This is a genomic window from Chitinophaga hostae (assembly GCF_018224885.1).
GTDB lineage: Bacteria > Bacteroidota > Bacteroidia > Chitinophagales > Chitinophagaceae > Chitinophaga > Chitinophaga hostae.
In genome coordinates this window covers 634,386-865,071 of record NZ_JAGTXB010000001.1, presented here as the reverse complement: position 1 = coordinate 865,071, position 230,686 = coordinate 634,386, and the positions used below count along the sequence as shown (strand labels likewise).

The following is a 230,686-nucleotide window of genomic DNA, read 5'->3' as shown; positions in this document are numbered from 1 at the left end:
TATCGATAAAAGAAAGATCACTGCTCCCAGGTTCATTCCCAGGAAGAGGACACTGGACAATACCATAAAAGTGAAAAATCCGGAAATCATCAACGCAATTGCCGTCGTTACCCTGTACAATTTAAACCTGAAAGTCATCAATATCTTATTTTACGTAACACAAACCTACCTAATTATTTAGAGATTCCCGGAAATGATCCTTCCGGCCGCCACGGCGGAGATTGCCGTTCATAAAAAACCTTTGCCGCAACATGACCCGTTTTCCATAACTTTAAATACTAAACCTGTTTTATATATGAAGAAAACCAATGCGGTAAAACTACCGTTGTTGGCTGCCATGGTTACAATCGCAGCCTGCAATTCAAACAGTTCCTCGCAAAAAACCGAAACAGCAGACTCCACCAAGGTGCCGGCCTTTGCCCTTGCTGACATCGACTCTTCCTACAAAGCCTGTGACGATTTTGACAACTACGTAAATGGAAACTGGAAGAAAAACAATCCTATTCCTTCTACAGAAAGTCGCTGGGGAGCATTTAATATCCTCGACAAAGAAAACAAGGAAGTTCGCCTCAAAGGAATCATTGCTGATATCACCAGCAAAACAGACCTGAAAAAAGGCACCGAAGAACAACAGATCGCCGATTACTATTCCTCCTTCCTGGACACCGCTACCATTGAACAACGCGGCATTACACCATTACAACCTTACCTGGATAAGATTAACGGCATTAAAACACTGGCCGATTGGGCCAGCGTAACCGGCGAACTGCAAAAGATAGGCGTATCCTCCTTCACCGGCTTCGGCGCCGATGCAGATGCAAAAGATAGTAAAATGAACGTACTGTACCAGGGACAGGGCGGACTTACACTGGGTGAAAAAAGCTATTACGAAAGACAGGATTCCGCTACCCAAAACGTACGCAGCGAATTTGTGACGCATGTAGACAAGATGTTTAAACTGGCAGGCTTTCCGGAAGCCAATCCAGGTAAAACGATCCTCGAATTCGAAACCAAACTGGCCAATATCCAGCTGACCAACGTGGAACTGCGCGACCCGGTGAAAACCTATAACAGGTCCGCCTTCGCCGATCTGAAAAAACTGGCGCCGGATTTCGACTGGGATAATTTTGCCGCCAAACAGGACATTAAAGCAGACACCATCGTTATCCAGAACAAGGCCTACCTGAGCAAAGCCGGTAGTCTGCTGAAGGTTATTCCGGTGGATGTACTGAAAACATACAGCAAATGGCAGCTGCTGACCCAGTTTGCCGGTTATTTACCCACTACTTTCGACAACGAAAATTTCCATTTCTTCGGTACGGTTATGACAGGCAAAAAAGCACAGAAAACCCGTGCTGAACGCGCTATCCGCTCTACCGATGCCAAAATGGGCATGCCACTGGGTAAACTGTTCGCTAAAAAATACTTCCCCGAAAGCAGCAAACAGAAAGTATCTGAAATGATCGAAAATGTACGCAAAGTATATGGCGAAAGAATCGACAAACTCACCTGGATGGGCGATTCTACCAAATTGATGGCACACAAAAAACTGTCGTCCTTTACCTATAAAATCGGGTATCCTGATAAATGGAAAGACTATTCCTCTATCAATATTGAAAAAGGTAAACTGCTGGAAAACGTAGTAGCAGCAAGTTTGTACGAGCACAATGAAAATATTAAGAAGATTGGTAAACCAGTAGACAAAAGCGAATGGGGTATGACACCTCAAACCGTAAATGCTTACTACAATCCTTTAAACAACGAAGTTGTATTCCCGGCCGGCATCCTCCAGCCACCTTTCTACAATCCTAATGCTGACGACGCTATTAACTATGGTGGTATCATCGCGGTAATAGGTCACGAATTCACCCATGGGTTCGATGACCAGGGCTCCCAGTTCGATGCAGAAGGCAACCTGAAAAACTGGTGGACAGCGGCTGATCGTCAAAACTTCGACAAGCTGACCAAACGTTATATCGATTACTTCAGTACGCTGGAAGCATTACCAGGCTTCAAAGTAAACGGTGCTTTAACGATCGGTGAAAACGTAGCCGACCTGGGTGGTTTAACCCTGGCTTACCATGCCCTGGTAAAATCTTTCGAAGGTAAAGGCGAACCTAAACCTATCGACGGATTTACCTGGCAGCAACGTTTCTTCCTGGGCTGGGCACAGGTATGGCACGGTAATATCACCGATGCAGCCCTCCGCAACCAGATCCAGACAGATCCGCATTCACCGGCCAGATTCCGTATAAACGGCCCATTGCCCCACCTGGCCGAATTCCAGGCTGCCTGGGGTTGTGCTCCGGGCAACAAAATGGTGCTGCCGGAAGCTGAGCGCGTGGTGATCTGGTAATAAAATCGCAAGCATAAGGAATGAAAAAAGGAGGTTGTCTTTTAAGAAGACAACCTCCTTTTTTCATTCCTTATGCTTATTAATTACTTAATGTAATACCCAACATTAAACCCGTATTTTTGACCTAACCTATATTCTCATTATCGTATTAAAGTGTTAACCGGTTGGCCCGACTGATGGGAAAATGGTACTGTACTTAGTTACCTGTATTTTATTCCTAAAACAATAATCATTTATGAAAATGCTCAAATTAACCAGTCTGGTTATCATTATTTCATGTATCTTTTTTTCCTGTAAAAAAAGTGAACCCATTAAGTCTCCTGAAGGGCAAACCGCTGCCTCCAAAGCCCTCCTCGAAAAACTTATTGAATATGGTTTTAAAAAGGATCGCATACAGGACCTGGGAAAATACTATGTAGTTGGAGATCTGCTCTTCAACAAAGAATTAACAGACATGAAGAAGCTGGAAGCATATTACAGCAAAAAGAATGTTCAAACTGAACAAACTGCAACTTACAACCTTATCAGTGGGGCCAGAGCTGATAATATCAAATTTAGTGTGGCTCACGTGAGTGACTTTTACTGGCAACAGGCCATTTATGCTGCTTTTACAAGTTGGGCTGGTGTACATAACTCTAAAATCAATTTCCACGATGTTATCAGTGTTGATAAAGAAAATTACGCGGACATTATTTTCAAAAGCGACGAAGGAAGTTTACCCTCCAATGTTATTGCTGCAGCAGAATTTCCTACAACAAACGGCGCCCCAGGCTTTCAGGTGCTGATCAACTATGATTTTAACAGCGGTAATATATCAAATGAATCCAAGCGCTATAACATGGCACATGAAATAGGCCACTGTCTGGGTCTCCGGCATACCAACTGGCAGAGCATGGGAGAACCAGTAAATCCTTATGGTGCCAATCAAATACCAGGCACACCTTCTTCTGATATTAATTCCGTAATGAATGGTGGAACTGCCCTATTTTCATGGAATGGCTTTTCACAATATGATACTATCGCCGTAAACTATCTTTATCCGTTTGGGACCTACGACAAATGGATCACGGCTCCGGGAACAAAATATACTTATACAAATTATGTTACACTATATAATGACAACGATCTGCTCGAGGTTCGCTGGGATAAAAACCTTGTATCTACCACCACTGTAACCATAGAGTTTTATCAGTATGGCGTAAAAAAAGGCAACTTTGCAACCTCAGTACCTAATACTGGCAGTTATGCACGCAACAGGGTTTTCATGCGAAATACTTTCCATTCAGGGTCTTCCTACAATTACGAAAATATTTGCCAGATTAAAATCATTGCCGATTCAAGTCCCTCTGTTACAGATATTACCAGTTCGTTCACAATTTTCTATAACGACTAACAAACACCTTATCTCAACTATAAAAAGGAGCCTGTTTTTTTAAAAAACAGGCTCCTTTTTCATTTCCATATTCAAACGTACCTTTGGCCTGAATAAAATTATTAAACGATATGAAATATCTTATTCTGTTTTGTAGCGCATTATTCCTCTTTGCCTGTGCTCAGCAAAATAAACCAGCGGAAAATAACACGATGCCGGCTACTCCGGAAGCCACTACCGCCGGGAAACCCGCTGTAGATGCCAATGGAAAACTGCCGGACCCCGTTTGCGAAATGCCTTATGATACGGCGTATAAAGAGTGGGCTGTTTATAAAGGAGATACCGTGCATTTCTGCTCCACCACGTGTAAAGGCGTATTTGAAAAAGCACCGGAAAAGTATATGGCTAAACTGGGTAAGTAAAACTAAACGCCAGGAACAGGAAAGGCTGCGCTGATAGTGCTGCCTTTCTCATATCCGGCAAAATACAGAAGCTAAGCAGACATTAAAAAACCGCCCGGGTAAAAAACCGGGCGGTATAGCTACAGTTTATGAAATTTTAATAAATACTATTTGTTTGCAAACTTTGTCCAGCCTTTAAACCAGCTGTCGCCTGATGCCGCTGCACCCACATAAGTGGTTACGGTAAATGCACCACCACCCAGTTTTGCACTGCTAAAGTCGGCACCGGCCAACAATGGAGAACCAGCAGCTGGTGCTGGATCAAAAGAGGTATATCCTGTATTGGTCAGTTTTACATCTGCATTTCCTACAAGTGTTTTATTAGCAAATGCTGCGGTATTAAACCAGTTTACAGAATTAAAGGCTGCAGTACCCGGTGCCACTAATACAGGGCAACCAGCAACTGTGTTATTCTTATATTCCAGTGAATTAGCGGTAGCATTCGTTTCCGAAGGTGCACCGTCGATGAATAACCCTACAGGCCAGCCTACAAATACAGAATTGAAGATAGAGATAGAGCTGTTTCTTCTGATATGAGCACCTCTTTTGTAAGGGGCAGCAGTAGCTTCAGGAGCAGCATTTGCATATGGGCCAACAAGCGTCATATTGCTGAATACTGCAGCAGTCTGTGGCGTTTTAGTAGTACCCTGTGCATCGTTATCTGATTCAAAACTGTTAGACGCACCGTTTACTGCAAAGTCAGCAATTGCTGCATCGCGTAAAGACAGACCAAACTGGATCTTTCCAGAGAAGCCATTGTCAGTATCAAAATCGTCATCTGTTCCACGGTAAGCAATCAGGTGCTTACAATTAACGCTACCTCCGAACCACTCATAAGAGTCGTCTCCGGAATAACTTACCTGGATGTAATCCATAGTAGTACCTGAACCAACGCTACCGAAAGTAAGACCGTTAATTTCATCATCGGTCACAAATGCAATACCCGGATATTCAATTCGTACATACTTCATAATTCCGGAATTATCATCGGATTTTGTTCCGCCGTGCAAGCCATATCCGGTAGCAGTTGTATTCACTCCACCTTCAATTGACATCAAACCAGCAACGCCGTTTAATGCACCATTATTCTGCGCATTTCCCAACAGGATGACGCCACCCCAGTCGCCACTGTTAGGTGTAGCCTGGCTGGAAGTAAACACAATAGGAGCGGCTGCAGTTCCCTGAGCATCTATCTTACCATTTCTTGTAATGATCAATGCGCTTTTGGGTTGCTTAGAACCTTTGATAGTTACACCTGGCTCTATCTTAATAGTAGCACCATTCAATACAAAAACAAAATCACTCAATAAATAAGTCTTACCTGTTTTTAAAACTGTATTGGTGGTTATTTGTTTTGGCAGCGTTTCTGGCGATTCTTTGAATTCACTGTTATTCGAAGTCCTTTCAATAGTAGCCTTCGTCATATCAACTTGCTGTACCGGAGGCGTTTCAGGATCATTGTCTTTGCTGCAGGAACTAATGATAACAGCTAAAAACATTACAGGGAACAGAATTTTTTTCATGTCAGATGGATTGTAATTAATGCAGTTTTAAAATCTATTTTTCCTAATATTACTCGTATCAAAATTTATAGGATACTGAAAGGTTCACATTCGTACCCGCTTTGGTGCCTATTCTCAGGTAGTCTGATGCTTTATCGTACTTTCCATTGTCGTTACTATCCTGGTAAAAATTGGCGGATTGATTCAGTATATCGCTAACAGTCAGCTTAATTTCTCCTTTGCGGAAAATCTTTTGTGCCACCATGAAGTCGAGCAGCGAACGCGGTGCTTCGTATACGTCGGGTTCAGTATCATTTCCAACAATAAACACTCTTCTGCCAATACGATTAAATAAGATATTTGCGGTAGTTCCCGTTGATTCTTTCTCATATTGCAAACCAACATTTATAACATAAGGTGATTGACCTTGCATAGGACGGGCTTTCAACAATTTGTCTTTCTCGAATGAAACTTGATTATAGATATAAGCCACATTCGAAAACACCGTGAATGACTGTAATATTCCAGGGTTATTCTTACTAAGGAAATCAAGGTTCTTTCTTATTTCCACCTCTACGCCGGCGCTATTGGCCTTGGGTGCGTTCAGATAGGTGAGTCCCACTGATCCTGCGCCACTATTATAAAACCTTTCAATCGGAGCGTCAAAATTTTTATAAAAGCCAGCAATCGTCAACACCTCACCTGAGCAGGGATATAGCTCATAGCGCAAATCAAGGTTAGTAACTTTACTCCTTCTTAGATTTGAGTTGCCTGACTCCGTAGCCAACAGTTCGAAATTATAGAAAGCAAAAGGAGCCTGCTCGCGAAACTCAGGTCTTATTACGGTTTGAGATGCACTGAACCTAAGATTGGTTTTTGTATTCAATAAATAGGTAAGGTTCAACGATGGCAATACATCTGTTACACTTGTTTTATTATTTTGTGGCCCATCCTCTACGTACTTAATAGATTGATTGAACTGTTCTATACGTACTCCCCAAACCAACCGCCATTTTTCTCTAATGGTATTATCAAGCTGCAAATAACCTGCATTCAATAAAGCGCTTGCCTGGTATGCATCCGGCCCGTTTGTAATTTCGTCCATACGCAATAAACGTTCTGTGAAATTTTCCGGTGCAAATAATTTATCAGGACTTAACCGGACTAACTTACCGGCCGCCGGATCACTCGGGTCAAACAGGGTATATCCCAGCGCACGCGGGGAAAAATCCCTTTCCTTACGTTGAATAAGGTATCCCAGTTTTATCTGCTGTTGAGCCCCGCCTATTTTCACAAAACGACTCAGGTCAACATTTCCTCCACAAATATTATCGTTCAGTTTGGAATAGAAACGTCCCGATCCGGTAAGCGTTGCAGATCCACCGGATGATATATTGGCGTAATAATCATTTTTACCTGCAGCACTATTATATCCCAATCTGCGTAAATCGGGCACTTCCTGGTTCATATTAGTATAGCTGCCGTTCCACCTGATTTTCACTTTTGCCTTCTCCCAAAAATGTTCTCCTACCAGTTGTGAAGTATAAATACGGTTACTGTTAAAGCCCAGTTCATAAGCGCGGACATCTGCATCAGAAGGGATGTTGTTGCCGGTTCTTACTGTTGTAGAGATAGTAGAATTAATACTGTATAAATTCTTTAAACTTATTTTGTTCTTGCCAAACTGATAAGATAAGTTAGCAAGTCCGCCCCACAGTACATTCTGGGTAGATTTTTTATCGTAATAGTTATAAATCCTGGACCCATCATTATCGAAGTCTGTACGATAGGTATCAAAATTCCGGTTATTACGGTTATAGCTCAGCGACAACACTGCTCCAAAACGTTTTCCTTCCTTGCCTTTGTTAATCCCTCCTGCAAGTTGAAAATTGGAATTAAGGGGAGCGCTTTTGGTGTTAACAGACCAGATATTGGGGAATGATCTGGATACTGCTATTTTCTCTGCAGCAGTTAAATCATTATAACGCTCCTTTGAAGGATATCCTACCGGCAACCCCCTGGTTCCATCATCTACACCCAACCAGTCTTTATTTCCTCCTTTATAAGTGTAAAAATCCTTTCCAACAGACATTGTATTAAAACCGGTACCAGCTAATACGGTCAGGAAATTTTCCGAAGGAATATCTTTTGTATTTACCTGTACCAGGCCACCTGCAAATTCAGCAGGCAATTCAGGCACTGCTGCTTTATTGATAACGATGTTTTCAACAATATTGGAAGGAAAAAGATCGAACGAAAATGTTTTCCTGTCAGGCTCTGTACTGGACAACAAAGCACCGTTCACCGTTGCCTGGTTGTAACGGTCGGCCAGTCCTCTTACCACCAGGTATTTACCCTCCTGCAAAGAAGCGCCGGAAACCCTTTTCAGTACTTCCCCGGTATTTCTGTCCGGCGATTTCCGGATGGCTTCCGCCGATACCACCTGGGCAACTGTATTGGTATTTTTTTGAAGCGTAAGCAGGGAATTGATCGTTTCCTGTTTGGCGGTGCCGGAAATAACTACTTCTTTCAGGCTCTTGGAGCTGCGTTCCTCCATTACAATATCAAGATAGGTAGGTTTGCCTGCAGTTACTATGACTTCTGAAACAGACTTAGTCTGATAACCCATAAATTTAAATTCCAGGGTATAGGTACCTGGTTGTATCGTCAGGTTATATCTGCCTTCCACATCTGTAACAGCACCTTTGCCAGTGCCCGTTACCACTACAGTTAAACCAATCAGGGGCTCGCCTGTTTTCTTATCGGTTATCTTACCGGTAATTTTAGAAGGATCTGCGGCAAAGGTGGTGTTGGCAAAAAAACAACACGCTAACAGTGTCAGTAACAGTACGGAATAGGTTTGCTTCACAATAAAATTTTAAGAAGATTTTAAGCTGGATTTAAGCCAGTTTTAATTTCGTGAGCAAAAGTATCCGCGCAACATTACCGCAGCGTTAAGAGGGCATTACCAGAATGTTAATTGATAAATGTTTTGAGAGTGGGGCTAACGGGAATAACTACACGAAAAGAAGGAATACAGCATCAGGTTAAAAAACAAAGCGGGAAACATACAGCCCGGAGCATTACTGAAAAACGATTATTACCACAAATTCTGTTGCGGCGACTGTCGGTTATTATTCATCAGCATATCCAGTGAAATATCGAGCTGATAATTACGCTCTTCCTTTTTATCGGTTGCGCCCGCAATCTGGAACAGGTGCTGGCTCTTATTCATGAAAGGCTTGTTGTCCTTGTTACATAATTCCAGCGAAAAATTAAACCGCTCTTCTACCTCTTCCTCAAATTCCCTCAAGCTGAGCGTTTCATCGATCGGAAATTCTATGAGCACCTCCTCTTCAAATCCAGCCTCCTTTAATGTATCAAAAGCATTGGCAAGTGAACTACGGATATATACCGCCACGTTACAAAAAAGCAAACGCTGGATCTGCATCTGCAATAAGGAGATGGTCATCAGAGGATGTAACTTCAATACTTTCATCTAGCTGTTTTTCTGCTTTTTAAATGTACACTATCGTCACACTTAATTATTTCTCTGGCAAACTTAACAGTCTACCTTTAATTTAATATTAAGCGCTTGTTATGATTTTGTGAAAATAATATTTAAATTTAAATATATAATAAAATATCAGATATAACTTTTCAGCTGTTGATACCGGGGAAGTTGCGGCAAAAACGACACTTAAAGGGTTAACTGCTACTAAGATTAGTCACTAACTGCTAAAAGCTAATAGCTAATAGCCGGATCATCAGCTGCCCGGAAAGGTAATGATCCGGGTAGCATCCCAGTCAGCAGCGGCATCATCATCATCTTCTGCCAATACAATTTTTGCCTTTGTAACGGGGTGCTGGTACAGGGTCCATTGCTGGTTTATATATTCGAGAGAAGTGAGACTTTCTACCCAATCACCTGAATTCAGGTAAGTCACCGTTTTATCGCCCACCTGCATTTCTTTGATCAGGGGCTGGTGGATATGCCCGCAGCACACTACATCAAAGTCCTTATCCGCTGCTATTTCGGCGACCGTTTGCTCAAAATCCGAAATAAATTTAACGGCCGATTTTACGCCCTGCTTCACTTTTTTGGAAAACGACATCTTTTCCCTTCCCAGGCTTTCCAATACATTATTTACCAGCCTGTTCAGGATAATCAGCAGGTCGTACCCTTTCCCACCCAGTTTGGCCAGCCATTTTGAGTTTTTCATGGTCACATCATATACGTCGCCATGAAAAAACCAGTGCTTTTTCCCATCCAGGTCCAGCACAAGCTTATTATCGATCACGAAATTACTCAGCTCAAAACCGGCATATTTGCGCAAGGCCTCATCATGATTGCCGGTGAGGTAGTATACCTCTGTTCCTTTCCCGATCATCTTCAATATCTTCCTGATAACCTTGGTATGGGCTTTTGGGAAATAGCGTTTGCTAAATTGCCAGATATCAATAATATCCCCGTTCAGTACCAGTATCCGCGGGTCAATGCTGTCGAGATACTGGATCAGTTCTTTAGCGTGACACCCGTAGATTCCCAGATGTACATCGGAGATTACGGCAATATCTAATGGGCGTTTTTCTGACATCAATAGGTGGTATGTACAGCTTGTAGGCAGCCTGTTTATGAGTATAATTTTCTATACAAAGGAAAAATCGCTATATTACTTTTATATTAATCCAGTGTTAAGGAATTATTAATTCGCGTTTTTCGCTGGTAGGGATAGATCGAGAAAGCTAATTTTGCGGCAAATTATAAACTCAAACGTATGGGAGGCTTCAATTCTTTTGTTAAACTATTCATGCCGAAAGACCGGGTATTTTATTCTTTGTTTGAAGACGTGGCTTCCAATCTGGTAGAAATGGCAACCGTGCTCAATGAGCTGGTAGCTACTACTGATCTGGCCGTGAGAAAAGATAAAGTGCACCTGATAGAACGCCTGGAACACAAGAACGACGACTACACACACCGCATATTTGTTGAACTCGGACAAAACTTTATCACTCCGTTCGATCGTGAAGATATCCACTACCTGGCCGCTACACTGGACGATGTGGCAGACTATATCCACGGTTCCGCCAAGAGAATGGACCTCTACAAGGTTCACTACATCAACGACAGCATCCGGAAACTCGCAGAACTGATCCACCTGGGCGTATTGGAACTCGCCAAAGCCATCCCCGAACTGCGCAACATGCAAAATATGCGCGTCATTACAGACGCCTGTGTAAAAATCAACAGCCTGGAAAACCATGCTGATGATATCTACGATATGGCCATCGCCGACTTGTTCGATACTGAGCAAAATGCGGCAGAACTGATTAAAATGCGTGAAATCTACCAGGCCCTGGAAATCGCTACCGACAAATGCGAGGACTGCGCCAATGTAATAGAAACCATTATTATCAAGTACTCCTGATAAGGGGATTACAGTTCTGAACGCATAATTCTCCCTAAGTCATGACTTTATTAGTAATAATTATCATACTGGCCTTCATTTTTGACTATATCAACGGTTTTCATGATGCTGCCAACTCTATCGCCACAATTGTGTCGACCAAGGTGCTGACACCTTTTCAGGCAGTACTTTGGGCCGCAGTTTTCAACTTTGCGGCTTTTTTTATCGCCAAATATATAATCGGTGAGTTCAAAGTGGCCAATTCCGTTGCCAGCTCAGTGTTTGAACAATTCATTACCCTCAAGGTAATCCTTTGCGGACTGGTGGCAGCCATTACCTGGAACCTCTTTACCTGGTGGCTTGGTATTCCTTCCAGTTCCTCCCATACACTGATCGGTGGCTTCATTGGCGCCGCAGTAACTGCTTCCGGCGGCAATATCGAGGTAATCAATTATCATAAAGTATTACCTACCGTATATTTCATCGTACTGGCGCCGCTTATCGGTATGGCTGTGGCCTTTATTATTACCCTGATCATCGTAAACATCTGCCGCAAGGCAAATCCGTATCGTGCCGAGAGCTGGTTTAAACGCCTGCAGCTGGCTTCTTCCGCTGCCCTCAGCCTTGGACACGGTAGTAATGATGCCCAGAAAGTAATGGGGATCATTTCCGCAGCCATGGTATCTGCCGGTTATATCACCAATATCAAGGCGATGCCGGACTGGGTACCGCTTGCCTGCTTTACCTGTATTGCATTGGGTACTATGAGCGGTGGCTGGAAAATCGTTAAAACGATGGGAACCCGCATCACCAAAGTAACCCCATTGGAAGGGGTAGCCGCGGAAACCTCCGGCGCTATTACCCTCTTCCTGACAGAACACCTGGGTATCCCAGCCAGTACTACCCACGTGATCACCGGTGCTATCATGGGGGTAGGCGCTACCAAAAGATTGTCCGCCGTTCGTTGGGGTGTTACCGTTTCCCTGCTTTGGGCCTGGGTGTTGACCATCCCCATCAGCGGACTGCTGGCTGCTCTCACCTATTTTATCGTTAATCTGTTTATTTAACAGATGATCATATCAATATTCAAAAAGCCCTCCGGTACTTACGGAGGGCTTTTTTGTAAAAAAAAAGCCCTCCATTTGAAAGAGAGCCGCTATTTTTGTGCGGTTTTCTGATAATTTAGAAAGCCATCAATGAGTAACCATCAAAAATTGAGCTTATAAATGAAAGGAATTATCCTGGCCGGCGGTTCCGGCACCCGGTTGCACCCCATTACGTTTGCCATCAGCAAACAGATAATGCCGGTGTATGATAAACCAATGATCTATTACCCGCTCTCTACTTTAATGCTGGCAGGTATTAAGGATATCCTGATCATTTCAACACCCCATGATCTGCCCGCTTTTCAACGCCTTTTTGGAGATGGCCAACAACTGGGACTAAAGCTCAGCTACGCAGAACAACCCAATCCTAACGGACTGGCACAGGCCTTTGTTATAGGTGAAAAATTTATTGGTAATGATAGTGTAGCCCTGGTTTTGGGAGATAACATCTTCTACGGTGCCGGTCTTGGCACCCAGCTATCGCACAATGCCAGCCCCGACGGCGGTATCGTATATGCTTACCAGGTATCCGATCCCGAAAGATACGGCGTGGTTGAATTCGGAGACGATATGAAAGTATTATCGATCGAAGAAAAACCAACCCAACCCAAGTCAAACTATGCAGTACCCGGCCTCTATTTCTACGACAACGATGTAGTGGAAATTGCCAAACAACTGCAACCAAGCCCCCGGGGCGAATACGAAATCACAGACGTAAACAAAGAATATTTACAGCGCGGAAAATTAAAAGTTTCTATCTTACCCCGCGGTACCGCCTGGCTGGATACCGGTACCTTTGATTCACTCATGCAAGCCTCACAGTTTGTACAGGTAATCGAACAAAGACAGGGAATAAAAATTGCCTGTATCGAGGAAATTGCCTACCGTAAAGGATTTATCGACGCCGGCCAACTGAAAGAACTGGCTAAACCCTTGCTGAAAAGCGGCTACGGCACATACCTCGAAACAGTACTGAAACAAAAAATGTTCTGAAATAACAAATAAACGTAAATCTGAAATATCATGAAGGTTCTTGTTACGGGTGGGTGTGGCTATATCGGCGCACATACTATTGTAGATCTGATCAATAATGGATTTGATGTAGTGTCTGTAGACAGTAATATCAGGAGCAGCACCCAATTATTAGATGGTATAGAAAAAATTACCGGGAAAAAGGTACGCAATTACAAAGTTGACCTTTGTAACCTGGAAGATACCAATGCAGTATTTCATGAAAACAGGGATATTGTTGGGGTCATCCATTTTGCTGCGCTGAAAGCAGTGGGAGAATCAGTAACAGAGCCCCTGATGTATTTTCAGAACAACCTCACGTCCCTTATTAACGTGCTGAAATGCGTAAAAGAGTATAATGTTCCCAACCTGGTGTTCTCTTCCTCCTGCTCTGTTTACGGTAACACGAAAGCCTTGCCCGTAGTGGAAGAAACTCCGCTCGGCGAAGCCCAATCTCCTTATGCCCGCACCAAACAAATCGGTGAACAGATCATAGAAGACTATAGCCGCGTAAATGATACCCAGTCCATCCTCCTGCGTTATTTCAACCCAGTAGGCGCGCATCCTTCTGCGCTCATCGGTGAACTGCCACTCGGCAAACCAGACAACCTGGTACCGGTAATCACCCAAACAGCCATCGGGAAAATTCCTAAAATGACTGTGTTTGGTACTGATTACGATACCCGCGACGGATCCTGCGTACGCGACTACATCCATGTAATGGATATCGCCAATGCTCATACCAAAGCATTACAATACCTCATTGAACACCGCAACCAAAGCAACTGCGAAGTGTTCAACCTGGGCACCGGCAATGGCGTAACAGTACTGGAAGCCATCAAAGCCTTTGAGAAAATATCCGGTATTAAACTGAACTATACCACCGGCCCACGCAGGGAAGGTGATGTGATCTCTATTTACGCCAACAATTCCAAGGCAAAAGAAAAGCTGCACTGGTCACCGGAAATTGGTATTGAAGACAGTATGCGCACCGCATGGCAATGGGAAGTAAGTCTGCGCAATAAAGTCCTGAGTAACTAGGATCTCCGTTTTTTAATGTTTACTTTTACGCTTCAATTTTTAAAAAGACCACAATGGTAAAAGATATTCAACCACTAAATGAAAAAGAAACCCGCGGTGGGTTTGGTGAAGGCATACTGGAAGTGGGCCGCAAAAACCCCAACGTAGTTGCCCTGACAGCAGATTTGCTCGGTTCCATGAAACTGAACGCTTTTATTAAGGAATTTCCCGATCGTTTTGTACAGGTGGGTATTGCAGAAGCTAACATGATAGGTATCGCCGCCGGCTTAACCATTGGCGGTAAAATCCCTTACACAACTACTTTTGCCAACTTCTCTACCGGTAGGGTATATGACCAGATCCGTCAGTCAGTAGCCTACTCCAACAAAAACGTAAAAATATGCGCTTCCCACGCAGGTCTTACCCTGGGTGAAGATGGCGCAACCCACCAGATCCTGGAAGACATCGGCATGATGAAAATGCTGCCCGGAATGACTGTCATCGTACCATGCGATTTCAATCAAACCAAAGCTGCTACCATCGCTATCGCTGATTACGAAGGCCCGGTGTACCTGCGTTTCGGTCGTCCGAAATGGCCTAATTTTACCCCGGAAGACCAAAAGTTTGAAGTAGGTAAAGCACAGATCCTTCACGAAGGAACAGACATTACCCTGTTCGCCTGCGGCCACCTGGTATGGATCGCCATCGAAGCCGGCAAAATCCTGGAAGAAAAAGGATACAGTGTTGAAATCATCAACATCCACACCATTAAGCCATTGGACGAAGCAGCCGTGATCGCTTCCCTGAAGAAAACCGGCTGTGCTGTAACCGCTGAAGAACATAACGTACTGGGTGGCCTGGGCGATAGCATTGCACAGGTAGCCTCCCGCCATATTCCCGTTCCAATCGAATATGTAGGTACCAACGACACTTTCGGCGAAAGTGGTAAGCCACTGGACCTGCTGAAAAAATATGGCCTCGATGCGGATCATATCGTTGCTGCAGCCGAAAAAGCTATGGCAAGGAAAAAGAAATAAAGCGATTTTTATCTCACCCAGGATTAATCTGATTTTAACGATTAGCCTGATGATATATTTTTAATTTAGGAGATTAGCGAAGATGGAAGCGAATAACGCCAACATCCTCGCTAATTTTTTTTTATCTCCCCAAATCAGAAAAGTAAAAATCAAAATAATCCCAATAATCAGGCTAATCCTGGATAAGACAACATCCGCGTTAAACTTTCCCGGAAACTAATCGTCTCATGAGTGGGTTTTTATTTATATTCATCTAACTAAAACCTGTCAAGAACCATTTAACCTATGGCCGTTTCACAGGACGATAAAACATTACTGGCATTATACCGCATTCCTGATACAAAGGAGAAAGGGTTTACCCTGATCATCCAGAAGTACCAGGAAAGGCTTTACTGGCACATTCGCAGGATGGTAATGGATCATGATGATGCCAACGATGTATTGCAAAACGTATTCATAAAAGTGTGGAAAAACCTGGAAAATTTCCGGGAAGACGCACAATTGTATACGTGGCTGTACAAAATAGCCACCAACGAAAGCCTGACTTTCCTCGAACAGCAGAAACGCAAAACATCCGTTTCCCTGTCGGAAGTGGAAACCGGTTTAAGCAATAAACTCAGGGCAGACCCTCAGTTTGATCCGAATAAACTGGAATGGAAACTGCAAAGAGCCATCCTCAGTTTACCCGATAAACAAAGAATCGTTTTTAACCTGCGGTATTATGATGAAATGCCTTACGAAGAAATGAGCAAGGTGCTCGAAACCTCAGAAGGCGCACTAAAAGCCTCTTACCATCATGCAGTCAAAAAAATAGAAGAATACATCCGAAAGGGCACCGACATATAATTTTACAAATATCTATTTTAACTAATTTTTAAAGAAATTTAGCAAAAGATTAAAATCGCATTAAACTATTAAATCCCTTTGCTGTCTAAAAAACAGTAGTTATGAACAAGCAGACCACCATAGCGGAAGAATTAATGCAGATAGCGCCAGGCATCAACTGGCCGGCCGAAGCACCCTTTACGGTGCCGGCAGGCTACTTTGAGCAACTGCCGGCCGCCATCCTGCTGCAGATTCAGTTGGATAAACTCCGCTCCGGCACCCCTGCTGTTCAGCAAAATTTCGACGTCCCTGCCGGCTATTTTGACACGCTGCCCCAAACCATCCTGCAGCGGATCAAAACGGAAGATATCAACCCTGTACAAACAGAACTGGCGTCTATTTCCCCTTTCCTGGCTGCTATACCCAAACAAGCCACGTTAACGGTTCCAGACGGCTATTTCGAATCCCTGCAGGTAAATCACCTGCTCCCCGCGCCACCACTAAAGGTGGTACACCGGAACAAGGTAAGTACCTGGCTGAAATGGACAGTTGCCGCCTGTCTCACTGCCTTCATCGGCAGCAATGCCGTGCTGTTCATCACCAATAGTAACAACCATAACAAAACAATCATAGAAAAACAACTGGAAGACCTTAACGACCAGGATATCGTTGAATACCTTCAAACCCACACGGATCCTTTTGATAATGATGCTATTTTTGCATCCTCTGCTGTGGAAACCACGCCGGTGCAGAACCAGCTCAAAGAAGCAGTGCCGTTGGATGCCATCGAAAAATACCTGCAACAGACTGATTTCTCTAAGGAAGCGTTACCCGATAAGAAATAATGATGAAACGTTTTAGCTTTATATGGATCGCAATGTTTGTGCTACTCTCCACCTCCGGTGTAAGCAGCGCACAGCAACCTCCATCTGATGACCCCGCCGAAAAAATAAAAGCCATCCAGATTCAATACCTGACCAAAAAGCTTGATCTCACCACAGAAGAGGCACAAAAGTTCCTCCCTGTGTATAATAACTATACCAGCGAAGTAGAACAGCTGATCGCAGAACGCCGTCAGAAAAGAGAACTGGAAAGATTATCCACCGATAATGCCGACGATGCCGCCCGCAAAAACATGGATAAGGAATTGAAATATGAAAAAAGGCTACTGGATATCCGGTCCCGCTACAGTACAGAGTTCCAGCGCGTATTACCCGGTAGAAAGGCAGGTATGGTTTTCAAAAGCGAAAGAGAATTCCGTAACATCATGATCAATCACCTGAACTCCCAGCGAATGAACAGGATGGGACAGGGTGGAGGCCTCAGGAGAAGACCATAAATAGCATTAAGAATTTCAAATTACGAATGACGGATTTACAGGCAGATAGTAGCGAACCATTTCCTGTAAATCCGTCATTCGTCATTCCTACTTATAATGTGCCCTGACTTCTGCAATCAGCCCCTTTTCGTTCAGCACCATTAACTCCGCACTAAGCATATCTTTTACGCTCTTATAGTACAGTACCACCGAATTTACACCCTCCAGGATATGATACAATTCAAAATGTAAATCGGGATAGGCTACCAAGGCCTTGCTGAAATATGCCCGCAAATTTTCCTTTCCCCGTAAACAGCCCGCAGGATCATTATTGATCTTTTTGATAATGGGCGAAAAGAATAAAATGTCTTCATCATAATGCGACAGGATTTCTTCCAGGTTGTGCGAGTTCCAGGCCCGTACCCACGCTTCACCAAAGTTGGTCAGATTTTCCATAGCTCTCTTTTTGATAACAAAATAGCAATTTGGGGAACAGGTCTATTTGCTGAAAAGATCACTTTCCATATTTCTCCATTGCAATGGCGTCAGCTGAAAACAACGCCGGAACTGCCGGTAAAAATGGGTGATATCCTCAAATCCGGTACTGTAGGCTATTTCGGCAATAGGCCGACTGGTGGTTCGCAGCAGGAATCCCGCCATCTGCAACCGTTTTTCCATGATCCACACCATCGGGCTGCAATGATATACTTCTCGAAAACGCCGTTTCAGCGTAGCGGTACTCATGTGCCCCATGGCTGCCATTTCCGCCAGCAACCGCACCTCCGGTAAATCTGTACGCAGCTTTTCCATCACTTCCGGTAACGGGTATTTCACTGCCCTGGCCAGCATTGCGCTGATGGGCTCCTCCTTATTGATCAGATGCAGTGTGTGGGAAAGAATATCATAATAGTTAGGCGACTCCCAATCTCTTGCAAAATGATCCAGCAGTGATTGCGTAAAATGCCGCCATTGCGCATTTGGCGGCAGGGTAGTCAACGCTTTTGTGCAGGAAGTATGCCTCTTTTCTTTGCCTTTCAGCTCCACCTGTATCAGCTGATCAGGTATCACCAGGTTAATGCTGCTGTACTGCTGCTGAGGCCGTAATATTTCAGAACAAAGCAATGTACCCGCCGGTATCAGCAATGCATCACCGGCACGCAGATGATGCACCCGCCTGCCATCGTACATTCTTTTTTCGCCCTGTACCACGAGGTTTAATACCGTATGCGGTATGTATAACTCATGCGACACCCGGTCACGGTAAAGACTATACGATGCCCAGCTCTGTCCCTGCTGCTGCCATGTTTTAACTTTATGCTGCCCGCGAAGGGTCAGTTCATCAAACAAGGAATACAATGATACAGCTTTTAGTGCTTAGCTATTAGCTGTTAGCACCTGTTACAGATTAAAAACTAACTGCCAACAACTAAACAAATTTATAAAATGGTTCCTTCGTATCATGATAGAAGAGGAAAGTCCAGCCTTCCTGCTTGCCACGTTCCAGGAACTCCTGCCTTAACTCCATGCTGCGCTTGCCATCATAGTCATACTTGGCGGCGAAGCGACTTCTCATCTGCGAGATCTGCGGCGCCACATCTCCTCCAAAAAATACTTTGTCGTCTCCGTCATCTACCAAAAATACCTGGTGATAAGGACAATGACCGCCTGTTACCTCATAATGAATATAGTCGTCGATAGTACCGTTGCCGGTAGTAAACACCACATTATCGCGTTGCTGCAACAAAACAATATCCTCGGCCAGGTACGACTTACCGGAGTGCTCCAGGGCGTACACCATCTCCTCATTATTCACATAATAGGTAGCACCGGGAAAAGTAAGCGTGCGTTCACCTGTGATAGGATCAGCGGATGATACACCGCCGGAATGATCTTTATGCAAATGACTCATCAGCACCTTCGTGATCTCCATTGGATTGACGCCATGATCGATCAGATGCTGATGGATCTGCAATACGCCATCCGGATTGCGGAAACCCAGGCCTGTATCAAATAAAATATAATCCCGGTCTGTAATCAACAGGAAAGGCTGTATTTCTACCAGCAATGACCCATGCGGACGATCCTGCATATGGTCTGTTCCCGGGTTAAAAGGAAGGAATTTCTTGGTCCCGTCTACGGTAAATGACCCTTCTGATAATGGAATGATACGTGACATCCTGCAAAGATAGCTAAAAGCTGAAGGCATAAAGCAAAAAGCTATTGTAGCGAATGACATAAGTAATAATCGCTTATATTATTCGCTACAATAGCTTTTTGCTTTATGCCTTCAGCTTTTAGCTATCTTAAAACCATCTGCCGGTCGGCATCCAAACGAAGCAGGATAAAGATCAGCATGGTGAATGTCATCAGGGATGATCCCCCATAACTCACTAATGGCAGCGGGATCCCGATTACCGGGGCCAAACCGATCGTCATCGCAATATTGATGGCCAGGTGGAAAAAGATAATACTGGCTACTCCATAAGCATAGACTCGCGTAAAGGTCGATCGCTGTCGTTCGGCTACAAATATGATCCGGAAAAGCAGGGCCACAAAAATAGCGAGGAAAATAACGCTCCCGAAGAAGCCAAAATCTTCTCCTATGGTACAAAAAATGAAGTCGGTACTCTGTTCAGGTACAAAATCGTAACGGGTTTGGGTGCCTTTCAGATAACCCTTACCCCAGAAGCCACCGGAGCCAATGGCAATCATACTTTGCCGGGTATTGTAAGTAGCTTTCGGATCATTTTCCTTACCCAGCATTACTTCAATACGACGCACCTGGTAATCCTTGAGCACTTTGGTAAATACAAAGGGTACAATAAACATCACAAACAGGCCGCAGAAGGCGTATACACCCAATATTAATGCAAGCCTCGATCGCTTTCGCTTTATTTCACGCCGGCTGAAATAGATGACCAGCGCGGTGATGACCGTAAATATGATAAAGAGCACCGTTCGGTCTACCAACAGGGCTGATAATACCAATACGATACCTGAAAACGCAATCACCAGTAACACGCCGGGTAATCCTTCACGGAACATTACCAGGAAGAAGGAAAAATATACCAGGGCCAGTCCCGTTTCATCCTGTAAAATGATGATACCGGCCGGGATCAGGGCCAACGCTGCTGCTATTAACCGGGACCGTAGTTTTGTAAAATCTGTTTCCTGCGATGAAAGATATTTGGCCAAAGCCAGGTTGGTACATAGTTTGGTCAGCTCCGCCGGCTGAAACTGGAATCCACCGATCACCAGCCACGAGTGCGACCCTTTTACATCCTTACCGATACCCAATACCAATAACAATAGCAACAGCCCCCCGGCATACATGAGGTTGGCCGTGGCTGTAAAAAACTTACTGTCCGTAAGCCAGATCACAGCAGCCAGCACCAATGATATCCCCAACCAGATCAGCTGGCGGGAGTAGTTCTTGCCAGGATGGATAATATCCTGCCATACATTGTCGTCACCCCGGTATTCCGCAGCAAAAATGGACATGATGCCGATGATCACCAATGCGAGGTACAGGCCAACTATTGGCCAGTCTATCCCTTGTGTCAGTTTGGCTTGCGAGCGGTTCATTATTAATTAATCGGTTTATTCGATGATCGGTTAAGGCGTTTTCTTCTTGATAACTGCATTGTTGTTTAATGAATCCAGGTGCGATTTTGCCAGCATGGCGGCATCTATTGTTACTGTTTCCATTACTGTTTTCAGCAGCGGCTGACGTTTGGTGGAGATACTGTCCTTCAGGTACTTCTCCATCATCAAACTGGCGATAGGCGCCGCATACTTTGCACCAAAGCCGGAGTTTTCCACGATAACGGCAATGGCTATACGGGCTTTTTCTGCCGGGGCAAAGGCCACAAACACCGCGTGGTTTTTCAGTTTGGTTCTTACGCCGTTTACAATACCATAGTTCTCCGCTGTACCGGTTTTACCACCAATGGTAATTCCTTCGATCTGGGCTATACGGCCGGTACCGCTTTCCACCACGTCTGTCATTCCATGAATTACAGCGCTGTAGGCCGTATCAGAGATATGCGCCACATCGTGTTTTTCTTTGTATTTGTCTAACAGGTGGGTATTATCATTGTCGATGCTTGCTACAAAGTGAGGAATATAGAATGATCCGCGGTTCGCAACAATACACATGGCGTTGGCCATCTGCAATGGTGTTAACAGCAACTCACCCTGTCCGATTCCCAGGAACACTGATGTACAGGAGTTCCAGCTGCCTTTATACCGGGCATCGTAGTATTTTTTGTCTGGCACCAGTCCCCGGCCTTCGCTGGGGATATCGATACCGATCTTATGTCCGAACCCAAAGCTGTTCATATAATCGGCCCATTTCTGCATACCGCCTACTTTGATGCCTCCAAATTTCCCCGCATCCACGCTCAGGCGGTATACGTGCGAGAAATAGGAGTTACAGGAATGCGATAAGGCCAGTCGCAGGTTGGCAGCGTGGCCGGCATCATGGTGTTCACACTTGATAGGACGGGAACAGCCATAGTAGGCGCCGCCGCAGGGGTATCCGAAGCTCGGCGTAATCACTCCTTCATCCAGTCCTACCAGGGCAATCATCGGCTTAAAAGTAGAACCGGGGGGATAAGTAGCCTGGATGGCCCGATTAAAGAGCGGCTTGGTAGTATCTGTATAAAGCTTGCTGAAGTTGGCGCTGCGGTAAGGACCTGTCAGCAGGTTAGGATCAAAACTGGGACCGCTCACCATTGCCAGGATACCGCCGGTTTGCGGATCTATGGCCACGATGCTGCCCGATTTGCCTTTCATTAATTTTTCGCCAAGTACCTGTAATTCCACGTCCAGTGAAAGCCGCAGATTTTTACCGGCAATAGCCGCACTGTCAAATTCCCCGTTTTCATATGATCCCTGTGGCCGGTTAAGGTTATCCTTAATCAGGTATTGTATCCCTCTCTGGCCCATCAGCACCGACTCATATGTTTTCTCCAGACCGGTAAACCCGAGATAATCGCCGGAGTTATAGGAGCTGTAGTTGGCCGTGTCTTTCAACATGGCAGGGGAGATCTCCGCAATATAACCCAGGATATTGGCTGCCGCCGCATAAGGGTAGGAGCGGATCTGCCGGGGCACCAGTTCGAAGCCCGGTGAAAACAGGTACATGCTTTCCTGTAGCTGTCCAAATACTTCCGGCGCCAGCAGGGGAGCAAAAACGGATTGCCGCACACGCCCGTTTTTTACGATGGCGGTGATAATACGCTTTCTGAATTCTTCCGTATCTATTTTCAGGATATTACAGAGATAAGCGGTATCAATATTCTTTACACTGGCAGGGGTTACTACCAGGTCATACAAAACATCATTACCAAGGATACTGCGGTTCTGCCGGTCGTATATAATACCACGACTGGGATATATCACCTTACGCAACACGGCGTTGGCATCCGCCAGCTTGGCGTATTTCTTTTCCACGATCTGCAGAAAGAATAACCTGGTGATGATCAGAATTACCATCCCCAGTATAATCATCTGTATTACTCTCTTCCTGGGCTGATTGAATACTGACATGCGATTAAAGGACGGGTATATTTTAGGTTACAAAAATAGCGGAAAGCTGAAAGCTAAAAGCCAAAAGCACCCATATTTTGTTGTTATCGTTTATTTCTTTTCCATTCGCGCTGATGTCTGCGGCAAATAGCTTTTTGCTTTTTGCCTTCGGCTTTCTGCTATTTCTTCGAGAAGAACAGCAGTTCATACAGTACAATCAGGAAAAGACTGGCCAGTGCTGAAAAGACGATCTTCATGAGCAGGTATAATACATTGCCGGAGCCAAATACTTCCAGCATAAAAAACACCGCATGATGTAACAGTACCAGGATTGCAGCATAGATGAGAAACTGCGACACACCCATGCTGGTCATGGACGGTGTTTTCTGGGTAGTTTCAAAACCTCCCTGTGGCGATAGGATATTGATAATAAACGGGCGCAGATAGGCGATGAACACACAGGCTGCAGCATGCATACCGGGAGTATTCATAAACATATCCAGAGACAACCCCATCAGCAGGCCCATGAGCATCAGCGCCGGGCGAGGCAGATTAAAGGGTAGCGCCAGTATAAAAAGCATATACAGGTAGGGGCTCACCAGTTGATGCAGCAATATTTCATTGAGCACAAACACCTGTATCAGCAACAGGAGCACAAAGCGGATTATATTTCTTAACAGTATACTCATTTAATCAACTTATACGTCGAATCTTCCAATCGTTGTTGTTCATCTCTCAACAGGTTTTCTATCACATACACATATTGCAGGTTAAAGAAATTGGTCGCCAATTTCAACCGGATAGTAAACGAGGTGCTGGCTTTATCTCCTACAGCAATATTTTCTACATAGCCGATAGGAATATTTTCGGGGAACAGGGCAGAGAAGCCGCTGGTTACCACAGTATCACCTTTGTGGATCTTAGCGCTTTTAGGCACATCTTTCAACAGGGCATAGCCGGCATCTTCACCATCCCAGTGTACGGATCCCATTTCCTTACCCTGGCCCAGGCGGGCACTGATGGATACAGAATTAGATTTAGACAGCATAGACAGTACTACCGAGTAGTTATCGCTCACGCTTCTTACCACTCCAACTACACCACTGCTGCTGATCACGCCCATATTAGGACGGATACCCTGCAGGGCGCCGCGGTGAATAGTAATATAGTTAACAGGCTTATTGATAGAGTTGTTGATCACTTTGGCAGAGAAGTATTCGTAGCGGCGGATCTGGGTACCGATAACCTTGTGGGCTGTATCGTCGCTGTACTGGCGTACCGTATCGATCTTGATCCCGTTAGTGGTGACCATACTGTCGTAACTGCTGCGAAGGGCGTTGTGCAGGCGCATATTTTCATTCACCAGGCTGTCGTTGGTCGACTTCAGGTGAAAGTAATACTGTACGTTATTATACTTGTCATATAATTTGCCGCTGATATCGTTAGCGGAGCTGAGGTAGGCCGTGCGCTGAAAGTTGTTATGCTGGAACACCAATACCATGCAAATCACTTCCAGTAGCAGAAATAAGAAGAAGTTAAAATATCGCCTAAAGAAAATGATTAGATTTCGCACAAGCGCGCACTGATTTTGAGATTTAGAGATTTACGGATTTTTTGATGCCGGTTGTATTAACATCTCAAAATCCGTAAATATCAAAATAGTTTTATTGCATCAGGAACGGATACTTACCAACATGCTTTAAGGCAATACCAGTACCTCTTACCACCGCACGTAACGGATCGTCCGCTACATGTACCGGCAGTTTGATTTTTTGGGTAAGACGTTTATCCAGTCCGCGCAGTAAAGCACCGCCGCCGGTCAGGTATAAACCTCTGCGGTAAATATCTGATGCCAGCTCAGGAGGCGTTGTTTCCAGCGCTTTCAGGATGGCTTCTTCGATCTTAAAGATAGATTTGTCAAGGGCTTCCGCAATTTCCTGGTAAGATACCATGATTTGCTTGGGGATACCGGTAACCAGATCTCGTCCGTTAACCGGGATGTCATCTGGTGGGTTATCCAGTTCTTTCAGGGCAGACCCGATGTGGATCTTGATCTGTTCTGCGGTTCTTTCACCGATCAACAGGCTATGATAGCGGCGCAGGGCTTCCATGATGTCTGCGGTGAATTCATCACCGGCAATACGGATACTCTGGTCACAAACAATACCTGCCAGGGCGATCACCGAAATACCGGTGGTACCACCGCCTATGTCAATGATCATGTTACCTACCGGTTCTTCCACATCGATACCAATACCCAGGGCGGCAGCCATTGGTTCATGGATCAGGTATACCTCTTTAGCGCCTGCCTGTTCAGCGGAGTCGCGTACGGCTCTTTTCTCCACTTCCGTAATACTGGAAGGAATGCAGATCACCATGCGCCAGCTGGGTGCAAACAGTGGCTTCTTGGGGTAAATCATTTTTATGAGTTCCCTGATCATTCCTTCAGCGGCATTAAAATCCGCTATCACGCCATCTTTCAGGGGACGTATAGTACGAAGATATTCGTGTGTTTTTTCGTGCATCATCATGGCCTTCTTACCAACTGCCACAATTTTGCCACTAGCCCGTTCTATCGCTACAATGGAAGGCTCGTCCACTACCACCTGGTCATTATGAATTATCAGCGTGTTCGCTGTACCAAGATCAATCGCGATTTCCTGCGTTAAAAAATTAAAAAATCCCATTGTTGATACGGTCAAAAATTAGAATGCAAAAATGAATAATTCCAACGAATATACGATGCAAAAAATGGATATTCTTGCAATAATACAGCTAAATATTAAAAAAAGTTATTTGTTGTGCAAACGGCATAGTAACTGCTTTCTTTATGCTCCGACCAGATGAACGGGATATCCCCGTTTTAATTGTTCCTGCTGCCTAAAATTGTGCCCTTACAAGTCCCGCTTTCTTTCAATTGTACCAGCCCTCCCTACTGGCTAAAAGCTATTAGCTGTTAGCTTTTAGCTTTTAGGTATCCGCGCTGATCCCTAACAGCTAACAGCTAATAGCTAACCGCTATACAAACTCATATCCTATATCACGACGGTAAGTCTTGCCATCAAATGCAATCTGCTCCGCTGTTTGCACAGAATGAGCCAATGCCATCGACAGGTTGGCCGCCAATGAAGTGATAGCCAGTACACGGCCGCCATTGGTCAGTACCTCGCTGCCTTCCTGCCGGGTACCGGCATGAAAAACGACCTGGTCATGGGCTGGAGCCGGTATACCACTTATTACCTTGTTCTTTTCATATGCTTCCGGGTATCCTTTTGATACCAGCATCACTGTAGCGGCTGCACGCTCATCGGCATAGATCGTTTGCTCACTCAGCTTACCCGATGCCACAGCATTAAACAGTTCCAGCAAATCATTTTTTAAACGGGGCATTACAACTTCCGTTTCCGGATCCCCCATGCGACAGTTATATTCAATCACGAAAGGCTCCCCTCCTACATTAATCAGGCCAAAAAACACGAATCCGTTGTATACGATTCCCTCTTTTGACAAGCCGGCAATCGTAGGCCGGATCACCTGCTCTTCTACTTTTTTCATGAAGATGTGATCAGCAAAAGGTACCGGAGATACCGCTCCCATACCACCGGTGTTCAACCCCTGATCACCTTCACCTATACGCTTGTAGTCTTTTGCTTCCGGCAATATTTTATAGGAATGACCATCCGTGATGGCAAACACCGACAGCTCAATACCTGTCAGAAACTCCTCTATTACCACGGTTTTGCTGGCATCGCCAAATTTGGCCGACTTGATCATCTGCTCAAATTCTGCAATCGCTTCCTCGCTGGAGTCCACAATCACCACCCCTTTACCGGCAGCCAAACCATCGGCTTTCAATACAATTGGTAAGGAATGCTGTTGAATATAGGCAACCCCTTCTTCATAGTTATCCGCATTAAACTCACGGTAGGCCGCGGTAGGAATATTATTGCGCTCCATGAACAACTTGGCGTATGCCTTGCTTCCCTCCAGCTGTGCGCCTTCCTGGGAAGGCCCCATCACCGGGATATGCTGCAGCGCAGCATCCTTTTTAAAGAAATCATAGATCCCGTTTACCAACGCCTCTTCAGATCCGGGAATTACAATATCGATAGCATTATCCAGGCAAAAGGACTTTATCTTCTCAAAATCACTTACACCCATGTTTATGTTCTTACCGCATTGGGCGGTACCGGCATTACCCGGCGCAATAAACAATTGACCGCACAGTGTGCTTTGTGACATTTTAAGGGCCAGTGCGTGTTCCCGGCCACCACTTCCAAGTAATAGTATGTTCATATGAATTGCCTAATAAATGCAGATGCGAAGAAAGTGCAAAGAAAGATCAAAAAAGTCCAAAAAATGTGCATTTATACCATTTTTTTACGCAGATAACCGAATTTATTTAACTTGCCATATTTAAAGGTTCTCGAAATCTAAACAACTATTGCTAAAACTAACCAATTTATGATGCAAACTGCTGTTGCACAAGAGTCCCCTATTGCCTCGCAGAAGGGCCACCCTAAAGGGCTCTCAGTATTATTTGCCACGGAAATGTGGGAACGGTTTAACTTTTATGGCATGCGGGCGTTGCTAACGCTCTTCCTGGTAAATGCACTGGCTTTCTCTGAAGCAGATTCCTCTATCATCTATGGCGGCTTTCTCGGCCTTTGCTACCTGACCCCTATGCTGGGCGGGTACATCTCCGACCGGTATCTCGGTAACAGAAACTGTATCATATTAGGCGGGTTTATCATGGGGGTAGGACAACTACTCATGGTACTGAGCGCCATTCTTTATGCCACTAACGTAGAAACGGCCAAAATGATCGTATGGCTGGCCCTCTTTGTGATCATCTTCGGTAACGGCTTTTTCAAGCCCAACATATCTTCCATGGTAGGCCAACTGTATCCGAAAGGCGATGGCCGCCTCGACTCTGCTTTTACTATCTTTTATATGGGCATCAACATGGGCGCGTTCCTGGGTATGCTCATCTGTCCTATCCTGGGTGATGTAAAAATAGACGGTGTAAGAATGGTCAGCGCTTTCAAATGGGGCTTCCTGGCCGCCAGTATCGCCATGTTCACAGGAACCATCCTGTTCTTCTTCCTGAAAGATAAATACGTGGTGAAACCAAACGGTGAAGCCATCGGCGGTAAACCAGACTTCTCCAAATCTACCGGCATTACCGCTACCGGAGAGGCTGATAAAGCCAAATTCACCACCGGCGCCATTGTTGGTGTAGTAATATTACTGGTGGTATTATTTTTTGGTATCCACTTCCTGTCACTCGACCCTAACCCGATCAAATCCTGGGTATATCCATTTATATATGCTTCCGGTATCAGCCTCGCTGTATTAATCCTGACCGATAAATCTATTACCAAAGTAGAAAGACAACAGATCACCGTTATCTACTTTGTTGCGTTTTTCGTGATCTTCTTCTGGGCCTGCTTCGAACAAGCCGGTTCCTCCCTGACCTTTGTAGCTGACTATCAGACAGATCGCCGCCTGCTGGGCTGGGATATGCCTCCTTCCTTTGTACAAAACGCCAACTCCATCTTCATCATCGTGTTTGCATTGCCTTTCAGCTGGTTATGGCTGAAATTGCAGCAACGCAACCTGGAACCTATTTCCCCGATGAAACAGTCGATCGGACTGGCATTACTGGCCTTTGGCTTCTTTATCATTGCTTTGCAGATGAAAAACCTCGGCCCTAACGAAAAGCTGGGTGTAAGCTGGCTGATCCTGATGTACCTGTTCCATACTCTCGGCGAATTGTGCTTATCACCTATAGGGTTGTCGCTCGTATCTAAACTGGCGCCTCACCGCTTTTCTTCCCTGCTGATGGGTGTATGGTTCCTCGCCAATGCCGCCGGTTACGCACTGGCCGGTACGCTCGGCGCACTGTTGCCGCCTACACTGGATAAATATAAACTCGCTACCGACAACGGTATCGACCTGAAATCTATCCTCGATGGCACCATTACCGCTACCGCCCAGCAACTGGATAAATTACACGAACTTAAACTGGCCACGCATTATCCTACTTTCGCAGGTTTCACTATTCACAACCTCTATGAGTTCTTCATGGTGTTTGTTATCCTGCCAGGTGCTGCCGCCGTACTGCTGTTCCTGTCTACCAGCTTCCTGAAAAAATGGATGCACGGTGTCAGATAATGAGAAAGACAAAAGCAGAAAGCTAAAAGCAAAAAGCTATTGAAGCGAGTGATAAGTGCGGATAATTACACGCGCTTTATCACTCGCTTCAATAGCTTTTTGCTTTTAGCTTTCTGCTTTTTCCGTATATTAAGTAACCAACAACAACCCAAACATGTCTGATAACAATTTCAAGCCTTTTGTTGCGCCTGGCGTACAAATGAAGGAATTTACCCTCAAATCCATTTTACTGGGTTGTATCTTCGGTATCATTTTCGGTGCAGCCACCGTATACCTCGCGCTGAAAGCGGGTCTTACCGTTTCCGCTTCCATTCCTATTGCCGTTATTGCCATTACTTTAGGAAGAAAATTTTTTAACACCACTATCCTGGAAAACAATATCATTCAAACTACCGGTTCCGCGGGCGAGTCCATTGCAGCCGGTGTAGTATTTACATTGCCAGGCTTTTTATTTCTGAGCGATGGCGGCGGCAACCAGTTCTTCAACTATTTCACTATCCTGATCCTGGCCATTTTTGGTGGTATACTGGGTACGCTGATGATGATCCCGTTGCGGAAATCGCTGATCGTAAAAGAACATAAAACCCTGCCTTACCCGGAGGGAACCGCCTGCGGCGATGTACTGATAGCAGGGGAGAAAGGCGGAGATTTTGCAAAAACCGCTTTTTATGGACTGGGCTTCGCTTTTGCCTACGCCATTCTGCAAAAGATCTTTCATGTGATTGCGGAAACACCGGAATACATGACCAAACAGGCCAGCAAGTTTTTTCCTTCTGCTAAAATAAGCGGTGATATTACACCGGAGTATATGGGTGTGGGTTATATCATTGGTCCCCGTATTGCCGGGGTGCTGGTAGCCGGCGGCGTACTGTCGTGGCTTGCCCTCATTCCTTTGCTGGCCTCACTGTTACCCGCCGATACCATTGCCACACAGCTGGTAAAAATAGGCTACCTGGCTAACCTGCAAACGCCCGGTGGTCAGGGTGACTGGAACCCGCTTACCCATACATTTTCAGACTATTCCGCCGCGGTATATTATGCGTATGTAAGACAAATCGGTGCGGGTGCGGTAGCAGCCGGCGGATTCATCACGCTGCTGAAAACCATACCTACTATTATCTCATCTTTCAAAGGCAGTATAGGGGCGATAAAAGATGGCTCTGAAAACACCGGCGCCAATGGAAGCGTGCCAAGAACAGAGAGGGATCTGAGCCTGAAAGTGGTTATGTTTGGCAGCCTTGCGCTGATCCTCCTGATGGCTTTTCTGCCGCAGCTTCCCGGCGATTCTATTGGTAAAAAATTACTGGTAGGTTTACTGGTGGTCGTATTCGGCGCTTTCTTCGTTACAGTATCCAGCCGTATTGTAGGCCTGATCGGCTCTTCCAACAACCCTATTTCCGGCATGACCATCGCCACGCTGATGGGTACCTGCCTGGTATTTATAGCAGTAGGCTGGACAGGCAAACTGTATGAACCCATGGCACTTGTAGTAGGTGGTATGATCTGTATAGCCGCTGCTAACGCCGGTGGTACTTCGCAGGATCTGAAATCGGGCTATATTGTTGGCGCCACGCCCATGTACCAGCAAATTGCATTGTTTATCGGCGCCATCGTATCTTCTGTGGTGATAGGTTTAACCGTAAAGTTTTTAGATAAGCCTACGGCAGACATGATCTCGCACGGTGTTACCGAACATGCAATCGGCAGCGCATACTATCCTGCCCCCCAGGGTACGCTCATGGCTACACTGGCAAAAGGTATCCTGTCGTTTAATCTCGACTGGCAATTTGTGCTGGTAGGTGTATTCCTCGCCATTACCATGGAGCTGTGCGGCGTAAATTCCCTCTCCTTTGCAGTGGGCGCCTATCTGCCATTATCTACCACCTTGCCCATCTTTGTGGGTGGTGCCATCCGCGGAGTAGTGGATCACAAACAAAAGAAAGCCAATCAAAAAATTTCCCCGGAAGAAGAAGAACTGGGTAAAGGCAACCTCTTTGCTACAGGACTGGTGGCCGGTGGAGCGGTAGCCGGTGTTATCATCGCTATCCTTGCAGGTTTCGACTGGTCTGCCGTTATTCTCGCTAAACTCAATAACCAGGCACTCCTCACAAATATCTTCGGACAAATTGGTTACTATATAATAGGCTGTGGCTTTTTCGCGTTTATGGGCTGGTACTTATACCGCACCGCACGCAAAGCATAATATTAACTTTTCAAGATAAAGCGGATGCCGGTAACTGGATGTAACAATCCAATACCGGCATCCGTTTTTGTATTTAAAATGATTAATTTAGTCGCCGAATAATTAAAACTATATATAATATAACCTATGCGTATATTAGTTACCGCCTTGCTCGGCGCCATTACACTGCTGGGTATTTCCTGCGAAAAAAGTAAAGACGATAGCCGAAAACGCACCTTTATATCGATGAAGCTCGACAACAAGGTCTATCTTTCTGAAAGCCCCAAGGGCACTATTTATGTACCAGACCTTACCGACACCAATCCGAATAACGACTATCCCAAAATGGAGATAACCGGTCAGAGCTATAACGGTGACCAGATATCTCTGAGGTTAGTTGCGCCCGCCCTGCCTTTCACACCAGGTGTATATGCCGCTACCAAAACCGGCAATGGTATGCTCATGATGCTTGCCAGCACTTATACCACCCTTACTTCCGAAGGCAGCGCCGACTTTTTTATCACTATCACACACATAGATAATGTTACAGTAGAAGGCACCTTTTCCGGTGCTCTCAAGGATACAAACGGTTCCGGCGGACCCAGAGGCACCAGGGATGGCGCTTTCAGGGCAACGGTAACGCAGATCAGCCAGTAGAGCGAATTTTATCTTGCCCAGGATTAACGGTGATTATGATGATTTTCAGGATTTTATTTTTTTAATTTTCTTAGATTTAAAAAGATTAGCGAAGATAGAAGCGAGTATTGTATCCGCTTTTATCTTCGCTAATCTTTTTAAATCACTAAAAATAAAATCCTGAAAATCATCATAATCACCGTTAATCCTGGGCAAGACAAAACCTGCATTAAACAAACTCCATATACGGATACTGCTGCCGCAGGATTTCGCGGTCATCAGCGCCCAGCCATTTATTTAGCAGGGTGGCATACACGCTTTTAAAGTCTACTTTATATTGCAGATCTCCATCTTTCAGATTCATCAGGTCAGGTCCTTCGTTTATAAGTCCGGGTTGCTTCAAACCTCCACCTACTAAAAACATATTGTTGGCGGTGCCATGGTCTGTGCCACCGCTGGCGTTCTGGCTTACCCGGCGGCCAAACTCGGAGAAGGTCATCACCACTACATCCTGGAAACGGTTATTCTTTTTCAGATCACCGGTAAATACCGTGAGGGCGTCGCTCAACTGGCTAAATAGTTTGGCCTGCTGATCCTGCTGATTCACATGCGTATCAAAGCTGCCATGCGACACATAATATACTTTTGTGTTGATATCGGACATCACCAGGTTAGCGATGGTACGCAGGTTACGCCCCAGCTCTGTATTGGGATATGCTTCCGCAGATTTGTATGTTTTAAATTGTTGCTGGATATAGGCGGCAGATGAAATGGTTTCGCCCATTGTTTTGTATAGATAGTCCACATTGCTGTGATGATCATCACCACCAGGGTGCTGGGTTAACAGGTCCTTAAAATACGTATCATTGCTGGTGCCAAACAACCTGGCCGGATCTGTTACCGCGAGTCCCTTGTCGTTGTTACCTTTCAATGCAAGACTCAGTGTATCGTCTATTTCAAGCGCCTGCGTGGGCCGGTCGCAACCTTTGCACTGTGCATCAAGGTAACGGCCAATCCAGCCATCAGACCAATATTGATCGGCCTGGCTCGCCGAATGCCAGATGTCCATTGAGCGGAAATGCGAACGGTCCGGATTCGGATATCCTACGTTATTGAGAATACCCAGCGACCCGTCATCATACAGGGCTTTCAATCCTTTTAATGCCGGGTGTATGCCCAGGTCATCGTTGAGCGATAACGCCTCTTCTCTTTTTATGCCCAACGCCGGCCTCGACCTATAGTAAATATCGTTTCGATAGGGTATAATGGTATTCAATCCGTCGTTGCCGCCGGATAGTTGTATGATCACCAGCACTTTGTTGCCGGGAGGCACTAGTGCGCCCCTTTCCAGCGCTTTCAGGAATTTTGGCATCATGATCGCTGCCGATGCCAGCGAACCTATCTGTAAAAAACGACGTCTGTTGAGGATTAGCATATAGAAGAGATTAGCAATAGCGGTTAGCGGTTAGCTGTTAGCTTTTAGCTTTTAGCAAAGTTGAGATAACAGCGAATAATAAATATAGCACAGCCTTTTTCCTTTTCGTAAGTCTATTGATGTTTGAATGCCTAAAAACTAACTATAGCATTTCTGCTTTTCCATTCTTCTCAGCAACCTCTCTCACCTTCGAACACCTAAAAGCCAATGGCTAATGGCTAAAAGCTAGCTCAGTTGATATTCCGGTGTACTCATCACATCGATGGTAACCGTTTTAATATAATTTTCCCGGGTACTGCTGTCTGCGTATTTTTCGAGCAGTTGCCGGTTGATATTGTTGTTGGATTGCTGCAGCAATATTCCTGCGATTTCATTGGCCAGATTTTCCCTGGGCACTTCGCTGAACCCTTTTATATAGGGATTCCAGTCGATGGTGGCATTTACTTTTTTTGCGAATTGCCGTTTAAGAAAATCATTAATCTGCAAGGTCATTTTGTAATTGCTGCCTTCTCCCATTTCTGGTGTCAACTCTTTAGGCATCACATTAAATGCCTGGGAATACAGGATCACCTGTGGTACCCGCAGGCGGAACATCAGGCTGGAACTGTCTATCCAGCTGCGTCCACCGGGCCATCCGGCTACATTGGGCGGATAAAAGAGTAACTGACCCAGCACCCGCTGAAACAATAACATCGTTTCTTCTTTTTCAAAACTCATGGGGATGGTCCTGCGGATGCCTACCAGCAGCTCCACCGGCGGTTTGATGCGGTTGCCAACAATACTGCTGTCGTAGAACCAGTCGGCCATAAAGATTTCCCGCATCAGCGATTTTATATCGTAGCCGGAGTGATAAAATTTATCAGACAATGCGTTTATTTTCGCTTCATCCGGGATATCGCTCACAAAGTATTTATAGATTTTTGCAGTAATGAACCTGGCTGTCTGTTTTTGCTCCAGCAGGATTTCTATAACAGCATCTCCATCAAAATTCCCTTGCTTACCCAGTAATGATTTAACGCCGTCGTCGTGTTGTTTATCACGAAATACAAAAGCACCTGCTTCATCAAATCCCCATCCTGTAAAAGCCCTGGCGGCTTCTTTCACATCTGTTTCCGAATAATTCCCCCTGCCCATGGTGAACAGTTCCATGACCTCCCGCGCAAAATTTTCGTTAGGATGCTGTTTACGATTTTGTTGGTTATTCAGGAATTGCAGCATCGCAGGAGATTTGGAGACACCGCTGAGCAAGTGACGAAAACTACCCAATGCATTATTGCGGATAACGGAAAGCAGTTGCTGATTAAATAATACATTCTGAGTGCGGCAAGCAAAATGTCCATGCCAGAAAAGGCTCATTTTTTCCCGCAGCGGGTGCTCGCTGCTGATCATCGCATTTACCCAGGAAACATTAAGATCTTTAATGCCCTCGGTATTCATCTTCTGCACATTTTTTCTTTCCTCCGGCGTCATTGTTTTAAGCTTCCGGTAGTCCGGAAGGTCAGTTTCAGCCACTACATCTACCGATGCAGCCGGTTTTTTGGTGGGCCCTATAAGCACTTTATTCACGATTTCTTTTCGCCTTCTGCTTTCCCAATCTGAGATGACTGGGAGGGTTTCTCCGAAGCCAGCGCGCCAGGCCAGATGTTGCAGCTCAATTTTGCGGGCAACTTCAGCCATAAGTATTTTGTTTATGATAAGACTGCCAAATGAACGGCGGGTTTAACGAACGGGGGATATTCCTCCGGGCTACATGATCAATTTCCGGCAATTTTCTAGCGAAACCGCCATACCTGGTAGCAACTTCCTTTCTCAAAAACATTCTCTTCCAGCGGCAGGGTTAAAAAGGCATCTGCTTTTAGCAGGCTTCCCAGGTCGCCGGAGCCCTGATAGGGCTGAGGTGTGGCAATAACCCTACCATCGGGTTGTGAATGCAGTTTTACCGGCAAGTAATATTCGAGTTCCGCATCAAAAATAACTTTCTGTGCCAGTTCCGCATACTCCGGTTCCTTCACAACGGCCGCTGTGGCAGCTTGAATCCATGGCTGCACGTAGCGGTAAAAACACATAAAACCCGAAACAGGATTACCGGGCAATGCAAACACTACCGGGCCATTTTCAAAAGTGCCAAACAGAAAGGGTTTCCCCGGCCGTTGCTGCACTTTATGAAACACCTGTTGCATACCCAGTTGCTGTAATACTTCCGGGAGATAATCAAACCGGCCTGCACTCACTGCTCCGGAACTGATCCATATGTCCGTGTCCTGCAGCATTGCCTGCAGCTGCGCACGCATTTCTTCTTCTTCATCTTTCAGATGTACATAGCTGGCTTTAATTCCCATGTGTTCCAGGGAGGCCAGCATACTGTATACATTCGACATGCGTACCTGGTGCACCTCCGGGGTGGCATGCACGGGTACCAGTTCATCGCCGGTAGCAATCAATACTACCCGGGGCTGTTTGCTCACCCGCACCCTGGTTTTGCCTACTGTGGCCAGTACCCCGGCTTCTGCAGGTCCGATCAGCGTTCCGGGCTTTATCAGTTCAGCGCCAATGTCTGTATCCGACCCTTTCCTATGAATATTTTGTCCATATTTCACGGACTTATGTACCGTAAAACGCCGGAAGCCTTCATGCTCAGAGGGGGTGAGGTGCTCATAAGGGATCACCGTATCGGTCATTTCAGGGAGAATGGCGCCTGTCATCACCTCTATACAATTGGCGGTGTTGGAAAGCTGCAGCTGCGGCGTTCCCGCAGCCTGTATATCTTCCACGCCAAAAATATGCTGCCCGCGGGCAAAGCTGTCGTAGCTTACAGCAATGCCATCCATGGTTACACGGTCAAACGGCGGGAATGGCCTGTCGGCCAGTACAGGCTCCCGCAAAATACGGCCGGTAGCGGTTTCAAAAGGCACCGTTTCAGTACCCAGGTCCCGTACAGTTTGCATAACGGCCTTAAATGCAGCAGCTACAGTCAACATCATTTTGAATTACTTTTGTAAAAGGTGAACTTGTTTAAATTTATGCTTTTATGTCCAATGAATCAAGTGGTGGTTTTTCTCACCTGAACGAAAGCGGTCAACCTGCCATGGTTGACATCAGTGGTAAACTGGATACTTATCGTATAGCCGTTGCCGAGAGTCGTGTATATTTACCTCAGCCGGTGCGCGACCAGTTCCAGGGAAGGGATATCCAAACCCGTAAGGGTGGCGTATTTCAAACCGCCATCATTGCCGGGATCATGGCGGCAAAAAAAACGCCCGAACTCATTCCGCTTTGTCATACCTTACTATTGGATGGCTGCGATGTGCAAATACAACTGGATGGAGAAGAGGCCCTGATCCGCTGCACCGTTAAAACAACGGGCAAAACAGGCGTGGAAATGGAAGCGCTCACCGGCGCCAGCGTGGCGGCATTGACCATTTATGATATGTGTAAAGCGCTTACACAGGAGATGGTTATCAGGGAAACCAAACTGATCAGCAAAACAGGAGGCAAACATGACTACACAAGATAATCCCGCAACATTAAAAGGACTGGTGCTCTGCGGCGGCCACAGCACCCGGATGCAGGAAGATAAAAGCAATATTGCCTATCATGGCATGCCGCAATGGCAATACCTGGTAAGCCTGTTGCAGTCCTTTTTGCCGGAAGTATACATTTCCTGCCGCCCGGAACAGGTCCCCGGCTTTTCAGCTTATCCTAACCTGGTGCCGGATAATGTTCCCTTCGGCGGCCCGTCTGCCGGACTACTCAGCGCACATGCATTGCAACCGGCAACCGCCTGGCTGGTACTCGCCTGCGATCTGCCCTTACTCAGTAAACAAAGTCTTGAGCTGCTCATCCGGTCGCGGAATACAACTACGGCCGCTACCACCTTTGTAAGTCCGGTCAACCAGCTGCCCGAACCACTGATTGCTATCTGGGAACCGGCAGGCCTGGCAATGCTGCAGGAAAACGTCACTGCGGGAAAGAACTGTCCCCGCAAAACCATGCTGAGCACAACGATCACGTTGCTGGAAAATCCTTATGCAACGGAACAATTCAATGCAAATACACCGGAAGAAAAAGCAGAAGTATTATCGAATTTGAGATTATAAACAAGCGCGCTAAGGCACTGCAACCGGCCAGCACTTCGATCCATGGCCGGCTCAGACAATTTCTCCATCTGCAAAAAACTCTTTTTTCCAGATAGGTACCGTTTCTTTGAGGAGGTCGATCACATACTCACACGCATCAAATGCAATACCACGGTGGGCGGAAGCCACCGCTATCACCACTGCCAGGTCTCCGGGATATTTATCGCCAACGGCATGCAGCATCACCAGTTTCTGTATCGCCCACTTCTCCTGCACCTTTACCGCTATTTTCTGCATTTCAGAAATCGCCATCGCCTCATAACATTCGTAAAACAGCTTCAATACTTCCCGTTGCTTTGTATGATTACGTACCGTACCGGCAAAAATAACCTCCCCACCGCACTCCGGCGACTGTATGAAGTCAAGTGCTTCCTGCACAGTAATGGTTTCTTTAATATTTATTAATATTTCCATCTTCTTATTACTATAACCTCCTGATATTAAACTTCTATGCGTTTTATCACCCGCCGCTTACCGGCGGTATCACCGCAACTTCGTCCTGCTGACTGATTGTTTGCTCATCTGTTGCATAAGCCCTGTTAACCGCTATCATCATGGATTTCAATTGTTGCAGTGAAGGGTACACCTCATACAGCCATGCCTTCAATGCCGCCACATCGCTTATATGCGCAGGCTTTTCCAACACCGGCACACCCGCAATATCCTTTGCTGCACCAAACAATAATATTCCCATACCTATTAAATTGTTGGTTAAAACTACAATATAGCCCTATAAAGTAGTAATTTTAATGTGGCAGAAAAATCATTTTTTATGAAAATACGGCTAAAAGGCAACAGCATAAGATACCGCCTGGACAAAACAGACCTGGAACTCCTGGAAAATACCGGCAAGGTAGAATCTATCACCCATATAGGTACGGGTACCCTTCATTTCTGTCTTCGTGGAAAAGAAATTACCGATCCCATTATCAAACTGGAGCACGACGGCGTACATCTTTTAGTTCCGCAGCCGCGCCTGACCGCCTGGTATGCACCTGACCAGGTAGGGTTTGAATTCACCCTTCCCAATGACGATGGATCAAAATTGCATGTGCTGGTAGAAAAGGATTTTAAATGCCTTACAGAGAGAGACGAGGATGATAGCCAGGCATTCGATAATCCCCTGGCAGGCCAAAATTGTTGATAAATGCTCACGGATGCCCACCATCGTATCATAGATTACGTCAGACTGTCGGTTACAGACCGGTGCAATTTGCGGTGCACCTACTGCATGCCGGAAAATATGCATTTTGTACAGCGGAAAGAATTACTGACCGACCCTGAAATATTAACACTGCTGCAAATACTGGGCGCTGCAGGCATTTCCAAAGTGAGAATCACCGGCGGCGAACCCTTTCTCCGCCCCGGTTTAATGGCGCTCCTGGAAAAAATAAAAGCTATACCCGGTATCAGCGAAATCGCCATCACCACCAACGGCGTACTTACAAAGTCTTATATCCCTGCATTACAACAGCTCGGCATCAACAATATCAATCTGAGCCTCGATACCTTGCAGGCCGACCGCTTTTTCCAGATCACCCGGCGCAACAAATTCACTACGGTAATGGATACACTCCAAAGCCTGCTGCAACACAACATGCAGGTAAAGATCAATGCTGTAGTGATGGAAAATGTAAATACGGATGAACTCACCGCCTTTACCGAACTCACCCGCGATCATGCGCTTTCAGTACGGTTTATAGAAGAAATGCCTTTTAACGGTCAGGGGCATACGTTTTCAGGTATCACCTGGAACTATCACAAAATCCTGGATACTATCAGCGATGTATATACGCTGGAAAAAATAGCAGACGCCCCGCATTCCACTTCTCTGAACTACCATATTCCGGGCCACCGCGGCAATATAGGTGTTATTCCCGCCTATAGCCGCACTTTCTGCGGCACCTGCAACCGTCTTCGTATATCCGCCACAGGTAGTATGAAAACATGCCTGTATGGCAACGATGTGCTGAATGTAAAAGGAATGCTGCAACAAAATACCCAACAACATTTATTACTGCCGGCCATACAAACCGCTATACACGGCCGCTTTGCCAATGGCTTTGAGGCGGAGCAGCATCATACCGAAAAAAATATGGAGAGCATGTCGGTAATAGGAGGCTAACATTGCTCCGCGAAAATTATTCTCTTTTTATTTCAACAGCATTCTCACCCCGGCATATAAAATCAATACCGCTGTGGCGCCTGCCACCCATCTGGGTTTCAACACTTTTGCACTCATGCGTGCGCCTATCTGTCCGCCGATAACTACCGACAGCAACAGCGGTCCGGTAAACTTCCAGTCAAATATAATCGCCTGTTTCGCTGCCTGCCCGCATAAGCCGGCAATGGAATTCACGAGGATAAAAAAGCTGCTCAAACCGGCGATGTTCTTCGCCGTATCGTATTTACCCAAACGTAATACGGGCGACAAATAGATACCACCGCCTATGCCCGTCATACCAGACAACAAACCAATGGCTCCGCCAATCACACCATACGCCACCCCGTTGCCTTTATCAGCAGGAATAATCGGTTCTTCTTTTTCAAAAAACAGGCGGTAACACATGACCAGCGCGGCTAGTGTCAGCGCAACACCCAATAACAGGAAAAAGGTTGCCTGTTTCAATGGCAGGTAACTGCCAACGAAAGCCAGCGGCACGCTGATCAACGATAGCTGCCACGCTTTTTTCAATGGCAGGTGCCCGCTTCTGTAAAAATGATAAACACCTCCAATCACAACAGCCACATTACATAATAGTGCCGTGGATTTCATCAGTTGAAAGTCCACACTCCAAAGCGCCAGGATGGCCAGGTAGCTGGAACCTCCGCCGAAGCCGGCAGCAGAATAGGCCAGCGCTACCAGGAAAAAAAGTAAACAGAGTTCTGTGATCATGGTTAGTAAGTTTGCATCTGGTCATCAATGGCACTGGCCCATGCATGGATGCCGCCTTCTATATTGTATACCTTTTTAAAGCCAAGTGTGGTTAAACGCTGGGCCACGGCCCGGCTGCGCATGCCATGATGACAAAGCACCGCTACCGGCGCGTCGGCGGGCAACTTATCTGCCTGCTGGAATACACGCGCCATCGGGATATGCAGGGATTGTGGAATATGGCAGATTTCCCATTCATCATCTTCTCTCACATCCAGCAGCGTGAAGCGGTTACCGTTTTTCAACCACTCCTCCAATTGCTGTACTGATAAGGATTGCACACCTTGTACTTCACATACGGTTTGTTCATAGTCGGCTTGAAGTGCGGTCAATTGCAGGTTGGCAGCTACGGGAGTGATATTAAATACCAGTTGGGTATTATGCAGGGTGTCTATCGTCATTAACTGGTTACGCAGCGGAGTGCCTATGCCTGTAATTACTTTCACGGTTTCATTGGCCTGGTAACAACCAATAATACCAGGCAGTACGCCTAACACACCAATATCGTTACAGTTAAGCATTTCACCGCTTTCCGGCGGCTCCGGGAAAATACAGCGATAGGTAGCCCCGTTCTCGTAATTAAATACACTTACCTGTCCTTCGTATTTATAAATGGCGCCATACACCAGTGGTTTACCGGTAATCACGCATGCGTCGTTTACCAGGTAGCGGGTACCGAAATTATCAGAGCAGTCCACTATCACATCGTAGCTGCGAAACAGCTCCAGCGCGTTATCGGTGGTGAGCCAGGTATCGTGTTTAATATGTTTAACTTCCGGGTTTAACTGTTGCAGGCGGGTCGCTGCCAGCTTTACTTTAGACATTCCCTGATCGGCGGTAGTATAAAGTACCTGTCGTTGCAGGTTGGTAATACTTACGGTATCATGCTCCACGATACCGATGGTACCTACGCCCATGGCGGTGAGGTATTGTAATACGGGGATACCAAGTCCGCCGGCGCCTATTACCAGCACCTTCGCCTGTTGCAGTAAAGCCTGTTTTTCCGGTCCAAATCCTTCCAACCGGGTCTGACGGTCATATCGGTCCATGCGGTGTTGTTTAAAGCTTAAAATTAAAAGTATTCCGGAGAAATTAAGGCAGCGGTTTTACCTGCCGGTACATCGTTACCAGGTCAGCATAGGACCCGTTTTTTTGCCGGATGCTCTGTGGCAGCCTTCCGCATTCCATAAATCCAAAGTTACGGTATAACTGCATGGCCTTTTCGTTGGGAGAAAAAACGTGCAGATAGATGAGGTGAAGCCAGGGCTTTTCATCTGCCCAGCGCAACATAGCGGTAATAAGCCGGCGGCCTATGCCCATATTATTCCACTCGCTTTCCACCGCAATACCCATTTCAACGGTATGTCCTTTTTTTTGAAGACCGCTATGGTTTAAGTTCACCGATCCAATAATACGGTCATTTACAACGGCTACCAGCAGGAGCTGGTAAGGGTTATCGATATAGGATTGAATATAATCTTCTTCAGAAGGCACATCCAGCTCCAACGACTCCTGCGGCGTAAAAAGCAGGTAGTCCGTTTCCCTTGTCAGGCGCTGAAAGCAGGCAAGCAGCGCTGCGGCATCATTGATTCCGGGAGGGCGAATGATGAGTTCGTCGCCGTTGGGCAAAAAGTGTTTCATGAGAGCGGGCGCTTTGAGAAGAACTATGCGGATTTTGTCTTGCCCAGGATTAGACTGATTTTGATGATTAAATGATTTTTTTCTGATGATTTTGGAAGATGAATGTGGGTTTTCGCTTATGTCTTCTAAAATCTTTTTAATCTTTTAAATAAAAATAAAATCCTTTAATCATCAAAATCAGTCTAATCCTGGGCAAGACAAAATCCGCATAATTGCTTTATATCATCCGGCTGCCGAAATAGCTCTGCAACACGGTAGGTATCTGTATACCTTCAGCGGTCTGGTTGTTTTCCAGGAGGCAGGCCAGGATACGCGGCAATGCCAGGGAGCTGCCATTCAGGGAATGCAGCAACTGTGGTTTACCATTGTTTTCCTTGAAACGTATTTTCATACGGTTGGTCTGATAGGCTTCAAAGTTGCTGACAGAGCTCACTTCCAGCCATTTTTGCTGGGCGGCGCTGTAAACTTCAAAATCGTAAGTGATCGCAGAAGTAAAGCCCATATCGCCTGCACATAAACGAAGGATACGATAAGGCAGTTCCAGCTGGTTCAGCAGTGCTTCTACGTGAGCCACCATTTCACCCAGTGCTTCAAAAGATTTATCAGGATGTACGAGCTGCACCACTTCTACTTTATCAAACTGGTGTACCCGGTTTAATCCGCGTACATCTTTACCATAAGAACCCGCTTCCCTGCGGAAACAAGGCGTATAGGCCGTCATTTTCACCGGGAGGTCGGTATCTTTCAAAATCTCATCCCGGTAAATATTGGTCACCGGTACTTCGGCTGTGGGAATAAGGTAGTAGTTGTCTTCCGTGGCATGATACATCTGTCCTTCTTTATCGGGCAGCTGACCGGTACCATAGGCAGATGCTTCGTTTACCAGGTAGGGAGGTGCATACTCTGTATAACCGTTGCTGGTATTATAGTCCAGGAAGTACTGAATCAGTGCGCGTTGCAAACGGGCGCCCCTGTTTTTGAAAACGGGGAAACCACTGCCTGTAATTTTATTACCCAATTCAAAGTCAATCAGATCGTACTGTTTGGCCAGGTCCCAGTGAGGAACCGCGCCATCATACAGGTCCGGAATTTTACCGCCTTTCCGCACTTCCACGTTTTCTTCCGGCGTTTTACCAGCAGGCACCATGGCAGCGGGCAGGTTGGGCAGCTTTACGAGTGCATCGTGCAATGCTTTTTCTGTTGCATTCAGTTCATCGTTTACAGGTCCCAGGCGCTCTTTCAACGCTGCTACTGCAGCACGTTGCGCCTCACCTTCCTCTTTCTTACCCTGGGCCATCAACTTACCTATTTCCTTAGATAAGCTGTTTACCTGTGCCTGTGTGTCATCGTATTCAAGGGTTAATTTCTTACGCTTGTCGTCCAGCGCCAGCACTTCTTCCACTACTTCCAGCTCTTTGAAGTTCTTGAAAGCCAGGCGCTCTAATACTAATTCTTTATTTTGACGTATAAACGGTACTTGTAACATGTTGTTTGATCAAATTTTAGCAAAGATATTAAAATAGCGGAAGGCTGAAAGCTGAAAGCAAAAAGCTAGGATAGCGGATAATCTGCGCTTGGGTAGCTTTTGCTTTCTGCCTTTTGCTTTCTGCTCAGCTTAAATATTTCCCAACAATCGGCACTCTGCGCCCCACACCAAAGGCTTTAGACGATACCCGTATAATAGGGCAAAACTGATTTCGCTTGTACTCATTGGTGTTAACCATTTTTAAGGTCCGCGAAACCAAAGCGGAATCGAAACCCTTTGCTACTATTTCACGAGGACCCTGACGGCGCTCAATGTACTGGTAAAGGATTTTGTCGAGGATGGCGTAATCCGGTAAACTGTCGCTGTCTTTCTGATCAGGACGAAGCTCCGCAGAAGGCGCTTTGTCAATAATATTGACCGGTATAATTTCCTGTTGCCGGTTAATATAACGGGCCAGTGAGTATACCTGCATTTTATACACATCTCCCAAAACAGACAATCCTCCGGCCATATCTCCATATAAGGTACCATAACCGGTAGACAACTCGCTTTTGTTGGAAGTATTCAGGAGAATGTATCCAAATTTATTAGACAGTCCCATCAGCAGGTTACCGCGTATCCTGGACTGGGTATTTTCTTCTGCCACATTAAAGGGCAATCCTTTGAAATACGGATCCAGCGTGGCCAGGAAGGCTTCGTAAATATCATTGATGCGGATAATATCGTAGGGGTTACCCAGGTTTTCAGATAAAGCCACCGCATCATCCACTGAATGACTGGTAGAGTAGGGAGATGGCATCAGTATGGCCCTTACATTCTCTTTCCCCAGCGCATCGCAGGCAATAGCTAAGGTAACAGCGCTGTCGATACCGCCGGAAGATCCCAGGATAGCTTTAGTGAAGCCCATTTTCCCGAAGTAGTCACGGATTCCCATCACCAGTGCATCGTAAATGCGGTCAATATTATGATCAAATACCAGCTCGGTCAATGGGGTAAAGTCTGTTGGTGCCACTGGCTGTAAATCACTGCCTGTCAGCATTTCCAGGGCAACACCACCCATCGCTTCCTCAAAGTAGGGAAGTTCCTTTACGATATTGCCTTTTGCATCATAAATCAGGGAACCGCCATCAAACACAATCTCCGTCTGGGACCCCACCGTATTGCAGTAATACATGGGAATCTTATATTTTAATACATTGGCGAGAATAATCTCTTTCCTGTCTTCATCATGATCATAATCAAACGGAGAGGCGGAAATATTGATCATCACATCCGGCTCCTGGGCAATCAGCTGATCCATCGGGCAGATGCGGTACAAGGGGTTATCTCCCAGGTTCCAGATATCTTCACAAATGGTTACCGCCAGCTTTTTACCTTTGAAGGGAATGATGTTCCATTCGTAGGCCGGCTCGAAATAACGATACTCATCAAACACGTCGTAGGTAGGCAATAATGTTTTATGTACTACCTGCTTTACTTCGCCTTCATATAAGAACCAGGCGGCATTAAACAAATCTTTGCCCTCCCGTTGCGGATTGCGGGCAGGAGCGCCCACCAATACCGCAATATCTTTTGTATGCGCTTTTATCACATCAATGGCGTGATAGCTCTGCGCAATAAAGTCTTCAAACTCAAGGAAGTCACGGGGAGGATATCCGCAAACACATAATTCGGAAAATACCACGAGGTCCGCCCCCTGGGCTTTTGCAGCGTTGATTCCTTCAATGATTTTGGCGATGTTTTTCTCAAAATTGCCAATATGATAATTCTGCTGTGCCAGTATAATATTCATAAAAAAAATAATCCTGTTTTGATGGAGCAGAAGGCTGAAAGCCGAAAGCAAAAAGCCACTGCCTGATATTAAAAAACGTCTGCCTTCGCTGTTATTCCTTCGCTAGTATTAAAAATACCTTCTTCGCTGCTATCCCTTCGCCATTAGCTAACAGCTAAAAGCTAATGCCTAACAGCTAGAAAAACACTCCCAGTCTCAACGCAAAGCTGTTCATATTTACCCTTCCGTCGTTCCACTTACCATTACGGGTTACGTCTATAAATCCATTTTGATAGGTGATGCCGGCAAGACCGGTAAGATTGCCACCCAGCGGGTATTCTATACCTGCTCCCAGCAGCATGCCGATGTTGATACGATTCATTTCGGGCAGTATGTTTACCCGGTCAAAGGTTTGGTTCACCGATCCGTTGGTGGTCACCACGTTTGCCCGACCGCTTACCGGGAAGTCCAGGTAAGTACCAAATTGTCCCCAGAAACCGACTCCGCCTTCATCCGGCGAGGTTTTCAGCTTCAGCGCCACCGGTATTTCAATATAAGTAAGTTTCATGTTATACTCAGCCGGATTGGCCCTATAATCGCTCAGCCCTTTACCAGCATCATATTTAAGTTTGCTGCCGGCCAGCAGTACCTGGAATCCCGACGACAGCGCATAAGTGCCTCTTTCATTCAGGTTAAAGTCTGCCATCAGCCCAAAATTCAGTCCTAACCTGGCGCCGTTACGGTTCACCCCCGATTCCTGCGGTTTAAGGACAGATACCAGCGGATTGATGGTAAATCCCAGTTTCACCTTACTTCTGAACGCCTGATAGCCTTCCTGTGCCATGCTAACCTTCGCCATTCCCATGATAGTCAGCAAAATGATGATCTTCTTCATAGATGATGCTAGTTCATAATTTTTTATAATACAAGGTAAATAATAATTTTACCTTAGATGAGTTTTAAGAGCGATGCAAAGTTACATTAATAAATATACCCTGCTGATAAGTTGTCTTGCTGCCCTGTTGGGCGCTGCAGCCTGCAATTCCGGAACCAGAACGCCAGATGTGAGTCATATACCCATGACCGTTAGTCTGTCTCGTTTTGACTCCGCCCTTTTCACCTTAGACACCAACAATATCCGGCCGGGGCTGACAAAGCTGCATACAGATTACCCGGTATTCCTGCCGCTGTATATCACGGATATTATGAACCTGGGCGCATATTCCGACAGCAGTGCAGCGGTGCAACAGCAGCTCCGCCTGTTCTTGACCACCCCTGATTTCAGGCAGCTGGAAAAGTCGGTATCCGCAAAATACGGCAGCGGCGAACAGGTAAAGACTGAGCTGGCACAGTGTTTCCGGTATATTAAATATTATGTCCCTTCGTTTCGGCCGCCTAAAGTAGTCACTTTTATTTCCGGGATAGCCAATTATGGTGCCATTACTGTCGATTCAATACTGGGTATCGGGCTGGATATGTATATGGGAGAAGATTTTCCACCCTATGCACTGATCCCCGACTACCCTGATTATATGATCCACCGCTTTGCACCACAGTATATTGCTGTTAACTGTATGCAGGTGATCCAGCAACAGCTGTATCCACCTGCCCGGAAAAATGGCAACCTGCTGGAACAGATGATGGAAGCCGGTAAGCAACAGTATTTCCTGGATAAGGTATTACCCGGAACGCCGGATACTATCAAGCTGGGCTATACGAAAGACCAGCTGGACTGGTGCCGGGCAAACGAGCAAATGATCTGGCAGTTTTTTGTACAGAACAACCTGGTATATTCCAGCGACTGGCAGCAGATCAATCATTTTATTGGTGATGGCCCTTCTACACAGGGCATGCCCGAGGGTGCTCCCGGTAAAATTGCCAATTTTGTTGGATGGCAGATCATAAAAAAGTATATGGGTGAGCACAAGGAGATGACCTTGCAGCAACTGATGGAATCGAAAAACGTGACGGAAATTTTCAAAGCCTCGAAGTACAGGCCCCGATAAGGATTACAGGCTAAACGAAGACGGAATTAATTCAATTTAAAAGGAACCACCATTTGGAACTCCGGGATTTTTACTTCCAGGATCTTCTTATCCAGTTGGTTCTCCATTTGATAAGTACCATACATCTTACCTATCTCCGTACGAAGATTGGATCCCGAGACGTATTGGTATGTTTCACCGGGGGCCAGCAATGGTTGAACACCTACCACACCTTCTCCCTCCACCTCACGGTGTGTTCCGTTGGAATCGATAATATACCAATGCCGGCGGAGCAGTTTAATGGGGAATGTGTTATTGTTCTCAATGGTAATACGGTAAGCAAACATGAATTCGCTTCCAATAGGATTTGAATAATCCGGCTGGTAGAATGTTTCCACGCTGATGGTGATGCCCTCTGTTACCTTCTTAACCATAAAATCAACCTTTAACGTAAAAATAAGAAAAATAAAACCAGTGGCTGGAAAAAATCTGATATCAGCCCTACTTTAACGATTCTTTAGATTATTTCGATATTGTCCAGGATGGCAGGGTCCCCTTCGGATGCCCTTGCCGCTACCTCGAGCGCGTTGTTATAGTAGCCTTTGCGCAGGTATTCTGCAAAATATCTCCATAAAAAACCTAAAAAACCAAATTGCTGGTATTGTTTCACATGGCAAGCCTCGTGCCGCATCCACGGGATATCCGATAAAAAACGTTCCCGGGACGCTCCATACAGGTGTATAGTGCGTCCCAGGACCATGGCTACAGACTGTACCCGCATAAAGCGGGCAGCTACTTTGGCCAACCATGAATTTTCACGTATGCGGCATCTTATTTTTTCCAATCTTTCTTCCCGAATAACGTAAATCTACGGGAAATATTGAATCCCCAGCGGAATTGTCCCTGCAACCACGAAGTGGTGGTTTCAGGAATAAACTGGTTTTCCAGTATAGAAGTGGAGTTGGTAAAGGTAATGCTAAATACGTGGCCGCCGGTTTCTATTTCCAGGCCCAGCCCCAGCGGGTTATAAAAAGTAATGCCCTTGGTAGCCTTGAAGTAGTCCTTACTTTCCTGGCTGCGGAAGGGATAATAATATTCTGCCAGCAATCCCAGGCGCTTACTCAGTTTGAGCCTGCCCGCGGCGCCCAGTGCAAACAGGTTGTTTACATCCATATACGCCACGTGGTTGCGGTGTACATAGGTAGGCGCCAGGGTCAGGGACAATCTATTGGCAAATTTTCTTGATACCAGCGCTTGTGCCACATACATTAACCGGTCTGACCCGTCTTCAAAATGGGAAGCCGCCGTTTTATCCGTGCTGGACGTCATACCGCTGATAACCGCATTACCAAATACGGCCAGCGATACGGGTACATGGTCATCGGTGGTTTGCTGGAGGAAGCGATATTTAATCAACCCTTCATACAACTGCTGCAAATCCCCGCCCCCCTTACTTCTGCTGATGCCCACCATCAGGTTATCACTGATGCCATATTCAAAAGCAATACGGATATCAGTAGAGTTATCGGTACCGAAGAAGGTTTTGCTACCACCGAATTCGCCGCCAACATCACCAAAACGATGCGCTACACGGAAATCCAGCTCATGTTTGCGGAGCATTTCGGTGGACTGTCCCTGCACGATGCGGGTAGACTTATAAGTATCCCGTACGCGCGTATGCGTGGCAGTTGTAGAGTCAAAAAGCTTGTCGAGGCCCTGAGCCTGTGCGTACGTGCTGATAATACAGCACAACAGTATGGTTGATACTATCTTCATGAATAATGCTATTATTTACTGTAAGGAGTATAGATGGCATTCACCGTTACGGCTACTACTTCGGCCACATTTTGTACCACCAGCGACGGAATTTTTATACCGTGGTCGGCTACACGAACATTAAAGGTGGAGTTCACCGTAATGTTGCTTCCCTGCGTGGTAATGGTTCCTTTCGCCGTATAGGTTTTATCAATACCATGGATGCTCAGTGTACCCGTTACCGTAACCGGGTAGGTGCCATTTTTGCTGAATTCCGGTGAGTCATTGATCTTACCTTTAAATTCTGCAAAGGGGTATTTATCGCTTTCCAGGTAGTTTTCATTAAAGTGCTCCTGCATCAGTTTTTTCTTAAACTGAAAAGAGTTGATAGGCACTTTAAAGAAAATATCTTTTGTTTTTGTATTGATGGCAGACGCACCCTTATCTGTTTTTGCTTCAATATCTTCCAGGGGAGAAGAAGAAAAAAAGGATAAACGGGTATTCTTGCAGGAGTACAGCTCCTGCGCATCAGCAGTGGACACAGCCAGCCATGCACTCATAAAAAGCAGCCAGTATTTCATGTTTATCTCTTTTTAAATTATTGATCGGGAAGTCCGTGCGCGATCCAGCAGGCAATAGAATCCTTTGTTCCCTGTGAAAGCGCGGGATATCCCATCGACTGTGGCATATCTGCCTGTGGGCCGGTAACACGTAAATCGAAGACTGACCGGTGCGTATTGATGTAAGCCTTTAATTTTTCTGCGGTAGAAAAATCTGCCACGGTGGGCGAGTTGCCACCCGGGTGACAGCCGCGGGAGCTACAGTTTGCCTGTATCGTAGCAAATACGTAAGCTGTTGTAATTTTGGCAACATCGCAGTTTACACCACCGCTTACAGGCGCAGGGGCCTGATCATTTTTACAGGCAGCAAACAGCAGCATGGCCAATAAAAAAAAACTAATCCTTGTCATAGGTTTTTCAAAATTTGATTGCTGATAGTGTTATACGGGATAGCATTTAAATTGGTTGCCTCTAAACAGGGATAAAATTCTGCTATATTACATGATTAACCACTTATTTTTGCATCAAACAAGTAACGACCGTGAATATTGAACAACTATACAGCATCTACCAGCAACATCGCTCGGTACAAACCGATACCCGCAAACTGAAAGCCAACGATATTTTCTTTGCGCTGAAGGGCGGCAATTTTAACGGTAACGAATTTGCAGCCAAAGCACTGGAGATGGGCGCTGCCTACGCAGTAGTGGATGAAGCTGCCTATTTTACCGTTCCGGAAAAAATGATGCTGGTAGATGACGCCCAGGAAGCCTTGCAACAGCTGGCTTTAAAACACCGTCAACAATTGAATATTCCTTTCCTGGCCATTACCGGCACTAACGGTAAAACCACTACGAAAGAACTGATCAATGCGGCTTTATCTGCCGGGTTAAAAACTTATGCCACCATTGGCAATCTCAATAATCATATCGGGGTTCCGCTTACTATTTTAAGTATACAACCCGATGTGGAAATAGCAGTAATAGAAATGGGCGCCAACCACCAACTGGAAATAGCCGGTTACTGCAAAATTGCGTTGCCCACACATGGTATCATCACCAACATCGGGAAAGCGCACCTGGAAGGATTTGGCAGCGAAGAAGGGGTGAAGAAAGCCAAAGGCGAACTCTATGACTTCTTACGGGCCAACAATGGGACCGTATTTGTATGCAACGACTATGGTTACCTCACAGAAATGGCGAAGGGCATCCCGCATATTATTACCTATGGCAGCGCCCATGCCAATTATACAGGCGAAGCCATTGCCGACACGGCATTCCTGGCCGTCCAGGTAAACGGTAACAGCCAGGTAGGATTTATCCAGACACAGCTGGTAGGCGCTTACAACTTCCCGAACGTAATGGCAGCGGTAGCAGTAGCCACCCACTTTGGCGTACCGGAAAAAGATATCGCCCCGGCTATTGCCAGTTATATACCCTCCAATAACCGCTCACAGGTAATACAGCAAGGCAGCAATACCATTATCATGGACGCTTATAATGCCAATCCCTCCAGCATGAAAGCGGCCATCGAAAATTTTGCCGGCATACAGGCCGATAAAAAAATACTGTTGCTCGGCGCTATGATGGAGCTGGGAACAGATAGCATCAAAGAACACCAGGACCTCGTTACCTTACTGGAACGCACACACTGGGATGCCGTAGTATTGGTGGGCGGTGATTTTAAAAAGGTAACGCATCCCTACATCTTCCTGGAAAACTCCGCAGAGGCCGGAAAATGGCTCCAACAACAGCAGTTCCAGCACGCCCATATACTGATCAAAGGCTCCAGGAGCACAGGTATGGAAAAGGTGGTGCTATAAGCGGAAAGCAAAAAGCAGAAAGTAAAAAGCTATTGAGGCGAATAATTTAAGCGGATACCCGGTTAGTTCATTCGCCTAAATAGCTTTTTTGCTTTCTGCCCACAAAAATTAAATTAACTATTTCATAATTGTATTATTTTTAATACTTCAATCTGTCATTTGAACTTTGCCAAAATCTGAATCGCATGCACAAGAAAATCTGGTGTTACCTCATCTGTATGCTTTGTTGCGTACTATTGATCCCTAACGCCCTATTTGCCCAGGAAACAACCGCCGATATTGCGGGTACTATTGGCAGTAAAGAAGGCCCTGTGCCAGGGGCCAGCATTGTAGCCATACACTTGCCTACCGGCACAAAGTACAATACCGTTTCAAGAAAAGATGGCCGCTTTAATTTGCCCAATCTTCGTGTAGGCGGGCCCTATACCCTGACCATCTCCTACATTGGTTTCAAAGAAGAAAAACGGGAAAATATTTCCCTTTCACTGGGACAGGAATACAAAGCAGATGTAACGCTGCAACCCAGTACAAGCACGCTGAGAGAAATAGTAGTGACTTCTATCAGCCAGAACAAAGTAATCAACAAAGCCCGTACCGGTAGCCAGGAAGTAATTACCCGCTCGCAAATGGACCGTCTGCCTACTATCAGCAGGTCTATGCAGGACTTTACCAAATTAACACCTTCCGCCAACGGCCTGAATATTGGCGGCAGAAGCAACCAGTTAAATAACATCACCGTTGATGGCGCCAACTTCAACAACTCTTTCGGCTTGCAGCCTACACTTGGTTCCCAAACATCTTCACAGCCAATCAGCCTCGAAGCACTGGAACAGATCCAGGTAAACGTATCGCCATATGACGTAAGACAAGGCGGATTTTCAGGCGCAGGTATCAACAGCGTTACCAAAAGCGGTACCAACACCTTTAAAGGATCGGTATATACCTATATCCAAACGCCGGGCTTACAGGGCTTAAAAGCACGTACCGCCACCGTTCCCAAACCGGATTTTAATTATAACATGCGCGGGTTTTCTGCCGGCGGCGCTATTATACAAAATAAACTGTTCTTCTTCGTAAGTGCAGAACAGGAAAGAATCAAAGCGCCGGCCACCAGTCTTGTAGCCAACAAACCAGGCGGCGTACCGGGTGGCAACGTATCACAGGCGGTAGCTGATACCCTCGACGCGCTCAAACAATTCCTGATAAGTAAATACGGATACAATCCCGGCGATTACCAGAACTATACTTACCGCACGCAAAGCGACAAGGTAACTTTTAAGGTAGACTGGAATGTGAATGATCATAACACATTTACGTTCAAATACAGTTACCTGAAGTCGTTCAAGGATATTCCGGCCAGCAACAGCGGTGCGCCAGGTGGCGGAGCAGTTGGAAGCGGCCGTCAGCCCAGCGCTACCGGTCTTCCTTTCAGCGGCAGCGGATATACCATCAATAATAATTTCAACATTTTTATTGCTGAATTAAATACCCGTATCGGTAACCGTGCCTCCAACAAATTCCAGATCGGCTATTCCGCATTGCGCGATTTCAGATCCGCACTTTCTCAAGGCAATTTCCCGTTGGTAGATATTATGAACGGGCAGGGCGCCAGTTACACCGCTTTCGGTTACGAGCCATTTACCTATAACAATAAGCTCAATACCAATGTGTACCAGTTATCCGACATCTTTACCATGTACAAGGGTAAACATGAAATTACAGTTGGTACCCAAAACTATTACAAAACATTCCTGAATGGTTTTGCGCCCAACTATAACGGTAACTATCGCTTTAATACGCTGCAGGATTTCTATGCCAGTGCCAACCAGGGCCTGCCTACCGCGTCCAGGTATGCGTTGTCATTTGCTACTACCAAAGACAAATCCTTTCCCTTTGCTAAAATCAACATGCTGGAACTCGGTGCGTTTATACAGGATAAATGGAGTGTTACCAACTTCTTTACCTTTACCTATGGTGTACGTATAGACGTTCCTGTTATAGGCAGCACCTTCGATAAAAATGATTCCCTGGCGGCATTAACTTTCAGGGATGGCGTGAAGATAGATGTAGGCAGCGCGCCCAAAACCGCTCCGCTGATTTCCCCCAGGGTTGGCTTTAACTGGGATATCACACATGATGGGAAAACACAGCTGCGTGGCGGCGCCGGCTTGTTTGCAGGTCCTCCTCCGGCTGTTTGGCTGAGCAACCAGGCGGGTAATAATGGCGTACAGTTTGGTTCGTTCACAGCGCAAACCAGCTTACCAAACGTACCGGTTATCAACTATCCGTTTAGTGCAGATCCCAATACTTACCGCGATAACTCCGGGCAGCTGTCCAAACAATATAATATAGCCGTTACCGATAGGAATTTCAAATATCCGCAGGTATTGAAAGTAACGCTGGCGGTAGACCGTCAGTTGCCGTGGGGCATCATTGGTACATTGGAAGCCAACTACTCCAAAGATATCAATGCAGTATATTTCCAGAACGTAAACCTTCCTGCTACCGGGTTCCGCCTGGATAGCACCCCGGATAACCGTTTACGTTACAGCGGTTCAAAAATTTACAGTGCAGGTACCAGCCTGGGCAATCCCAATATCAGCGATGCCATCCTGATGCGTAATACCAGCAAAGGCTATTCTTATTTTGCCACCATTCAATTGCAACGTAACGTCAACAATCTTTACCTGAGCGCAGCCTATACCTACAGTAAAGCACGCAGCGTAAATGACGGTGGCAGCATTGCGCAGAGCAACTGGCGCGACCGTCCGGTACAGGGCGATCCAAATGAAAATACATTGGGTTATTCCAACTACTACATGCCACATCGTGTGGTGGCCGCTGCTTCCTACCGGTTTACCTGGGCCAAACATTTTGCTACTTCATTCGGTTTGATCTATGAAGCAGCCCCCAGCGTAAATGTACTTTACAGCGCTACTTCCTACACTTATAACGGTGACCTGAACAACGATGGTTCCGGCGGTAACAATGACCTGATCTATATTCCAAGAAACAGGAATGAAATCAAACTGGTGCCGGTGGGCTATGGCGATAAAGGCTATGATGCTGCTACCAATGCCGATAAACGCAGTGCCACTGTAATCTGGAATCAGTTGGATAATTTCATCAAACAGGACGCCTACCTGAGCGAACACCGTGGCGAATATGCAGAGCGTAACGCTGTTGTGCTGCCATTTGCAAAAAGAATGGATGTAAATGTGACACAGGATATTTTTGTATATACCGGTAAAGATAAAACCAAACATACATTACGTATCAGCTTCGACATTATCAACTTTGGTAACTTCCTGAACAAGAACTGGGGTATCTCCAAAATCCCGAATGTGCCGTCTTTCCTGAAGTATGAAGGACAGTATAAGGATCCTTCCGGTAATACCACAAATGCCGCTGCCTTCTCTTTCCCTTACCAGGATGCAGCTAACCAGATTCCTGTTACCAATTCATGGAGGGATAATACCAATACTGTTTCACGCTGGCAGGGACAGCTGGGCATAAAATATCTCTTTAACTAGGACTATGATTCATTTGATTCATTTGATTATCCTGATGAGCGGAGATTAAAGCGAATAACATAGATATAAAATGAAAAAGTCCGGAAGCTTCCGGACTTTTTCGTTTTACATGACTTTTTCCTTTACATAAGCAATATGTCGGTTTGCATTCGTACAGTTTGATCTGCGTTGTTACCTCCGCTCATCAGGATAATCATATGAATCAAATGAATCACCGTCCACAATTTATTTTCTGCCGTGGCGTTAAATAGAAAGAACTGCCTGCAAAGCGGCAGCGTCCCTTCCTCTGATTTACCTGATATTATTGTTGAATCTGATCCCTCTTATGCACAAGTGGCTTTAAAAAAAAGACCTGCAAGCTAAAAAACCCGCAGGTGTTCATAACCTATGCCAACTTTAGAGTAATCGTTAAAACTTAAACTGTTAATAATCTATAAAGCTTAAGTCCTATAATATTTTGAGTATTGTTCTTTTTTGTATTTGTGTGTTTGTAGATATAACGTAATGGAAAATGTATTTGTTCAAAAAATTACAAAAATTAATTTTGGTTTTAACTTTTTTTGTGCCCTTTTGGGGGGTGTTTCATAATTACTTACGAATGGTTAATTCCTTTGGATTGCTAAAATGGAAAAAAAATTAAAAAAAATATTATTATTTATATTTAATATATATAAGTAAATGTTTACTTGATATCCTGACAAATTTCTATCAGAACTCCGTTACTGTGCTTAGGATGCAGGAAACATATTAATTTATTATCTGCTCCTTTTTTGGGTGTTTCCTGCAATAAAACAAACCCTTCTTCCTGTAATCTTTTCATTTCTGCATAGATATCCGCTACTTCAAATGCAATGTGATGCATCCCTTCTCCTTTTTTATCCAGGAACTTTGCAATAGCGCTGCCCGGCCCGGTAGCTTCCAGTAATTCTATTTTGGTTTCGCCCTGCTGGAAAAAGGCGGTCATTACCTGTTCACTGTCTACTTCCTCCTGTTTGTAGCAGCTGGTGTTCAACAGTTTTTCGAATAGCGGAACGGAATCCGACAGAGATTTTACCGCGATGCCAATATGTTCTACCCTGAGCATGTTTAAAGTTTACAATGTACATGAAATGCGGTATCCCTACAGCATTTCCGGAATATGCTTAACCCGGTAAAAATAGAACTTATGTTGTAAATTTGTTTAGTTCGGATTTTAATATCAATAGCAACAAATATGTTACAGCTGCCTGTTTACCTGGACAACAACGCTACCACGCCCTGCGATCCCAGGGTGTTGGCTACCATGTTACCTTATTTCACAGAAATATATGGTAATGCGGCCAGCCGGAGTCACCCGTTTGGCTGGGCGGCGGAAGAAGCGGTGGACTATGCCCGTGAACAGGTAGCGAAGCTGATCGGAGCCGATTCCAGGGAAATGATATTTACTTCCGGCGCCACGGAAGCCGTAAACCTTGCCATCAAAGGGGTGTACGACATGTATGCCGGCAAGGGGCAGCATATTATTACAGCCGTTACAGAACATAAAGCCGTACTGGATACCTGCAAACATCTCGAAAAAAAAGGCGCGCAGATCACCTGGCTGCCGGTGAACCGGGAAGGCTTCATTGACCTGGCAGCGCTGGAAGCGGCCATTACCCCGCAAACTATTCTTATCAGTATCATGTACGCCAATAACGAAACGGGAGTGATCCAGCCAATACGCGCCATCAGCGATATTGCCAGGAAACATGGCGTGCTGTTTATGACCGATGCCACCCAGGCTGCCGGAAAAATCCCTGTTGACGTAAACAAGGATGGTATTGACCTGCTCACCCTCAGCGCACATAAAATGTATGGACCCAAAGGTATTGGCGCCCTGTATGTACGCAGACGGTCGCCACGTGTGCGGCTCACTGCCCAGATAGATGGTGGCGGCCATGAAAGAGGTATACGCTCCGGCACCTTGAATGTGCCCGGCATTGCAGGACTGGGTAAGGCGGCCGAAATATGCCGGGAAGAAATGACGGCAGATACAGCCAGGATAGCTCCTATGAGAGACCGGCTGGAAAAGGCATTGCTGAAACTGGAACAATCGTATGTAAATGGTTCTACCATTCATCGCCTGCCCCAAACCACCAACCTTTCCTTTAAATACGTGGAAAGCGAGGCGCTCATCATGGGTTTTAACAAAACCATCGCGCTTTCTACCGGTTCCGCCTGTACGTCGGCCTCGCTGGAGCCCAGCTACGTGCTGAAAGCGCTGGGCATAAGCGACGACCTGGCACATGCCTCCCTCCGCTTCGGCCTGGGACGTTTTACTACAGACGAGCAGGTGGATTACGCCATCCGTACGGTGACAGAGGCGGTTAATAAACTGAGAAGCACCAGTCCCGTCTGGGAAATGTATAAAGATGGTGTAGACCTTGATACAATAGCCTGAAAGGTAATAGCGTTTAGCTATATTTGTATCTTTACTAATATCCTAATCCTTACAAACTGTTCATGCTAGCCATCTTTAAGAAAGAGATAAACCAGTTTTTCAGCAGTGTTACCGGCTACGTAGCCATTATCCTGTTTTTGCTGGCAAACGGATTATTACTCTTCGTTTTTCCGGAAACCAGTTTGCTCGATACCGGCTATGCCAACCTGGACCCGCTGTTTAACCTGGCGCCGCTTATTTACCTGTTGCTGATACCCGCCATTACCATGCGTTGCTTTGCCGATGAATTTAAAACCGGCACCATGGAACTACTCAGTACCAAACCACTGACCGGCTGGCAGATTGTATTGGGCAAATTCTGGGGCAGCATAGTGATCGTACTCATTTCTCTTTTGCCTACCATCGTATATTATTTTGCCATCCGGCAGTTAAGTGTAGATACCCAACAGCCGGATACCGGCGGCATCATAGGGTCTTATATCGGGTTATTATTGCTGGGCGCAGCTTTCACGGCTACAGGCATATGGGCGTCTTCCCTAACCAATAATGCCATGGTGGCCTTTCTCATTGCGCTGTTTACCTGCTTTATATTTTATAATGGATTTGATGCCCTGAGCAAAATACCTGCTTTCAGCGGCGGGGCGGACTATTACCTGCAGATGGCCGGTATTAAATTTCATTATACTTCTATGAGCCGCGGCGTAATCGATAGCCGCGATATGATCTATTTTATCAGCGTTATAGGCCTGATGCTCTATCTCACTAAATTATCCCTCCAAAGAAAACTCTGGCAAAACGGCTAAAAGTCCGGGCTTACTAAATGATATGGCTACACGAAAAAAATACATACAACGTGCAATTACCGTAATACTGGTACTCACGGGCATCAATATAGCAGCCGCTTATTTCCACGGCAGGTGGGATCTGACAGGAGAAAAAAGATATACGCTCACCGCCAACACCCGGCAAATGCTACGTAAACTGGACAGTCCGGTGGAAATTGAGGTGTTCCTGAAAGGAGACTATCCGGCCAGCTTCCGGCAATTGGCGCAGTCGACCTCCGAACTGCTGGAAGAGTTCCGCGAATATGGTAAACAAAACTTACGTTTTACTTTTATCAATCCTGGCCAGGGGATGACCGATACTGCCCGCATGAAGTTCCTCGGAGAGCTGACGGCCCAAGGCATCATGCCCTTCAATATGAAGGTACAGCAGGAAGCCAACGACGGTTTTGCCGAAAAACTCATCTTCCCCGGGGCATTGGTACATTACAAAGGGAAAACCATCGGCGTAAACCTGTTAAAGAACCAGGGCGGACAAGATCCCATGCAAACCATGAACAGCTCCGAAGCCTTGCTGGAATACCAGTTTGCCAATGCCATCACCAAACTGCAGGAAAAGGAGAAACCACTGGTAGGCTATATGATGGGCCATGGAGAATCACTGGGCGCAGAAGTATATGATGCGCTAAGTACCCTGCAAACAAACTATGCATTGGATACGCTTACCCTGCAATCTGCCTCGCATATTTCGAATGAATTTGATGTAATCCTCTTTGCCAAGCCGGCAGCGGCTTTCAGCGAAACAGATAAATTGAAGATAGACCAGTATGTAATGAATGGTGGTAAAGTGCTGTGGTTTATTGATGAATCCAGCGCCAGCATGGATAGTTTACACCAGCGTAATGAATTTGCGGCAGTAGACCGCGGACTAAACCTGGAAGACCTGCTGTTCCGCTATGGCGTGCGTATCAACCAGGACCTCATCATGGATCTGCAGAGCGATGTGGTACCGCTGGTGGTGGGTAATGTAGGCAACCGGCCGCAGATACAACCGGTCCCCTTTCCTTACTTTCCCATGCTGATGCCTACCAAAGCCCATCCCATTGTAAAAAATCTGGATATGGTGCTGAGTCGCTTTGTAAGTTCTATGGATACCATTAAGAACGACGCGATCAGCAAAACCATCTTGCTTACCAGCTCCCGCAACAGCCGTACTACACGCCTGCCCGCAGAAATTGCCTGGGATGTGGTGAAAACACAGCCCAATCCCCGTGAATACCGACAACAGTATTTACCCGCTGCCGTTTTGCTGGAAGGAAATTTTACTTCGCTGTTTCATAACCGCCAGGACCCTGCTGCGGTAGAGGCGCTGCAACACGCATCCGGCCGACCTTTCCGGGATGCTACTGATACGGTGAATAAAATGATCGTGGTAAGTGATGGCGACCTGATCGCCAATGCCGTTTCCCGAAAGGAGGGCCCGCTGCAAATGGGGATCAACGAATTTAATCCGGGCTTTGCCTTTGCCAATAAAGAGTTTTTCCTCAACTGCCTGGAATACCTCTGTGGTAACAGCAGTATTATGGCAGCCCGCAACAAGGAGCTGACGCAGCGCCTGCTTGATCCGGAAAAAATCAGGCAAACAAAAACCAAGTGGCAGGTGATCTGCTTCCTGGTGCCCATAGGACTCATACTCCTCTTTGCCATGGTTTTCCAGTTTAGACGCCAGAAAGCTTTTAGCAGTTAGCTTTTAGCTTTTAGCAAGCGAAGATTAACATAATATAGTCTTCGCTGCATTTACTAAAAGCTAACGGCTAAAAGCTAATAGCTGGTTCGCTGCATTTACTAAAAGCTAATGGCTAAAAGCTAACTGCTGTTTCACTATCTTTGCACCTCATAAAAAAAACAGCCTTCATGACCTCCATACAATGGACCTATCTGATATTCTTTATTGTAGTAATTATTGCATTGGTGTTTGATCTGGGTCTGTTTAGTAAGAAAAACGAGAAAACATCTATGAAAACTGCGCTATGGCAGAGCATCTTCTGGGTAGGCCTCTCCGTTTTGTTTTTTGGATTCATGTGGTTTGAAGATGGTTCCGAAACCGCGATCAGTTTCATGAGCGCTTATCTGATGGAGAAGTCATTATCCATGGATAATATTTTTGTGTTCATTCTCATATTTAGTTTTTTTAAGATAAAAGAAGAAAACTATGCCAGGGTGCTGCTGATAGGTATTATACTTGCCATTGTTTTCAGGGCCATCTTTATCAGTGTAGGCGTGGTATTGATAAAACAATTTGAATGGATCCTGTATATTTTCGGCGCGTTCCTGCTATATACCGGGGTGAAGATGTTTACAGCCAACAGCGATGATGAATTTAAACCGGAAGAAAATTTTGCTTACCGGTTCATGAATAAATATATGCGGGTAACAACAGAAGAGCCAAAAGGCCGTTTTGTTATTCGGAAACATAATAAGGCATATCTCACCACGTTATCATTAGTAGTGGTAATGCTGGCGGTCACTGATATTATCTTTGCACTGGATTCTATTCCGGCTGTATTTGCCATATCACAACAACCGGTGGTGGTATATACCTCCAATATATTTGCGGTATTAGGACTCAGGTCCTTATTCTTTTTGCTGAGAGGAGCGGTAGATAAATTTGATTATTTACCCCAGGGTATTGCTATTGTGCTTATTTTCATAGGACTGAAAATGCTGGCAGAGTATTTTATTCACATACCGGTATATGTATCGTTGATAGTAATTATACTATGCCTTGGAGGTTCCATCCTCTATTCCCTCTATCATCAGAAAAAAGAAATACCGGAAGCAGAAGAGAAGTAAAAAGCAGCTGTAGACAATGTTTGCGGCCGCTAAGTGATTATTCAAACCTGATAAACGTGTATAACGCAGCAAGCATCAACAAGACTTTGAAAGGAGAATTGTTGCAAGAGACTGGATTTTCTGAAATTGACCATCTTTTATTGGACAGCCGGAAGCTTAGCTTCCCTGAAACATCTTTGTTCATTTCTTTGGTTAGCCCCCGGCGCAATGCGCACCAATACATTGAAGAATTGTACCGCAAGGGGGTGAGTAATTTTGTAGTGAGTGAGCCTGTGCCGCTGGAAAAATATCCAAAAGCCAATTTCATTCTTGTAAAAGATACCTTACAGGCGCTTCACGCGCTGGTAGCCTTTCACCGGCAGCATTTTAATATTCCTGTTATCGGCATTACCGGCAGTAATGGAAAAACCATCGTAAAAGAATGGCTTTACCAGTTGCTGGAAAAGGATTATAACATTGTTCGCAGTCCTAAAAGCTATAACTCGCAGATAGGCGTGCCACTGTCCGTATGGCAGATGAAGCCTGAGCACCAGCTGGCTATTTTTGAAGCAGGCATTTCACAACCCGGTGAAATGGTGAACCTCGAAAAGATCATCCGTCCTACAATCGGCATTTTTACCAACATCGGAGAAGCCCACAGTGAGGGATTTTTGAATATCCGGCAGAAGATTAACGAAAAGCTGGTATTATTTGCCAAAAGCGATATCCTCATTTACTGCAAAGATTATCTTGCCCTGAATGAATGTGTACTGGCCTTTCATAACCAGGTAGGTAAAAAAGAAAACCAGGAAGGCGGTGGCCCTGAATTATTTTCCTGGTCAAGGAAAACAGATGCCGATCTTCGGGTAATCAGTACAGATAAAAATGATAACCATACCCGTATAGATGCGCTCTACAAGCAGGAGCCGCTGCATTTTACAATTCCGTTTGTAGACGAAGGATCTATCGAAAATGCTATCCACTGCGCCGCGCTGATGCTGTACCTGGGCAAGGATCAAACCGTGATACAGCAACGGATGGACCAGCTGAGCAATATTGCCATGCGCCTGGAACTGAAGCAGGGTATCAATAATTGCTCTGTAATCAACGACAGCTATAGTCTTGACCTCGGTTCGCTGACCATTGCACTGGACTTCCTGCAACAACAGCAGCAACATGCCACCCGTACCGTTATCCTGAGCGATATCCTCCAGAGTGGTAAAAGTGATGCCACCCTTTATGAAGAAGTAGCCGACCTGTTGCAGAAAAAGGGAATCAATAAATTATTGGCCATTGGTAAAAATATTGGCAGGGAAAAGAAAAGCTTTCAACAGGTAGAAGGACTGAAAACACAGTTTTTTACTACCACCGATGAATATATTCAACAGTTTAATGCGGACGATTTTCAGAATGAAACCATACTGGTAAAGGGTTCCCGTATATTCCAGTTTGAGCGTATCGGCAAACTGCTGGAACAAAAGGCACATCAAACGATCCTGGAGATCAACCTCACCGCCATTTCGCAGAACGTAAAGCTGTACCAGTCGATGTTGAAGCCGGATACCAGGCTAATGGCCATGGTGAAAGCATTTTCCTATGGCAGCGGCAGTTTTGAAATAGCCAATCTGCTCCAGTTCCATGGAGTCGACTACCTCGCTGTGGCTTACGCCGATGAAGGAGTGGAATTGAGAAGGGCAGGTATTACCATGCCTATTATGGTGATGAACCCCGAGCCCGCCAGTTTTGACGCCATTCTGCACTGGAACCTGGAGCCGGAAATCTATTCCATGCAGATATTGCTGCAGTTTATGGAAGAAGTGACCGCAGCAGGCAAAATCGATTTCCCTGTTCACATCAAGCTGGACACGGGTATGCACCGGCTGGGCTTTGTGAAAAGCGACATTGCCGAGCTGGCACAGATCCTTACTGCCAGCCCGTTAATGAAAGTACAATCCATTTTCAGCCACCTGGCCGCCAGTGAGGATCCCGCTAAGGACGCCTTTACGCAGCAACAGGGGCGGTTGTTTTATGATATGAGCCATGAACTGCAGAAGGCACTGGGCTATACGGTGATCCGTCATATTGCCAACAGCGCTGCCATTACCCGTCATCCCGACCTTCAGCTGGACATGGTGCGGCTGGGCATCGGTATGTATGGTATCGATAGCAGCAATGGTATACAGGATCAGCTGCGGAATGTAAGCACCCTGAAAACCACGGTGGCACAGTTGAAATACCTCGAAGCCGGTGATACAGTAGGCTATGGCGGTAAATGGGAAGCGAAAGGCCCGTCGGTGACCGCTACCGTACGTATTGGCTATGCTGATGGCTATCCCCGCAGATTGGGGCTGGGTGTGGGAAAAATGCTGGTTCGCGGTAAAATGGCGCCTGTAGCGGGTGTTGTGGCCATGGATATGCTGATGCTGGACGTAACCCATATTCCTGACGTACAAGAGGGCGACGAGGTGATCGTTTTTGGTCAGGACCTGCCCGTGCAGGACCTTTCAGCCTGGGCCGACACCATCCCGTATGAAATATTAACAGGAATTTCACAACGCGTAAAAAGGGTATATTTCCAGGAATAGTGATATTGCAGGCTTCGACTTTGAAATAAACTATTATTTTTGATAAAATTTTAATATCAGTTGAAATATCGTCACGTAGTATTTATCGTTATCCTGATCCTCGCCATTGACCAGACCCTGAAGTTCTGGATCAAAACGCATATGTTCATGCAGCAGGAGTTTGTGATTTTCCCCAATTGGTTCCGGATTCATTTTATAGAGAACGAAGGAATGGCCTATGGGCTTAAGTTTGGAGGCGACTTTGGCAAAATCCTTCTCACCATGTTCCGCCTGGTAGCGGTAGTGGTAGGGTTTGTATATATGAAAAAGCTGATCAGGGAAAAATACAGTACCGGTTTGCTGATCTGTGGCTCGCTGATCCTGGCGGGTGCTGCCGGCAACCTGATAGATAGTATGTTTTACGGCCTCATTTTCAATGACAGCGTAGGTTATGAAGTAGCGAAGTTTATGCCCGCAGGCGGTGGCTATGGCAGCTTTTTGCATGGCAGGGTGGTAGATATGCTGTACTTCCCTATCTATGAAGGCTACCTGCCCAACTGGGTACCATTTAAGGGAGGCGACTATTTCGTTTTCTTCCGTCCGGTATTCAACGTGGCTGATGCAGCCATTTCGACCGGTGTAATCGCCATCCTGTTGTTCCAGAAACGCTTTTTTGGAAAGCATATGCTGCCTAAAACGGCTGAGCAGGAACATCCGGTAGCTAAAGATCATGTAGCTTGAAACAGCTTTTAGCCATTAGCTTTTAGCTTTTAGTTAAATGCAGCGAAATTTGTCTTTCCCAGGATTAGACTGATTTTGATGGTTATAAGATTTTTCTGATATTTTTTGAATTTAAAAGGATTTGGGAAGATATAGGCGAATTTATCCGCTTATGTCTTCCCAAATCCTTTTTAAATCAAAAAATAAATCTTCTAATCATCAAAATCAGCCTAATCCTGGGCAAAATAAATTTCGCGAGGTAAACCAGTCAATACCAGTGAATTAGCCCCCTCCCTGCGGCCGGTTTGCCATTATCCTCCCTGCGATTTTCCAATAAATACGGCCATTTGCTTTGAAATGAAAAATACCCGGACTATATTTGTCTACTAATTCTATAGACTATATGATAATTACATTTACCAAACACATAGTTAATGACCGATGTTGAGGCACGACACCGGTTTACGCTCCCCTTATCAATTTTATCTTTCCAGAATCAATAATGTAGATAACACTATGCAAAAGTTCTTACCTATACTGGCAAAATACCTTTTTGCGATATTGGTATTCAGTCCGGTACTAGTACAGGCACAACTCAATGGATCCTATGTAATACAAGGAACAATTACAGACGATCATGGCGCGGCGCTCCCCGGGGCTTCTGTTCAGATCAAAGGCACCTCCTTTGGCGCACAAACAGATGCCAACGGTCATTTCGAAGTAACCACCAACGCCAAATTTCCGTTGAAACTCGTATTCAGACTGATCGGTTATCAACCACAGGAATTTGATGTAAAAAGCAGCAGCAGCAAAATAGCCATACAGCTATATACGCAGTCGCTGCTTGTAAATGAAGTAGTGGTATCTGCTTCCCGCCAGCAGGAAAAAATGCTGCGCTCACCGGTAGCCATTGAAAAACTGGATATCCGCGCCCTCAAGGAAACACCGTCTTCCACCTTTTATGATGCATTGGGTAACCTGAAAGGCGTACAAATGACCACCGCCGGTCTGACCTTTAAAGTGTTCAATACCCGCGGTTTCAACGTGCCCAACAACTTCCGTTTTATGCAACTGGTAGATGGTGTGGATAACCAGGCCGCTACCCTCGGTGTACCGCTGGGTAACGCCATCGGACCTACGGAATTGGACATTTCCAGCGTGGAAGTAACGCCCGGCGCCTCTTCCGCACTCTATGGCATGAACGCCATCAATGGAATGTCGAACCTTATCACCAAAAACCCCTTCCAATACCAGGGTGTAAGCGTATACCAGAAGGTAGCCGTGAACCATGTGGGCGATGACGGCGGCGCCAAATTACTCACGGAAACGGCTGTACGTTACGCACAGGCTTACTCTTCCTGGTTCGCCTGGAAAGTAAACCTGAGCTACATGCAGGGTACCGACTGGTATGCCGACAACCACAGCGACTTTTCCCCGCAAACAAAAGCCAACCCCGACTTCCCGCAGCTTAGCGGCGCCAATAACATTGCCAACGATGCATGGAACAAATATGGCGACAACTCCAACCTCCAGGTAATTGATAAAGACGGCCGTGCATATAACGTACACCGCACCGGTTACTGGGAAAAAGATATTGTAGGCGACTTCACCGTTAAAAATAAGAAAGCCGATTTCTCCTTCAACTTCCGCTTACCACATAAAGTGGAATTATCAGCCTCTTACCGCTATGGCGAGATGGATGGATTCTTTCAGCGTGGCAACCGTATCGGCCTGCGGGGCGTAACCGTACAAAACGCCAAACTGGAACTGGTACATCCCGATTTCACCGTAAGATCTTATATCTCTATTGAAAATACCGGCAACTCCTACAACATGAACCCGCTGGCTGATAACCTGGAAAAATCCTTCAAGCCTGATAAAAAATGGCTGGCTGATTATACCTCCGGTTTAAACAACGCGCTGACAGCCGGTTCTGACCTGGTAGCTGCACACCAGGCCGCACGCGCCTTTGCAGATGCCGGCAGATGGACACCAGGTACCGCTGCTTTTGATGCACAGGTAGCCAAAATTAAAAGCATTAACGACTGGGATATTTATCCTACTTCCAAAGACCCGACCAACACCAGCGGTGGTGCAGCACTCCTGCAAAAAAGCCGTTTCTATCATACAGAAGGCACCTGGAACCTGCGTAAATACGTGCATTTCGCGGATGTACTGGTAGGCGCAGATTACCGGACCTACGAAATTATTCCCGACGGCAATAACTTCGTGGACTTCTCCCGTCCTGCAGATAAACGTAACACCCCCGGCGGAAAACACATCTGGTACGGCAAATACGGTGGCTTTGCACAGATCAGCAAAACATTCTTCAACGACGCACTGAAGCTCACCGGATCCCTGCGATATGATAAGAACGAACAATTTGATGGAAAAATAAACCCACGCATTGCCGCGGTTTACAGCATCAAAGACAAACATAATTTCCGTATTTCCTGGCAAAATGGATTCCGCTTCCCATCCCTGTTTGAAGCTTACTCCTTCGTAAACAACGGCCAGGTAAGACGTGTGGGCGGTCTTGCCTTTATTGAACAAGGACTCGGCTACTTCAAAAACTCTTTCCTCACCAGCTCTGTAGACGCCTTTGGTGTAGCGGTGAATAAAACCATCAACGCAGAACACATCTCCAAAGATGCTGCAGCTGCAAAAAATGCCGGTGTGCTGAAAGTGGCTAACCTGGACCCGATTGTACCTGAACAGATCACTTCCTTCGAAGCAGGCTACAAAGCAGTGTTGCTGGATAACAAATTGTTTATCGATGTGGATGGTTACTACAGCTCCTATAAGCATTTTATAGGCCAGATCGAAGCGGTGGTACCCAAAACAGGTAATGTTAACAATCCTGATCAAACAGTACTGAACCAGATGCTGGATAAGTCTTTACAAGACCGGTATCGCGTATGGACCAACAGTAAATCTACCGTTAACAACTACGGCTTTGCAGTAGCGGTTACCTACGATCTTTATAAAGGTTACACCGTGAGCGGTAACGCCAACTACAACAAACTGGCACAGGATAAAACAAAAGATGATGCGTTGATACCTGGTTTCAATACACCTGACTGGTTTACCAACGTGAGTATCGGTAACCGCAACGTGATCAAAAATATTGGTTTTAACGTGGTATGGCACTGGCAGAACACTTTCTACTGGCAGAACCTCTTTGGTAACGGCGACGTGCCTTCCTACAATACAGTGGATGCGCAGATTACCTACCGGGTACCAAAAATCAATACCTCGTTTAAGCTGGGTGCTTCCAACATCCTGAACTCTAAATACTTCCAGTACGTTGGCGGGCCAACCATCGGCGGATTATACTACTTATCAGTAACATATGACAACGTGTTCAAAAAGAACAGGTAATAATTCCTTCAACGGTGCGGAACAGGTTTCCGCACCGTTGGTATTTTTAACCCATTCAATATAACTGACATGACTACACGATCAACAGCCGTTGCCGGCACAGTAACCGTCAGGCCGCAGTCCTCCTACAAATGGTGGCAGGTTGCGGGCATATCGCTGATCGTAGTAGCAGCATTGGTAGCTGTATATTACTACCAGGTACCGGATGCAGTACAGGGAAAAGTACAGCAGTTTATTGAATCATTGTTTACCACGGAGTTATTGTTTTATATCGTTGTTGGTTTGTGTGCGCAACTGGTGGATGGCGCACTGGGGATGGCTTACGGAGCTACTTCTTCTTCGTTGTTGCTGGGTTTGGGGGTGTCGCCGTCGGTGAGCAGCGCCAGCGTACATGTGGCAGAGGTGTTTACTACCGGTGCATCCGGGTTTGCGCATTTCAAACTGGGCAATGTTAATAAGAAACTTTTTTTATGCCTGCTCATTCCGGGAATGATAGGGGCTGTTTCCGGTGCCTATCTTTTATCTGACAGGATAGATGGCAATGTTATAAAACCTTTTATCAGTGCATATTTGCTGGTATTAGGCATTATTGTGATCCGCAAGGGTGTGCAGAAAAACAAGCGGAAAAGCAAAACCAAAAGACTGGGACCGCTGGCATTTATTGGAGGATTTATGGATGCCATTGGCGGTGGAGGCTGGGGCCCTATTGTTACATCTACCTTACTGAGCAAAGGCCGCACCGTACAATATACCATTGGCTCGGTGAATGCGGCCGAATTCTTCGTTTCTCTTTCCAGCGCAGCCACTTTCCTGGTATTTACCGGCATCTCCAGCTGGCAGGTGATTGTGGGCCTGGTAATCGGCGGAGTAATAGCTTCCCCGTTTGCCGCTATCCTGGTGCGCAAAATTAAACGCAAGCCGCTGATGATCATGGTGGGGATACTGATCATCATATTGAGTCTAAGAACAATTATTGGAACAGCTTTTAGCTTTTAGCCGTTAGCTTTTAGTAAAAATGCAGCGGAATTTGTCTTTATCAGGATTAAACTGATTTTATTGATGATAGGATTTTTTCTAATGATTTTTTGATTTAAATGGATTTGAGAAGTAGACGAATTTTCTATTCACTTACACCTCCTCCAACCTATTTAATCAAAAAATCATTAGAAAAAATCCTATCATCAATAAAATCAGTTCAATCCTGATAAAGACAAATTCCGCTGCATTTTTACTAAAAGCTAAAAGCTAATGGCTAAAAGCTGTTTCCAACCATCTGCGCCGGCACTACCCATTCATCAAATTCGGCAGGCGTTACATAACCCAGCTTCACGGCCATTTCTTTGAGGGTAGTTCCTTCTTTGTGGGCCTTCTGCGCAATTTCGGCGGCTTTATAGTAGCCGATTTTGGTATTCAGTGCAGTTACCAGCATCAGGGAATTTTCCACATGTTTTTTAATATTAGCTTCAATTGGTTCAATACCTTCTGCGCATTTATCGTTGAAGCTTACGCAGCCGTCGCCGATGAGGCGGGCAGAATGCAGGAAGTTAAAGATCATCACCGGTTTAAACACATTCAGTTCGAAGTGTCCGTTTGCACCGCCCACGCTGATAGCCACATCGTTACCCATTACCTGGGCAGCGATCATGGTGAGTGCTTCGCACTGGGTAGGGTTTACTTTTCCCGGCATAATAGAAGAACCCGGTTCATTGTCGGGAATATGGATTTCACCGATACCTGCACGTGGGCCTGAGCTCAGCATGCGGATATCGTTAGCTATCTTCATTAAACTTACTGCCACCATTTTCAATGCACCATGTGTTTCTACGATGGCGTCATGTGCAGCCAGTGCTTCAAATTTATTTTCAGCAGTAATAAATGGCAGTCCGGTTAACAGGGCAATATTTTTTGCCACGTTCTCGGAATATCCTTTTGGCGTATTGATACCGGTACCTACGGCGGTGCCGCCCAGAGCCAGTTCGCTCAGGTGGGCCAGCGAGTTATTGATGGCTTTTAAACCATGGTTCAGTTGCGCTACATAGCCGCTGATTTCCTGTCCGAGTGTAAGCGGGGTTGCATCCATAAAGTGGGTGCGACCAATTTTCACTACCGTTTTAAAGGCTTCCGCTTTTTTTGCGAGGGTATCGCGCAGTTTTGTAATACCTGGAATTGTTACTTCCATCAGCATTTTATAAGCGGCGATGTGCATCGCAGTAGGGAAGGTATCGTTTGATGACTGTGATTTATTTACGTCATCATTCGGATGCACAAATTTATCCTTATCGGTGAGTTGTCCGCCATGGATCACGTGGGCGCGGTAAGCAACCACCTCGTTCACATTCATGTTGGATTGGGTACCGGAACCGGTTTGCCAAACTACCAGCGGAAACTGATCATCCAGTTTACCTTCCAGGATTTCATCGCATACCTGACCAATCAGATCACTTTTTTCTTTCGGCAGCACACCCGCTTCAAGGTTGGTGATAGCCGCCGCTTTCTTCAGGTAAGCAAATGCCTTGATAATTTCCTTAGGCATTTTGTTAATATCCTGGGCGATCTTGAAATTTTCAATGGAGCGCTGTGTTTGAGCACCATAATAGGCATTTACCGGCACTTTCACCTCGCCCATTGTGTCTTTCTCTATTCTGAATTCCATGACTTAAACTTTTAAGGGTACAAAAGTAAAGAATTACAAATTAGGAATTACGAATTACGGACCGGTGAGGAAACAGTATAAGGTAATCTGCCCTCCAGTCCGTAATTCGTAATTCGTAATTCGTAGTTCGTAATTCTTTCCTATTCTCCGGTAAAATTCGGTTGCCTTTTTTGTATGAAGGCAGCGGCGCCCTCTTCTAAATCCTTGGTAGCGAAGCAGGCTCCAAATTCTTTCAGTTCAAGTTCAAAACCGTCCTGGTCCTTATCCATGGCTGCATTCGCACACTTTATTACCCGGGCAATGGCCAGCGGGGCTTTTGTTTGTATTTTTTGTAAGATGGCAATGGCTTTGGGGAGCAATTCTTCGGGCTTTACCACATGATTCACCAGGCCCCAGGCCTGCGCTTCTGTGGCGTTGATCATGTCGCCGGTCATCATCAGTTCGAGTGCTTTTCCTTTGCCGATTAGCTGCGTAAGCCGCTGGGTACCGCCATAACCGGGTATCAGGCCCAGGTTAACTTCCGGCTGCCCAAATTTTGCGTTTTCGCTGGCGATGCGGAAATGACAGGCCATGGCCAGTTCACAACCACCGCCGAGGGCAAAACCGTTTACAGCAGCAATAATAGGTTTGGGGCAGCTTTCTATCCGTTGAAAAATTACGTGCCCTTTTTTAGCCAGTTCCTCGCCCTGTTTGGCAGACAGGGTGAGAAATTCACTGATATCCGCACCGGCTACAAATGCTTTTTCGCCTGCGCCGGTAATTACTGCTCCTTTGATGTCCCTGTTACCATATACTTCATCTACCACCAGCGCCAGTTCGGCCAGCACCTGCTGGTTGAGCGCATTCATTTTTTCCAGGCGGTTAATAGTTACTGTCAGGATGCTGTTTTCCAGTTGTGTGCTTAACGTCTGATACATGAGCTGTATTTTAGTTTATCAATATTAAGCAATATTCAATAACCTAACGAATCAGCCTGACAGGCCCATGCAGGGCTGCCTGTCAAACAAAAAGCCGGTACCAATGTGTAATTGGTTCCGGCCTGCTGACATCAATACTGGAATATCTTAATAGTTTACTTCAAACTCTGTTTTACCGCTTTTCATCTTCATATAGTGCCTTTTTTTCTTCACCTTGAAATAGTTAATACCGCTGAAGTTGTATCCCAGCGTTACAAAGATCAGGTTTGCTTCCAGGTTCTTATAGGGATAAATGGCGTTGCCGCTTTTATCTTTTGTTTTGAAGTCCTGGTTAAAGAAGTTCTGCGGATAATATTGCACCTTCAATCCAAAACCGGGGTTCACACGAACACCGGCAAATAAAGAGGGCATCAGCAGAGCGGTACGGTCGCTGAACCATTCATTGAATTTATGGACCTTGTGACCATCCACAAATTGTTTTTCCTTGTAATTGATAGCCAGGTCAATTTCACCACCGGCAAAGAAGAAAAAGCTGCCACCGGTTACGTCGCCCAGTTTAATACCCAGCGGAATGCCCACTGTATACACCCGCTGCTTCAGTTTCAGGGAGTCGGTTGGTTTGGAGATAAGCCCTATATTCTTGAGATTGAGACCGGTGAAAACGCCAAAGTTTTTGGAAAAGTCTTTATTAAAGTTCGACCCTATGTTGAAAAAGAGGGTAAACCTGGGAATGTTACGCATATGTTCCCCATTTTCCTTCATGGAGGCAAAAGACAACAATGCACCGTTGCCACCATGGGTTACATATACCCCGTCGCGGTGCTTGGGATATTTACCAAAAATGAGGGTGAAGGCGGTTTTTTTCTCAAAAACGGCCGTATCCGCAGCAGCGGGGCTAACTGAATCTTTCTTATCCTGTGCAAACACACTACAACCAAACAGCAACAGTACCAGGGACAGGGGGAGTAACTTCTTATTCATAAAACGGGTTGTGGTTTTTTAGATTTGGTGGATTACTAACCTGAAGACGACCCGGTTTAGAAAATGTTACGGCGTTCCGGAAAAATTTTTAAAAATTTCTGTGAGACGCCACCCAGTTGGTGATATACTCGGAAATATCTTTGGTATTGGTGCCCGGGGGGAATAATTTGCCTACCCCCATTTCCTGGAGGGCTTCCATATCGCTATCGGGGATAATTCCCCCGCCCGTGAGCAGCACATCGTTCATGCCCTTTTCCTTCATCCCGGCAATGATTTTAGGGAATACCGTCATATGGGCGCCCGACAGGATGCTGATGCCAATGGCGTCCACATCTTCCTGCAGGGCGGCGTTTACCACCATTTCGGGGGTTTGACGGAGGCCGGTATATATTACTTCCATGCCGGCATCCCGCAGCGCTGCTGCAATTACCTTAGCTCCACGATCATGGCCATCGAGGCCCACTTTGGCTACCAATACACGAACAGGACGATTTAACGGGTTGACCATACCAATTATCATATTAAGGAAGTAAAGGTAACGAAATAGCCCTTAGCTATTAGCTTTTGGCTTTTAGTTGAATACAGTGGCACTATCTAAAAGCTAATAGCTAATAGCTAACAGCTATTTTCTTACCTTTGCTCTCCAAGATAAAAATCATTATGAGCGAAGAAAGATCTCTCAACTTTATAGAACAAATTGTTGAAGAAGACATAGCAAACGGCGTAAACGACGGTCGTATATTAACGCGTTTCCCACCGGAACCTAATGGCTACCTGCATATCGGGCACGCCAAATCCATCGTATTGAACTTTGGACTAGCCCAGAAATATAACGGTAAAACCAATCTGCGCTTCGATGATACCAACCCCGTAACGGAAGACACAGAATATGTGGATTCTATCAAGGAAGATATCCACTGGCTGGGATTTGACTGGGATAAAGAATTGTATGCCTCCGATTATTTTGAGCAACTGTACACCTTTGCGGTAAATATGATAGAAAAGGGGCTGGCCTATGTAGAAGATGCCAGCGCTGAACAAATAGCCGCCGCCAAGGGTACGCCAACCGTACCGGGTACGCCTACACTGGCCAGAAACCGCTCTGTGGCTGAAAACCTGGACCTGTTTGAACGCATGCGCAAAGGTGAATTCAAAGACGGAGAAAAAACGCTTCGCGCCAAGGGGGACCTGGCCTCTCCCAACATGCATATGCGCGACCCCCTCATGTATCGTATTAAACATGCCCATCACCACCGTACGGGCGACAAATGGTGCATTTACCCGATGTACGACTTTGCCCACGGTCAGAGTGATAGCATTGAAAATATTACCCATTCCATTTGTACACTGGAGTTTATTCCACATCGTCCGCTGTACGACTGGTTTATTAAAGAACTGGAGATCTTCCCAAGCCGCCAGTACGAGTTTGCCCGCTTAAACCTCACGTATACGGTGATGAGTAAACGAAAACTGAAACAGCTGGTGGAAGAAGGTCATGTAAATGGCTGGGATGACCCGCGTATGCCTACCATCAGCGGGTTGCGCCGCCGTGGCTATACGCCGGCCAGTATCCGTATGCTCTGCGAACGTGTTGGCGTACAGAAACGCGATAATATGATCGAGCTGGGCCTGCTGGAATTCTGCATCCGCGAAGAACTGAACAGAACAGCCAACCGCGTAATGGCTGTGTTAGATCCGGTAAAACTGGTGATCACCAACTACCCGGAAGACCTGGTAGAAGAACTCAGCGCCGATAATAACCCGGAAGATGAAACTGCCGGCTCACGTACCCTGCATTTTAGCAACACCCTGTATATTGAGCGGGAAGACTTCATGGAAAATCCACCGAAGAAATTTTTCCGTCTCGGCCCCGGCAACATGGTAAGATTGAAGAATGCATATATTATCAAGGGCGAAAGCTTTGATAAAGATGCCGATGGTAACATCACCACCATCTACGCCACCTATTTGCCCGAAAGCAAAAGCGGCGGCGATCAGAGCGGTTTAACGGTAAAAGGTACTATTCACTGGGTAAGCGCCGCACATGCAGCTACCGCCGAAGTACGTATCTACGACCGTTTATTTACCGCCGAAAATCCTGCTGCTGAAGAAGGCGATTTCAAATCACTGATCAACCCGGACTCCCTGCAGGTGATCAAAGAAGCATTTGTAGAACCAGGCCTGTTACAAGCTAAGCCTGGTGAGCGTTTCCAGTTCCTGCGGAAAGGGTATTTCTCTGTTGACCCGGATAGTACACCCGAGAAAGTGGTGTTCAACAGAACCGTGACGCTGAAAGATGCGTGGGCTAAGGAAAGCGCGAAAGCGAAATAAGGTTTTTTTTGCGATAAAATGAAGGCCGGGCAGTACTGTCCGGCCTTTTTGCGTGTATATTATTGTGTATTTTTATTGATATTAAACCATTCTTTATGGCAAAAGCAAGAAGCAATATAAACCAGGCAAACATAGTAAACTTAAACCCCGAACTGATCAAAGAAGCAATGAAGCTTAATAAAGGAAAGACAAAGGAGGAGGTAATCAATGAGGCGCTCAGAAAATTTATTTTGGGTATTAACCAACGTAAATTTCTAGACTTGCAAGGGAAGATTTACTGGGACGGTGACTTAAACGAAATGCGAGGCAAATGAACCAACCACTTCTCTTTGACACTTCAGTTTGGATTGACTCCATGCGGAAAAAGGTAACTCCCCAAACTGGTTTACTAAACTATTATCTAAAAAATGGATTTGAGATTCCTGTTATTCCCATTGTTTTGCAAGAGCTTCTTCAAGGAATAAGAGATGATCTCCAATATCGGAAAACAAAAGAAGTAATGCGTCGTTTTACGCGGTTGGAAATCGCACCAATGGCTACAGCGATAGGCGCTTCAGCGCTATTTCGGACACTCCGCAAGAAAGGCGTCACCATTCGCAAAAGCAATGATTGCATCATTGCGTTCTATGCAATGAGCTTTGACTTGGAGGTAGTCCACAACGACAGTAACTTTGACCTGATCAGCGCCCACTCTGCACTAAAAACCTGGCAAAATAATAAAGGCTAAACGGTCTTCATCGTTTAGCCTTTATCTATATAACTACTAACAATACTACTTAAAAGCTTCCAGTCCTTTTGCAATCCTGTTTTGTGTTTCCGCTATACCTAATGTAGCAACGATATCAAAAACAGGAGGACCAAATTTGCCACCGGTCAGCATAATGCGGAAAGGCAGCTGTACATCACCCATTTTCAGATTTCTTTCAGCAGCCAGGGCTTTGAACGCAACTTCCAGATCTGCAGCAGGAGCAGTGGTTAAGCTGTTCAGCTGTGCAGACCAGGCGTTGAAGAATGCTTCTTTATCTGCATTCCACTTTGGTTTTACAGCAGCTTCATCATAGCTGGCAGGGCTTTGGAAGAAAAAGAAACCGTGGTCCCATATTTCATTTACAAAGTAACAACGTTCTTTCACCAGGCCTGCCACGGTAGCAACATAAGCAGGATCTGCGCTCACACCTTTTTCGGCGAGTACAGGCTGGAAAAGGGCAGCCAGGGTTTCATTGTCTTTATGATGAATATACTGATGGTTAAACCACTTTGCCTTTTCGTAATCGAACTTGGCGCCGGCTTTATGAACGCGTTCCAGGGAAAATTTCTGAATCAGTTCTTCGATAGAAAATATTTCCTGTTCGGTAGCGTCGTTCCAACCGAGCATGGCCAGCATGTTAATGAATGCTTCCGGCAGGAAACCCAGTTCCCGGAAGCCTTTGGTCAACTCGTTGGTTTTAGGATCCATCCAGTTCATGGCATAAACGGGGAAGCCTAAACGATCGCCGTCACGTTTGCTGAGCTTACCATTGCCATCAGGTTTCAGGATCAGCGGCAAATGCGCCCATTGCGGCATATCTGCTTCCCAGCCCAGGTATTTCCAGAGCAGGAGATGTACCGGCGCTGATGGCAGCCACTCTTCCCCGCGGAAAGCATGGGTGATCTTCATCAGGTAATCATCAACTACCACTGCGAGGTGATAGGTAGGCATACCGTCTGCTTTCAGCAATACTTTATCATCTACCTGTGATGTGTGAAAAGTCACTTCCCCTCTTACGAGATCGGTAAAAGTGATGTCTTCATTGGCAGGCATATTTATCCGGATCACATGCGGTGTATTTTTCGCAAGTAAATCCTGTACTTCCGCATCAGGCAGGGTGAGGGAATTGCGCATTTTTTCCCTTACCAGGTGATTGTATTGGGGAGAATGGTTTTCGGGACCTTTCAGTCTTTCGCGCATACTTTCCAGCTCCTCTGGCGTATCAAAAGCGTAGTAGGCATGACCGGATTTTACCAGCTGCTCTGCATACTGACGATATAATGGTTTACGTTCGCTCTGGCGGTAAGGGCCATACGGACCACCCAACGCAGGACTTTCATCCGGCGTTAAGCCACACCAGCTTAAGCATTCGCTGATATATTCTTCCGCTCCCGGCACATAACGGGTTTGGTCTGTATCTTCAATACGCAGCACAAAATCGCCTTTATGCTGTTTTGCAAACAAATAGTTGAATAAAACAGTGCGCACACCTCCAAGATGTAGGCCACCAGTAGGACTGGGCGCAAAACGCACTCTTACTTTTTTGTGATCCATAGGCGGCAAAGATAAGGATTTAGCTTTTAGCTATCCGGGAGATGCAGGGGGAGATTAAAATTTTTTAATACGGGCCAGGGCTTCGGGACATTAAGTATATTGCAATACTATTCAGCTCATCGCTAAAAGCCAAAGGCTCCAAGTATGTTCTATCTTACTAAAACACCCGGTATCCTGAAAGCCCTCTATAAAAGCTGTATCTGGAATATGTCGCCGGCAGGCAATAAGGTATACCTCACTTTTGATGACGGTCCACATCCCGAAGCCACGCCCTTTGTGCTGGAACAGCTGGCCAGATACGATGCCAAAGGCACTTTTTTCTGCATCGGCAAAAATGTGGTGGAATACCCTGCTATTTACCAGCAGATCCTGGAAGCAGGTCATAGTACCGGCAACCACACGCACAATCATCTCAACGGATGGAAAACAAATACGGAAAAGTATATAGCAAATGTGCTGGAAGCAGCCAAATATATACCTTCTCCCTTGTTCAGGCCGCCTTATGGCAGGATTACGCCTTTCCAGGTCAGGCAGATAAAAAATAAGATGCCAGGGGCAAAAATTATTATGTGGGATTTACTGAGCGGGGATTTTGACACGGATCTCAATGGGGAAGCCTGTGTACAGAATGTAGTGTTTAAGCTGCAGCCAGGTTCCATTGTGGTATTTCACGACAGTACCAAGGCCTGGGACCGGCTGGAATATGCATTGCCCCGGGTGCTGGAGTTTTGTAAGAAACAAAAATATGAACTCGCAGCTATTGTATAAAAGCAGCGGCGCTGTTACCTGACAGTAACGGCGCCGCTTAAAATTTATGGTTTCAGTTTTATTTCTTTTGCCTTATCACCTACCGTAATGGTAGCTACATCATCGCATAGTCCATCTCCGTAATTAATTACACCGGTAATTTTATCGAACTCCACTTTCAGTTTACCCTTGCTGATATATGCACAGCTCCAGGCTTTTATGAGCGCCTCCTCTGTGGAAAAATTGGCCGTAGCACCAGTAACAGGGCCTTTCACGTAGGAAAGCGCAGCATTTCCTTCCACGCTAAATACATCGTCAGACGGGTTCAGGAATGGCTGATCCTTATCAACACCGGCAATTTGTTTAACCGTTTTTTTGCTGGCATAATTTATCACTACGGAATCAGAGAGCGTTACTTTTCCATTGGTTAATTCTGTCGTATACTGGATGCCGTTAGTAGTGCTATAGCTGACACCGCTGATCACAAAGCGGCCTTCTACGGCCTTTCCGTTCAATTTATAGTTCCTTGGCTCCACTACGATAGTAGCGCCCGGGCTAAACAACGGGCCGCTGAAAATCACATGCAGGACCCCGCTGCGGAATACACCGTACCTGTCCAGGCAGGACGTTCCGAAATCTATATCTACGCGTTTAGGCCAGGTGTTGCCGGTTGCATCCAGGAGTTCTGCAGAGGGACAGCCTTGGGGCTGATCTGCCATTTCGCCTCCCCCGGGGTTTGCCTTGCGGCCGGTATACATACCCTGGGAAATACCAACAGTGGCTGCGGTTTCGAACAAGTCACCATACATAGCGCTTACAATAGCCTCATGTTGTACCGCGCCAATGGTATTGTTATCTGATTGATTATTGGGGGCGGTATCTGTAGTTACTTCCTTCTTACAGGCAAAGAAAATAGTGGCTACTGCCACGCTGGTGATGGTCCACGCCAGCACACGATTTGTACTGAAATAGCTTTTCATAGTTTAGGTTTTATTAGCAAATAGGTTTTTCGGTGTTTACCTTTGCAGGTATAAAGATATCCTTTAAATATTAAAGAAATTACAAATTTAATAAATAAATTATTATGCTTTGGATAGATACCCATACGCACCTATATGCTGAAGAATTTGAGGCCGACCGGGAAGAAATGGTAGCGCGGGCTATCGCAGCGGGGGTAGATCAATTGTTGTTACCGAATATAGACGAGAGCTCCATTGAGGGTATGCTGGCCCTGGAAGCGAGGTATCCCGGGCATATCCATGCCATGATGGGCATACATCCCTGTTACGTAAAAGAGGCGGTAGACGAGCAGCTGGACCTGGTAAAAGCCTGGCTGCAACAGCGTTCTTTCAGGGCTATCGGGGAAATAGGACTTGACTTTTACTGGGATAAGTCGTTGTTACCGCAGCAATACCGGGCATTCCAGGAGCAGTTGGTATTGGCGAGGGAGTACGGCTTACCGGTATCTATTCACAGCCGCGAAGCCACACGGGAATGTATCAACGAAGTAAAAGGATTGCAGGATGGCCGTTTAAGCGGCGTATTCCATTGCTTTTCCGGCACGCTGGAAGAGGCAAAGGAAATTATTGACCTGGGCTTTTACCTCGGGATAGGCGGTGTGGTTACATTTAAGAAGTCGGGATTAGACAAGCTGCTGGAAGAAATAGACCTGTCGCACATCGTATTGGAAACAGATGCGCCCTACCTGGCGCCAGTACCTTACCGTGGCAAACGTAATGAAAGTGCCTATCTCCCCCTGGCCGGAGAAAAGGTAGCAGATATAAAAAATCTAAAAATAGCAGACGTAGCAGCTATAACAAGCAGCAATGCCCGGAAATTATTCAAAACGCTCTAACTGTTTAGTGAATACCTTTGCAGGGAATGGCTACTAGCACAATGAGTAAAATACTGATTATCTACACGGGCGGTACAGTGGGTATGATCTACGATGATAAAACCAAAGCACTGCGACCTATCGGATTCAACGAAATAAGGAATAATTTACCGGAGCTATACCGGATGGGCATTGATTTTTATGTGTACGCATTTAATCCGCCTATTGATTCATCAGACATGCAGCCGGAGATATGGGTAGAACTGGCCAGTATTATTGAAGACAGGTACGACCGGTACGATGGTTTTGTAATATTACATGGTTCCGACACCATGGCCTTTACGGCTTCTGCTTTAAGCTTTATGCTGGAAAACCTGTCGAAGCCCGTTATTTTAACCGGCTCACAGCTACCTATCGGGAAAATACGTACCGATGCCAAGGAAAATATTATTACGGCCATGGAAATAGCCTGCAGCAGACATAATGGCACCACAGTATCTATGGTCCCGGAAGTATGCATCTACTTTGATTTCTCTCTTTTCCGCGGTAACCGTTCCAAAAAATATAACGCCGAGAAGTTTGAGGCGTTCTACACCATGAACTATCCCCAGCTGGCCGAAGCGGGTATTGATATCAAATTCAAGCACCAGTTTATTTTACCTCCACCGGTACAACCACTGAAGGTGCACAAAGAACTGGAAACAAATATTACGGTACTGAAGCTATTCCCGGGCATCACCAGGAGAGCCGTGGAAGCAACATTGAGCGTATCAGGCCTGAAAGGAGTGATCATGGAAACCTTTGGCAGCGGTAATACCAATACCCAGCCCTGGTTTATTGAGAGCATTAAAAAAGTAATCGACAACGGTGCCTTGGTAGTGGATATTACCCAATGTGACGGAGGTTCAGTGGAGTTAGGAAAGTACGAAACCAGCCAGCACCTGGTGGAAATCGGCGTGGTAAGCGGCCATGATATGACCTTTGAAGCCGCCGTTACCAAACTGATGTTTGTGTTGGGACAGGGCTTATCACCGGAAGAAACAAAAAAGATGATAGAAACATCTTTACGTGGCGAGCTAACACCTATTGAAGTATATTAAGATCCTCATAAGCATATACAAGCGTGAAGTACACTAAGTTGTGTTTCACGTTTTTTTTTATCTTGAATATTTGCGGTAAATTTAACTATCACCAATTTCACATTCCCCGATTTCTAATCACCACAAAATTTTCTACTCTATGACAATCACCTTATCGCAGAAATGTATTGCAGAGTTCTTTGGCACTTTTGTGCTGGTATTCATGGGTTGTGGCAGTGCCGTGCTGGCTGGAGCTCATGTGGGGTTCCTGGGTATTGCTTTTGCATTTGGTTTATCGGTAGTAACGATGGCATATGCTGTAGGTCATATTTCCGGCTGTCATCTTAACCCGGCCATTACAATTTCCCTGTGGTCGACCGGGAAAATATCAGGCAAAGATGCCGGCGCCTACATTGTATCACAAATACTGGGTGCGATAGTGGCTTCCGCCGTATTGTACTTTATTGCCCAGGGTAAAGCCGATTACAGCCTCGCTGCCAATGGTCTTGGTGCAAATGGGGTAGACCAGGGATCTCCGGATCACTACTCCCTTGTTAGTGGCCTGATAGCCGAAATAGTGCTGACGGCTATTTTCCTGGTTGTAGTACATGGCACCACCAGCAAAAACAATGGCAACGGCGCTTTTGCAGGCTTAGCCATCGGTTTGTGTCTTACAATGATCCATATTGTGGGCATCCCTGTAACCGGCGTATCAGTAAACCCTGCACGCAGTATCGGACCGGCCATTTTTGTAGGTGGACAGGCGCTGAGCAATTTATGGGTATTTATTGTAGGACCCATAGTAGGCGGCCTTTTAGGAGGTGGTATCTGGAAGATATACGATAAGAATTAAATTCTTTTTTGAAATCTGAACTAAAGGATTATCTTTGCAACCCTGAATTGGAAAATCAACCCTTCCGTTTTATTCAGGGAAAGATAATCACGGAGAAGTGCAGGAGTGGTTGAACTGGCACGCCTGGAAAGTGTGTATAGGTGAAAGCCTATCAAGGGTTCGAATCCCTTCTTCTCCGCAAGCTTTAAAGCTCTGGTAGCGCAAGTTATCAGGGCTTTTTTGTTTTGCTTATTTACATAAAAATTATCGCATAATTTAAGGCTCGGATTTTCCTTTTTAAAGCAGAAAACGCTATCTTTAACCCGATGTTAAATGTAAGTAACCCCTATATCCAAATAATGCAATAACCCCTGTAATCTCAATTTTTCAATCCTTATAATTTAAATTCTCAAAACACCTTTTATCTATGAAAAAGAAATGGTTTGTAGCGCTATCTTTTAGCGTACTGTTTTATGCGTGTGCTAAGGACAACAACACTAAAGCACCAATCGCCCAGGCCCCGAAAGTTCCTATCAAGGTAAGCGTAGCCGATTTTGTAAAAAAAGTTGAACACCTTCCTGCCCCTTTAGGCAGGCAAGCTTCCTCAACAACAACTTTAGCAAAGGACTCAACAGCAAACATATCAGATATCTATCTCTCTATCTTTAATCGGTACGGAGAGAGAGTAAATTTTATCCATCAAAAATCCACAGAGGGAAATTTCGGAATATTTTCTGACTCATTACCGGCAGGTAGTTATTCAATAGCTGCGGTGGCAGCAACTGATTCCCTTATTATAGATTATGGTATAAGTCTCAATGTAGATGCTCAGGGCGATAGCATACTAAGTCCATTTCCAGATATCTTTTACAAAAAGATATCCATTGTTGTAGGGACTGATACAGCTGCCAATAACTTCAACCTGTCTTTAGAACGTCTGATGGCGTGCCTGGAAGTCAATATCATTGATGCGCCTGCCGCTGATTCAAATGTAGCAGTAAAGATGAGATATGAAAGTTCGTCCTATTATATTCCAGGTGATACCTATAGCGGACAAATGACTATGTCGTTGAAAATTCCGAGGAGGGGTCAGCAAATATTTAATGAATTAATTATGAATACTTCCGGGGAAATTGAAGTAGATATTAGTTATCCTGACAGAAATACAAATGCCATTTTAACAAAAACGATCAGACATGTCATGCTTTCCAAAAATACAAAGACGGTATTAACTGGTAATTTATATACCACACCAACTGTAGATGAATTTAATAGCGGTTTTCGTATAACCATCAACAGTATCTGGAACCCGTCAGAGACAATTCCATTTTAACGGATAGCGAAATATACCATCGCAGCATTTATCCGCAAGCTTTAAAGGATGGACGCAAGTCTGTCCTTTTTTATTTATTCCATCGGTCAGCAATGACTATTCATTAACTAAAACCAAACGTACCATCAGCTTCTCCCTCCCCTTTACCGCCCCCCGTTTAAATTTATATTTCTCCCAAAAAATCAATATATTCATACACAAATCAAAATAACCCTATTTGTCTGTATGAAAACTAATCATATAGAAAAATCGTCTCCGGTCCCTCCTCAAACCGCTGCCAATACCAGCGAGAGCAAACATGGTGTTTCCCTGCCTGCGGTACAAGCTTTTACGATTCACCCGCTGGCTGCGCAGGCTGAAACGGATGACACCGCACCATCTCCGCCACCTAAAACAATGGTACAGGCTTCCCCGGCAAACAACCCGGAAACCGGCCACACGCCCGGAAAATTTACGGTGCAGAGAAAAGCCGATCAAAGCAACGGAACCGTATCCCAGCCATTTATACAAAATAAAGAAGGCGCGGGTAATTTACCCGCGAATTTAAAAACGGGAATAGAGTCAATTTCCGGCTTTGCTATGGATGATGTAAAGGTGCATTACAATTCCGATAAACCGGCGCAATTAAAGGCTTTAGCTTACGCGCAGGGAGCAGATATACACCTGGGACCCGGCCAGGAACAACATTTACCACATGAAGCGTGGCATGTTGTTCAGCAGAAACAAGGGAGAGTAACACCTACGATGCAAATGAAATCCGGTATTGATGTGAATGACGATCCTGCGCTGGAAAATGAAGCTGACAGCATGGGACAACAGGCCCTCCTTGCTACGGAAACACCCATTCAAAAAAAGCAGGTCGTTACCAGTTCATCACAAACCATACAAGGCGTATTTGCAACACTCTCATCCACCGGTAAGGCGAGGGTAAACCAACAGGCAGAAGAGAAGTATGCCGCCAAGGCGCTTGAGTTCGAGACCAAAATGGCGCCTCTAATAATGGAAGATGCCACCGTAAATGACCAGGTAGATACGATAGTGGGAATAGTAAGAACCATTGTGGATGCCTGGGCAAAAAATACTTCCACCGCGTTAGGAAAAGTTTACGAAAATGAATTTGGATGGCCTCCGGGCGATAACTATTATGGCGCATTTGACATGACGGCCACCAATATCAACCTGGTGCTCAGGGATAAGGGACAGCCATTGCGTTCAAAACTTAAACTGGTTTATAATGCTGTGCGGAATAATAATTTATCCAAATGGCTGAAAATTGCAGCCATACAACTGGACAGAGAGGCAAAAGGACAAGCACGCAGGGCCTGGAACATAAAGTCAGACGCTCACAAAGTGGAACATCGCACAACAGGACCTACAGTAGTAAAAACAACCACAGAAAGTACCGTAGCTCCTGATTTCGGAAAGGAAACGGGGTTAGATAAAACCCTCACTGGCGCAGAGATAACCAACTTCGCCGACATTGCCGCCAGAGAGCGGGTATCCGAAGGTATCTTTACCAAACGCGATGTATTCAAGAATATTCCCAGCGATATTGTAAAGTGGGATCCGGCTACGAGCAAAGCCAACAAGGAACGTACACCTAATGCAAGTCCGGGATTAAAAACTTCCGAGCAACGTACGTTGACCGTAAATGATTTGCCCGATCTCACCGATGCAGAAGTGAACCTGGTGCTAAAGCAACGGGGCAATATTGCGCCCGATGATGCCGCACGCAATAATTTTAAGGCTGACCCGGCAACCAAGCTGCCATGGAGCCAGGGAGGAGAGTACTTCGACATAAAACTAGGTTCCGATAGCGCCCGTGAAGCTTCCACTATTAATGCACGCCTGGAAGCAGGCATCTCCGGATCTACCGATCTGATGCTGCACGCAGCTCAAAACCTGGGTATTAAAAATCTCTCCATGCTTAAAACACTACGCCTGGGACTCGCAGGCTGGATGATGGCTAACAGGGACCACAGCTTTTATGAAGTATTTAAAGCGGCGGAAGCTTATGGTCTTCCTTTTAATATCGATCGCACCGACCCGGGTATGGAATACGAAGACGCCGGCAATTTATTCCCTATGACGAGAGATAAATTTGCAGGATTACTGGCCGATGATGGCGTACTGACCAACGTGTATCCAAAAGCCTATTTATCCATGACCTGGAAAGATTATCTCGCAGGCATTCTTCCTAATCCGGCGCATACCCAGCAAGATCTCAAGAACAATATTTCTACACAAGGTATTTCTAAAGTACCACAGACTGCTATGACCGAAAAAGATACGGCTCACCTGAACCGGCTGGGTGAAGTCACCGCCGCACAGGTCATCAACGGCCCCGATAAGGCTGCGTTGAAACTACAGGCTGTTCGCCAGATAAAACTGCATACCTCTTACATTCACCTGGGCAATACTTATGGGGAAGCGCATGCCGAGTCGTTGCTTAACTCGCTGCTGTTACACCATCACGCCGGAAAAGGATTGATCAAAGATGAACAGAGAGCAGTACTCGAAAAAGCAGACATCCCGAAAGTAATTCTTGATTTCGCTACCCCCACTCAATTGATTGCGATTGAAGCCGTAAGGGCGGCAGTGCAAACTGCGGTGGCCACACCACCCAGCACCTTAGCGATGGGGGGCATAAATACCGCTATGGCAGGGTTAACAATTGATCCTACACACAAAGCCCAGCTCAAAGCTGCACTTATCAGGCACTATCATGGTGATGCCTATTTACCGGCTGCCGGCGATGCCGTTGATGCAGACAGACTTAACCGCATCAGCCAGCTTGAACAAATTGCGGAAATGGAGAAAACAACCGCTACCTGGTACACCTGGAGCACTAAAGCAGATCACCTGGCTAAAATAGCCTCCCCATCTCTGCGTAATGCCACTTCTACTGTTCCCAGCACTCAGGGGCCGGGCCTGTATATTGGTAAAAAAATAACTTCTTCTTCCATTTATGGAGCAGAACTTGGGAAAAGAGCGATGGTGGTAAAAATGGTCTCCGTTCCAACTATTAACCTTTTAAATCCTGCACAAAAAGAAAGACTGAAAATACTCGGCGGCGGCGTATTGGGCGACGCACTTGACGTGGCAGGGGCATACAGCAAGCACCATCGGAGTGAATTTTTGATGATCTACGGAGCAGGTAGTTTTGCCAGGTTAACTACCAATAAAGGTGTTACCTTAAGCATCGATTTAAAAACAGCGCCAGCTGCCGACCTGCAGACCGAATTCCATTCAACGAGATGGTCTGGCCTGTCCAAACAAAATTTCATTGCCCAGGCGGCCGAAAGCGGGCTGAATATAACAGGCTGGTAATAGCAGCCGCTAACATCATAAAATACACAAACAATGAATGATTTAGCCAATACAATAATCGACTACTTTCATGAGAAAGGATGGCCACTGCAACAACATGCCACCGAGCCTATTTACCGGTTTAATTATGAAACTAAAAACGGATCCTGGGCCTGTTTCATAAGAATCAATGAGCACCTGAAACAGGTGATATGCCTGTCTGTACTCCCGGATAAAATACCTGCCGATAAATTTCCGGCTATCACGGAGTTCATCACCAGGGCCAACTGGGGACTTAACATCGGTAACTTTGAATTCGATTTCGACGACGGCGAGTTGAGATACAAAACCAGCATTGATACCAGCAAAGGGGATCTTACGATTGAGTTGTTAGACCCTTTGATAATGGCTAACCTGGTGGTAACGGACGACTATTTACCTGGCATTAAACTGGTTGTTGCCGGTGAACAAACTCCTTCAGATGCTGTAAAGTCTGTCAGAACCGATATTAATAAATTCGATTTCAGATTCTGATCACCCAAACAGCTGTTGATTTCCGCTTAAGCGTGAACTATTATTTATTTCTCCTTTACTATTCAATAAGATGCCGGCTTAATGGACCGGGCAATTTTCGATGGCAACTCAATCATCATATTTTTCCATGGTGAGTAAGGCAACATCTTCCACATTTGCTGAGCCAGCCAGTGCCGGAAACGCGTTGCCGGTACAAACCAATCAGCGCCGCCATCTGCCAGCTGCTGTCCCCGGGTCACAAAATCACGCATCATGTTTTCATAATTGCTGAATGCAGTGGTGTAATCGCCATTGCCCTGCTTCAGTTCCCCGGCCAGGATATAGGCGCCTATCACCGCCATACTGGTACCCATCCCTGATAAAGGAGAGGCACAATGTGCCGCATCACCCAACAACACAATACGCCCGGTTGACCAGCGATCCATCTTTATCTGGCTCACAGCATCAAAATAAAAATCAGGCGCCTGATCCATTAACTCCAGCAAGCGCGGCACCTCCCATTCCTCCTTCGCAAAACGATCGCGAAGAATTGCTTTCTGCTGGGTTATATTCCGGCGATCATATGCCAATGGTCCTGACGTAAAATAAAAAGAAGCCCTGGCTTCTGTATTCTCTCTTGCACCAAAAAGCCCTACTTTTTTTCCCGGCGTGCTGTAAAACAAGCCATTCATGCCGAGGTCCATGTAGTTAGGTGTAGTGAAAATGGCAATGTACACGCCCAGATCGTGACGGAACTGCGCTTCATCACCAAAAGCAATTCTTCTCACATTTGAATGGAGCCCGTCGGCCCCGATCACGAAATCGAACTGCTGCACCGGATGACGTTCAAAAGCGACTTCAACGCCGTCGGCATGTTGAGTCAGCGAGGTAATACTGTCATCGAAGAGGTAGGTAATATTGTGCTTTGTGGCGTTATACAATACATCAGCCAGGTCACCGCGCATGATCTCCAACTCTCCGCTGGTAAAACCATCGGGCAGGCGGGATATCTTTTTGTTATGCTTATCTACCACAGTAATCGTTCCTGTGCGTGTTTCAAATTTGCGTATTTCTTCCAGGATATCCATCTTCTCCAGTATATCCAATGCTGCACCACGAAAATCCACTGCATATCCGCCTGGCCGGATACACGGAGCGCGTTCGATGATAGTAACCTGGAATCCATAACGGTGCAGCCAGAAAGCCAATGCCGGACCGGCAACACTGGCGCCGGAAATTAAAACGTTTTTTGTTTTCATCATTTGTAGTTGCAGTGATTAATACACCAAAGCTATACTGGCTGTTATCCAACAGCAATTACAAACATGGAGAACCAACAAAAGTGTCGGTAAAAGACCGCATTGGATCGGTAAATCCTGTGATTGACCGCAGCCGGGATCGGCCAAACCGGTTAAACGTCTGCCTGAATAATTACCTGTGAACGAAAACAAACCCTTTCTCCTTCACTGAACAAAATGAATAGAACACGCAGCCTTAAACTGTATACCTTAGTAAAAGGTGCTGTTGTAAAATGAGTGGAATCAATAACTAAAACCATATCCGCAATGAAAAAGATATCGCTCGCCTTTATTTGCATAACCGGGCTGTCATATTGTACTAAAGAAGAAGCTCCGCAAAACCCCGTTGTGATATATGAACTTGAATCTAATACCGACGCGCCGTTTATTGAAATAAAATATGGCAGCGGCGCCGGCGGCGCCACAAAAGAATGGAAGGTTTCCGGTATTGGTATACATCAGAAAGCCGACACCATCAAAAAAGGAACCGCCGTTTTCCTGGAGGCAAGGAATGCCGGGAGCGACAAATGGAAGATCCGGATAAGAACTACGGATGAGTCTTTCCTCATCGAAGGACCTGTAAAATTCCAGTCGGGCACACCCGGTTATTACTACTCATCTATAAGCGGCACCTTCAATTAAATATTGATCTGCATGTCGTAACACGGAAGAATTATTCACGAAAAATATCCTGTCTGAATAAAAAATTTGTAAATTAGTATCCTGACTTTTATGTCAACAACAACAACGCTAAGCCTACATGTTTGTAGACCTAAACCCGATTCTCTCAATTATAATGCTGTATACCATATGCCCGTGCAGCATACTTCCATTTACAACAAGGGGCCGCTGAAAACCTTTAGAAAAGAGTAAGCAACTGTATTTTTTAAAGTAAAACCGTTTTATGAAAAAGAAGATCAAAAAGAAACTGGACATCAGCAAAATGAAAATCTCCAGGCTGTCTGAACCCGGCGATAAAAAAGCAAAAGTTGCCACTATACCGCCACGTACTTTCTGGTGCGACACTACAGGGCTATATTAACAGCCACATTTTATAGGACCAGGCAGTTGCCGGTTCTGCATTTCAGCGATCATCAACAGCCGTCTCCCGGTTGGAGACGGCTGCTATAACTATTTTGTATACACAACGGTTTGCCCCAGGGAATATATGTTCGATGAATAATTGACATTCGTGGTTTTGGTAGTACCCACCAGCTTTACAATGAAATGATAAGTAGATGCAGGCTTGGGCAATGTAAACACATATTCCGTGGCAGCATTGGGTAGTGTCACCGTTGCAGCGTTAACCGTTTTCATGGTAGTGATTACTTCGTTCACTTCCACGTATACACTCAATGGCTGCTGAATTTCTGCGGGAATAGCAGCAGGGATCTTCCAGGTTACTTTTACCGTATTGGCGTCTGTTTTCTGCAATGCGAGGTCGGTAACGGCAGGCAAGCTTACGCCAGGCTTCACCATATCACCGGAAGATCTTGTGCAGGCGCTGTTTACAGCCAATAGGAAAAAAACACTGATAAATAAGCAAAACTTTCTCATAGCTTGTAATATTTTAGTAGCCCGGATTTTGTTTGTACCCACCCTTCGACCAATTCATCTGCGCCTGCGGAATCGGCAAAAACTCATCCCTGCCGGCAGTGAAATGTCCCAGTTTAAACCAATCAAAACGATTCTTTTCCTTGTTCAAAAATGCATTCATTGTAGGCTCCAATATTCCCCAGCGCATCAGATCAAAAAACCGCCTTCCTTCACAGGCAAGCTCCAGCCGGTCTTCCCACATCAGCGCTTTCCATGCGAAATCTTTTGTCCATGCACAGTTTACCCCGGGCTTGTAAGTTTCCAGTTTATAGTTCATCCACAACGTGCCATCATCTTTTTTCAACCTGGCCGTGCTGTTGGCTGCTCTTGTTCTTACGCGGTTGATCAGCGGCAGGGCATCATTAAACCGCCCCAGCTGTATCAGGATCTCCGCTTTCCACAGCAACACTTCTGCATAACGGATCTCCTTTTTATTCATGCTGTTCTGCACATAAAATGGTTTATACATACAGTTACAATCCGGACGCACCTGCTCTTTCATGGAATTAAAATAACCATATTGAAAAGGCGCACGGGAACCCGCTTCTTCAAACATAAGGCGGTTATCATATTTCCAGGGATAGCCCGGTATGGCCACAGTATGCCCTATACGCGGATCAAAGGCATGTGTATTGAAAAACTGTTTATAGGCCTGCCCGCCCAGCTCAGTATTGTTATAGTTATCAAAATCGGGCAACCCGGTACCATCTGTTTTAAACGCGTTGATCATCGAGTAGGATACCTTATGGAAGTCGCAGCAGCTGAAATAAGGATTCCACCACGGTGCATTCAGCTGATCGCCCCAATTGACCCTTCCGTTGGTGGTACCATCATCTATCGAGTACTGTATTTCCCACAATGATTCTTTCGTATTGTTATCATATTCTATCATAAAATTATCGGCGAAGTCCGGTGTAAGATCAAACATAGCGCCGTCTTTCGCCATAATGGCATCGATATGCGCGAGCGATTTATTGAGCGTTTCTATGTTGATATTGGTCACCTGGTGCCGGTCATTTTTTTCATATGCGCGGAACAGCAGTGCTTTTGCAGCCAGCGCATGCGCCGCATAACGGGTAGGTCGTCCTTTCTCCGCCTGGGTTTCAGGCAGTACGTTGGCTGCGTCTTCAAAGTCTTTGATGATCTTATCCCATAGGGCTAAATCATTTATCATGCCTTCCGGGCGATTAGAAATGCCTTCCACGATAATAGCGTCATTCTTCACCTGGTCATCGATATAAGGCACATAATTCCAGCGAAGTTTCATACCAAGGTAGATCCACCCGCGGAGAAACTTCATCTCCGCAATCCGCTGATCTTTGGCCTTAAAATCATTTGCACTAACGTTGTTCAATAAACGCAGTGCCGTATTAGCCCTGCTGATACCGCAATAACCGCGGTACCAGGGACCATCGTTATTTCCTATGTTAGAGGTAACGCCGGTAAATATTTCCATTTCGTACCAGGGGGTTTGATCGCTCAGTCCACCACCGCCTTTATAGGCATCATCTGATCTTACACTCTGTATCCAGGGCGCATGGGTATCGCCATAACCCAGCGAGGGCATGTACGAGTAGGCCGCCACTACAAAATTTTCTATCTGATCAGCAGTTTGTACCTGTTCTTCCGACAATACACCTTTGGGTTTTACATCCAGGAAATTTTTGCACCCGAAAATAAAAACGGTGATCAGCCCAACGAATGTTATGGTAAGTTTTTTCATGTTGCTTGTTCATTTAAAAGGTAACATTCAATCCAAAAAATCCGCTAATCGGCATGGGATAAGCCTCGCCGGGGTTTTCCGGATCGCCGCCGGTAAACTTGTCTTTCCCCCAGCCCTTTTTGAAATTCAACAGGTTTTGGCCGGATATGTATACCCTGAACCTATTGACACTCCATTTTTCCAGCAGTTTTGCGGGAAAGGTGTAACCAATATCCAGTGTCCGCAGTTTCACGTAAGACCCATTTTCAATGAAGTAGGTAGACATCCGTTTTTCTCCGTTGGCATCGCGTCGGGAAAGCGCCGGGATATCTGAATTGGGATTGGCCGGCGACCAGGCATCCAGGATACGGGAAGGGTGATTGCGGTCGTTTTGCACGCCTATATTCCAGAAATCGCTGAGCTCTTTCCAGGAATTGTATACACTGTTGCCAAAAACACCCTGGAAGAATATAGTGATATCAAAGTTTTTATAACTCGCTTCCAGGTTTAATCCCGCTGTGAGCTTCGGATCTTTTACACCAATCCAGGTACGGTCATAGGTTTCATTGATCACCCCATCACCATCCAGGTCCTTATAACGGATACGGCCTACGCCTTTACCTTGTTGCTGCGGGGAATTATCGACTTCCGCCTGGGTTTTAAAAATACCGTCGGCCACCAGTCCGTAAAACGAATTTAACGGCCGGCCTATAACATTGTCCAGTAAGCCATTACCGCCGTAGGTATATTTCACGTTTTCCGGGATCGAGTTAATTTTATTCTTGTACCCGGCCATATTACCGGTGATACGGTAGGAAAAATTTCTTTTCACTTCTCCCCAGCTCAATAAAATTTCGAATCCTTTGTTGGTCATGTTCGCGGCATTTACCCAGCGGTAACCGCCTTCTCCCAGTGCGCCGATATAGGGGGGCTGAAACAGCATATCGGTTGTTTTTTTGTTGAACCAATCCACCGAACCAGATAATCGATCTTTCAACAGGCTGAAGTCAGCACCGATGTTTGTTTGTGTGGTGGTTTCCCATTTCAGATCAGGGTTTCCCAGGCTATTACGGCGATAGCCGGAGGGTATGCTGCCCGATTGATTCCCGCCAATGGCATAGGAGGTACCATCAAAATCACCTACATAGATGTTTACCAGGCTGCCGGCAGAAAGCGGGGCTGAGTTACCATTCTGTCCCCAGCTGGCCCGCAGTTTCAGGTCATTTAAAAACTTTACATGTTTCATAAAAGATTCCTGGCTAAGCCGCCAGCCGGCGGAGAACGCAGGGAAGGTGCTGTACCGGTTATTCACGCCGAAAACAGAAGATCCATCCCGGCGGATAGTAGTTGAAAACAGGTACTTTGAAGCAAAGGCATAGTTGATCTTACCAAAAAACGACAACAGCGTTTTTTCGTCGCCGCCTCCATTCAATGATTTGTTATCACCGGTGGCAGCCGACAGGTAAGCGTAGTCCCTGCTTTCGAGCAGGATATTATTCCGGTAGGCATTTACATTTTCATATACATACCGGTAAGTTTCGATACCTCCCAGGATATCAAAATGATTTTCACCTAAACGCAGGTTGTAGATCAGGGTGTTGGTCCAGGTGCGGCCTATATTCTGCCAGTTGTTTTGTGTAACGCCGTTGATATCGCTGCTTTTGCCCCCGGCTTCTTTCCATTTATGCTGGATAGTTCTGTCGTACCACATGTTGTAATCCAGCCCAAACTGTGTTTTAAATGCGAGGTTATCGAGGATCTTCAGATTAGCATAAGTGGTTCCCAGTATTTTCAGGAAGTTGCCTTTATTGTCTTTGTTGATTTCAAGATCTCTTACCGGGTTGCTAAAATCATCCATTCCCAATGCCATGGCTACACCGCCCCAGCCGCCTTTATTATCGTATACCGGAATATTAGGCGGCATTACCAGGAAACCGTAGGTGCTGTTGATATCCCTGATCCGCAGGTTGGTGAGTGTAAAATTTTCACCAATGGTTAATCTCCCTTTGATCAATTCGTAATCGTTATTAAAACGGGCCGAATAGCGTCTGAAGGAAGAGGTGATCTGTGTACCCTGGTTATCGTAAAAATTGATAGAAAACAGGCTGGATAACCGTTCCTTACCTCCGGTCACTGTTAGCTGATGATTTTGCCGGATACCTGTGCGGGTGCCCGCTTTAAACCAGTTGGTATTGGAAGAAGGCATTGTTTTTTCAGGATTCAGCCATTCCACTGGCGTCACAGAATTGAGCACGGGGATGCCATCCTTATCATAGTTCCAGTTATAATTATAAATCCGGATGGCTGCCGACGGATCGTCGCCATCATTTACAGTGGCCTGCCACAATGCCTTTCCATAGCCGTTGGCATCCAGCATATCGGGAACCCCGGTAATTTTTGATACGCCTACATAACTTTCATAAGTGACCCTGGTTTCGCCCTGCCGGCCTTTTTTTGTGTTCACAAGGATTACCCCGCCAGCAGCGCGGGAGCCATAAATAGAGGCCGATGCGGCATCTTTCAGCACCTGCATGGACTCGATATCATTAGGGTTGATATCTCTTAAATTTATATTCACCGGTTGCCCGTCAAGTACAATCAATGGTGGTGAAGAGTTGATCGAGGTAATCCCCCTTACCTGTATGCCTACGTTTTCTGCAGGATTACCATCTGTTGTAATAAACACGCCGGGCACCTTTCCCTGCAGGGAGCGCATTACGTTAGCGCTGGGATTCTTCACAAAATCTTCCCTGCTGATTACGCTGATAGCCCCCGTGAGATCGGCTTTCCGTTGGGTCATATACCCGGTTGACACTACAATTTCACTCAGCTCCCGGCTTTTCCCGGTGAGGACTACGTTATACTCTGCGGCTGTATTCAATGCCACTTCCCTTGTTTCCTTTCCTACATAGGTAAACAACAAAGCGGTGGCATTGGCCGGCACTTCAATCCGGTAACGACCCTGTTCATCGGTAACAGCATGCACCGGAAATCCCTTAACCGTTACGCCTACCCCGGGAAGCGAATTGGCAGATTCATCCTTTACTGCTCCGGTGATAACCCTTGACTGCCGCGGCGTGGCATTTTGAAAAGCGGCAGCGCTGAGAACAGGCAGGAAGGAGCTTAATAAAAACAACCATAACATACGGCGCTTTATATGAGCGGACAACGGGCGCCCACTACATATAGTTGCATTTGGGTAATTGTGATGTCTCATAAAACCGCATTTGTTTTTGTTTGGTGATAAAATTGTCAGACCATCATTCCGGATACAGCTGCACAAGCAGCTACCATGACAGATTTCCGATGATTGTTATGATCAGTTCATGAAAAAGGAAGAAGAGGGCGCCAGTTATGCGCGGAGCTTTCCCGCTCCGTACACGCATAGTAGTATGGTTCCTGGAAAATTTCTTTTCAGGCGGCAGTCGTTCATAACCGGTGAAATTTAAACGGGTTTGTAATACGTAACGTGTACACTAAGTGTTATCAGTCATAACATAGAAATTGATTGATGTTAGTTGTTCCCCAATCTCTTCAACATTAAATTACGGAGCCGTATCTAAAGCAAATAAAGAGATTTTATTCACAACTATTTTTCCGATAATTAGCTAATTATGGTATTATATTGGCTTGGGGATACAGAGGCAGGGTGAAGACGGGATATTTATGATCTTCATAAAAATAAAACGGTAAAAATTGCCGTTGGTCGACAAAACAATACGGTATATCTTCATTAATTTAAGGATGACATCCGTACCCGTACCTTTGTTTATGCAGCCTGTAGCACCAATGAGCAGAACCGTTTTAAATCATACTATTTTCTGGTCCCTTACCATTATTGTACTCACCATATTCTATGGTATGGGGATGCCCACTTATGGGGTAGCCTTTAACGTTATAATGATGTTTATCCCGATACATATGCTGTATTTTTATACGGCAGCGTATTGGGCGATTCCCAAATACCTTTACCGGAGAAAATATCTCCAGCTGGCCCTGATTTTATTAGGATGCACACTGATGGCTGGTTTCCTGTTCCGGCTCCTGGAAATAACCGTTGCCGACCCCTACATTTACCGGCTCATGCTCAAAAAGGACCCATCCTTTAAGTGGCATAAACTGGATGGCACTTTCCGGCATCAGCTAACTAAACCGGTATACATCATAAATGCGCTGGAACAAAGTAATCTCGTTTTCTGGGTGGCCGTTTCTCTTAAATTCATTAAAATGTGGTTTGAAAAAAGGCAGCTTGCCGTACAATCCGAGCTAAGTGCACTAAAAAGCCAGATACATCCCCACTTCCTATTCAATACACTCAATAACTTATACGCACTCACACTTAACCAATCGCCCCAGTCGCCCGCAATAGTACTGGGCCTGTCGGATATACTGCGCTACATGCTGTATGAATGCAATACCGACAATGTACTGCTGAAGCGCGACATAGAAGTGATGCAGCACTATGTGACACTGGAAAAATTGCGTTATGAAAACAGGCTGGATCTGAATTTCAGTATTACCGGGGATACTTCCTCACAAAGAATTCCTCCGTTATTAATGCTGCCCCTGATTGAAAATGCCTTTAAACATGGTACCAGTGAAACAATTGAGGAGGCCTGGATAAATATAGATCTCTGTCTCCATAACTATAAACTAAAATTCAAAATATCCAATAGCAAACCTATAGATGATACCACTCCTGCAAAAAAAACCAGCGGCAACATTGGTTTGAATAATGTAAAAAAGCGGCTGGAGTTACTTTTCCCCTATGCCCATCATCTGCAGGTTTTTAATGAAGAAGAATTGTTTGTGGTGATTCTTGATATAGACTTAAGACAAAATTTAGTAAAGCATGAAAATAAAGACACTGATCGTAGATGACGAGCCACATGCCATTGAAGTCATCGAAAAGTATGTGGAAAATTTTCCGGAAATAGAGGTTGTATCCAAATGCAATAATGCTATACAAGCCTTCCAGTTGCTGCAACAACATAAAATAGACCTGATTTTCCTGGACATAAAAATGCCCGGATTGTTAGGTACCGACTTTATCAGGAGCCTGAAGCATCCGCCTAAAATCATTTTCACCACCGCTTACCAGGACTATGCTTTGGAGGGGTTTGACCTGAGTGCAGTAGATTATCTGCTGAAGCCCATTCCTTTCGATCGCTTCCTGAAAGCCATGGACAAGGTATTTGCTTTATATAAGGTAAATAACCACAGGATCAGTATTACCGAGAAAGCAGCGGAACAGCAAAGCGATGTATTTTTGTACCTGCGGGTAGAAAGGAAAATGGTAAAGGTAAATGTAGCAGATATCTATTGGATAGAAAGTCTTAAGGATTATATAAAAGTAGTTTTGAAAGACCGGGTACTCATCTCGAAACAAAAAATCAGTTTACTGGAAGAATTGCTGCCGGAAGAAAAATTCATGCGTATACACCGGTCATTCATTGTATCAACACATAAGATAGAAAGCTACCATGCTTATTCAGTAGAGCTGTTAGGAATGGAATTGCCTATCGGCAGAAATTACAAAACCGAATGTCATAAGCGGTTAAAAAACAGCTGACCGGCTGCGCTTCCCCCGCAACTGTTCCTCATTTCCCTGACGTACAAACTGTTTGCCGGAAACAGTATTCCTGTTTTTTAAAAATGATCGGGGTTATTAAATCGCTTGTTATAATCAAGCACAAAAAATACAGGGATGAATAAAATGTATAGCAGGTGTATCACCCATCCATGAGGTTTATCCAACCGGAATGTTCGTTTGTATTTTACTAACAGGAAAACCATCAGTGGCAGGGCTGGTATGCCTTTCTCATTGACAGCGCCTATATTGGAGAGGGCTGTCATGGTTCGCAGAAACCTGACGGTGTCCATGGCGGGAGTAACTTTCCAGCTCACCAGCGTAGTGGTAAACCCCGAGTTCCACATGCTGTGCCTTGCATTCCGTTTGATGGTTATGATGGCGCCTTCCCGGTAAATTTTCACTTCATCGTTCAGTCTTACCGTTAACTCTCCTTTCAGCACTTTCAACTGTTCTTCCTGGTAAGGATGGTAATGCAGTGGTGGTTCTGCGGAGAACGGAACATACAATATTTCCATTTCCAGCATATCGCCGCTGTGCTGATTCCGCGGCAAAAATTTTACCACCTGCCCCGTAATCTTATTAGTGATCTGGTAACTGTGCGGCCTATGAGTTGCTTGCATCAATGAGTACGGTTTAATAAAGAATGTTGCATAATGTGTGTGCAATATTCTTTATTAAAAGTCGCCTGGCAAGCGTGGTGGCTGCAAACCCGGGGAGGGTAGACGAACCTTCATAAACCGTCTGCCAACTGCATAGGCCGGTGAACACCTGCTGAATAAAATATTAAACGGGTTGTTCATCTACCAAACAAATGCGTATAGCATCCGTATATCCGTTACCGTTACTACACACTTTTCGTGAGTGAATAACAGAGAATACCTGTCATGTCTTCTTCTTTCTCCAGTCGTTGTTTCAGTTCTTCATTCAATGCGAAGTGATGCTTCTCCAGTAAGCGGCTGGATCGTTCGTTGCCTTCAGCGGGCAGTGCGATGATCCGCTGCAGTTGCATTTCTTCAAAGCCAAAACGGATGATGCCGGGCAATACTTCCTGCATAATACCTTGTCCAAAAAAACGGGACTGGAGTTCATAGCCCACTTCGGCTTCTTCCAATGCCGGTACAATATTCCATAAACAGATAGTACCTACGAGCTCGAGGGTATCTTTTGCGATGATCACCCAGTAAAGTGATAGATGGGCGGTATTGTTGGCGATTATTTTCTCGAGGAACTGTTCTGCCGCAGCGACCGAAACGGGTCCTGGCCGGTTTAAGTATTTATTTACCAGCGGATCTGACCTTAGTTGGGCGACTTCTTCCGCATCTGACAGCGCCGGGGGCCTGAGAAGGAAACGCGGTGTATTGAACTCAGGAAACGGGTTAAAATGAATTGTAAACATGCTATTAAAGTTATCTTATTTCCGAGAGAAAAAAAAGGGAAGCCGGGCGCAGGCAGCGGACTCTATAAAACAGCAAATAGCCTGAATGGATACCGGGAAAACGGACGTCCATACAGGCTACTTTTAAAAAGATCGTGGGAAAAACAAGTCCTATACCGGCCAGGGATTCTGGTAGGAGGAGTTGTTTAACTTCACTTCCCTGGACGACAGTGTTAGCTGAATTTGCAAAGGCTGTTCATTGTTGGAGTTAAACAGTTCCGAATACTCCACGCAATAGGCGTCTGTAAATTTCAGCTCTTTTAGCCGGGACATGGAATCACGCCGGAAAAAGGTGATGCTGCCATTTTTCGTTTGGGTATTGGAGATCATCCAGTCGAACAGACTGGTTTCCCCGGCAGACTCAATCAGTAGGTTAATGGTACCTCCCTTGGGGCGGGCAGCTGGTTTCCCATTATGGTCTGTGTTCTGGGAAAATGAAAACCTGCATTCGAGGACATTCATTTCTTCCCCATCGATGTTGAGAACGGCTTTAAAAGACATAATTTATCTGGTTAACAAGCCCGTTACAAGGCGCAACAGACAGGCAAAAAAATATGGTATACAGAATGAAAATACACATTTCTGGCTACATCCGGAAAAATTGGGGGTTATTTTTCGGCACATCAGTGCAGGCCTTAACAGGTGGCGGTTTTAGCGCCACAATAATATAATTCTTTTTGCCTATATAAGATCAAATGCCTGGGCAAAACTGGTCAGATCATAACTGGACTGGGCGCCGATTTTTGCTTTGATGTTCCGCCGGTGAGTAACGGCGGTTTTTTCCGAGATACTGGCTTTTTCGGCAATTTCCGCAGCACTGAGGCCCAGGGCCAGCAAACGCAGGATCTCCTTTTCCCTTTTGGTCAGGGAGGCAAAAATATGATGGTTACGGCGAAGAAAATTATTCTCTGCCAGCAGGCGGTTCACCTTGCTGGTAACGTGATGCAGCGGATCAATGGGCGTAGCGCAGGTGATCACATGCGTAGGCTTTCCGCTGGCATCGCGGAAAAAGACCCGGGAAGTACCCAGGTGCCAGGCCCAGTCGCGGGAACTGGCCATCCGTACCTGCTGAAAGAAAGTGACCGTCATATTGGCGGCTGCCGGCGCATCCAGCATAGCGATGATCTTTGGCAAATAGTCCGCCACATCATGCGGATTAAAGAATGTGTCATAATACGCTGGCCCCATTTCCCGCAGCTCCCCGAGTGTAACGCCCAGCTCCCTGCAGCCGCGGGGAGACATGTACTCCACATAGCTTTTTAAAACATTCATCACTATTACCACTACCGGAAGTTCTTTGTCGATGGCCTTTAAAGCGCGTAGCTTATCCTCCAGTGCGGATTCCTCGTTACTAAATACAGCGTGCTCAATCATGTACCTGATATAAATCTTGTATAGGAATTCTTCTACGATGTTGGTTGATTACTGTGCTCCTGCAACAAATGTATGTAAAAATAACAAAGGGTCCCTCACGAAAAGAGACCCTTTTTTGGGGATAGAAAATACGGTGACTGACTAAATCAGGTGGATGACTTTATATAATGAGTTGAATAAATCATTCTTGAGTCACAAAGATATGTTAAAGTATATGGCCGTCAAATACCTAATTGTGAGTATTTTTAAAAAAATAAATGCACTTTCCTGTCATGAAATCTACGCCGCAATATTTGCCTGAAAGTCTTTCCCACATTGCGCCCCTGGCGCCGGATGCAATGACGCTATTGTTGGAAAGTGCACAAACAGAGATGGTAAAAAAAGGGGACTATCTGCTGCATGAAGGGCAGCAATGCCAATACATCTGGTTCATTGAATCCGGCGCCTGCAGGGCGTTTTACGATAATGGTACCAGGGAAACCAATACGGATTTTTTCTTCGAAAATACTTTTGTAACCAATATGAACAGCCTGCGGAACAGCATTTCGTCCGATTATAATATCCAGGCAATGGAAGCTGCTGCTTTATGGAGATGGCATAAAAAAACGATTTTTCATCTCTACGAACTATCACCCGAAATCGCTGCCTTCGGCCGTCAGTGGCTCGAATACCTGCTGATTGAACAGGAAAAACATACCAGCTGGCTGAAAAAATTTACACCGGAAGAAAAGTACAAATCCATTTTAAACGACGCTCCCCAACTGCTGCAACGTGTATCCCTTACACATCTCAGCTCTTACCTGGGCATCTCCAGGGAAACGCTGAGCCGCATCCGTCGCAGGTTATAATAATACGATTATGTGATGTTTGACACAATCGCTTCGTTTCCGGAGGGGTACTTTTGTGTTATAAACATCAACGATCATGACTATACAGCAACAAAAAGATTTTATCGAAGCCTATATCGGCATCATCTGGAACCAGGGCAACACAGGCCGTTTAGCCGAATTCCTTCACCCTGACTTTACCGATCATTCCCTGCCAGCCTCGCTGCCGGCCAATGCAGAAGGGTTAAAACAATGGATCACCATGACGCATGACTCCTTTATTCCCGAAACGATCATCGAAGAACAAGTAGCAGAACCCGGGAAAAGTATCATTAAAATATCTATGCGCATGCAACACGTGGGCCTCTGGCGGGCAATCCCCCCTACAGGACTAACGGTAACGACTAAAGGTTATCGTTGCTTTCGATTGCAAAACGAGCGGATCATCGAACATTGGGCACTGATAGACGGTACCGCGCTGGAACGCGGACTTTCGGATAAGCAGCATAGCGGCAACGAAACATGCGTTACCCGGTAACTTTTGCGTGGCGGTCAGCCCCTATTGTTCGCTATAATTCCTTCCACCACCGCAACCGACGCCGCCGATCTCAGGCCATCTTCCGCTGTGTTCACCACATAATCCACCAGCTGGCTGATGGTACTGGTAGCCACATGCATACGTGTATCTGAAGAAGCATAGTAAATAAATACCCGGCCGTCGTCATCGGCGATCCAGCCATTGCTGAAGAGCACATTGGATACATCTCCCACGCGCTCTGCGCCTTCCGGCGCCATAAAGTAGCCGGCGGGTTTATGTATTACCCGGGTAATATCCTCCAGGTCGGTCATAAACAGGTAGAGTACATACCTGAGACCGGCGGCGGTGTTGCGTACGCCATGTGCCAGGTGCAGCCAGCCTTTCGGGGTTTTAATGGGCGCCGGTCCCAACCCGTTTTTCGCCTCATACACCGTATGATACACTTTTTCATCAATCACCATTTCTTCTTTTAGTACCGCAGCCTCCATATTATCTGCCAGTCCGAAGCCGATACCGCCGCCGCTGCCTGTATTTATAAACCCATCCTGTGGCCGCGTATAAAAAGCATATTGGCCGTTCACAAACTCAGGATGAAGCACCACATTACGCTGCTGCGGAGAAGGGGTGACCAGGTCCGGAAGTCGTTCCCAGTCGGTCAGGTTACGGGTACGGGCCAAACCGCACTGCGCAATGGCGGCCGACTGGTCGCCGGGCAAAGCCACAGGGTCACGGCGCTCCGTACAAAATAAACCATAGATCCACCCATCTTCATGCTGCACCACCCGCATATCGTAAATGTTGGTATCCGGAACACCGGTTTCCGGCATCCTTACCGGGTGCTCACGGAAACGGAAATGATCGGTACCATTGTCGCTTTCCGCTACCGCGAAAAAAGATTTCCGGTCCATGCCTTCTACCCGGGCAATCAGCAGGAACTTGCCATTTACCCGGATGGCGCCGGCATTAAATACCCCGTTGATACCAAAGCGCTCCATCAAAAAAGGATTCGCTGATTCCCTGAAATCATATCTCCAGGTGAGCGGTGTATGCATAGCCGTTAGTACCGGGTATTCATACCTGCTGTATATGCCATTGCCCGGCATTACCTGCTTGTTAGGTCTTTCAATCAGCGCGTCGTATGCCTGTTGCAAGGCCTGCCTTCTCTTGTCAAAATTCATAGTACCGATAGTTAGTGCTGCGACGTATATATGTTGCTGCCAGCAACATCTTTTCCGAAAAAGGTTTGCGGCTGTTTATAAAATTCCCCGCTGTGTTAAATATATACAACAGGTTATGAAGTTGCTTTTCCTGCTGCAGGTAGTTGACAGTAAATGCCTGTTACCTCTTTCACATCGCTTCTTCCCGCCTCGTATTTCCAGCCTGCGTCATAGGCCAGATGGTCCTTGTGCCCCACCAGGTAACCGGTGGCAGCGCGTTCTTTCAGCCGGCGATAGCGCTGAGTGGTTTCTTTGGTCGCCTGCCAGTCGCAAGGGACGGGCTCCTGCGGGCAGCACTGCCCGCGGACAGTAGTAATAAAACGTGCAGGTAGAATGAAAAACGCAGACGGTCCATTCTGATTTTTTTTTCAACGATTGCGTACCGTTGATATAAGTGATGATGGTAAAAAACAAGTGTTGCAGCCGCAGGTAATTTAACCTGGAGGTCGTATCTGTAGAAGCAACGATCTGCGCATCCAGATCATTCATCTTCATACTGGTAAGATGCTGAACCCATTACCGGCAATATTTACGACCGTACCTCGGGCTTCGTCCAAACGGGTCGAAGCTGTAGATCAGCGGCGCCGGCTGCAACACCTGGAAACTATGTGTAACACCCAAAGATGTGGTGATTGTATTAACGCTGGAAAATAAAGGACCCTCATGTAATCATAGCAGCAGGTACTGTTTCACAACGTGTCTTCCTTAACACAAATATGAATTTAATTCGAACGAAATTGTAGTACTTTTTTATCTTTTAATTATACTTTGATAATCAGATTATCAATACAAAATAAATGTATAATTTACACTAAAATCTTTGTATCATATAACTAACGGTATTGTTAGCCATAAAAGTAAAATTTCATTTTACGCGTGATAAGTTTATTTTTATAATGCTTTTTTAGCCCGGTGATCTGAATCACAGCAGCAGGTTTAAATCAAAACGGTATAATTCCACGAAAGGATTCCATACAACAAAAATCAAGTTCATGATGAAGAGCAAATTGTTAAGAGAAATAACCCCACTCACGCAGAGTGATTGTTTCACTTTATTTTCCAGGGAAAAGAAAGAATTTGATTTTCCATTACATTACCACGATGAATTTGAGTTGAACTTTATTCAATATGCCAAAGGCGCCAAGCGTATCATTGGCGATCATATAGAAGAAATCGGCGAGCTGGAACTGGTACTGGTAGGGCCTAATCTGCAACACGGATGGTTTACCCACAAGCATGGGGGAGGAACAATCAAAGAAATTACGATACAGTTTCACCGCGATCTGTTTGACGAAAAATTTCTGCAACGCAACCAGATGAATTTCATCAAAAATATGTTTGAGCGCTCGTTGCGAGGTATTCTTTTTTCTGCAGAAACCACACAACAGATCATGCCCCGCCTGATCCGGCTGCCGCAACAGCAGGGCTTTGACTCGGTGCTGGAGCTGATGTCCATTTTACACGACCTGTCTACCAGCCGTAATATGCGTATACTGTCTGATGCTACATTTGGTAATACGGAAACCTTCTCCTACAACAGCCGGCGTGTGGAAAAAATCATGACTTATCTGAATGCCAATTTTGATAAAAACATTTCCCTGGGAGAAGCCGCAAAGCTGGCAGCTATGACAGAAGTGGCTTTCAGCCGTTTCTTCAAAGCCAAAATCGGGAAAACTTTTGTGGATACTTTGATAGAAATAAGATTAGGACATGCGTCAAGACTGCTGATTGAAACAACGCATACGGTAAATGAAATCGCTTACAAATGCGGTTTTAATAACATCTCCAATTTCAACCGCATCTTTAAAAAGAAAAAAGATTGTACGCCAAAAGAATTCAGGCTGGCATATACTTCTTCCGGTACACGGACATTTATATAAATCCATCATGATAAGATAGTCGTGTTTATTTGACTTAATGTAAAATAAACTTGTCTTTTTGTAAGAAATACCTATCTTTATAAAAAGATCCTTATTATGAAATCACGCTATTTATTACCACATGCTTACAAAAAAATAGGTGGTATTTTACTCCTCCTGTTCATTGCATTTTACCTGGTACTCCAGCTGGGCTTTAATATTAAATGGTTGGATGCCAATAATAGTACGCTATCGATCGACGGTTACACAGATGAAGTCGTTGTTACCGGCCTGATTATCAGTTTGCTAATGATAGCCTTTTCCAAAGAAAAGAATGAAGATGAATTTATCGCTACTGTTCGTCTGGAATCGCTACAGTGGGGCATTTACATTAGTTATGGTTTGCTTGTTGTTGCCACCTGGTCCTTTTATGGCCTGAATTATTTTTCTGTAATGGTTTATAACATGTTTACGCCGCTGATATTTTTCATTATTCGTTTCCACTATGTAATTATTAAAAACCGCCGAACTTTACCATCATGAAAAACACGATAAAAGTGCAGCGGGCTATCCATAATATGACACAGGAGGAGTTGGCGAAAAAAGCCGGCGTATCCCGCCAAACCATCAATACCATTGAGTCGGGCAAGTATGTACCTTCCACCGTGCTGGCGCTAAAGATGGCAGGAATATTTAATGTGAAAGTGGAGGAAATCTTCTCGCTGGAACCCTCAGATGAATAAAACATAAAATACTTATATCTCCTTTTCATCTGCTTAGTCGTTAAAGCTTGCGGTAAATGCTTACCTTTGCGCCTTCATGCAAACTTCTACCTTACTAAAGCCGAGTTGCTACGTTAACGATGCCGCTTTTGACTGGTTGTATCCTGAAAAGATGCAGCAGCTGTCCAGGCGGCATTGGACGCCGCTCAGCATTGCGAAAACAGCCGCCCGTTTTCTGGCAAACGAACCGGGCAAAAAAATTCTGGATATTGGGAGTGGAGTGGGAAAATTTTGCCTGGTAGGCGCCCGTTTTTACCCGGAAACCACTTTTGTTGGGATAGAGCAACGTGAAGAGCTGTATCAGTATGCCATGGAAGCCAAAGAAGTAACGCAGGCCCGGAATGCCCATTTTATCCATGGTAATTTCACACAAACGGATCTGTCTGTATACGATGGATTTTACTTCTACAATTCCTTCTTTGAAAACCTGGTCGACCAGGATCAGATAGATGACAAAGTGGAACAATCAGCAAGTTTATATAATTACTATAGCCGTTACTTATTTAAGAAATTGGAAAGTAGTGCAAGCGGCACAAGACTGGTAACATTTCACAGTCTTGAAGATGAGGTGCCCCCCTGTTATCAGCTGGTGGATACCTCTACTGATTTAATGTTAAAAATGTGGATCAGACGATAGGATTAAGCAATAAAAAAATGATTATCATGACGACAGATGAACAGGCAGCACTGATAGTAGCACAGCTCAGTACTGCAAAGGATTATACGCAGGCAGATGAAATCCTGTCAGCAGCAGAAAAAGATCATCAACAGTTATTTAAAGATATCCTCACTTCCCTCCAGGAAAAAATAGAAAATTTATCACCGCTGGATTGCAACAGTTTACAATGGAGTATTTATCGTTACGCGCTGATGTGCATACGGAGGCATTCCATGATGGAACCAGCCTGATGATCAGGCGCTGATAGCCAGTTTTTTATCGATAGTGGCGACCAGTGTTTCCGGTGAAAATGATTCCTGTAAATACAGATCAACAAAAGCATAACTGATTTCCAGCGATGGTGTTACCAGGTATACTGCCGGCACCGGAACGTCTTCATTTACGCCGGATACACGACCCCATATCGGGTCAGACTCCCTGTAAATGCCTGCTTTCCGGGCGATGCGGTGCTGTGCGTCGTGCACAATATCAAAGGAAAACGGCCCGGGGTTGACGGTATTGAAAAGCTTTTTGTCTTCGCTGGACAACACCAGCAAATGCGCACCGGCGGCTTCAATAGCGGCACGGCTTTGTTCCAGCTGCTCCAGCAGGCGATCGCCATACCCATTCCAATGCCATGAATAAAAAGCAATCACCAATGGCTGGGAAGTTAACTGATGCAGGGAGGTTACCTCGCCGGCATCACCTAATAATACATGCCTGTTGATAATCCGTGACTCTTCAATCAGAAATTCGGGAAAAAAAGCACCGCTATTCACCGGGTTAATTCGCTCCCTGTTTCTTACCGGGCTGGGGAAATTTTCCGGAACAGGTGCTGGCAGGTAGTCGGCGTATCTGTATAATGTTGACAGTGATGACATAATAAAGGCTTTTTTAATGGCTGATAAAATGGCCGCTGTTATAGGTTTGGTGAATATCTTTTTATTATTATGATACAAATATAGGGAGAATATTTTAATTACCCTACTATTCCTATAGACTATTAGTGAAATAGAATATAAATAATTGGTTTTTAAAGAGATAATATTCCAGTTTTTTTTATTTAATTTGAAAAACAAGACAGGTTACCCAAAAAAAGAGTGCTAATAAATTCTGACATATGCTGCTGAAACACCACCTATCTCTTAAGCAGATATTTTCCTTTACCTGGAAAGTAGATCTGATGCTGCTCGGATGCTGTACCCTTGTATATCTGCTGGACACGTACTGGTTAGCAGCACATGTATCCATTCCGGTTGCGGTTTCTGCGGTGCTGGGTACTGCCATTGCTTTCTTTATCGGCTTCAATAATAACCAGGCCTACGACCGCTGGTGGGAAGCCCGCAAAATATGGGGCGCCCTGGTAAACGATTCCCGGTCATGGGGCAGAAGCATGCTGTATTATGCTACCGCACCCGGAAATCCGGCCACGCAGGCAGTGGTTCGCCATATGATATACCGCCACCTGGCCTTTATCACCTCGCTCAAAACCTCCCTGCGCAAACGCCCGGACGAATACTATACCCGCTACCTTACCCAGGAGGAAATCGCGGAAGTGCAAAAGCAAAGCAATATCCCCAACGCACTCCTGAATATGCAAACCCGCGACCTGGAGCAACTACGGGAATCGGGCGTCATCGACGGTTTCCGGTTTATAGAACTGAACCAGCTTATTGTAAGACACTGTGATAGTATGGGACAGTCGGAAAGAATAAAAAACACTGTATTCCCACCCAGCTATGTATATTTTACCCAGGTGTTTATTTGGTTTTATGTAATCATGAATACACTGATGATGACCGAATCCATCGGTGCATGGGCCATTCCCTTCGGATGGATGTTCGGCTTTGTATTTCATGTCACCCACCTGAATGGCATCACCCTCATGAACCCCTTCGAATTCCAGCCACTGGGCATTCCACTCGACAATATTGCCCGGACCATAGAAATCAATACGATCGAATTACTGGGCGACGAACCCGTACCGGCGCCTGTACAACCCAGGCTGGACGGGCTATATGTAATGTGAACAGCTATTAGCTATTAGCTATTAGCTTTTAGCTGTTAGCTGTTAGCAAATGCTGCAGGTAACAAATCCGCTGCATTTGCTAACAGCTAAAAGCTAATAGCTAATAGCGGGGATCAGGCAATAATTCCCTATTTTTACGTCTATGACGTATGACCAATTATGTAATCTATATGCCCAGTCAGTAACACTCAAGATACTACGGGCACGTAGCGCGCCAATGATGCTGTCATTTTTTCACTACACATTCAAGGAAAAAAACCATACTACCATTTCCAATGTGGAACTGGTAACCCGTTTGTCAGACTACCTGGGCGTAACCGGTTACCGCGCCACTGATGATGAAATAGACGCTGGCAGCCTGCTGGAACACGACGATGTGAAAGCCAGGAAATATATAGATCAATGGAGCAATAAAGGATTTCTCCGCAAATACCCCGACGACGACGGCGTAGATATTCATGAGCTGAGCAGCGACATGGAAAAAGTAATGCATTGGGTATCTACCTTACAGAAACGCGAATTTGTTGGAACAGAAAGCCGCTTCAAGGACATTTTCTCTAAACTCAAAGAACTCATCGATCAGAGTAACAAAGACCCTGAACAAAGAATACAGGAGCTGGAGAAAAAGAAATATGAAATAGAACAGGAAATAAAAGCCATCACCATCACCGGTAAAGTACAGGTGTTTGATGACACACAGATAAAGGAAAGATTTTACGATGTAAACCGCATGTCGCGCGAACTGCTGAGCGATTTTAAAGAAGTAGAACAAAACTTCGAACAAATCACCCAGGAAATATATCGTAAACAAAGTGAACGCGATGTTGCCAAAGGCTCCCTGTTGGCTTATACACTGGATTCTTTCGAAGCCCTGCGCCAGAAAGATCAGGGGAAAAGTTTTTATTCCTTCTGGCAATTCCTGATGGATGAAAACAAACAGAGCGAAATGCAGCAGCTGATAGAAAAACTCTACACCCTGCTGGAAGATCGGAACATCGAATATAAAAATGACCGCTTCCTCAAAAAACTCAAACAATTCCTGCATGCCTCCGGCAAAAAAGTAATCGATGCCAACAAAAAACTGAGCGATAAACTCAGTCGCGTACTCAGTGAAAAAAATCTCACCGACCAACGTAAGGCCATGGAACTCATCAACGACATCCGGCAACTGGCATTTCAAACGCTCGAAAACCTGCCCGGAGAAGAGTTCTTTATCGACCTGGAAAGCGACCCGGAAATAGATATGCTCGACCGCTGGGAAATGGCGGAAGACAGAAAAGAAAATCCGGCCGTAGAATTCCCCGAAGGAATGGGCGGCACCGACTTTACAGACACCGACTTCGATGCCCTCTTCAATCACTTTAATATCGATCGTGCCCTCCTGGAAGATCGTATCAGCACCCAATTACAAAACAAAAAACAGATCAGTTTGAAGGAACTGGTGGAAATCTATGGCACAGAAAAAGGGCTGACAGAACTCATCACCTATTTCTCCATCGCCAGCCAGTCGTCCAGCCACATTATACTGGAAACTTCTGATCCGGTATCACTGGGCAACCGTACCATCAACATGCCGATGGTACTGTTCACAAACTCACAAAACTAAAAGTATGGCCGAAAAAAATATTTCTCCTTTTGCGCACGTGTTCCTCAAACTCATGCAGGGCCCCGTGTACGAAGAAGATAAATCTTACTGGAAAGACCTCCTGGGCTGGCAAACAGAACTCAGCAAATACCTCCACCAGGTAGGCTTACAACTCATCATCAATGAAAGCGATGGGTTTGCCCGTATCCTGCAACCGGAAGCAGATGAAACCGGGGACAAACCACTGCCGCGCCTCATGCGAAAAACCAGGCTTACCTACGAAGCTACACTGCTATGCATCGTACTGCGCGAAGCCCTCGATGAATTCGATATCAAAGGCAACGGCACCAGGCTGTTCATGACACAAAAAGAAATCAAGGAAAGACTTACGCTATTCTTCAAAGAACGTAACAATAAATCCAAACTGCTCAAAGATCTTAACAAACCTATCAACAGCCTGCTGAACATAGGCATTCTGAAAACTACCCGGGAAGACGCTGCCAATAAGGAAATGCATCAATATGAGGTAAAAAGGGTGATCAAAGCACTGGTCAACAACGAGAAACTGGAAGAAATAAAATCAAAACTAAAATTGCATGTCAACCCTGTTCAACAGTGATTCTAAAGAAAGCGGGTTCCGGTTACAATATCTTGAAATATACAACTGGGGCACGTTCCATAATAAAATATACCGGCTCAACACCAATGGCCAAACCTCCCTGCTCACCGGCGCCAACGGTAGCGGTAAAACAACACTCATCGACGCCCTGCTGACACTACTCGTGCCCGCCGGCAAACGCTTTTATAACCAATCATCCGGTACGGAACAACGGAAAGACCGCGGCGAAGAATCCTATTTCTGGGGCTACTATGGTAAAACATTTTCCGAAGACTCACTCCAGTCAAAAACTGAACAGCTCCGGCATAAGGAAAACAACCCGTACTCCGTATTGCTCGCCTACTTCTATAACGCAGCAACCATGCACCAAATCACCCTGGCACAGGTGAGATGGCATTCCGGAGAACTCAAAAGACAATTCATCGTTTCTCCTCATAAACTCAATATCCACGACCACTTCGGCAATGGAAAATTTGATATGAAAGGAGACTGGAAAAAGAAACTGCGCGTCGAATTTCCCAAAACAGAAATCACCGACAGCTTTAAGGAATACGCCGCCCTTTTCAGTAATATATTCGGTTTGAGAAGTGAAAAAGCGCTTTCTCTCTTTAACCAAACCGTAGGTATCAAAGTACTCGGCGACCTCAATACCTTCATCCGCAGCCAGATGCTGGAAGAAACTGACGCCGAATCCGAATTCATCAAACTGCGCGAAAACTACGACAGCTTGTTGTCCAGTCACCGCGCTATCCAGAAAGATGAAACCCAGCTGAAAATGCTGGCCCCCATTATCGATAACAAAACCGCCTGGCAAGAACTCCAGGACCGCAACAGGGAATTGCAGATGCTGCAGGACATCCTCCCGGCCTGGTTCAACAAACAGGAAAAAGATATCCTGGAAAATGAACTGGAAGTACTGCAAAAAGAACAACTGGTAACCGGCAGTACCCTCACCGGTATCAACGAGCACCTGCAATCACTCAACCTGCGTAAAGACGAGCTGATAGCCCAGAAAGCCAATAACAGCGTAGACGAACAACTGCGCTCTATCGAAAAATCCATCCACTACGAACAAAAGGCCCTCGAAGCCAAACGTAATAAGATGGAAGAATACAATATGCTGGCCGACCGGCTGGAGCTCGCTCCCAACCCGGATGAACAACAATTTCATGAAAATATTACCGGCGCTGAGCAACTGAAAGGAGGATACGATAAACAGCTGGAAACATTACAGGAGGAAATGTTCCATCATAAAAGCAGTCTTACCGCTGAACGAACACAAGCCTCGCGTCTCGAAGAAGAAATCGACTCCTTCCTCAACCGGAAAAATAATATTCCCTATGAACTGATCCGCATCCGCCAGCAGCTGGCAGATATGCTGGATGTACAGGAAGATGACCTCCCCTTTGCCGGCGAACTGATCAAAGTAAAAGATGCGGAAAGCCATTGGGAAAGCGCTATCGAAAAAGTATTACACAACTTCGGCCTGCGCTTGCTTGTACCGGAAGAATATATCACAGACATTAACCGGTATATCAATTCCAACAACCTGCAAACCCGCCTCGTATACCACAAAGTAGAGGACGAGAGTTATACCATGTTGCGGATGCCTTCTGAAAAAGAAAGCCTGTTACAGAAAATCGATATCAAACCCGGCACCATCTTCAAAGAATGGTTACAGAACCAGCTGCTTGACCAGTTTGACTATACCTGCACAGATGATATGACGGTATTTAACCGCTCCCGAAAAGCGGTTACCTCCAACGGACTAACGCGGCAGGCTACACGTCATGAAAAAGATGACCGCGCGAACCGTTCTCAGAAAAACAACTATGTATTAGGTTGGAATAATAAAAATAAACTGCGCCTGTTAAAAGAAGAACAGGACGAATGCAATAACAATATAGAAACACTGCAGCACAGTATTTCACAGCTGGAAAACAGTCGCAAAGCCATTGCTACTACCAACACGCTGCTGAATGCCTTCCTGTCGCTGCGTAACTATAGCGAAATCAGCTGGCAATCACATGCCGGCGTAATCGAATCATTCGCGCGGGAAAAAGCACAGCTGCTCAAAACCAGTGATAAATACCAGGTGATCTGCGATCAGCTCGACGATATCACCGCGCAATTGCAGACCAAAGAAAAAGAAAAGGAAAGAACCCTCCAGGAAAAAGGCCGGCTGGATGACAAGGCAGCAGAAAAACTGCGCCACTTCAACCAGTTGAAGGTGAATAAACTCGATGACGTTTCCCTGCAATACGTACTGGAATACCTGACAGACCTGTCGCTCACCGAACCAGCTGAAACAGCCCTGGAGCTGGCTTCTTACCGTAAACGTGCCGACGACAATTTAAAAGCCACGCTGCAGGATGCGATGCGCCAGACGGCCGAAAAAGAAGCAGAGATAACGCGCCAACTATCGGCCTTTGTGATGCCGCCCAAAGCCATTCACGATACCTACCCGGAATGGCTTGGCGATGTAAGCGATCTGCAACCACATGTGAAATACCTGGATGAGTTTACTTCCCTGTATGAAAACATAAAATTTCAGCGCCTCATTGAACATAAGGAACGCTTCCGTAAATACATGGATACCAGTATGCTCAACGCCATCACCAACTACCGGGCATGGATATACGGCCAGGAAGACCTGATCCGTGAAGTGATGGAAGACCTGAATGAACCACTACGCAACATCACCTTCAACAAAAATCCGGATACCTACCTGCAGCTGGAATGCCGCCACGTAAGAGATGTAGAGATCCGGAATTTCAAAGAAAAACTCAGCAGCGCCGTTCCTGATTCCTATAAATATCACATGGAAAAAGATGAGGCCTATGGCGATCAGTTGTTTGAAAATATAAAAGTCCTGATCAGTGAATTACAGCAAAATGAAGCATGGCGGCGTAAGGTAACCGATGTCCGTAACTGGCTCGACTTTGGCGCCAAAGAGTTTTATGTTGCCGATAACAAGGCCTTCAAATACTACGAAGATACCGCCAGCCTTTCCGGTGGAGAAAAGGCACAATTCACTTACACCATCCTGGGAGCTGCTATTGCCTATCAATTTGGTATCAATGAAGCCAACAGGCAACACCGCAGTCTCCGCTTTATCACGGTGGATGAAGCTTTCAGCAAACTGGATCCGGAAAAAAGTCACTATCTCATGGAGTATTGCGGGCAGCTAAATCTGCAATTGCTGGTAGTAACGCCGCTGGATAAACTGAATATTGCGGAACCATATATCCACGCTTGTCACTTTGTGGCTAATAAAAACAAACGTGATTCTGTTGTATATAACTTCACAATGGAAGAGTACCGTGAAAGGAAGAAAGAATTTGAAGCAATGGTCTAGCTGTTAGCAGTTAGCTTTTAGTAAATGCAGCGGAGACCAACATAATATAATCTCCGCTGCATTTACTAAAAGCTAAAAGCTAGCAGCTAACAGCTGTTTCCATCCCCATCTGTTTCCGGCCCCATTCACTTAGTAGTATAATAAAGGGCAGCAGTTCCCTTCCGGTATCAGTTAGCTGGTATTCCACCCTGGGTGGCACTTCCAGGTATACATGGCGCGTTACCAGGTTGTCCTGCTCCAGTTCGCGTAATACCTGCGTCAGCATTTTAGCAGTGATCCCGGTTAATAAGCGCCGTAGTTCTCCATATCTTCTTACCCCATTTCTCAGGTGATAAATTACCCGGCCTTTATGCTTGCCTCCAATACGTTGAAAAGCATAGTCTACTGCGCAAATCGTTTCGCTATGAATATTTTTTCCTGTTTTCTTCATTTTTTCAGCATTGATTTTCAGCAATAGTATCCAAATGGTATCTACATTCCCAAATGGTGCATACTTGTCTTATGTGAAGTTAGTCTGCAATTTTGTAGCAGAAAAAAAATTCTTATGAAAGCAATACAACAGGTCGCATTCGGACTGGAAAGTTTACAACTCAAAGAAATACCTACGCCCACACCGGCCCCTCATGAGGTACTGGTAAAAATAGAGGCGGCCTCCCTGAATTATCTCGACGTAGCCCTGGCTACCGGCACCTATAGCAAAGAGTTACCTTTGCCCCGTATTCCTACTTCCGATGGCGCCGGCGTGGTAGCAGCTGTGGGCGATAAAGTGAGTCAATGGAAAACAGGCGACCGGGTGATGATTCAATACAACCAGTTATGGCAAAACGGGCAGGCCACTGCCGCCACCGACCAAATCAGAACCGGTGTAAGCACTCCGGGGCTGTTGGCAGAATACGCCGTAATTCCTGAATATGCATTAGTACGCACGCCTGTTAACCTCAGCAGCGTAGAGGCGGCCACGTTACCCGTTGCCGGTGTTACGGCCTGGACAGGGTTGATGAGCTTTGCCGGTATCAAAGCCGGACAAACCGTACTCACACAAGGAACCGGCGGTGTTTCTCTTTTTGCTATGCAAATAGCGCTGGCAGCGGGCGCCAGGGTAATTGCCACCAGCAGCAGCCCTGAAAAACTAAAGAAACTACAGGCGCTGGGAGCGCATGAAGTCATCGACTATAAAAAAAATCCCGACTGGCATGAAGAAGTAAAGCGTATTACCGGCGGCGCCGGTGTAAACGCCACACTCGATATTGCCGGCGCACCCACCATCCTTAATTCCGTGAAATCTGTGGGGTACAATGGTTTTGTAGGGCTCGTAGGATTTATAGGAGGCGCACAATTACCGCTGGACCTGTTTTCCATTGTAGGCAACTACATCCGTTTACAGGGTTATTCTGTTGGCAGTGTGCAAAGCTTCCGGGAACTGGCGGCCGCTGTTGCAATAAATAATATCCACCCGGTAATAGACAGCGTATTCCCACTAAGCAAGGCGCAGGAAGCATTCAGACATATGGGCAGCGGCAGCTATTTCGGGAAAGTAGTAATTGAAATCAGCTAACTGACAATAAAATATAAACGTCCTGCGCTACGGCAGGACGCTATATCAAGTAAACCATTACACTAAAATTATTGTTTCAAGATAGTAAAAACAAAGGGATAAACCGGTTATTTACTTGTTAAGGTGATGATAACATTATATTTTTATCAATACATGACAAACATCAGTTTCATGGATATCTTCACCAACTACCTTTGCATCAATAATTTTATATTATGCCTTCCGTAGAAATACTATCCAGAATACAGTTTGCATTTACCATCGCCTTTCATTACATCTATCCTCCGTTGAGCATAGGACTGGGGCTTTGCCTGGTCATTATGGAGGGGCTGTATCTTAAAACGGGGCTCGCGCTTTATAAAGACATTACCCGTTACTGGATCAAAATATTTGCCCTGATCTTCGGTATTGGTGTAGCCACGGGCATTGTGATGGAATTCGAATTCGGCACCAACTGGGCCACTTACTCTCATTACGTAGGCGATATTTTTGGAAGTGCGCTGGCAGCAGAAGGTATTTTTGCGTTTGCCATGGAATCGGCCTTCCTCGGGGTATTATTGTTTGGCTGGAACCGGGTCAATAAAGGTGTCCATTTCTTTTCTACCTGCATGGTGGCTTTGGGCTCCATTTTTTCGGCTTTATGGATCGTGATTGCCAACTCCTGGCAGCAAACGCCTACCGGCTTCCGCATAGAAGGCCATGATCTGCAGGCCCGCGCGGTAGTAACGGATTTCTGGGAAATGGTATTTAACCCTTCTTCTGTAGATCGCTTTTCACATGTTATTATAGGATCTTTCCTCGCCGGCTCCTTTCTCGTTATGAGCGTAGCCGCCTGGTATATATTAAAACGGCGTTTTACAGAACATGCACAAGCCATGTTCAAAGTAGGGCTGGGAGTAGCTGTCATTGCTGCTCTAATGCAACTTTTTACCGGTCACCGCTCCGCCCATTACGTCAGCAAATATCAGCCAGCCAAATTAGCCGCCATGGAAGGACATTATGATAGTTCCGCCGTAGCGCCCATGTATATTGTTGGCTGGGTAGATAATAAAAAGGAGCAAACAACCGGTATCAAAATTCCGGGAGGCCTTTCCTTCCTCGCACATGGCAGTTTTTCAGCGCCAGTGGAGGGTTTGAGGGCAACGCCAAAAGAAGACCGGCCCGGAGCAGTGAACTTCGTTTTCCAGATGTATCACCTCATGATTTCCATTGGAATGATACTGATCGGTCTTACGCTGCTGGCAGTGTTCCTATTATGGAGAAAAAAATTATTCAACCAGCGCTGGCTGATGACCATCTTCGCCTGGGCAGTATTACTGCCGCAGATCGCCAACCAGGTAGGATGGTATGCCGCAGAGGTTGGCCGGCAACCCTGGGTAGTGTATAAACTGCTGCGCACCTCAGATGCGTTGTCCCGCAAGGTAACCGCCGACCAGGTGATGTTTTCCCTGATATTATTTACACTGGTATATATGTTGCTGTTTACGCTCTTCATTTATTTGCTGACCCGGAAAATACAGCATGGTCCTGATATTTCAGAGAATGCCGAAACAGAATACCATGGCTATTACCATGATAATATTACTTACCACCCAACAAAATTATAGCAGTATGGAAACAATACTCGGACTGGATCTTCCCACCTGGTGGTTTTTAGTGATCGGCGGATTGATCACTGGTTATGGTGTGCTGGATGGTTTTGACCTGGGAGCAGGTTCATTACACCTGTTTTTTAAGAAAGAAGAAAGCCGGCGCCTGGTACTTAACGCTATCGGTCCCGTATGGGATGGTAATGAAGTATGGCTGGTCATTGCGGGCGGCGCCCTGTTTGCCGGCTTCCCGCTGGTGTATGGCGTGGTGTTATCTACCTTTTATGTTCCCTTTATGCTATTCCTGGTAGCCCTGATTTTCCGGGCTATTTCCATAGAATTCAGGAGCAAGGAACCCTGGCTGTGGTGGCGGAAAATGTGGGATATCAGCTACACCGTTTCCAGTACGGCCATTACCCTGTTACTGGGATTGGTATTGGGAAACCTGATACACGGGCTGCCTATCAACAAGGAACATGAATTTACCGGCACACTGCTTTCATTCTTTAATCCCTACGCGATACTGATATCGTTTACCACGTTATCATTGTTTATGTTGCATGGCGCTATTTACCTGGTCATGAAAACAGAAAACCGGCTGTATACCCGGCTCACAGTGATTGTAAACAACTGCAGCAAATTTTTTATCCTGTGCTTTATACTAACGTCGATGGCTACCCTTATTTATGTACCTCATATGACGCATCAGTTTAAATCGCATCCGCAGTTATTTGGTCTACCCATGCTGGCGGTACTCATCCTGCTTAATATTAAAAGGAACGTGGATGCCCGGAAGTACTATACTGCTTTTCTTTACTCCTGTATTATTACGGCCTGCTTACTGATCCTGTTTGCAGTTGGATTATATCCCAATATTGTAATATCTACCACAGATCCGGCCTACAGCATCAGTATTTATGCGGCTGCGTCTTCCGTAAAATCCTTAAAAATTATGTTGTTGATTGCCGCTATTGGCACCCCTATGGTTATTGGATATACCACTTTCCTGTTCTGGACTTTCCGGGGTAAGGTGAAGTTAAATGAGATGAGCTACTAGAGCTGTTAGCCATTAGCTGTTAGCTGTTAGCAAATTTGTTGATGTCGCAGTAGCTGGTAGTTTAGAGAGAAATAGTAGGTATCGAGGTTTAAGTGCTAAAAGCTAATAGCTAACCGCTATAAAAAACCGGTCCCCGCAAGAAATTGCAGGGACTTACCATTTAACCTATATTCTGTACTGTAGCATTGTGTTGATGATCTCCCGAAAGTCTCCATTGTCATTTTCCGGTATCCTATCGTTTATCAGGAGATAATGATGTATTTAAGACGGTCTGCTTTGACTAAAGTTTAATTGGTTTAAAAAATTTTCTGAAAATAATTTCCGGAGGCCGAAATTCGTACCCTGAATTAATTGCTTCCATGAATCGCATTGACCGTCTTACCGCCATTCTCATACAACTACAGGGTAAAAAAATAGTCAGGGCTGCTGAAATAGCCGACCGTTTTAACATTAGCTTAAGAACAGTTTACCGGGACGTAAAGGCCCTGCAGGAGGCTGGTGTGCCTATTGGGGCGGAGGCCGGAACCGGCTATTACATTGTGGAGGGCTATCACCTGCCACCGGTGATGTTTTCGAAAGAAGAGGCGGCAGCATTGCTTACCGGTGAAAAGCTCATGGAGCAATTCAGCGATCACAGCAACAAAAAGCAATTCAGCCTGGCGATGGAAAAGATACGCTCCGTACTCCGTGGCAGCGAGAAGGATTACCTGGAATCCCTGGATGAAAACATTGCGGTATTGCGGTATCAACCCGCCAAAACGGAAGCCGAAGAGTTCCCCAACCGTTTTTTATCGGATATACAGCAGGCACTTGGTATGACCCAGGTGGTCAGCATGGAATACTTTTCCCTGCAGGAAGAAGTAGCTACCAGGCGGGAGGTAGAACCCATAGGCATCTTTCATATCAGCCATAACTGGCACCTGATAGGCTTTTGCAGGCTCAGACAGGGCTATCGGGATTTCAGGGTAGACCGGATACGTAAGCTCACAGTACTTTCCACGTCCTACCGGAAGGATAAGCACCCCTCCCTCCAAAATTACCTGGAACAACAGCGCCAACGGAACAGGGAGGAAAACGCCTACCTTATTAAAATAGTCATTGATAATGACATCATGCGATACATCCGCGACCAGAAATACTACTATGGCCTGATGGAGGAAAAGGTGACCGGCGACCAAACCGAGCTTACCTTCCTACACGCTCACCTGGGACACTTTGCCAGGTGGATTATCATGCTCGGGAACCATGCAAAGGTGATCCAGCCGCAGGAGCTCAAAACAGCTATCCAGGACCTGGTGAAGGAGCTTCATGATCATCATTTTTAGTTTTTTAAAATGCTGCTGACATAAGGTTGTCACTGCCCGGTTGTTGCTTTGTATTGTTATCAAAAAAGATACAATATGAAAAAGCTCGACAACTGCTACGTATTCCTCTTCGATGGCTATTCTGACTGGGAACCGGCACTTCCTATGTATGGCATTGGTTCCTTTACTGATATTAACATTGTTACCTTTTCACTGAACGGGCAACCCGTTACTTCCGGGGGCAAGCTGCCGGTACAACCACAGGCCAGCCTGGAACAGGCCATGAAAGCGGATATTGACCTGCTGATCCTCCCCGGCGGTGCGCCTATGGAACAGGGCGCCAATACAGAAGTACTACCGCTGGTTCAACAGCTGCTGGACCGCCAAAAAACAGTAGCCGCCATTTGCGGCGCCACCGTATTACTGGCGCAACATGGCTTCCTTGATAACATTGCCCATACCAGCAATCACGCTGAGGTACTCAAGGCGCTGGCGCCGGCCTATAAAGGAGGCGATTTCTATGATAACAGCCCCGCCGTTGCTGCCAGCCAGATCATCACTGCCAGCGCTACCGCTATGGTAGCGTTTACCAAAGCTATCTTTAACCACTTTGATTTACAGGAGAACGAACAGCTTAAGTTCTGGTTCAGCTTTTTTGATGCCGGATCAGCAGGTACAGAACTGGAAAACACCCTCCCTTTTCATTTCTTCTATCGTCGTTACGAAACTAATTATGCAGGTATGATAGAGCTGGTACGTACCGCTATTAAAGTGGTGTATCAACAGGCAGTGGAAGCCGGGCTGGAGATCTGTGGCGCACCGCAATGGCACTATCATGGCTTCGATGGACAGCCGGACACCGTATTTACACTGGATATAGGACTACCGGTTACCGAAGTAAAACCCGTTACCGCACCCTGGCAGTGTGAAACATTGCCGCCATTCAAGTGTGTAGGTATGCAGCATCACGGTTCCTGGGATCTCCTGGCTAACACTTACGGTAAACTGTTTGCCGGTATGGGAATGCTGGGCTTACAAATGAATGGCTATACCCGGGAGCAGTACCTGCGCTACAACTTTGAGCATCCGGAAAAGAACATTACCAATGTGCAAATTGGGATAGTATAGCAGGATAGTGGGTACGGGAACGGGCGCCTGTACCCATTATTGGCTATACCAACAACAGGAATTCAACCTTTCACAAATGAAAACTTACATATACCTGGGATGGTTGCTTCTGATCACATTTGTTTTTGATATACAGCTAACATTAACAAACATGAATAAACTGGATTTAACTAAAACATTCAAACAATACTATACAGCAACCGGCATCCCGGAGCTGGTTACCATAGAAAAAGGTCTTTTTGTTACTATATCTGGCAAGGGAGATCCCAATGGTGCTGCATTTGGAGAAGTTACTGCCGCTTTGTATGCGGTAGCTTACGGCATTAAGTTCAGCAGCAAACAAAAAGGCCGGGATTTTACCGTAAGTAAACTGGAGGGCTTCTGGTGGGTAGATGACAATAGCGTTGATCCGTTACAGGTACCCAGGGACCAGTGGCATTATGAGCTGGCTATCCGGATGCCGGATGAAGTAACAAGGCAACAATTTTCAGAGGCAGTACTGTCGGCAGAAAAGAAGAAGAAATCGGTTTATATCCGTGCAGTAGATTTCAAGCATATAGAAGAGGGGTTGTGTATACAATTGTTGCACACAGGCCCTTTTAGCGAGGAGCCGGGTTCATTGAAAAAGATGGAGGATTTCATGCAGCAGAGAGGCTTGCAAATGAACGGGCGTCATCATGAAATTTACTTATCCGACTACAGGAAAACTGCACCGGAGAAATTAAAAACGATATTAAGGCATCCGGTGAGATAGAGGAGCTGTTAGCCATTAGCTGTTAGCTCTTAGCAAGCGGAGGATAATTGAATGTGGCAGAATGATGCAGGAATAATCAGCCGACGAGTTTAGTCGCCCAGTCCAAGTTGTATAATGGCTTGCTGGGCGGCAATCTGGCTGGCATCTTTTTTATTAAAGGCTTTACCGCTGCAGATCAGTTCTCCGTCTACCACAGCCCCCACAGTGAATATACGCCGGCCATTATCCATTTGTTCCTCGAGTAATTCGAATTCGAGGGTTTTGCCATTTTTATTGGCCCAGCCGTATAGTTTGTTTTTGTGGTTCATTTCCACGGTTTCCAACATTTCCATATCGATGTATGGCATGATAATGCGTTTGTGAACGAACTGCTGGGTTTTATTGTAACCGCGGTCGAGGTAAACGGCGCCAACCAGGGCTTCGAGGGTGTTGCCGAATATCTGGCTGATTTTGAGAAAGCTGTTGTATTTATCGTAGATGGTCAGCTTGCGCAGTCCCATTTTGATGGCGATGTCATTTAACTGTTGCCGGTTAACGATTTTGGATCGCATCTCCGTTAAATAACCTTCTGTTTTGTAGGGATATTTTTTAAAGAGATAGTCTCCCACAATGGCACCGAGAATGGCGTCACCGAGGTATTCCAGCCTTTCGTTGCTTTCCAGGAATTTTTCTTTACTGGAACGATGGCTCAGGGCCACTTCATAAAGGGCAAAGTTGCCTGGGGGAAAACCCAACAGGTTGTGCAGCTCTTTATATAAGTGCCGTTTTTTGGAAACTAGTCGATATAAAAAACCTGGCAGTAAATTCACACAATCAGGATCAAGGAACGAATTTTTTGAAAATCACGGAGGCGTTATGTCCTCCAAAACCAAAGGTATTGGATAATCCGGCGCCTACTTCTCTCTTTTGTGCGATATTAAAAGTAAAATTCAGCTTCGGGTCTAACTGCGGGTCGTCAGTGAAGTGGTTGATCGTAGGAGGAACTATGCCATCGAGGATTGACATAATTACGGCTATAGATTCAACGGCGCCGGCAGCCCCGAGTAAGTGACCAGTCATGGATTTTGTAGAGCTGATGTTCATTTTATATGCGTGCTCGCCAAAAACGCTCTGAATGGCTTTTACTTCGGCAATATCTCCCAACGGAGTGGAAGTACCGTGAACGTTGATATAATCGATTTCATCAGCCTGCATACCGGCATCTGCCAAAGCGTTACGCATTACATTCAATGCGCCCAGTCCTTCCGGATGGGGGGCAGTGATGTGATACGCATCTGCGGTAGCGCCGCCGCCGGCTAACTCTGCATATATCCTGGCGCCTCTTTCCTGTGCATGTTCTAACGATTCCAGTACCAGGGCACCAGCTCCTTCTCCCATGACAAAACCATCGCGGTCGAGATCAAAGGGGCGGGAAGCAGTTTTAGGGTCATCATTTCTTTCCGAAAGGGCCTTCATGGCATTAAATCCGCCAACACAAGGTTCGTTGATGACATTCTCCGATCCTCCGGTAATAACCATGTCAGTTTTACCATATCGGATACTGTACATTGCCTCTATAATAGCGTTAGTAGCAGATGCACAAGCAGATACAACGGAAAAATTGGGCCCCCTGAAACCATGGCGGATAGAAATATACCCGGCCGCGATATCAAGAATAAGCCTTGGAATAAGGAATGGGCTGAAGCGGGGTGTACCATCCCCTGTGTGGAACTCTTTCAGTTCGTTACTGAAATTGATCATACCTCCAACACCGGTACCCCATATCACCCCAACACGATCAGCATTGATCTTGTCTTTATTGATATTGGCGTCCAGTATCGCCTGATCTGCGGCAATTACAGCCGTTTGTGTAAAGGGGTCCATTTTACGGGCCTCTTTTTTGTCCAGGTAGTTAGCAGGATCAAAATTTTTCAGTTCACAAGCAAAACGAGTTTTAAACTTGGAAGCATCAAATTGCTTGATAAAATCCGCGCCGGATACACCGTTCGTCAATCCGTGCCAAAAATCAGCTACGGAATTGCCGAGCGGTGTAAGAGCGCCTAAACCTGTAACGACAACTCGTCTTGGTTGCATTAAAACAATTCTGATTAGGAGGATTATTTTACATGTTCTTCCAGGTAAGCAACTGCCTGGCCAACAGTAGTAATAGTTTCAGCTTGTTCGTCAGGAATGGAGATGTTGAATTCTTTTTCGAATTCCATAATCAGTTCTACCGTATCCAAAGAGTCAGCGCCTAAGTCGTTGGTGAAGCTGGCTTCAGGAGTTACCTCGGCTTCGTCAACGCCCAATTTGTCAATGATGATCTTTTTAACTCTTGATGCAATGTCTGACATAATTTTAAGTGTTTTTGGTTTAAAACTTGACTGCAAAAATATAATTTTTATTGAATTGCCAACAGATAGCCCGAATTTTAAAGGCGCTCCAATAGGGCCAATCCCACCAAACCCAGTACAGTAAACATATTCATTGCTTTGTTAATAAAAGAATTTATATAATTTTGATCCTGGCAGGTTTACAGATTTGCATATTTTACCACAAAAGTCGCCTTTTTCGGGACAAATACGCCAATCTCCCAAATTCAAAATATATAAATCTTAAAATATCTCCATTCAACCGGCTATTTAGCCACTTATCTAAAGCCTTAACGCTATTTAACAGTTGCCGGTAGCTTTCAGGCCCCTCAATGCGTAAATTTGTCCGGCTTATGAGACCAGTAGTATGAATAGCCTGTTTCCAGGTACTGTATTCGCTGCTCTTTTGCTAAAAACTAACAAACCAGGAACTAACAGCTAACATTTACCGCTTTTGCCTGAAGCTGATAAACCGGAACCAGTAGCTAATATTCGCTGCATTTTCGCTAAACGCTAACAGCCAAAAGCTAACAGCTATAAAAAATAGATATGGCCATCACCAAAAAGACCGTTCGTTCAATAATATTATTGGTCGTAGCGGGTATCGTCATCTTCCTCGTTTACAAGAAAATAGCCGGCAATAAGACCGGCGAACCAACTGCCGGCGCCGCCGGGGCTAAAGGCGGCGGTGCTAAAGTACTGCTCACAGATGCCTGGGTAGTTAAAACATCCCGGCTCGACCAATCTATTGAAGCAAGCGGCACCTTGCAAAGCAATGAGGAAGTAGAGGTGAAACCCGAAATCAATGGCCGCATCATACACCTTTATTTTAAAGAAGGAACTTCCGTTAAAAAAGGAGACCTCCTCGTAAAATTATACGACGAAGACCTTAAAGCCCAGCTTCAAAAGCTGAAATTACAGCAGCAACTGGCCAAAACTACCCTCGAACGCCAGGAAAACCTGCTTAAAATAAATGGTATCAGCCAACAGGACGTAGATGTGACCCGCAACCAGGTAAGCGCCTACGGAGCCGATATGGACTATACCCAAACGCAACTGCAGAAAACAGAACTCCGTGCCCCCTTCAGCGGGAAGCTCGGATTGAGGAATGTCAGCGAAGGCGCCATTGTGTCTTCCGCCACCATTCTTACCACCCTCCAACAGATAGATCCATTAAAAATGGACTTCGCGGTAGCCGAAAAATACCGTAACGCTATAAAAAATGGCGACCAGGTGAATTTTTATGTGGCCGGCGATACCAAAGAATATAAAGGCAGCATCTACGCCATCGATCCTAAAATAGACCTGACCACCCGCACCGTGAAACTCCGGGCCATCGTTCCTAATAATAATGGTGTACTCTTCCCGGGCTCCTTTGCTAAAGTGAAAATTATACTGAAAGACCTGCCAGACGCCATGATGATCCCTTCACAAGCCGTTATTCCAGGTACCCGCGATAAAAAAGTAATTGTTGCAGACAAAGGCACCGCCAAATTTGTAATAGTGGAAACAGGCCTGCGCACGGAAAGCTCGGTTCAGATCACCAGCGGACTGCAACCGGGAGATACCGTTATCACTACCGGTATCCTCCAGCTGAAACCAGGAATGCCGCTGAAGTATAATAAGATACAATAATGAAGAATTACGAATCAGGAATTACGAATTCGTAATTCTTTCCAAAATATTTACCATGAGTTTACCTTCATTATCTCTCAAACGCCCTGTATTTGCCATCGTGATGAATATCATTATCGTGATATTCGGACTGGTGGGCTTTACTTTCCTGGGTGTGAGAGATTTCCCGGCTATTGACCCGCCTATTGTAAACGTACGCACCTCCTATGCCGGCGCCAATTCGGACATCATAGAAACACAGATCACCGAACCACTGGAAAAACAAATCAATGGTATCGCCGGGATCAAGAATATATCTTCCAGCAGCAGCCAGGGCAGCAGCAATATCACAGTGGAATTTGAACTGGGACAGGACCTCGAAGGCGCCACCAACGACGTTCGTGATAAAGTATCACAGGCCCTCCGCAGTTTACCACCCGATATCGACGCACCGCCCGTAGTTTCCAAGCAGGACGCCAACTCAGACGCCATTATCTCCATGACCGTACAGAGCAACACCCGCAATCAGCTGGAAGTAACCGAATATGGCACCAACGTACTTCTCGAAAAACTGCAAACCATTCCCGGCGTGAGCGCCATACAGATATGGGGAGAAAAAAAGTACGCCATGCGTATCTGGATGGATCCCGCAAAACTATCTTCCTATAGCCTTACTCCCGGCGATGTACAGGCAGCACTCGCCCGCGAAAACGTGGAACTGCCCTCCGGAAAAATAGCCGGTAACGCCACCGACTTCACCGTACGTACCTTTGGCCGCCTTGTATCGGAAGATGACTTCAATGGACTGATCATCAAAAATGTAAACGGCAGCGAAATACGTATCCGCGACATCGGGCAGGCAGTACTGGGACCTGAAAATGAAGAAACCGTGCTGAAAGAATCCGGCAGCCCCATGATTGCACTGGCGCTTATTCCGCAGCCAGGCTCCAACTATGTGGCCATCGCAGATGAATTTTATAAACGCTTCAACCAGCTGAAAAAGGATATCCCGGACGACTACTCCGTAAACATCGCCATGGATAATACCCGCTTTATCAAACAATCGATCGATGAAGTAGAGGAAACCCTTATTGTGGCATTGGTACTGGTAATCATTATTGTATACCTGTTTTTCCGCGACTGGCTCATGGCACTGCGTCCATTAATAGATATCCCGGTATCCCTGATCGGCGCTTTCTTTATCATGTATGCCTGTGGCTTCACCATTAATATACTCACCCTCCTGGCCATCGTACTGGCAACGGGACTGGTAGTAGATGACGGTATTGTGGTAACAGAAAATATTTATAAGAAGATAGAAGCGGGTATCCCACGTATGCGGGCGGCCCGGGAAGGATCAGAAGAAATATTTTTTGCAGTTATCGCCACCTCTATAACCCTGGCCTTTGTATTCTTACCTATTATCTTCCTCCAGGGCTTTGTGGGACAACTGTTCCGTGAGTTTGGTATAGTAGTGGCCGGCGCCGTCATCATCTCGGCCTTTGTATCACTGACATTAACACCAGTACTGAACGTAAAACTGGGCCGTAAAACACATACCCACTCCTGGTTTTACAATAAAACTGAACCTTTCTTCCGCTGGATGGAAGATGGCTATAAAAACTCGCTGGAATCGTTTATGCGTTTCCGTTGGGTGGCAGGTTTAATCATTACCGGCTGCCTGGTGATGATCTATTTCCTTTTTAAAACATTACAGTCTGAACTGGCGCCGCTGGAAGACCGCAGTACTTTCCGTCTTTCTATTACCACACCGGAAGGAACTGCCTACGACTACATGGATAACTATGTGGACAAGCTCACCAAGTTCATGATTGACTCTATACCGGAAAAGAAAATTGTGCTCAGCGTTACCTCCCCGGGATTCAGCGGATCAGGCGCCGTGAACACAGCATTTGCCAACGTCATGCTCACCGAACCGCACGACCGTAAGCGCTCACAAAAAGATATCGTGAACATGGTAAACCGCAACATGAATAAATTTCCGGAGGGAAAAGTGTTTGCCATTGAATCACAAACCATCCAGGTAGGACGCCGCAGCGGCTTGCCTGTATCCTTTGTGCTGGAGCATATCAATTTTGACACACTTACAGCAGTACTGCCAAAATTCATGGAAGAAGTAGGTAACAGTACGGTGTTCCAGGGTACCGACGTGGACCTGAAATTCAATAAGCCCGAGCTGCGTATTCATATTAACCGCGATAAAGCCACCCAGCTGGGCGTTTCCGTCCAGGATATTTCACAAACATTACAGCTGGCATTGAGTAACCTGCGTTATGGTTACTTTATCAGGAATGGTAAACAATACCAGGTAATGGGGCAGGTATTCCGCGCCGATCGTGACGATCCGATGGATCTGCAAAACCTCTATGTACGCAATTCCCGTGGCGAAGCCATACAACTCGATAACGTAGTAACTATTGAGGAAGAAACCAGTCCGCCGATTATTTATCACTTTAACCGGTATAAATCAGCTACTATTTCCGCAGGGTTGGCACCAGGAAAAACCATTGGTGATGGTCTTAAAGAGATGTACCGGATTTATGATAAACTACAAAAAGAACGGGTACTGGATGATTCTTTCAATACCGCATTATCCGGTTCATCCCGCGACTATGCCGAAAGCGGCTCCAACACGATGTTTGCATTGGGCTTAGCGCTGGTACTCATTTACCTGGTACTGGCCGCTCAGTTCGAAAGCTGGGCTGATCCGCTGACCATCATGCTTACTGTACCGCTGGCATTTGCCGGTGCATTATTATCGTTATGGTTATTTAATCAAACATGGAATATCTTTTCCCAGATCGGCGTAATTATGCTGATAGGGTTGGTAACGAAAAATGGTATCCTCATCGTTGAATTTGCAAACCATCAGCGCGATAGTGGTATGAAAAAGGAGGAGGCAGTGATACATGCATCTTCCATGCGTTTGCGCCCTATCCTGATGACAAGCCTCGCGATGGCGCTCGGAGCGTTGCCAATTGCCATGTCGCTCGGAGCAGCTGCTACCAGCCGTATTCCATTGGGTATTGTGATAGTAGGCGGTATCATATTCTCGCTGGTATTAACGCTTTATGTAATTCCGGCGATGTATACATTTCTTTCCCGCAGAGGTAAGATCTCGCATCAGGATGAAGAAGAATTGGAAAATGACGCCGAAACACAGGTCGCATCAGCACATGGGTGAGTACTACGAACTGAATGACTAAGCTTAAGTAATTATGATGAAATATATCAAGAAGCGTTGTTTATTATTATTGCTGCTCCTGGCAAGCGCCTGCGTATTGAAAGCGCAGGATAAAGTGCTTACCCTGGAACAGGCAATAGATGTAGCGCTTAAAAACAACTACGATATCCGTTTGGCTAAAAATACCGCAGAACTGTCGGCTAACGATTACGCCTATGCGGATTTTGCCTTTGTGCCACGTTTGAATGCTACTGCAGGTACTACCTGGAACCGTACAGCCACAAAACAGGAGTTTGTAAACGGTACCACCCGTGATACCAGCGGCATCAAAGGCAATAATATCAATGGTAATGTAAGTCTCAGCTGGACTTTATTCGACGGTCTGAAAATGTTTGCCACCCGCAATAAACTGGAGTCTATCCGTAGTCTCGGCGAGCTGGCGATCAAAGACCAGGTACAAAATTCCATTGCCACTATTATCAGCGGTTACTACAATATTGTGCAACAGAAACAGCAGCTGAAAGCCTTATCCGAACAGATGTCGATTTCCGAAGAGCGGGTAAAATTATCTGATGCAAAATTCAGTACGGGCCTTGCTCCAAAAACAGATCTGTTACAATCCAAAGTAGACTTAAATGCGCAGAAAGCATTGTATATCCGTCAGCAAACGCTGATAGAGCAAAGTAAAGCGTTGCTCAATCAATTGATGGCAGTACCCGCAGGCGCTACCGGATATGATGTGGTAGATTCTATTCCTTTGGATAACGGAATATCATTTGCCGTGTTGCAGCAAAATATTGCCAACAATAATACCGCCATTAAAGTACAGCAGCAAAATATAAATATCTCTGCGCTGACCATCAAAGAACGTCGTGCCGATTATTTCCCGGTAGTATCATTTAATTCTGGTTATAACTATACAAGGAATACTTCTAATGCCGCTTCCAACGCATTCAGTCCCCGTTTTAGCCGTAATGGAGTTTTCAATTACGGACTAACTGCTGCCATCCCTATCTTCAATGGCTTCAATGTAAAAAGACAAGTACAGAATGCCCGGATAGATTTTGATTTTCAGAACATCACATTAGACAACATAAAGTCGCAGGTAGACCTCTCTCTTAATAATGCGTTCAAAGACTATGAATATTATAAGAAACAGGCCTCACTGGAAGAAGAGACCAATGACCTTGCCAGGGAAAATGCAATGGTAGCATTAGAGCGTTTCAAACAGGGTGTATCTACTATTCTTGAAGTAAAAATAGCGCAACAGAGCCTCGAAGATTCCTACTACCGTTTAATCCAGGCCCGCTATAATACTAAATTGGCAGAAACTGAGTTGGGCAGGTTGAATGGCGCATTAATAAAGTAATCGAGTCGCTGATATTTTTTTCGGGAGAAGCGAATGATACGATGTATCATTCGCTTCTTTCATTGTGCGCCTGTTCTCACCTGGGGTATTGTACGGGCATGAACAGTGGAATGTATCACTTCCGGACACATTAGTTAATATTCAATATAATAACAAATGTTTATCAGCCTCCATCTATCCGGCATGGTTTTGCAAACGCTATCAGCTATAAACATTATAATACTATGTTACGTTACACCGGCATTACCTTTATCTGTCTTTTCCTATTGGTGATAACCGCAGAGGCGCAGGAGCTGCGCGTGGTGAACCGTGGGATGATTAAAGATTCCGTGATACACCTGAACGAGGCGCCTGGTATGGGAGTTGTCTGGATCACGCAATCAAATTTTTCCAACGGAGCCATCGAATTTGATGTAAAAGGGAAAAATCTGTTACAGAAGAGCTTTGTGGGAATTGCATTTCATGGTGTCAACGACACCACATACGACGCCGTATATTTCCGCCCTTTTAATTTCCAGGTACCAGAAGCCGGCAGGCGAGGTCACTCGGTTCAGTATATTTCTCTTCCGGCGCACGACTGGCAGCAGCTAAGACAGGACTTTCCTGGTAAATATGAAAATGAAATAGATCCTTCTACCAACCCTAATAAATGGTTTCATGTAAAGGTAGTAGTGGCTTATCCGGAAGTATCTGTGTATGTAAATGAAGAAAGGTGCCTGACGGTATCCCAGCTCAGCACACAGAAAACCGGTATGATCGGGTACTGGGTGGGCTATGGCTCGGCCGGAGATTGGAAAAATCTGGAGATAAAATAAGTTAGTTGATTGATACAGTTAGAAGTCGGCTTTAGGAACTCGTGTTCTTAGAGCCTTTTTTGTTGGGTTCTATTTTCAACAGAACTGTTGAACAGTGATATACCAATTGAAATAACCTGCACATGTTATCGTTTCCAAAAGCATTGCGCTCCTTATGCTTATCATTTCGATTCAACAGGTGCATATTTATTGTTCCCAAAAGCATTGCCCATCCTTTGTGTTTATCATTTCAATGCTGCAGGTACATGTTTATCGCTCCAGAAGGCATTGAGCACCCCTTACGCTCATCATTTCGATGCTACACTGCAGGTACATATTTATCGCGCCAAAAGGAATTGAGCACCCCTTACGCTCATCATTTCGATGCTGCATATATACACAACAACCATCCACCATAAAAACTTTTGGTCTATGTGCCCAAATAGCTGGCTTGTTACCTCACTATACCCAGCAAGGAAATTTACTTCCGCAAACAATTCATCCGCTATAGGGCAGAAGATATTGTTTCCCAACTGATTACAGGGAACTTCTGAACAAGCTTAATTTCGCTCACGTTTTCTACGGTATTTTTCCGATATGATATGTATACATCGTGCAAAAAATTCTTTCGCTATAAAAAAAAAATCCATTCCTCACGCATTTTCCGTGATCATGAAAACCAGGCATTAACGCCGTTGCATTGCTGTTACATTTCCACAACGTGTAAACATAACAGCAAAACAATATCGTTAAGCGAACCCATGTCCCCACTTGGTTTCAGCTCATTAATGCAACATACATTTACTATCGGATGGAATACTTGTTGTGACGACAGATCTGCCTTATTAAAGTGGCAGCGTCAACAAAAAAAGAAGTGCTCTTTCTTTAACTAATGCACCGAAGTTATATTTTTTTCAAATAAGAATAAAAAATTAAATTTTACTTTCTTCTTTATCCAATCAATTAACGACAACTCAAAAACTATATTGACAAAGGATTTCGCATCATTATACTTTCAATTACATTTTTTAAAAAAGTTTTTAAAAATATTTTTTTAGGTAGGAATCTTAATTATTTTTTCTCAATTAAAATTAATTACATAATTTCGATGCATTGTTTGTTAACATTCGATGTTAACTCCTCCAAAACAAATCCTCAACCAAACACAATCCTACACCATGTCTTTAAATACAATAACAACTGTATCTATAGCAGAGCAAAAATTTGGTCAATTTCAATTTCTTCACCTGAAACAATCCATGAAAGGACATCATGAATTTGAATTAGGTATTAAATACGACTGGTTATCAAAGCATGGAGCAAATCCCATAATAGCTGGAAAATCGCTGCTGGGAAAGGAAATCAGCATTTGCACCCAACCAGTAGAGACGACACCAGGTTTAGACCCGTTGTTATTTAATGGTATTATCACCAGTGTTAGTTCCGGTAAAGAAGACAATGGAACAACCGGCGGCTGTACGCTTAAAGGCAACAGCCCTACCATCCTTCTTTCAGGGAATCCACATATGCAATCATTTGAGCAACAGGCCTTATCATCCATTGTAAATTCCATTTTTAAAAGTTGTCATCCATTGGCTGTTAACCCTTTTATAAACCCCGCCTGCAAGCAACCCCTGAAATATATTGTACAGTACAAAGAATCAGGGTTTGACTTCCTGCATCGGTTATCACAGCGTTATGGAGAGCACTTCTTTTATAACGGTCAGCAGGTAATTTTCGGACAATACAGTCCACAGAAAACAAATCTTGTACATCAAACAGACCTGGTTGACTTCCAGATGGAATGCAAAATATTACCTGTCAACCATCTGTTTAGCAACTATAACTACCGATTGCAGCAGGTAGTTGAAGAAAATACAGAAGACCAGGTTTTCTCTCTCAGCAACAGCTATACACAATATGTACATTCTCTGAGCAGCAAGTATTATCCTTATACTGCGGGCTATAAATTGCCTTACGCATTCAGCGGCAATACCAGGTCCGAGTTATCTGCCCTTACAAGGCAATATAAAAAAGGGCGATTGTCCCAAATGGTATCTGTAAAAGGATGCAGCCGAAATACAGGTCTGCGGTTAGGTAACATCATCAGCGTACAGGAAAGACTACCTTCCCGGGAAGATCATGGAGAATTTGTACTCACGATGCTGGAACATCATTGCACCGGAAACGGAGATTACTACAACACTTTTGAAGGCGTGCCTGCAGACATTGTCACTCCCTCCATGCAGGTGGATCATATGCCCCGTTGTGAAGCACAAAGCGCCACTGTAACAGATAACCATGATCCGAAGGGCCTGGGACGTATCCGGGTAAGGTTTAACTGGCAAAAAGGATGCACTCCCTGGATCAGAATGCATCAGCCACATGGCGGCGCCAATAAAGGTTTTTATTTCATTCCTGAAATAAATGAAGAAGTATGGGTGGATTTTGAAAATGGAAACGCCGAAGCTCCGTACGCCACAGGATGCGCCTTCAATGGAAATGCCAAAACAAACTACGGAGATGAAATGAATAATATAAAGGTAATCAGCACGCGGAGTGGCCATACCATCCGTCTCGATGACACGAACGAGCAGGAAAATATCGTCATCTCCGACAAAGGAGGTAACACCATTATCATGGACACGCATAAACAGCATATTTCCATTGCTGCCCTCGAAAATATCAAAATAACCGCGCGCAATATCGGCATTCACGCCACAGAAAATATCGATTTGAACGCCGGCCATCATATGAGCCACACGGCCGGACTCAACATCCTTCATAGTGCAGGCGATTGCCTGCATCAATACACGGTAAATGATTACCGGTTAACAGCCACCAATATCACCAAAATAGCCATGGAAAACATAAACATGCAGGCACGCGAGATTGAAAAGAAAGCAGAAGAAATAAATATTGATAGTTCCAAGGAAGACTTGCACATAAGCGCCGGCAAATCAGTTAACATTCAAAGTGGAGAAAAATCAAAAATATTTTAAACCCCAAAATCATGCGTAACAACCACGCAGGAACTGTGCTTATCATCTGTAAGAAATATACAGAAAATGGTAAACGCATCCGCTGGCAAAGCTCTGGTGAGCTTTCTATTCAATCCGGCAAGTCGATTATCATGAATGGTAAACAACATGGAATTAAATTTGAAAAAAATAACCTTCTTTCAAATTAATACCCCAAAGCAATAAACGATAAGATGGCGAACAAACATTTTGTGGTGCAGGGAGCCGTATGCAAATGTGCATTCGGTAATATCAGCAGTAAACTGCAGGTAACAAGCGCCCACGAATTCATGAATGATTATAGCGGCAGCACCAAACCGGTGGCAAGCAGCAATGAAACAGGCAACCCTTTCCAACCCGGAACATTCGGCGCCTGCACCATCTCACATAGCTCCTGCATACCCGCTATAGTACAATGGCATGGCTGTTCTTCCAACATTATATTATCCAATGGAGGAAAAGCCCTTACTGAAGAGAGCACCGCCATCTGCGCCGTATCAGGAAGTCCCTGCATCAGTATCCTTTGTCATGGTCAAACAAGTGCCATCAACACACCCACGGCCGGAAATAAAGAACAGGAAAGTACCAAAGCGTTAAACCCGCTATCACCAGGAACGAATACACAACAGGAAATACCAAAAATCCGCAGCATTAACCTGACACTGGAGGAACGTTCTCCTGCTGCTACTTTCATCAGTAGCAGCATAAAAGATAATACGCCCCCTGCGATCAATGTAAGAATAAATGAACCATTGTCTTTCAATGTAGATCAGTATAACAATACTGCTTCCATAGATGAATCTTTGGTAAGCTGGAAAGTGTTCAATAGTCATTCTTTCGAAAATACCCTTCTCTCCTTTGAAAGAAAAGGGCCATTTCTGCCGTTAAGTTTTGACCAAATGGGCAACTATCGCGTAATGGCATACGGAGAAGGCCAGCCAAATACCAACGCTTATTTCGATATAACCGCAACCATCAACAAACTTAGAGATGAATTCACGGTTACAGATAAGTTCGAAGCCTCATGCGCTTTCAGCGAAAAGCAATTTCAAAAAGGGATAGCTGTTACAATAGCTGCTGTATATGATATGGTTCCGGCTACAGCACCGGAAAAACAATATGTGTCCATGCAGGTTACGGACAACAGTAATAATGTGCTGGCTGCTTCAAATACCGATAGCATTTGTTTTACACCACCGAACGCAGCAACAAAGTATGTTGTCACCGCCACGATGCATACCGGCACTAATCCGCAAATAGTAACTAAGACATTCAAATCTGAAAAAAGCGATACTATATTGTTAACCAACCATCCAGGCAATCACCTGGTTAGACCTCGCACGTCAATGAGTTTTCATGTATCAGAAATGATCCATACAACTCTGCTGCCAACCCCAAGTGCAGCAGCCACCCAATGGCTACTAAATGGTAAACATGTGGGTATCGGTCCATCTCTCACACTTGATGGCGATACCCATTTTACCATTCCCGGAAAATATCTCGTTGAAGTTGTGCAGCATTTCCCAGATAATGAAAACAATGAAACAACTGGGATTAAAGGACGCGGAGAATGGCAACTGGAAGTAAAAAACAATGAGCTGTTACAGATCAGGGTTATCAATGACACGACCAACTGGATCATAGGGAAATCATATCGCCTAGCCCTTCAAACGCTAATGCCTTATGATGAATCATTGGATGGAATTATTATGTGGAAACCATATGGCGCAGGTGGCACTACCATGCAAAATGCAACGGCATCCGTTGAAGGGCGCTTCATTATTAGCGCGCGGTTAGGCAAGTCTGCGCAATCATTGGAAGTTAACGCAGCATATGCTACCATTAACCGCTGGTGCTTTACAGATCAGCAAAATATCTATAAACCAAACGCAGGATGGAAAGAAAATATAAAAATATGTATCAGCAGCCCGGCGGCTGCGTCTGAAATAGTTCGCGTTCATCTATTGTTGTGTAACCCGGCCAATAGGCCACATCATGTCAAAGACCTGGGATTTGTGAGCTTTGATACAACTGGAGAATTGAAAATGGATATCAGTACCTACAGCCTGAAACCATTACTAACAGCTACTAGCTTTGAATGGGACACTTTCAACATACTGTTTGCTATTGAACAAATAGCAAACAGTATCCAGTTTGCTGACATGAAAACGATTGTATGTAATGGAAGGAAATGCTGGTTTCCACAAAAACAAAGTAACAGGCGCACAACAGAAACAGGAAAATATCTCCGGATAAAAGCAGCAAGGGAAGTTGTTGCTGTCTACCTTTTTGATTCGCAGAAAAACCCTGCCTATAAAGTGTATAAATACGGAGAAAAAATAACCTTACATATACAAACAAGTAACCTGGCAGGTGAAAAGCTCCTCATCCAGGTATGGGAAAATAAACTGCTCGACGAAGATAAATGTTGCATCAGCAAAAATATCCAGGTAGATGAAAATGAGATGAGTGAACTCGTAATAGATACCTGTACCTTAAAAACAGGTAATTTCCTGGAAGATGGATTCTTCCGCTGCTTTTATGTAGTAATCAAAATAAACACGAGCAAATACCTTTATCCGGCAGAAGTAGCCGACAAAAATATGCTGGATCCTAACAGCGTCAACTATTATCGGCATATCAAACTTTCTGACAGGCTGGATCGTTTACTGAACGATCTTACCAGGAAAAATGCGCCGGTAGTACTGGGAGAATCTCAGGAAGAGAATGGGCTTGAAAAGGACTGTCCCCGGTGTAATGAAGACATAACAGTCGGGCAGCTGCTAAAAATATTTCCCCAAGCTGATGTAGCAGCCCTAAAGACAGTAGCATATACCTATAACCGGTATATGGCGCTAACAGGTATGAATACCTGCTGGAACAAAGCGCATTTTTTTTCCCAGGTAGGCGTGGAAAGCGGAATGTGTTTGCATATTAAAAACGGAGAAAGTTTTAACTATTATTGGGATGACCTGTTGAAACACTTTCCTCCATTCCGAACATCAGAAGGCAGGAAAAAAGCACGGGAATGGGGCAGGAGTGTCAGAAAACCAGCGCAGCCCGGCGTGAGTATCCAAAACCAGCAACATATTGCCAATTATACTTATGGTCCTGATACCGCAAAAGGCATTTCGCTCGGGAATACATACCAGGGAGACGGCTGGAACTTCAGGGGAAGAGGACTTATACAAATTACCGGCAGAGAAGCTTATGCGCTTGCCAACAGCTATACTATCAAAGAAAACGCTGACATCATCAGCCATCCCGATCTGGTGGCATCCGATATGAAAATCGCAGTGCTTTCAGCAATGGCATTCTGGAAATCCAAAGGGCTCCAGGGAAAGGCTAACGGAGGAGATTCAAACAGTGTCAGCAAACTTGTGGGTAAAGAACTCTTCGCCGGTGGTAAAAGCAATTATGCAGAAAAAGAAGATCTTCTCAAAAACAAAACGGCGGTTGTATTCCAGGCAGAGAAATGTCGCTATGGCAAAGCCACGATGGGCCGGATTAACAGGTATTGCATCTACGTCGAAACTTTCAAATATACACTTGTACAGGCTAATCCCCGGAGCAGGAAGTTTCAATATGATTTATATTCCTCTGACATACACATCAAATCTTTTCTATTGGAAAAAAATACCAGTGGTTTGGTTCCATTCCCGGAAAACGGTCCAAACTGGGGAAGATTTGGCAACCGGGACGGTGGGGATGATAACTATATAGCACCGGAAATAGCTGCTCCCTTGTTCGGTTTCTTCTATTCGTTACCCAAAAATGGATACAAAGACAAACTATACTTTAATGATATTTCTGCAGCGGATAAAAGGAATCTCGGACATATCGGGCATATTAACGGGAATGATATCGATATCAGGTATCCAGGCAGTACGGATAGGGCGGGCTCTGTGTTATGGAGCGAGGCGAAGAAGGCGTACGGGTCGGAGAGGGAGTTTATTGCCACACTTGAGAATATACTATCCGTTGCTGTAAGATGGAATTTTAGAAAAAACTTCGCCTACACAAAAACAATCAAACACACAATAGGTAAATCGCTGCTGGCACATCAAAATCATTTTCACCTCGGTTTAAGAAAATAAGTATGATAAACTTAGCAAAAAGAGTAACCATTATCGCAACTATATCCATTCTCCTTAGTTGCCACGACCGCCACAAACAACCTTCAAATATAACTGAGATTAAGGATGACATTGAAGCTTCAGAAAAAAAATACAAAATGAACAACGACACCGTAAAACTCCAAATGGAGCTCCAATCAAACATTGAAACCGATGGAGAAGGTTCCGTTCCAACTTATCGTTATTCCGAGATGGATGTAAATATAGCTTTACCAATTATCTCGCAAGGTTTGCTGGATAAAGGATTCAAGGTATTAGACGATGCAATTTTCCAAGTCAGAATCCTAAACATCTTTGGTGATATTTTTCATCCATCGAATCCCAGGATAAAATTCCATGAGCACTTTACCACCATTTTAGAAAATGACTCAGTTGACCAAGGCGATGAATATGATTATACTATTGACAATATTTTCATTTCTAAGGATTATAGATATATAACATGGGTACCACTTTTAGGAGATTTCATCATCTTTACAGATAGTGCCCAATATAAAATCGATCTTCATCCTAAGATCATTTCCCGAAACAAATACCTCTTCAACAACAGCCGCCCCGACCTCGCCTATCTTCTCCACGAAGACACCCTCTTCCTGAAAACACTGGTAACATCATTTGGCTATACCAAAGAGCCTAAAATAAATGACCTCGTCATGAACGACTACCTCGATATGGACGATAAACATATGGCTACGGTAGGAGAAATCATATTTGTAAAAAATGGAAAAGGAGAACTGGTAATTAAAGAAGAACTGTTGAAGTGGATCGCTGATCACACCAGTGCAAATGATATTCGGATGTTAATGGCACTGGATACGTATGGCTCTTTACTTTTTGATTCCAATCAAAGTACTATTTCCAAAACCAATCCGTTTAGCCTGTTCACTCCCAACGAAAAAAGAAAAATCGTTGCCTATATCGGCAGCATCTACGAACCTCTCTTCAATAAATTTTCGGCAGGAAAAGCTACGATGTGGCCTGTTGGCTCCGCATTCGATAACCTGTTATCTACCGATGACGGCTTTGAAGCTTACCTCAAACAACATCACTATTTCTCTTTACCGGCATTAAAAAATATCTTAGAACCCTCGGAATAAAATCTACCTGTGCTGTCAACATAACATTGCCATCATTTGCACAATCTTCCCCCTCACAAGATAACGGGGCATTGCTGTTTAAGTACCATCAAAAAAAAGCGCCAGGCGAAATCGCCTGGCGCAAATATCCTGTACAACTTTATTAAGGTTCCTTCCGCTCTGCCTTCTGCTTTTGGTAGGTTTCGAACGATTGCTTAATATATAGCAACAGATCATATTCTGATGCTGAGTTCAGAAACTGGTAACCAGGCCTGTATTTATACATAAAGGAGTCCAGTTCCGGACTTTGCAGTTTCGTCATTTTTCCTACAAGCTCAGGAGAATATCTGTAATCGATGAACTTCTCTTTCTCCCAATAAAGCAGCTGTTCATGAAACTGCTCTTTCCGCTTACGCGTCTTACTGGGAACTAGATAAGATAATGCCGTAATCGGGTTGGCAGGCAATGTTTTCAATACATCCATCGCCCCTGGTTTATGATAGTTAAAATAACGTCCATATTCATCCCGCAACGCCGCAGAGTCTTTAGCATAGTTCTTTCCGCGCACATTTACGCCCTGCAATTCAAACATCCGCTTCTGCAGATATACATCCTGTGTAGATGATAACATTGGAAGTATTACCAATCTGGGCGCATAGCTCAACATGGAAAACTCAAGTGTGTCACCGGGAATACCCTCAATATAAAAGCGCCCGCTTTCATTACTAAGTGTGCCCGACATAGTCCTTTTGTTAACGATAGAAACAAAAGGTAATCCCGTTCTGGAATCCTGATCCGCCACCATACCAGACAACCGTACCTGTGCGACAGTAACCTGCATGCTAATGAAAAAGAAAAAAAACAGTGCTCCGATATATGCTGTAATACGAATCATGAATATTGTAATCCTTCAAATTTAATGTTCCACCCGCAAATGAAAAGTTAAAAAACGGGAGAAAAGTTAGTGCTCGCGGACAAAATTATTAATTATCAACGTTATAAATATCCCCCTAATCACTTATTTTTACGGTTATCACCCATTACCCTGTAAAAGTCATGCCACAGAAGATCATTTTTGCTACACAGCATTACCAATATTTAAAAGACAGAATTCTGTCAGTTCCTGGCACCGCCTGGGAAAATGGGGAATTAGAGATACGTGATTTTCCGGATGGGGAACATTATCACCGCATTTTGAGTAATGTCAGCAACAAAGAAGTAATCCTCATCGGCGGCACCATCGACGATAAGGCGACCCTGGAATTATATGATCTTGCCAGTGGATGCATACAGCTGGGTGCCTATTCCCTCACCATCATCATCCCCTTTTTCGGCTATTCCACTATGGAACGCGCAGTGAAATATGGCGAGATCGTGAAAGCAAAAACGCGCGCAGTACTGTTCTCCTCTCTCCCCAATACTTCCCGGGGTAACAGGATTGTAATGATCGACCTCCATGTGGATGGTATTACCTGGTATTTCGAAAATGATGTCCGCCCAGTTCATCTATATGCTAAAGACTTTGTAAAGGATGCTGCCATGGAACTCGCCGCAGGCAAACCTTTTGTTCTCGCCAGCACGGATGCGGGCAGAGCCAAATGGGTAGAATCCCTGGCAAACGACCTTCATGTACCGGCTGCCTTTGTGTTTAAACGCCGCATCTCCGGCGATGAAACCGCCATCACCGCCATCAGCGCCGATGTAAAAGATAAAACCGTAATCATCTATGATGATATGATCCGTACCGGCGGATCGCTGATCCACGCCGCCGAATCTTATCATGATGCAGGAGCAGATAACATCTACGTAATCACTACCCATGGCATATTCGCCGGGAATGGATTCGAAAAAATCAAACAAAGCGGCCTTATTAAAAAAATAATCTGCACAGATACACACCCCAACGCCCTCACCATACAGGATGACATGCTAGTCGTTAAATCTGTTAATGAGCTCATCGTCAATTATTTTCATTCCCAACACTCCTGACCCTGTTGGCAAGCTATTTGTCGGGCAGACACTTGTGAGCGATGTTGCAGATAAGCCACGCACAGGGCAGTTGCTTAAATTCGCAATAGACAAAACCTAACAGACAAACATGCTTGATTTTCGTATAATCGAATACGGTAGTTGTGATTACCACGACATGGTAACGCTTCGCGATGAGGTATTGCGAAAACCACTTGGACTAAGCTTTTCTGCCGAACAATTGCAACAGGAAATGAACGACATCCTGATTGCAGGATTCACAACAACAGGTAATGAAAATAAAATTGCTGGCTGTTGCATACTTACACCAGTCAGTGAAAACACTGTACAGTTAAGGCAAATGGCCGTATCGCCCTCCCTGCAGGGAAAAGGAGTTGGAAGAGAAATTATTGCCTTCGCAGAAGAATACGCGCGTAAAAATGATTTTAATCTTCTCATGATGCATGCTCGCAAAGAAGCCACAGGATTCTATCAGAAGCTGGGCTACGAAACATGTGGAGAAGAATTTACAGAAGTGGGCATTCCACACTACGAAATGAGGAAAAACCTGAAATAATATTTTTTTTCTTCTGCAACCCATTGTAGAAGGCGTTTTGATTGTATTGTTATATTGATGAACAATCAATGTAACAATAGACAGCATAGGATTCCTGTCAAAAAATTTTGTAACCAAATCTTTCATTATACAATGAGAAGCCATGTACTAGCCTGGTCGGGCCTGTGCTATGCCTTTTTCTGCTATACCTCCAGCAGCGCATACGCAAAACCCGAAGGGTATCTCACCGCAAAACTACTGCAAGCTGATACCACTGTTCCGGTAGTGATTAAACCCGCTGCTGCAGATACAAGTATCAAACAAAAACCGGATACCGCCTCAAAAGCGCTTCCAACGCAGGATACATCAAAACCTAAACAAGACACATCTGCTAAATCTACTCCCGATAGTACGAAAACTACTACAGCACCAAAAGAGGATACCGCACTCATCCTCCCACCGGATCCGGCAACGGCTAAAAGTGAAGTGGGAAAATTCTCCCTCACCGGTAACGTGAAGGATGATAAAGGAACACCAATTCCCGGCGCTGTCATCCGTAACAAAACCACTAAAACAAATGCACAGTCAGATCCTACCGGTAACTATACGATCAAAGCAGGCGTTGGAGACACCATACTCGTTACCGCTCCTACTTTTGGCGAACAAACCGTTCCCATCGAGAAAAGAGGCGCGCTGAATTTCTCCATGGTTCCTTCCAGCGCTACTAAAAAAGTTTTGGGAGAAGTGGTAGTAACAGCCCTCGGCATCAAGAAAAATCCGCGCTCAGTTGGTTACGCCATTCAGGAAGTAAGCGGCAGCGCCGTACAGGAAGCCAAAGAGGTAAACTTTGTTAATGCACTCTCCGGTAAAGTAGCCGGTGTTCAGGTAAGCACCAACACAGGTTCCATGGGCGGCTCCAGTAAAATCACTATCCGTGGTGTAAAATCCATCCTGGGAGATAACAACGCCTTCTTTGTACTCGATGGCGTTCCAATGATGAACAGCGTTACCAACCAGGGCGGCCAGCTCAATGGTGGCGGTGGGTATGACTACGGTAGCCCATTGCAGGATATCAACCCGGAAGACATTGAAAATATATCCGTGCTGAAAGGCGCTGCCGCTACGGCATTGTACGGCAGCCGCGGCGCAAATGGCGTAATGCTCGTAACTACTAAAAAACGCCCCGACAGCGAAAGAGGTATCGGCGTTACCTATAGCCTCAACGCACAGGTAGACCAGGTCGCAGTATTGCCTAAATACCAGAACGAATATGGCGGCGGCGCAGCCGGTAGCTTCGATACACTTTACTATAACCAGCATCCGGAAGGATTCCTCAACGAACAAAGCGCTACTTACGACGACAACAACGGCAAAGGCAGATATGACCTGCTTCCCAAATATGCAGTAGATGAATCCTGGGGCCCAAAACTCGACGGTCGAAAAGTCCGTCCATACTGGTCATGGGATAAAAATAAAAACAATCCCTTCTTCGGACAAACAGACACCTGGTCCCCACATCCGAACAACGTGAAGGATTTCTACAAAACAGGATTCACACTCACCAACAATATTTCCATGGCCGGCAGCAACGACAAAGGCGCTTTCCGCCTGTCATATGGCAATATGGATCAAAGCTTCGTACTGCCCAATGCTACCAACAAAAGAAATAACCTCTCGGTAAACGGTAACTACGAAATCACCAAAGGCGTAAGAGCAGTCGCTTCCGTCAATTATACCTCACTGAGGGTAAAAGGCAGACCAGGCACCGGGTTCACCGGGCCCAATCCAACCCTGCAATTTACCATGTATGGTCAGCGACAACTGGATATCGAACAGGAGAAAAGATATAAATATGATGATGGTTCCCAAATCACCTGGAACAGGAAATCATGGGATAACCCCGGTATCTCCTCCAGCAATGGCCCATACTGGAACCGGTACATGGACTATGAAACAGATGGCCGCAACAGGATATATGGATATGCCGGCCTGGATATAGATGCTACCAAATGGCTGAGCTTCACCGGTCGCGTATTCATGGATGACTATAATACACTGGAAGAAGAAAGAACCGCACAGGACTACCTGCCAGGTACTTATATCAAACGTGTACGCAGCTCCCGTGAAATGAACTACCAGGTAACAGCCGACATAAAAAAGAATTTCGGAGATGACTTCCAGCTGAATGCTACCGTGGGCGGCAACGTAATGCACCGCCTGTGGACAGCTACCGGAGGCTTCACGAACGGTGGCCTTATTATCAAGGATATTTACAACCTGAATAATTCCCAGCAACCAGCCACTCCGATAGATGAATACTACGAAAAACAGATCAATTCAGTATTTGCTACCGCCAATCTGGGTTATAAAAATTTCTTGTTCCTCGACCTTACCGGCCGTAATGACTGGACTTCCACCCTCGCGAAAGGCAATAACCGCTACTTCTATCCGTCAGCTTCCCTTTCCTTCGTGTTCTCCGACCTGTTGAAAGAGTGGAAATGGCTGTCGTTCGGTAAAGTCAGAGGAAGCCTTGCTGCTGTGGGTAACGACGCCGATCCATATCATAGCTTTAATACCTTCAATTACGTTCCTCCATTCAATGGTAACGCCATCGGCCAATTCAACTCTACTTATAATAACCCTGAGCTGAAACCGGAACGTACCACGGAAGTGGAAACAGGCGTGGAATTAAAATTCCTGGATAACCGCGTTGGTCTTGATCTTACTTACTACAGACGCGTCACTAAGGATCAGATCATTACCCTGCCAACTTCAGCGCCAAGCGGCTACCTGGGGGCCTACATAAATGGCGGCAGCGTGGAAAATAAAGGTTTGGAAATAGGCTTAAACCTCAACCCTATCCGCCTGAAAGGTGGATTCCGCTGGGATATTAACGCCAATATCGCTTTCAACCGCAACAAACTGCTCAACCTGAATGTTCCTCAATACAATACTTCATTGCCTATCTTAACTATCGGCACCGACCGCCGTACACAAAAGGTATCTGTGGTAGCTGAAGTAGGGGAGCCACTGGGAACTATCCGCGGTACTGACTACACCTACCTCAACGGACAAAAAGTGGTGGATTCTGCCGGACACTATATTCCAAGCGAACTTAAAAACATCGGTAACGCATATCCCGATTACGTAGGTGGTATTACCAATACCTTCTCCTACAAAGGCTTTTACCTGTCAGCACTGGTAGACTTCCAGCATGGTGGTGAATTCTTCTCCTACACTAACCTGTATGGCGAAAAATCAGGATTACTGCAAAGCACGGTAAGTAATAATATCCGTGAAACAGGTCTTACCGTGCCAGGTGTTACTGCAGATGGCAAACCCAATACAGTTAACATCAGTGCCCAGGATCATTTTGTGTATAATGGCGGTAACAGGATCAGTAAAGCCAACTTGTATGATGCCAGTTATATTTACCTGAGAGAAGCTAAACTGGGCTATAATCTCCCGGAATCCTGGTATAAAAAGATAGGTGCGCAGAATGTCCGCGTCTCCCTCTATGGTCGTAACCTCTGGCTGATCAAATCCAATGCTCCCAATGTGGATCCATCCAACATCCTCAATTCTGCCTCTAATATCCAGGGAATTGAAGGTGGAGCACTGCCGTCACTCCGGTCTTATGGTATTAACCTGAATGTATCATTCTAAATTTTTATGACGATGACAAAGATGATTTTGAAATATAGTGGTGCATTGCTTTTAACCGTTTCCCTGGCTATCTCCGGTTGTAAAAAACTGGATGATATGAACCGGGATCCAACCAGGCCTACCACCACAGAACCACAATACCTGCTCACCGGTGCGCAAAAATCCGCTATGGACATCTTGTACAACGGGCTGCAAAATGGCTATATCGCCAGTCACTACGCACAATACTGGTCGGGCAATTCCAGGTTTGTTGATAGCCAGTATCAACTCGATGAAGGTAATAACACCGCCCTCTGGAATACATTGTACAGCTATTCATTACATAACCTGGATGCCATTATTAAAATGAATAGCACAAAGGCAGGCCAGCCCGGCGTTGGCAATCAAAACGCTATCGCGCATATCATGCGGGCCTGGCTGTTCCAGGTGCTGGCAGATACCTACGGTAATATACCTTATACACAGGCCTTCCAGAATGAAACCAACATCACGCCTAAATATGATGATCCGCAGGCCATCTACAATTCCCTGCTGGATACCCTGCAAGCGCAGATCGGTATACTGGATGCATCACAAACAAGTTATAATACGGGAGATATTATTTACAACGGTAATGTAGATAGCTGGAAAAGGCTGGCACATTCGCTCATGTTACGCATGGCCATCCGTATGGCAGATGCTAATCCGCAAAAAGCCAAACAGATCATCGAAGCCCACTATCAACAGGCAATCACCGATAACGGGCAGTCGGCTCAATTCCAATATGTAGATGCTGTTCCGAACCGATATCCGCAAAACGATAAGGATCGGCCTATCATCGACTTCGCGGTAAGCACCACCCTGATGGACTACATGGCCGGTTTGGATGATCCCCGCCTGCCCATCTACGCACGCCCTTCTGATGCAGAAAAGAAATTCGTTGGATTACCTTATGGCTGGAGCACTTCTGATCCGGCACACAAGTCCGATGCATTCTATTCCGCGCCAGGTAAACAAATATACAGTGCCACCATGCCAGGTATCCTGATGGGCTATCCGGAAGTGGAATTTATCCTGGCAGAAGCCGCTGCAAGAGGTATGAACGTAGGTGATGCCGCTACACATTATACCAACGGGATCAAAGCATCCATGCACTATTGGAGAGACCTCTCCAAAACAACAATCACAGAGGAAGATATAAACGCTTATATCGCTAAAGTACCTTACACAGCGGCCGACTGGAAAAACGTAATCGGCACCCAGAAATGGCTGGCGCTGTACCCCCAGGGCTTCCAGGCATGGTTTGAGAGAACAAGGCTGAAATTCAAAAAGCCCGGTGGTCAACCACTGTTCATGGCGCCGAAATCCGGTGTACTGGACCTTAGCGTAAAGGACGGTGTACCTTATCGCTTAACCTATCCAATACAGGAACAAACACAGAATAAAGCCAATTATGACGCCGCTGCCACCGCTGTAGGCGGTGACCTGAAAGGCACCAAACTGTGGTATAATAAGTTTTGATACAACAATCAACTATAGCTAAACAACAATCTACCGGCGCCTGCATCTGCAGGCGCTTTCTTTTTTTAATCCCTATTTATTTATCTTTAAGCCCACCTATATTCAGCGATTATGAGGAAAATACTACTCACAATGGCCCTGCTGGCCATTGTCCGTTTTGTATCAGCACAGGATATGACTCAGGCTTACCAGAATTGGTATACGTACTTCGGTAACATGAAAATTAATAGCAAATGGGCTATTCCCTTTGATGTGCAACTGCGTATCAGGGATGGCATCAGCAACAAAGGACAACTACTGATGCGCGGGGGATTACAATATTCACTGGGCAAGCAGGACCAGGTTTTGTTGGGCTATGCCTACGTACCTACCTATAGCGGCGTTAGCAATACATGGTTACCGGAACAACGCATCTTTGAGCAATATATACACAAGGCAAAGCTAATTGATATGACACACCGTGTGCGGTTAGAACAACGTTGGGTGTCGCAACCTGCTAAACCCGGATCTGCAGCTGCTATCGGCGACTGGAAGTATGGCAACCGCCTCCGATATTTCAACCGTACACAACTTCAGTTAAAACATAAAAAAGAAACTACCCGCTTTTATGTAGCATTACAGGATGAAATTTTCCTGAACCTTTGGGGTAATGATATCAGCAACCTGCTGTTTGACCAAAACAGGTTCCTGGCTGCATTTGGCTACCAGTTCAACGCCAATCTGAAAGCCGATATCGGTTATATGAACCAATTGACACAGACCACTTCCGGCGCTAAAACAATGAATCATATCCTGCATTTCAGCGTATTTCAAACCATCAATTTATAGGCGCAATTGTCTTTGTCCAGGATTAGACTGATTTTAATGATTTCCGGGATTTTCCTTTATGATTCTAATTTGATTTTAAAAGATTTTGGGAGATGTAAGCAAATTTATTTTCGCTTACATCTCCCAAAATCTTTTAAAATCCAAAAGGGAAAATCCCGGAAATCATTAAAATCAGTCTAATCCTGGACAAAAAAAATCTCATCGGTAATTACTAAACTTGGTCTTCAGCATAGCCGTGAAGTTCCGGTACGCCTCTTCCGTTTCGAATGCGCTGATGGGAATGAGAAAGAAGGTTTTTTTATCCCTGTAGAGAAAGAAGAATTTTTTTGTTTCCACCACCTGGGAGAAATTACTCCAGCTAATGGCCCGCTGATGATCACTTGCCCGGGTAGAAATTAATAACCCTTCATCAGAATATTTAAGCTGTATGCTGTCTTTGAACGTAGCCGCCTTATTGTAGATAGAAATAGGCAGGAGGTACCAGAATACCCAGCCCAACACCAATATCATGATAACAATACCAGTAAGTGCGCTTGTAGTAACTACACTGAAGAAATAACCCGTTAGGGTGGCTAATAACAGAATGATAAGCGTGTTGCGGAAGACTTTTATCTCTCCCCTCTGCATAAAATGATAGCGCAATGCATGCAACACATCCCCCTTATTGTAACTGAACTCTAAATGCATTATCGCCTGGCAAAACGATTTTTATCTGTTTACTGAAATCGACATAGGATTATCCATTTCATCACGCACAGTAACAGGTGCTTCTTTCTTCCGGTTGCGTTTTACGTTAGACAAATCGTCCTCGCCAAAACCAGGAAAGTTTTTCTTGATGAACAGAAAATATTGCTGCAAGGTTTTTGGATCCACCTTAAAAGGGAAAGCCAACTCCTTACCACTTCCCTTGAGGAAGTCGTTTGTATTTAACTTGGTTTCGTTTTGTAAATACCACTTGTACAAATCAACAATAGCTTTCTCCAACTCTGCTTCATCAACTTTCTCCGCTGTTTCTACCCGCGGAAACATTAACACAAACTCTTCTACCCGTACAGGTTTTGTATTATTCGTGTTTTTGGAATTATTACGGTTGTCGTTGTTGTCCCCGTTTTTATCTCCGTTCTTATCCCCGTTCTTGAAACCAGTGCTGGCATTTGCTGAAGCGACTGCGGCCAAAACTACCAACAGCATTAACAACAGCTTTTTCATAAGGTGTCAAATTTTCGAGTCTAAAAATACAATTATATTTTGAGATTTCTAGTAGATTAAAAAATATGCGTAGAAACCCCCAAAAAAACAAAAGCAATGGACGAACCATTGCTTTCGAGAGTCATTTACAGTGCATGATGAGTCATGCGGTGTAGGAATATTTGGTTTTTCATAGGACAGTAACCATAATAAAAATTAATACAATAACAAATATAATAAAATTATATCGTGAGTTGGGAGAAAGTATAAATATTAGAAAAAATCAAATATTTAGACATATAATTTTAAAAGATGCAATAAAATTGCTCTTTACAGAAAAATATCAAATTGGAAAATGAGTCGTAAAAAATACCGGAAGAATTCCCGTACCCAAAAGAGAGGTAAAATCTGGCTTTTTAGATAAAAAGTAAGGGCGCCTAGAAAAGCGCCCTCAATTTGTTACTATCCTATGAAAACCCTATTTGAATACAAAGATAAAGGCATGTTATTTTTCTTTGAAATTTTAGAGGCACAATAACATATCATTAACAAGAAGTTGTAACACCAATCAGCTGCAACCCATGCTGGTGCCGCAATTCAAACATTTATAACAGGTACCCGAACGCACCGTGATATGACCGCAAGTATTACACGCCGGCGCATCACTTTGCATACTTTTCAGATAATCCTGCGTACTATTTTCCTGCTGATACGCGCCAACAGCCTGCGTTTTAGAAACCCGCGAGGTAGATTTTCCGCCCGGATTTACCACCGCCGACGCCGGGGGCAAATCCTCAGCATCATCGTCCTCTCCCGTGTTGCCAGGCACGTCTAATACGTGTACAAGATCAGTACGCCCTAAATATTCATACCCCAATACCCGGAAAATGTAGTCAATCAATGACGTCGCCGATTTTATATTAGGATGATCCACCATCCCCGCCGGTTCAAAACGGGTAAACACAAACTTATCTACAAACTCTTCCAGCGGAACACCATACTGCAGCCCCACAGAAACCGCAATGGCAAAGCAGTTCATCAGGCTCCGCAACGTTGACCCTTCTTTGGCCAGGTCAATAAATATTTCACCCAACGTACCATCATTGTACTCTCCGGTACGCACAAAAATAACCTGGCCGCCTACATTGGCCTTTTGTGTGAACCCACCCCGCTTGGAAGGTAAAGTCTGCCGCTCTACAATCCTCGATAACTGACGCTTCAGGGTCGTATCCCTGCTGGCAAGCATCCGTTTATTTACTTCTTCCAGTAATTCATCAATGGTCAGCTCGTTAAGATTTTGTGCCACCGATGCAGCCACAGCAACCTCCGTCTTCTTCTTCTTATCACTTTTATTACTCAACGGCTGACTCAGCTTACTGCCATCCCTATACAGGGCGCATGCTTTCAGTCCCAGCTCCCAACTCATCTTGTAAGCATCCGCAATTTCCTCCACCACAGCTTCATTCGGCAGATTAATAGTTTTAGAAATGGCGCCGGAAATAAAAGGCTGTACAGCCGCCATCATCCTGATATGTCCATGCGGATGAATGTAACGCATCCCGTTTCTGCCACACTTATTCGCACAATCAAATACCGGCAGATGGGAGTCTTTCAGATAAGGTGCCCCCTCAACAGTCATGGTACCACAAACAAAATCATTGGCCGCCTCAATTTGCTCATCCGCGAACCCAAGCGCATGCAGCAGGCTGAATTCCAGGTTGTAGTATTCTTCTGCCTTAAATCCCAACCGTTGTAAGCACTCCTCACCCAGGGTATATACATTAAAAACAAAAGAAATGTCGAAGGAAGACGTCACTGCCAAGTCCAGCTTCTTCAGCTCTTCTCCCATAAATCCCTTTTCACTCAGCGACTGATGGTTAATATAAGGCGCGCCGGCAAAGCTACCGGTTCCCCTGGCATAGTCTACAATCGCCTTTATTTCGTGCAACGAATATCCCAGGTTGTGTAAAGCCGTAGGAATCGACTGGTTAATGATCTTAAAATAACCGCCTCCCGAAAGCTTTTTAAATTTCACCAATGCAAAATCGGGTTCTACGCCGGTAGTGTCGCAGTCCATCACCAAACCAATAGTGCCGGTTGGCGCAATTACCGTTGCCTGCGCATTCCGGTAACCATATTGCTCACCCAGCTTTACTGCTTCATCCCAGGCTTTGGTAGCCGCTTTCAATAAATAATCGGCACAATACCGCGCATCAATCCCTTTAGACTTTATTTCCAGCCCGTCATAAGCTTCCGTAGCATCATAGGCCGCCGCCCGGTGGTTACGCATCACCCGGAGCATGTCTTCCCTGTTTTCCGCAAATCGGGGAAATGCACCCAGGTGTGCCGCCATCTCAGCCGACGTTTTATAAGCAATACCCGTCATGATAGCAGATATAGCCCCGGCAATACCACGGGCTTCCTCACTATCGTAAGCAATCCCGCTAACCATCAGCATAGACCCCAGGTTGGCGTATCCCAACCCCAGCGTACGATATTCATAACTCAGCTGCGCTACTTCTTTAGAAGGGAACTGAGCCATAAGCACCGAAATTTCCAGCACTACCGTCCACAATCTTACGGTATATTCAAAACCAGCTACATCAAAGTGGTTCTTTTCATCATCAAAAAAACGGCGCAGGTTCACCGATGCCAGGTTACAGGCTGTATTATCAAGAAACATGTATTCCGAACAGGGGTTGGAAGCATTAATACGCCCTCCCTGCGGACAGGTATGCCATTCATTGATAGTGGTATCATACTGTGTTCCCGGATCTGCACAACGCCAGGCAGCGTAGGTGACCTGGTCCCACAGCTCCTTTGCCTTTATAGTTTTCATCGTTTTGCCGCTGGTACGTGCTTTCAGATCCCAATCGCCATCGGCCTCCAGGGCACGGAAAAAACTATTGGGAACCCGAACAGAATTATTGGAATTCTGGCCAGACACTGTTTTGTACGCATCTCCTTCATAATCAGACGAGTAGCCAGCAGCAATAAGTGCGGCAACCTTTTTTTCTTCCTCCACTTTCCAGTTCACAAAATCCATAATTTCCGGGTGATCCAGGTCCAGGCATACCATTTTAGCTGCCCGCCTCGTGGTGCCGCCCGATTTAATGGCACCAGCTGCCCGGTCACCTATCTTCAGAAAACTCATTAAACCACTGGAAGTTCCGCCACCGCTCAGTTTCTCTCCGTCGCCACGAATATGTGAAAAGTTGGTCCCCACGCCGGAGCCATACTTAAAAATGCGTGCTTCCCGCATCCACAGATCCATAATCCCCCCGTCATTGACCAGGTCGTCGCTCACACTTAGTATAAAACAGGCATGTGGTTGCGGTCGCTCATAAGCAGAGGTTGATTTTTCCAGTTTCCCGGTATGTTGCTCCACATAATAATGTCCCTGGGGCTTTCCCTTAATACCATAACTTTCAAATAACCCGGTGTTGAACCATTGTGGGGAATTAGGCACACAGGCCTGGTTTAACATGCCATAACTCAGCTCCTCATAAAATACCCTTGCATCCTGTTCGGAGGCAAAATAACCATATTTCTCCCCCCAGGCGCGCCAGCAATTGGCCATCCGGTGCACCACCTGTTTTACCGAAGTTTCCCTTCCAACGCTCCCATCCGGTTGCGGTACGCCCGCCTTTCTGAAATATTTCTGTGCAAGAATATCTGTGGCTATCTGCGACCAGGCGACCGGAACTTCCACGTTGTTCATTTCAAAAACAATGTCACCACCAGGATTGCGGATAACGGAGGAGCGCAGCTCATACTCAAACTGATCGTAAGGACTCACACCTTCTTTGGTAAAATGACGGGAGAACGCAACACCACCCGTACTGTTGACTGGATTTTTCATGCCCATAACTTTTTCTTAGGTGATACAAATGAGTTAGTAATGCGGAGTTCTTTAAAATTAATTTTTAAATAGCGGGCAGGGATCTTTTATTTTGCACAGTTTGTGGATAATTGCTCAAACAGTTTGCCAACACGTTTGTTATAACCTCAAAAATGGAAATCCGGCTCAAAATTTGTCGTTAACAAAAAATTTGCAGTTATATAACATATAATCTGGTAGGTATCATGAAGTTCATAAATAGAAAATGAATTGAATGCTTATTTATTTAGGGGTGTGTTATTAACAAAAATATTATACATTTGCGACAACCGGAACAATGCGCTATTGATGTACAACAACATATACACTTCGTTCATCGAAAGAAAGGCTAAAAAGGAAAAGGCATTCGCGGTTTTAATTGATCCGGATAAGGTTACGCCTGCCGTTATCATAGAAATTGCGGCCAAATGCACTGCTGCAAAGGTTGATTATATCTTCCTTGGTGGCAGCCTGGTGATTTCAGATCACCTTGATGAATGCGTACAGCAGCTGAAAGCCAGCTGTGATATCCCCGTTGTATTATTTCCCGGAAGCCCTTCACAGGTATCCAAATATGCTGATGCCTTACTCTACCTGTCTGTTATTTCAGGCAGAAACCCTGAATTACTGATCGGTCAGCATGTGGTATCCGCTGCTGCAGTGAAAAAAAGCGGGCTTGAAGTCATTTCCACCGGTTACATGGTAATTGACGGCGGAGCTCCTACAACCGTATCTTATATTAGTAATACCACACCTATCCCGGCCGACAAGGCGGATATTGCCATGTGTACTGCTATGGCAGGTGAAATGCTGGGTATGAAAGTGATTTATATGGATGCCGGCAGCGGCGCCCGTGTGCCTATCACCGAAAGCATGATCAGCCGTGTGGCCAGCCAGGTACAGGCGCCTATTATCGTAGGCGGTGGTATCAGGGATGCGGAAAAAGCCTACCGGAACTGTAAAGCCGGGGCAGATATCCTTGTAGTAGGAAACGCTATAGAAAAAGATCTCTCTCTTATTAAAGAACTGGCGGATGCGGTACATTCCGTACCCATAAACGCATAAAACCATTAACTTTTAGCTTTTAGTAAATGTTGCGAAGTTCTTTTACGCTGCATTTATTAAAAGCTAAAAGCTAATGGCTAAAAGCTTTACAGGCTCATCATTTCCTTAAACTTTACCGCTTGCCTGCGGCTTACTTCAATTTTTTCGCCGCCGCGCATTTCCAGCAACAGGCCGCCGTTAAAGTAAGTGTCAATTTTTTCGATCATCCGCAGATTCACAATATGTTTACGGTTTGCACGGAAAAAAGTGCGCTCGTCAAGTCGTTCTTCCAGTGCATTCAGCGACTTGAGAATGAGTGGCTTGTTGGTTTCAAAATACACCCTGGCATAGTTTCCCACACTTTCAAACAGCCGTATTTCCTGCAATTTCACAAACCAGCAACGGTCCCCGTCTTTCACAAAAACCTGGTCATTTTCAGACAACAGGTTCCTTATACCACCGGAAGCTGCTAACCGGTCCTTCTCATCCTGCTGATGCAGCTTATGAATAGCATCGGCCAAACGCTTTGGCTCTACCGGCTTTAACAGGTAGTCGAGCGCATTGTACTCAAATGCCTTCAGTGCATATTCATCATATGCAGTAGTAAAAATTACCTGTGGCGTCTTCTCCAGTTCCGCCAGCAGATCAAAGCCCGTTTTATCAGGCATCTGAATGTCCAGGAACAGCAGGTCAGGATGCAGCGTTTCTATCTTTTCTATACCATCCTTCGCATTCACAGCTTCTCCTACCACCACTATCTCCGGGTGATCTGCCAGTAATTTCTTAAGTTCACTCCTGGCCAGGCGTTCATCGTCTATTATCAATGCTTTTTTCATTGGCAATATGAAGTTTGGTTGATGATTTAATTGATTAAATAAATAATAGCCATAACTGCTATGACACAGCTACAGCGGTTTATAACAAGTGATTAGAGTAAAGGCATTACTACTGTAGCTTCTACCGTTTGCTCGTCTTTATTCCTGATTTCAAAAGACGCCCTGCTGCCAAACAAAAGACTTAACCGTTGTCTGGTGCTTTGTAACCCAAAGCCATGGCCATTTATACTGTTTTCAACTATCTGACCGGTATTCTCAATGGTAATTACATGTTGCATACCTTTCAGGGAAGAGTTAATATAAACCGATCCCCCCTTTATAATCCTGGAAATACCGTGCTTGATCGCATTTTCCACCAAGGTTTGTAACATCATGGGAGGCACCTGTAATTCCAGCGTATCCGGGTCTATCTCATACTTCACGTTCAATCGCTCCTCAAAGCGGATATGTTCCAATGCAAGGTAGTCCTTTACTATATTCAATTCGTTTTCCAGGCTTACCGTTTCCGCCTTCTCCGTTTGCATAGAGCTGCGCAATATGTTGGAAAGCTCTGTGATAGCGGTTCTCGCCCGCTGCGGATTTTCGTCCACCAGGGCGCGGATGCTGTTTAATGCGTTGAAAATAAAATGCGGGTTCAACTGCGCCTTGATCGTTTTAAGTTCGAGCTCTTTCACGGTTGTTTCCAGCTTTAACTGATCTACCTGGGAGCTCCTGTTCCGCTCAATATAATGCCAGATATAGTAAATCATCCACCAGATAAAAGAAATGGCAAACGCAGATACTAAACCTTTTATGATACTGGTAACAAGATCTTCCTGCTTATATTTAAAAATGAAGTACATCAGCGCGTTATATGTGACGTATAACGTTACCGCCGTACCGGCTACCATGGTAAAAAATAAAAAGATCTGCTTTTCAGAGCTATAGGCCACCCAGTTACGCCTGTTGATCAATGTTCTGAAAAGGTGGGTGGATAAAATCCCTAAGGTGATGAATATTAATAGGTTAATTAAGTCAGATAGTTTAAGTACCGACTTATCAAGGGCGTAGTAAAAAAAACAGTTTAACACGAAATAAGCCGACCACCCCAAAATCTGACACCACCAATATTTGTTTATTTGCTTAAACATTAAATCAAATTAGTAAACTTCACCTATATTCCAAAAATACCCTACAGCTCCCCCCGCAGAAACCTAAATGTTATAAATGGTGAATCAAAACCGGTAAATGGCAGATGCCTGTACCTGAATGGTGAGATATCCCGGAACTGTCCTATTTTCCTCCGTCCGGATCACTATTTACCACATATTTTTATGTATTTTTGTTACTTCATATAAACCCTGAGCCCAATTATGAATATTAAGGCAGGTCAACTGTTGAGCCAGATAGAATATCCCGCTGATTTGCGAAAGCTGAATAAAGAACAGCTTCACCAGGTATGTGAGGAGCTGCGTCAGTATATTATTGACGTGGTAAGTGTGCATGGCGGCCACTTTGCGGCCAGCCTTGGAGTGGTAGAGCTGACCGTTGCTTTGCATTATGTTTTTAATACCCCTTACGATCAGCTGGTATGGGATGTAGGGCATCAGGCCTACGGACATAAAATCCTCACCGGCCGCCGGGAAGCTTTTCCTACCAACCGTAAGTACAAGGGCCTCAGCGGATTTCCTAAAAGAGATGAAAGCCGCTACGATACCTTCGGTGTCGGGCACTCTTCCACCTCCATTTCCGCAGCACTGGGTATGGCCATGGCCTCCCACTACAAAGGCGAATTTGACCGCCAGCATATCGCGGTAATCGGCGATGGCGCCATGACGGCAGGTATGGCCTTTGAAGCGCTGAACCACGCCGGCGTTGCCAATGCCAACGTACTCATTATCCTGAACGATAACTGCATGTCCATCGATCCTAACGTGGGCGCGCTGAAAGAATATCTCACAGATATCACCACTTCTCCTACCTACAACAAAGTAAGGGACGATGTCTGGAACCTGCTGGGAAAACTGCCTGTAGGTAAAAAATTCACCCGCGATATGGCCTCCAAACTGGAAGCCAGCCTCAAAGGAGTCGTATCCAAGTCCAGTAACCTCTTCGAAGCACTGAAGATGCGCTATTTTGGCCCCATCGATGGCCACAATATCACCAAACTGACCGATACCCTGCAGGACCTCAAGGATATTCCCGGTCCCAAACTGCTGCATATCGTTACCACTAAAGGTAAAGGCTATGCCCTCGCAGAAAAAGACCAAACCACCTGGCACGCACCCGGACTGTTCGACAAAATCACCGGCGAAATATTTAAAAAAACAGTCACCAGCCCCCAACCTCCTAAATACCAGGATGTTTTTGGCCATACCATCATAGAACTCGCAGAACAAAACGATAAAATCATCGGCATCACACCGGCAATGCCCTCCGGCTCTTCTCTCAAATTTATGATGGAGAAAATGCCGCAAAGAGCATTCGACGTGGGCATCTGTGAACAACACGCCGTTACCCTGTCAGCCGGCATGGCTACCCAGGGTATGCGCGTATTCTGTACCATCTACTCGTCTTTCTTCCAACGCGCCTTCGATCAGGCCGTACATGATGTAGCCATCCAGAAACTACCCGTGATATTTTGCCTCGACAGGGCAGGACTCGTAGGAGAAGATGGACCTACCCACCACGGCGCATATGACATTGCCTACATGCGGGGTATCCCAAATGTAATCATCAGCGCGCCCATGAATGAAGAAGAACTGCGTAACCTGATGTATAGCGCACAACTGCCCGAAAACGATATGCCATATGTAATCCGCTACCCACGCGGACAAGGCGTAATGCCCGAATGGCGCACACCGTTTAAGGCCATTAAAGCCGGCACCGGTCGCAAAATCCGCGATGGTAAAGACATTGCCATTCTCTCTCTCGGACATACCGGCAACTTCGTAACAGAAGCCTGCAAAGAACTGATAGGAGACGAACTGCAACCGGCACACTACGATATGCGCTTCGTAAAACCGCTGGATGAAGCCCTGCTCCACGAAATTTTCCAGTCGTTCGATAAAGTAATCACTGTGGAAGACGGCACCATTGTAGGTGGCTTTGGCAGCGCCGTAATTGAATTCATGGCTACCAATAACTACAGAGCAACCATAAAAAGATTAGGCATCCCCGATAAGCTGATAGAACACGGTAAACCGGAAGAACTCTATCGCGAATGCGGTTTTGATGCAGCAGGCATTGCACGCACCACTAGGGAAATGCTGAAAGAAAAAATTACCGTTACCATTTAAAATGGAATTACGAATTAGGAATTACGAATTACGGATTTATGAGAAGATAATAACACGCAATCTCCCCCGCAAATCCGTAATTACTAATTCGTAGTTCGTAATTTTCTTTATATCATGTATTTTCAGCTCAGGATAACGGATATTATACGTGAAACACCCGGCACCTACACCTATAAACTGGAGAATATTACACCAGAGCCGCTGGAATACCTCGCAGGACAATTTCTCACTTTTCTCATTACTTTAAATAACAAAGAATATCGTCGCTCCTATTCCTTCAGCTCCACACCCGGCGTAGATCCATATTTGTCTGTAACCATCCGCGAAAAAGAAAACGGAGAAATATCCAGGCACCTGATCCACACCTGGAAAAAAGGCGATATCGTTACCTCCCTGGAACCCTCCGGACGTTTTACCTACGAAAAAACAGAGACCGCTGAAAAAGATATTTTCCTCCTCGCTGCAGGGAGCGGTATAACGCCCATATTTTCACTGCTGAAACAAATCCTTACCCAGGAGCCAGCCGCACATGTAAAGCTGATTTACAGCAATACCACCCCCGAAAGAACCATCTTTTATGAGCAGCTGCAGCACTGGCAAACCCAGTATCCGGAACAACTGCAAACAATCTATCTTTTCAGTAATGATCCGGATAGTTATCATACCTATAGAAGACTGAATAATATTTTACTGGAACAACTGGTGAACACACATTTACGGTATCAATCCACAAATGCACAGTTCTTTCTCTGCGGCCCTCCGGATTATATGCGCACCATTCTCCTCACACTCACCTTTATGGGCTTCGCAGAAACACAACTGCACAAAGAAAATTTTGTGGTAAACACAGATGCCCGTCTTGCCAAAACACCACCTCCCCAGGATCATGATCTTAAAAAAGTATTGATCCGCTACCGCAACCAGGAATATCAGCTCGCTGTTCCCGGCGATCAAACAATTCTGAGCTACGCCCTCGCGAATGAAGTATTATTGCCTTACAGCTGCAAAGGAGGCGTATGCGGCTCCTGTACCGCCCAGTGTGTAAGTGGTAAAGTTTGGATGCCGGTTAACGAGGTACTGACCGACAAAGAACTGGCCGAAGGACTGGTGCTTACCTGTGTAGGCTATCCCGCAAGTGACGAAATAATTCTTGAATTATAACCCGTCATAATGTGAAAATTATTATCAATCATACTGATCTGAGATAATTTGTTCGTAGCTAAAATTTTGAGTAAATTCTCATTAAAATAAGGTGATGCGGAATGCCCCATTAAAGATGGCTGGTTTATGCTCATTGTTTGTTGTCATTTCGATTAACAGCTATCTCCTTTTTAAAATCGATTCCCGACCTGAGAACCTGTTGCTTACCGGCAGCCTGATAATATTATGCGGTGCATTTGCGCTTTTATTGATTGCTTCCGGCTGGCCTGCCCGCCGCTCCCCGCAATTCGAACACCTGTTTAATGAATATCCCATCCCGATGTGGGTCTACGAAAAAGCCACCCTGCGCTTTTTGTCCGTAAACAATGCCGCCATTCAAAAATACGGCTATACCAGAAAAGAATTCATGGAACTAACGTTAAGGGATATACGCAATCCGGAAGATGTACCACTGTTTATTGAAAATGCTGCAGAGCGCTGTAACGGCACCGACTACAGAGGCATATGGCGGCATCGGAAAAAAGACGGCACCAATTTTTTCGTAGAGATCTATTCACTGCCTGCCATGTATTTCGGAAAAAATGCACGTTTTATTATGGCCAAAGACGTAGACGCAGAAATGAGAGCCAGCAGGGAAGCCCGGGAATTAGGTATTCGCTACGAACTATTGGCACAGGCCACCAACGATGCGGTGTATGATAAAAACCTGGTCACCAATACCGTAACCTGGAACCGCGGACTATCCGATCTGTTCCTCTACCACGATCAGAATGATACTGATCTCGTACAATGGTGGCAACAAAACATACACCCGGCAGATCATGCCAGGATAATGATTTCGCTGGAAACAGTAATCGCCACCGGCTCAAATTACTGGTCAGAAGAATATCGTTTTCGATGTGCCAACGGAAGCTATAAACATGTGGTAGACCGCGCCTGTATCATTTATGAAGATAATGTACCGTTCCGCATGATTGGGATGATACAGGATATCGACAAACATGTAAAACAAGCCAGACAACTGGAAGAACAGAATAAAACGTTAAAGGAAATTGCCTGGATCAACTCCCACGAAATACGCCGGCCTGTGGTGTCGATACTAAGTATTACCGGGCTGTTTGATAAAAGCAACCAGGATATGCATCTCAATTCTCAACTCATGGAATGGTTACATGAATCCACACAACAGCTGGATGACATCATCCATAAAATAGAACATAAAGTAAAAAAGCTCGGGTAATACTATACCTCACAGGGTATAAAGCGATTAAAATCTTCTTTTAACGCCACATATAGTTTCCGGAATATTTCCATACGGTGCTGCATGGTAGCAAAATCATCAATTGGGCGGTCATCATGGATCACTGTTACGGGTGTGTCTGAATTTTTTTTCGCGCATTGCTTGATGTCATGAAACATCTCATCTGCGACTTCCCGTTGGCGTAGTAACCGGTTTTCAAGTTGTTCCACTTTTGTCATTACTTCCCTGGAGGCTTCGCTGAGAGCGATTTGTTCCAATCGTTCCCGCATCATCTTCACTTCATTTCTTACATCGTTTACTTCTTCTTTCCAGGAATTAAGCTGCTGGTGCAGCTCTTCGGTAGGAGTTGTCATTTCCATGGTGTATTGATTTATCAATTTAAATGATGATTAAAAAGCTATTCATCATACCAAACGCTATTGTCAATATCCACTTTAAATTACTAGCAAAGACCTGTTCTAAGGTACAATCTTTTTCTATTCCGCCCGCAACATTTAACCTTCTTTTTGCAGGTATGGTCCAAACTCCGGGAAAAATGCCATCGCTTCCAGTATCCCACCGGCGCCCACCCGCTGTGCCTGTAATACATGGGCCATGTCAGCAGTGCGGCTTACTAATTCGGGCTCCGAATTACCAACTACTACACCTTTAAAACCGGTTTCATACATAGAATAATCATTCATGGAATCACCTGCAACCAATACTTTTTGATGTGGCAAAGCCAATACTTCCAACAATTGTTGCAATGTGTATCCTTTATTCACACCTGCAGGCAAAATATCAAGATATTTTCCTGCAGATAACATCAGGTCACATTGCAAAGAAGTGGCTGCCAACCGGGCGCCATCGATATCCGTACCTTCATCATAAAAATAAGAACAGCGATATTGCTGATGTGCTTCCTGGTGTAATAACCCCCTTATCTTTTTCATGGTTTCACGCACGTTTTCTCCCGGCCACCTGGCCGCAATGTTTGACTGCACTGGTTCTACAGCAGAAAGGGTAGGCAAATGGGTAACAGTGGCGCCTACGTCACAAATAATATACTCAGGCCTTGGCAGTGCGGTATCTTCCAATAACTGCAATACGCTTCGTATACCTCTTCCTGTTACAAACACCAGTTGTATGTTTTTATTATCACGTAACAGCTGGTATAATTCTTCTTTATCCTGTGGCGTACCTCCTAAAAAAGTACCGTCCAGATCTGTAGCTAATAACATCCTGATTCCTCCGTAGTGGCTGTTTAATAATGAAATAATTTAATGCCCACACCGATAAAAATATAAAAAAAAGACCAGCCTTACCAGCCGATCTTTTTTATGTAATGGGTTAGTGTATAAATGATGTGTATGATTGATACTACATTGGTACATCTATCAACAAAAACTCTGCCGGTTTAATAACTTCAATATGCGCCTGATCATACTCGGATAAGCCAATTGCATCACGGGTTTCTAAAACCTCCCCATCAACTTTCAGCTCTCCGCTTAGTAAGAAAAGATAACTGCCTGAACCTGCCGTCTTAGGTGTAATATCCAATGTTCTACCGGCATCAAACTTACCTAATGAAAACCAGGCTTCCTGGTTCAACCAAAGCGCATCCATATTTTTCTCCGGTGAAATCACCACCTGCAAAGCATTTTCACGGGCTGCCGGATCAAATGTTCTCTGATCATACCGGGGTGTTACATCTCTTTCTGCGGGTATTACCCAAATTTGCAGAAAGCTAACATCCGCTGTTTTAGAGGCATTGAATTCGGAATGCACCACACCTGTTCCAGCACTCATGATCTGTACATCATTTTTACGGATCACTTCCTGCTTACCGGTGTTATCCCTGTGCTCAAGCGCGCCATCCAAAACAATAGATACAATCTCCATATTATCATGCGGGTGTGCACCAAAGCCCATTCCGCCTTTTACCGCATCGTCATTCAGCACGCGCAATGCGCCGAAGTGAATCCTCTCAGGATCATAATAATTTGCAAAACTAAATGTATGATGACTTTTCAGCCAGCCATGATTAGCATATCCCCTGGTATCTGCACGATGAATAACTTTTTTCATAACTAAATCTCCTTTATTTAATACCACACAAATATCGCTATAAACGCCCGCCCGGGGAATGGATCATCCGTTGAAAAACATGGACAAAAAGCAGAAGGCTTAAAGCAGAAAGCAAAAGCGATTGTAGTGAATGATTAATGCGGAATACTATATCCGATTAGTTCATTTGCTACAATCGCTTTTGCTTTCTGCTTTAAGCCTTCTGCTTATTTGTTATACCAACTTCGCATCTGAAGTAATGGTAGCGTTCAGCAGTTTGCTAACAGGGCAGTTTGCTTCCGCATCTGCTACAAATTCAGCAAATTTTGCCGCATCCAGGCCTTCTACGCTGGCAGTTACTTCCAGGTGGCTGCTGGTAATAGCGCCATTGTCTAAAGTAATGGTGCATTTGGTGTCAATGTTACCTGGTGTAAAACCTCCGCCAGTGATTACAAAGCTCAGCTTCATGGTAAAACAACCGGCATGCGCCGCTGCAATCAGTTCCTCAGGGTTAGTACCAATGCCATCTTCAAAACGGCTGCTGAAAGAGTACTGGGTCTTGTTTAATACAGTTGACTGGGAAGTTAAAGTGCCTTTACCTTCTTTACCGGTACCTTGCCAATTGGCAGATGCAAATCTTTTCATGTTTAGTTTTTATTTTTCTTGTTAGAAACAATCAGAGTGGAGGCCCAAATTACAAATTAATCGTGAAAAAAAACGCCGGAGCTTACTGCGGTTCAAAACAGGGCATAAAAAAGGCCGTATCATAGGTATGATACGGCCTGCATGGTTCCTGTCAATTGATTCCTATATCGTTTCTACCAATTCTGCTATTGGCTTACGTACTTTCTTAGCATGTTGCATCGCATCATCCTCCGCTCTGAATCCTACTCCGGCAATTACTACAGTAGTAAGTCCCTTGTCTTTAAGTCCTAAAATCCTATCGTATGCGGCAACGTCAAAGCCTTCCATCGGGCAGGCATCTACGCTTTCAACCGCGGCTGCGGTAAGCAGGGTACCCAGTGGCAGGTAAGCCTGTTTGGAAGCCCATATGGCCGTTCCTTCTGTGCCTAACCTGTTTACTGTCCCCTTCATCATACCGGCAAAACCTGCCAGCTGCTCCGGTGCTATATTGCGCGTTTCCGCTATATTATTCGTGTAGTCATCTACGTGAGCTTCATTCAGATCTGTATATCTCGCAAAAACAATCAGTTGTGAAGCATCTGTTACCTGTGCCTGGTTATTGGATGCGGCTTTCAGTTGCTCGCGTACCGCAGGGTTCTCTACCACCAGGATCTTATATGGCTGTAAGCCATAGGAAGAAGCCGACAATCTCGTTGCGGCCACCAGTTTCTCCAGTTGTGGGGTGCTTAATTTCTTCGCCGGATCAAACTTCTTCACAGCATAACGCCATTCCAGCTTATTCAGAATATCCATCTTCCTCAATATTATTGTTATGTTATTATCCGGATATACTGCCAGGGATACAGGGCCGTATATAAGCAACATACCCGGATAATCACTCAGAAAAATTTATTGCTTAACCATTTGTACACTCGCCAACAACTTCACTTCGTCGCTCAGTAATAACCCACCGGTTTCAGTAGTGGCATGGAATGTAAGACCAAAATCCTTACGGTTTATTTTACCGCTCAATTCAAATCCAGCTTTGGTCTGGCCATATGGATCTACCACCTCACCGCCAAATTCAACATTCAGTTCTACCGGACGGGTATTATCACGGATGGTCAAATCACCTACCAGCTTATAGTTCTCTGCGTCTATTTTCTTAACTTCTTTAGACACGAATGTGAGCTTCGGATATTTTTCTGCTTCAAAGAAATCTGCAGCCAGCAAGTGCTGATCACGTTGCGCATTCTGTGTGGAAATACTGTTGATGTCTGCTTCGAAAGAGATATTAGCAGTACTGAAATCGCTATCAGTGGTTGTCTGCATGGTACCATCAAATTTTGCAAACTGACCGGTTACGGTCGTAATCATCAGGTGCTTGATTTTAAATTGTACATCACTGTGTGAAGGATCAATTTTCCAGGTTGTCATATAGTTTTTTGTTTTAGTATTATTTAATATTGATTAACGCAATTGTCCCCATTTACCGGCATTGTAGTCGTTGATGGCGGTTCTGATATCTTCTTCCGTATTCATCACAAAAGGACCATACGCGAAGATGGGTTCATCTATTGGCTCCCCGCTCAGTACAATCATCGCGGTGTCTTTCAAAGCTGTAATAGTTACTTCAGTTCCATTCTTTTCAAACAAAGCCGTTTCTACTGCTTTTACAGACTGACCATTGATATCAACTTCTCCCTGGAATACTACGGCCGCGGCATTAAAGTACTCGGGTATCTGCAACGTGATGCTGTCATCTTTCTTCAGATGTACATCCAGTACATTTACAGGAGAAAACGTAGTGGCAGCGCCCTTAACGCCCGCATACTCCCCGGCAATTACCCGTACATAACCTTCGGCGCCAACTTTTATTACAGGAATATCTGCTTTGGTGAGGTTTTGATATGCCGGTGGATTGTTCTTAAATGCTTTCGGAAGATTTACCCACAACTGGGCAAATTCTGCCTTACCACCTGTTTTTGTAAATGCTTCGCTATATTTTTCTTCGTGTAAAATTCCGCCTGCAGCAGTCATCCATTGTACATCGCCAGGAAACAGGTAGCCATGACTACCGGTGGAATCCCGATGCTCCAGTTCGCCCTGGTACACGATGGTAACTGTTTCAAAGCCTTTGTGCGGATGTTCGCCCACACCACGGGGTCTTGGACTGGGTGGTATATAATTGGGAGCGGCATAGTCCATCATAATAAAAGGACTGATCACATTATTTTCAGAACGGGTGCCTCCCGGTAAGGTACTTTGTACCCTGAAACCATCACCTACCATATGTGGTGCGGCGGCTATTACTATCTGACTTACTTGTTTTTTTGTGTTCATATTATTTGCCTCCTAAGACAACACAAAAATACATGTTACAACACCTTTCAAGAATGGATTAAACACTGCTAGTGATGGACTTTTTTAAAAATTCCGGCAAAATCAGGCAAAAGGGGTGGCAGAAGAGCGGGAAGCCTCCTTAAATTCAGAGGGACTCTGGTTAGTATATTTCTTAAAAAAGCGGCTAAAATAGTGAGGATCGTCGAAGCCTAACTTATAGGCAATTTCTTTAGCCGTAAGATCTGTATTGTACAGGTAGCGTTGCGCTTCCAGGATCACCCTGTTACGGATATGCTCTCCGGCAGTGATGCCGGATAATTGTTTGCTGATTTCATTGAGCAGCACGGGTTTTATGTGTAACAGCCCTGCGTAATCAGAAACCGTTTTTAATGCGTGATATTTTTCTTCTATCAGGTTTTTAAATTTCAGGAAGATGGAACTATTGTGGGCCGCATGTTGCTCGGGGGAAATGCCCACGTTTTCTCCCTTAATACGTGATGCCAGCACCAGGAAATAACGCAGCAAACCATGCAGCGCCATGTCGTATTCGGGTTCCTGCATGGTTAATTCCTTCATCATGAGACGTACCACGGCCTCAATGTCTTTTTCCTGCTCGTCGTTCAGGTGTATTACGCTGCTAAACTGGCTGTTAAAAAACAAGCCGGAGTTGATCCCTGAAACCTGGCTTTGATCTTTTAAACACATAAAAGCATCGCGGAAGGCGATCATATACCCCTCAATCTTATCAGTGGCCTGCAGGTTATGCACCTGCCCGGGAGCTACAAAAAAAAGTGTATTCTTTTTTACCTCATGCGTTACCGCATCAATAGTATGTAACAGCTTCCCCTTCTTTATCCAGTAAATGGTGTAGAAGTCGTGCCGGTGCGGCACACCGATCTGGTTAAAAAAGCTGTTCCCTAATTCACACAGGCCTGATACCACAAAGCCGGTGTCAACATGTGCGTATTCCGGTAAGGAAACAATCCCGATATTTTCACGTTTCTCAGCCATCTATTAAAGTTCCTGCGGGTTCTTCCTCCCTGTCGGAAGGATCAATATATTCAATAATGAAATTATTTCTTCCTTCTCCCACCATAATTCCCATATGCTTCATCTGCACCAGTTCCAGCATACTGAGGAACAGGAAGATCGCGTGCACACGGTCTTTACAGTGATCAAATATTTTTTCGAAAGATAAAGTACGCTCTGCCCTTGCCAGCTCCTCCATATACATCCTGGAGCCTTCCATAGTGTAGTCATACTTATACACCACGTGTTGAGGCTTGTTGTCGCGCTCTTTCATGCGCTGTATTATCTTTTCAAAGGTCTTGGTGAGCTTAAACAGTGTAAGGGTCTGCACTTCGGTACCTTCACTGGTTGCTTCTCCGATGTCGGCCAGTTCCTTTGCTATATTTCCGCGCTTGATTTGCAGCATACGGTCAGCTTCCATTTCCGCCAGTTCCGCGGCTGCCAGCTTATAGCGCTTATATTCGAGGATCTTATCTATCAGCTCCATGCGCGGGTCAATTTCATTCCCCTGTTCATCCAGCTCCTTGCGGGGCAGCAGCATCTTGGCCTTGATACGCATCAGCGTGGATACAAAAAGAATGAATTCACTCGCCAGCTCAATATTCAATGATTCAATATGATGAATATAGTCCAGGAAGTCCTGCGTAAGCGTATTAATCGGGATATTGTAAATATCCAGTTCATCGCGCTCAATGAAGAACAGCAACAGGTCAAAAGGACCTTCAAATTGCGGTAATTTGATCTTATAGACAGGTGCTTGTTCGCTCACGTGATGCTTTTAATATTGTTTTAAAAAGAATTCGCACAAAGGCACCGGGTGAAATGAATGCCGGTATCATAAAACCAGGCTTCTTTTATACGCTGTGCCTATGTGCGATATCAAAAATAACAAAATTCCGCCGAATCAGAACTTCGCGGCGAAACCTACCCCTATTACCTGCTTTATCTGCAGACGCGGCCCCATTACGCCAGTTTCTTTATTTTCAAATACTTTTACATCATCATCATATATCATATCTACTGTCAACAGCGCCGAGATCCACTTGTTAACCTTTAGCTCCAGGGCATTGGTAAAAAACACATCTATATTCCCGGGATTATGCCGGTAGTCCGAAAATAAATCCAGCCGACCTTTATAGGTCATATTTTTCGCAAATGTTTTGACGTAGTTGGCAGACAGATAGGCGCCAATCTCATATTTGAAATGGCTTCCGGTATCTACGCCGTAAGCGCCTTGTTTGGAAAGCATATCATCCATTACAAACACAAAGCGGGATGTAATGGGAGAGAGGAACAAGGAAAACGAATTGTCCGGTTTATAGTCGAAACCCGGTGATACGAGTACATATGCTGGTGAAAAGAACTTGGAAGACAACTGCGGTGTAGTATCTGCAGGATATAAAAATCCATTCGCAAATTGTGTCCGTAAATTCACCAGTCCACTCAGGTACCAGTGCTTACCAATTTCATATCCATATTTTGAAGTGAGGTCTATACGGTCATCATTTTTGCGTCCGCCCAAACTGGTGGTATTAATATAACCATAAGCCAGATCAGCCACATTATCCCAGGAGTGTTTCCCCTTCTTATAAAATGCCCAGGCAAAAAGATTAGAGCCAATAGAAAAGGAAAAATTGTCTCCACCCGCTGCCCAGTTGCTCAATGAGCCCTGGTTAATATTTACATTAATATTCATCCCTTTTCTCCAGATTTTCGGGATGGTATCATTTGCGTCTTTCTTAATTTTTCCGGCGGCTTCTTCCCTCGACTTCTTCATCCAGTCATTTTGTGCATGCACAGCTGTAAACAGTAGCATACAGCAGGCAATGGATAAAATGATTTTTTTCATCAATTTATTGTTTAAGGTGAGTATACATATATAGCCATCAGATTTCTTCTGTGGGAAAAAATCTGATGGCAGGGTATTTATAAAATCTTATCTGGATTTCTTTAATTCGTCACGAATTTCTGTGAGCAGTTTTTCCTGGGTCGACAATTCAGCTGGAGCAGGGGCTTCTTCTTTCTTCTTCGTCAGTTTATTCATAAATTTTACCAACAGGAAAATACAGAAGGCGATAATCAGAAAATCAATAACACTCTGTATAAATGCACCATAAGCAAATACTGCCACACCTTTGGCCTTTGCGTCAGCCAATGTTTCCACTATTCCTTTGCTTTTGTCCAACTGTACAAAGGTGTCATTAAAATTCCTCCCCCCGGTAAATAATCCAACGATGGGCATAAGGATATTATCTACCAAAGATGTAACGATCTTTCCAAACGCACCACCAATAATCACACCCACAGCAAGATCCATTACATTGCCTTTCATGGCAAATTCCTTAAACTCTTTGATGAACGACATAATGCAAGGTTTTAGTGGTTAAAACTAGTGAACAAAAATAAAGCATAATCTCCGAAGCCGTTAATTATTAATCTATTATTTCTTCAAACGGGGATATTTCATATCCAGCGATTTCAGTGTATCCCTTAGCGTTAGCGCTATCAGGTATTCTTTATACCAGTTCTGATCCGCGGGTACAATCAGCCATGGTACATAGTTACAATGGTTAATGGCGTCCTCGTAGGCCTCCCTGTACTTATCCCACAGCTTAGCCTCCTTCAGGTCGTTTTCGTTATACTTCCACATTTTGCGCGGATCTTCGGTCCGTTCCACCAGGCGCTGTTGTTGAGCTTCCTGTGATACATGCAGGTAACATTTGATGATATGCGTGTTATTGTGGACGGTGAGCAGTTTTTCAAAATCATTGATGGCCTCCATACGCTTGTAAACCATCTTCTCATCAATCCATTTATGCACCCGTTGTATCAGGATATCTTCATAGTGCGAGCGGTTAAATACCTGTATCATACCTTTCCCCGGCGCCTGCTGGTGTACTCTCCATAAAAAATCATGTTCGGACTCCTCTGTGGTGGGCGCCTTAAAAGAATGTACAGTACAACCCTGCGGGTTCAGTGTGCCGGTAACATTTTTAATTACCCCATCTTTTCCACTGGCATCCATTCCCTGCACTACCAATAGTATGCTGTGTTTATGCTGCGCATAAAGCAGGTTTTGCAGTTCATCCAGTTCCTCCAAAATTTCCTGGGTTTTCGCTTTTACTTTTTCTTTATCCAGCTTTTTAGGGGCGGTGGTGCTGATAGCTGACAACTTGATTTTACCCATGTGTTGCATTCTTATAAATAAATTTAACAAAATCAGCTCAGAAGTGTTGCAATAACACGATTATATTTTGCTGAATGATGCTGATAACTGCACCTTTGTACTCGAAATTAACAACTATGCATCAACGTTTTGCTCATTGGGCAGTTTTCATATTACTATCACTTACCTGGGGAAGCTCTTTTATATTGATGAAGATCGGCCTGGAATCATTTACTTCTTACCAGGTGGCAAGCTTGCGGCTGGTAGCAGCCGGCGTGGCGCTGCTACCCTTTCTGCCAAAGGCTTTACGGGAAACACCGGTAAAGAAAATACCGCTTATTTTACTTTCAGGAGTGCTGGGCAATGGTATCCCTGCCTTTCTTTTTTGCCTGGCTGAAACGGAAATAGATAGTTCGCTGGCGGGTATTTTAAACGCGCTCGTTCCATTGATGGCGTTATTATCAGGCATTATCATCTTTAAAAGTCCGTTTAAAAAAGCACAACTTACAGGCATCTTTGTGGGCCTGGCTGGTGTGGTATTACTCTTTACCTCCAAAGGGATCAGTACAAATGCACATTGGTATTATGCATTGTTGGTGGTGTTAGCGACTATTAGCTACGGCGTGAACATCAGCCTGGTGCATCATACGTTGAAAGGTTTCCCGTCGCTGCAGCTGGGATCTATTGCCATGTTTTTTTGCGCGGTTATCACGTTCCCTGTATTATGGTTTAGTAATTTCTTTCCTCAATTTACACAGCCCAATGCACCATGGCGCTCACTTTCAGCTGGTCTTGTACTGGGGGTAATGGGTACTGGTATTGCTGCTGTATTATTTTTCCTCTTGATTAAACGTGCCGGATCAGTGCTGGCTTCTATGGTGGCGTATGCGTTACCGTTAGTGGCGGTAGGCTGGGGGCTGTTGGCGCATGAGCCTATCACCTGGATACAGATATTATGTATGGGCATTATTTTATCCGGTGTATACCTGGTCAATAGCGCTAACAAAGCTCCGGTGGAGAAGTAGGGAGATCTTTCATAAAAGAAGCGGAGATATCAATGGATCAGTATCCGTCGATATCTCCGCTTTAATATTTATTGATCCGGGAGTTAAAGGCGCAAGCCTAACCCTTAGATCGCCATAATTTCTTTCTCTTTAGCCTCACAGTGCTTGTCAATCAACACAATATGCTTGTCTGTCAGGCCCTGTATATCTGCTTCCGCATCCTTGGCGGTATCTTCACTCAACCCGTCTTTCTGCAATTTCTTCACAGACTCAATTGCATCACGACGGATACTCCGGGTAGCAACCTTTGCCTGTTCTCCTTCATTGTTGACTCTTTTCACAAATTCCTTTCTGCGTTCTTCTGTCAGTGGAGGGAGGAACAAGCGGATAATAACCCCGTCGTTTTGTGGATTAAGCCCGATGTTAGATGCGATAATAGCCCTTTCGATAGGTTGCAGCATGTTTTTTTCCCATGGTTGTATAGTCAGGGTACGGGCATCAGCAACACTTACGTTGGCTACCTGGTTCAATGCAGTTGGCGCGCCATAGTAGTCAACAAAAATACCATCCAGTATTTGCGGATTGGCTTTCCCGGCTCTGATTTTTGTAAGTTCCGATTCCAGGTGCCCGATAGCTTTCTTCATCGAGTCCGCTGCTTCATCAATGATAAGCGTTAGATCATCTTGCATAACATAAATAGTTAAGTGCGTGCAAACCTACAGGTTTTCTTTTAATCGTCAAAGTAACGCCCACGATAATGGAAGGAGAAATACTTACAAATAAGCATCAACAGTAGATTATCAGGAAATTATTTATCCTGCAGCACCCCTTCTGTTGTAACACGCAATATTTTGGTGGATTCTTTTGCCGTAGTAGCAGTTGCCGGCTGAATAACCGGTTCAGGCATAACTTTGACAGCCAGTTTCTTTTTGCGGGCCAGGTATAGCATACCGGTAAAGAAAGTAGCAGAAGCAATTACGACCATCAGCAACCAGGTTGCTCCCATTCCCTGTAACACAAATGCGCCAAGGATATAAGTGGCATTAATGGCTACGGAAACGAGCGTAGTTTGCCTGTGATTAAGTTTCAGATCAAGCAGATAGTGGTGGATATGATTTCTGTCGGCAGAGAAAGGAGATCTTCCCTGTAACATACGTACTGCAAATACACGTAAAGTATCGAACAAAGGTACTATCAGAATAGCGAAGGCAACCGCCGGTGTTGCCGATATCGGCATCTTTCCGACAGGGTTTCCAGCCACATCAATAAATTTCAGTATAAGTACCGCGTTTACCAGCCCTATCAGTAAGGACCCCGTATCACCCATAAAAATGCGGGCCGGGGAGATGTTATAAATCAGGAAACTGGCCAAACCACCAGCCAGGGCGAAGCCTATTACAGCATAAGTAATTTCACCCACATGCAGGAAATAAGCTCCCAATACCGCACTAACCAGTAAACCAATGCTTCCGGCATGTCCATCCACCCCATCTATCAGGTTAAAAGCATTGATAACTACGATGAAAGTGAAATAAGTCAGCATAAGGCTGATATTAGGCGGTAATGTATAAATTCCCATGAACCCATACATACTGGTTATCTGTAAATTACCAAGATAAATGATGGCGAAGGAAGCTGCCAGCTGCCCAATCAGTTTCTTTAAAGGAGACAGGCCAACAATATCATCTTTCATACCCACCATGAAAATTATGAAGAATGCCGCCATCATATATTGAAACGGCGAATTAGCCATTGCGGGAACACAGATAGCTGCTGCGATGATGAATCCGGAGAAAAAACCAATTCCCCCCAGCGTAGGTATACGCTGCTTATGTGTCTTCCTTTCGTCCGGCTCGTCGTATAAATGCTTTAATTCCGCAACCCTAATCAGTATTGGAATAGAAAAATAGGTAACAACAAAACTCAGGACGGTAGCAATTAATACATTCTCCATTAGTGGGGCTTAATTGTGCAAAGATATTAATTTCAACGAAATATGAAAAGAAGTATTAAAAAAATCAAGTTTTTTAATACTTTGGGATCGCAAAAAAAACCTTCAACAGCCACAAAATCTACGAAATTCTATTAGTTTTGCGGCACAAAAATTAACAACTATCATGCCACAGCTCAAAGATATTGCCACTCAGGTAAGGAGAGACATAGTACGGATGGTACACGGCGTTCAAAGCGGACATCCCGGAGGCTCTTTAGGTTGCGCAGACTTCTTAACTGCGCTGTATTTCAAGGTAATGGATCATAAACCGGAGCCTTTTGATATGGATGGTAAAAACCAGGACCTTTTCTTCCTTTCAAATGGTCACATTTCCCCTGTGTTCTATAGTGCCCTGGCCCGTTCAGGTTACTTTCCCGTACAGGAACTGAGCACTTTCCGCAAGCTGAACTCCCGCCTGCAGGGACACCCCACCACCCACGAACACCTGCCTGGCGTACGTATCGCCTCCGGTTCCCTGGGACAGGGAATGAGTGTAGCCATAGGCGCAGCCCTCGCAAAAAAACTGAATAACGATAAACACCTGGTATTCTCCCTCCATGGAGATGGTGAACTGGAAGAAGGACAAATCTGGGAATCTGTAATGTTCGCACCCCATCATAAAGTAGATAATCTCATTATCACTGTGGATCTGAATGGTCAGCAGATAGATGGTACCACCGATGATGTGGCCGGGCTGGGAGACGTAGGTGCTAAATTTGAGGTATTCGGCTGGCAGGTACTCCACATGAACGGTAACGATATGGATGATGTAGTGGCAACACTGGAAAAAGCCAAAAGCCTTACCGGTCAGGGAAAACCAATTGCTATTATCATGAAAACCGTAATGGGTCAGGGTGTTGACTTCATGGAAGGCCACCACGAATGGCATGGTATTGCACCAAGCGATGAACAACTGGCTAAAGCATTAGCCCAGCTGCCTGAAACATTGGGAGATTACTAATAAAATAATAAAAATTAAAAAGGGTCCGCATCATACCTGATACGGACCCTTTTTAATTTTTATTATTTATTATCATTACTTATCAAGTGTTCAAATCCCTGTCGTCTTTATCATGTTGCCTTCAGCGTGATGGCCTCTACCGCTGCTCTTCTTGCCGGGTACCAGCTGGCAGCTACCCCGATCACCATTATTGTAATAAACACCAGGCCGAAGTCTTCTGCATGCATACTTACCGGGTATGAATCTACCAGGAAAGAAGTGCCTTCCAGTTTAATAATCCCAAAATGTTGTTGCAACAGGCAGAATGAAATACCTAAGCCAAAGCCTATAGCCGTACCGATACCGGCAATAATCAGCCCTTCTGACAAAAAAATACGCATGATCAATGATTTCCGGGCCCCCATAGCCTTGAGAATGGTGATGTCTTTCTGTTTTTCTATCACCAGCATATATAGAGATCCGATCATATTAAATGCTGCTATGATCATGATAAAACTAAGTATTACATATACCGCCCATTTCTCCGTTTGCATAATAGCGTATAGCGACTGGTTTTGCTCATACCGGGTTTGTACCTTGTAATTGCCGCCAAGTAATTGTTCCAGCTTTTGTTTCATTTGTTTTTCGTTGGCCCCTGCCCGTATTCCTATTTCCAGGGCCGACATTTCCTGGTCGCCCAGCTCCAGCAGCTTGCGGAGGAATGCAATATTGGTGATCACATATTTGCTGTTGAACTCCTGCTGAATGGCAAAAGTTCCCGCCGGGTATAGCACCCCATTGTTCAACGCATCCTCGGGAGTTACAAATGCATTTACGTTCCTGCGGGGAAGATACACCGTTACAGGCGCCAGGCTGTGCACCACATCTACCCCCAGGGCGCCCTCCAGCTCCAAACCCAGTATAGCCCGGTAAGCTACGCTGTCGCCGGTGTCGAAACGCCCCCTGACTATATTATTTTTAACATCTGTTACATTGTTATAGTTGCCGTCAACCCCTTTTAATACTGCAATTGTAGGCTCGTCGCCGTAGCGCAGCACCGCCTTTTCTTCAATTACTTCTGAATAATGGATTACACCCGGCACCGCCGAAATTTGCTGGAGCTGGGCAGGTGTAAGCAGGATCGTTTTACCGCTGGCAGGGGCAATTTTTATGGCAGGATAAAAAGAGGAATAGAGGGATTTTACTAACCCTTCAAAACCATTGAATACACTTAATATTACAATCAGGGCGCCAGTCCCCACTGCAATAGCTACCACACTTACCCAGGCAATGATATTAATCGCATTGGTAGATTTTTTTGCACGGAAGTAACGGGAAGCAAATTGCCAGACCATGTTGAGAGAGGAAAATTACGAATTAGGAATTGCGAATTACGGATTTGCGGGTAGACAATAGCGGATGATTTTCAGGCATATCTACCCACCAATCCGTAATGTCTAACTCGTAATTCGTAATGCTATTTTTTGCCATCCTTAATATTTGCGTCGTCTTCCTTGATCTTTTTAAACAGCTCTTCCATCTTGAATACGTAATCCAGCGTATCATCCAGGAAAAAGCTCAGCTCCGGTATTCTGCGCAACTGCTTACCCAGGCCTATCCCAAGCAATTTCTTTATTTCACCCATCCTTTCCTTGATACGCTCCAGCATTTCAGCCGGGGCCTTTATCTGAAACATGCTCAGGTACACCTTTGCTTCCAGCAGATCAGGCGTCATTTTCACCGCAGCAACGGATATCATTCCTCCATCTACCACATTAAATCCCAGGCGCTGAAAAATAACACTTAATTCCTCCTGCACTAATTGTCCTATTTGCTTCTGCCTTTTAGTTTCCTGCATCTCATTCAATTTTAATCGTTAGTAAAACGGGCCTATGTACGATAATAGCATATTTACAGCACAGCACCAAACCATAACGGGCTGTCATAGGCCTGCCAGATGCGAAATTAACCATTTCCCGGAAAGAATAGTGGCAATTAAGGCCCGGCATATTGTAATTATGCTATTTTTGCCAGCAGTTTAAAAGCAACAGGAATGAAGACGTTCAAGCGATTACTCAGATTTGCCACCCCTTTACATCATTATATTCCGGAATATGTTATATATACGCTGATAGGCATTATATTCGGCATGGTTAACTTTGCCATGCTCATTCCACTGCTGACGGTTATTTTTAAACAGGTAGGTGAGGTTCCCCAGGTATTGCCGCACCCGGTATTTTCATTCTCCATCGATTATTTCGTACAACTGTTCAACTACTATTTCTACAGCTTTATAAAAGCCAGTGGTTCCAAGCAGAGTGCCTTATACTTTGTTTGCGGGGTGATCGGCGTTTGTATTACCATTGCCAACCTCGGCAGGTACATGAGCGCAAGGGTAATGGTTCGGCTTAAAATGACCATGCTTTCCAGGTTAAGAACCAACCTGTATGACAAATTTACCAGGTTGCCCATGGGCTTCTACAGCCAGCAGCAAAAAGGAGACCTGCTCTCTACCATGGCTAACGACGTGCTGGAAATTGAAAGCAATGTGATCAACGCCATGCAGATCCTCCTGAGAGATCCCTTTATCATCATCGGTTACTTTGCGGCGCTGTTCTACCTGTCTGTTAACCTAACCCTGTTCACCATTGTATTTTTTCCTGTATCCGGTTTGCTGATTTCCTATGTTTCCAAGAAATTAAAACAAAAAGGATGGTTCAGCCAGGAGCTGCTGGGAAAAATACTAAATGTAACAGAAGAAACACTAAGCGGTATCCGCATCATACAATCCTTTACTGCCGAACGTTTCATGAGAAATAAATTTGCAGAAGTAGATAACCGTTTTGTAAAGGTGAGCAAGTCCATGTATAACCAACGGGAACTCGCTTCTCCTATCTCTGAAATACTGGGTGTGATCGTAATCGTTATCCTGGTAATTTATGGCGGCACGCTGGTATTAAATGGCAGCGATCTGCTCACCGGCGCTACATTCATGACCTACCTGGTGTTTTACTCACAGATCATGCAGCCTGCAAAAAATATCTCCACTGCTGTTACCAGTATGCAGAAAGGAATTGTAGCCAGTGAAAGGATTTTTAAAATAATGGATACCGTAGAAAGTATTCAGGAAAAGCCGGATGCTATAACGGTAAATAATTTTAACAGCAGTGTAGAATATGATAATGTATCCTTTAAATACGAGCAGCAATATGTATTAAAGCATATCAGGCTGACTATTAAAAAAGGACAGATGATAGCGCTGGTAGGCCGCAGCGGTGCCGGTAAATCTACCATGGCCGATATATTGCCGCGGTTCTACGATGTAAACGAAGGCGCAATTCGTATAGACGGTAACGATATCCGCGATATTAAAATTCATGACCTCCGCAGCCTGATCGGCGTAGTATCGCAGGAAGCCATCCTGTTTAATGATACCGTGATCAACAACATTGCCTTTGGCCAGCCAAACGCCAACAGGGAAGCTATTGTAGCAGCAGCAAAAATTGCTAATGCACATGAATTTATTGAACAACTTGAAAATGGCTACGATACCTTTATTGGCGACCGCGGCCTGAAACTCAGCGGCGGACAACGTCAACGCCTTACCATTGCAAGAGCTATCTTCAAAAATCCACCTATTCTCATATTGGATGAAGCCACCTCTGCACTCGATACAGAGTCTGAAAAACTAGTGCAGGGAGCATTGGACAAGCTAATGCAAAACCGCACCACTATTGTAATTGCGCACCGTCTAAGTACTATACAACATGCCAATGAAATCATTGTGATGGATCAGGGCGAAATCAAGGAACGCGGCACACACGATGAGTTACTGCAGCAACAAGGCATCTATCATAAGCTGGTGGAAATGCAGGAATTTAAATAACCGGAATATAACGTTAAAGAATATACGTAAACGTGAAACGTCCCGCCAAAATGCGGGACGTTTCACGTTTAACCAATACCCGTCTACATTTTCATTATGTGATCTTCTGTGAAAATATTGGCAATGGGTACGGTTTTTGTTATTGTTGCGCCCTGATAATGCCAACACCAGCTCTTTGCAGCACTATTTTTTAACCTTTTAACATAGCGAACTCCTATGATATCTATCGTAATTCCTGTATTAAACGAAGGTGCTACCATACGCCAGGTTATTAAAACCATCAAAAAAACCTCCCGCAAAATCGAGATCATTGTGGTGGATGATAATTCTACAGACAACACTGTGGAAGAGGCGATGAAAGAGCACGTGAGAGTGATTACCAGCAGTCAGCGCGGCAAGGGCATTTCCATGCGGGAAGGCATGATGGCGGCAAAACATGATATTATTGCCTATGTTGACGGCGACATCCTTACTTACCCCGACAATATTATAGACCTCTTAACTGGTCCTATTGAAAAAGATGAAGCTGACTTCGTCAAATCCTACTTTGAACGGCAGGCAGGCAGGGTCACCCAATTGGTGGCCAAGCCACTGCTTAGTATCTTATACCCGGAGCTGTCGCATTTCCAGCAGCCGCTCAGTGGTATGATTGCAGCCAGGAGATCATTTCTTTCACGGGTGCATTTTGAGAATGATTATGGCGTAGATATAGGGCTGCTGATAGATATGCATCACCTGGGCGCCCGTATTACAGAAGCCAATATAGGAAAGGTGGAAAATGCCATGCAAACCTGGGAGCAGCTGAGTAAAATGTCGAGAGAGGTATCCCGCACCATTCTTCGCAAAGCGGAAAATATCCCGCAGGAAAACCTGGAAACTTTGGGAAACATCAACCTGATCCGGGAGCAAATGGAATACGCTATCCTGGAGTCGATTGATAAATTACAGAAGATGGTCATTTTTAACCTGGACCATGCCGTATTTACGCAAAGCTACCTCCAATGGGCTGCAGTAGCCTTTGACCAGGAGGAAAGGTTGCAGGATATTAATGCCGCCCGCCACAATGCACTTACTACCATGGAATTAAGCGCTACTATCTTTGAAGGACGCAATATCGCGGAGATGCTGGAAGTAGCAGATGCCATCCCGCTGGTGCCTGGTATCCGGGAAATAGTGCGTGAGCTGAAGAAAAGAGGATACGCCTGCGGTTTGATGACTGATGGATTCGGTACAGTAGCACGTCATATCAAAAATAAGCTGGGAATGGATTTCGTGTTTGCCAACAAACTTCATCTTGTAAACAGTGTAGCCACCGGCGCATTCACAGTAGCAGATTACTTCCTGAAGGACAACGAGTACTGCAAAAGCGCTGTATTCCCGTACATCGCACAACAATATCATATTAATACGCAGAATATTATCTACGTGGGCGATGGAAAGCGCGACAGCCAGCTGCTTGCCGAAGCGGGCATAGGCGTTGCTTTTTGTCCACAGTATCGCGGTGAAATTGTAGAAAAGGTTGCCGATAAAATTATCAGTGGTCTTTCACTCGCACCACTATTAGATATTGCGCCAGCGAGTCCGGCTAAATTTAAATTACCGGCTATCAGCAAAAAACAAGCACGCAAGATAGGCATGGGAAGCCTGGTGGGACTGGCAGGAGCGGGACTGATTTACTTCGCGATGCGACAGTTACGCAATAAAAAAGAGGTAACCTGCTGAGATAATATCGCATTGAAAAAAAGAAAAAGGCGCAGCGGAAAATTCCGCTGCGCCTTTTTTTATAAGGTCGTAAGATTATTTACTTTTAGCCAGTTTAGCTTCAATGCTTAGTGTAGCATGAGGAACAGCTCTGAGACGTGCTTTATCTATGAGTTTACCGGTTACACGGCAAATACCATAGGTTTTGTTTTCAATACGCATCATTGCTTTTTCCAGGTGATCAATGAACTGAATCTGACGGCTGGCCATCTGGTTAAGCTGCTCTCTTTCCTGGGAACCGCTGCCATCTTCCATGCTCATGTATTTGTTTTCAGTATCATCAGTACCAGCTTCATCTTTACGGGTGATTAAGCCTTGCAGGTAAATGAGTTCCTTTTTAGCTGATTCCAGCTTCTTTTGGATCAGTTCTCTAAATTCCTGGAGGTCTGAATCACTGTATCTGTATACAGGACCGGTAGGCGCTGCTGGTTGATCCAGCACTGATTTGGTAAATTCCGGCTGGTAAGTTACCAAAGTAGCTTTTCCACCTTTTTTCTCGGTTTTTTCCGTTTTCTCGGGTTTTTCGGACTTTTCCGCCTTCACTGATTTTTCAGCCTTAACAACTGGCTTTTCAGCTGCTTTTTTCGAGGATTCTTTTTCCTTAGCAACTTCTACCTTAGTATCTGCTTTCTTTACTGCCATCGTTTTAAGTTCTTTTTCTTCTGACTTAGAAATAAATGGTTTCTCTTTTTCAGCGGAAACACTTTTCGTAACCACTTGCTGCTTTACAGCAGGCTCTTTTTTAACGGTCGATTTTGCAGGTACAGCAACTTTCTTGACGGATGTTGATTTACTTGGTATGGCTGAAGCCTTTTTTACTGCTTTTTTAGGCGCCGGGGCGACTTTTTTAGCAGTATTTTTGGCTACCACGGCTTTTCCGGCTGCTGGTTTTGCTGCTGTTTTAGGTGCCGCCTTCGCAAGGGCAGCCTTTTTAGCAGCAGCTTTCTTAGGCGCGGGTGCGGCTTTTTTCGCCGGGGCAGGTTTAGCAGCTTTTTTTGCTGCGGGAGCCTTGGCCGCCGTTTTTTTCACCGGAACTGCCTTTTGGGTCGTTTTACTAGCAACCTTCTTTTTTGTTGCCATGGGGGATTAGCTTTTTTTGTTAACTAATACATTAAATTTAAGGTCATTCACCTCTATTTCTGTACCATCATGTAATCGCTCCACTAATTCCAGGCTATCTGCCAAAATTTCCGTGCAAATATAGTCATTATAGTTCACAATGGCCGATTTGAGCGCATCCACACTTTCCACTGCCACATCAATCCTGTCTGTTAAAGCAAAATCGCTGTCCTTGCGGATTTTCTGTATCCGGTTCACCAGCTCCCGGGCATTTCCTTCATCCTGTAACTGGGGAGTAATAGTAATATCGAGCGCTACCGTTAAGGCGCCTTTATTAGCTACTGTCCATCCCGGAATATCTTCGGAAATGATCTCAACATCGGAGAGTTGGATTTGCACTTGCTCTCCTTCCACAACCAGGTTGAAATGGCCGTCGCGCTCTATCGTGGCAATATCTGCATCTGTAAACCCGCCGATAACGGCCGCCACAGATTTCATCTTTGCACCCATTTTACCACCAAGCGACTTGAAGTTCGGTTTAATCTTTTTCTTGATAAAACCTTCCGTTTCCGTAAGATAATCAATCCCTTTGACATTCACCTCACTTTTTATCAGGTCGGCTACCTTTTCTATTTGTTGCTGCATCCGGGCATTTGTTACCGGAATCAGAATTTTCTGTAACGGCTGGCGAACTTTGATATTCACCTTCTTACGCAAGGATAATACCAGCGATGAAATATCCTGGGCCAGTTGCATCCTTTCTTCCAGATCAGCATCAATAGCCGCCTCATTCGCCACTGGAAAATCAGTGTGGTGGATGGAAGCAGCATTTACACGACCACTTACACTGTTGAGGTTGTTAAATAGCCAATCTGTGAAAAACGGGGAAACCGGGGCCATCAACTGGGTAATTTTTTCCAGACATTCATATAAGGTCTGGTAAGCACTGATTTTGTCGTGCCCATAATCACCTTTCCAGAACCGGCGACGACAAAGACGCACATACCAGTTACTCAGCTGCTCATCCACAAAACGCTCAATAGCCCTGCCCGCCTGCGTAGGTTCGTAATCGTCAAAACTGCCCGTTACATCTTTTACCAGTGTATTTAATACCGAAATAATCCAACGGTCAATTTCCGGACGTTCTTCCAATGGAATGTATGCCTCCTTGAACGTAAAATTATCAAGATTGGAATACATAGCAAAGAAATTATATGTATTATACAGGGTACCAAACAGCTTACGCTGTGCTTCACCTATACCTTTTACATCAAACTTCAGGCTATCCCATGGCGAAGCATTGGTAATCAGGTACCAACGGGTTGCGTCAGCCCCAAATTTTTCGATCGTTTCAAATGGGTTCACCACGTTGCCGAGGCGCTTACTCATTTTATTACCATTGCTATCCAACACTAAACCGTTGGATACCACTGTTTTATATGCCACCTTGTCAAACAGCATCACACCCAGCACATGCAGCGTATAAAACCATCCACGGGTCTGGTCTACTCCTTCTGCAATAAAGTCAGCCGGGAATGACTCTCCTTTATCTATTAACTCCTTGTTTTCAAACGGATAATGCCACTGTGCGTAAGGCATCGCGCCACTGTCAAACCAAACATCCACCAAATCCGGCTCACGACGCATGGGCTTGCCTGAATCGCTTACCAGCACAATATCATCCACATAAGGCTTATGCAGGTCCAGTATCCCTTCATGCAAATACGACTTATTCACATCGCCACCCAATATTTCATTCGCTTTGCGGATCTCAGCATTCAGCTCCTCAATTCCACCAATACATTTTTCTTCACTGCCATCTTCAGTACGCCAGATTGGCAACGGGGTACCCCAATAACGGCTGCGGCTAAGATTCCAGTCTACCATATTTTCCAGCCAGTTACCAAAACGTCCGGTACCGGTGAAAGCAGGCTTCCAGTTAATTGTCTTATTCAATTCCACCATTCTATCCTTCATGGCGGTGGTTTTTATAAACCACGCATCCAGCGGATAATACAGTACAGGCTTATCTGTACGCCAGCAATGAGGATAGGTGTGTTCGTATTTCTCTACTTTAAAGGCGCGGTTCTCTTTTTTCAGCTTCACTGCAATATCCACATCCACATCCTTATATTCAGGGTCATCCTTGTAATTCTTTACAAAACGACCTGAAAACTCACCCACATTATCTGTAAATTTCCCTTCCCGGTCTACCAGCGTTAAAATACCAATTCCATTCTTTTTACCAACCCTGTTATCGTCTGCACCAAAGGCAGGTGCGGTATGCACGATACCGGTACCATCTTCAGTAGTAACAAAATCTCCCAGTATTACACGGAATGGATCTCCTTCTTCAGGCTGTGCAAAAGGCAGCAGCTGTTCATAGCGGATATTTTCTAACTGGCTGCCTTTAAAACTGGTAAGGATCTTCCACGGAATTACCTTATCTCCTTCTTTATAGGCTTCAAAATCAGCATTTTCTCCTTCCGCTTTAAAATACTTACCCAGCAATACTTTCGCCATCACCACATTCACCGGGAGGTGAGTATATTGATTAAAAGTACTTACCAGTACATATTCTATATTAGCGCCCACTGTTAACCCCAGGTTGGATGGTAAAGTCCATGGGGTAGTGGTCCAGGCAAGGAAAAACACCTCGCTGTTACCTGCCGCCTCAAAAAGGAACCGTGAATTATCTGCCTGCTGCGCCTTGAACATAGCCACTATCGTCGTATCCTTTACATTTTTATAGGTGCCTGGCTGATTCAGTTCGGCAGAACTAAGACCTGTACCAGCTGCAGGAGAATAAGGCTGAATACTGACGCTCTTATATAATAACCCTTTTTTATAAAGCGTTTGCAACGCCCACCACAGGGTTTCAATATATTTATTTTCAAATGTGATATATGGATCTTTCAGATCCACCCAATAACCCATTTTACGGGTAAGGTCATCCCACTTGTCTTTATATTTTAATACTTCTTTTCTACAGGTTTCATTATAGTCCTCAATGGAGATCTTGGTACCAATATCCTTTTTAGTAATGCCCAATGTTTTTTCCACACCCAGTTCCACCGGCAAACCATGGGTATCCCAGCCGCCTTTGCGCTTTACCTGGAAACCTCTCATCGTTTTATAACGACATACCAGGTCTTTTAACGTACGTGAAATAACATGGTGAATACCCGGTAAACCATTGGCGCTTGGAGGACCTTCGTAGAAAACGAATGGGGTGGCGCCATCGCGCACTTCCACGCTTTTCTCAAAAGCCTGGTGCTGCTCCCATTGTTGCAGTATATCTTTCTCGATCTGAGGTAAATTCAACTGGTTATATTCCTGATATTTGCTGGACATAAAACAATTCCCCGCCCTTTGATGTTATTTAGACAATAATTGATTAAAATTGTGCGAAGTTAAGAAAATACACTGGCTCCTAAAGGGGCAACTTTATTAAAAACAAAGCTTTTTGCATATTTTTTATTGTTTTTTTTGTACTTTGCAATAAAGAGCGAAGAAATTACGTTTTTGGCATTGTTTTAGCTTATTTGCCAGGAAGATTAGAAAAACCTAGTAGTTAATTTTAACCCAACGGAAAAAACCATATCGAATATGAAAAAGTTGACGTTAATATTTTGCGCGGTTCTATTCACTTCCGGCATAACTTTTGCACAGCAAAAAAAATCAGTTAAGAAAACAAAACTAGTTGCCAAAATGGTGCAGGCACCAGAGGCAGTTAAAAGTTCTTTTGATCAGAATTTTGCGGGAACAACAGCTGCTAAGTGGACAAAGACAAGTGCAGGACATTGGACAGCAAGTTTCCAAAAAGACAACATAAACACAATTGCAGAGTATGATGCAGATGGCAAATGGATTGCCACAAGAAGTGCTTATGATGCTCAAACTCTTCCGGAATCAGTGGCTGGTACACTGAAAACAAAATATCCGGCAGCAACCATAAAAGATGGCTGGAAAATTGAGAGATCAGATGTAGCTTCATACTACAAAGTAAATATTCAGGATAACGGTACAGACAAAGCAGTGTTATTGAACGAAGCAGGTACCATCACTGAGTAACACAAACAAGTATTTCATAGGTATAGGGATAAATAGGACAGACCCTGCTCTTTTGGGCGGGGTTTTCTTTTGCCTGCTAGTTCAGTACCACCCTCTTTTCCGGGCCACCCATCATCAATAAAAAAAGTCGTCCGCTGAAGCGAACGACTTTATAAAATCTGGTAGAAACTTTTCTGGCAATTGCACTTAATTTCAATGGTGTTTGATATTCATGCAAGTATTATTTATGGCTTTACTTACTTTTTGCCAGCCAAGCTTCTTCCATGGTCAAATCTGATAAGGAAGCTTATAGGAAATGCAAATAGATATCTGCCTATCGTGTTACAAAGAAACACCTATATTTTATCTTCCACTTTTCAAATCGGGAAAACAAATGATCGAAAAGGGAAAATACCAATAGCTTGTACCGGTAATCAGGAATAATGTTAACGGGAGATATTAAACAAACACAGGTATATTAGCGCAGGAGTAGTTCACAGGGTTTTAAACCGGTGTGTTTTTTAAAGGCGGTAGAGAAGTGGGAAATACAGGAATATCCCATGAGCATAGCTACTTCTGATACCGACATACCCTTTTCATAGAGCAACCCCTTGGCCTTTTCCATCCTTTCTTTCTGGAAATAATCATATATGGTAGTGCCATACATGGCTTTAAAGCCTTTTTTCAGATAGCACTCGTTCATTGCCACCTTGCGCGCCAGATCCCTGATGGTAATAGGAGAGTCCAGCTGTTCCAGCAAAATACCACGGGCATTTTCTATTTTTTCACGGTCCTCCAGGTGAGTAAGGAAACGGCAACCATAGCGCTCGTCAGTATCATTTTGCATAAACTGGTCTGAGCTATAAAGCAACAGATCCAATGCACGGCTTTGCAGGAATATATTTTTCAACATGCCTTCGTAATCGTGATGTACCATGGTTTCCAGTACCGACTTGGATTTCGTACAGGGCTGGATGGTTTTTACAAAAGGCTTGCGGGATTGATTTTCGAATAAGGAGAAGGTGGTGGTTCCTTTCTGCAGGGATTGTATAAAGGCTGGCTGGAACCGTACAGTGATCAGATCCACTGATGGCACCCGGTCAGTACAAGCTTCCTTGTTCCCCTCTGAACAAAGCTGATCAGTACAGGACGGATTTTTACAATACTTACTGCCTGCCACACAATACCGCAGCTCTATAGCGGCAGACTGCCCTCTTTTGGCGGGCTGGTAAACTACCATGGCCACATCTTCCACTGGCAACGGCTTATCATATACAAAACGCTGTAAAGAAAAATCCAGACAGTCAGGAACCGACACACTATCCTGCTCCGCCAGCTGTAACTGGTCGCTCATCGCGGGTTGCGGAATGGCTAAGGCCAATATTTCCTGTATTTCTTTCACTTTACCTGTTTTTTAATGCCATGCTGTTATCGAAGTCACAAATTTAGGGATTCATTTCTTAAACAAATACGTTTTGACAATCCAGTTACAAAACAGATCATGCCTGACCGCCGTCTTTTAACAGGTGCCGGGCCGCTCTGGCGGAACTTATTGGTATAAATTTCGTTTATGCTTTACAGATGGCAAAAAACGGATTTAACATACGCAGACTGGTAAAGATTGTGTTGATCGTGTTCGGCATCCTTGTTCTGGTAGTGCTTTGTACGGGCTGGTATCTCAACCGGCACTGGAATAAGCTGTTAAAAACAGAGCTGCAGGGGTATGTAACCGAGATCTCGGACAGCCTTTATACCGTGAAATTCAAAACCCTGCACCTTGACGTGCTGTCCGGCAGTGTTACCCTGGAAAAAGCAAGTATGGTGGCCGATTCTGCAGTGTATCAGCGGTTACTTGCCAGAAAAAAGGCCCCTTCCGAGATTTATACCATCAGTGTAGATAAATTAGAACTGAAATATTTCAAACCGTGGCGTTATTTCATCGGAAAGGATCTGAGCGCCGGACTTCTCACTGTTACGGGTCCTAATATTATAATGGAGCAAAATGCCACCGTTACAGATACCAGTCGGCCGAAAACCGCCTACCAGCACATATCAGCAAAGATGAAATCCATTTTTATCGGTAAACTGACGCTGGACAGTACCGATTTCAAGTATATTTTCACCAGGAAGGACTCTTCCCGCGTAATACATCAGTTTCACAACCTCCGGGTACGTATCAATAATTTCCTGATAGACGCTGTAGCATTGAACGATCCTACCCGTTTCCTTTATGCCCGCAACTATGAAATCGGGATGAAGGATTATATGCACCGAACCCGCGACAGTCTGTACTGGCTGTATGTACGGGGCATCCGTTATGATGCGGCGCTGCGAACGTTACATATAGGCCAGTTTGAAATACAGCCCCGGTACGGCAAAGTAGCATTCCAGCAGAAAACAGGCGTACAGCAGGACCGGTATGAAATGGTGCTAAACGATATCAGTGTACATGAACTGAATCCACGATTGCTGTTACAGGAACAGCAGATATGGGCACAGCGGGTAAACATACAAAGCGGTAAAGTGCAGGTATACCGGAATCGTTCCCTGCCCATGCCTCCCGGTAATAAACTAGGGAGATACCCTCATCAGCTGTTACATAAACTGAAAGTGCCGGTTAATATTGATACCCTTACCGGCAGTAATGTTAATATAGAATACACCGAGCAGAGCCCTGTTACCGGGCAAAGCGGGTATATTAACTTCAGCCATGTTCATGGTACATTCAGGAACATCACTAATATTGATAGTATTGTAGCCCGCAACAGGCGCCTGGTGGCCGATTTTGATGCTGTTTTTATGCAAAGCGGCAAGCTGACCGCCCGGTTTGATTTTATGCTGAATGACACTGCCGGGCATTTCGCGGTAACCGGCCAGCTCAAAAATATGAATGGGAAAGACCTGAATGCAGTCACCAAACCGCTGGGTAAAATCGAAATCCGCTCCTGCGATATACAGGATCTGACCTTTAATATCAGGGGAGATGAGCGGAGGGCCGGCGGGTATGTAAAACTGCTGTACCAACATCTGAAAATAGCCGTGCTCAAACAGGATCCCGAGCATAAGGAATTAAAGCGGAGAGGACTAATTAGCTTCCTGGCTAATTCGTTGGTTATCAAAGATGCCAATCCTTCAAAGGACGAAAAAGTGCGTACCGCCAACGTTACCTACACCCGCGACATCCAAAAGTCTTTTTTTAACCTGGTGTGGAAAACTTTATTTACCGGGGTAAAAGACATTGCTGGCGCAGGAAATCTGTGACCTGAAAATTGGCCGATCCTCATGGCTTAAAAACAGGCATTCTTTTGTGGAAATAAGGCTTATATTTCGTATTTTTGCATGATTGTCTACCGATTTTATTTCTAATAGATTTTACACCAACATATGAGCGAAGAATTAGTGCAAGCACCCAGCCCCAGCAGCAACGGATATGACGCGGGGAGTATACAGGTATTGGAAGGTCTGGAAGCCGTACGTAAGCGTCCAGCCATGTATATCGGCGATATTGGCATCAAGGGTCTTCACCACCTGGTTTACGAGGTGGTAGATAACTCCATCGATGAAGCCCTGGCCGGATACTGCAAAAATATTGATGTGACCATCCTGGAGGATAATTCTATCCGGGTAAAGGATGATGGCCGTGGCATTCCCACTGGTATTATCCCCAAAGAGGGTCGTTCTGCACTGGAAGTTGTAATGACGGTACTGCACGCCGGAGGTAAATTCGATAAGAACACCTACAAGGTGTCCGGTGGTTTGCACGGTGTGGGTGTAAGTTGCGTAAACGCTCTGAGCGACAGGCTGCACGTGACTGTAGAACGTGAAGGCAAAATATTTGAACAGGAATATCACCGTGGTGCGCCACAATATGCGGTGCGTGAAATCGGTGCCAGTGAAGCAACCGGTACTACCACGCATTTCAAGCCGGATGGCGAAATATTCAAGGAAACGACCTATAACCGGGAAATCCTGGCAGGCCGTTTACGTGAATTATCTTACCTGAACCGCAAAATCAAGATCACGTTAACTGATGAACGTGAAAAAGATGAGGAAGGTAATTTCTTCTCGGAAACCTTTTACAGTGAAGGTGGTATCCGGGAATTTATACAGATGCTCGATAAAAATGGCCGTCGTAATCCGTTGCTGCCTGCCCCTATCTACGTAGAAACGCATGATGCGGCTTCCAACGTAGCGGTGGAAGTAGCACTGGTGTATAACGACGCATTCAGTGAGAACATCTTCTCCTATGTGAATAACATCAACACTATTGAAGGGGGTACCCACGTAGCCGGTTTCCGCCGCGCTATTACCCGTGTATTCAAATCATATGGTGATAAAAATAAAATGTTTGAAAAATCGAAGGTAGAAGTTACCGGAGATGACTTCCGCGAAGGACTGAGTGCTATCATCAGCGTAAAAGTTCCTGAGCCGCAGTTTGAGGGACAAACCAAAACCAAACTCGGTAACTCCGACGTAATGGGTGTGGTAGACAGTTCTGTAGCCGCCATACTGGATGCTTTCCTGGAGGAAAATCCACGGGAAGCTAAAACAGTGATCAACAAGGTGGTATTGGCAGCACAAGCCCGTGAAGCTGCCCGTAAAGCCCGTCAGCTGGTACAGCGCAAAAGCGTGATGACCGGAAGTGGTTTACCGGGTAAACTGGCCGACTGTTCCGATAACGATCCTACCAAATGTGAGCTGTACCTTGTCGAAGGAGATTCCGCGGGTGGTACTGCCAAACAAGGCCGTAACCGTAACTACCAGGCGATCCTGCCTCTTCGCGGTAAGATCCTGAACGTAGAAAAAGCCATGGAGCATAAAATCTACGAGGACAATGAAATCAAGAACATCTTTACCGCGCTGGGTGTAACCATCGGTACCGAAGAGGATGATAAAGCACTGAATCTTAGCAAACTGCGCTATCACAAGCTTATCATCATGACGGATGCCGACGTGGATGGCAGTCACATTGCGACGTTGATCCTGACCTTCGTTTTCCGTTATATGAAAGCCATGGTAGAACAGGGCTATGTGTACATTGCGCAACCGCCACTGTACCTCGTGAAAAAAGGTAAAGAACAAACTTACGCATGGACAGAAGAAGAGCGCAAGGCAGCAACCGTAAAACTCGCCGGCGGCGGTAAAGAAGACAGCGTAACGATACAGCGTTATAAAGGTTTGGGAGAGATGAACGCAGAGCAGTTGTGGGATACTACAATGAACCCTGAGCATCGTACCCTGAAACAGGTGACCATTGAAAGCGCTGCAGAAGCAGATCGCGTATTCAGTATGCTGATGGGTGATGAAGTTCCACCACGCAGAGCGTTTATTGAATCGCATGCGAAGTATGCAAAGATCGATGCTTAATTACGTATATACGTTTAGGTTATAAATAAAAAATCCTTCCGCTAAAACGGAAGGATTTTTTATTTATAACCTTTTGCTTTTTTATCCTTCTTTGGTGAGCATATAATTCACTAAAAACTGGTATCCAAACACACCAATCAGCATAACAGTAACGAATATATTAAAAGGGTCGTTTGTAAAAAAAGTGAATCCTATTCCCAGGGCGCCCAGGACGGCGAGTCCCAGTGTATACCATTTTATAACACGCCTGCTTTTTTCACTCTCCGACATATAAAGGCCGGCCGAGGGCAGTAGCATTACTGCGGTGCAGATACACAAAGCCAGTAAACCGCTGATATTGGTAATCCAGAATCCGATGGCTGCAAGCAATGACACGCTTAGCAACGCACCTACGATATTGGATACCCGTGTTTGCTCCGGGCTCAGCGCATATCTGCCATACGGGTTGAAGCGCAGGAACAGGTTACTCACCGGCGTAATGAGCCAGGTAGAAATGGCCATTAACGCAAGTACAACGTACAACGGAAAGAAATACTTATTGGCAATTTGTGTAAGCACAAAAATGGCAATGATGATAGCCCATTGCGTACGGGCTTTTTGCCGGCCCATAAAAAACGCATAATTAAGGAATTGCCTGTATAGCCAGTATCTTGCCTTCATGGCCTGTACCATTCCATTGCGGGCCCAGTCGTTGTTTGGATTTATTTTCAGCGACTCCCTGAAATGTTCCAGTGCCTTCCGGTGATCGCCGGCTTCCAGCCATTTCCAGCCAAGGTTAGCGTGCGTATATGCATTCTCCGGGTTGTGTTCCAGTGCTTCATGCAAATCGGAAAATGCTTCTTCCTTTTTCCCCAGACTGAACAAAGCATGAGAACGGAGATTGAGGCAGGCTTCGTCTTCAGGATTTACCGCCAGTCCTTCCTCTGCTTTACGCAGGGCCGCCTCATATTCCTTCTTATTCAGTAGTATCTGGCTCCACATCGCAAAATAATCTGCATGATGAGGATTGATAGCCACAGCTGCGCTGATAGCCCTGATTCCTTCGTTATACTGATTTTTTTGAAATGCGATCCTGGCCTGCAGATATAGAAAGCGATCATCATAGGGTGCAAAGCCAAGCGTATTGGCAGCCACCTGCGCTGCTTCCGCGGTATTGCCCGTTTCCAGGTAACAGATAGCCAGCAGGAAAAGTCCGTCTGTATCGTGTGCGTTGGTGCTCAGGTGCTGACGTAGCGCGGTAAAGGCATCATCGAAACGGCCTTGTTGCAGCAAAATTTGTGCGCGCTGAATTAGTACAGCCATAAATGTTATTTCTTAATATCCAGGTATTTCAACACATCATCATAAAGACCGGTTTCATTTGAATACAGCGCATAGTTACGTGCAGTATTAAACCATTCTCTTGTGGTGGGTTTATGTGTTTTAGCGGCTTTTAATAATTCTTTTTGTGTGATCGGTTGCGGCACTCCTTTTTGCAACGCTTCAAGCAGTTTTTCTTCGATGGCGATATCCACGATTGCCTTCAGGTCTGCACCGGAGTAACCGGCGGTTGCTTTAGCCAACGCATTGTAATTAATATCGCTCACGGGTTTATTACGGAGTTGCAGTTTAAGAATTTCCTCCCGTCCATCTGCTTCCGGTGGCGCCACAAAAATGATCCTGTCAAAGCGGCCGGGACGGCGGAATGCCGGATCCAGGCTCCAGGGGGCATTGGTAGCGCCAATAATGAGAATGTTTTCGTTACTCGCCGCAATGCCGTCCATTTCTGCCAGGAACTGGTTGATGATATGCGTTGCACCGGACTGCCGGAGTGCAGAACGGTTAGCGCCAAGGGCATCTACCTCATCAAAAAACAGCACACAGGGTTTACTCTGCCGTGCCAGTTCAAAAAGACTATGCAGATTTTTTTCACTGGTACCTACCCACATATCGAGCACATCATGAATACCTACATTGATGAACTCCGCCTGTATTTGCCCTGCGGTGGCTTTGGCCAGGTATGTTTTACCGCAACCGGGAGGGCCATACAATAAAATACCTCCACCTGCTTTTTTACCATAAGCTTTATAAAGATCCGGGAATTGCAGCGGCTTGATGATCTTTAGGTCTATTTCCTGCTTTTCTCTTTCCATACCACCCACATCAGAAAAATTGATCTCCGGTTTTTCCAGCATGAACATGCTTTCTCCTTCTTCTTCTTCCTCATCGTCCCCGCTAAAAGAAGCAGGAGCAGATTGGGCCACCCGGAAAAGCCCATCGAGTGCTTCATCGCGGAAACCGGGATTTATTTGCAATAAATGCTGATATATTTCCTTCGCCTGTGGCATGGATTGTTCTTTCACCAGGATGCGACAGTGTAATAGCAGCGCATCAAAATGATCCGGCTCACGATGTTCCAGTTGTTCCAGCACCACAATAGCCGCTGAATATTTTTGCTGATGGTAAAATGTACGCGCCAGTCCAAGCTGTGCACCGGTATTGGAAGAAGAAAGTTCCAGCACTTTTCTGTATTGTTCTTCTGCTGCGGTATATTCATAATCCTGCAGCAGTACCTGCGCCAGATGCATGCGTAAAGGCACATTCTCCGGCGAAAACTGTACCGCCTCCTGTAATTGTTTTATTACTTCCGATGACATAATGTGCTTTTAATTGATTGTTCAGTAACCCCGTAATAATACGCAATTCGGGCTCAAAAAAATTGTTAATTATCGTATTCAATCTGCATTATACAAGCAGTAAGATGAAAACCGAACCGATTCCTCAAAAAAACAATTAATTAATCTTATATCCATATATAATTTATTTAATTCATTATTTTTTATATATATTGCACCCGTATTATCCCTATGCCAACAGAACAGACCAGTATCCTATGATAATTGAATTATTGCTGGCCGCAACCATAGCGGCCGGCACTGGTTTTCTCCTGACCTAAAATGGCATACCGAACAAAAACTATTGCGTTATGCGTATGAAATTATTCTTCATAACCCTTGCGCTTGCATTGGGAGCTGGATGGAGCGCCTGCGATTCAAAAAAAGAAGACGTAAAGCCTTCCAGCAGTTTTACTTTTAAACTGGATAAAGACGTTTATCAATCTAATGCCACGGAGGCCTATGTTACCGATACCATATATAAAGGTGTAAAAACACTGGTGGTAGATGGTGTAACCAATAACTTCGGTTATCACATGGAGCTGATGATCAGCTTCCCCGATTCTCCCAGGGTAGGCACTTTTACAGATACTGAAATGTCGCTGATGAGTATCCAGCAGAAGGGAACGGGCTATGTGGGTAAAAATATCAAAGTAAATATAACGAGCATTAATAGTAAACACGCGGAGGGTACTTTCTCCGGTGTATTAACAAATGGTGATATTGAAAAACCTTTAACGGACGGGACTTTTAAAGTCGAAATTTATTAAACATCATTCTTATGACTTTTCACACCGGCCCTGTCTGTTTAGACAGGGCCTTTTCGTATATACGTTAAGGTTACATTATTTTGTTTATTGTTCACCCTGAGTTAACAAATAATTTGTACCGCATTTTATCCGCTCTGTTAACATTAAGATTATATTGCCTTCAAAAACTGATGTTATTTTAACCCAAAAAATGAGTATTCCTGTTTTTAATAGCTGCTTTATGTACTCCTTAACAATTCCGTAATAATCTGTTAACATTCTGGTTGTTTTAGACTGTTTCCTTTGCACCTGTAAATACTTACAGACAGTTTATGAAATCATTCTTTACGCTACTAGCTAGCTTACTTGTAATCATTTTTTTCAACAACGCGCAGGCGCAGGTCACCACTTCTGTTATATCGGGTAAAGTAGCCGATCCGGGGGGACAAGCCATCCCTGGCGTTACTGTTGTCGTTGTTAATAACAGCACCGGCGCCAAAACCGGTGTGCAAACAAATGCCGACGGCCGTTATATCCTGCCTAACCTGAATCCGGGTGGTCCTTATACTATCACTGTTTCATTTATAGGATATAAGAAAGAAGTAAAAGGAGATGTAAACCTTGGTCTGGGAACAACCAACTTCAACTTCAAATTACAGGAAGAATCTACTGCCCTGAGTGAAGTTGTGGTAACCGGTAACGCCGGTGGCGGTAAATCCGGTGGCACAAGAGTAGGACAGGAGCAAATCAAAAGCCTGCCAACCCTGAGCCGCAGCCTGCAGGATCTGACAAAAGTTACTCCGCAGAGCAACAACAACTCTTTCCTCGGAACCAACTACCGTTACAACAACGTAACATTGGATGGTGCTATTAATAATGATGCGATTGGTTTCAGCCCTTCCTTAGGTGGACAGAGCAGCACCAGCGGTCAGCCAGGTAGCAGCACCCGTACTAACCCTGTATCACTGGATGCGATCCAGGATGTACAGGTTTTACTGGCACCATTTGATGTGAAAGTAGGTAACTTCCTCGGTGGTAGCGTAAACGCGGTAACCCGCAGCGGTACCAACGAAGTACACGGTTCCATCTATGGTTATGGCCGTAACGCTTCCATGATCGGTAAAAACAACGCCGGTGATGGTTCCAAATTACCAAGCGATTTTCATGAATACCAAACGGGTATTCGGGTAGGATTCCCAATTATCAAGAATAAATTATTCTTCTTCACCAACGAAGAAATTACCCGTCGTGTAGACCCGGTGATCCTTGCAGCAGGTTCTGCTGATGGTGGCGGTATCTTAACTGAAAAAGACGCAGCCGATATCACCGCTCTCATGAAATCATATGGCGTTGACGCAGGCGCTGCCGGTAATACCAGCATCTACTCCAACTCCAATAAGTTCTTTAACAGGTTAGACTGGCATATCAACGAGAAACACCAGTTGTCTCTCCGTAATAACACCATTACTTCTGAAGCTACCAACCTGGAACGCGATCAGCAAAACTTCCGTTTCAAAGGCATCGACTTCAAACAGGTAAATAACCAATCATCTACTGTTGCTGAACTGAAAAGCAATTTCAGCAGCACTTTAGCCAACAGCCTGATCGTGGGTTACTCTTCCGTGCATGACTACAGAGACCCATTGTCTGATCCTGCTGTTCCGCAGATCCAGATCAAGGGAAGAACACCAGGTTCTACCATCTTCCTGGGTACTGACCGTGAAGGAAGTATCTTTAATATGAAGCAAAAAACGTTTGAAGTAACTGATAACGTAACCCTGTTTAAAGGTAACCACACCATCACTATTGGTACGCACAATGAGTTCTATAATATCACTTACGGTTTTGTAAACTCCTGGAACGGACGTCTGGACTACGACAGCATTGGCGCATTCCTGAAAAATGATCCTGCCCGTGTACGTGGTAACTATAACTACACTAATAACTCACGCGATTATATCATGAATAATCCTCCTGCACAGTTCAAAGTTAATTTGCTGAGCTTATACGGACAGGATGAAATTCAGCTGACAGATCGCTTCAGAATCACTCCGGGTTTACGTTTGGACTACACAGGTATTCCTAACAAGCAACCATTGAGCGATAAAACTATCAAAGCAACAGAAGATCCTAACTACGGTACTACTTATACCTATACCAAACCCAAGGACATTAAAAACGACTTCCTGAACAATGTACAGTTCTCTCCGCGCTTAGGATTTAACTACGATATCAAAGGCGACAACAGCCTGGTACTTCGTGGTGGTAGCGGTTTATTTACCGGACGTATTCCTTTTGCATGGATAGGTTATGCTTACTATAATAATGGTGTAACTTATGGCGCTTACGATCAGAAGTCTTCATCCAAGCCGTTTGTTAACTCCCCTCTTCCTGCTGCAAAACCTTCTCCTAATGGTATCGCAGACTTTGCATCACAGAACGGTGTAAATGTTAAAGATGCAGCGGGTGCTACACAGGTGGATATGATTGATAACAACTTCAAAATGCCACAGGTATGGAGAAGCAGCCTGGCCCTGGATTATACCACCCATGACCAGTGGAAATTCAGCATCGAAGGTATCTATACAAAAGTGGTAAAAGATCTGCAGTTCCAACAGGTGAACCTGGTAGATAATCCTACTTACTATGCCTACGATGTAAACAAACAACAGCCAATTTTCTCCGGTAAAAAAATCAATTCGCTGTATACTAACGCTTACCTCCTGTCTAACACCGACAAAGGTTATCGCTACAGCATCACTGGTCAGATCTCTAAAGTGTTTCCTTTTGGTCTGAACTTTATGACTGCCTATACTTACGGACAGGCTAAAGATATCACCAACGGTATCCGTAACTCTATGGAGTCTAACTGGCAGCTGAACCAGGCACTGAACCCCAACAATCCGGGTCTGGCTTACTCTAACTTCGATGTTCGTCACCGTATCGTTGCTACCGTTAGCTACAAACAGGATTTTGGTACAAAAGGCAAATGGGTATCTAACTTCTCTGTATTCTTTAATACTTCTTCCGGTTTACCATTCAGCTATGGTTTCGTAAACGCAACCGTACAGGGTACTCCGCAACAGGTGAGCCTTGCTTACATTCCTAAAGACGTAACAGAAGCCACTAACTTCTTTACTGATAAAGTGGGTGGTCAAACAGCTGCACAACAGGCTGCTGCCTTCATGAGCTTTGTAGATGGCAATAAATACCTGAGTGGACGTAAAGGTGATTTCACTGAACGTAACGGTGGTCGTACACCATGGAATACACAAGCCGACTTCCGTTTCAGCGAAGAGTTTAACTTCAAGGCTGGTAAAAAAGTACACACGATCACTTTAACTTATGATATCGTGAACCTTACCAACCTGCTGAACAAAGACTGGGGTATTTCCTACTTCTCACCAAATACCTTCAACTCTTCTGCAAGTGTTGGTCTAAGCCCAACCGGAAAAGTAGTAAACAACTATCCTACTTACAACTTTACTCAGCCTGGTACACCGTATTCAAAAGATTTCTTTGCATCCCGTCATCAGATGCAACTGGGTCTGAGATACAGTTTCTAAAAGCATAAGGCTGAAAGCATAAAGCTAAAAGCTATAAAAGCGAATGACCGGAGCGGAATTTAATCTGCTCCGGTCATTCGCTTTTATAGCTTTTAGCTTTATGCTTTCAGCCTTATGCTTTGTGCTTTATTTGATAGCAAATACAGCTCTTACTTCTGCACGGATCTTAATGGTTTTGAAATCAATATCAGCTGCTGCTTCTTCACCACCGGCAGATTTAGCCATGTAGTTAGCCATCATCGGGCGAACATCGCTATAGTTGTCGGTAGCTATTTCCTGGATTTCAATTACGCCATCAATTTTATTTCCGATAGCGCTCAGCATATATTCTGCTTTTTCCTTTGCGGCCTGTAAAGCTTTGATTTTTACTTCCTTGCGGTAAGCTTCCATTTTGCTGGAAGAATAAGAAGCAATTCTTGCGCTTTCAATTCCTTCTGCATCTACTGCACCGAGAATTTCATTTATTTTATCCAGCTTAGTTAATTTAAGACGGTACTGTTTGCGCGCCATAAATTCCTGTGGATCTTTTTTCTTACGTAAAATTTCAAAGTTGTTGCCATACACGTTTTCGATGGTAAAATCAGCCTTTGGAATACCGGCATCTGCTACGGCTTTCTGCAATTGTTTTTCCAGTGTGCTGATCTCTACTTTGTTTTTTCCTTTCAGGTATTCCCTTAAAGAGATGTTGAAATAAATTTCATCCGGTGTTATTTCCAGTTCTGAAGATCCATTTACTTCAATCTTTTTTACCGGTTGTTTATCTGCCTGTTGTGCAAAAGTGCTCAAGGCAAAAAATAATCCTGCGGCTAATAACATTACCTTTTTCATGTGTCGATGTTTTCTATTGTTTAAAAAATTAGTTTCCGTTTTTAATTACACCCTCATGATGCAATGTTTGAAAGTGATTCCACAAAAGGCATTTTATAAAGTTTTGTTAACGCACAATTACAGAAATAGCACTATACATTTCATCTTATGAATGAAACGATTACAGGGGAATTATGTTACAGGAAGATTATTTTCGGCTGTCGGTCATTGCCTTGAGGAAGTCGTACAGGTCGTTCATATGACGGATACGGGAGGCTACCAGCATAAAGTTTTTGCCTACCTGTTTCAGTTTGGCGTTGTTTGTACGGGTTTGGATATACGTTAATATATGATTGAACGTAGGTGATTCGAAGTAAGGAGAATCGGGGTTATTAATAAAATAGCAACGCAGGTTTTCTTCTTTGAGCATCATTTTTTCGAAGCCCAGCTGTATGGCCATCCAACGGCAGCGGATAGCGGTCAGCAGATCTTTCACCGGCTCCGGCATTGGGCCAAAGCGATCTATCATGTCGTTGGCAAAAGCCTGCAGCTTGCCTTCTTCCATGATATTATCCAATTCCTGGTAAAGGTTCAGTCTTTCCTGGATACTTTCTATATAGGTATCTGGAATCAATATTTCCAGGTCTGTATCGATGGTACAGTCGCTGACAAAATCCTTCTTTTCTTCCAGCTGATCTTTAAACAGATCGCGGAATTCATTTTGTTTCAATTCGCGGATGGCTTCGTCCAGGATTTTCTGGTACATGTCAAAACCTATCTCCGCCATGAAGCCACTTTGTTCTCCTCCTAACAGGTTGCCGGCGCCGCGGATGTCGAGATCGCGCATGGCAATCTGGAAGCCGCTTCCCAGTTCGCTGTGTTGCTCCAGTGTTTGCAGGCGTTTACGGCTATCGGAAGGCAGTGTGCTCATAGGTGGCGCCAGCAGGTAGCAAAACGCTTTCTTGTTACTGCGTCCTACGCGGCCGCGCAACTGGTGCAGGTCACTCAGGCCAAAATGATGAGCGTTATTGATAATAATGGTGTTGGCATTGGGAATATCCACCCCGCTTTCTACGATGTTAGTGCATACCAGTACATCATATTTGCGGTCAATGAAATCGAGGATCACTTCTTCCAGCTGATGGCCTTCCAATTGCCCATGCGCCGTTGCGATGGACAAGTCGGGGCATAAGCCCTGGATCAGGCCCGCCATTTCTTTCAGTCCCTTTACCCGGTTATGGATAAAGTACACCTGTCCGCCTCTTTCGGCTTCGTAGTAAATGGCATCACGGATAAGGTCCTGGTTAAACACCTGTACTTCGGTTTCAATGGCCTGCCTGTTGGGCGGTGGCGTATTGATAACGGAAAGGTCACGGGCACCCATCAACGAAAACTGCAGCGTACGTGGTATAGGCGTTGCCGTTAGCGTGAGGGTGTCTACGTTATGTTTTATCTGTTTCAGTTTTTCTTTGGCAGAAACACCGAATTTTTGTTCTTCATCTACAACCAGCACGCCAAGGTCTTTGAACTTCACTTCCTTGCCCAGCAGGGAATGCGTGCCGATGATAATATCGATCTTTCCTTCTTCGAGACGTTTGAGGGTTTCCTTTTTTTCTTTGGAGGACTTAAACCTGTTGAGATAGTCTACCGTGCAGGGGAAATCTTTCAGGCGGTCAGCAAATGTTTTATAATGCTGAAACGCCAGGATAGTGGTAGGTACCAGTACGGCAGCCTGTTTACCATCCACAATAGATTTAAAAGCTGCCCGTATAGCTACTTCGGTTTTACCAAAACCAACGTCGCCACATACCAGGCGATCCATTGGCGCCGGTGATTCCATATCACGTTTTACATCTGCAGTAGCCTTACTCTGATCTGGTGTGTCTTCGTAAATAAAGGAAGCTTCCAGCTCTGTTTGCAGATAGGTGTCTGGCGTATGTGCAAAGCCTTGCTGGGCTTTACGTACGGCATACAACTGTATCAGGTCCTTTGCAATATCCTTTACCTGTGTTTTGGCTTTCTCCTTCAGTTTATCCCAGGCATCGCTACCCAGCTTATTCACTTTAGGTTCTACACCTTCCTTGCCTGTGTATTTACTGATTTTGTGCAGGGAGTTGATATTTACATACAACAGGTCGTTGTTCTTGTAAATAATACGGATGGCTTCCTGCATTTTACCACCAACTTCAATTTTCTGCAGGCCGCTGTACATACCCACCCCATGATCGATATGTGTTACAAAGTCGCCCGACTGCAGCTCCCGCAAGGTTTTCATGGTAATAGCCTTATTCTTGTTATAGGCTTGTTTTACCTTGTATTTGTGGAAGCGCTGGAAGATCTGGTGATCTGTATAGCAGACCAGTTTCAGCGAATGATCAATAAATCCGCTGCTGATGGCAACAGGAATGGGGAAGAAGACAAAATCGGCTTTCAGGTCCTCAAAAATACTCCGCAGCCTTTCAAGCTGACGCGGGTTATCTGAGAATATAAAAAGGGAATATTTGTTACTGTTATGTTTGCCGAGATCTTTGATCAGCAGGTCAAACTGCCGGTTAAACACGGGCTGTTCCTGGGTATCAAAAATGATGGATTCCGAAACGTAGCCGTTTTCTGACAACCAGTCTTTGCTGCCAAAAACAATGGTGGATCTTTTCAACAGCTGTTCCAGCAGTGGTGCGGCTTTCACGAAATCATCCTCTTTCAGCACCATTTCTTCATCTTCATCTACTCTTACCTTCTGCCCGGTGAGCAGGAAGTCGTCGAGGCGTTGCTCCATTTGTTCGATTACGCCCTGAACATAGGAGGGATCTTTCATCCACACTACGGTGTTGGCCGGAAGAAACGCTGTGAGCGGGGTTTTACCATGATCTGTGCTTCCGCCATGGGTATCCATATTGGCGATAAGGGTAACTGTGGAGAGTTTGCGCTCACTCAGCTGCGACTCAGGATCAAACAGGCGTATAGAGTCGATGTCTTCTCCAAATAATTCTATACGGTATGGCTTTTCATTACCAAAGGAGTAGATATCCAGGATACCACCTCTTACGGCGTACTGACCGGGTTCATAAACAAAATCTGTTGCATGAAAGCCCCAGCTTACCAGTTGTTCCAGCAGGGGATCAACCTTTAATACGTCGCCTACTTTCAGTTGTACCATGTTGGCGCTGAAAGCCTGGTTGCCGGCTACTTTCTCCCAGAGAGCTTCCGGGTAAGTAACCAGTATTTTTTTCCGGACTGCATCACCGGAGAATTTCATGAGCGCCTCTGTGCGCAGCATGCTATGGCTGCTGTTGATCTCGTGAAACTGTCCTGCTTTTTTAAAGGAGTCCGGGAAGTAAAAAATGTCCAGTGCCTGGCTGAGTTGTTCCAGGTCGTTATGGAAATAGGCTGCCTCCTCTTTATCGTTTAAGATAAAGAGATGGTTCGCATCTGCATGCGCCCAGGTGCTAACTGCCACAAAGTTTATTGCACTCCCACTAATGTTGGAAAGCTGAAAGTATTGTGGGGTGGGTGATTGTATCCCCTTCACCAGCGACTGCAGGCGAGCATCACGTTGAAATAGTTGTAATACAGCCTGTAAATTCATGAAGACTGCAAAGGTAAAGAAGATTTACCGATTTTGATATTGGCCGATCAAGATATTTAGGTGCCGTTAACCCCATGCTGTTGTGGCGTAATCAAATAACAAAATATCCAAATAAGAAAAATGCCAAATTTTTACTATATTCAGTGAAACCAAAAACTTACTTCCATGCTGGACCTATGGCACACAGGCATCGTTACAAAGTTGGTGGATGAAACCCACAACACCCGCCGCTTTTGGATCGAGGTACCGGACATGGATCGGTTTGACTTTAAACCGGGGCAATTCGTAACGCTTGATCTGCCTATTCACGAGAAAAAAAACAAACGCTGGCGTAGTTATTCCATCGCCTCTCATCCCGACGGTACGAATGTATTTGAACTGGTGATCGTGTTACTGGAGGGAGGATTGGGAAGTACCTACCTGTTTAACGAAATAAAGGTGGGAAGCGAGTTATTGCTGAGAGGGCCGCAGGGAATTTTCGTACTGCCGCAACCGTTAGACAAGGAGTTGTTCCTCATTTGTACCGGTACCGGCATTGCTCCGTTCCGGTCTATGGCGCATTATATCCGTGAGCATGCCATTCCGCATCAGCCTATCCACCTTATTTTCGGTGTCCGCTATCAACATGACCTGCTTTACGCAGAAGAGATGAAACAGCTGGCAGCAGAGCTTCCGGGCTTTAACTATATCCCTACCTTATCCAGGGAGGAAAACTGGACAGGCAAAAAAGGCTATGTACACAGCGTGTATGAAGAGCTGTTACAAAACGATAAACGGCCTGCCAATTTCTTTCTTTGCGGCTGGAAAGCCATGATTGATGAAGCCAAGCAGCGCATACAGGCACTGGGATACGACCGGCATGATATACACCAGGAATTATACGGATAATTATTCTTGTTCTAGAAACGGAACCCCATTCCCCACTCCGGCGTTGGAAATGGCGCTACATAGCGCTTTGAAGCCATCGCTGTAAGCCCCACCCTCATCAGGAGGTGCTTTCCAACAGTACGCCGATAGTTCATCGATACCCAGCCAAGCCAGGTATAGCTGGTGGTGATATCATCATAACAAAGAGAATCGTCCGACAGGTAAGTCATACCAGTTCCTACCTCCATAAAATGTTTCCCGGTACCTATGATGTAATTCAGTCCGAAAGGGATGGTCAGCATCACCGGTCTGCGAATAGTACCGGTTACCTGGCCTTTGCGATTATACCATTTTTCTGAATAATCCGGCGCCACCCCCAGGCCGGCACGGACACCCAGGCCTTGATTGGTACCGTTAAACCGGATATCATAATTCATAGCGGCAAAGGCGCCTGGTCCCCAGAAGCTGATATATGCCGCCTGTGTAAAACTACGTAAGCCAGGTAGGTAAGGGGTGTGGGAAAGACTGTCTGTATGCCGGGAATGACGGGTTATTTGTGCAAACAGGGAATGACTAAAAAAAAGGGCTATGACCGTTATCAATGTACGTATAGGCATAAAGGTGCGCTTGTACATTTATAACGGTCATAGCCCGTATAAGTTACTAGAGAATTTTATCTAATACCAGTTGTCTTATGGCTGTCAGCGGGATACGCTCCTGTTCCATGCTATCGCGGTGGCGGATAGTAACAGTACCATCTTCTTTGGTCTGGTGATCGATAGTTACGCAGAAAGGAGTACCAATCGCATCCTGGCGGCGATAACGTTTTCCAATAGCATCTTTTTCTTCGTAGAAGCAGTGGAAAGACGATTTACATTCGTTCATCAATATTCTGGCTACTTCCGGTAAGCCATCCTTTTTGGTAAGCGGGAAAATTGCCAGTTTAATTGGCGCCAGCTTAGCCGGCAGGCGCAGCACTACACGGCTATCCTGCTTTTCAGCAGTGCTCAGGTCTTCTTCCGCGTAAGCGTTACAGATTGTCAGCAGGAACATACGATCCAGGCCGATAGAAGTTTCTATCACATAAGGCACATAGTTCTGATTGATTTCTGTATCGAAATACTGAATTTTTTTCTTGCTGTATTCCTGGTGTTGTTTCAGGTCAAAATCGCCACGGGAGTGGATACCTTCCACTTCCTTGAAACCGAATGGGAATTCGTATTCAATATCTACTGCGGCATCTGCGTAGTGCGCTAATTTCACGTGATCCTTGAAATGGTATTTAGCAGGATCAATGCCGAGGCTCAGGTGCCACTGCATACGTTCTTCTTTCCATTTCTCATACCATTCCTGCTGGGTGCCAGGGCGTACAAAGAACTGCATTTCCATTTGCTCAAATTCGCGCATACGGAAAATAAACTGACGGGCTACGATTTCATTTCTGAAGGCCTTACCAATTTGTGCAATACCGAAAGGCACTTTCATCCTGCCGGTTTTCTGAACGTTGAGGAAGTTTACAAAAATACCCTGTGCGGTTTCCGGACGCAGGTATATTTCGCTGGCCTCATCGGTCACGCTGCCCAGCTGGGTGGAGAACATCAGGTTGAACTGACGTACTTCTGTCCAGTTAACGGTGCCGCTGATACCGCATTTTATTTTATTGTTTTCAATTAATGTTTTGAGTCCTGCGAAATCATTTTCTTTCAGGAGTTCATCCATTTGTGCCAGCAAGGCATCACCGGCTTCCTGGGGTAATGTTTCAGCATGACCTTCAATAAGATGATCTACGCGGTAGCGCTTATTGCTATCCTTGTTATCGATCATGGGATCGCTGAAATTATCCACGTGTCCGGATGCCTTCCAGGTAGTAGGGTGCATAAAGATGGCAGCATCGATCCCCACGATGTTTTCGTGTAACTGGGTCATGCTTTTCCACCAGTAGTCTCTGATGTTTTTCTTCAGTTCTGAGCCGTACTGACCATAATCATATACTGCGCTAAGTCCATCGTAAATTTCGCTGGACTGAAAAACAAAACCATATTCTTTACAATGCGATATGATCGCCTGGAATTTATTCTGATCTGTAGACATAGTGGCGCAAAGATAAAGGCCAATTTTGAAAATACGTATGCGATTATTAAATAATTTATAAAGAGATATACAACAGTCAGGTTACCCTTCCTGTACTGCTTCGGGCTCGTGGGGCACCTCTATTTGTTTGATCCAAACGGCGTATTCGTTGGGGTAGATCTGCGCCCCGGAATGCTGTACATATACCCGGGTAAATACGGCCCCAAAATAGAGGATGGCTGCGGAATAGTATACCCAGAGCAATATGATAACAATAGAGCCGGCGGCGCCATAGGTGGAGCTCACTTTGCTGGCGCCGAGGTAGTATCCGATGGCAAATTTACCGAGCATAAAAAGGACGGCTGTTGCAATGGCGCCCACTCTTACATCTTTCCACCTGATCCGGGCATCCGGCAATACCTTGAAGATGATGGCAAAAAGTGTGGCGATAACCACAAAAGGTACCACGAAATCGGCCAGGGAGAACAGGATACCGGAGGTTACTTTTCCCGGCAGCAGGTTCACCACCAGCGTGGAGAAAAGCTCTACCAGGCCGTTGATTGCCAGCGATACCAGCAGGATAAAACCCATGCTTACCACAAGTGAAAAGGAGAGGAGCCGGTTCAGGATCATGCGCAATAACCCGTTCTTCTTAGGTTTTGATTTTAACCGCCAGATATGGTTGATGGAGTCCTGTATTTCTGCAAATACACCGGTAGCTCCAATGACAAGGGTTACGAAACCTACGATGGTGGCCCAGCTCATATCGCCTGAAAGGGAAGCATTTTTAATCATATTCTGGATCTGCACTGCTGCGTCGTTGCCTACCAGCCCCCTGATCTGACCATAAATATTGCCTTCTATAGCGTCTCTGCCAAGGAACAGATCACATAAAAAGATGATGATGATCAACATCGGGGCCACGGAGAAGATGGTATAATAAGCCAATGCGGCGCTGAGTTTCAGTACTTTATCTTCGATAAATTCGCTGCCGGATTGTTTCAGTACCTGCCAGAGTGTTTTTATTCTTCGCTGTTTTTGCATAACAGTGTTTTACCAGCAGCACACAAAAAGCGTGCGGACTGTATCAGGGTTTTAATTTAGGGTTGTTATGATGCCGCTGTGCATCCCGGATATTTTTCTTTTCGAAATTTTTCTCCAATGCCACAGTCATATCAATACCGGTTTGATTGGCAATACAGAGCAGTACCCACATCACATCGGCCAGTTCGTCTGCCAGCAATTTCTTGTTATCAATTTCCTTTGATGACTGATCGCCATACTTACGGGCCATAATGCGGGCCACTTCCCCCACTTCTTCCGTGAGTATAGCCATGTTGGTTAATTCACTGAAATAACGCACTCCCGTAGTGTTTATCCAGTTGTCAATTTTTTGCTGGGCTTCCTGAATGGTCATGGATTACTTTTTATTTATTAAAGATAACGGATTGACTGCATTGCCGCTGTCTTTATTCCCGTTGATGAGAATCGATGATAATGGTAACAGGGCCATCGTTCAGCAGGGCAACTTTCATATCTGCCCCAAAAATTCCCCTTTGAATGGCAGTGCCCAGATCCTGCTCCAGCTGAACGATCATTTTTTCGTACAGCGGGATCGCGATATCGGGCTTACTGGCACGGATATACGAAGGTCGGTTTCCTTTTTTTGTGGACGCGTGCAAGGTAAACTGGCTTACCAGTAAAATATCGCCGTGTACCTCTTTCACGGAAACATTCATTACACCTGCATCATCATTGAAAATGCGGAGGTTCACTATTTTACTGCTTAACCACTGTATATCTTCCGTGGTATCTGTATCTTCTATGCCCAACAATACCAACAGACCTTGCTGAATTTGCCCGGTCACAGCGCCATCTACCGTTACAGATGCGGAACTAACCCGTTGTATAACTACCCTCATGATGCGTTTTTTGACGACGGGAAATTAATGCAAATCGGCTGAATAAGTAACATTCCGGCGAGCCCGGTACTGGTCATGATCTTGTGTATGATTCATTTGCCAGCATCACCAGGCAGCATTGAAATTCAGTCGCTGAACAGTGTCTATGCGGAGGGTACCTTCCTCATCCCGGTTATCTTATAAAGCTCAAAAGCATAAAGAAAACGGCGTATTCGCCGCAGTTTTAATAAATTGCTCTTCTTTTACACTTTTTTATATTATAAATTAATTATACATGAATATTAATGTGACCACTGAAATCACGTTTCGCACTGCCCGCAGCGGAGGCAGCGGAGGACAAAACGTGAACAAGGTGGAAACCATGGTGGAAGGCTACTTCAATATAATGGCTTCCGCACTGTTAACCCAGGAACAGAAAACGGTGCTTATGGAGAAATTATCGAACCGTATTAATGCGGATGGGCTGCTGCAGGTAAAATCACAGACGGAGCGCACCCAACTGGGCAACAAACAAATGGTGGTGGTCAAAATGAACGACATGATCAGCAAAGCACTGATCCCCCGTAAAAAGCGGGTGCCTACCCGGCCATCCAAAGCCGCCAGGGAAAAAAGAATCGAATCGAAAAAGCGGTTATCGGATAAAAAACAACAACGCAGGGGCGGTTTTGAATAGCATTACGAATTAAGAATTACGCATTACGGATTTGTGGGGAGATAACCAACAATCCCTATAAATCCGTAATTCGTAACCCGTAATTCGTAATTTGCATTAAAATATTTGGGAATTGAGCATCAAGAAACTGGCAGGACAAACGATATTTTATGGGTTAAGTAATATTGTGAGCAAATTGCTCAATTATTTTCTTACCCCTTTCTATCTAACCATTTTAACCCGTGCATCATTCGGGGAAATGTCCAACGTTTATGCCTATATTCCTTTTGCCAACATTGTGCTGACCTATGGGATGGAAACGGCATTTTTCCGTTTTGCCAAAAAAGAGAACAAGGCGCATGTGCTGGGTACTTCTACGATTTCGTTGTTATTGTCGACCGTTAGTATCACTATCCTGCTATTAATGTTAAGGTCGCCGGTCATTAACTCCTACGCAGGAGAGCTGGCGGGGTTAAACGGGCACCCTACCTATTACACCTATGTGGTGTTGCTGATGGCCTTTGATGCGCTCACAGCCATTCCATTTGCCCAGCTGCGGCTGGAGGGCCGGCCGGTAAGGTATGCCGCCATTCGTATAGCCGGAATAGTTACCACTATTTTCTTCAATATCTTTTTCCTGGTTATTTGTCCGAAGCTATATGCCGCAGGGCAGCACTGGTTGCCGGATCTGCAGAGCGGAAGCGACCAAACAGGTTATATCTACCTGAGTAATATGCTGGGCAGCGCCCTCACCCTGGTACTGTTTCTTCCCCAGATCCGTAAAATCGAATGGAAATTTGACACCGGTTTATGGAAACAGATGATGCAATATGCCCTGCCCCTGATTGTAGTGGGTATGGCGGGTATGGTGAATGAAACCTTCGACAGGGCCTGGTTTTTACCCCAGTTTCTGCCGGGCGACAATATGGAGGCTAAAAAGGAGATAATTGCCCTTTACAGCGCCAATTACAAGCTGGCCATCCTGATCACCATGTTCATACAGGCATTCCGTTTAGGAGCCGAGCCATTTTTCTTTAAACAGGCGGAAAGCGGCGATCCCCGGAAAATGTATGCCCGTATCATGAAGCTGTTTGTGATCATGCTCTGCTTTATGTTCCTGTTTGTAAGCCTTTACCTGAATGTGTGGAAAGCGTTTCTCCGGGTACCTTTTTACTACCAGGGCATGCGAATAGTACCGGTACTGCTGTTGGCCAACATGTTCCTTGGCATCTATTATAACCTGACCATCTGGTTTAAACTGACCGACCGAACCAAAACGGGGGCGGTGATCACCATCATAACGGCCGTACTGGCTTTCCTGTTAAACTACTGGTGGATCCCGGTGATGGGCTACTATGGCGCCGCGCTGGCTACCATGGTATGTTACTTCATACAGATGGTGATCTGCTACGTATGGGGGCAAAAGCACTATCCAATCCCTTACCATCTCCCTAAACTCATTACCTATACCGGGTTAGCGGTAGGGATCTACTATGTGTTCAGCTGGTTGAACAGGCTGGTATTATCTCCGACAGATATTTATGCCCTCAAACCCCTTCCTCTCGCAGTGGCAACCGCTTTCTTTGCAGCTTATGCCTGGTTTATTTTCCGTATGGAGAAGAAGGAGTTTGCCCGGTTACCGGTAATAGGCCGGTATATAGCGAAATAGCTTTTAGCTTTTAGCTTTTAGCGGTTAGCGGTTAGCGGTTAGCTTTTAGGTAAGCGGAGACTATAAGTGAAGACCATAGGCGAAGGGCGCTATGTTATTAGCATCAGGTTAGAAACGGATTATGTTTTTTCTCAAACCCGATAGTGGTGGCCGGGCCGTGGCCTGGGAATACCCTTACCTCATCCGGCAGCACAAACAGCTTTTCCCGGATACTTTTCAGCAAGGTGTTGTGATTACCACCTGGCAGGTCGGTACGGCCGATGCTCTGGTAAAACAACACATCGCCACCAATGATAAACTGCTGCCCGGGGCAATAAAACGATACACTGCCCGGAGAGTGGCCAGGAGTAAACAATACGGTTAATTCGTAGTCACCGAAAAGGATCTTTTCCCCTTCCAACAAGTAACGGCCGGGCATAGGGGAAGGCTCAAAAGGGATGTTATACATGGCGCCTACCTGCTGGGAATTGTCCAGCACGGGTTGTTCCAACTCATGAAACTCCGGGAGCACTTTATACGTATCTGCTACCAGCTTATTACCAAAAATATGATCAAAGTGGCAGTGCGTATTCAATAATCTTATAACATTTAAGCCGTGTGTTTGTATATATTGTAATAATTCTTTTCTTTCGTCCTGAAAATAACATCCCGGGTCTATAATTATACATTCCTTTTTACCGTTAATAAGCAGGAAGGTGTTTTCTTGTAGTGGACCAAAAGTGAATTGTTGTATTTCAATCATTGCTACCCGATTTTTTTAGGCTAATTTTAAAACAGATCACAATATTATCAATACTTTCTGTATGAACAGATTTATTACCAGGTTATTATTCCACGGTACCCTATTACTTGGAACGATAGTATCGCAAGCCCAGACTAATACAGTAGAATTCGGCCAAAATCGTGTGCAGTTCAAAAACTTTAAGTGGAGATACTATCAAAGCCGGCATTTTAACACCTATTTCAGCCAAAACGGGCTTGAACTTGGTAAGTATGCCACCCAGGTAGCCGAAAAGGAATTACCCCAGCTGGAACAGTTCATGGAGAGCAACCCCAGACAGCGGATCAATATTGTGGTATATAACTCCTTCGGGGAAATGAAGCAATCCAATATCGGTATTGGAATAGAATGGCAGAATACCGGCGGGGTAACGAAGCTGGTTGGTAATAAAATGATCGTCTATTTTGATGGCAATCACGAACATCTCCGCCGGCAAATACGGCAGGGGATTGCCCGGATTATGCTCGAAACATTGCTTTTTGGGGAAGATATCGGCGAATTTGCCGGTAACGCTGCCCTGATAGACTTCCCTAAATGGTTCACAGATGGCTTCATCGGCTATGCCGCCGAAAACTGGACCGCCGAACAGGATGAAGAACTGAAACTGATCCTGATGTCGGGTAAATACAGCAACTTCAACGCCCTCGCCTACGATCACAGCTTTCTTGCCGGCCAGGCATTCTGGTACTATGTGGAAAGCAAATATGGCAAAGATGCCGTGCCTTACCTTATGTACATTACCCGTATTAACCGGGGACTGAAAAAAGGATTTGAACAGGTATTAAACCAAACACCCAAAAAAGCAACGAAAGACTTCTTTACCTTCTACCAAAAGAGATTCCAGGAAGATAACCGCCGGAGAAAAACATCCGCCAAAGGCCGTACCATCGTAGCCCAGGAAATTACCCCTAAAGCAGATTACTACCGTTTCAATCCCAACCCGAAAAATAATTCTTATGCCGTGGTACAATTCAGGAAAGGAGTTTACCGCGTACAGATACAACTGGGATGGAACAAGCCCAAAGTATTACTCCACAGTGGCGTAATGCAGCTGGCTAACCAGGTGGATCCGAATTATCCGCAGATGGCCTGGAATACAAAAGGTAACCGTTTGGCTGTAATATATGAGCATGAAGGAAAAACCAAACTGCTGATCTATGACCTGATCACCCGTACCACTATACGCCTGGAGCTCAACCAGTTTGACCGTGTAATAGATTTCAAATACATGCCGGTACAGGAAAATACCCTGTTATTGTCGGCCGTAAAAAACGGTCATACCGACATTTTCACCTATAACATCAGCAATTCCAAAACTGAACAGATCACCAACGATGTATACGATGACCTGGATCCTTCCTTTGCCGCCTTCCCCGGCAAAAGCGGTATCCTTTATTCTTCCAACAGGCCTTCGCCCAAAGGAAGGGGCAGCGATACTTCGCTGATGAACCGGCCTTTTAACATCTTTATGGTGGATAACTGGAACAAGAGCTCAGAAAAGCAAATCACGCAACTCACCGATCTGCAGTATGGCAACGCCAAACTGCCAATGCAGTACAATACCACCCACTTTACCTTCGTATCCGATGCCAATGGTATCCGTAACCGTTATGCCGGATTCTTCAAATCCCAGGCAGATGGAGTAGACTCCCTGTTTTATGTAGGATCTGAAATCCTTCATAACCCCGAACCTGAAGAACTGGATTCTGCCCTGGCCGCATATGGCACTACTGCACCGGATTCTGTGGAAGCGGTAATGCTCACAAAAGACTCTACCTATACTTTCCCCATTTCCAACTACCCTTATGGTATCCAGGAATCCCGGATCACCGGTGAAAAGGGAGAAGTATCGGAAGTAGTACAATACAGCGATATTAAACGCCTGATGAAATTAAAGGTGGATACCATGGTGTTGAAGAAGAGAAATATCACCGCCCGTGCCACCAACTTCCGGAAAGCACAAATGCATGCAGACAGCCTGCGTTTGGGATTACCCACCTACCAAGCACCTTTGAAAGATACCACCACGCATAATAACTTCTTCCAGAACGAATTTGGCAACGAACCTGCTGATACCAGCACCGCCGCTAATATCAACGAACCCTTGCTGTTCGAGAAGAAGAAAGAGGACCAACAGATCCTTAAAAAATCAAAGCTGTTCCCTTACAAATTCAAGTTTTCTTCGGACTACCTGATCCTGCAACTGGACAACTCTGTATTGATTAACAAGTACCAGCCATTTACCGGTCAGCCTTTTGGACCTATTCGTCTTACCGATCCTGTAAACGGGTTAATTCGTATAGGCGTAAGCGATCTGTTTGAAGATTTGAAGTTCAATGGAGGCTTCAGAATTCCGTCTTCCCTGCAGGGATCTGAATATTTCTTTACGGCTAACTACCTGAAGAAACGCTTTGACTATAAATTCACTTATTATCGCAAAGTAGATAAGAATACGCAGGTTACGTTTACGGATTCAACCGGCGTCAGAACTGATGCGCCACTGAAGTTCATCACCAATATTTACCAGGGAGAAATGCGCTATCCGTTTGACCAGGTGAGGAGCATTCGTTTACAGGCCGGCATCCGTACCGACAGAATGGTGATTACAGCTACTGATAAACCTTCACTGACACTCCAGGATTTGAAGGAAACCTATGCACTGGGTCGCCTGGAATATGTGTACGACAATACCATTAACCCTGCTATCAATATATGGAATGGTACCCGTTATAAAGTATATGGCGAATTCAACTCCCAGTTAACCAACGGAGGATTGAACGAGTTCTTTAACAACGGTACCGGCGCCGCGGCTAATGGCAGGTTTACCTATAACATGGGTGTGGATATCCGTCACTACGAAAAAATTTACCGCAACTTTATCTGGGCTACCCGTTTTGCGATGGATATGTCGTGGGGAACACGTAAGCTGTTGTATTATGTAGGTGGTATCGACAACTGGTTAAATCCGCAGATCAACCTGAATAACAAGGTGGATATGAGCGCTAACTATGCTTTCCAGACGTTGAGCGAAAACCTCCGTGGTTACAAGCAGAATGCAAGGAATGGTAATAATGCCATGGTACTGAATACAGAGCTTCGCTTGCCTGTATTCGCCACCTTTATCGACAAACCTATTAACTCCGCATTCCTGCGCAATTTCCAGGTTACTTCGTTTATTGATATCGGTACCGCCTGGAACAAAAAACTGAACTTTAAGGATGCCAACTATACCAACTATACCAATCCTGAAACCGGTATCACTACCCGTATCAAAGAAGGTTTCCTGGGGCCATTTGTAGGTGGTTATGGTTTTGGCGCCCGTACTACTATCGCAGGCTACTTCCTCCGCGCAGATGCCGGCTGGCCAGCCGTTGCATTTTTCAGAGGCAGTCCGATCTGGTACTTTGGAATGGGTGTCGATTTCTAAAAGTGTAAAGCAAAAAGGCGTAAAGCTATTGAAGCGAATTTTGTCTTGCCCAGGATTAGACTGATTTTGATGATTTAAGGATTTTTCGTTTTTGATTTTAAAAGATTAAGGGAGATAGAAGCGGATATTCGCTACTATCTCCCTTAATCTTTTAAAATCAAAATATAATCACGAGACAAAATCTTGTAATCATCAAAATCAATCTAATCCTGGGCAAGACAAAATTCGCTTCAATAGCTTTATGCCTTTTGCTTTACGCCTTCTGCTCTAAACGAATACATCAGGCTCAGGAAAATACCCATGCATATTGTAAAGGCCCAGGCGCTGCGGTTTTCCCAGGGGTGCAATAAAATATCCCGCATATCGCCCAGCAAGGTAAGGGGATCTTTTACGATATCCCAGCTGTTATATCTCAGGTAACGGCCAATATATACGCCCATGCCGCAAAGGAACATCACCGGGAAAGTGAATAACCATGCCGGCCAGCGGGAATGACGGCTGCTCCACATATTTTCCATACTGCGGATAGAGATATAGCCCAGCATCATTCCATTCCAGGCAAAAGAAAAAATGACGAACAGATCGAACCACAATGGTACCCCGCCATCAAAAAGATGGAACAGGTCAGTAAGAATATACGGCGCGTTGGGAATAAACAACAGCCATAAAATAAAGTAGCTGTACCAACTGTAACGGCTCCTGATTTGTTCCGGGTGTTTTTCCATCCAGCGGGTGACGGCAAAAGGTACATAAGCCAGGAAAAGGTTCCAGATCAGCGACACGCGCAGATAGCTGCCGGTATGCATCACACGGCATAAGAGCAACGCCATACTGAACAGAACAGAGGCATACAGTGTATATTGAGACCTGGAGCGGGTAATACGGTGTTGTATTAATCGGATGTTTCTTTTCAATTGCATATGGTTATGATATTTAGATGGTTTTGATCAGGTAGGGAATAAATATGACAGCCCCTATTATAGCTGCTGCTATCGCTGCTATCAGTACTGCGCCTGCTGCTACATCTTTAATAAATTTTACTTTGGGATGCAGCTGTGGCGACAAATGGTCCATTATTTTCTCAATGACCGTATTCAGCATTTCCGTAGTCCATACCAATGCTGTTGCCAGGATAATCCAGATCCATTCCGGCGTTGCTATTTTATACCAGCAACCGGCGGCCACTACAGCGATGGTAGCGATAGCATGAATACGTGCATGTGGTTCGCTGCGAAGAAAAGCGCCGATTCCATTAAATGCGTATCCGAAACTGGCCAGCCGCTTGCTGATATAAGAATTTCCCATGTTTAATTTTATTCGGTGATGGTAGTGTTTTTTTGTCCCAGCTTATCCCATTTGATGGTAGTGCTGAAATACATGATCAGGGCCAGGATAACAAAGAGTCCTAAGCTTCCCATCAGCAGCGCCTGGTCTTCCGCACTGATGATCACATAAATGAATCCATAGATCAGCGTTAGTGTAGCTCCTATGCCTGCAGCAATACGGATACTTTTAAAGGCCGCAGCCGTATATGCAATAATCAGACCTATAGTGAGCACACTGGCAATGATGTAAGCCATAATAAAGTTAATTTGTTCTGAAATAGATATGAGCAGGGTATAAAAAATACAAAGGGCTAAACCGATAAGGGCATACTGCAATGGATGAAGGGCGCGGCGCTGTGACAATTCAATAAAATAAAATACAAAGAAGGTAAGTCCGATGATCATGATAGCATACTTCACGGCTCTCATGGACTTCTGGTAGCTTTCAACGGGCAAAAACAGTTTGATACCAAAATCTGCGGAGTGGATATTAAACTTTTTTCCTTCCCAGCTTTGGGGATAGCTGCGGTTCAGGTGTTGTATCTGCCAGGTGGCGGCAAAGCCTTTATCGTCCACTCTCCTGGTTTTAGGAGGAAAGGCTTCATCAAAGCTGGGGCTGGGCCAGCTGGAATTAATGCCTACCGTGGTTGTTTTACCAATGGGGGAGAAGCTGATCCTGCCGGAGCCTTTGATACCCAGCTCCAGGGAGAAATTACCGCTGAAGGCGGCGGTATCTGCCGGGTTAATGGCTACCGGCGATTGGATGCCATCGCTAAACAGATCGCTGCTGACCACTCCCGGGTTAAACAGATAATTTTTGCCGTTCCACTTCATTTCCACCTGGTTATCGATGCCACGGAGATCGCTGATGCCAATGAGTAGTGACGCATGTTCCCAATCTAAGGCGGAAGGAGAGATGTTGAGAGACGCCATAGCTTCCCTCTTAAAAGTCCCACTCAGTTGCAGTTTGGCGTTGTATACCGCTACGGTGAAAATACCGCGTTGCAGCTTTTCGGGCAGTAATTCGCCGTTGATCTTCAGTTGCTCCGGTAACAGGTATACGTAATTGGAAGTGTTGGTTTTATAGGGGATGGCCAGCACCGGACCTGTAATATTCTGTTCATTTCCCCAGCGGCTGCTAACTTCTTTGGATGCTTCTTCCTGCCTGTCGCGGCGCTCCCAGATAACACTCTGGATCAGGTTGGTGGGGATCAGCAGCACCATGATCAGCACCAGAATAATAACGGCTTTAATCGCGTAGGCATACCGGTCAAAGAAAGAAGGGGATTCATGTGTTGAAGGTTCCATATTTTTATTTTTTAAAAGTACTTTGTATTTCAAAGTAAAAAGACAAAAAAAATTTATTTAGTGAATTTTATCATGTGTTCCAGGGCTGCAAGATGTCCTTTAAAGGCCTTTTCACCAGCGGCGGTAATGGCGTAGGTGGTATTGGTTTTACGTCCAATAAAGCCTTTATGTACTTTCAGGTAGCCGTTTTCTTCGAGTGTATTGAGGTGCGATGCCAGGTTACCATCTGTTACTTCCAGCATTTGTTTAAGGTCATTGAAATTAACTTCCTCATTCACCATCAATACACTCATAACGCCCAGGCGTATACGGCTCTCGAATATCTTGTTTAAGTTACCTATCGGGTTCATGCTATTGATTAAATAGTCCTTTTCCGTTCATATTTCCACCACATCAGCGCACCATAGATAATGTGCAGCAATCCGAAACCCACCGCCCAAAAATAAAGGCCTTTACGCAAAAAGAAAAGATTAAGTATACCGAGTATCGTTTCGCAGACGCCCAGATACCTGACATCCGGTAAGGTGTACTTACTGCCATTAATGATTGCCAGGCCATAAAATACCAGGCAGGTTGGGGCCACCAGTACTTCGAGGTGGTTATACAACAGGCCGGCTATAAAAGCGCCTCCTGCCGCCAGGGGGATGGCAATATTAATCAGCACTTTCCGTGCTGTTAAGTCCCAGATCGGTAAATTATTCTGTCTTGCCTTACGCCAGGTAAAAAAAGTGCCTCCTGCCAGCGCTGCTGCCATTACTGCCAGACCTAACACAATCAGGCGGAATTTAAGCGTCTGGAAATCCTCATTACTATGGGCGCCGGTGGCTTCCCACCTGGCGTAATATTCCACCAGCCAGTTGCGCGCGATGTACGCACCTACCAGCCCGCTGATACCGGCCGATATGCCACTCAATCCACTCAGCGAAATGAAACGGCTGCTGCGTTCCATAAGGCGCTTAATATCTGTTATTGCCTGCAGATGTTGTTGGTCTGTCATACAGAAAAAGTACTTTGCATCACAAAGCTAATAGAAATATTTGAATCTCAAAATATAATTTTTTGTTATAACTGCGTTACCTAAAGGATAGCGTCTGCGTAGAATAGCGATAAATGATATAATATTGTTGTCAGATATGGTTGGCTGGAAAAGAATATTAGCAATAATCATCGGCGCAAGCGCTTGGTGTTCAGGTTTGATGGCGCAGCAGTATAAGGTTAGTGGAGTGGTAAGGGACGCGCACTCACAGGAAATCATCCCTTTCGCTACTCTTCAGTTTGTACATACCCAAACAGGTATGGTTAGCAATGCGGAAGGAAAATACCTGTTCGAACTAAATGTTATCCCATCAGATTCAATTCTGGTAAGGGTAATGGGATACACCATCCTTAAAATGCCGGTCAATAAAGATCTGAAAGAACAGGTCATTAATTTTGATGTTACCCGCTCGGATGTTTCTCTCAAAACATACGAAATAAAAGCCAACGTAAACTGGGCCCTTATCCTGCTTAAACAAATCGTTAAACATAAACCGGAGAACAATTATAACCGCCTGGATAACTACAAATACCAGGTGTATAATAAGCTGGAACTGGATATGAAAAACCTGAACAAGGAAAAGTTGGGCAGGAACCGGTTTACCAAACCGTTCGCTTTTATCCTTGATAACATAGACAGTACTTCGGAAGACAAACCTTTTCTACCCATATTCCTCACGGAAACATTGTCTGATTACTACTTCCAGTCGAACCCGCGTAAAACAAAAGAAGTGATCAAAGCCGCACGCACCTCCGGCATCGATAATGAAAGTGTGACCAAATTCCTGGGCGGGATGTACCAGAACGTAAACGTTTATGATAACTTCATCCCCGTATTCGATAAACAATTTGTAAGCCCCATACATCACAATGGCGCTTTCTATTACGACTACTCGATTGCAGATACACAGTATATCAGCGGGCAACGGTTTATCAAACTAAATTTTACGCCTAAACGAAAAGGTGAAAACACCTTTATTGGCGACCTCTGGGTACACGATACTACTTATGCCGTACAAAAAACGACGCTGTCGGTTCCGCGGGATGCCAATATCAACTTTGTCCGGAAAATAAGCATGGTACAGGAGTTCCGCCAGCTGGCAGATAGCTCCTGGTTCCTGTATAAGGATAAATTTATTGCCGACTTCTGGGCGCCAAGCCCGAAGCCCGGGAAAACATTTGATTTCATAGGCCGCAAAACAACGACCTATGATAACGTTATTACAAACGATACCGCTGCCACCAACATCTTCGGTAACAAAAAATACCCGGAAGCAGTAGTGGTGCTGGATAGCGCAAGAATCAGGAAAGACTCTTTCTGGATGGATAACCGCCCCGAAGATCTCAGCAAAAACGAAGAAGGCATTTATAAGATGGTGGATACCCTTCAGAAAATGCCGCTTTTCAGAACCTATTCCAATACTATCCGCTTTCTCGCTACAGGATATAAACCGATTGGCCCAATTGAGTGGGGTCCTTACTATTACCTGTTTTCGCAAAACCGCCTGGAAGGATTCCGCCTGAGACTGGACCTCGGGACTACCCCCCAGTTTAATAAAAATTTGTACCTCTATGGTTACCTGGCCTACGGGTTCAGTGATCATGTTTATAAAGGGAAAATGTCGGCCTTATGGTTGCTGAAAAGACATCCGCGCACCTATATCTATGCGGCCTATACAAAGGATCTCGATAATGGTACCCATTACTACGATGAAGTAGGTACAGATAACATCTTTACACTGGCCATCAGAAAGGGCGGTGTACCGCAGAAGTTCCTGATGATAGATGAGAAACGTTTCGAATTTTTCAAAGAATACTACAGCGGGTTTTCACACCAGATATCATTGGTGCATAAAAAGGTAAGGCCGTTTGAACCATTGCCTACCGCTTCTTATTATCCGAAGGAACCCAATAACCGTGATCCGCTCACCAGCATGGAAGTGGAAGTAAAATTCCGTTATGCTTTTCATGAGCAATTCCTGGAAGGTAATTACTACCGGATCAGTCTCGGCAGTAAATACCCCATTACAGAACTGAAACTCGCGGCCGGCATACCAGGTGTTGCCAACAGCGGGCAAAAGTACCAGCGGGCCTCGCTCAGTGTATCCGACTACGTTAAGCTGCCGCCTTTCGGCTCTATCTACTACAACATTTTCGGTGGTAAAATTTTTGGTACGGTTCCGTATACTTCCCTGGAAGTACATCCCGGCAATGAAATTTATTACTACAACAAATATGCATTTAACATGATGAACCGCTTTGAGTTCATCAGTGACCAATATGTAGGTTTTAACGTAGAACACACGATAGGCAACGGTATTTTCGGATATATTCCATTGATCAAAAAACTGAAATGGCGCCAGTTCTGGACAGCAAAAGGTGTAATAGGTTCCTTATCCGAATCCAACAAACAATTAAATCTCAATAACGGTTATCCGTTCAAAACTTTACAGGGCAATCCTTATCTTGAGCTCGGCACCGGTATCGAAAATATTTTTAAATTCCTGCGGGTAGATTTTATCTGGAGAGTAACACCGGATGTAACACCGGGAGAACCTGCCAACAAACGCTTTGGCGTATTTGGCAGCTTCAAACTACAGTTCTAATCGTTGGCTCATGAAAGATGTAACACATACCCCCCTGTTTGAAAGTATCATGGTTGGCGAAATAGATGGTCAGCCTTATGATCTGCATAATGACTTTCAATGCATCAAAATACAGCTGGATCCCACCGAAAAAAAACTGCAACTAAGGTTTACCAATGATGATTATAAAATCATCATTGAATTTCACCAGGCAACCATCACCAACTTCACCATGCACCCGGAGAAAACGGGCGATAGCGGTACCCTCGACCAATTTTACCGGGGCAGATTCAAGTACAATAATAACCTGCATGAAATGACGGCACAGGGCAAGTATTATTACTACCTGGCTTTGCTGGAAAAAGATGCGATAGAGTTATTTGCCAAAAGTGTTACCATGTCACTGAGCAGGTTGAATTCATAGGGTGTCTGCTGCTTCACAAATCAGCCTGCAGGCCCATTCAATTTCATCCGGTGTAATAATAAGCGGTGGTACTATACGCATACATTCTGCTGCAAACAGGAACCAATCGGTCACCATACCATGTGCAATGCAATAGTCAATTACCTTTTTGTTGACAGGGAAGTTTTCAAATTCAACGGCAATCATTAAACCGAGGGATCGCACGGATTTAATCGCCGGGTGTTTCAGGTGTTGCAGAAATAATTGTTCCTTGGCTTTTACGTCTTTCAGCAGATCCTGATCCAGTAATGCCTGGAAGCCTGCGCGCCCGGCGGCACAATTCACCGGGTGACCGCCAAAGGTAGTGATATGACCCAATACGGGGTTGTTGGTGAGTGCCCACATAATATCACGGGAAGCGATAAAAGCACCCAGCGGCATGCCGCCACCTAAGGCTTTGCCGAGCAATAATACATCAGGAATTATACCGAATTGTTCAAATGCCCACAGCGTACCATTTCTCCCAAACCCGCATTGTATTTCATCCAATATCAGTAATGCGCCGGTGGCAGTACACTTTTCACGCAAAGCGTGTAGCCATTCCCGTTGTGGCACCTTTACACCGCCTTCCGCCTGCACGCTTTCAGCGATAACAGCGGCGGTGTTGCCGGTGATCAGTTCCAGCGATTCAAAATTGTTGTACTCCAGGTGCTGGATACCGGGTAGTAACGGACGGTAAGCATTGCGCCAGTATTCATCGCCGAGGATGCTGAGCGCGCCTTGTGTAGAGCCGTGATAGCTGTGATTGAACGCGGCGATTTCTGTTCTGCCTGTATAGCGTTTGGCCAGTTTCATAGCTCCTTCTACGGCTTCTGCACCCGAGTTAGTGAAATACACACAATTGAGCTGTTCCGGAAGATGCTGCGTGAGCAGTGTGGCAAAAGCCACCTGTGGCGATTGTACAAATTCTCCGTATACCAGCAGATGCATATACTGTTGCGCCTGTTCCTGGATGGCCTTTACTACCGCCGGATGACAATGCCCTACATTACATACGCTGATGCCGGCGATGAGGTCAAGATACCTTTTGCCGTTTACATCCCACATATACATACCATCAGCTTTCACTATTTCCAAAGCCAGGGGAGCATCGGAAGTTTGCGCTACGTGCTGCAAAAAAAGTTGCCTGTTGTTCATATCACTTGCTGCTCTATTCTTTGCGAAGTTAGAAAACAACTGCTAATTAGTAATTGTTATATTTGTAACGTAAGCATTAAAACACATTATTATGGCGCACATTATTCCACTTAAGGGAATTACTCCTGAAATTCCAGAAGACTGTTTCATTGCTCCCAACGCTACTATTGTAGGTGATGTAGTAATGGGGAAAGGTTGTACCGTATGGTTCAATGCAGTTATTCGTGGCGATGTAAACAGCATACGCCTGGGCGAAAATGTGAACGTACAGGATGGGGCAGTAATACACTGTACTTACCAGAAATCTAAAACCATTGTGGGTAATAATGTGTCGATTGGCCACAACGCCATCCTTCATGGTTGTACCGTGGATAATGATGTACTGATCGGGATGGGCGCCATAGTAATGGATAATGCACATATTGCCAGCAACAGCATTATTGCCGCAGGCGCCGTAGTGCTCAGCGGCACCAATGTAGAACCGGGTACCATTTACGCCGGAGTGCCTGCCGTTAAAGTAAAAGACATCGATATGGCCCTGATCAAGGGAGAAATAAACCGTATTTCCAAAAACTATAACATGTACGCTTCCTGGTACCAGGAAACCGAAGAAGTAAAGCAACCATAACAGCACATGTTATAGAAAAATGTTATATTGCAGGCAAATACCCTCCTATGAAACCTATTTTGTGCCTGCTCTTATTGGGCTGCATCCTGTTTCCGAGCTGTTCATCACAGAAAACAGGATGCCCCGCTTCCAACTACTATACGAAAGATATTAAGCAATCGAACCGCAAGGCGGGTAAACAAATGAGTCGTTTATTTTAAAAATCCGCTCATGCGCAAAACCGTTTCTCTGCTGTTATTGCTTACCATTATTGGCACTACAGCCTGCCGTACGCAAAAGAAAGGATGCCCGCAGCCCAGACGTAACTGGGGGGCCGAAAAAGTGCTGGACGAACTGGGGAAACCTGGAAAACGCTGATCAGTATTGTTCTTCCTGGATCGTTTCCAGGATAGTGGCATAGCTTACATACCTGTCTACATCAATATACCCCTCTTCAACGGCCTCTTTCACCGCACAGCCGGGTTCATTAATATGCAGGCAGTTATTAAACTGGCATTGGGTAATATAGGGTTGCATTTCCAGGAAATAGTGGGAGAGCTCCGGCTTCGGGATATCCACAATTCCAAACTCCCTTACACCCGGTGTATCGATTAAACAGCCCCCGAAAGGAAGATCATACATTTCCGCGGAAGTGGTGGTATGCAGCCCTTTGCCGCTCCAGCCGCTTACGGCTTTGGTGCGGAGATCCAGCCCCGGCATCAGCACATTGATCAGGGAAGATTTACCAACACCGGAATGCCCCGCCATCAGGGTAGTTTTATCTTTCAATAAGGCCCTTACTTCATCCACGCCTTCCTCTTTGGAAGCGGAAATTAATAACACGGGGTAACCAATACTGCCATAAAGCGCTGCCAGCTCTTCATACTTTTCTACTTCTTTTTCCCGGTAGATGTCTTTTTTATTGAACACCAGTATTACCGGAATATGATAGGCAGCAGCAGTAACCAGGAAGCGGTCTATAAACCCCTGCGAGGTGCGGGGTTCTTTTACGGTACAAATCAGCATAGCCTGGTCCATATTGGCGGCTACAATGTGTTTTTTATTTTTCCCGTGGGGGGAGCTACGTACAATATAGTTTTTGCGGGCGCCGATTTCCGTGATCATGGCATTTTTAGCATTCGCATCACTGTCGTCCGGCACTATTTCCACGATATCGCCTACAGCAATGGGGTTGGTAGAAGTAATATCCTCATCTTTTTTGAAGATACCTTTCATCCTTGCCTGAAATGTTTCATCTGTGGTTGTTTTCACCACATACCAGCTTCCCGTTGATTTATATACTGTTGCTTGCAATAGTTTCTGATGTTTAGAAGAGCAACAAAGGTACGGATAAAGCCGAAAGCGGAAAGCATAAAGCAAAAAGCTAATGAAGCGAATCATTCAAGCGAATATTATTTCCACTCAATCATTCGCTTCAGTAGCTTTTTGCTTTATGCTTTCCGCTTTCGGCTCCTACGGCAGGCTTTTGAAAAGGCTGTAACGCAGCACCACTTCCAGCAGTATGCATCCCAGCGCTATCATGGCCAGGAGGAAGAAATGTTCTGCAAAGCGCTTATATGAGGTGATTTCTACTTTAGTTTTCTCCAGCTGATCAATTTCATTGTAAATATTTTTCAGATCGCTGGTATTGGTAGCACGGAAATATTTCCCGCCGGTTTCTTTGGATACTTTCTTCATCAATGGCTCATCGATCTGTACGTCCTGCATCACCATTTGTACGCTGCCATCTGCCATGGGCATTGGAAACGGCGCTTTGCCGATGGTGCCTACGCCAATGGTATATACCCGGATCTTAAAGGCTTTGGCGATGTCCAGGGCTGTGAGCGGATCTATCAGGCCGGTGTTGTTCACCCCATCGGTGAGCAGGATGATCACTTTGCTTTTTGCATGACTGTTTCGCAGGCGGTCAACCGAAGTAGCGAGCCCCATTCCTATGGCGGTACCATCCTGCAGCATACCGCTTTTCACCTGCATAATCTGGTTTTTCAACACCGCATGATCGGTGGTAATAGGGCATTGGGTAAAGCTTTCACCGGAAAACACGACCAGGCCTATACGATCACTGATACGTTTATCCACGAAATCCATGGCCACTTTTTTGGCGGCTTCCATACGGTTAGGCTGCAGATCCTCCGCGAGCATACTGCCGGAAATGTCGATCGCCATTACAATATCGATCCCTTCACTGTCTATACTCTCGGAGGTATTGGACGTTTGCGGACGTGCCAGGGCTACCACCAGCGCTATTACGGCCAGTAACCGCAGCACCAGTAACAGTGGCCGGAAACGCACTTTCCAGGATACCGGCAATCCTTTCAATCCTTCCAGAGAAGATACCAACATTACACTCTGCCGGCCTTTGCGCCGTGCAAAGTACCAGTATATCAGCACCGGCACCAGCAGCAGCAGCCACAGGAAAACCGGGTAGGCAAATTCAATATTTTTCCAAGTTGAAAAATCCATCAATTTTCTAATTAAGATCCATTCTGGCTTTATGCTTGTTGTTTTTCACCTGTTGCAGTTGCACCGGGGTTGTTTACCACGTTTGCCTTAGGCTTGGTCCACTCCAGAATTTCTTCTGTTTTACGCATACAATCTTCGTGTTCATCTGCCGTAGGCTGTAATTTCGCAAACTTCGCCAGATCGGCTATAGACAGCAGGCTACGCAATTTATCCCTTTGCTGATTCAGTATGGTGACCGGTTTAATATTCTGTAACAGTTCCTCACTTGTTTGTTCCAGCGCAGCGATGCTGAACTGGTGCTCGAAGTAAGTGCGCAAAATATCCGTTAACCGCGTATAATATTGTTTAATATCTCCCTGTTGCCATAACTTTTCTTCTTTCAGTATTTTCAGTTCCTGACAGGCAATTTCATATGGCGAAACGGTAGGTGTTTTGATCACCGGTTCCTTTTTAGGTTTGCTGCGCAGATACCACCAGATACCGATGCCCACTAGTGCGATCGTAATCCCGATAGCAATGTACAGCCAGTAATCCCAGATATTCCAGGGCACTGCCTGCACGGCTTTAATAGGTTTAAATGCTTTGGTAGTATCTACTGCCACCGTGTTTACATCTATCCCGATAGGGAGTGTAACTGCAGAATCGGCGGTGCTGTTAGCGCCGCTGATTACTTCAAACCGCATGGGAGGAATTTCCCAATGACCGGAATCAAAACTGGTGAGGGTAAATGTTTGGTGAAGAACATGCTGATCCTGGTTTACCAGTGTATCGAGGGTGGTGCGTGTTACTACCTCGAAATGATCCAGTGAATCCGGTAATACCGGGAACAATACTTTAAAGTTAGCGTCTTTAAACTGTGCCGGTGTAAGCGTGGCGGTCAGCTGCAGCTTGATCTGCTCGCCGATCCGGATACTGTTGGTATCAGCCTTTGCTGTTACATCTACCGCCTGCTGTGCCAGCAGGCTAAAAGGATATAACAACCCCAGTAAGCAACTTAAAAATATACGCTTTATAACTTGTTGTTTATACATGTTTACTTTGCTCTCCTTTATAACTTATGCCCTGTTCAGGAAAAATGTTTGCAACGCTTTTACGTAGTCTTCATCTGTGCGTACACTGACCAGTTCGGCCCCGCTTTTCAAAAACGCATTTTTGCAATACTGTGAATGCTGCAGGAACTGCTGCTCATAGTACTGTCTTACGCGGCGGTCGGTGGTATCAATCCATTGTGTAGCGCCGGTTTCGGCATCGGCCACCTGTATCAATCCAACTGGTGGCAGGTCCTTATCACGCTGGTCATATACCTGTACGCCCACCACGTCGTGCCGTTTGGCGGCTATGTTAAGCGCATCCTGGTAGTTCCCCGAAAGAAAATCACTCAACATAAAAACGATGCTACGTTTTTTTGTGGCATTATTAAAGAAGCGCAGGGTTTCTTTAATATTGGTTCCTTTACGTTTAGGCGTAAAGGATAGTAGCTCACGGATAATGAACAGGATATGCGATTTCCCTTTTTTCGGCGGAATGTATTTCTCCATCCCGTCACTAAAAAAGATAACACCTACCTTATCATTATTCTTTATGGCAGAAAAAGCGAGTACCGCACAGAGTTCCGTGATCAGGTCACGTTTATCCTGTTTTTTTGTGCCGAAGGAAGAGCTTTCGCTCATATCCACCAGCAACATTACCGTCAGCTCTCTTTCTTCTTCAAATACTTTAACAAAAGGATGGTTGAACCGTGCTGTTACATTCCAGTCGATAGATCTCACATCATCACCGAAGTGATAATCCCTTACCTCACTGAACGACATACCACGTCCTTTGAAGGCGCTGTGGTATTCGCCCGCAAATATGTGGTTGGTAAGCCCTTTCGTCTTTATTTCTATTTGTCTTACCTTCTTTAATATTTCAGCCGTATCCAACATAAAAAATTACGAATTATAAATTACGAACTATCGCAACGATGACCGCCAGCTAACAGCTAACAGCTAACCGCTAATAGCTAACTGCTAATAGCTATATCACGGTACCTCTACTGCGTTCAATATTTCGCTCAGTATATTTTCGCTGGTTACATTTTCTGCTTCCGCCTCGTAGGTTAAACCTACACGGTGCCGCATTACGTCGAAGCATACATTACGCACATCTTCCGGAATCACATAGCCACGGCGTTTCATGAAAGCGTAGGCTTTCGCTGCCCAGGCCAGGTTGATACTGGCTCTTGGCGAACCGCCATAAGCGATCAGCGGCTTCAGTTTATTGAGCTTGTATTCTTCCGGGTTACGGGTAGCAAAAACGATATCGAGAATATATTTTTCGATCTTCTCGTCCATATACACTTCCCTTACCAGTTTACGTGCTTCCATAATATCGGAAGGCTGTATAATCGGGCGGATAGGGGAAGAGGCTTCCGGATTCAGGTTCTGACGGATGATCAGTTTCTCTTCTTCCTTGGTAGGATAACCGATCACTACTTTCAGCATAAAACGGTCCACCTGTGCTTCCGGGAGGGTATAGGTACCTTCCTGCTCAATCGGGTTCTGGGTAGCCAGTACCAGGAATGGTTCGTCCAGCTTAAAAGTAGTATCACCGATGGTGATTTGTCTTTCCTGCATGGCTTCCAACAAGGCGCTCTGTACTTTGGCCGGGGCACGGTTGATCTCATCCGCCAGGATAAAATTGGCGAAGATGGGACCTCTCCGTACTACGAACTCATTTTTTTGCTGGTTATAGATCATAGTACCTATCACATCCGCGGGTAAAAGGTCAGGCGTAAACTGGATACGGCTGAATTTAGCGTTGATAGCGGATGACAGGGACTTGATAGAAAGGGTCTTTGCCAGACCGGGTACGCCTTCCAGGAGTACGTGGCCCTGGGCCAGCAAACCAATAAGCAGTCTCTCCACCATATAACGCTGGCCAACAATTACTTTACCTAACTCCATTGTGAGCAGGTCCACAAAGGCACTTGCCTGGTGGATCTTCTCATTCAGTTGCCGGATGTCGGACGATGTATTTTCCATGCTAATAATTTTTCAGGTGTGCTAAAATAAACATTCTCTGGTCAAATAAAACTTATCACTATGTGAACAGGCCGTTAAAATGCTGTTAAACTTGCCACTGTGGCCATTTTCGGCCTTCCAATCATTTAAAGGCGTTGCCTAAATTAATAAAGCCCGGCATATTTATATAATATTTTTCCCTATAACGTACATTTGTGGGGCAGAAAGCTTAATGCAGCAGGCAAAAAGCTATCGCAGCAGATATTGTTCGTAACAATAGCTTTGGGCCTGCTGCATTAAGCTGTCTGATTCACCTAAAACAAATATAACATGGAAGATTTTGAGCAGCGCTGGAAACCGGTAGAAGATATGCTGACCGAAAGGTTTGGCAAAAAACCCAATATGGAAGCGATTCTTTTCCTCATCGGCGTAAATGAACTGAATAATCTTAAGAAGAAATATACCAAAGAGCAGAAACAGGACCTGATGCATGTGGCCGTATGTACCCTGCTAAGCCAGAGCGGCTATTTTGAAATTGATGGTTACGATAAAGACGGATGGCCACATTTTAAAGAGGTACAACCGGTACCCAAAATGGAAATGGCAGTACAGGAACAATTCCTGAAAGAGCATATTATTGCCTACTTTACCGACCACGAAGAAGCATAAAGAAATCTTATGAAGAAATTATTACCCCTCAGTGTGTTGTTATTGCTGGTCACTTTTTGTGCTGCCGCAAAAAACAGGAAAATAAAAGTGATGACGCCCTATGGTACCATGATTATTAAGCTGTATGATCAAACCCCCAAACATCGTGATAACTTCGTAAAGCTGTCCAGGAAGCACTTCTATGACAGCACCCTGTTTCACCGGGTGATCAGCAAATTTATGATCCAGGGCGGCGATCCGGATTCCAAACATGCCCATCCCGGCGATACACTGGGTAACGGAGATGTAGGATACACCATTCCTCCGGAATTCCAGCTCGACCTGTTCCATCGCAAAGGGGCGCTGGCCGCAGCCAGGGAAGACCGGCCCGACAAAGCTTCTTCCGGATGCCAGTTCTATATTGTACAGGGTAAAGTATTTACGGATGAACAATTAGATAACCTGGAGAAAACAAGACTTGGTGGCCGCAAAATACCGGTAGACCAGCGCCGTGTATACAAAACAGAAGGAGGAACTCCTCACCTGGACCAGAGTTATACTGTATTTGGACAGGTGATTAAAGGCATGGAGGTTATTGATAAGATCGCCGCATTAAAAACAGACAGCCACGACAGGCCACTGAAGGACGTTCCCATGCGGATCAGGGTAATGAAGAAATGGTTGTTCTTTTAAATTAAAAAGTGCCTTGCCACTAAAATCATAATTCTTTCTGTATTTTTACGGCTCAAAATCAAACTTGATATGAATTTTCCGTCAAACCTGCGTTATACAAAGGATCACGAATGGCTTTTATTAGAAGGTAACGTAGCCACCATCGGTATCACTGAATTTGCACAACGCGAATTAGGGGATATAGTTTTCATTGATATCAATTCATTAAGCAAGCCAGTGGCCGCTGAAGAAGTATTCGGTACAGTTGAAGCTGTAAAAACAGTATCTGACCTTTTTATGCCGGTTGCCGGTACTGTCAGTGAAGTTAATCCGGAACTGGAATCCTCTCCGGAACTGGTAAACCAGGACCCATACGGCGATGGCTGGATGGTGAAGGTTACCGTTAACAACCCTGCTGATGTAGAAGCCCTGCTGGATGCGGCGGCCTACCAGGCACTGGTTGGTGAATAATTATTACTACCAGAACATCTTTTATATAAAATTAAGGACAACAGGCTACGTTATGAGACGATCAGCCTGTTGTCCTTTTTGCTGATAACAGGATTCCATATTATAATAATTTGAAGGTAAATGAAGCTACTTAAATATTATGTGCCAGCTACCATATGGATCATCCTGATCCTTGTTGTGTGTACCCTACCAGGGAATGATATTCCCACCAACTCTTTTCTTGAAAAAATTCATTTCGATAAGTTCGTTCATTTCGGCCTGTTTGGCGGCATTGTATTATTCCTCAGCCTGGGTATTTACTGGCAAAAGAAACATATCTCTCCACTCACCCTGTTGCTACTGGTGTTTGTGTCAGCGGGCTATGGACTTGCCATTGAGTTTATTCAGAAATACTGGGCTATCAGCCGCAGTTTTGATATGTATGATGTAGTAGCCGATACACTCGGCGCCATTGCCGGTGTATGGGTATTCAAGCTGGTGCGATACCTCTTTTTTACTGACAGGCAATCATAAAATAAAAAATCCCCCCTGCAACCAGGGGGGAATATATATCTGCTTATGAGAAATAAGTGTTCTTAATATTTTTATTACTGTTGACCAGCTTCTTTCTTCGCGTCATTCTTCATTTTGTCATTCGCAAAGATAGAGAACTCACAACGGCGGTTAATAGCACGGTTAGCATCTGAATCGTTTGGTACTTTAGGCTGTGACTTACCATACCAGAAACCCTGGATACGGCTTGCAGCGATACCCTGCTGTTGCAGGAAAGCCATCACAGTTTTAGTTCTTCTTTCAGATAAACCCATGTTGTATTCATCGGTACCCTTGTCATCTGTATGACCTTCCACACGTACATAAGTATCAGGATACTTATTTAAGATAACAGCCAGTTGTTTGATGTTATCCTGTGCTACGGTAGACAAGTTAGACTTATCAAAACCAAACAATACGCCTGCATCGAAAGTTACGTTAATACCTTCACCTACACGTTCTACAGTAGCGTTAGGTACTTCTGTTTTTATTTCCTGTGCCTGTTTATCCATTTTCTTACCAATCAAAGCACCACCAGCACCACCTACAACGGCGCCAATGATAGCACCCAGGGCTGTATTACCGGCTGCTTTACCAATGATGGCGCCAGCGGCAGCTCCACCACCTACACCAATAACAGCACCCTTTTTAGTATTGTCCGCGCTCTGCCAGGTTTTACAACTGAACAACATGGTTACAGAAAGAACCAAAGCTACCAGAACATTGAAATTTTTCATCATAATAGTTTTAGACATGAAGGTTTTTTAGCATTAATTCCGTTGACAAAGCTAATTGAAAAGTTTGTAATCAAATATGCTGCCAATTTAATTTAACAGATACAACTTGTTGATTAATATAAATAAACAAGCTGCAAAAAGTTTATACATCTTTTAACACATAACAATAATACTATATACAGCAATATTGATCTAATGAATAAACAAAGGGCGAAAAGATTAACCCAGCAGGTTTTTCAATAACCCGCCAAAACCGCCACCAGGATTTGCCTGTTGCTGTTGTTGTGCACCATTGGATAACAAACTTTTTAAATCATCCAGGTTTACCTGTCCATCGCCGTTTTTGTCGAGGCCGCCAGACAGTCCGCCCAGTATGCTCTGCAGGTTAATGCCCTGTGCAGAACCACCGGTTAATGAATTAAGGATACCATCCAGGCTAAAGCTACCATTAGAAGGGTCACTGGTTTTATTGCCCAGGGAAGCCAGTACGGTAGGAATCAGGCTGGCAGCCAGTTGTGTGGCAGTGCCCTTGTCGAGGTGGAATTTTTCCAGCAGTGTACCAATAAAATTATTGGAGATATTGTTTACTACCGGATTACCGGCAGTAGCCGTATTACCACCGCCGCCTAACAAAGACAAAACGCCTTCGGTGTTACCGTTGGCCAGTTCCTGTTGCAGCCCGGAAGCAATAGACTCGGTAGCTGCGCCGATTACGGCTTCATTTTGTTCATTAGGAACGGCTGGGTTGTTTACAACATCGGCCTGTGCGTGTTCCCGAACGAGGTCCATTAATTGCTCTAACATTTGGAGATGATTTTTAGGGGAAGAAAAAGGTTTTCTGTTTTTAGTGCAGCAGAGATCGTTAAACGACGCCCGCAGATTAAATGTAGGATATTTTGATAAATTACGGATGTGGTTGCGGAAAGATAACAAGGAATATCTTTCCCTGTATCTTCCCGCAACACCAGAGGGGGTTTGCCTGCTTTAGCTGCCCTGTTTCAGTTTTTCGGCGTTTTCCGCAAACTGCAGCGCATCGATCATATCTTTAATATCACCGTTCATAAAAGCGTCCATATTGTAAACTGTCATGCCTATACGGTGATCGGTAACACGCCCCTGCGGGTAGTTGTAGGTACGTATTTTAGCAGACCTGTCCCCGGTAGATACCAAACTTTTACGCTGGGAGGCAATAGCATCTTCATGCTTACGGACTGCCGCCTCATAGATGCGGGTACGTAACATTTTCATCGCAATTTCACGGTTAGAGTGCTGGCTGCGGCCTTCCTGGCATTCTACTACCACACCGGTAGGAATATGCGTAAGCCTTACCGCCGACTCAGTTTTATTTACGTGCTGACCACCCGCACCGGAGGAGCGGAAAGTATCCATTTTAATATCGGCTTCCCTTACGTCTACATCCACTTCTTCGGCTTCCGGTAATACGGCTACAGTAGCTGCAGAGGTATGCACACGGCCGGAGGCTTCTGTGGCAGGTACCCGCTGTACGCGGTGTACGCCCGATTCAAACTTCAGGGTACCATATACATCGTCTCCATTCACTTCCATCACAATTTCCTTGTAACCACCGGCAGAACCGGGATTTTCGCTCAGCAAACTGGTGGTCCAGCCCTTGAGCTCACAGAAGCGGAGATACATCCGGAACAGGTCTCCCGCAAAAAGGCTTGCCTCATCACCACCGGTACCGGCGCGGATTTCAAGGATGGCATTCTTTTCATCCTGGGGATCTTTTGGTATCAGCAGGTTACGGATCTCTTCTTCCAGGGCTGTTTTCTGCTCCTGCAATTCTTCCGTTTCCGCCTTTGCCAGTTCGCGCATTTCATCATCGCCACTGTCCAGCACTTCTTTGTTAAATGCAATATTGTCCAGTAATTTACGGTAGGCATCATATGCCTTCACGATCTTTTCCAACTGCCGGTATTCCTTACTCAGCTGCCCGAATTTCTTGTTATCACTAACAACTTCGGGGTTGGTGAGCGCCATTGATACCTGCTCGAAACGACCTTTTATAGCTTCCAGTTTGTCTATCATAATTATATTTGACTTTTGAGTATCCTTTCCCAAACCGGAAAATGATACTGCCAATCGGGTTGCAAAATTAACACCATTAACTTAATTAAACAGCAGGTAATTGAAACAGATCAAATTAAAGGGAAAAGATATATTTAATGGTACCCGGCTGCTGGGTCCCGGGCATGTGCTGATACTCGATGAAAATGGTGTAGTGGCGGGCATTGTGGCCGAATCGGATGCCGGCGAACAGGTAACAGAACTGGATGGAATATTATGTCCGGGGTTTGTAAACACCCATTGCCACCTGGAATTATCACATATGAAAGGGGTGATCCCGGAAAAAACCGGGCTGCCCGATTTCCTGACCCGGGTCATGCAACTGAGGAATAGCAATACCGCTGACTACAACGCCATGATCGACCAGGCCGAGCAGGATATGTGGGATGCCGGCATTTCGGCGGTGGGCGATATCTGTAACGGCACCGCCACCCTGGTGAAAAAGCAACAGGG

201 protein-coding genes and 1 tRNA gene (2 of these 202 only partly in view) are annotated in these 230,686 nt (G+C 45.1%); 101 read left to right on the top strand and 101 right to left on the bottom strand.

The window, feature by feature from the left end:
- Window positions 1-138: the 5' end (the start) of a hypothetical protein gene (locus tag KE626_RS03625; protein ID WP_211971504.1), read on the bottom strand. Its footprint begins 372 nt before the window's first position; 138 of the gene's 510 nt are visible here — the first part of the coding sequence; it begins with the start codon at window positions 136-138; its stop codon lies off the left edge, out of view.
- 157 nt (window positions 139-295) lie between these two features.
- Here KE626_RS03625 and KE626_RS03620 point away from each other — a divergent pair, with 157 nt between their 5' ends.
- The 3 genes from KE626_RS03620 (at window position 296) to KE626_RS03610 (ending at window position 4,150) form a co-directional block, all read left to right on the top strand.
- A complete protein-coding gene (locus KE626_RS03620; protein ID WP_211971503.1) occupies window positions 296-2,356 on the top strand; it encodes a M13 family metallopeptidase in 2,061 nt (686 codons plus the stop codon).
- Window positions 2,357-2,591: 235 nt separating this feature from the next.
- Window positions 2,592-3,749 carry a M57 family metalloprotease gene (locus KE626_RS03615; RefSeq protein WP_211971502.1) on the top strand — a complete coding sequence of 386 codons (1,158 nt, stop codon included), beginning with the start codon at window positions 2,592-2,594 and terminating at the stop codon, window positions 3,747-3,749.
- A 110-nt stretch (window positions 3,750-3,859) separates the two neighbouring features.
- Entirely contained in the window at window positions 3,860-4,150 is a 291-nt protein-coding gene (locus KE626_RS03610; protein WP_211971501.1) for a YHS domain-containing protein, read from the top strand.
- 146 nt (window positions 4,151-4,296) lie between these two features.
- On the opposite strand, the gene KE626_RS03605 is transcribed toward KE626_RS03610, so the two are convergent.
- The 4 genes from KE626_RS03605 to KE626_RS03590 all read right to left on the bottom strand — a co-directional run bounded on the left by KE626_RS03605 (window position 4,297) and on the right by KE626_RS03590 (window position 10,289).
- Window positions 4,297-5,712 carry a hypothetical protein gene (locus tag KE626_RS03605; RefSeq protein ID WP_211971500.1) on the bottom strand — a complete coding sequence of 472 codons (1,416 nt, stop codon included), beginning with the start codon at window positions 5,710-5,712 and terminating at the stop codon, window positions 4,297-4,299.
- A gap of 58 nt (window positions 5,713-5,770) precedes the next feature.
- On the bottom strand, window positions 5,771-8,560 hold the full coding sequence (locus KE626_RS03600; RefSeq protein ID WP_211971499.1) for a TonB-dependent receptor: 2,790 nt from the start codon (window positions 8,558-8,560) through the stop codon (window positions 5,771-5,773).
- Window positions 8,561-8,791: 231 nt separating this feature from the next.
- Entirely contained in the window at window positions 8,792-9,190 is a 399-nt protein-coding gene (locus tag KE626_RS03595; protein WP_211971498.1) for a hypothetical protein, read from the bottom strand.
- 268 nt (window positions 9,191-9,458) lie between these two features.
- Window positions 9,459-10,289, bottom strand: coding sequence for a UDP-2,3-diacylglucosamine diphosphatase (locus KE626_RS03590; RefSeq protein ID WP_211971497.1), 831 nt, complete (start codon window positions 10,287-10,289; stop codon window positions 9,459-9,461).
- Window positions 10,290-10,469: 180 nt separating this feature from the next.
- Between KE626_RS03590 and KE626_RS03585 the strand changes: the two genes are divergently transcribed.
- The 8 genes from KE626_RS03585 to KE626_RS03550 all read left to right on the top strand — a co-directional run bounded on the left by KE626_RS03585 (window position 10,470) and on the right by KE626_RS03550 (window position 17,437).
- The gene (locus KE626_RS03585) at window positions 10,470-11,120 is read left to right on the top strand and encodes a DUF47 domain-containing protein (protein WP_089892063.1); all 651 of its coding nucleotides are present in this window, start codon (window positions 10,470-10,472) and stop codon (window positions 11,118-11,120) included.
- Window positions 11,121-11,161: 41 nt separating this feature from the next.
- Window positions 11,162-12,166, top strand: coding sequence for an inorganic phosphate transporter (locus KE626_RS03580; protein ID WP_211971496.1), 1,005 nt, complete (start codon window positions 11,162-11,164; stop codon window positions 12,164-12,166).
- A 159-nt stretch (window positions 12,167-12,325) separates the two neighbouring features.
- On the top strand, window positions 12,326-13,198 hold the full coding sequence (gene rfbA, locus KE626_RS03575) for a glucose-1-phosphate thymidylyltransferase RfbA (RefSeq protein WP_211971495.1): 873 nt from the start codon (window positions 12,326-12,328) through the stop codon (window positions 13,196-13,198).
- A 30-nt stretch (window positions 13,199-13,228) separates the two neighbouring features.
- Entirely contained in the window at window positions 13,229-14,257 is a 1,029-nt protein-coding gene (galE, locus tag KE626_RS03570; RefSeq protein WP_249207229.1) for a UDP-glucose 4-epimerase GalE, read from the top strand.
- A gap of 53 nt (window positions 14,258-14,310) precedes the next feature.
- Window positions 14,311-15,273 carry a transketolase family protein gene (locus tag KE626_RS03565; protein WP_211971494.1) on the top strand — a complete coding sequence of 321 codons (963 nt, stop codon included), beginning with the start codon at window positions 14,311-14,313 and terminating at the stop codon, window positions 15,271-15,273.
- Window positions 15,274-15,558: 285 nt separating this feature from the next.
- Window positions 15,559-16,119 carry an RNA polymerase sigma factor gene (locus KE626_RS03560; RefSeq protein ID WP_211971493.1) on the top strand — a complete coding sequence of 187 codons (561 nt, stop codon included), beginning with the start codon at window positions 15,559-15,561 and terminating at the stop codon, window positions 16,117-16,119.
- Window positions 16,120-16,220: 101 nt separating this feature from the next.
- The gene (locus tag KE626_RS03555) at window positions 16,221-16,943 is read left to right on the top strand and encodes a hypothetical protein (RefSeq protein ID WP_211971492.1); all 723 of its coding nucleotides are present in this window, start codon (window positions 16,221-16,223) and stop codon (window positions 16,941-16,943) included.
- Window positions 16,944-16,975: 32 nt separating this feature from the next.
- The gene (locus KE626_RS03550) at window positions 16,976-17,437 is read left to right on the top strand and encodes a hypothetical protein (protein ID WP_211971491.1); all 462 of its coding nucleotides are present in this window, start codon (window positions 16,976-16,978) and stop codon (window positions 17,435-17,437) included.
- Window positions 17,438-17,524: 87 nt separating this feature from the next.
- Here KE626_RS03550 and KE626_RS03545 read toward each other — a convergent pair whose 3' ends face one another.
- The 9 genes from KE626_RS03545 to purD all read right to left on the bottom strand — a co-directional run bounded on the left by KE626_RS03545 (window position 17,525) and on the right by purD (window position 27,244).
- The gene (locus KE626_RS03545; protein WP_211971490.1) at window positions 17,525-17,872 is read right to left on the bottom strand and encodes a nuclear transport factor 2 family protein; all 348 of its coding nucleotides are present in this window, start codon (window positions 17,870-17,872) and stop codon (window positions 17,525-17,527) included.
- Between the two features lie 42 nt (window positions 17,873-17,914).
- Window positions 17,915-18,772 (bottom strand): AraC family transcriptional regulator, encoded by an 858-nt coding sequence (locus KE626_RS03540; protein ID WP_211971489.1) that lies wholly within the window; start codon window positions 18,770-18,772, stop codon window positions 17,915-17,917.
- Between the two features lie 70 nt (window positions 18,773-18,842).
- Window positions 18,843-19,592, bottom strand: coding sequence for an MBL fold metallo-hydrolase (locus KE626_RS03535; protein WP_249207227.1), 750 nt, complete (start codon window positions 19,590-19,592; stop codon window positions 18,843-18,845).
- A 122-nt stretch (window positions 19,593-19,714) separates the two neighbouring features.
- Window positions 19,715-21,001, bottom strand: coding sequence for a rod shape-determining protein RodA (rodA, locus tag KE626_RS03530; protein ID WP_211971488.1), 1,287 nt, complete (start codon window positions 20,999-21,001; stop codon window positions 19,715-19,717).
- Between the two features lie 30 nt (window positions 21,002-21,031).
- A complete protein-coding gene (mrdA, locus tag KE626_RS03525) occupies window positions 21,032-22,969 on the bottom strand; it encodes a penicillin-binding protein 2 (protein WP_211971487.1) in 1,938 nt (645 codons plus the stop codon).
- A 158-nt stretch (window positions 22,970-23,127) separates the two neighbouring features.
- Complete coding sequence (gene mreD, locus KE626_RS03520) at window positions 23,128-23,637, bottom strand: rod shape-determining protein MreD (protein ID WP_211971486.1); 510 nt, start codon at window positions 23,635-23,637, stop codon at window positions 23,128-23,130.
- On the bottom strand, window positions 23,634-24,521 hold the full coding sequence (gene mreC, locus KE626_RS03515; RefSeq protein WP_211971485.1) for a rod shape-determining protein MreC: 888 nt from the start codon (window positions 24,519-24,521) through the stop codon (window positions 23,634-23,636). Before mreC ends, mreD begins: the two co-directional genes overlap by 4 nt.
- A gap of 91 nt (window positions 24,522-24,612) precedes the next feature.
- Window positions 24,613-25,635 (bottom strand): rod shape-determining protein, encoded by a 1,023-nt coding sequence (locus tag KE626_RS03510; RefSeq protein WP_106527013.1) that lies wholly within the window; start codon window positions 25,633-25,635, stop codon window positions 24,613-24,615.
- 331 nt (window positions 25,636-25,966) lie between these two features.
- Entirely contained in the window at window positions 25,967-27,244 is a 1,278-nt protein-coding gene (gene purD, locus KE626_RS03505) for a phosphoribosylamine--glycine ligase (RefSeq protein WP_211971484.1), read from the bottom strand.
- A 168-nt stretch (window positions 27,245-27,412) separates the two neighbouring features.
- Between purD and KE626_RS03500 the strand changes: the two genes are divergently transcribed.
- From KE626_RS03500 to KE626_RS03490, 3 genes are all read left to right on the top strand, one after another.
- Complete coding sequence (locus tag KE626_RS03500) at window positions 27,413-29,125, top strand: peptide MFS transporter (protein ID WP_211971483.1); 1,713 nt, start codon at window positions 27,413-27,415, stop codon at window positions 29,123-29,125.
- A 154-nt stretch (window positions 29,126-29,279) separates the two neighbouring features.
- Window positions 29,280-31,328 (top strand): OPT family oligopeptide transporter, encoded by a 2,049-nt coding sequence (locus KE626_RS03495; RefSeq protein WP_211971482.1) that lies wholly within the window; start codon window positions 29,280-29,282, stop codon window positions 31,326-31,328.
- Between the two features lie 126 nt (window positions 31,329-31,454).
- Window positions 31,455-31,964, top strand: coding sequence for a hypothetical protein (locus tag KE626_RS03490; protein WP_211971481.1), 510 nt, complete (start codon window positions 31,455-31,457; stop codon window positions 31,962-31,964).
- Window positions 31,965-32,172: 208 nt separating this feature from the next.
- Here the strand turns inward: KE626_RS03490 and KE626_RS03485 are convergent, their stop codons facing one another.
- The 3 genes from KE626_RS03485 to KE626_RS03475 form a co-directional block, all read right to left on the bottom strand.
- On the bottom strand, window positions 32,173-33,378 hold the full coding sequence (locus KE626_RS03485; protein WP_211971480.1) for a DUF1501 domain-containing protein: 1,206 nt from the start codon (window positions 33,376-33,378) through the stop codon (window positions 32,173-32,175).
- Window positions 33,379-33,603: 225 nt separating this feature from the next.
- Complete coding sequence (locus KE626_RS03480) at window positions 33,604-35,055, bottom strand: DUF1800 domain-containing protein (protein ID WP_211971479.1); 1,452 nt, start codon at window positions 35,053-35,055, stop codon at window positions 33,604-33,606.
- A 95-nt stretch (window positions 35,056-35,150) separates the two neighbouring features.
- A complete protein-coding gene (locus KE626_RS03475) occupies window positions 35,151-36,359 on the bottom strand; it encodes a molybdopterin molybdotransferase MoeA (protein WP_211971478.1) in 1,209 nt (402 codons plus the stop codon).
- Between the two features lie 47 nt (window positions 36,360-36,406).
- Here KE626_RS03475 and moaC point away from each other — a divergent pair, with 47 nt between their 5' ends.
- Together moaC and KE626_RS03465 are read left to right on the top strand one after the other, a co-directional pair.
- Window positions 36,407-36,892, top strand: coding sequence for a cyclic pyranopterin monophosphate synthase MoaC (moaC, locus tag KE626_RS03470; RefSeq protein ID WP_211971477.1), 486 nt, complete (start codon window positions 36,407-36,409; stop codon window positions 36,890-36,892).
- Window positions 36,876-37,475 (top strand): NTP transferase domain-containing protein, encoded by a 600-nt coding sequence (locus tag KE626_RS03465; RefSeq protein ID WP_211971476.1) that lies wholly within the window; start codon window positions 36,876-36,878, stop codon window positions 37,473-37,475. The genes moaC and KE626_RS03465 overlap by 17 nt, the downstream gene beginning before the upstream one ends.
- Window positions 37,476-37,526: 51 nt before the next feature.
- Here KE626_RS03465 and KE626_RS03460 read toward each other — a convergent pair whose 3' ends face one another.
- Together KE626_RS03460 and moaD are read right to left on the bottom strand one after the other, a co-directional pair.
- A complete protein-coding gene (locus KE626_RS03460) occupies window positions 37,527-37,928 on the bottom strand; it encodes a molybdenum cofactor biosynthesis protein MoaE (protein WP_211971475.1) in 402 nt (133 codons plus the stop codon).
- A gap of 46 nt (window positions 37,929-37,974) precedes the next feature.
- On the bottom strand, window positions 37,975-38,208 hold the full coding sequence (gene moaD / locus KE626_RS03455; protein WP_211971474.1) for a molybdopterin converting factor subunit 1: 234 nt from the start codon (window positions 38,206-38,208) through the stop codon (window positions 37,975-37,977).
- A gap of 78 nt (window positions 38,209-38,286) precedes the next feature.
- On the opposite strand from moaD, the gene KE626_RS03450 reads away from it, so the two are divergent.
- Together KE626_RS03450 and moaA are read left to right on the top strand one after the other, a co-directional pair.
- Window positions 38,287-38,658, top strand: coding sequence for a DUF7009 family protein (locus KE626_RS03450; RefSeq protein ID WP_211971473.1), 372 nt, complete (start codon window positions 38,287-38,289; stop codon window positions 38,656-38,658).
- A 3-nt stretch (window positions 38,659-38,661) separates the two neighbouring features.
- Window positions 38,662-39,639, top strand: a complete 978-nt coding sequence (moaA, locus tag KE626_RS03445; protein WP_211971472.1) for a GTP 3',8-cyclase MoaA — start codon at window positions 38,662-38,664, stop codon at window positions 39,637-39,639.
- Between the two features lie 27 nt (window positions 39,640-39,666).
- Here moaA and KE626_RS03440 read toward each other — a convergent pair whose 3' ends face one another.
- The 6 genes from KE626_RS03440 to KE626_RS03415 all read right to left on the bottom strand — a co-directional run bounded on the left by KE626_RS03440 (window position 39,667) and on the right by KE626_RS03415 (window position 46,242).
- A complete protein-coding gene (locus KE626_RS03440; RefSeq protein ID WP_211971471.1) occupies window positions 39,667-40,410 on the bottom strand; it encodes a sulfite exporter TauE/SafE family protein in 744 nt (247 codons plus the stop codon).
- A gap of 2 nt (window positions 40,411-40,412) precedes the next feature.
- Complete coding sequence (locus tag KE626_RS03435) at window positions 40,413-41,498, bottom strand: HesA/MoeB/ThiF family protein (RefSeq protein WP_211971470.1); 1,086 nt, start codon at window positions 41,496-41,498, stop codon at window positions 40,413-40,415.
- 43 nt (window positions 41,499-41,541) lie between these two features.
- A complete protein-coding gene (locus KE626_RS03430; RefSeq protein WP_211971469.1) occupies window positions 41,542-42,090 on the bottom strand; it encodes a GNAT family N-acetyltransferase in 549 nt (182 codons plus the stop codon).
- Between the two features lie 217 nt (window positions 42,091-42,307).
- Entirely contained in the window at window positions 42,308-43,576 is a 1,269-nt protein-coding gene (serS, locus tag KE626_RS03425) for a serine--tRNA ligase (protein ID WP_211971468.1), read from the bottom strand.
- Between the two features lie 124 nt (window positions 43,577-43,700).
- The gene (locus tag KE626_RS03420; protein WP_211971467.1) at window positions 43,701-45,368 is read right to left on the bottom strand and encodes an NAD+ synthase; all 1,668 of its coding nucleotides are present in this window, start codon (window positions 45,366-45,368) and stop codon (window positions 43,701-43,703) included.
- Window positions 45,369-45,543: 175 nt separating this feature from the next.
- Window positions 45,544-46,242 (bottom strand): porin family protein, encoded by a 699-nt coding sequence (locus tag KE626_RS03415; protein WP_211971466.1) that lies wholly within the window; start codon window positions 46,240-46,242, stop codon window positions 45,544-45,546.
- Between the two features lie 73 nt (window positions 46,243-46,315).
- On the opposite strand from KE626_RS03415, the gene gldB reads away from it, so the two are divergent.
- The gene (gene gldB / locus KE626_RS03410) at window positions 46,316-47,353 is read left to right on the top strand and encodes a gliding motility lipoprotein GldB (protein ID WP_211971465.1); all 1,038 of its coding nucleotides are present in this window, start codon (window positions 46,316-46,318) and stop codon (window positions 47,351-47,353) included.
- A 26-nt stretch (window positions 47,354-47,379) separates the two neighbouring features.
- Here gldB and apaG read toward each other — a convergent pair whose 3' ends face one another.
- The 5 genes from apaG to KE626_RS03385 form a co-directional block, all read right to left on the bottom strand.
- Window positions 47,380-47,766 carry a Co2+/Mg2+ efflux protein ApaG gene (apaG, locus tag KE626_RS03405; protein ID WP_106526994.1) on the bottom strand — a complete coding sequence of 129 codons (387 nt, stop codon included), beginning with the start codon at window positions 47,764-47,766 and terminating at the stop codon, window positions 47,380-47,382.
- Window positions 47,767-47,849: 83 nt separating this feature from the next.
- On the bottom strand, window positions 47,850-48,176 hold the full coding sequence (locus KE626_RS03400; RefSeq protein WP_211971464.1) for a DUF4157 domain-containing protein: 327 nt from the start codon (window positions 48,174-48,176) through the stop codon (window positions 47,850-47,852).
- Entirely contained in the window at window positions 48,164-49,108 is a 945-nt protein-coding gene (locus KE626_RS03395) for a DUF5777 family beta-barrel protein (protein ID WP_211971463.1), read from the bottom strand. Before KE626_RS03395 ends, KE626_RS03400 begins: the two co-directional genes overlap by 13 nt.
- Before the next feature lie 11 nt (window positions 49,109-49,119).
- Window positions 49,120-49,668, bottom strand: coding sequence for a YceI family protein (locus tag KE626_RS03390; RefSeq protein ID WP_211971462.1), 549 nt, complete (start codon window positions 49,666-49,668; stop codon window positions 49,120-49,122).
- 17 nt (window positions 49,669-49,685) lie between these two features.
- Window positions 49,686-50,057 (bottom strand): hypothetical protein, encoded by a 372-nt coding sequence (locus KE626_RS03385; protein ID WP_211971461.1) that lies wholly within the window; start codon window positions 50,055-50,057, stop codon window positions 49,686-49,688.
- 131 nt (window positions 50,058-50,188) lie between these two features.
- Between KE626_RS03385 and KE626_RS03380 the strand changes: the two genes are divergently transcribed.
- Both KE626_RS03380 and KE626_RS03375 read left to right on the top strand, forming a co-directional pair.
- Window positions 50,189-51,469 carry a UDP-N-acetylmuramoyl-tripeptide--D-alanyl-D-alanine ligase gene (locus KE626_RS03380; protein WP_211971460.1) on the top strand — a complete coding sequence of 427 codons (1,281 nt, stop codon included), beginning with the start codon at window positions 50,189-50,191 and terminating at the stop codon, window positions 51,467-51,469.
- A 185-nt stretch (window positions 51,470-51,654) separates the two neighbouring features.
- Entirely contained in the window at window positions 51,655-55,002 is a 3,348-nt protein-coding gene (locus KE626_RS03375; protein ID WP_249207225.1) for a TonB-dependent receptor, read from the top strand.
- A gap of 682 nt (window positions 55,003-55,684) precedes the next feature.
- On the opposite strand, the gene mce is transcribed toward KE626_RS03375, so the two are convergent.
- Window positions 55,685-56,086: a methylmalonyl-CoA epimerase gene (gene mce, locus KE626_RS03370; RefSeq protein WP_211971459.1), complete on the bottom strand. Its 402-nt coding sequence runs from the start codon at window positions 56,084-56,086 to the stop codon at window positions 55,685-55,687.
- 129 nt (window positions 56,087-56,215) lie between these two features.
- On the opposite strand from mce, the gene KE626_RS03365 reads away from it, so the two are divergent.
- The 8 genes from KE626_RS03365 to KE626_RS03330 all read left to right on the top strand — a co-directional run bounded on the left by KE626_RS03365 (window position 56,216) and on the right by KE626_RS03330 (window position 68,696).
- Entirely contained in the window at window positions 56,216-57,421 is a 1,206-nt protein-coding gene (locus KE626_RS03365; RefSeq protein WP_211971458.1) for an IscS subfamily cysteine desulfurase, read from the top strand.
- Window positions 57,422-57,483: 62 nt separating this feature from the next.
- A complete protein-coding gene (gene gldF / locus KE626_RS03360; protein ID WP_211971457.1) occupies window positions 57,484-58,224 on the top strand; it encodes a gliding motility-associated ABC transporter permease subunit GldF in 741 nt (246 codons plus the stop codon).
- Window positions 58,225-58,246: 22 nt separating this feature from the next.
- Window positions 58,247-59,950: a gliding motility-associated ABC transporter substrate-binding protein GldG gene (gldG, locus tag KE626_RS03355; RefSeq protein ID WP_211971456.1), complete on the top strand. Its 1,704-nt coding sequence runs from the start codon at window positions 58,247-58,249 to the stop codon at window positions 59,948-59,950.
- 167 nt (window positions 59,951-60,117) lie between these two features.
- The gene (locus KE626_RS03350; RefSeq protein ID WP_211971455.1) at window positions 60,118-61,056 is read left to right on the top strand and encodes a TerC/Alx family metal homeostasis membrane protein; all 939 of its coding nucleotides are present in this window, start codon (window positions 60,118-60,120) and stop codon (window positions 61,054-61,056) included.
- Window positions 61,057-61,112: 56 nt separating this feature from the next.
- The gene (locus KE626_RS03345) at window positions 61,113-63,620 is read left to right on the top strand and encodes a bifunctional UDP-N-acetylmuramoyl-tripeptide:D-alanyl-D-alanine ligase/alanine racemase (protein WP_211971454.1); all 2,508 of its coding nucleotides are present in this window, start codon (window positions 61,113-61,115) and stop codon (window positions 63,618-63,620) included.
- Between the two features lie 60 nt (window positions 63,621-63,680).
- Entirely contained in the window at window positions 63,681-64,340 is a 660-nt protein-coding gene (locus KE626_RS03340; protein ID WP_211971453.1) for a lipoprotein signal peptidase, read from the top strand.
- Window positions 64,341-64,835: 495 nt separating this feature from the next.
- Window positions 64,836-67,700, top strand: a complete 2,865-nt coding sequence (locus tag KE626_RS03335; RefSeq protein WP_211971452.1) for a TonB-dependent receptor — start codon at window positions 64,836-64,838, stop codon at window positions 67,698-67,700.
- A gap of 69 nt (window positions 67,701-67,769) precedes the next feature.
- Entirely contained in the window at window positions 67,770-68,696 is a 927-nt protein-coding gene (locus KE626_RS03330; RefSeq protein ID WP_211971451.1) for a sulfite exporter TauE/SafE family protein, read from the top strand.
- A gap of 256 nt (window positions 68,697-68,952) precedes the next feature.
- On the opposite strand, the gene fumC is transcribed toward KE626_RS03330, so the two are convergent.
- From fumC to KE626_RS03310, 4 genes are all read right to left on the bottom strand, one after another.
- Window positions 68,953-70,353, bottom strand: a complete 1,401-nt coding sequence (fumC, locus tag KE626_RS03325; protein WP_211971450.1) for a class II fumarate hydratase — start codon at window positions 70,351-70,353, stop codon at window positions 68,953-68,955.
- A 140-nt stretch (window positions 70,354-70,493) separates the two neighbouring features.
- Complete coding sequence (locus tag KE626_RS03320; protein WP_211971449.1) at window positions 70,494-71,270, bottom strand: enoyl-CoA hydratase/isomerase family protein; 777 nt, start codon at window positions 71,268-71,270, stop codon at window positions 70,494-70,496.
- Window positions 71,271-71,417: 147 nt separating this feature from the next.
- Window positions 71,418-72,251 carry a hypothetical protein gene (locus tag KE626_RS03315; RefSeq protein ID WP_211971448.1) on the bottom strand — a complete coding sequence of 278 codons (834 nt, stop codon included), beginning with the start codon at window positions 72,249-72,251 and terminating at the stop codon, window positions 71,418-71,420.
- Between the two features lie 88 nt (window positions 72,252-72,339).
- On the bottom strand, window positions 72,340-72,759 hold the full coding sequence (locus KE626_RS03310) for a cobalamin B12-binding domain-containing protein (RefSeq protein WP_211971447.1): 420 nt from the start codon (window positions 72,757-72,759) through the stop codon (window positions 72,340-72,342).
- 152 nt (window positions 72,760-72,911) lie between these two features.
- Here KE626_RS03310 and KE626_RS03305 point away from each other — a divergent pair, with 152 nt between their 5' ends.
- The 3 genes from KE626_RS03305 to vapC all read left to right on the top strand — a co-directional run bounded on the left by KE626_RS03305 (window position 72,912) and on the right by vapC (window position 75,309).
- A complete protein-coding gene (locus KE626_RS03305) occupies window positions 72,912-74,582 on the top strand; it encodes a glutamine--tRNA ligase/YqeY domain fusion protein (protein WP_211971446.1) in 1,671 nt (556 codons plus the stop codon).
- A 95-nt stretch (window positions 74,583-74,677) separates the two neighbouring features.
- Window positions 74,678-74,896, top strand: coding sequence for a type II toxin-antitoxin system VapB family antitoxin (locus tag KE626_RS03300; protein WP_211971445.1), 219 nt, complete (start codon window positions 74,678-74,680; stop codon window positions 74,894-74,896).
- Window positions 74,893-75,309 (top strand): type II toxin-antitoxin system VapC family toxin, encoded by a 417-nt coding sequence (gene vapC / locus KE626_RS03295; RefSeq protein ID WP_211971444.1) that lies wholly within the window; start codon window positions 74,893-74,895, stop codon window positions 75,307-75,309. The genes KE626_RS03300 and vapC overlap by 4 nt, the downstream gene beginning before the upstream one ends.
- A gap of 45 nt (window positions 75,310-75,354) precedes the next feature.
- On the opposite strand, the gene gltX is transcribed toward vapC, so the two are convergent.
- Complete coding sequence (gene gltX, locus KE626_RS03290) at window positions 75,355-76,884, bottom strand: glutamate--tRNA ligase (protein WP_211971443.1); 1,530 nt, start codon at window positions 76,882-76,884, stop codon at window positions 75,355-75,357.
- Window positions 76,885-77,028: 144 nt separating this feature from the next.
- Between gltX and KE626_RS03285 the strand changes: the two genes are divergently transcribed.
- The gene (locus KE626_RS03285; RefSeq protein ID WP_211971442.1) at window positions 77,029-77,652 is read left to right on the top strand and encodes a polysaccharide deacetylase family protein; all 624 of its coding nucleotides are present in this window, start codon (window positions 77,029-77,031) and stop codon (window positions 77,650-77,652) included.
- Between the two features lie 44 nt (window positions 77,653-77,696).
- Here KE626_RS03285 and KE626_RS03280 read toward each other — a convergent pair whose 3' ends face one another.
- Window positions 77,697-78,611: a hypothetical protein gene (locus KE626_RS03280; protein WP_211971441.1), complete on the bottom strand. Its 915-nt coding sequence runs from the start codon at window positions 78,609-78,611 to the stop codon at window positions 77,697-77,699.
- A gap of 104 nt (window positions 78,612-78,715) precedes the next feature.
- On the opposite strand from KE626_RS03280, the gene KE626_RS03275 reads away from it, so the two are divergent.
- The 7 genes from KE626_RS03275 (at window position 78,716) to KE626_RS03245 (ending at window position 86,552) form a co-directional block, all read left to right on the top strand.
- On the top strand, window positions 78,716-79,486 hold the full coding sequence (locus KE626_RS03275) for a TatD family hydrolase (RefSeq protein WP_211971440.1): 771 nt from the start codon (window positions 78,716-78,718) through the stop codon (window positions 79,484-79,486).
- A 26-nt stretch (window positions 79,487-79,512) separates the two neighbouring features.
- Complete coding sequence (locus KE626_RS03270; RefSeq protein ID WP_249207223.1) at window positions 79,513-80,565, top strand: asparaginase; 1,053 nt, start codon at window positions 79,513-79,515, stop codon at window positions 80,563-80,565.
- A 139-nt stretch (window positions 80,566-80,704) separates the two neighbouring features.
- Complete coding sequence (gene aqpZ / locus KE626_RS03265) at window positions 80,705-81,397, top strand: aquaporin Z (RefSeq protein ID WP_211971439.1); 693 nt, start codon at window positions 80,705-80,707, stop codon at window positions 81,395-81,397.
- 91 nt (window positions 81,398-81,488) lie between these two features.
- A tRNA-Ser gene (locus tag KE626_RS03260) sits at window positions 81,489-81,575 on the top strand.
- 228 nt (window positions 81,576-81,803) lie between these two features.
- Window positions 81,804-82,709: a FimB/Mfa2 family fimbrial subunit gene (locus KE626_RS03255; RefSeq protein WP_211971438.1), complete on the top strand. Its 906-nt coding sequence runs from the start codon at window positions 81,804-81,806 to the stop codon at window positions 82,707-82,709.
- A gap of 225 nt (window positions 82,710-82,934) precedes the next feature.
- Window positions 82,935-86,039, top strand: coding sequence for an eCIS core domain-containing protein (locus KE626_RS03250; protein WP_249207222.1), 3,105 nt, complete (start codon window positions 82,935-82,937; stop codon window positions 86,037-86,039).
- 33 nt (window positions 86,040-86,072) lie between these two features.
- Window positions 86,073-86,552 carry a YbjN domain-containing protein gene (locus tag KE626_RS03245; protein WP_211971437.1) on the top strand — a complete coding sequence of 160 codons (480 nt, stop codon included), beginning with the start codon at window positions 86,073-86,075 and terminating at the stop codon, window positions 86,550-86,552.
- A 62-nt stretch (window positions 86,553-86,614) separates the two neighbouring features.
- Here the strand turns inward: KE626_RS03245 and KE626_RS03240 are convergent, their stop codons facing one another.
- Complete coding sequence (locus KE626_RS03240; protein ID WP_211971436.1) at window positions 86,615-87,793, bottom strand: FAD-dependent monooxygenase; 1,179 nt, start codon at window positions 87,791-87,793, stop codon at window positions 86,615-86,617.
- A 303-nt stretch (window positions 87,794-88,096) separates the two neighbouring features.
- Here KE626_RS03240 and KE626_RS03235 point away from each other — a divergent pair, with 303 nt between their 5' ends.
- Window positions 88,097-88,471, top strand: a complete 375-nt coding sequence (locus KE626_RS03235) for a hypothetical protein (RefSeq protein ID WP_211971435.1) — start codon at window positions 88,097-88,099, stop codon at window positions 88,469-88,471.
- 262 nt (window positions 88,472-88,733) lie between these two features.
- Window positions 88,734-88,871, top strand: a complete 138-nt coding sequence (locus tag KE626_RS03230) for a hypothetical protein (protein ID WP_211971434.1) — start codon at window positions 88,734-88,736, stop codon at window positions 88,869-88,871.
- Window positions 88,872-88,960: 89 nt separating this feature from the next.
- Here KE626_RS03230 and KE626_RS03225 read toward each other — a convergent pair whose 3' ends face one another.
- The 3 genes from KE626_RS03225 to KE626_RS03215 are packed head-to-tail and all read right to left on the bottom strand — an operon-like array spanning window position 88,961 to window position 94,272.
- The gene (locus KE626_RS03225) at window positions 88,961-89,386 is read right to left on the bottom strand and encodes a DUF4945 domain-containing protein (RefSeq protein WP_211971433.1); all 426 of its coding nucleotides are present in this window, start codon (window positions 89,384-89,386) and stop codon (window positions 88,961-88,963) included.
- Window positions 89,387-89,399: 13 nt separating this feature from the next.
- A complete protein-coding gene (locus KE626_RS03220) occupies window positions 89,400-91,148 on the bottom strand; it encodes a RagB/SusD family nutrient uptake outer membrane protein (RefSeq protein ID WP_211971432.1) in 1,749 nt (582 codons plus the stop codon).
- Window positions 91,149-91,161: 13 nt separating this feature from the next.
- Complete coding sequence (locus KE626_RS03215; RefSeq protein ID WP_211971431.1) at window positions 91,162-94,272, bottom strand: SusC/RagA family TonB-linked outer membrane protein; 3,111 nt, start codon at window positions 94,270-94,272, stop codon at window positions 91,162-91,164.
- 599 nt (window positions 94,273-94,871) lie between these two features.
- Between KE626_RS03215 and KE626_RS03210 the strand changes: the two genes are divergently transcribed.
- Both KE626_RS03210 and KE626_RS03205 read left to right on the top strand, forming a co-directional pair.
- The gene (locus tag KE626_RS03210; RefSeq protein WP_249207221.1) at window positions 94,872-96,008 is read left to right on the top strand and encodes a sensor histidine kinase; all 1,137 of its coding nucleotides are present in this window, start codon (window positions 94,872-94,874) and stop codon (window positions 96,006-96,008) included.
- Window positions 95,980-96,699, top strand: a complete 720-nt coding sequence (locus KE626_RS03205; RefSeq protein ID WP_211971430.1) for a LytR/AlgR family response regulator transcription factor — start codon at window positions 95,980-95,982, stop codon at window positions 96,697-96,699. Before KE626_RS03210 ends, KE626_RS03205 begins: the two co-directional genes overlap by 29 nt.
- 77 nt (window positions 96,700-96,776) lie before the next feature.
- On the opposite strand, the gene KE626_RS03200 is transcribed toward KE626_RS03205, so the two are convergent.
- The 4 genes from KE626_RS03200 to KE626_RS03185 all read right to left on the bottom strand — a co-directional run bounded on the left by KE626_RS03200 (window position 96,777) and on the right by KE626_RS03185 (window position 99,529).
- Window positions 96,777-97,340, bottom strand: a complete 564-nt coding sequence (locus KE626_RS03200) for a cupin domain-containing protein (protein WP_211971429.1) — start codon at window positions 97,338-97,340, stop codon at window positions 96,777-96,779.
- 224 nt (window positions 97,341-97,564) lie between these two features.
- A complete protein-coding gene (locus KE626_RS03195) occupies window positions 97,565-98,116 on the bottom strand; it encodes a GNAT family N-acetyltransferase (protein ID WP_211971428.1) in 552 nt (183 codons plus the stop codon).
- Between the two features lie 150 nt (window positions 98,117-98,266).
- Window positions 98,267-98,656, bottom strand: coding sequence for a type VI secretion system tube protein TssD (gene tssD / locus KE626_RS03190; RefSeq protein WP_211971427.1), 390 nt, complete (start codon window positions 98,654-98,656; stop codon window positions 98,267-98,269).
- Window positions 98,657-98,836: 180 nt separating this feature from the next.
- A complete protein-coding gene (locus tag KE626_RS03185) occupies window positions 98,837-99,529 on the bottom strand; it encodes a helix-turn-helix transcriptional regulator (RefSeq protein ID WP_249207220.1) in 693 nt (230 codons plus the stop codon).
- Between the two features lie 272 nt (window positions 99,530-99,801).
- Between KE626_RS03185 and KE626_RS03180 the strand changes: the two genes are divergently transcribed.
- Window positions 99,802-100,377 (top strand): Crp/Fnr family transcriptional regulator, encoded by a 576-nt coding sequence (locus tag KE626_RS03180; RefSeq protein WP_211971426.1) that lies wholly within the window; start codon window positions 99,802-99,804, stop codon window positions 100,375-100,377.
- A 76-nt stretch (window positions 100,378-100,453) separates the two neighbouring features.
- A complete protein-coding gene (locus KE626_RS03175) occupies window positions 100,454-100,894 on the top strand; it encodes an ester cyclase (protein WP_211971425.1) in 441 nt (146 codons plus the stop codon).
- Window positions 100,895-100,908: 14 nt separating this feature from the next.
- Here the strand turns inward: KE626_RS03175 and KE626_RS03170 are convergent, their stop codons facing one another.
- Together KE626_RS03170 and KE626_RS03165 are read right to left on the bottom strand one after the other, a co-directional pair.
- Entirely contained in the window at window positions 100,909-102,072 is a 1,164-nt protein-coding gene (locus KE626_RS03170) for a glycoside hydrolase family 130 protein (protein ID WP_211971424.1), read from the bottom strand.
- A 207-nt stretch (window positions 102,073-102,279) separates the two neighbouring features.
- Window positions 102,280-102,606, bottom strand: coding sequence for a hypothetical protein (locus KE626_RS03165; protein ID WP_211971423.1), 327 nt, complete (start codon window positions 102,604-102,606; stop codon window positions 102,280-102,282).
- A 497-nt stretch (window positions 102,607-103,103) separates the two neighbouring features.
- Here KE626_RS03165 and KE626_RS03160 point away from each other — a divergent pair, with 497 nt between their 5' ends.
- From KE626_RS03160 to KE626_RS03140, 5 genes are all read left to right on the top strand, one after another.
- Window positions 103,104-103,991 carry an AraC family transcriptional regulator gene (locus KE626_RS03160; RefSeq protein WP_249207219.1) on the top strand — a complete coding sequence of 296 codons (888 nt, stop codon included), beginning with the start codon at window positions 103,104-103,106 and terminating at the stop codon, window positions 103,989-103,991.
- Window positions 103,992-104,087: 96 nt separating this feature from the next.
- Complete coding sequence (locus KE626_RS03155) at window positions 104,088-104,513, top strand: hypothetical protein (protein WP_211971422.1); 426 nt, start codon at window positions 104,088-104,090, stop codon at window positions 104,511-104,513.
- Complete coding sequence (locus KE626_RS03150; protein WP_211971421.1) at window positions 104,510-104,713, top strand: helix-turn-helix transcriptional regulator; 204 nt, start codon at window positions 104,510-104,512, stop codon at window positions 104,711-104,713. Before KE626_RS03155 ends, KE626_RS03150 begins: the two co-directional genes overlap by 4 nt.
- 76 nt (window positions 104,714-104,789) lie before the next feature.
- A complete protein-coding gene (locus tag KE626_RS03145; protein WP_211971420.1) occupies window positions 104,790-105,389 on the top strand; it encodes a methyltransferase domain-containing protein in 600 nt (199 codons plus the stop codon).
- A 26-nt stretch (window positions 105,390-105,415) separates the two neighbouring features.
- Window positions 105,416-105,661: a hypothetical protein gene (locus KE626_RS03140; RefSeq protein WP_211971419.1), complete on the top strand. Its 246-nt coding sequence runs from the start codon at window positions 105,416-105,418 to the stop codon at window positions 105,659-105,661.
- Between the two features lie 3 nt (window positions 105,662-105,664).
- Here KE626_RS03140 and KE626_RS03135 read toward each other — a convergent pair whose 3' ends face one another.
- Window positions 105,665-106,291, bottom strand: a complete 627-nt coding sequence (locus tag KE626_RS03135; protein ID WP_211971418.1) for a redoxin domain-containing protein — start codon at window positions 106,289-106,291, stop codon at window positions 105,665-105,667.
- Between the two features lie 239 nt (window positions 106,292-106,530).
- Between KE626_RS03135 and KE626_RS03130 the strand changes: the two genes are divergently transcribed.
- The 4 genes from KE626_RS03130 (at window position 106,531) to KE626_RS03115 (ending at window position 113,001) form a co-directional block, all read left to right on the top strand.
- Window positions 106,531-107,439, top strand: a complete 909-nt coding sequence (locus tag KE626_RS03130) for a bestrophin family protein (RefSeq protein WP_211971417.1) — start codon at window positions 106,531-106,533, stop codon at window positions 107,437-107,439.
- 142 nt (window positions 107,440-107,581) lie between these two features.
- Window positions 107,582-109,045, top strand: coding sequence for a DUF3375 domain-containing protein (locus tag KE626_RS03125; protein WP_211971416.1), 1,464 nt, complete (start codon window positions 107,582-107,584; stop codon window positions 109,043-109,045).
- Window positions 109,046-109,049: 4 nt separating this feature from the next.
- Complete coding sequence (locus tag KE626_RS03120; RefSeq protein WP_211971415.1) at window positions 109,050-109,643, top strand: DUF4194 domain-containing protein; 594 nt, start codon at window positions 109,050-109,052, stop codon at window positions 109,641-109,643.
- The gene (locus KE626_RS03115; protein ID WP_211971414.1) at window positions 109,621-113,001 is read left to right on the top strand and encodes an ATP-binding protein; all 3,381 of its coding nucleotides are present in this window, start codon (window positions 109,621-109,623) and stop codon (window positions 112,999-113,001) included. Before KE626_RS03120 ends, KE626_RS03115 begins: the two co-directional genes overlap by 23 nt.
- 79 nt (window positions 113,002-113,080) lie before the next feature.
- Here KE626_RS03115 and KE626_RS03110 read toward each other — a convergent pair whose 3' ends face one another.
- Window positions 113,081-113,431 (bottom strand): winged helix-turn-helix transcriptional regulator, encoded by a 351-nt coding sequence (locus tag KE626_RS03110; protein ID WP_211971413.1) that lies wholly within the window; start codon window positions 113,429-113,431, stop codon window positions 113,081-113,083.
- 114 nt (window positions 113,432-113,545) lie between these two features.
- Here KE626_RS03110 and KE626_RS03105 point away from each other — a divergent pair, with 114 nt between their 5' ends.
- The 6 genes from KE626_RS03105 (at window position 113,546) to KE626_RS03080 (ending at window position 120,388) form a co-directional block, all read left to right on the top strand.
- Complete coding sequence (locus KE626_RS03105; RefSeq protein ID WP_211971412.1) at window positions 113,546-114,556, top strand: zinc-dependent alcohol dehydrogenase family protein; 1,011 nt, start codon at window positions 113,546-113,548, stop codon at window positions 114,554-114,556.
- A 215-nt stretch (window positions 114,557-114,771) separates the two neighbouring features.
- A complete protein-coding gene (locus KE626_RS03100; protein WP_211971411.1) occupies window positions 114,772-116,163 on the top strand; it encodes a cytochrome ubiquinol oxidase subunit I in 1,392 nt (463 codons plus the stop codon).
- Between the two features lie 4 nt (window positions 116,164-116,167).
- Window positions 116,168-117,202 (top strand): cytochrome d ubiquinol oxidase subunit II, encoded by a 1,035-nt coding sequence (gene cydB, locus KE626_RS03095; protein ID WP_211971410.1) that lies wholly within the window; start codon window positions 116,168-116,170, stop codon window positions 117,200-117,202.
- 359 nt (window positions 117,203-117,561) lie between these two features.
- Window positions 117,562-118,527: a helix-turn-helix transcriptional regulator gene (locus KE626_RS03090; RefSeq protein WP_211971409.1), complete on the top strand. Its 966-nt coding sequence runs from the start codon at window positions 117,562-117,564 to the stop codon at window positions 118,525-118,527.
- A 75-nt stretch (window positions 118,528-118,602) separates the two neighbouring features.
- The gene (locus KE626_RS03085) at window positions 118,603-119,634 is read left to right on the top strand and encodes a DJ-1/PfpI family protein (RefSeq protein ID WP_211971408.1); all 1,032 of its coding nucleotides are present in this window, start codon (window positions 118,603-118,605) and stop codon (window positions 119,632-119,634) included.
- Between the two features lie 151 nt (window positions 119,635-119,785).
- A complete protein-coding gene (locus KE626_RS03080) occupies window positions 119,786-120,388 on the top strand; it encodes a GyrI-like domain-containing protein (protein WP_211971407.1) in 603 nt (200 codons plus the stop codon).
- 89 nt (window positions 120,389-120,477) lie between these two features.
- Here the strand turns inward: KE626_RS03080 and rnc are convergent, their stop codons facing one another.
- The 3 genes from rnc to KE626_RS03065 all read right to left on the bottom strand — a co-directional run bounded on the left by rnc (window position 120,478) and on the right by KE626_RS03065 (window position 122,721).
- A complete protein-coding gene (gene rnc, locus KE626_RS03075; RefSeq protein ID WP_249207218.1) occupies window positions 120,478-121,122 on the bottom strand; it encodes a ribonuclease III in 645 nt (214 codons plus the stop codon).
- Between the two features lie 85 nt (window positions 121,123-121,207).
- Window positions 121,208-122,461 (bottom strand): beta-ketoacyl-ACP synthase II, encoded by a 1,254-nt coding sequence (fabF, locus tag KE626_RS03070; protein ID WP_211971406.1) that lies wholly within the window; start codon window positions 122,459-122,461, stop codon window positions 121,208-121,210.
- A gap of 23 nt (window positions 122,462-122,484) precedes the next feature.
- Window positions 122,485-122,721, bottom strand: coding sequence for an acyl carrier protein (locus KE626_RS03065; protein ID WP_012788038.1), 237 nt, complete (start codon window positions 122,719-122,721; stop codon window positions 122,485-122,487).
- Between the two features lie 567 nt (window positions 122,722-123,288).
- On the opposite strand from KE626_RS03065, the gene KE626_RS03060 reads away from it, so the two are divergent.
- The 8 genes from KE626_RS03060 (at window position 123,289) to KE626_RS03025 (ending at window position 137,974) form a co-directional block, all read left to right on the top strand.
- Window positions 123,289-124,374, top strand: a complete 1,086-nt coding sequence (locus tag KE626_RS03060) for an efflux RND transporter periplasmic adaptor subunit (protein WP_211971405.1) — start codon at window positions 123,289-123,291, stop codon at window positions 124,372-124,374.
- Between the two features lie 55 nt (window positions 124,375-124,429).
- Window positions 124,430-127,558: an efflux RND transporter permease subunit gene (locus tag KE626_RS03055; protein ID WP_211971404.1), complete on the top strand. Its 3,129-nt coding sequence runs from the start codon at window positions 124,430-124,432 to the stop codon at window positions 127,556-127,558.
- A gap of 34 nt (window positions 127,559-127,592) precedes the next feature.
- Window positions 127,593-128,927 (top strand): TolC family protein, encoded by a 1,335-nt coding sequence (locus KE626_RS03050; RefSeq protein WP_211971403.1) that lies wholly within the window; start codon window positions 127,593-127,595, stop codon window positions 128,925-128,927.
- A 224-nt stretch (window positions 128,928-129,151) separates the two neighbouring features.
- Window positions 129,152-129,742 carry a 3-keto-alpha-glucoside-1,2-lyase-like domain-containing protein gene (locus tag KE626_RS03045; RefSeq protein WP_211971402.1) on the top strand — a complete coding sequence of 197 codons (591 nt, stop codon included), beginning with the start codon at window positions 129,152-129,154 and terminating at the stop codon, window positions 129,740-129,742.
- A 1,157-nt stretch (window positions 129,743-130,899) separates the two neighbouring features.
- Entirely contained in the window at window positions 130,900-132,723 is a 1,824-nt protein-coding gene (locus KE626_RS03040) for a type VI secretion system Vgr family protein (RefSeq protein WP_211971401.1), read from the top strand.
- Window positions 132,724-132,734: 11 nt separating this feature from the next.
- On the top strand, window positions 132,735-132,911 hold the full coding sequence (locus KE626_RS03035; protein ID WP_211971400.1) for a hypothetical protein: 177 nt from the start codon (window positions 132,735-132,737) through the stop codon (window positions 132,909-132,911).
- 24 nt (window positions 132,912-132,935) lie between these two features.
- Window positions 132,936-136,838 carry a PAAR-like protein gene (locus tag KE626_RS03030; RefSeq protein WP_211971399.1) on the top strand — a complete coding sequence of 1,301 codons (3,903 nt, stop codon included), beginning with the start codon at window positions 132,936-132,938 and terminating at the stop codon, window positions 136,836-136,838.
- A 2-nt stretch (window positions 136,839-136,840) separates the two neighbouring features.
- A complete protein-coding gene (locus tag KE626_RS03025) occupies window positions 136,841-137,974 on the top strand; it encodes a hypothetical protein (protein WP_211971398.1) in 1,134 nt (377 codons plus the stop codon).
- Between the two features lie 142 nt (window positions 137,975-138,116).
- Here the strand turns inward: KE626_RS03025 and KE626_RS03020 are convergent, their stop codons facing one another.
- Entirely contained in the window at window positions 138,117-138,794 is a 678-nt protein-coding gene (locus tag KE626_RS03020) for a carboxypeptidase-like regulatory domain-containing protein (protein ID WP_211971397.1), read from the bottom strand.
- 215 nt (window positions 138,795-139,009) lie between these two features.
- Between KE626_RS03020 and prs the strand changes: the two genes are divergently transcribed.
- The 5 genes from prs (at window position 139,010) to KE626_RS02995 (ending at window position 146,471) form a co-directional block, all read left to right on the top strand.
- Window positions 139,010-139,942: a ribose-phosphate diphosphokinase gene (gene prs, locus KE626_RS03015; RefSeq protein ID WP_211971396.1), complete on the top strand. Its 933-nt coding sequence runs from the start codon at window positions 139,010-139,012 to the stop codon at window positions 139,940-139,942.
- Window positions 139,943-140,051: 109 nt separating this feature from the next.
- Complete coding sequence (locus tag KE626_RS03010) at window positions 140,052-140,498, top strand: GNAT family N-acetyltransferase (RefSeq protein WP_211971395.1); 447 nt, start codon at window positions 140,052-140,054, stop codon at window positions 140,496-140,498.
- A 132-nt stretch (window positions 140,499-140,630) separates the two neighbouring features.
- Window positions 140,631-144,143, top strand: coding sequence for a SusC/RagA family TonB-linked outer membrane protein (locus tag KE626_RS03005; RefSeq protein WP_211971394.1), 3,513 nt, complete (start codon window positions 140,631-140,633; stop codon window positions 144,141-144,143).
- A 12-nt stretch (window positions 144,144-144,155) separates the two neighbouring features.
- Window positions 144,156-145,643 (top strand): SusD/RagB family nutrient-binding outer membrane lipoprotein, encoded by a 1,488-nt coding sequence (locus KE626_RS03000; protein ID WP_211971393.1) that lies wholly within the window; start codon window positions 144,156-144,158, stop codon window positions 145,641-145,643.
- Window positions 145,644-145,754: 111 nt separating this feature from the next.
- On the top strand, window positions 145,755-146,471 hold the full coding sequence (locus tag KE626_RS02995) for a DUF2490 domain-containing protein (RefSeq protein WP_211971392.1): 717 nt from the start codon (window positions 145,755-145,757) through the stop codon (window positions 146,469-146,471).
- 198 nt (window positions 146,472-146,669) lie between these two features.
- On the opposite strand, the gene KE626_RS02990 is transcribed toward KE626_RS02995, so the two are convergent.
- The 3 genes from KE626_RS02990 to KE626_RS02980 all read right to left on the bottom strand — a co-directional run bounded on the left by KE626_RS02990 (window position 146,670) and on the right by KE626_RS02980 (window position 151,521).
- A complete protein-coding gene (locus KE626_RS02990; protein ID WP_211971391.1) occupies window positions 146,670-147,158 on the bottom strand; it encodes a YcxB family protein in 489 nt (162 codons plus the stop codon).
- A 21-nt stretch (window positions 147,159-147,179) separates the two neighbouring features.
- Window positions 147,180-147,680: a hypothetical protein gene (locus KE626_RS02985; protein WP_211971390.1), complete on the bottom strand. Its 501-nt coding sequence runs from the start codon at window positions 147,678-147,680 to the stop codon at window positions 147,180-147,182.
- A 547-nt stretch (window positions 147,681-148,227) separates the two neighbouring features.
- Window positions 148,228-151,521, bottom strand: coding sequence for a vitamin B12-dependent ribonucleotide reductase (locus KE626_RS02980; protein WP_211971389.1), 3,294 nt, complete (start codon window positions 151,519-151,521; stop codon window positions 148,228-148,230).
- Between the two features lie 327 nt (window positions 151,522-151,848).
- On the opposite strand from KE626_RS02980, the gene KE626_RS02975 reads away from it, so the two are divergent.
- On the top strand, window positions 151,849-152,604 hold the full coding sequence (locus tag KE626_RS02975) for a phosphoglycerol geranylgeranyltransferase (protein ID WP_211971388.1): 756 nt from the start codon (window positions 151,849-151,851) through the stop codon (window positions 152,602-152,604).
- Between the two features lie 86 nt (window positions 152,605-152,690).
- Here the strand turns inward: KE626_RS02975 and KE626_RS02970 are convergent, their stop codons facing one another.
- Window positions 152,691-153,419, bottom strand: coding sequence for a LytR/AlgR family response regulator transcription factor (locus KE626_RS02970; protein ID WP_079469799.1), 729 nt, complete (start codon window positions 153,417-153,419; stop codon window positions 152,691-152,693).
- A gap of 92 nt (window positions 153,420-153,511) precedes the next feature.
- A complete protein-coding gene (locus KE626_RS02965) occupies window positions 153,512-154,372 on the bottom strand; it encodes a sensor histidine kinase (protein ID WP_249207217.1) in 861 nt (286 codons plus the stop codon).
- Window positions 154,373-154,771: 399 nt separating this feature from the next.
- Here KE626_RS02965 and dxs point away from each other — a divergent pair, with 399 nt between their 5' ends.
- The 3 genes from dxs to KE626_RS02950 all read left to right on the top strand — a co-directional run bounded on the left by dxs (window position 154,772) and on the right by KE626_RS02950 (window position 159,098).
- Entirely contained in the window at window positions 154,772-156,697 is a 1,926-nt protein-coding gene (dxs, locus tag KE626_RS02960) for a 1-deoxy-D-xylulose-5-phosphate synthase (RefSeq protein WP_211971386.1), read from the top strand.
- Between the two features lie 114 nt (window positions 156,698-156,811).
- Window positions 156,812-157,858: a flavin reductase family protein gene (locus KE626_RS02955; RefSeq protein ID WP_211971385.1), complete on the top strand. Its 1,047-nt coding sequence runs from the start codon at window positions 156,812-156,814 to the stop codon at window positions 157,856-157,858.
- 94 nt (window positions 157,859-157,952) lie between these two features.
- The gene (locus KE626_RS02950; RefSeq protein ID WP_211971384.1) at window positions 157,953-159,098 is read left to right on the top strand and encodes a PAS domain-containing protein; all 1,146 of its coding nucleotides are present in this window, start codon (window positions 157,953-157,955) and stop codon (window positions 159,096-159,098) included.
- Between the two features lie 2 nt (window positions 159,099-159,100).
- On the opposite strand, the gene KE626_RS02945 is transcribed toward KE626_RS02950, so the two are convergent.
- From KE626_RS02945 to KE626_RS02890, 12 genes are all read right to left on the bottom strand, one after another.
- On the bottom strand, window positions 159,101-159,478 hold the full coding sequence (locus KE626_RS02945) for a hypothetical protein (protein ID WP_211971383.1): 378 nt from the start codon (window positions 159,476-159,478) through the stop codon (window positions 159,101-159,103).
- A 135-nt stretch (window positions 159,479-159,613) separates the two neighbouring features.
- The gene (locus KE626_RS02940; protein WP_211971382.1) at window positions 159,614-160,339 is read right to left on the bottom strand and encodes an HAD-IIB family hydrolase; all 726 of its coding nucleotides are present in this window, start codon (window positions 160,337-160,339) and stop codon (window positions 159,614-159,616) included.
- A 139-nt stretch (window positions 160,340-160,478) separates the two neighbouring features.
- A complete protein-coding gene (locus KE626_RS02935) occupies window positions 160,479-161,213 on the bottom strand; it encodes a pirin family protein (RefSeq protein ID WP_346344328.1) in 735 nt (244 codons plus the stop codon).
- 186 nt (window positions 161,214-161,399) lie between these two features.
- Complete coding sequence (locus KE626_RS02930) at window positions 161,400-161,810, bottom strand: OsmC family protein (protein WP_211971381.1); 411 nt, start codon at window positions 161,808-161,810, stop codon at window positions 161,400-161,402.
- 162 nt (window positions 161,811-161,972) lie between these two features.
- A complete protein-coding gene (locus KE626_RS02925; protein ID WP_211971380.1) occupies window positions 161,973-162,602 on the bottom strand; it encodes an NAD(P)H-dependent oxidoreductase in 630 nt (209 codons plus the stop codon).
- A 96-nt stretch (window positions 162,603-162,698) separates the two neighbouring features.
- Window positions 162,699-163,226 carry a YceI family protein gene (locus KE626_RS02920; RefSeq protein WP_211971379.1) on the bottom strand — a complete coding sequence of 176 codons (528 nt, stop codon included), beginning with the start codon at window positions 163,224-163,226 and terminating at the stop codon, window positions 162,699-162,701.
- Between the two features lie 33 nt (window positions 163,227-163,259).
- Window positions 163,260-164,132: a pirin family protein gene (locus KE626_RS02915; RefSeq protein WP_211971378.1), complete on the bottom strand. Its 873-nt coding sequence runs from the start codon at window positions 164,130-164,132 to the stop codon at window positions 163,260-163,262.
- Between the two features lie 102 nt (window positions 164,133-164,234).
- Window positions 164,235-165,143: a helix-turn-helix domain-containing protein gene (locus tag KE626_RS02910; RefSeq protein ID WP_211971377.1), complete on the bottom strand. Its 909-nt coding sequence runs from the start codon at window positions 165,141-165,143 to the stop codon at window positions 164,235-164,237.
- A complete protein-coding gene (locus tag KE626_RS02905; RefSeq protein ID WP_211971376.1) occupies window positions 165,136-165,930 on the bottom strand; it encodes a segregation and condensation protein A in 795 nt (264 codons plus the stop codon). The genes KE626_RS02910 and KE626_RS02905 overlap by 8 nt, the downstream gene beginning before the upstream one ends.
- A gap of 135 nt (window positions 165,931-166,065) precedes the next feature.
- On the bottom strand, window positions 166,066-167,010 hold the full coding sequence (locus KE626_RS02900) for a DUF3078 domain-containing protein (RefSeq protein ID WP_211971375.1): 945 nt from the start codon (window positions 167,008-167,010) through the stop codon (window positions 166,066-166,068).
- Between the two features lie 87 nt (window positions 167,011-167,097).
- Window positions 167,098-167,526: a large conductance mechanosensitive channel protein MscL gene (gene mscL / locus KE626_RS02895; protein WP_211971374.1), complete on the bottom strand. Its 429-nt coding sequence runs from the start codon at window positions 167,524-167,526 to the stop codon at window positions 167,098-167,100.
- A 75-nt stretch (window positions 167,527-167,601) separates the two neighbouring features.
- On the bottom strand, window positions 167,602-168,348 hold the full coding sequence (locus tag KE626_RS02890; protein ID WP_211971373.1) for a PPK2 family polyphosphate kinase: 747 nt from the start codon (window positions 168,346-168,348) through the stop codon (window positions 167,602-167,604).
- 116 nt (window positions 168,349-168,464) lie between these two features.
- Here KE626_RS02890 and KE626_RS02885 point away from each other — a divergent pair, with 116 nt between their 5' ends.
- Window positions 168,465-169,352: a DMT family transporter gene (locus KE626_RS02885; RefSeq protein ID WP_211971372.1), complete on the top strand. Its 888-nt coding sequence runs from the start codon at window positions 168,465-168,467 to the stop codon at window positions 169,350-169,352.
- 104 nt (window positions 169,353-169,456) lie between these two features.
- Here the strand turns inward: KE626_RS02885 and frr are convergent, their stop codons facing one another.
- Both frr and KE626_RS02875 read right to left on the bottom strand, forming a co-directional pair.
- Window positions 169,457-170,020: a ribosome recycling factor gene (gene frr, locus KE626_RS02880; RefSeq protein ID WP_211971371.1), complete on the bottom strand. Its 564-nt coding sequence runs from the start codon at window positions 170,018-170,020 to the stop codon at window positions 169,457-169,459.
- Between the two features lie 119 nt (window positions 170,021-170,139).
- Complete coding sequence (locus tag KE626_RS02875; protein ID WP_211971370.1) at window positions 170,140-171,285, bottom strand: glycosyltransferase family 4 protein; 1,146 nt, start codon at window positions 171,283-171,285, stop codon at window positions 170,140-170,142.
- A 163-nt stretch (window positions 171,286-171,448) separates the two neighbouring features.
- Here KE626_RS02875 and KE626_RS02870 point away from each other — a divergent pair, with 163 nt between their 5' ends.
- Window positions 171,449-172,285, top strand: coding sequence for a transketolase (locus tag KE626_RS02870; RefSeq protein ID WP_211971369.1), 837 nt, complete (start codon window positions 171,449-171,451; stop codon window positions 172,283-172,285).
- Between the two features lie 110 nt (window positions 172,286-172,395).
- Here KE626_RS02870 and KE626_RS02865 read toward each other — a convergent pair whose 3' ends face one another.
- Together KE626_RS02865 and rbfA are read right to left on the bottom strand one after the other, a co-directional pair.
- Complete coding sequence (locus tag KE626_RS02865) at window positions 172,396-173,619, bottom strand: FtsX-like permease family protein (RefSeq protein WP_211971368.1); 1,224 nt, start codon at window positions 173,617-173,619, stop codon at window positions 172,396-172,398.
- Between the two features lie 122 nt (window positions 173,620-173,741).
- A complete protein-coding gene (rbfA, locus tag KE626_RS02860; RefSeq protein ID WP_211971367.1) occupies window positions 173,742-174,122 on the bottom strand; it encodes a 30S ribosome-binding factor RbfA in 381 nt (126 codons plus the stop codon).
- Between the two features lie 195 nt (window positions 174,123-174,317).
- Between rbfA and KE626_RS02855 the strand changes: the two genes are divergently transcribed.
- Both KE626_RS02855 and KE626_RS02850 read left to right on the top strand, forming a co-directional pair.
- Window positions 174,318-176,150 carry an ABC transporter ATP-binding protein gene (locus KE626_RS02855; protein ID WP_211971366.1) on the top strand — a complete coding sequence of 611 codons (1,833 nt, stop codon included), beginning with the start codon at window positions 174,318-174,320 and terminating at the stop codon, window positions 176,148-176,150.
- A gap of 216 nt (window positions 176,151-176,366) precedes the next feature.
- Window positions 176,367-177,872, top strand: a complete 1,506-nt coding sequence (locus KE626_RS02850) for a glycosyltransferase (protein ID WP_211971365.1) — start codon at window positions 176,367-176,369, stop codon at window positions 177,870-177,872.
- A gap of 75 nt (window positions 177,873-177,947) precedes the next feature.
- Here KE626_RS02850 and KE626_RS02845 read toward each other — a convergent pair whose 3' ends face one another.
- Together KE626_RS02845 and ileS are read right to left on the bottom strand one after the other, a co-directional pair.
- Entirely contained in the window at window positions 177,948-178,991 is a 1,044-nt protein-coding gene (locus KE626_RS02845) for a TraR/DksA family transcriptional regulator (RefSeq protein WP_211971364.1), read from the bottom strand.
- A gap of 6 nt (window positions 178,992-178,997) precedes the next feature.
- On the bottom strand, window positions 178,998-182,324 hold the full coding sequence (ileS, locus tag KE626_RS02840) for an isoleucine--tRNA ligase (protein WP_211971363.1): 3,327 nt from the start codon (window positions 182,322-182,324) through the stop codon (window positions 178,998-179,000).
- Between the two features lie 255 nt (window positions 182,325-182,579).
- Between ileS and KE626_RS02835 the strand changes: the two genes are divergently transcribed.
- Window positions 182,580-183,044 (top strand): PepSY-like domain-containing protein, encoded by a 465-nt coding sequence (locus tag KE626_RS02835; RefSeq protein ID WP_211971362.1) that lies wholly within the window; start codon window positions 182,580-182,582, stop codon window positions 183,042-183,044.
- 457 nt (window positions 183,045-183,501) lie between these two features.
- Here KE626_RS02835 and KE626_RS34995 read toward each other — a convergent pair whose 3' ends face one another.
- Entirely contained in the window at window positions 183,502-184,425 is a 924-nt protein-coding gene (locus KE626_RS34995; RefSeq protein WP_211971361.1) for a helix-turn-helix domain-containing protein, read from the bottom strand.
- A 179-nt stretch (window positions 184,426-184,604) separates the two neighbouring features.
- On the opposite strand from KE626_RS34995, the gene KE626_RS02825 reads away from it, so the two are divergent.
- Window positions 184,605-186,284, top strand: coding sequence for an AsmA family protein (locus tag KE626_RS02825; protein WP_211971360.1), 1,680 nt, complete (start codon window positions 184,605-184,607; stop codon window positions 186,282-186,284).
- A gap of 123 nt (window positions 186,285-186,407) precedes the next feature.
- Window positions 186,408-188,390: a DNA topoisomerase (ATP-hydrolyzing) subunit B gene (gene gyrB / locus KE626_RS02820; RefSeq protein WP_211971359.1), complete on the top strand. Its 1,983-nt coding sequence runs from the start codon at window positions 186,408-186,410 to the stop codon at window positions 188,388-188,390.
- A gap of 81 nt (window positions 188,391-188,471) precedes the next feature.
- Here gyrB and KE626_RS02815 read toward each other — a convergent pair whose 3' ends face one another.
- Together KE626_RS02815 and KE626_RS02810 are read right to left on the bottom strand one after the other, a co-directional pair.
- A complete protein-coding gene (locus KE626_RS02815; protein ID WP_211971358.1) occupies window positions 188,472-189,692 on the bottom strand; it encodes a tetratricopeptide repeat protein in 1,221 nt (406 codons plus the stop codon).
- A 5-nt stretch (window positions 189,693-189,697) separates the two neighbouring features.
- Window positions 189,698-191,026: an ATP-binding protein gene (locus KE626_RS02810; RefSeq protein WP_211971357.1), complete on the bottom strand. Its 1,329-nt coding sequence runs from the start codon at window positions 191,024-191,026 to the stop codon at window positions 189,698-189,700.
- Window positions 191,027-191,355: 329 nt separating this feature from the next.
- On the opposite strand from KE626_RS02810, the gene KE626_RS02805 reads away from it, so the two are divergent.
- Window positions 191,356-191,814 carry a hypothetical protein gene (locus KE626_RS02805; protein WP_211971356.1) on the top strand — a complete coding sequence of 153 codons (459 nt, stop codon included), beginning with the start codon at window positions 191,356-191,358 and terminating at the stop codon, window positions 191,812-191,814.
- A gap of 311 nt (window positions 191,815-192,125) precedes the next feature.
- Window positions 192,126-195,359, top strand: coding sequence for a TonB-dependent receptor (locus tag KE626_RS02800; protein ID WP_211971355.1), 3,234 nt, complete (start codon window positions 192,126-192,128; stop codon window positions 195,357-195,359).
- Between the two features lie 126 nt (window positions 195,360-195,485).
- Here the strand turns inward: KE626_RS02800 and KE626_RS02795 are convergent, their stop codons facing one another.
- Window positions 195,486-196,187, bottom strand: a complete 702-nt coding sequence (locus KE626_RS02795; protein WP_211971354.1) for an SIMPL domain-containing protein — start codon at window positions 196,185-196,187, stop codon at window positions 195,486-195,488.
- A 187-nt stretch (window positions 196,188-196,374) separates the two neighbouring features.
- Window positions 196,375-199,752 (bottom strand): transcription-repair coupling factor, encoded by a 3,378-nt coding sequence (mfd, locus tag KE626_RS02790; protein WP_211971353.1) that lies wholly within the window; start codon window positions 199,750-199,752, stop codon window positions 196,375-196,377.
- A 165-nt stretch (window positions 199,753-199,917) separates the two neighbouring features.
- Between mfd and KE626_RS02785 the strand changes: the two genes are divergently transcribed.
- Window positions 199,918-200,640 carry a ferredoxin--NADP reductase gene (locus KE626_RS02785; RefSeq protein ID WP_211971352.1) on the top strand — a complete coding sequence of 241 codons (723 nt, stop codon included), beginning with the start codon at window positions 199,918-199,920 and terminating at the stop codon, window positions 200,638-200,640.
- A gap of 11 nt (window positions 200,641-200,651) precedes the next feature.
- Here the strand turns inward: KE626_RS02785 and KE626_RS02780 are convergent, their stop codons facing one another.
- The 5 genes from KE626_RS02780 to dtd all read right to left on the bottom strand — a co-directional run bounded on the left by KE626_RS02780 (window position 200,652) and on the right by dtd (window position 204,611).
- On the bottom strand, window positions 200,652-201,236 hold the full coding sequence (locus tag KE626_RS02780; RefSeq protein WP_211971351.1) for a hypothetical protein: 585 nt from the start codon (window positions 201,234-201,236) through the stop codon (window positions 200,652-200,654).
- Window positions 201,237-201,282: 46 nt separating this feature from the next.
- Entirely contained in the window at window positions 201,283-202,710 is a 1,428-nt protein-coding gene (locus KE626_RS02775; protein WP_211971350.1) for a glycine--tRNA ligase, read from the bottom strand.
- Between the two features lie 81 nt (window positions 202,711-202,791).
- Entirely contained in the window at window positions 202,792-203,733 is a 942-nt protein-coding gene (locus KE626_RS02770; RefSeq protein WP_211971349.1) for a YihY/virulence factor BrkB family protein, read from the bottom strand.
- A 43-nt stretch (window positions 203,734-203,776) separates the two neighbouring features.
- On the bottom strand, window positions 203,777-204,106 hold the full coding sequence (locus tag KE626_RS02765; RefSeq protein WP_211971348.1) for a nucleotide pyrophosphohydrolase: 330 nt from the start codon (window positions 204,104-204,106) through the stop codon (window positions 203,777-203,779).
- Between the two features lie 52 nt (window positions 204,107-204,158).
- Window positions 204,159-204,611, bottom strand: coding sequence for a D-aminoacyl-tRNA deacylase (gene dtd / locus KE626_RS02760; protein ID WP_211971347.1), 453 nt, complete (start codon window positions 204,609-204,611; stop codon window positions 204,159-204,161).
- A 274-nt stretch (window positions 204,612-204,885) separates the two neighbouring features.
- Here dtd and arfB point away from each other — a divergent pair, with 274 nt between their 5' ends.
- Window positions 204,886-205,284, top strand: coding sequence for an alternative ribosome rescue aminoacyl-tRNA hydrolase ArfB (gene arfB / locus KE626_RS02755; RefSeq protein WP_211971346.1), 399 nt, complete (start codon window positions 204,886-204,888; stop codon window positions 205,282-205,284).
- 112 nt (window positions 205,285-205,396) lie between these two features.
- On the top strand, window positions 205,397-206,932 hold the full coding sequence (locus KE626_RS02750; protein WP_211971345.1) for an oligosaccharide flippase family protein: 1,536 nt from the start codon (window positions 205,397-205,399) through the stop codon (window positions 206,930-206,932).
- Between the two features lie 103 nt (window positions 206,933-207,035).
- On the opposite strand, the gene KE626_RS02745 is transcribed toward KE626_RS02750, so the two are convergent.
- Window positions 207,036-207,674 carry an MBL fold metallo-hydrolase gene (locus KE626_RS02745; RefSeq protein WP_211971344.1) on the bottom strand — a complete coding sequence of 213 codons (639 nt, stop codon included), beginning with the start codon at window positions 207,672-207,674 and terminating at the stop codon, window positions 207,036-207,038.
- 61 nt (window positions 207,675-207,735) lie between these two features.
- Here KE626_RS02745 and KE626_RS02740 point away from each other — a divergent pair, with 61 nt between their 5' ends.
- Window positions 207,736-211,140, top strand: coding sequence for a hypothetical protein (locus tag KE626_RS02740; RefSeq protein WP_211971343.1), 3,405 nt, complete (start codon window positions 207,736-207,738; stop codon window positions 211,138-211,140).
- 239 nt (window positions 211,141-211,379) lie between these two features.
- On the opposite strand, the gene KE626_RS02735 is transcribed toward KE626_RS02740, so the two are convergent.
- The 5 genes from KE626_RS02735 to KE626_RS02715 are packed head-to-tail and all read right to left on the bottom strand — an operon-like array spanning window position 211,380 to window position 214,770.
- Complete coding sequence (locus KE626_RS02735) at window positions 211,380-212,060, bottom strand: DUF1361 domain-containing protein (RefSeq protein ID WP_211971342.1); 681 nt, start codon at window positions 212,058-212,060, stop codon at window positions 211,380-211,382.
- Window positions 212,061-212,073: 13 nt separating this feature from the next.
- Window positions 212,074-212,445 (bottom strand): diacylglycerol kinase family protein, encoded by a 372-nt coding sequence (locus tag KE626_RS02730; RefSeq protein ID WP_211971341.1) that lies wholly within the window; start codon window positions 212,443-212,445, stop codon window positions 212,074-212,076.
- An 8-nt stretch (window positions 212,446-212,453) separates the two neighbouring features.
- Complete coding sequence (gene creD, locus KE626_RS02725; RefSeq protein WP_211971340.1) at window positions 212,454-213,773, bottom strand: cell envelope integrity protein CreD; 1,320 nt, start codon at window positions 213,771-213,773, stop codon at window positions 212,454-212,456.
- A gap of 53 nt (window positions 213,774-213,826) precedes the next feature.
- The gene (locus tag KE626_RS02720; RefSeq protein WP_145662984.1) at window positions 213,827-214,123 is read right to left on the bottom strand and encodes a winged helix-turn-helix domain-containing protein; all 297 of its coding nucleotides are present in this window, start codon (window positions 214,121-214,123) and stop codon (window positions 213,827-213,829) included.
- An 8-nt stretch (window positions 214,124-214,131) separates the two neighbouring features.
- Window positions 214,132-214,770: a hypothetical protein gene (locus KE626_RS02715; protein ID WP_211971339.1), complete on the bottom strand. Its 639-nt coding sequence runs from the start codon at window positions 214,768-214,770 to the stop codon at window positions 214,132-214,134.
- Between the two features lie 199 nt (window positions 214,771-214,969).
- On the opposite strand from KE626_RS02715, the gene KE626_RS02710 reads away from it, so the two are divergent.
- Window positions 214,970-217,414 (top strand): DUF5686 family protein, encoded by a 2,445-nt coding sequence (locus KE626_RS02710; protein ID WP_211971338.1) that lies wholly within the window; start codon window positions 214,970-214,972, stop codon window positions 217,412-217,414.
- 10 nt (window positions 217,415-217,424) lie between these two features.
- Window positions 217,425-217,817, top strand: coding sequence for a hypothetical protein (locus tag KE626_RS02705; RefSeq protein ID WP_211971337.1), 393 nt, complete (start codon window positions 217,425-217,427; stop codon window positions 217,815-217,817).
- Here KE626_RS02705 and KE626_RS02700 read toward each other — a convergent pair.
- Window positions 217,812-218,993, bottom strand: coding sequence for an aspartate aminotransferase family protein (locus tag KE626_RS02700; RefSeq protein WP_211971336.1), 1,182 nt, complete (start codon window positions 218,991-218,993; stop codon window positions 217,812-217,814). The genes KE626_RS02705 and KE626_RS02700 overlap by 6 nt on opposite strands.
- Before the next feature lie 91 nt (window positions 218,994-219,084).
- Between KE626_RS02700 and KE626_RS02695 the strand changes: the two genes are divergently transcribed.
- The 3 genes from KE626_RS02695 to KE626_RS02685 are packed head-to-tail and all read left to right on the top strand — an operon-like array spanning window position 219,085 to window position 219,978.
- The gene (locus KE626_RS02695) at window positions 219,085-219,621 is read left to right on the top strand and encodes a gamma carbonic anhydrase family protein (RefSeq protein ID WP_211971335.1); all 537 of its coding nucleotides are present in this window, start codon (window positions 219,085-219,087) and stop codon (window positions 219,619-219,621) included.
- A 47-nt stretch (window positions 219,622-219,668) separates the two neighbouring features.
- Complete coding sequence (locus KE626_RS02690; protein WP_211971334.1) at window positions 219,669-219,821, top strand: hypothetical protein; 153 nt, start codon at window positions 219,669-219,671, stop codon at window positions 219,819-219,821.
- 10 nt (window positions 219,822-219,831) lie between these two features.
- Window positions 219,832-219,978: a hypothetical protein gene (locus tag KE626_RS02685; RefSeq protein WP_211971333.1), complete on the top strand. Its 147-nt coding sequence runs from the start codon at window positions 219,832-219,834 to the stop codon at window positions 219,976-219,978.
- Here the strand turns inward: KE626_RS02685 and rsgA are convergent, their stop codons facing one another.
- From rsgA to KE626_RS02660, 5 genes are all read right to left on the bottom strand, one after another.
- Window positions 219,979-220,914 (bottom strand): ribosome small subunit-dependent GTPase A, encoded by a 936-nt coding sequence (gene rsgA / locus KE626_RS02680; RefSeq protein WP_211971332.1) that lies wholly within the window; start codon window positions 220,912-220,914, stop codon window positions 219,979-219,981.
- Window positions 220,915-221,073: 159 nt separating this feature from the next.
- On the bottom strand, window positions 221,074-222,084 hold the full coding sequence (locus KE626_RS02675; RefSeq protein ID WP_211971331.1) for a vWA domain-containing protein: 1,011 nt from the start codon (window positions 222,082-222,084) through the stop codon (window positions 221,074-221,076).
- Window positions 222,085-222,113: 29 nt separating this feature from the next.
- Window positions 222,114-223,115, bottom strand: coding sequence for a hypothetical protein (locus KE626_RS02670; RefSeq protein ID WP_211971330.1), 1,002 nt, complete (start codon window positions 223,113-223,115; stop codon window positions 222,114-222,116).
- 24 nt (window positions 223,116-223,139) lie between these two features.
- On the bottom strand, window positions 223,140-224,009 hold the full coding sequence (locus KE626_RS02665) for a DUF58 domain-containing protein (RefSeq protein WP_249207216.1): 870 nt from the start codon (window positions 224,007-224,009) through the stop codon (window positions 223,140-223,142).
- Between the two features lie 96 nt (window positions 224,010-224,105).
- On the bottom strand, window positions 224,106-225,107 hold the full coding sequence (locus tag KE626_RS02660) for an AAA family ATPase (protein WP_211971329.1): 1,002 nt from the start codon (window positions 225,105-225,107) through the stop codon (window positions 224,106-224,108).
- A gap of 309 nt (window positions 225,108-225,416) precedes the next feature.
- Between KE626_RS02660 and KE626_RS02655 the strand changes: the two genes are divergently transcribed.
- The 4 genes from KE626_RS02655 to KE626_RS02640 all read left to right on the top strand — a co-directional run bounded on the left by KE626_RS02655 (window position 225,417) and on the right by KE626_RS02640 (window position 227,390).
- Window positions 225,417-225,755 (top strand): hypothetical protein, encoded by a 339-nt coding sequence (locus tag KE626_RS02655; RefSeq protein ID WP_211971328.1) that lies wholly within the window; start codon window positions 225,417-225,419, stop codon window positions 225,753-225,755.
- Between the two features lie 9 nt (window positions 225,756-225,764).
- Window positions 225,765-226,427, top strand: coding sequence for a peptidylprolyl isomerase (locus tag KE626_RS02650; RefSeq protein ID WP_211971327.1), 663 nt, complete (start codon window positions 225,765-225,767; stop codon window positions 226,425-226,427).
- A 69-nt stretch (window positions 226,428-226,496) separates the two neighbouring features.
- Window positions 226,497-226,877 (top strand): glycine cleavage system protein GcvH, encoded by a 381-nt coding sequence (gcvH, locus tag KE626_RS02645; RefSeq protein WP_211971326.1) that lies wholly within the window; start codon window positions 226,497-226,499, stop codon window positions 226,875-226,877.
- Window positions 226,878-226,997: 120 nt separating this feature from the next.
- On the top strand, window positions 226,998-227,390 hold the full coding sequence (locus tag KE626_RS02640; RefSeq protein WP_211971325.1) for a VanZ family protein: 393 nt from the start codon (window positions 226,998-227,000) through the stop codon (window positions 227,388-227,390).
- Between the two features lie 74 nt (window positions 227,391-227,464).
- Here the strand turns inward: KE626_RS02640 and KE626_RS02635 are convergent, their stop codons facing one another.
- From KE626_RS02635 to prfA, 3 genes are all read right to left on the bottom strand, one after another.
- Entirely contained in the window at window positions 227,465-228,145 is a 681-nt protein-coding gene (locus tag KE626_RS02635) for a YiaD family glycine zipper/OmpA-like lipoprotein (RefSeq protein ID WP_211971622.1), read from the bottom strand.
- 219 nt (window positions 228,146-228,364) lie between these two features.
- Window positions 228,365-228,949 (bottom strand): hypothetical protein, encoded by a 585-nt coding sequence (locus KE626_RS02630; RefSeq protein ID WP_211971324.1) that lies wholly within the window; start codon window positions 228,947-228,949, stop codon window positions 228,365-228,367.
- A gap of 180 nt (window positions 228,950-229,129) precedes the next feature.
- Window positions 229,130-230,194, bottom strand: a complete 1,065-nt coding sequence (gene prfA, locus KE626_RS02625) for a peptide chain release factor 1 (protein WP_211971323.1) — start codon at window positions 230,192-230,194, stop codon at window positions 229,130-229,132.
- 100 nt (window positions 230,195-230,294) lie between these two features.
- Here prfA and KE626_RS02620 point away from each other — a divergent pair, with 100 nt between their 5' ends.
- Window positions 230,295-230,686, top strand: the 5' portion of a protein-coding gene (locus tag KE626_RS02620) for an amidohydrolase family protein (protein ID WP_211971322.1). It continues 754 nt past the right edge of the window; 392 of the gene's 1,146 nt are visible here — the first part of the coding sequence; it begins with the start codon at window positions 230,295-230,297; the stop codon falls past the right edge of the window.

Excerpts from the sequence above, each read along its gene's own strand:
- KE626_RS03305 (WP_211971446.1), top strand. The coding sequence starts at position 72,912 with ATGAGCGAAGAAAGATCTCTCAACTTTATAGAACAAATTGTTGAAGAA.
- KE626_RS02890 (WP_211971373.1), bottom strand. The coding sequence starts at position 168,348 with ATGGGTAAAATCAAGTTGTCAGCTATCAGCACCACCGCCCCTAAAAAG.
- KE626_RS03220 (WP_211971432.1), bottom strand. The coding sequence starts at position 91,148 with ATGAAAAAACTTACCATAACATTCGTTGGGCTGATCACCGTTTTTATT.
- KE626_RS02945 (WP_211971383.1), bottom strand. The coding sequence starts at position 159,478 with ATGGAAATGACAACTCCTACCGAAGAGCTGCACCAGCAGCTTAATTCC.
- KE626_RS02635 (WP_211971622.1), bottom strand. The coding sequence starts at position 228,145 with ATGAAAAATTTCAATGTTCTGGTAGCTTTGGTTCTTTCTGTAACCATG.
- moaA (WP_211971472.1), top strand. The coding sequence starts at position 38,662 with ATGCTCACGGATGCCCACCATCGTATCATAGATTACGTCAGACTGTCG.
- KE626_RS02845 (WP_211971364.1), bottom strand. The coding sequence starts at position 178,991 with ATGGCAACAAAAAAGAAGGTTGCTAGTAAAACGACCCAAAAGGCAGTT.
- KE626_RS03065 (WP_012788038.1), bottom strand. The coding sequence starts at position 122,721 with ATGTCAGACATTGCATCAAGAGTTAAAAAGATCATCATTGACAAATTG.
- KE626_RS02985 (WP_211971390.1), bottom strand. The coding sequence starts at position 147,680 with ATGAAAAAGCTGTTGTTAATGCTGTTGGTAGTTTTGGCCGCAGTCGCT.
- KE626_RS03315 (WP_211971448.1), bottom strand. The coding sequence starts at position 72,251 with ATGAATAAGAAGTTACTCCCCCTGTCCCTGGTACTGTTGCTGTTTGGT.
- KE626_RS02940 (WP_211971382.1), bottom strand. The coding sequence starts at position 160,339 with ATGTTATTAGCTACAGATCTGGACGGTACTTTTTTAGGAGGTACGCCA.
- KE626_RS03155 (WP_211971422.1), top strand. The coding sequence starts at position 104,088 with ATGAAATCACGCTATTTATTACCACATGCTTACAAAAAAATAGGTGGT.
- KE626_RS03475 (WP_211971478.1), bottom strand. The coding sequence starts at position 36,359 with ATGATGTTGACTGTAGCTGCTGCATTTAAGGCCGTTATGCAAACTGTA.
- KE626_RS03500 (WP_211971483.1), top strand. The coding sequence starts at position 27,413 with ATGATGCAAACTGCTGTTGCACAAGAGTCCCCTATTGCCTCGCAGAAG.
- KE626_RS02675 (WP_211971331.1), bottom strand. The coding sequence starts at position 222,084 with ATGGATTTTTCAACTTGGAAAAATATTGAATTTGCCTACCCGGTTTTC.
- KE626_RS03415 (WP_211971466.1), bottom strand. The coding sequence starts at position 46,242 with ATGAAGAAGATCATCATTTTGCTGACTATCATGGGAATGGCGAAGGTT.
- KE626_RS03245 (WP_211971437.1), top strand. The coding sequence starts at position 86,073 with ATGAATGATTTAGCCAATACAATAATCGACTACTTTCATGAGAAAGGA.
- fumC (WP_211971450.1), bottom strand. The coding sequence starts at position 70,353 with ATGGAATTCAGAATAGAGAAAGACACAATGGGCGAGGTGAAAGTGCCG.
- KE626_RS02990 (WP_211971391.1), bottom strand. The coding sequence starts at position 147,158 with ATGCATTTAGAGTTCAGTTACAATAAGGGGGATGTGTTGCATGCATTG.
- ileS (WP_211971363.1), bottom strand. The coding sequence starts at position 182,324 with ATGTCCAGCAAATATCAGGAATATAACCAGTTGAATTTACCTCAGATC.
- KE626_RS03060 (WP_211971405.1), top strand. The coding sequence starts at position 123,289 with ATGGCCATCACCAAAAAGACCGTTCGTTCAATAATATTATTGGTCGTA.
- mscL (WP_211971374.1), bottom strand. The coding sequence starts at position 167,526 with ATGTCGTTCATCAAAGAGTTTAAGGAATTTGCCATGAAAGGCAATGTA.
- KE626_RS02775 (WP_211971350.1), bottom strand. The coding sequence starts at position 202,710 with ATGTCTACAGATCAGAATAAATTCCAGGCGATCATATCGCATTGTAAA.
- prfA (WP_211971323.1), bottom strand. The coding sequence starts at position 230,194 with ATGATAGACAAACTGGAAGCTATAAAAGGTCGTTTCGAGCAGGTATCA.
- KE626_RS02930 (WP_211971381.1), bottom strand. The coding sequence starts at position 161,810 with ATGAAAAGATTTGCATCTGCCAATTGGCAAGGTACCGGTAAAGAAGGT.
- fabF (WP_211971406.1), bottom strand. The coding sequence starts at position 122,461 with ATGCAACCAAGACGAGTTGTCGTTACAGGTTTAGGCGCTCTTACACCG.
- KE626_RS02660 (WP_211971329.1), bottom strand. The coding sequence starts at position 225,107 with ATGGAAAATACATCGTCCGACATCCGGCAACTGAATGAGAAGATCCAC.
- KE626_RS03560 (WP_211971493.1), top strand. The coding sequence starts at position 15,559 with ATGGCCGTTTCACAGGACGATAAAACATTACTGGCATTATACCGCATT.
- KE626_RS03550 (WP_211971491.1), top strand. The coding sequence starts at position 16,976 with ATGTTTGTGCTACTCTCCACCTCCGGTGTAAGCAGCGCACAGCAACCT.
- mreD (WP_211971486.1), bottom strand. The coding sequence starts at position 23,637 with ATGAGTATACTGTTAAGAAATATAATCCGCTTTGTGCTCCTGTTGCTG.
- KE626_RS02735 (WP_211971342.1), bottom strand. The coding sequence starts at position 212,060 with ATGCAATTGAAAAGAAACATCCGATTAATACAACACCGTATTACCCGC.
- KE626_RS02975 (WP_211971388.1), top strand. The coding sequence starts at position 151,849 with ATGTACAACAACATATACACTTCGTTCATCGAAAGAAAGGCTAAAAAG.
- KE626_RS02730 (WP_211971341.1), bottom strand. The coding sequence starts at position 212,445 with ATGGGAAATTCTTATATCAGCAAGCGGCTGGCCAGTTTCGGATACGCA.
- KE626_RS03545 (WP_211971490.1), bottom strand. The coding sequence starts at position 17,872 with ATGGAAAATCTGACCAACTTTGGTGAAGCGTGGGTACGGGCCTGGAAC.
- KE626_RS03150 (WP_211971421.1), top strand. The coding sequence starts at position 104,510 with ATGAAAAACACGATAAAAGTGCAGCGGGCTATCCATAATATGACACAG.
- KE626_RS02825 (WP_211971360.1), top strand. The coding sequence starts at position 184,605 with ATGGCAAAAAACGGATTTAACATACGCAGACTGGTAAAGATTGTGTTG.
- KE626_RS03225 (WP_211971433.1), bottom strand. The coding sequence starts at position 89,386 with ATGAGAAAGTTTTGCTTATTTATCAGTGTTTTTTTCCTATTGGCTGTA.
- KE626_RS03195 (WP_211971428.1), bottom strand. The coding sequence starts at position 98,116 with ATGTTTACAATTCATTTTAACCCGTTTCCTGAGTTCAATACACCGCGT.
- vapC (WP_211971444.1), top strand. The coding sequence starts at position 74,893 with ATGAACCAACCACTTCTCTTTGACACTTCAGTTTGGATTGACTCCATG.
- dtd (WP_211971347.1), bottom strand. The coding sequence starts at position 204,611 with ATGAGGGTAGTTATACAACGGGTTAGTTCCGCATCTGTAACGGTAGAT.
- KE626_RS03610 (WP_211971501.1), top strand. The coding sequence starts at position 3,860 with ATGAAATATCTTATTCTGTTTTGTAGCGCATTATTCCTCTTTGCCTGT.
- KE626_RS03045 (WP_211971402.1), top strand. The coding sequence starts at position 129,152 with ATGTTACGTTACACCGGCATTACCTTTATCTGTCTTTTCCTATTGGTG.
- KE626_RS03270 (WP_249207223.1), top strand. The coding sequence starts at position 79,513 with ATGGCTACTAGCACAATGAGTAAAATACTGATTATCTACACGGGCGGT.
- aqpZ (WP_211971439.1), top strand. The coding sequence starts at position 80,705 with ATGACAATCACCTTATCGCAGAAATGTATTGCAGAGTTCTTTGGCACT.
- cydB (WP_211971410.1), top strand. The coding sequence starts at position 116,168 with ATGGAAACAATACTCGGACTGGATCTTCCCACCTGGTGGTTTTTAGTG.
- KE626_RS02865 (WP_211971368.1), bottom strand. The coding sequence starts at position 173,619 with ATGGTCTGGCAATTTGCTTCCCGTTACTTCCGTGCAAAAAAATCTACC.
- moaD (WP_211971474.1), bottom strand. The coding sequence starts at position 38,208 with ATGGGAATATTATTGTTTGGTGCAGCAAAGGATATTGCGGGTGTGCCG.
- prs (WP_211971396.1), top strand. The coding sequence starts at position 139,010 with ATGCCACAGAAGATCATTTTTGCTACACAGCATTACCAATATTTAAAA.
- KE626_RS02855 (WP_211971366.1), top strand. The coding sequence starts at position 174,318 with ATGAAGACGTTCAAGCGATTACTCAGATTTGCCACCCCTTTACATCAT.
- KE626_RS02900 (WP_211971375.1), bottom strand. The coding sequence starts at position 167,010 with ATGAAAAAAATCATTTTATCCATTGCCTGCTGTATGCTACTGTTTACA.
- KE626_RS03180 (WP_211971426.1), top strand. The coding sequence starts at position 99,802 with ATGAAATCTACGCCGCAATATTTGCCTGAAAGTCTTTCCCACATTGCG.
- KE626_RS03100 (WP_211971411.1), top strand. The coding sequence starts at position 114,772 with ATGCCTTCCGTAGAAATACTATCCAGAATACAGTTTGCATTTACCATC.
- KE626_RS02870 (WP_211971369.1), top strand. The coding sequence starts at position 171,449 with ATGCCACAGCTCAAAGATATTGCCACTCAGGTAAGGAGAGACATAGTA.
- galE (WP_249207229.1), top strand. The coding sequence starts at position 13,229 with ATGAAGGTTCTTGTTACGGGTGGGTGTGGCTATATCGGCGCACATACT.
- KE626_RS02980 (WP_211971389.1), bottom strand. The coding sequence starts at position 151,521 with ATGAAAAATCCAGTCAACAGTACGGGTGGTGTTGCGTTCTCCCGTCAT.
- KE626_RS03105 (WP_211971412.1), top strand. The coding sequence starts at position 113,546 with ATGAAAGCAATACAACAGGTCGCATTCGGACTGGAAAGTTTACAACTC.
- KE626_RS02720 (WP_145662984.1), bottom strand. The coding sequence starts at position 214,123 with ATGAACCCGATAGGTAACTTAAACAAGATATTCGAGAGCCGTATACGC.
- KE626_RS03080 (WP_211971407.1), top strand. The coding sequence starts at position 119,786 with ATGAATAAACTGGATTTAACTAAAACATTCAAACAATACTATACAGCA.
- KE626_RS03285 (WP_211971442.1), top strand. The coding sequence starts at position 77,029 with ATGTTCTATCTTACTAAAACACCCGGTATCCTGAAAGCCCTCTATAAA.
- KE626_RS03200 (WP_211971429.1), bottom strand. The coding sequence starts at position 97,340 with ATGCAAGCAACTCATAGGCCGCACAGTTACCAGATCACTAATAAGATT.
- KE626_RS03160 (WP_249207219.1), top strand. The coding sequence starts at position 103,104 with ATGATGAAGAGCAAATTGTTAAGAGAAATAACCCCACTCACGCAGAGT.
- mfd (WP_211971353.1), bottom strand. The coding sequence starts at position 199,752 with ATGAATTTACAGGCTGTATTACAACTATTTCAACGTGATGCTCGCCTG.
- KE626_RS03240 (WP_211971436.1), bottom strand. The coding sequence starts at position 87,793 with ATGATGAAAACAAAAAACGTTTTAATTTCCGGCGCCAGTGTTGCCGGT.
- dxs (WP_211971386.1), top strand. The coding sequence starts at position 154,772 with ATGAATATTAAGGCAGGTCAACTGTTGAGCCAGATAGAATATCCCGCT.
- KE626_RS03375 (WP_249207225.1), top strand. The coding sequence starts at position 51,655 with ATGCACAAGAAAATCTGGTGTTACCTCATCTGTATGCTTTGTTGCGTA.
- frr (WP_211971371.1), bottom strand. The coding sequence starts at position 170,020 with ATGCAAGATGATCTAACGCTTATCATTGATGAAGCAGCGGACTCGATG.
- KE626_RS03215 (WP_211971431.1), bottom strand. The coding sequence starts at position 94,272 with ATGTTATGGTTGTTTTTATTAAGCTCCTTCCTGCCTGTTCTCAGCGCT.
- KE626_RS03165 (WP_211971423.1), bottom strand. The coding sequence starts at position 102,606 with ATGAAGATGAATGATCTGGATGCGCAGATCGTTGCTTCTACAGATACG.
- KE626_RS02780 (WP_211971351.1), bottom strand. The coding sequence starts at position 201,236 with ATGCCTATACGTACATTGATAACGGTCATAGCCCTTTTTTTTAGTCAT.
- KE626_RS02850 (WP_211971365.1), top strand. The coding sequence starts at position 176,367 with ATGATATCTATCGTAATTCCTGTATTAAACGAAGGTGCTACCATACGC.
- KE626_RS03135 (WP_211971418.1), bottom strand. The coding sequence starts at position 106,291 with ATGTCATCACTGTCAACATTATACAGATACGCCGACTACCTGCCAGCA.
- KE626_RS03125 (WP_211971416.1), top strand. The coding sequence starts at position 107,582 with ATGACGTATGACCAATTATGTAATCTATATGCCCAGTCAGTAACACTC.
- KE626_RS02950 (WP_211971384.1), top strand. The coding sequence starts at position 157,953 with ATGCGGAATGCCCCATTAAAGATGGCTGGTTTATGCTCATTGTTTGTT.
- rbfA (WP_211971367.1), bottom strand. The coding sequence starts at position 174,122 with ATGCAGGAAACTAAAAGGCAGAAGCAAATAGGACAATTAGTGCAGGAG.
- KE626_RS03535 (WP_249207227.1), bottom strand. The coding sequence starts at position 19,592 with ATGTCACGTATCATTCCATTATCAGAAGGGTCATTTACCGTAGACGGG.
- KE626_RS03580 (WP_211971496.1), top strand. The coding sequence starts at position 11,162 with ATGACTTTATTAGTAATAATTATCATACTGGCCTTCATTTTTGACTAT.
- KE626_RS02695 (WP_211971335.1), top strand. The coding sequence starts at position 219,085 with ATGGCGCACATTATTCCACTTAAGGGAATTACTCCTGAAATTCCAGAA.
- KE626_RS02740 (WP_211971343.1), top strand. The coding sequence starts at position 207,736 with ATGAACAGATTTATTACCAGGTTATTATTCCACGGTACCCTATTACTT.
- KE626_RS03205 (WP_211971430.1), top strand. The coding sequence starts at position 95,980 with ATGAAAATAAAGACACTGATCGTAGATGACGAGCCACATGCCATTGAA.
- KE626_RS03435 (WP_211971470.1), bottom strand. The coding sequence starts at position 41,498 with ATGGACCGATATGACCGTCAGACCCGGTTGGAAGGATTTGGACCGGAA.
- rfbA (WP_211971495.1), top strand. The coding sequence starts at position 12,326 with ATGAAAGGAATTATCCTGGCCGGCGGTTCCGGCACCCGGTTGCACCCC.
- KE626_RS03000 (WP_211971393.1), top strand. The coding sequence starts at position 144,156 with ATGACAAAGATGATTTTGAAATATAGTGGTGCATTGCTTTTAACCGTT.
- KE626_RS02805 (WP_211971356.1), top strand. The coding sequence starts at position 191,356 with ATGCGTATGAAATTATTCTTCATAACCCTTGCGCTTGCATTGGGAGCT.
- KE626_RS03395 (WP_211971463.1), bottom strand. The coding sequence starts at position 49,108 with ATGAAGATAGTATCAACCATACTGTTGTGCTGTATTATCAGCACGTAC.
- KE626_RS03210 (WP_249207221.1), top strand. The coding sequence starts at position 94,872 with ATGACATCCGTACCCGTACCTTTGTTTATGCAGCCTGTAGCACCAATG.
- KE626_RS03605 (WP_211971500.1), bottom strand. The coding sequence starts at position 5,712 with ATGAAAAAAATTCTGTTCCCTGTAATGTTTTTAGCTGTTATCATTAGT.
- apaG (WP_106526994.1), bottom strand. The coding sequence starts at position 47,766 with ATGGTTAAGAAGGTAACAGAGGGCATCACCATCAGCGTGGAAACATTC.
- KE626_RS03440 (WP_211971471.1), bottom strand. The coding sequence starts at position 40,410 with ATGATCACAGAACTCTGTTTACTTTTTTTCCTGGTAGCGCTGGCCTAT.
- KE626_RS03465 (WP_211971476.1), top strand. The coding sequence starts at position 36,876 with ATGACTACACAAGATAATCCCGCAACATTAAAAGGACTGGTGCTCTGC.
- gldG (WP_211971456.1), top strand. The coding sequence starts at position 58,247 with ATGGCTACACGAAAAAAATACATACAACGTGCAATTACCGTAATACTG.
- tssD (WP_211971427.1), bottom strand. The coding sequence starts at position 98,656 with ATGTCTTTTAAAGCCGTTCTCAACATCGATGGGGAAGAAATGAATGTC.
- KE626_RS03130 (WP_211971417.1), top strand. The coding sequence starts at position 106,531 with ATGCTGCTGAAACACCACCTATCTCTTAAGCAGATATTTTCCTTTACC.
- KE626_RS02810 (WP_211971357.1), bottom strand. The coding sequence starts at position 191,026 with ATGTCATCGGAAGTAATAAAACAATTACAGGAGGCGGTACAGTTTTCG.
- gyrB (WP_211971359.1), top strand. The coding sequence starts at position 186,408 with ATGAGCGAAGAATTAGTGCAAGCACCCAGCCCCAGCAGCAACGGATAT.
- KE626_RS03280 (WP_211971441.1), bottom strand. The coding sequence starts at position 78,611 with ATGAAAAGCTATTTCAGTACAAATCGTGTGCTGGCGTGGACCATCACC.
- KE626_RS03230 (WP_211971434.1), top strand. The coding sequence starts at position 88,734 with ATGAAAAAGAAGATCAAAAAGAAACTGGACATCAGCAAAATGAAAATC.
- KE626_RS03385 (WP_211971461.1), bottom strand. The coding sequence starts at position 50,057 with ATGACAAGGATTAGTTTTTTTTTATTGGCCATGCTGCTGTTTGCTGCC.
- KE626_RS03050 (WP_211971403.1), top strand. The coding sequence starts at position 127,593 with ATGATGAAATATATCAAGAAGCGTTGTTTATTATTATTGCTGCTCCTG.
- KE626_RS02705 (WP_211971337.1), top strand. The coding sequence starts at position 217,425 with ATGAAAGATGTAACACATACCCCCCTGTTTGAAAGTATCATGGTTGGC.
- KE626_RS03365 (WP_211971458.1), top strand. The coding sequence starts at position 56,216 with ATGTTACAGCTGCCTGTTTACCTGGACAACAACGCTACCACGCCCTGC.
- KE626_RS03140 (WP_211971419.1), top strand. The coding sequence starts at position 105,416 with ATGACGACAGATGAACAGGCAGCACTGATAGTAGCACAGCTCAGTACT.
- KE626_RS03120 (WP_211971415.1), top strand. The coding sequence starts at position 109,050 with ATGGCCGAAAAAAATATTTCTCCTTTTGCGCACGTGTTCCTCAAACTC.
- gldF (WP_211971457.1), top strand. The coding sequence starts at position 57,484 with ATGCTAGCCATCTTTAAGAAAGAGATAAACCAGTTTTTCAGCAGTGTT.
- KE626_RS02655 (WP_211971328.1), top strand. The coding sequence starts at position 225,417 with ATGGAAGATTTTGAGCAGCGCTGGAAACCGGTAGAAGATATGCTGACC.
- KE626_RS02970 (WP_079469799.1), bottom strand. The coding sequence starts at position 153,419 with ATGAAAAAAGCATTGATAATAGACGATGAACGCCTGGCCAGGAGTGAA.
- KE626_RS02770 (WP_211971349.1), bottom strand. The coding sequence starts at position 203,733 with ATGCAAAAACAGCGAAGAATAAAAACACTCTGGCAGGTACTGAAACAA.
- KE626_RS02795 (WP_211971354.1), bottom strand. The coding sequence starts at position 196,187 with ATGAAAAAGGTAATGTTATTAGCCGCAGGATTATTTTTTGCCTTGAGC.
- KE626_RS02690 (WP_211971334.1), top strand. The coding sequence starts at position 219,669 with ATGAAACCTATTTTGTGCCTGCTCTTATTGGGCTGCATCCTGTTTCCG.
- KE626_RS03330 (WP_211971451.1), top strand. The coding sequence starts at position 67,770 with ATGACTACACGATCAACAGCCGTTGCCGGCACAGTAACCGTCAGGCCG.
- KE626_RS02785 (WP_211971352.1), top strand. The coding sequence starts at position 199,918 with ATGCTGGACCTATGGCACACAGGCATCGTTACAAAGTTGGTGGATGAA.
- KE626_RS02815 (WP_211971358.1), bottom strand. The coding sequence starts at position 189,692 with ATGGCTGTACTAATTCAGCGCGCACAAATTTTGCTGCAACAAGGCCGT.
- KE626_RS03450 (WP_211971473.1), top strand. The coding sequence starts at position 38,287 with ATGAAAATACGGCTAAAAGGCAACAGCATAAGATACCGCCTGGACAAA.
- KE626_RS03185 (WP_249207220.1), bottom strand. The coding sequence starts at position 99,529 with ATGATTGAGCACGCTGTATTTAGTAACGAGGAATCCGCACTGGAGGAT.
- KE626_RS02745 (WP_211971344.1), bottom strand. The coding sequence starts at position 207,674 with ATGATTGAAATACAACAATTCACTTTTGGTCCACTACAAGAAAACACC.
- KE626_RS02710 (WP_211971338.1), top strand. The coding sequence starts at position 214,970 with ATGGCGCAGCAGTATAAGGTTAGTGGAGTGGTAAGGGACGCGCACTCA.
- KE626_RS03300 (WP_211971445.1), top strand. The coding sequence starts at position 74,678 with ATGGCAAAAGCAAGAAGCAATATAAACCAGGCAAACATAGTAAACTTA.
- KE626_RS03565 (WP_211971494.1), top strand. The coding sequence starts at position 14,311 with ATGGTAAAAGATATTCAACCACTAAATGAAAAAGAAACCCGCGGTGGG.
- gltX (WP_211971443.1), bottom strand. The coding sequence starts at position 76,884 with ATGGATCACAAAAAAGTAAGAGTGCGTTTTGCGCCCAGTCCTACTGGT.
- KE626_RS03275 (WP_211971440.1), top strand. The coding sequence starts at position 78,716 with ATGCTTTGGATAGATACCCATACGCACCTATATGCTGAAGAATTTGAG.
- KE626_RS02875 (WP_211971370.1), bottom strand. The coding sequence starts at position 171,285 with ATGGAGAATGTATTAATTGCTACCGTCCTGAGTTTTGTTGTTACCTAT.
- purD (WP_211971484.1), bottom strand. The coding sequence starts at position 27,244 with ATGAACATACTATTACTTGGAAGTGGTGGCCGGGAACACGCACTGGCC.
- KE626_RS03585 (WP_089892063.1), top strand. The coding sequence starts at position 10,470 with ATGGGAGGCTTCAATTCTTTTGTTAAACTATTCATGCCGAAAGACCGG.
- KE626_RS03460 (WP_211971475.1), bottom strand. The coding sequence starts at position 37,928 with ATGGAAATATTAATAAATATTAAAGAAACCATTACTGTGCAGGAAGCA.
- KE626_RS03310 (WP_211971447.1), bottom strand. The coding sequence starts at position 72,759 with ATGGTCAACCCGTTAAATCGTCCTGTTCGTGTATTGGTAGCCAAAGTG.
- serS (WP_211971468.1), bottom strand. The coding sequence starts at position 43,576 with ATGTTACAAGTACCGTTTATACGTCAAAATAAAGAATTAGTATTAGAG.
- KE626_RS02640 (WP_211971325.1), top strand. The coding sequence starts at position 226,998 with ATGAAGCTACTTAAATATTATGTGCCAGCTACCATATGGATCATCCTG.
- KE626_RS02670 (WP_211971330.1), bottom strand. The coding sequence starts at position 223,115 with ATGTATAAACAACAAGTTATAAAGCGTATATTTTTAAGTTGCTTACTG.
- KE626_RS02665 (WP_249207216.1), bottom strand. The coding sequence starts at position 224,009 with ATGTTGGATACGGCTGAAATATTAAAGAAGGTAAGACAAATAGAAATA.
- KE626_RS03490 (WP_211971481.1), top strand. The coding sequence starts at position 31,455 with ATGCGTATATTAGTTACCGCCTTGCTCGGCGCCATTACACTGCTGGGT.
- rodA (WP_211971488.1), bottom strand. The coding sequence starts at position 21,001 with ATGAACCGCTCGCAAGCCAAACTGACACAAGGGATAGACTGGCCAATA.
- KE626_RS03020 (WP_211971397.1), bottom strand. The coding sequence starts at position 138,794 with ATGCAGGTTACTGTCGCACAGGTACGGTTGTCTGGTATGGTGGCGGAT.
- KE626_RS02650 (WP_211971327.1), top strand. The coding sequence starts at position 225,765 with ATGAAGAAATTATTACCCCTCAGTGTGTTGTTATTGCTGGTCACTTTT.
- gldB (WP_211971465.1), top strand. The coding sequence starts at position 46,316 with ATGCAAAGTTACATTAATAAATATACCCTGCTGATAAGTTGTCTTGCT.
- KE626_RS02630 (WP_211971324.1), bottom strand. The coding sequence starts at position 228,949 with ATGTTAGAGCAATTAATGGACCTCGTTCGGGAACACGCACAGGCCGAT.
- mrdA (WP_211971487.1), bottom strand. The coding sequence starts at position 22,969 with ATGTCAGTATTCAATCAGCCCAGGAAGAGAGTAATACAGATGATTATA.
- KE626_RS02995 (WP_211971392.1), top strand. The coding sequence starts at position 145,755 with ATGAGGAAAATACTACTCACAATGGCCCTGCTGGCCATTGTCCGTTTT.
- KE626_RS03110 (WP_211971413.1), bottom strand. The coding sequence starts at position 113,431 with ATGAAGAAAACAGGAAAAAATATTCATAGCGAAACGATTTGCGCAGTA.
- KE626_RS03115 (WP_211971414.1), top strand. The coding sequence starts at position 109,621 with ATGTCAACCCTGTTCAACAGTGATTCTAAAGAAAGCGGGTTCCGGTTA.
- KE626_RS03055 (WP_211971404.1), top strand. The coding sequence starts at position 124,430 with ATGAGTTTACCTTCATTATCTCTCAAACGCCCTGTATTTGCCATCGTG.
- KE626_RS02920 (WP_211971379.1), bottom strand. The coding sequence starts at position 163,226 with ATGACAACCTGGAAAATTGATCCTTCACACAGTGATGTACAATTTAAA.
- KE626_RS03555 (WP_211971492.1), top strand. The coding sequence starts at position 16,221 with ATGAACAAGCAGACCACCATAGCGGAAGAATTAATGCAGATAGCGCCA.
- KE626_RS02885 (WP_211971372.1), top strand. The coding sequence starts at position 168,465 with ATGCATCAACGTTTTGCTCATTGGGCAGTTTTCATATTACTATCACTT.
- KE626_RS03005 (WP_211971394.1), top strand. The coding sequence starts at position 140,631 with ATGAGAAGCCATGTACTAGCCTGGTCGGGCCTGTGCTATGCCTTTTTC.
- KE626_RS02685 (WP_211971333.1), top strand. The coding sequence starts at position 219,832 with ATGCGCAAAACCGTTTCTCTGCTGTTATTGCTTACCATTATTGGCACT.
- KE626_RS03170 (WP_211971424.1), bottom strand. The coding sequence starts at position 102,072 with ATGAATTTTGACAAGAGAAGGCAGGCCTTGCAACAGGCATACGACGCG.
- KE626_RS03420 (WP_211971467.1), bottom strand. The coding sequence starts at position 45,368 with ATGAATATTATACTGGCACAGCAGAATTATCATATTGGCAATTTTGAG.
- KE626_RS03480 (WP_211971479.1), bottom strand. The coding sequence starts at position 35,055 with ATGGCTGAAGTTGCCCGCAAAATTGAGCTGCAACATCTGGCCTGGCGC.
- KE626_RS03620 (WP_211971503.1), top strand. The coding sequence starts at position 296 with ATGAAGAAAACCAATGCGGTAAAACTACCGTTGTTGGCTGCCATGGTT.
- KE626_RS02765 (WP_211971348.1), bottom strand. The coding sequence starts at position 204,106 with ATGACCATTCAGGAAGCCCAGCAAAAAATTGACAACTGGATAAACACT.
- KE626_RS03250 (WP_249207222.1), top strand. The coding sequence starts at position 82,935 with ATGAAAACTAATCATATAGAAAAATCGTCTCCGGTCCCTCCTCAAACC.
- KE626_RS02910 (WP_211971377.1), bottom strand. The coding sequence starts at position 165,143 with ATGGCTGAGAAACGTGAAAATATCGGGATTGTTTCCTTACCGGAATAC.
- KE626_RS02925 (WP_211971380.1), bottom strand. The coding sequence starts at position 162,602 with ATGGATATTCTGAATAAGCTGGAATGGCGTTATGCTGTGAAGAAGTTT.
- KE626_RS03040 (WP_211971401.1), top strand. The coding sequence starts at position 130,900 with ATGTCTTTAAATACAATAACAACTGTATCTATAGCAGAGCAAAAATTT.
- KE626_RS03090 (WP_211971409.1), top strand. The coding sequence starts at position 117,562 with ATGAATCGCATTGACCGTCTTACCGCCATTCTCATACAACTACAGGGT.
- KE626_RS03175 (WP_211971425.1), top strand. The coding sequence starts at position 100,454 with ATGACTATACAGCAACAAAAAGATTTTATCGAAGCCTATATCGGCATC.
- KE626_RS03485 (WP_211971480.1), bottom strand. The coding sequence starts at position 33,378 with ATGCTAATCCTCAACAGACGTCGTTTTTTACAGATAGGTTCGCTGGCA.
- KE626_RS03510 (WP_106527013.1), bottom strand. The coding sequence starts at position 25,635 with ATGGGATTTTTTAATTTTTTAACGCAGGAAATCGCGATTGATCTTGGT.
- mce (WP_211971459.1), bottom strand. The coding sequence starts at position 56,086 with ATGCTCAGGGTAGAACATATTGGCATCGCGGTAAAATCTCTGTCGGAT.
- KE626_RS03255 (WP_211971438.1), top strand. The coding sequence starts at position 81,804 with ATGAAAAAGAAATGGTTTGTAGCGCTATCTTTTAGCGTACTGTTTTAT.
- KE626_RS03085 (WP_211971408.1), top strand. The coding sequence starts at position 118,603 with ATGAAAAAGCTCGACAACTGCTACGTATTCCTCTTCGATGGCTATTCT.
- creD (WP_211971340.1), bottom strand. The coding sequence starts at position 213,773 with ATGGAACCTTCAACACATGAATCCCCTTCTTTCTTTGACCGGTATGCC.
- KE626_RS02800 (WP_211971355.1), top strand. The coding sequence starts at position 192,126 with ATGAAATCATTCTTTACGCTACTAGCTAGCTTACTTGTAATCATTTTT.
- moaC (WP_211971477.1), top strand. The coding sequence starts at position 36,407 with ATGTCCAATGAATCAAGTGGTGGTTTTTCTCACCTGAACGAAAGCGGT.
- KE626_RS03010 (WP_211971395.1), top strand. The coding sequence starts at position 140,052 with ATGCTTGATTTTCGTATAATCGAATACGGTAGTTGTGATTACCACGAC.
- KE626_RS03495 (WP_211971482.1), top strand. The coding sequence starts at position 29,280 with ATGTCTGATAACAATTTCAAGCCTTTTGTTGCGCCTGGCGTACAAATG.
- KE626_RS02835 (WP_211971362.1), top strand. The coding sequence starts at position 182,580 with ATGAAAAAGTTGACGTTAATATTTTGCGCGGTTCTATTCACTTCCGGC.
- KE626_RS03335 (WP_211971452.1), top strand. The coding sequence starts at position 64,836 with ATGCAAAAGTTCTTACCTATACTGGCAAAATACCTTTTTGCGATATTG.
- KE626_RS03320 (WP_211971449.1), bottom strand. The coding sequence starts at position 71,270 with ATGTATCAGACGTTAAGCACACAACTGGAAAACAGCATCCTGACAGTA.
- KE626_RS03590 (WP_211971497.1), bottom strand. The coding sequence starts at position 10,289 with ATGTCAGAAAAACGCCCATTAGATATTGCCGTAATCTCCGATGTACAT.
- KE626_RS02915 (WP_211971378.1), bottom strand. The coding sequence starts at position 164,132 with ATGAACACAAAAAAACAAGTAAGTCAGATAGTAATAGCCGCCGCACCA.
- gcvH (WP_211971326.1), top strand. The coding sequence starts at position 226,497 with ATGAATTTTCCGTCAAACCTGCGTTATACAAAGGATCACGAATGGCTT.
- KE626_RS03145 (WP_211971420.1), top strand. The coding sequence starts at position 104,790 with ATGCAAACTTCTACCTTACTAAAGCCGAGTTGCTACGTTAACGATGCC.
- KE626_RS03615 (WP_211971502.1), top strand. The coding sequence starts at position 2,592 with ATGAAAATGCTCAAATTAACCAGTCTGGTTATCATTATTTCATGTATC.
- KE626_RS03390 (WP_211971462.1), bottom strand. The coding sequence starts at position 49,668 with ATGAAATACTGGCTGCTTTTTATGAGTGCATGGCTGGCTGTGTCCACT.
- KE626_RS02955 (WP_211971385.1), top strand. The coding sequence starts at position 156,812 with ATGTATTTTCAGCTCAGGATAACGGATATTATACGTGAAACACCCGGC.
- KE626_RS03350 (WP_211971455.1), top strand. The coding sequence starts at position 60,118 with ATGACCTCCATACAATGGACCTATCTGATATTCTTTATTGTAGTAATT.
- KE626_RS03430 (WP_211971469.1), bottom strand. The coding sequence starts at position 42,090 with ATGAAACACTTTTTGCCCAACGGCGACGAACTCATCATTCGCCCTCCC.
- KE626_RS03025 (WP_211971398.1), top strand. The coding sequence starts at position 136,841 with ATGATAAACTTAGCAAAAAGAGTAACCATTATCGCAACTATATCCATT.
- KE626_RS03235 (WP_211971435.1), top strand. The coding sequence starts at position 88,097 with ATGAAAAAGATATCGCTCGCCTTTATTTGCATAACCGGGCTGTCATAT.
- KE626_RS02715 (WP_211971339.1), bottom strand. The coding sequence starts at position 214,770 with ATGACAGACCAACAACATCTGCAGGCAATAACAGATATTAAGCGCCTT.
- arfB (WP_211971346.1), top strand. The coding sequence starts at position 204,886 with ATGAATATTAATGTGACCACTGAAATCACGTTTCGCACTGCCCGCAGC.
- KE626_RS03595 (WP_211971498.1), bottom strand. The coding sequence starts at position 9,190 with ATGAAAGTATTGAAGTTACATCCTCTGATGACCATCTCCTTATTGCAG.
- KE626_RS03030 (WP_211971399.1), top strand. The coding sequence starts at position 132,936 with ATGGCGAACAAACATTTTGTGGTGCAGGGAGCCGTATGCAAATGTGCA.
- KE626_RS03035 (WP_211971400.1), top strand. The coding sequence starts at position 132,735 with ATGCGTAACAACCACGCAGGAACTGTGCTTATCATCTGTAAGAAATAT.
- KE626_RS02700 (WP_211971336.1), bottom strand. The coding sequence starts at position 218,993 with ATGAACAACAGGCAACTTTTTTTGCAGCACGTAGCGCAAACTTCCGAT.